The sequence below is a fragment of the Alphaproteobacteria bacterium genome (genome assembly GCA_024244705.1).
Classification (GTDB): Bacteria; Pseudomonadota; Alphaproteobacteria; order JAAEOK01; family JAAEOK01; genus JAAEOK01.
Genome location: JAAEOK010000033.1, coordinates 1 through 215,235 on the forward strand (window position 1 = coordinate 1; position 215,235 = coordinate 215,235).

General features: G+C 64.6%; 209 protein-coding genes, 2 tRNA genes and 3 pseudogenes. 101 read left to right on the forward strand and 113 right to left on the reverse strand.

The window, feature by feature from the left end; all coding sequences use genetic code 11:
- The 3 genes from GY791_03320 to GY791_03330 form a co-directional block, all read left to right on the forward strand.
- Window positions 1-121, forward strand: a 121-nt coding sequence (locus GY791_03320) for an IS630 family transposase (protein ID MCP4327452.1), incomplete at its 5' end; no start/stop codon positions are given.
- Window positions 118-477, forward strand: a complete 360-nt coding sequence (locus tag GY791_03325; GenBank protein MCP4327453.1) for an amino acid synthesis family protein — start codon at window positions 118-120, stop codon at window positions 475-477. The genes GY791_03320 and GY791_03325, both read left to right, overlap by 4 nt.
- Window positions 478-583: 106 nt before the next feature.
- Window positions 584-805: a hypothetical protein gene (locus tag GY791_03330; protein ID MCP4327454.1), complete on the forward strand. Its 222-nt coding sequence runs from the start codon at window positions 584-586 to the stop codon at window positions 803-805.
- Between the two features lie 38 nt (window positions 806-843).
- On the opposite strand, the gene GY791_03335 is transcribed toward GY791_03330, so the two are convergent.
- Together GY791_03335 and gcvA are read right to left on the reverse strand one after the other, a co-directional pair.
- Window positions 844-919 (reverse strand) — tRNA-Ala (locus tag GY791_03335).
- A gap of 88 nt (window positions 920-1,007) precedes the next feature.
- A complete protein-coding gene (gcvA, locus tag GY791_03340) occupies window positions 1,008-1,919 on the reverse strand; it encodes a transcriptional regulator GcvA (protein ID MCP4327455.1) in 912 nt (303 codons plus the stop codon).
- Window positions 1,920-2,057: 138 nt separating this feature from the next.
- On the opposite strand from gcvA, the gene GY791_03345 reads away from it, so the two are divergent.
- From GY791_03345 to GY791_03355, 3 genes are all read left to right on the forward strand, one after another.
- Window positions 2,058-3,431 carry an aromatic ring-hydroxylating dioxygenase subunit alpha gene (locus GY791_03345; GenBank protein ID MCP4327456.1) on the forward strand — a complete coding sequence of 458 codons (1,374 nt, stop codon included), beginning with the start codon at window positions 2,058-2,060 and terminating at the stop codon, window positions 3,429-3,431.
- A 240-nt stretch (window positions 3,432-3,671) separates the two neighbouring features.
- Complete coding sequence (locus tag GY791_03350; GenBank protein MCP4327457.1) at window positions 3,672-4,700, forward strand: D-2-hydroxyacid dehydrogenase; 1,029 nt, start codon at window positions 3,672-3,674, stop codon at window positions 4,698-4,700.
- Window positions 4,701-5,260: 560 nt separating this feature from the next.
- Window positions 5,261-8,719, forward strand: a complete 3,459-nt coding sequence (locus tag GY791_03355; GenBank protein ID MCP4327458.1) for a pyruvate carboxylase — start codon at window positions 5,261-5,263, stop codon at window positions 8,717-8,719.
- Between the two features lie 281 nt (window positions 8,720-9,000).
- Here the strand turns inward: GY791_03355 and GY791_03360 are convergent, their stop codons facing one another.
- The 3 genes from GY791_03360 to GY791_03370 are packed head-to-tail and all read right to left on the reverse strand — an operon-like array spanning window position 9,001 to window position 10,966.
- Entirely contained in the window at window positions 9,001-9,354 is a 354-nt protein-coding gene (locus GY791_03360; protein ID MCP4327459.1) for a cupin, read from the reverse strand.
- Window positions 9,355-9,371: 17 nt separating this feature from the next.
- Entirely contained in the window at window positions 9,372-10,703 is a 1,332-nt protein-coding gene (locus GY791_03365; GenBank protein ID MCP4327460.1) for an MmgE/PrpD family protein, read from the reverse strand.
- The gene (locus GY791_03370) at window positions 10,700-10,966 is read right to left on the reverse strand and encodes a LysR family transcriptional regulator (GenBank protein ID MCP4327461.1); all 267 of its coding nucleotides are present in this window, start codon (window positions 10,964-10,966) and stop codon (window positions 10,700-10,702) included. Before GY791_03370 ends, GY791_03365 begins: the two co-directional genes overlap by 4 nt.
- A gap of 110 nt (window positions 10,967-11,076) precedes the next feature.
- On the opposite strand from GY791_03370, the pseudogene GY791_03375 reads away from it, so the two are divergent.
- Window positions 11,077-11,517: pseudogene (locus GY791_03375) on the forward strand (hypothetical protein).
- 57 nt (window positions 11,518-11,574) lie between these two features.
- Window positions 11,575-12,108 (forward strand): annotated as a pseudogene (locus GY791_03380) (transposase).
- A gap of 253 nt (window positions 12,109-12,361) precedes the next feature.
- Here GY791_03380 and GY791_03385 read toward each other — a convergent pair.
- The 5 genes from GY791_03385 to GY791_03405 form a co-directional block, all read right to left on the reverse strand.
- Complete coding sequence (locus GY791_03385; protein ID MCP4327462.1) at window positions 12,362-13,855, reverse strand: hypothetical protein; 1,494 nt, start codon at window positions 13,853-13,855, stop codon at window positions 12,362-12,364.
- Window positions 13,856-14,084: 229 nt separating this feature from the next.
- Window positions 14,085-14,318, reverse strand: a complete 234-nt coding sequence (locus GY791_03390; GenBank protein MCP4327463.1) for a hypothetical protein — start codon at window positions 14,316-14,318, stop codon at window positions 14,085-14,087.
- Between the two features lie 613 nt (window positions 14,319-14,931).
- On the reverse strand, window positions 14,932-15,228 hold the full coding sequence (locus GY791_03395; protein ID MCP4327464.1) for a transposase: 297 nt from the start codon (window positions 15,226-15,228) through the stop codon (window positions 14,932-14,934).
- A 108-nt stretch (window positions 15,229-15,336) separates the two neighbouring features.
- On the reverse strand, window positions 15,337-15,825 hold the full coding sequence (locus GY791_03400) for a hypothetical protein (protein ID MCP4327465.1): 489 nt from the start codon (window positions 15,823-15,825) through the stop codon (window positions 15,337-15,339).
- Between the two features lie 37 nt (window positions 15,826-15,862).
- Window positions 15,863-15,938: transfer RNA gene (locus GY791_03405), tRNA-Ala, on the reverse strand.
- Window positions 15,939-16,075: 137 nt separating this feature from the next.
- Here GY791_03405 and GY791_03410 point away from each other — a divergent pair.
- The 3 genes from GY791_03410 (at window position 16,076) to folD (ending at window position 17,773) form a co-directional block, all read left to right on the forward strand.
- Window positions 16,076-16,363 carry a YggT family protein gene (locus GY791_03410; protein MCP4327466.1) on the forward strand — a complete coding sequence of 96 codons (288 nt, stop codon included), beginning with the start codon at window positions 16,076-16,078 and terminating at the stop codon, window positions 16,361-16,363.
- A 4-nt stretch (window positions 16,364-16,367) separates the two neighbouring features.
- Complete coding sequence (locus GY791_03415; protein ID MCP4327467.1) at window positions 16,368-16,709, forward strand: DUF167 domain-containing protein; 342 nt, start codon at window positions 16,368-16,370, stop codon at window positions 16,707-16,709.
- 161 nt (window positions 16,710-16,870) lie between these two features.
- The gene (gene folD / locus GY791_03420) at window positions 16,871-17,773 is read left to right on the forward strand and encodes a bifunctional methylenetetrahydrofolate dehydrogenase/methenyltetrahydrofolate cyclohydrolase FolD (protein MCP4327468.1); all 903 of its coding nucleotides are present in this window, start codon (window positions 16,871-16,873) and stop codon (window positions 17,771-17,773) included.
- Window positions 17,774-17,789: 16 nt separating this feature from the next.
- Here folD and GY791_03425 read toward each other — a convergent pair whose 3' ends face one another.
- Window positions 17,790-18,380: a DUF2269 domain-containing protein gene (locus GY791_03425; GenBank protein ID MCP4327469.1), complete on the reverse strand. Its 591-nt coding sequence runs from the start codon at window positions 18,378-18,380 to the stop codon at window positions 17,790-17,792.
- Between the two features lie 23 nt (window positions 18,381-18,403).
- Window positions 18,404-18,883: a MarR family transcriptional regulator gene (locus tag GY791_03430; protein MCP4327470.1), complete on the reverse strand. Its 480-nt coding sequence runs from the start codon at window positions 18,881-18,883 to the stop codon at window positions 18,404-18,406.
- Between the two features lie 184 nt (window positions 18,884-19,067).
- Between GY791_03430 and GY791_03435 the strand changes: the two genes are divergently transcribed.
- Genes GY791_03435 through fetB form a run of 4 tightly spaced genes read left to right on the forward strand, consistent with a single transcriptional unit; the run spans window position 19,068 to window position 21,927 of the window.
- Window positions 19,068-19,763, forward strand: coding sequence for a DUF2461 domain-containing protein (locus tag GY791_03435; protein MCP4327471.1), 696 nt, complete (start codon window positions 19,068-19,070; stop codon window positions 19,761-19,763).
- Window positions 19,764-19,818: 55 nt separating this feature from the next.
- Window positions 19,819-20,514 carry an NnrU family protein gene (locus tag GY791_03440; GenBank protein MCP4327472.1) on the forward strand — a complete coding sequence of 232 codons (696 nt, stop codon included), beginning with the start codon at window positions 19,819-19,821 and terminating at the stop codon, window positions 20,512-20,514.
- Window positions 20,515-20,524: 10 nt separating this feature from the next.
- Window positions 20,525-21,121 carry an ATP-binding cassette domain-containing protein gene (locus GY791_03445; protein ID MCP4327473.1) on the forward strand — a complete coding sequence of 199 codons (597 nt, stop codon included), beginning with the start codon at window positions 20,525-20,527 and terminating at the stop codon, window positions 21,119-21,121.
- Window positions 21,118-21,927, forward strand: coding sequence for an iron export ABC transporter permease subunit FetB (gene fetB / locus GY791_03450; GenBank protein MCP4327474.1), 810 nt, complete (start codon window positions 21,118-21,120; stop codon window positions 21,925-21,927). Before GY791_03445 ends, fetB begins: the two co-directional genes overlap by 4 nt.
- A gap of 119 nt (window positions 21,928-22,046) precedes the next feature.
- Here the strand turns inward: fetB and GY791_03455 are convergent, their stop codons facing one another.
- The 3 genes from GY791_03455 to GY791_03465 form a co-directional block, all read right to left on the reverse strand.
- Window positions 22,047-23,009 carry a toll/interleukin-1 receptor domain-containing protein gene (locus GY791_03455; protein MCP4327475.1) on the reverse strand — a complete coding sequence of 321 codons (963 nt, stop codon included), beginning with the start codon at window positions 23,007-23,009 and terminating at the stop codon, window positions 22,047-22,049.
- A gap of 111 nt (window positions 23,010-23,120) precedes the next feature.
- A complete protein-coding gene (locus tag GY791_03460) occupies window positions 23,121-23,306 on the reverse strand; it encodes a hypothetical protein (GenBank protein ID MCP4327476.1) in 186 nt (61 codons plus the stop codon).
- Between the two features lie 117 nt (window positions 23,307-23,423).
- Window positions 23,424-23,960, reverse strand: coding sequence for a hypothetical protein (locus GY791_03465; GenBank protein MCP4327477.1), 537 nt, complete (start codon window positions 23,958-23,960; stop codon window positions 23,424-23,426).
- A 137-nt stretch (window positions 23,961-24,097) separates the two neighbouring features.
- Between GY791_03465 and GY791_03470 the strand changes: the two genes are divergently transcribed.
- The 4 genes from GY791_03470 to GY791_03485 all read left to right on the forward strand — a co-directional run bounded on the left by GY791_03470 (window position 24,098) and on the right by GY791_03485 (window position 28,054).
- On the forward strand, window positions 24,098-25,489 hold the full coding sequence (locus GY791_03470) for an FAD-dependent oxidoreductase (protein MCP4327478.1): 1,392 nt from the start codon (window positions 24,098-24,100) through the stop codon (window positions 25,487-25,489).
- Window positions 25,490-25,530: 41 nt separating this feature from the next.
- On the forward strand, window positions 25,531-26,601 hold the full coding sequence (locus GY791_03475) for an AI-2E family transporter (protein ID MCP4327479.1): 1,071 nt from the start codon (window positions 25,531-25,533) through the stop codon (window positions 26,599-26,601).
- Window positions 26,602-26,689: 88 nt separating this feature from the next.
- On the forward strand, window positions 26,690-27,424 hold the full coding sequence (locus GY791_03480) for an SDR family NAD(P)-dependent oxidoreductase (protein ID MCP4327480.1): 735 nt from the start codon (window positions 26,690-26,692) through the stop codon (window positions 27,422-27,424).
- Between the two features lie 33 nt (window positions 27,425-27,457).
- On the forward strand, window positions 27,458-28,054 hold the full coding sequence (locus GY791_03485) for a 2-hydroxychromene-2-carboxylate isomerase (GenBank protein ID MCP4327481.1): 597 nt from the start codon (window positions 27,458-27,460) through the stop codon (window positions 28,052-28,054).
- A 16-nt stretch (window positions 28,055-28,070) separates the two neighbouring features.
- On the opposite strand, the gene GY791_03490 is transcribed toward GY791_03485, so the two are convergent.
- Window positions 28,071-29,627: an acyl--CoA ligase gene (locus GY791_03490; protein MCP4327482.1), complete on the reverse strand. Its 1,557-nt coding sequence runs from the start codon at window positions 29,625-29,627 to the stop codon at window positions 28,071-28,073.
- Between the two features lie 94 nt (window positions 29,628-29,721).
- The gene (locus GY791_03495; GenBank protein ID MCP4327483.1) at window positions 29,722-30,123 is read right to left on the reverse strand and encodes a hypothetical protein; all 402 of its coding nucleotides are present in this window, start codon (window positions 30,121-30,123) and stop codon (window positions 29,722-29,724) included.
- A 771-nt stretch (window positions 30,124-30,894) separates the two neighbouring features.
- Here GY791_03495 and GY791_03500 point away from each other — a divergent pair.
- Window positions 30,895-31,884 carry a hypothetical protein gene (locus GY791_03500; protein MCP4327484.1) on the forward strand — a complete coding sequence of 330 codons (990 nt, stop codon included), beginning with the start codon at window positions 30,895-30,897 and terminating at the stop codon, window positions 31,882-31,884.
- A 310-nt stretch (window positions 31,885-32,194) separates the two neighbouring features.
- Window positions 32,195-33,493, forward strand: a complete 1,299-nt coding sequence (locus GY791_03505) for a VWA domain-containing protein (protein ID MCP4327485.1) — start codon at window positions 32,195-32,197, stop codon at window positions 33,491-33,493.
- Window positions 33,494-33,514: 21 nt separating this feature from the next.
- On the opposite strand, the gene GY791_03510 is transcribed toward GY791_03505, so the two are convergent.
- From GY791_03510 to rsmI, 14 genes are all read right to left on the reverse strand, one after another.
- Entirely contained in the window at window positions 33,515-35,188 is a 1,674-nt protein-coding gene (locus tag GY791_03510) for a hypothetical protein (GenBank protein ID MCP4327486.1), read from the reverse strand.
- 3 nt (window positions 35,189-35,191) lie between these two features.
- On the reverse strand, window positions 35,192-38,560 hold the full coding sequence (locus GY791_03515) for a VWA domain-containing protein (protein MCP4327487.1): 3,369 nt from the start codon (window positions 38,558-38,560) through the stop codon (window positions 35,192-35,194).
- Window positions 38,557-39,282 carry a hypothetical protein gene (locus tag GY791_03520; protein MCP4327488.1) on the reverse strand — a complete coding sequence of 242 codons (726 nt, stop codon included), beginning with the start codon at window positions 39,280-39,282 and terminating at the stop codon, window positions 38,557-38,559. The genes GY791_03515 and GY791_03520 overlap by 4 nt, the downstream gene beginning before the upstream one ends.
- Before the next feature lie 343 nt (window positions 39,283-39,625).
- Window positions 39,626-40,414, reverse strand: coding sequence for an arylmalonate decarboxylase (locus GY791_03525; protein MCP4327489.1), 789 nt, complete (start codon window positions 40,412-40,414; stop codon window positions 39,626-39,628).
- 10 nt (window positions 40,415-40,424) lie between these two features.
- Window positions 40,425-41,573: an aminopeptidase P family protein gene (locus GY791_03530; GenBank protein ID MCP4327490.1), complete on the reverse strand. Its 1,149-nt coding sequence runs from the start codon at window positions 41,571-41,573 to the stop codon at window positions 40,425-40,427.
- Window positions 41,573-42,712: an amidohydrolase gene (locus GY791_03535; protein MCP4327491.1), complete on the reverse strand. Its 1,140-nt coding sequence runs from the start codon at window positions 42,710-42,712 to the stop codon at window positions 41,573-41,575. Before GY791_03535 ends, GY791_03530 begins: the two co-directional genes overlap by 1 nt.
- A gap of 204 nt (window positions 42,713-42,916) precedes the next feature.
- Window positions 42,917-44,359, reverse strand: a complete 1,443-nt coding sequence (locus GY791_03540) for an NAD-dependent succinate-semialdehyde dehydrogenase (protein ID MCP4327492.1) — start codon at window positions 44,357-44,359, stop codon at window positions 42,917-42,919.
- Window positions 44,360-44,466: 107 nt separating this feature from the next.
- Window positions 44,467-45,639 (reverse strand): adenylate/guanylate cyclase domain-containing protein, encoded by a 1,173-nt coding sequence (locus GY791_03545; GenBank protein MCP4327493.1) that lies wholly within the window; start codon window positions 45,637-45,639, stop codon window positions 44,467-44,469.
- A gap of 8 nt (window positions 45,640-45,647) precedes the next feature.
- A complete protein-coding gene (locus GY791_03550) occupies window positions 45,648-46,718 on the reverse strand; it encodes a glycosyltransferase family 2 protein (protein ID MCP4327494.1) in 1,071 nt (356 codons plus the stop codon).
- Between the two features lie 163 nt (window positions 46,719-46,881).
- Window positions 46,882-47,865, reverse strand: a complete 984-nt coding sequence (locus GY791_03555) for a DMT family transporter (GenBank protein ID MCP4327495.1) — start codon at window positions 47,863-47,865, stop codon at window positions 46,882-46,884.
- 37 nt (window positions 47,866-47,902) lie between these two features.
- Window positions 47,903-48,856 (reverse strand): glutathione synthase, encoded by a 954-nt coding sequence (gene gshB / locus GY791_03560; protein ID MCP4327496.1) that lies wholly within the window; start codon window positions 48,854-48,856, stop codon window positions 47,903-47,905.
- Window positions 48,857-48,911: 55 nt separating this feature from the next.
- The gene (locus GY791_03565; GenBank protein MCP4327497.1) at window positions 48,912-49,745 is read right to left on the reverse strand and encodes a tetratricopeptide repeat protein; all 834 of its coding nucleotides are present in this window, start codon (window positions 49,743-49,745) and stop codon (window positions 48,912-48,914) included.
- Window positions 49,742-50,134 (reverse strand): YraN family protein, encoded by a 393-nt coding sequence (locus tag GY791_03570; protein MCP4327498.1) that lies wholly within the window; start codon window positions 50,132-50,134, stop codon window positions 49,742-49,744. Before GY791_03570 ends, GY791_03565 begins: the two co-directional genes overlap by 4 nt.
- Window positions 50,131-51,063 carry a 16S rRNA (cytidine(1402)-2'-O)-methyltransferase gene (rsmI, locus tag GY791_03575; GenBank protein ID MCP4327499.1) on the reverse strand — a complete coding sequence of 311 codons (933 nt, stop codon included), beginning with the start codon at window positions 51,061-51,063 and terminating at the stop codon, window positions 50,131-50,133. The genes GY791_03570 and rsmI overlap by 4 nt, the downstream gene beginning before the upstream one ends.
- A 2-nt stretch (window positions 51,064-51,065) precedes the next feature.
- Between rsmI and GY791_03580 the strand changes: the two genes are divergently transcribed.
- Window positions 51,066-52,301: a penicillin-binding protein activator gene (locus GY791_03580; protein MCP4327500.1), complete on the forward strand. Its 1,236-nt coding sequence runs from the start codon at window positions 51,066-51,068 to the stop codon at window positions 52,299-52,301.
- Window positions 52,302-52,303: 2 nt separating this feature from the next.
- Here GY791_03580 and GY791_03585 read toward each other — a convergent pair whose 3' ends face one another.
- From GY791_03585 to GY791_03600, 4 genes are read right to left on the reverse strand one after another with little or no spacing between them, the layout of a single operon-like run.
- Entirely contained in the window at window positions 52,304-53,473 is a 1,170-nt protein-coding gene (locus tag GY791_03585) for a coproporphyrinogen III oxidase (GenBank protein MCP4327501.1), read from the reverse strand.
- A 3-nt stretch (window positions 53,474-53,476) separates the two neighbouring features.
- The gene (gene rdgB / locus GY791_03590; protein MCP4327502.1) at window positions 53,477-54,076 is read right to left on the reverse strand and encodes an RdgB/HAM1 family non-canonical purine NTP pyrophosphatase; all 600 of its coding nucleotides are present in this window, start codon (window positions 54,074-54,076) and stop codon (window positions 53,477-53,479) included.
- Window positions 54,077-54,116: 40 nt separating this feature from the next.
- Entirely contained in the window at window positions 54,117-54,836 is a 720-nt protein-coding gene (rph, locus tag GY791_03595) for a ribonuclease PH (GenBank protein MCP4327503.1), read from the reverse strand.
- Between the two features lie 49 nt (window positions 54,837-54,885).
- Entirely contained in the window at window positions 54,886-55,341 is a 456-nt protein-coding gene (locus tag GY791_03600; GenBank protein MCP4327504.1) for an OmpA family protein, read from the reverse strand.
- Window positions 55,342-55,517: 176 nt separating this feature from the next.
- Between GY791_03600 and hrcA the strand changes: the two genes are divergently transcribed.
- Genes hrcA through GY791_03615 form a run of 3 tightly spaced genes read left to right on the forward strand, consistent with a single transcriptional unit; the run spans window position 55,518 to window position 57,780 of the window.
- Entirely contained in the window at window positions 55,518-56,573 is a 1,056-nt protein-coding gene (gene hrcA, locus GY791_03605) for a heat-inducible transcriptional repressor HrcA (protein ID MCP4327505.1), read from the forward strand.
- A gap of 10 nt (window positions 56,574-56,583) precedes the next feature.
- Complete coding sequence (gene grpE / locus GY791_03610; protein MCP4327506.1) at window positions 56,584-57,294, forward strand: nucleotide exchange factor GrpE; 711 nt, start codon at window positions 56,584-56,586, stop codon at window positions 57,292-57,294.
- A 33-nt stretch (window positions 57,295-57,327) separates the two neighbouring features.
- On the forward strand, window positions 57,328-57,780 hold the full coding sequence (locus tag GY791_03615) for a c-type cytochrome (GenBank protein MCP4327507.1): 453 nt from the start codon (window positions 57,328-57,330) through the stop codon (window positions 57,778-57,780).
- Window positions 57,781-57,798: 18 nt separating this feature from the next.
- Here the strand turns inward: GY791_03615 and GY791_03620 are convergent, their stop codons facing one another.
- Window positions 57,799-58,518 (reverse strand): alpha-ketoglutarate-dependent dioxygenase AlkB, encoded by a 720-nt coding sequence (locus tag GY791_03620; GenBank protein ID MCP4327508.1) that lies wholly within the window; start codon window positions 58,516-58,518, stop codon window positions 57,799-57,801.
- Between the two features lie 265 nt (window positions 58,519-58,783).
- Here GY791_03620 and dnaK point away from each other — a divergent pair, with 265 nt between their 5' ends.
- The 6 genes from dnaK to GY791_03650 all read left to right on the forward strand — a co-directional run bounded on the left by dnaK (window position 58,784) and on the right by GY791_03650 (window position 65,190).
- Window positions 58,784-60,715, forward strand: coding sequence for a molecular chaperone DnaK (gene dnaK, locus GY791_03625; protein ID MCP4327509.1), 1,932 nt, complete (start codon window positions 58,784-58,786; stop codon window positions 60,713-60,715).
- A 123-nt stretch (window positions 60,716-60,838) separates the two neighbouring features.
- Window positions 60,839-61,987 carry a molecular chaperone DnaJ gene (gene dnaJ, locus GY791_03630; GenBank protein MCP4327510.1) on the forward strand — a complete coding sequence of 383 codons (1,149 nt, stop codon included), beginning with the start codon at window positions 60,839-60,841 and terminating at the stop codon, window positions 61,985-61,987.
- Window positions 61,988-62,170: 183 nt separating this feature from the next.
- Window positions 62,171-63,340 (forward strand): glycosyltransferase family 4 protein, encoded by a 1,170-nt coding sequence (locus GY791_03635; GenBank protein ID MCP4327511.1) that lies wholly within the window; start codon window positions 62,171-62,173, stop codon window positions 63,338-63,340.
- 84 nt (window positions 63,341-63,424) lie between these two features.
- Entirely contained in the window at window positions 63,425-63,631 is a 207-nt protein-coding gene (locus GY791_03640; GenBank protein MCP4327512.1) for a hypothetical protein, read from the forward strand.
- A gap of 9 nt (window positions 63,632-63,640) precedes the next feature.
- Window positions 63,641-63,976 (forward strand): YbjQ family protein, encoded by a 336-nt coding sequence (locus tag GY791_03645; protein MCP4327513.1) that lies wholly within the window; start codon window positions 63,641-63,643, stop codon window positions 63,974-63,976.
- A gap of 161 nt (window positions 63,977-64,137) precedes the next feature.
- Entirely contained in the window at window positions 64,138-65,190 is a 1,053-nt protein-coding gene (locus tag GY791_03650; protein ID MCP4327514.1) for an alpha/beta hydrolase, read from the forward strand.
- A 53-nt stretch (window positions 65,191-65,243) separates the two neighbouring features.
- Here the strand turns inward: GY791_03650 and GY791_03655 are convergent, their stop codons facing one another.
- Window positions 65,244-65,894, reverse strand: coding sequence for a hypothetical protein (locus GY791_03655; GenBank protein MCP4327515.1), 651 nt, complete (start codon window positions 65,892-65,894; stop codon window positions 65,244-65,246).
- Between the two features lie 114 nt (window positions 65,895-66,008).
- Here GY791_03655 and GY791_03660 point away from each other — a divergent pair, with 114 nt between their 5' ends.
- Entirely contained in the window at window positions 66,009-66,482 is a 474-nt protein-coding gene (locus tag GY791_03660) for a pyridoxamine 5'-phosphate oxidase family protein (GenBank protein MCP4327516.1), read from the forward strand.
- A 48-nt stretch (window positions 66,483-66,530) separates the two neighbouring features.
- Window positions 66,531-67,337, forward strand: coding sequence for a 4-hydroxy-tetrahydrodipicolinate reductase (locus tag GY791_03665; GenBank protein MCP4327517.1), 807 nt, complete (start codon window positions 66,531-66,533; stop codon window positions 67,335-67,337).
- On the opposite strand, the gene GY791_03670 is transcribed toward GY791_03665, so the two are convergent.
- Entirely contained in the window at window positions 67,332-68,264 is a 933-nt protein-coding gene (locus GY791_03670) for an EamA family transporter (protein MCP4327518.1), read from the reverse strand. The two genes, GY791_03665 and GY791_03670, sit on opposite strands and share 6 nt — an antisense overlap.
- 42 nt (window positions 68,265-68,306) lie before the next feature.
- Window positions 68,307-68,813: a DUF2244 domain-containing protein gene (locus GY791_03675; protein MCP4327519.1), complete on the reverse strand. Its 507-nt coding sequence runs from the start codon at window positions 68,811-68,813 to the stop codon at window positions 68,307-68,309.
- 109 nt (window positions 68,814-68,922) lie between these two features.
- Between GY791_03675 and nth the strand changes: the two genes are divergently transcribed.
- Together nth and GY791_03685 are read left to right on the forward strand one after the other, a co-directional pair.
- Entirely contained in the window at window positions 68,923-69,561 is a 639-nt protein-coding gene (nth, locus tag GY791_03680) for an endonuclease III (protein ID MCP4327520.1), read from the forward strand.
- The gene (locus GY791_03685) at window positions 69,558-70,295 is read left to right on the forward strand and encodes a PrsW family intramembrane metalloprotease (GenBank protein ID MCP4327521.1); all 738 of its coding nucleotides are present in this window, start codon (window positions 69,558-69,560) and stop codon (window positions 70,293-70,295) included. The genes nth and GY791_03685 overlap by 4 nt, the downstream gene beginning before the upstream one ends.
- 8 nt (window positions 70,296-70,303) lie before the next feature.
- On the opposite strand, the gene GY791_03690 is transcribed toward GY791_03685, so the two are convergent.
- From GY791_03690 to GY791_03700, 3 genes are read right to left on the reverse strand one after another with little or no spacing between them, the layout of a single operon-like run.
- Entirely contained in the window at window positions 70,304-71,176 is an 873-nt protein-coding gene (locus GY791_03690) for an amidinotransferase (GenBank protein MCP4327522.1), read from the reverse strand.
- 16 nt (window positions 71,177-71,192) lie between these two features.
- Window positions 71,193-71,813, reverse strand: coding sequence for an isochorismatase family protein (locus GY791_03695; GenBank protein ID MCP4327523.1), 621 nt, complete (start codon window positions 71,811-71,813; stop codon window positions 71,193-71,195).
- 24 nt (window positions 71,814-71,837) lie between these two features.
- Window positions 71,838-72,983 (reverse strand): trimethyllysine dioxygenase, encoded by a 1,146-nt coding sequence (locus tag GY791_03700; protein MCP4327524.1) that lies wholly within the window; start codon window positions 72,981-72,983, stop codon window positions 71,838-71,840.
- A gap of 127 nt (window positions 72,984-73,110) precedes the next feature.
- On the opposite strand from GY791_03700, the gene GY791_03705 reads away from it, so the two are divergent.
- Together GY791_03705 and GY791_03710 are read left to right on the forward strand one after the other, a co-directional pair.
- The gene (locus GY791_03705) at window positions 73,111-73,761 is read left to right on the forward strand and encodes a TetR family transcriptional regulator (protein ID MCP4327525.1); all 651 of its coding nucleotides are present in this window, start codon (window positions 73,111-73,113) and stop codon (window positions 73,759-73,761) included.
- A gap of 113 nt (window positions 73,762-73,874) precedes the next feature.
- Window positions 73,875-76,913 carry an aminotransferase class III-fold pyridoxal phosphate-dependent enzyme gene (locus GY791_03710; protein ID MCP4327526.1) on the forward strand — a complete coding sequence of 1,013 codons (3,039 nt, stop codon included), beginning with the start codon at window positions 73,875-73,877 and terminating at the stop codon, window positions 76,911-76,913.
- Here the strand turns inward: GY791_03710 and moeB are convergent, their stop codons facing one another.
- From moeB to ubiE, 8 genes are all read right to left on the reverse strand, one after another.
- Entirely contained in the window at window positions 76,914-77,708 is a 795-nt protein-coding gene (moeB, locus tag GY791_03715; GenBank protein ID MCP4327527.1) for a molybdopterin-synthase adenylyltransferase MoeB, read from the reverse strand. It abuts the gene before it with no gap.
- A 27-nt stretch (window positions 77,709-77,735) separates the two neighbouring features.
- Window positions 77,736-78,188, reverse strand: coding sequence for a dUTP diphosphatase (gene dut / locus GY791_03720; protein MCP4327528.1), 453 nt, complete (start codon window positions 78,186-78,188; stop codon window positions 77,736-77,738).
- The gene (gene coaBC, locus GY791_03725) at window positions 78,185-79,390 is read right to left on the reverse strand and encodes a bifunctional phosphopantothenoylcysteine decarboxylase/phosphopantothenate--cysteine ligase CoaBC (GenBank protein ID MCP4327529.1); all 1,206 of its coding nucleotides are present in this window, start codon (window positions 79,388-79,390) and stop codon (window positions 78,185-78,187) included. The genes dut and coaBC overlap by 4 nt, the downstream gene beginning before the upstream one ends.
- A gap of 123 nt (window positions 79,391-79,513) precedes the next feature.
- The gene (locus GY791_03730; GenBank protein ID MCP4327530.1) at window positions 79,514-80,167 is read right to left on the reverse strand and encodes an HdeD family acid-resistance protein; all 654 of its coding nucleotides are present in this window, start codon (window positions 80,165-80,167) and stop codon (window positions 79,514-79,516) included.
- Between the two features lie 102 nt (window positions 80,168-80,269).
- Window positions 80,270-80,860 (reverse strand): hypothetical protein, encoded by a 591-nt coding sequence (locus GY791_03735; GenBank protein ID MCP4327531.1) that lies wholly within the window; start codon window positions 80,858-80,860, stop codon window positions 80,270-80,272.
- Window positions 80,861-80,869: 9 nt separating this feature from the next.
- Window positions 80,870-82,405, reverse strand: a complete 1,536-nt coding sequence (ubiB, locus tag GY791_03740) for a 2-polyprenylphenol 6-hydroxylase (GenBank protein ID MCP4327532.1) — start codon at window positions 82,403-82,405, stop codon at window positions 80,870-80,872.
- A 29-nt stretch (window positions 82,406-82,434) separates the two neighbouring features.
- Complete coding sequence (locus tag GY791_03745; GenBank protein MCP4327533.1) at window positions 82,435-83,271, reverse strand: hypothetical protein; 837 nt, start codon at window positions 83,269-83,271, stop codon at window positions 82,435-82,437.
- Window position 83,272: 1 nt separating this feature from the next.
- Complete coding sequence (ubiE, locus tag GY791_03750; GenBank protein ID MCP4327534.1) at window positions 83,273-84,034, reverse strand: bifunctional demethylmenaquinone methyltransferase/2-methoxy-6-polyprenyl-1,4-benzoquinol methylase UbiE; 762 nt, start codon at window positions 84,032-84,034, stop codon at window positions 83,273-83,275.
- Between the two features lie 159 nt (window positions 84,035-84,193).
- Here ubiE and mutM point away from each other — a divergent pair, with 159 nt between their 5' ends.
- From mutM to dnaA, 4 genes are all read left to right on the forward strand, one after another.
- On the forward strand, window positions 84,194-85,036 hold the full coding sequence (mutM, locus tag GY791_03755) for a bifunctional DNA-formamidopyrimidine glycosylase/DNA-(apurinic or apyrimidinic site) lyase (protein ID MCP4327535.1): 843 nt from the start codon (window positions 84,194-84,196) through the stop codon (window positions 85,034-85,036).
- Between the two features lie 97 nt (window positions 85,037-85,133).
- On the forward strand, window positions 85,134-85,910 hold the full coding sequence (locus tag GY791_03760; GenBank protein ID MCP4327536.1) for an enoyl-CoA hydratase: 777 nt from the start codon (window positions 85,134-85,136) through the stop codon (window positions 85,908-85,910).
- A gap of 106 nt (window positions 85,911-86,016) precedes the next feature.
- A complete protein-coding gene (gene rpsT / locus GY791_03765) occupies window positions 86,017-86,280 on the forward strand; it encodes a 30S ribosomal protein S20 (protein ID MCP4327537.1) in 264 nt (87 codons plus the stop codon).
- A gap of 549 nt (window positions 86,281-86,829) precedes the next feature.
- Window positions 86,830-88,179, forward strand: coding sequence for a chromosomal replication initiator protein DnaA (gene dnaA, locus GY791_03770; protein MCP4327538.1), 1,350 nt, complete (start codon window positions 86,830-86,832; stop codon window positions 88,177-88,179).
- Between the two features lie 69 nt (window positions 88,180-88,248).
- On the opposite strand, the gene GY791_03775 is transcribed toward dnaA, so the two are convergent.
- A complete protein-coding gene (locus GY791_03775; GenBank protein MCP4327539.1) occupies window positions 88,249-89,142 on the reverse strand; it encodes a glutamate racemase in 894 nt (297 codons plus the stop codon).
- Between the two features lie 374 nt (window positions 89,143-89,516).
- Between GY791_03775 and GY791_03780 the strand changes: the two genes are divergently transcribed.
- The 3 genes from GY791_03780 to gyrB are packed head-to-tail and all read left to right on the forward strand — an operon-like array spanning window position 89,517 to window position 94,255.
- Entirely contained in the window at window positions 89,517-90,635 is a 1,119-nt protein-coding gene (locus GY791_03780) for a DNA polymerase III subunit beta (protein ID MCP4327540.1), read from the forward strand.
- 17 nt (window positions 90,636-90,652) lie between these two features.
- On the forward strand, window positions 90,653-91,798 hold the full coding sequence (recF, locus tag GY791_03785) for a DNA replication/repair protein RecF (GenBank protein ID MCP4327541.1): 1,146 nt from the start codon (window positions 90,653-90,655) through the stop codon (window positions 91,796-91,798).
- Window positions 91,799-91,813: 15 nt separating this feature from the next.
- Window positions 91,814-94,255, forward strand: a complete 2,442-nt coding sequence (gene gyrB, locus GY791_03790; protein MCP4327542.1) for a DNA topoisomerase (ATP-hydrolyzing) subunit B — start codon at window positions 91,814-91,816, stop codon at window positions 94,253-94,255.
- 9 nt (window positions 94,256-94,264) lie between these two features.
- On the opposite strand, the gene GY791_03795 is transcribed toward gyrB, so the two are convergent.
- Window positions 94,265-94,780 carry a DUF2165 domain-containing protein gene (locus GY791_03795; protein ID MCP4327543.1) on the reverse strand — a complete coding sequence of 172 codons (516 nt, stop codon included), beginning with the start codon at window positions 94,778-94,780 and terminating at the stop codon, window positions 94,265-94,267.
- 184 nt (window positions 94,781-94,964) lie between these two features.
- Here GY791_03795 and GY791_03800 point away from each other — a divergent pair, with 184 nt between their 5' ends.
- Window positions 94,965-97,046 (forward strand): PBP1A family penicillin-binding protein, encoded by a 2,082-nt coding sequence (locus GY791_03800; protein MCP4327544.1) that lies wholly within the window; start codon window positions 94,965-94,967, stop codon window positions 97,044-97,046.
- A 15-nt stretch (window positions 97,047-97,061) separates the two neighbouring features.
- Here the strand turns inward: GY791_03800 and GY791_03805 are convergent, their stop codons facing one another.
- From GY791_03805 to GY791_03840, 8 genes are all read right to left on the reverse strand, one after another.
- Window positions 97,062-98,267: a multidrug effflux MFS transporter gene (locus GY791_03805; GenBank protein MCP4327545.1), complete on the reverse strand. Its 1,206-nt coding sequence runs from the start codon at window positions 98,265-98,267 to the stop codon at window positions 97,062-97,064.
- 194 nt (window positions 98,268-98,461) lie between these two features.
- Window positions 98,462-98,923, reverse strand: a complete 462-nt coding sequence (locus tag GY791_03810; GenBank protein MCP4327546.1) for a PaaI family thioesterase — start codon at window positions 98,921-98,923, stop codon at window positions 98,462-98,464.
- A complete protein-coding gene (ada, locus tag GY791_03815) occupies window positions 98,920-99,960 on the reverse strand; it encodes a bifunctional DNA-binding transcriptional regulator/O6-methylguanine-DNA methyltransferase Ada (protein MCP4327547.1) in 1,041 nt (346 codons plus the stop codon). Before ada ends, GY791_03810 begins: the two co-directional genes overlap by 4 nt.
- Window positions 99,961-100,042: 82 nt before the next feature.
- Window positions 100,043-100,660: a M48 family metallopeptidase gene (locus GY791_03820; protein ID MCP4327548.1), complete on the reverse strand. Its 618-nt coding sequence runs from the start codon at window positions 100,658-100,660 to the stop codon at window positions 100,043-100,045.
- 91 nt (window positions 100,661-100,751) lie between these two features.
- Window positions 100,752-101,960: a polyhydroxyalkanoate depolymerase gene (phaZ, locus tag GY791_03825; GenBank protein MCP4327549.1), complete on the reverse strand. Its 1,209-nt coding sequence runs from the start codon at window positions 101,958-101,960 to the stop codon at window positions 100,752-100,754.
- A 104-nt stretch (window positions 101,961-102,064) separates the two neighbouring features.
- Entirely contained in the window at window positions 102,065-102,658 is a 594-nt protein-coding gene (locus GY791_03830; protein ID MCP4327550.1) for an SCO family protein, read from the reverse strand.
- A 92-nt stretch (window positions 102,659-102,750) separates the two neighbouring features.
- Window positions 102,751-103,671: an IS1 family transposase gene (locus GY791_03835; protein ID MCP4327551.1), complete on the reverse strand. Its 921-nt coding sequence runs from the start codon at window positions 103,669-103,671 to the stop codon at window positions 102,751-102,753.
- Window positions 103,672-103,681: 10 nt separating this feature from the next.
- Window positions 103,682-104,146, reverse strand: a complete 465-nt coding sequence (locus tag GY791_03840; GenBank protein MCP4327552.1) for a hypothetical protein — start codon at window positions 104,144-104,146, stop codon at window positions 103,682-103,684.
- A 67-nt stretch (window positions 104,147-104,213) separates the two neighbouring features.
- On the opposite strand from GY791_03840, the gene dinD reads away from it, so the two are divergent.
- The gene (dinD, locus tag GY791_03845) at window positions 104,214-105,068 is read left to right on the forward strand and encodes a DNA damage-inducible protein D (GenBank protein MCP4327553.1); all 855 of its coding nucleotides are present in this window, start codon (window positions 104,214-104,216) and stop codon (window positions 105,066-105,068) included.
- Here the strand turns inward: dinD and GY791_03850 are convergent.
- Window positions 105,040-105,276 (reverse strand): RNA-binding protein, encoded by a 237-nt coding sequence (locus GY791_03850; protein ID MCP4327554.1) that lies wholly within the window; start codon window positions 105,274-105,276, stop codon window positions 105,040-105,042. The genes dinD and GY791_03850 overlap by 29 nt on opposite strands.
- Complete coding sequence (locus GY791_03855; protein ID MCP4327555.1) at window positions 105,269-105,460, reverse strand: hypothetical protein; 192 nt, start codon at window positions 105,458-105,460, stop codon at window positions 105,269-105,271. The genes GY791_03850 and GY791_03855 overlap by 8 nt, the downstream gene beginning before the upstream one ends.
- 182 nt (window positions 105,461-105,642) lie before the next feature.
- Between GY791_03855 and GY791_03860 the strand changes: the two genes are divergently transcribed.
- Window positions 105,643-106,182 (forward strand): DUF4760 domain-containing protein, encoded by a 540-nt coding sequence (locus tag GY791_03860; protein ID MCP4327556.1) that lies wholly within the window; start codon window positions 105,643-105,645, stop codon window positions 106,180-106,182.
- 54 nt (window positions 106,183-106,236) lie between these two features.
- Here GY791_03860 and GY791_03865 read toward each other — a convergent pair whose 3' ends face one another.
- The 4 genes from GY791_03865 to cobS all read right to left on the reverse strand — a co-directional run bounded on the left by GY791_03865 (window position 106,237) and on the right by cobS (window position 108,959).
- A complete protein-coding gene (locus tag GY791_03865; protein MCP4327557.1) occupies window positions 106,237-106,647 on the reverse strand; it encodes a DUF4149 domain-containing protein in 411 nt (136 codons plus the stop codon).
- Window positions 106,648-106,698: 51 nt separating this feature from the next.
- Window positions 106,699-107,382 (reverse strand): lipid-binding SYLF domain-containing protein, encoded by a 684-nt coding sequence (locus tag GY791_03870; GenBank protein MCP4327558.1) that lies wholly within the window; start codon window positions 107,380-107,382, stop codon window positions 106,699-106,701.
- 174 nt (window positions 107,383-107,556) lie between these two features.
- Window positions 107,557-108,177, reverse strand: coding sequence for a histidine phosphatase family protein (locus GY791_03875; GenBank protein ID MCP4327559.1), 621 nt, complete (start codon window positions 108,175-108,177; stop codon window positions 107,557-107,559).
- Window positions 108,174-108,959 (reverse strand): adenosylcobinamide-GDP ribazoletransferase, encoded by a 786-nt coding sequence (cobS, locus tag GY791_03880; GenBank protein ID MCP4327560.1) that lies wholly within the window; start codon window positions 108,957-108,959, stop codon window positions 108,174-108,176. Before cobS ends, GY791_03875 begins: the two co-directional genes overlap by 4 nt.
- 72 nt (window positions 108,960-109,031) lie before the next feature.
- Between cobS and cobT the strand changes: the two genes are divergently transcribed.
- The gene (gene cobT / locus GY791_03885; GenBank protein MCP4327561.1) at window positions 109,032-110,069 is read left to right on the forward strand and encodes a nicotinate-nucleotide--dimethylbenzimidazole phosphoribosyltransferase; all 1,038 of its coding nucleotides are present in this window, start codon (window positions 109,032-109,034) and stop codon (window positions 110,067-110,069) included.
- Here cobT and GY791_03890 read toward each other — a convergent pair.
- Window positions 110,066-111,013 carry an EamA family transporter gene (locus tag GY791_03890; GenBank protein ID MCP4327562.1) on the reverse strand — a complete coding sequence of 316 codons (948 nt, stop codon included), beginning with the start codon at window positions 111,011-111,013 and terminating at the stop codon, window positions 110,066-110,068. The two genes, cobT and GY791_03890, sit on opposite strands and share 4 nt — an antisense overlap.
- A 122-nt stretch (window positions 111,014-111,135) precedes the next feature.
- On the opposite strand from GY791_03890, the gene GY791_03895 reads away from it, so the two are divergent.
- Window positions 111,136-111,411 carry a plasmid maintenance system killer gene (locus tag GY791_03895; protein MCP4327563.1) on the forward strand — a complete coding sequence of 92 codons (276 nt, stop codon included), beginning with the start codon at window positions 111,136-111,138 and terminating at the stop codon, window positions 111,409-111,411.
- Between the two features lie 9 nt (window positions 111,412-111,420).
- The gene (locus GY791_03900) at window positions 111,421-111,723 is read left to right on the forward strand and encodes a HigA family addiction module antidote protein (protein ID MCP4327564.1); all 303 of its coding nucleotides are present in this window, start codon (window positions 111,421-111,423) and stop codon (window positions 111,721-111,723) included.
- 27 nt (window positions 111,724-111,750) lie between these two features.
- Here the strand turns inward: GY791_03900 and GY791_03905 are convergent, their stop codons facing one another.
- Window positions 111,751-112,581, reverse strand: coding sequence for an ABC transporter permease (locus tag GY791_03905; GenBank protein MCP4327565.1), 831 nt, complete (start codon window positions 112,579-112,581; stop codon window positions 111,751-111,753).
- Window positions 112,578-113,321, reverse strand: a complete 744-nt coding sequence (locus tag GY791_03910; protein ID MCP4327566.1) for an ABC transporter ATP-binding protein — start codon at window positions 113,319-113,321, stop codon at window positions 112,578-112,580. Before GY791_03910 ends, GY791_03905 begins: the two co-directional genes overlap by 4 nt.
- 75 nt (window positions 113,322-113,396) lie before the next feature.
- On the opposite strand from GY791_03910, the gene GY791_03915 reads away from it, so the two are divergent.
- The 3 genes from GY791_03915 (at window position 113,397) to GY791_03925 (ending at window position 115,808) form a co-directional block, all read left to right on the forward strand.
- Entirely contained in the window at window positions 113,397-114,740 is a 1,344-nt protein-coding gene (locus GY791_03915) for an ActS/PrrB/RegB family redox-sensitive histidine kinase (GenBank protein MCP4327567.1), read from the forward strand.
- Window positions 114,737-115,276 carry an ActR/PrrA/RegA family redox response regulator transcription factor gene (locus GY791_03920; protein MCP4327568.1) on the forward strand — a complete coding sequence of 180 codons (540 nt, stop codon included), beginning with the start codon at window positions 114,737-114,739 and terminating at the stop codon, window positions 115,274-115,276. Before GY791_03915 ends, GY791_03920 begins: the two co-directional genes overlap by 4 nt.
- Window positions 115,277-115,337: 61 nt before the next feature.
- Window positions 115,338-115,808: a GFA family protein gene (locus GY791_03925; GenBank protein ID MCP4327569.1), complete on the forward strand. Its 471-nt coding sequence runs from the start codon at window positions 115,338-115,340 to the stop codon at window positions 115,806-115,808.
- Here the strand turns inward: GY791_03925 and GY791_03930 are convergent.
- Complete coding sequence (locus tag GY791_03930) at window positions 115,777-116,520, reverse strand: hypothetical protein (protein ID MCP4327570.1); 744 nt, start codon at window positions 116,518-116,520, stop codon at window positions 115,777-115,779. The two genes, GY791_03925 and GY791_03930, sit on opposite strands and share 32 nt — an antisense overlap.
- A gap of 145 nt (window positions 116,521-116,665) precedes the next feature.
- A complete protein-coding gene (locus tag GY791_03935) occupies window positions 116,666-117,277 on the reverse strand; it encodes a hypothetical protein (GenBank protein MCP4327571.1) in 612 nt (203 codons plus the stop codon).
- A gap of 286 nt (window positions 117,278-117,563) precedes the next feature.
- On the opposite strand from GY791_03935, the gene GY791_03940 reads away from it, so the two are divergent.
- The 4 genes from GY791_03940 (at window position 117,564) to GY791_03955 (ending at window position 121,202) form a co-directional block, all read left to right on the forward strand.
- Window positions 117,564-118,295, forward strand: coding sequence for a serine/threonine protein phosphatase (locus GY791_03940; protein ID MCP4327572.1), 732 nt, complete (start codon window positions 117,564-117,566; stop codon window positions 118,293-118,295).
- A gap of 75 nt (window positions 118,296-118,370) precedes the next feature.
- Window positions 118,371-118,949, forward strand: a complete 579-nt coding sequence (locus GY791_03945; GenBank protein MCP4327573.1) for an SIS domain-containing protein — start codon at window positions 118,371-118,373, stop codon at window positions 118,947-118,949.
- Window positions 118,946-120,406, forward strand: a complete 1,461-nt coding sequence (rfaE1, locus tag GY791_03950) for a D-glycero-beta-D-manno-heptose-7-phosphate kinase (GenBank protein MCP4327574.1) — start codon at window positions 118,946-118,948, stop codon at window positions 120,404-120,406. The genes GY791_03945 and rfaE1 overlap by 4 nt, the downstream gene beginning before the upstream one ends.
- A 31-nt stretch (window positions 120,407-120,437) precedes the next feature.
- Entirely contained in the window at window positions 120,438-121,202 is a 765-nt protein-coding gene (locus tag GY791_03955) for a M48 family metalloprotease (GenBank protein ID MCP4327575.1), read from the forward strand.
- 19 nt (window positions 121,203-121,221) lie between these two features.
- Here GY791_03955 and GY791_03960 read toward each other — a convergent pair whose 3' ends face one another.
- Together GY791_03960 and GY791_03965 are read right to left on the reverse strand one after the other, a co-directional pair.
- Window positions 121,222-121,677, reverse strand: a complete 456-nt coding sequence (locus GY791_03960; protein ID MCP4327576.1) for an MmcB family DNA repair protein — start codon at window positions 121,675-121,677, stop codon at window positions 121,222-121,224.
- Window positions 121,678-121,790: 113 nt separating this feature from the next.
- A complete protein-coding gene (locus GY791_03965; GenBank protein ID MCP4327577.1) occupies window positions 121,791-122,003 on the reverse strand; it encodes a hypothetical protein in 213 nt (70 codons plus the stop codon).
- A 148-nt stretch (window positions 122,004-122,151) separates the two neighbouring features.
- On the opposite strand from GY791_03965, the gene GY791_03970 reads away from it, so the two are divergent.
- Window positions 122,152-123,129: a transcriptional regulator GcvA gene (locus GY791_03970; GenBank protein MCP4327578.1), complete on the forward strand. Its 978-nt coding sequence runs from the start codon at window positions 122,152-122,154 to the stop codon at window positions 123,127-123,129.
- 83 nt (window positions 123,130-123,212) lie between these two features.
- Here the strand turns inward: GY791_03970 and GY791_03975 are convergent, their stop codons facing one another.
- Window positions 123,213-124,337: a 2'-deoxycytidine 5'-triphosphate deaminase gene (locus GY791_03975; protein MCP4327579.1), complete on the reverse strand. Its 1,125-nt coding sequence runs from the start codon at window positions 124,335-124,337 to the stop codon at window positions 123,213-123,215.
- Between the two features lie 729 nt (window positions 124,338-125,066).
- On the reverse strand, window positions 125,067-125,606 hold the full coding sequence (locus GY791_03980; GenBank protein MCP4327580.1) for a hypothetical protein: 540 nt from the start codon (window positions 125,604-125,606) through the stop codon (window positions 125,067-125,069).
- Window positions 125,607-125,746: 140 nt separating this feature from the next.
- On the opposite strand from GY791_03980, the gene GY791_03985 reads away from it, so the two are divergent.
- The 3 genes from GY791_03985 (at window position 125,747) to GY791_03995 (ending at window position 129,185) form a co-directional block, all read left to right on the forward strand.
- Window positions 125,747-126,601, forward strand: coding sequence for a hypothetical protein (locus GY791_03985; protein MCP4327581.1), 855 nt, complete (start codon window positions 125,747-125,749; stop codon window positions 126,599-126,601).
- 4 nt (window positions 126,602-126,605) lie between these two features.
- The gene (locus GY791_03990) at window positions 126,606-127,775 is read left to right on the forward strand and encodes a hypothetical protein (GenBank protein ID MCP4327582.1); all 1,170 of its coding nucleotides are present in this window, start codon (window positions 126,606-126,608) and stop codon (window positions 127,773-127,775) included.
- Between the two features lie 159 nt (window positions 127,776-127,934).
- Window positions 127,935-129,185 (forward strand): sodium:proton antiporter, encoded by a 1,251-nt coding sequence (locus GY791_03995; GenBank protein ID MCP4327583.1) that lies wholly within the window; start codon window positions 127,935-127,937, stop codon window positions 129,183-129,185.
- Between the two features lie 76 nt (window positions 129,186-129,261).
- On the opposite strand, the gene GY791_04000 is transcribed toward GY791_03995, so the two are convergent.
- Window positions 129,262-130,185 (reverse strand): glycosyltransferase, encoded by a 924-nt coding sequence (locus GY791_04000; GenBank protein ID MCP4327584.1) that lies wholly within the window; start codon window positions 130,183-130,185, stop codon window positions 129,262-129,264.
- Window positions 130,186-130,224: 39 nt separating this feature from the next.
- Complete coding sequence (locus GY791_04005) at window positions 130,225-132,003, reverse strand: glycosyltransferase family 4 protein (GenBank protein MCP4327585.1); 1,779 nt, start codon at window positions 132,001-132,003, stop codon at window positions 130,225-130,227.
- Window positions 132,004-132,256: 253 nt separating this feature from the next.
- Between GY791_04005 and GY791_04010 the strand changes: the two genes are divergently transcribed.
- The 4 genes from GY791_04010 (at window position 132,257) to GY791_04025 (ending at window position 137,553) form a co-directional block, all read left to right on the forward strand.
- On the forward strand, window positions 132,257-133,072 hold the full coding sequence (locus GY791_04010) for a glycosyltransferase family 2 protein (GenBank protein MCP4327586.1): 816 nt from the start codon (window positions 132,257-132,259) through the stop codon (window positions 133,070-133,072).
- Complete coding sequence (locus GY791_04015) at window positions 133,062-133,859, forward strand: glycosyltransferase family 2 protein (GenBank protein MCP4327587.1); 798 nt, start codon at window positions 133,062-133,064, stop codon at window positions 133,857-133,859. Before GY791_04010 ends, GY791_04015 begins: the two co-directional genes overlap by 11 nt.
- Before the next feature lie 377 nt (window positions 133,860-134,236).
- Window positions 134,237-135,919, forward strand: coding sequence for an AMP-binding protein (locus tag GY791_04020; protein MCP4327588.1), 1,683 nt, complete (start codon window positions 134,237-134,239; stop codon window positions 135,917-135,919).
- A gap of 485 nt (window positions 135,920-136,404) precedes the next feature.
- Window positions 136,405-137,553, forward strand: a complete 1,149-nt coding sequence (locus tag GY791_04025) for an epoxide hydrolase (GenBank protein ID MCP4327589.1) — start codon at window positions 136,405-136,407, stop codon at window positions 137,551-137,553.
- Between the two features lie 69 nt (window positions 137,554-137,622).
- Here the strand turns inward: GY791_04025 and GY791_04030 are convergent, their stop codons facing one another.
- The 4 genes from GY791_04030 to GY791_04045 form a co-directional block, all read right to left on the reverse strand.
- Window positions 137,623-138,588 (reverse strand): dihydrodipicolinate synthase family protein, encoded by a 966-nt coding sequence (locus tag GY791_04030; GenBank protein ID MCP4327590.1) that lies wholly within the window; start codon window positions 138,586-138,588, stop codon window positions 137,623-137,625.
- Between the two features lie 105 nt (window positions 138,589-138,693).
- Window positions 138,694-139,077, reverse strand: a complete 384-nt coding sequence (locus GY791_04035) for a nuclear transport factor 2 family protein (protein ID MCP4327591.1) — start codon at window positions 139,075-139,077, stop codon at window positions 138,694-138,696.
- A 46-nt stretch (window positions 139,078-139,123) separates the two neighbouring features.
- The gene (locus GY791_04040; protein MCP4327592.1) at window positions 139,124-139,939 is read right to left on the reverse strand and encodes an alpha/beta fold hydrolase; all 816 of its coding nucleotides are present in this window, start codon (window positions 139,937-139,939) and stop codon (window positions 139,124-139,126) included.
- A gap of 22 nt (window positions 139,940-139,961) precedes the next feature.
- A complete protein-coding gene (locus tag GY791_04045) occupies window positions 139,962-141,020 on the reverse strand; it encodes an LLM class flavin-dependent oxidoreductase (GenBank protein ID MCP4327593.1) in 1,059 nt (352 codons plus the stop codon).
- Window positions 141,021-141,149: 129 nt separating this feature from the next.
- Here GY791_04045 and GY791_04050 point away from each other — a divergent pair, with 129 nt between their 5' ends.
- The 5 genes from GY791_04050 to GY791_04070 all read left to right on the forward strand — a co-directional run bounded on the left by GY791_04050 (window position 141,150) and on the right by GY791_04070 (window position 146,144).
- Window positions 141,150-142,079, forward strand: coding sequence for a LysR family transcriptional regulator (locus GY791_04050; protein MCP4327594.1), 930 nt, complete (start codon window positions 141,150-141,152; stop codon window positions 142,077-142,079).
- A gap of 132 nt (window positions 142,080-142,211) precedes the next feature.
- Window positions 142,212-142,826 carry a TetR/AcrR family transcriptional regulator gene (locus GY791_04055; protein ID MCP4327595.1) on the forward strand — a complete coding sequence of 205 codons (615 nt, stop codon included), beginning with the start codon at window positions 142,212-142,214 and terminating at the stop codon, window positions 142,824-142,826.
- Between the two features lie 3 nt (window positions 142,827-142,829).
- A complete protein-coding gene (locus tag GY791_04060) occupies window positions 142,830-143,690 on the forward strand; it encodes an alpha/beta fold hydrolase (protein ID MCP4327596.1) in 861 nt (286 codons plus the stop codon).
- Window positions 143,691-143,897: 207 nt separating this feature from the next.
- On the forward strand, window positions 143,898-144,875 hold the full coding sequence (gene speB, locus GY791_04065; GenBank protein MCP4327597.1) for an agmatinase: 978 nt from the start codon (window positions 143,898-143,900) through the stop codon (window positions 144,873-144,875).
- A gap of 243 nt (window positions 144,876-145,118) precedes the next feature.
- Window positions 145,119-146,144, forward strand: coding sequence for a fatty acid desaturase family protein (locus GY791_04070; protein ID MCP4327598.1), 1,026 nt, complete (start codon window positions 145,119-145,121; stop codon window positions 146,142-146,144).
- Window positions 146,145-146,211: 67 nt separating this feature from the next.
- Here the strand turns inward: GY791_04070 and GY791_04075 are convergent, their stop codons facing one another.
- Both GY791_04075 and GY791_04080 read right to left on the reverse strand, forming a co-directional pair.
- Entirely contained in the window at window positions 146,212-147,276 is a 1,065-nt protein-coding gene (locus tag GY791_04075) for an EamA family transporter (protein ID MCP4327599.1), read from the reverse strand.
- Window positions 147,277-147,405: 129 nt separating this feature from the next.
- The gene (locus GY791_04080) at window positions 147,406-147,981 is read right to left on the reverse strand and encodes a TetR/AcrR family transcriptional regulator (protein ID MCP4327600.1); all 576 of its coding nucleotides are present in this window, start codon (window positions 147,979-147,981) and stop codon (window positions 147,406-147,408) included.
- Window positions 147,982-148,207: 226 nt separating this feature from the next.
- Between GY791_04080 and GY791_04085 the strand changes: the two genes are divergently transcribed.
- The 3 genes from GY791_04085 (at window position 148,208) to GY791_04095 (ending at window position 150,059) form a co-directional block, all read left to right on the forward strand.
- Window positions 148,208-148,657, forward strand: coding sequence for a carboxymuconolactone decarboxylase family protein (locus tag GY791_04085; GenBank protein MCP4327601.1), 450 nt, complete (start codon window positions 148,208-148,210; stop codon window positions 148,655-148,657).
- 67 nt (window positions 148,658-148,724) lie between these two features.
- Window positions 148,725-149,336 (forward strand): pyridoxamine 5'-phosphate oxidase, encoded by a 612-nt coding sequence (locus GY791_04090; GenBank protein ID MCP4327602.1) that lies wholly within the window; start codon window positions 148,725-148,727, stop codon window positions 149,334-149,336.
- Window positions 149,337-149,477: 141 nt separating this feature from the next.
- A complete protein-coding gene (locus GY791_04095; protein ID MCP4327603.1) occupies window positions 149,478-150,059 on the forward strand; it encodes a hypothetical protein in 582 nt (193 codons plus the stop codon).
- Window positions 150,060-150,205: 146 nt separating this feature from the next.
- On the opposite strand, the gene GY791_04100 is transcribed toward GY791_04095, so the two are convergent.
- Window positions 150,206-150,361 carry a hypothetical protein gene (locus GY791_04100; GenBank protein MCP4327604.1) on the reverse strand — a complete coding sequence of 52 codons (156 nt, stop codon included), beginning with the start codon at window positions 150,359-150,361 and terminating at the stop codon, window positions 150,206-150,208.
- A 253-nt stretch (window positions 150,362-150,614) separates the two neighbouring features.
- On the opposite strand from GY791_04100, the gene GY791_04105 reads away from it, so the two are divergent.
- Genes GY791_04105 through GY791_04125 form a run of 5 tightly spaced genes read left to right on the forward strand, consistent with a single transcriptional unit; the run spans window position 150,615 to window position 157,335 of the window.
- Window positions 150,615-151,574: a carbon-nitrogen hydrolase family protein gene (locus tag GY791_04105; protein MCP4327605.1), complete on the forward strand. Its 960-nt coding sequence runs from the start codon at window positions 150,615-150,617 to the stop codon at window positions 151,572-151,574.
- 37 nt (window positions 151,575-151,611) lie between these two features.
- Window positions 151,612-154,407 (forward strand): aminotransferase class I/II-fold pyridoxal phosphate-dependent enzyme, encoded by a 2,796-nt coding sequence (locus tag GY791_04110; GenBank protein ID MCP4327606.1) that lies wholly within the window; start codon window positions 151,612-151,614, stop codon window positions 154,405-154,407.
- 36 nt (window positions 154,408-154,443) lie between these two features.
- Complete coding sequence (locus GY791_04115) at window positions 154,444-155,946, forward strand: biotin carboxylase (GenBank protein ID MCP4327607.1); 1,503 nt, start codon at window positions 154,444-154,446, stop codon at window positions 155,944-155,946.
- Between the two features lie 13 nt (window positions 155,947-155,959).
- Entirely contained in the window at window positions 155,960-156,958 is a 999-nt protein-coding gene (locus GY791_04120; protein MCP4327608.1) for a hypothetical protein, read from the forward strand.
- Window positions 156,959-157,014: 56 nt separating this feature from the next.
- Entirely contained in the window at window positions 157,015-157,335 is a 321-nt protein-coding gene (locus GY791_04125; GenBank protein ID MCP4327609.1) for an NHLP leader peptide family natural product precursor, read from the forward strand.
- A gap of 63 nt (window positions 157,336-157,398) precedes the next feature.
- Here GY791_04125 and GY791_04130 read toward each other — a convergent pair whose 3' ends face one another.
- The 3 genes from GY791_04130 to GY791_04140 all read right to left on the reverse strand — a co-directional run bounded on the left by GY791_04130 (window position 157,399) and on the right by GY791_04140 (window position 159,676).
- Entirely contained in the window at window positions 157,399-158,133 is a 735-nt protein-coding gene (locus tag GY791_04130; protein MCP4327610.1) for a class I SAM-dependent methyltransferase, read from the reverse strand.
- Window positions 158,130-158,888 (reverse strand): hypothetical protein, encoded by a 759-nt coding sequence (locus GY791_04135; GenBank protein ID MCP4327611.1) that lies wholly within the window; start codon window positions 158,886-158,888, stop codon window positions 158,130-158,132. The genes GY791_04130 and GY791_04135 overlap by 4 nt, the downstream gene beginning before the upstream one ends.
- 92 nt (window positions 158,889-158,980) lie before the next feature.
- Window positions 158,981-159,676: an alpha/beta fold hydrolase gene (locus GY791_04140; GenBank protein ID MCP4327612.1), complete on the reverse strand. Its 696-nt coding sequence runs from the start codon at window positions 159,674-159,676 to the stop codon at window positions 158,981-158,983.
- Window positions 159,677-159,997: 321 nt separating this feature from the next.
- Here GY791_04140 and GY791_04145 point away from each other — a divergent pair, with 321 nt between their 5' ends.
- Window positions 159,998-161,524 (forward strand): hypothetical protein, encoded by a 1,527-nt coding sequence (locus GY791_04145; protein ID MCP4327613.1) that lies wholly within the window; start codon window positions 159,998-160,000, stop codon window positions 161,522-161,524.
- Between the two features lie 16 nt (window positions 161,525-161,540).
- Window positions 161,541-161,714 (forward strand): hypothetical protein, encoded by a 174-nt coding sequence (locus GY791_04150; GenBank protein ID MCP4327614.1) that lies wholly within the window; start codon window positions 161,541-161,543, stop codon window positions 161,712-161,714.
- A 235-nt stretch (window positions 161,715-161,949) separates the two neighbouring features.
- Here the strand turns inward: GY791_04150 and GY791_04155 are convergent, their stop codons facing one another.
- The 6 genes from GY791_04155 to GY791_04180 all read right to left on the reverse strand — a co-directional run bounded on the left by GY791_04155 (window position 161,950) and on the right by GY791_04180 (window position 168,619).
- Window positions 161,950-162,522, reverse strand: coding sequence for a sarcosine oxidase subunit gamma (locus tag GY791_04155; GenBank protein ID MCP4327615.1), 573 nt, complete (start codon window positions 162,520-162,522; stop codon window positions 161,950-161,952).
- Window positions 162,515-165,526, reverse strand: a complete 3,012-nt coding sequence (locus GY791_04160; GenBank protein MCP4327616.1) for a sarcosine oxidase subunit alpha family protein — start codon at window positions 165,524-165,526, stop codon at window positions 162,515-162,517. Before GY791_04160 ends, GY791_04155 begins: the two co-directional genes overlap by 8 nt.
- Window positions 165,523-165,804 carry a sarcosine oxidase subunit delta gene (locus tag GY791_04165; GenBank protein MCP4327617.1) on the reverse strand — a complete coding sequence of 94 codons (282 nt, stop codon included), beginning with the start codon at window positions 165,802-165,804 and terminating at the stop codon, window positions 165,523-165,525. Before GY791_04165 ends, GY791_04160 begins: the two co-directional genes overlap by 4 nt.
- A 175-nt stretch (window positions 165,805-165,979) precedes the next feature.
- Window positions 165,980-167,230, reverse strand: coding sequence for a sarcosine oxidase subunit beta family protein (locus GY791_04170; protein ID MCP4327618.1), 1,251 nt, complete (start codon window positions 167,228-167,230; stop codon window positions 165,980-165,982).
- Between the two features lie 160 nt (window positions 167,231-167,390).
- Window positions 167,391-167,819 carry a GIY-YIG nuclease family protein gene (locus tag GY791_04175; GenBank protein ID MCP4327619.1) on the reverse strand — a complete coding sequence of 143 codons (429 nt, stop codon included), beginning with the start codon at window positions 167,817-167,819 and terminating at the stop codon, window positions 167,391-167,393.
- Window positions 167,819-168,619: an AAA family ATPase gene (locus GY791_04180; GenBank protein ID MCP4327620.1), complete on the reverse strand. Its 801-nt coding sequence runs from the start codon at window positions 168,617-168,619 to the stop codon at window positions 167,819-167,821. The genes GY791_04175 and GY791_04180 overlap by 1 nt, the downstream gene beginning before the upstream one ends.
- 181 nt (window positions 168,620-168,800) lie before the next feature.
- Between GY791_04180 and GY791_04185 the strand changes: the two genes are divergently transcribed.
- Complete coding sequence (locus GY791_04185) at window positions 168,801-170,603, forward strand: hypothetical protein (protein MCP4327621.1); 1,803 nt, start codon at window positions 168,801-168,803, stop codon at window positions 170,601-170,603.
- 68 nt (window positions 170,604-170,671) lie between these two features.
- Complete coding sequence (locus tag GY791_04190) at window positions 170,672-171,103, forward strand: acyl-CoA thioesterase (GenBank protein MCP4327622.1); 432 nt, start codon at window positions 170,672-170,674, stop codon at window positions 171,101-171,103.
- Here GY791_04190 and GY791_04195 read toward each other — a convergent pair.
- Complete coding sequence (locus tag GY791_04195) at window positions 171,100-172,035, reverse strand: Dyp-type peroxidase (protein ID MCP4327623.1); 936 nt, start codon at window positions 172,033-172,035, stop codon at window positions 171,100-171,102. The two genes, GY791_04190 and GY791_04195, sit on opposite strands and share 4 nt — an antisense overlap.
- Window positions 172,036-172,158: 123 nt before the next feature.
- On the reverse strand, window positions 172,159-173,397 hold the full coding sequence (locus tag GY791_04200; protein MCP4327624.1) for an adenylate/guanylate cyclase domain-containing protein: 1,239 nt from the start codon (window positions 173,395-173,397) through the stop codon (window positions 172,159-172,161).
- 157 nt (window positions 173,398-173,554) lie between these two features.
- Between GY791_04200 and GY791_04205 the strand changes: the two genes are divergently transcribed.
- Window positions 173,555-174,742 (forward strand): efflux RND transporter periplasmic adaptor subunit, encoded by a 1,188-nt coding sequence (locus GY791_04205; GenBank protein MCP4327625.1) that lies wholly within the window; start codon window positions 173,555-173,557, stop codon window positions 174,740-174,742.
- A gap of 5 nt (window positions 174,743-174,747) precedes the next feature.
- Window positions 174,748-177,885, forward strand: coding sequence for a multidrug efflux RND transporter permease subunit (locus tag GY791_04210; protein MCP4327626.1), 3,138 nt, complete (start codon window positions 174,748-174,750; stop codon window positions 177,883-177,885).
- A 66-nt stretch (window positions 177,886-177,951) separates the two neighbouring features.
- On the opposite strand, the gene GY791_04215 is transcribed toward GY791_04210, so the two are convergent.
- The 4 genes and pseudogenes from GY791_04215 to GY791_04230 form a co-directional block, all read right to left on the reverse strand.
- On the reverse strand, window positions 177,952-181,059 hold the full coding sequence (locus GY791_04215) for an efflux RND transporter permease subunit (GenBank protein ID MCP4327627.1): 3,108 nt from the start codon (window positions 181,057-181,059) through the stop codon (window positions 177,952-177,954).
- A 3-nt stretch (window positions 181,060-181,062) separates the two neighbouring features.
- Window positions 181,063-181,725 (reverse strand): annotated as a pseudogene (locus tag GY791_04220) (efflux RND transporter periplasmic adaptor subunit).
- Window positions 181,726-181,737: 12 nt separating this feature from the next.
- On the reverse strand, window positions 181,738-182,175 hold the full coding sequence (locus GY791_04225; protein ID MCP4327628.1) for a biotin/lipoyl-binding protein: 438 nt from the start codon (window positions 182,173-182,175) through the stop codon (window positions 181,738-181,740).
- 144 nt (window positions 182,176-182,319) lie between these two features.
- Entirely contained in the window at window positions 182,320-182,709 is a 390-nt protein-coding gene (locus GY791_04230) for a hypothetical protein (GenBank protein MCP4327629.1), read from the reverse strand.
- 326 nt (window positions 182,710-183,035) lie between these two features.
- On the opposite strand from GY791_04230, the gene GY791_04235 reads away from it, so the two are divergent.
- The gene (locus GY791_04235; GenBank protein ID MCP4327630.1) at window positions 183,036-183,476 is read left to right on the forward strand and encodes a carboxymuconolactone decarboxylase family protein; all 441 of its coding nucleotides are present in this window, start codon (window positions 183,036-183,038) and stop codon (window positions 183,474-183,476) included.
- Between the two features lie 109 nt (window positions 183,477-183,585).
- Here GY791_04235 and GY791_04240 read toward each other — a convergent pair whose 3' ends face one another.
- A complete protein-coding gene (locus GY791_04240; protein MCP4327631.1) occupies window positions 183,586-185,490 on the reverse strand; it encodes a tetratricopeptide repeat protein in 1,905 nt (634 codons plus the stop codon).
- Window positions 185,491-185,495: 5 nt separating this feature from the next.
- Complete coding sequence (locus GY791_04245) at window positions 185,496-186,674, reverse strand: FAD-binding oxidoreductase (GenBank protein MCP4327632.1); 1,179 nt, start codon at window positions 186,672-186,674, stop codon at window positions 185,496-185,498.
- Window positions 186,675-186,825: 151 nt separating this feature from the next.
- Here GY791_04245 and GY791_04250 point away from each other — a divergent pair, with 151 nt between their 5' ends.
- The 4 genes from GY791_04250 to GY791_04265 all read left to right on the forward strand — a co-directional run bounded on the left by GY791_04250 (window position 186,826) and on the right by GY791_04265 (window position 191,360).
- Window positions 186,826-188,037 (forward strand): SPOR domain-containing protein, encoded by a 1,212-nt coding sequence (locus GY791_04250; protein MCP4327633.1) that lies wholly within the window; start codon window positions 186,826-186,828, stop codon window positions 188,035-188,037.
- A gap of 9 nt (window positions 188,038-188,046) precedes the next feature.
- Window positions 188,047-189,324 (forward strand): MFS transporter, encoded by a 1,278-nt coding sequence (locus GY791_04255; GenBank protein ID MCP4327634.1) that lies wholly within the window; start codon window positions 188,047-188,049, stop codon window positions 189,322-189,324.
- A 72-nt stretch (window positions 189,325-189,396) separates the two neighbouring features.
- Window positions 189,397-190,245, forward strand: coding sequence for an S-formylglutathione hydrolase (gene fghA / locus GY791_04260; GenBank protein MCP4327635.1), 849 nt, complete (start codon window positions 189,397-189,399; stop codon window positions 190,243-190,245).
- Window positions 190,236-191,360: an RNA methyltransferase gene (locus tag GY791_04265; GenBank protein ID MCP4327636.1), complete on the forward strand. Its 1,125-nt coding sequence runs from the start codon at window positions 190,236-190,238 to the stop codon at window positions 191,358-191,360. Before fghA ends, GY791_04265 begins: the two co-directional genes overlap by 10 nt.
- A gap of 17 nt (window positions 191,361-191,377) precedes the next feature.
- Here the strand turns inward: GY791_04265 and GY791_04270 are convergent, their stop codons facing one another.
- Window positions 191,378-192,817, reverse strand: coding sequence for a hypothetical protein (locus tag GY791_04270; protein MCP4327637.1), 1,440 nt, complete (start codon window positions 192,815-192,817; stop codon window positions 191,378-191,380).
- Between the two features lie 209 nt (window positions 192,818-193,026).
- Between GY791_04270 and GY791_04275 the strand changes: the two genes are divergently transcribed.
- The 6 genes from GY791_04275 to GY791_04300 all read left to right on the forward strand — a co-directional run bounded on the left by GY791_04275 (window position 193,027) and on the right by GY791_04300 (window position 198,331).
- Window positions 193,027-194,013, forward strand: a complete 987-nt coding sequence (locus tag GY791_04275) for an L-histidine N(alpha)-methyltransferase (protein MCP4327638.1) — start codon at window positions 193,027-193,029, stop codon at window positions 194,011-194,013.
- A 31-nt stretch (window positions 194,014-194,044) separates the two neighbouring features.
- Window positions 194,045-194,800, forward strand: a complete 756-nt coding sequence (locus GY791_04280; protein MCP4327639.1) for a glucose 1-dehydrogenase — start codon at window positions 194,045-194,047, stop codon at window positions 194,798-194,800.
- A 97-nt stretch (window positions 194,801-194,897) separates the two neighbouring features.
- Window positions 194,898-196,022, forward strand: a complete 1,125-nt coding sequence (locus GY791_04285; protein ID MCP4327640.1) for an alcohol dehydrogenase catalytic domain-containing protein — start codon at window positions 194,898-194,900, stop codon at window positions 196,020-196,022.
- Window positions 196,023-196,093: 71 nt separating this feature from the next.
- Window positions 196,094-196,777 carry a transposase gene (locus GY791_04290; GenBank protein MCP4327641.1) on the forward strand — a complete coding sequence of 228 codons (684 nt, stop codon included), beginning with the start codon at window positions 196,094-196,096 and terminating at the stop codon, window positions 196,775-196,777.
- A complete protein-coding gene (locus tag GY791_04295) occupies window positions 196,774-197,814 on the forward strand; it encodes a site-specific DNA-methyltransferase (GenBank protein MCP4327642.1) in 1,041 nt (346 codons plus the stop codon). The genes GY791_04290 and GY791_04295 overlap by 4 nt, the downstream gene beginning before the upstream one ends.
- Window positions 197,765-198,331, forward strand: coding sequence for a hypothetical protein (locus tag GY791_04300; GenBank protein ID MCP4327643.1), 567 nt, complete (start codon window positions 197,765-197,767; stop codon window positions 198,329-198,331). Before GY791_04295 ends, GY791_04300 begins: the two co-directional genes overlap by 50 nt.
- An 81-nt stretch (window positions 198,332-198,412) precedes the next feature.
- On the opposite strand, the gene GY791_04305 is transcribed toward GY791_04300, so the two are convergent.
- The 4 genes from GY791_04305 to GY791_04320 form a co-directional block, all read right to left on the reverse strand.
- Window positions 198,413-199,129, reverse strand: a complete 717-nt coding sequence (locus GY791_04305) for a Bax inhibitor-1/YccA family protein (GenBank protein ID MCP4327644.1) — start codon at window positions 199,127-199,129, stop codon at window positions 198,413-198,415.
- A 183-nt stretch (window positions 199,130-199,312) separates the two neighbouring features.
- Complete coding sequence (locus GY791_04310) at window positions 199,313-200,998, reverse strand: tetratricopeptide repeat protein (protein MCP4327645.1); 1,686 nt, start codon at window positions 200,996-200,998, stop codon at window positions 199,313-199,315.
- Between the two features lie 52 nt (window positions 200,999-201,050).
- Window positions 201,051-203,606, reverse strand: a complete 2,556-nt coding sequence (locus GY791_04315) for an FtsX-like permease family protein (GenBank protein MCP4327646.1) — start codon at window positions 203,604-203,606, stop codon at window positions 201,051-201,053.
- Entirely contained in the window at window positions 203,603-204,298 is a 696-nt protein-coding gene (locus GY791_04320) for an ABC transporter ATP-binding protein (protein MCP4327647.1), read from the reverse strand. The genes GY791_04315 and GY791_04320 overlap by 4 nt, the downstream gene beginning before the upstream one ends.
- A gap of 279 nt (window positions 204,299-204,577) precedes the next feature.
- On the opposite strand from GY791_04320, the gene GY791_04325 reads away from it, so the two are divergent.
- Window positions 204,578-205,234 (forward strand): arylesterase, encoded by a 657-nt coding sequence (locus GY791_04325; protein ID MCP4327648.1) that lies wholly within the window; start codon window positions 204,578-204,580, stop codon window positions 205,232-205,234.
- Here GY791_04325 and GY791_04330 read toward each other — a convergent pair.
- Window positions 205,231-206,121, reverse strand: a complete 891-nt coding sequence (locus GY791_04330) for a LysR family transcriptional regulator (GenBank protein ID MCP4327649.1) — start codon at window positions 206,119-206,121, stop codon at window positions 205,231-205,233. The two genes, GY791_04325 and GY791_04330, sit on opposite strands and share 4 nt — an antisense overlap.
- A 101-nt stretch (window positions 206,122-206,222) precedes the next feature.
- Between GY791_04330 and GY791_04335 the strand changes: the two genes are divergently transcribed.
- On the forward strand, window positions 206,223-207,602 hold the full coding sequence (locus tag GY791_04335; protein MCP4327650.1) for an FAD-binding oxidoreductase: 1,380 nt from the start codon (window positions 206,223-206,225) through the stop codon (window positions 207,600-207,602).
- 38 nt (window positions 207,603-207,640) lie between these two features.
- On the opposite strand, the gene GY791_04340 is transcribed toward GY791_04335, so the two are convergent.
- The 3 genes from GY791_04340 to GY791_04350 form a co-directional block, all read right to left on the reverse strand.
- Window positions 207,641-209,092, reverse strand: coding sequence for a tetratricopeptide repeat protein (locus tag GY791_04340; GenBank protein MCP4327651.1), 1,452 nt, complete (start codon window positions 209,090-209,092; stop codon window positions 207,641-207,643).
- Window positions 209,093-209,308: 216 nt separating this feature from the next.
- Complete coding sequence (locus GY791_04345) at window positions 209,309-209,803, reverse strand: DUF1772 domain-containing protein (protein MCP4327652.1); 495 nt, start codon at window positions 209,801-209,803, stop codon at window positions 209,309-209,311.
- A gap of 94 nt (window positions 209,804-209,897) precedes the next feature.
- On the reverse strand, window positions 209,898-210,725 hold the full coding sequence (locus tag GY791_04350; GenBank protein MCP4327653.1) for an NmrA family NAD(P)-binding protein: 828 nt from the start codon (window positions 210,723-210,725) through the stop codon (window positions 209,898-209,900).
- A gap of 158 nt (window positions 210,726-210,883) precedes the next feature.
- Between GY791_04350 and GY791_04355 the strand changes: the two genes are divergently transcribed.
- Together GY791_04355 and GY791_04360 are read left to right on the forward strand one after the other, a co-directional pair.
- Window positions 210,884-211,483, forward strand: a complete 600-nt coding sequence (locus tag GY791_04355; protein MCP4327654.1) for a TetR/AcrR family transcriptional regulator — start codon at window positions 210,884-210,886, stop codon at window positions 211,481-211,483.
- A gap of 153 nt (window positions 211,484-211,636) precedes the next feature.
- Window positions 211,637-212,452 carry a DUF1194 domain-containing protein gene (locus GY791_04360; protein MCP4327655.1) on the forward strand — a complete coding sequence of 272 codons (816 nt, stop codon included), beginning with the start codon at window positions 211,637-211,639 and terminating at the stop codon, window positions 212,450-212,452.
- 4 nt (window positions 212,453-212,456) lie between these two features.
- Here the strand turns inward: GY791_04360 and gstA are convergent, their stop codons facing one another.
- The gene (gene gstA, locus GY791_04365) at window positions 212,457-213,071 is read right to left on the reverse strand and encodes a glutathione transferase GstA (GenBank protein ID MCP4327656.1); all 615 of its coding nucleotides are present in this window, start codon (window positions 213,069-213,071) and stop codon (window positions 212,457-212,459) included.
- On the reverse strand, window positions 213,068-213,469 hold the full coding sequence (locus GY791_04370; protein ID MCP4327657.1) for a hypothetical protein: 402 nt from the start codon (window positions 213,467-213,469) through the stop codon (window positions 213,068-213,070). The genes gstA and GY791_04370 overlap by 4 nt, the downstream gene beginning before the upstream one ends.
- Window positions 213,470-213,582: 113 nt before the next feature.
- On the opposite strand from GY791_04370, the gene GY791_04375 reads away from it, so the two are divergent.
- Window positions 213,583-214,260: a winged helix-turn-helix transcriptional regulator gene (locus GY791_04375; protein ID MCP4327658.1), complete on the forward strand. Its 678-nt coding sequence runs from the start codon at window positions 213,583-213,585 to the stop codon at window positions 214,258-214,260.
- A gap of 118 nt (window positions 214,261-214,378) precedes the next feature.
- Window positions 214,379-214,711 carry a GYD domain-containing protein gene (locus GY791_04380; GenBank protein MCP4327659.1) on the forward strand — a complete coding sequence of 111 codons (333 nt, stop codon included), beginning with the start codon at window positions 214,379-214,381 and terminating at the stop codon, window positions 214,709-214,711.
- Between the two features lie 18 nt (window positions 214,712-214,729).
- On the opposite strand, the gene GY791_04385 is transcribed toward GY791_04380, so the two are convergent.
- Window positions 214,730-215,098, reverse strand: a complete 369-nt coding sequence (locus tag GY791_04385; protein MCP4327660.1) for a DUF3105 domain-containing protein — start codon at window positions 215,096-215,098, stop codon at window positions 214,730-214,732.
- Window positions 215,099-215,235: the final 137 nt, after the last annotated feature.

The following is a 215,235-nucleotide window of genomic DNA, read 5'->3' on the forward strand; positions in this document are numbered from 1 at the left end:
CCGCGTCTTCAACTCATACGACGACATCGTCGACCACTGCTGTGACGCCTGGAACAAGCTCATCGATCAGCCCTGGAAAATCATGTCGATCGGACACAGGCAATGGGCACATAGGTCATGATCAACGGGATTTGGTATTACGTGGAGGATCTCTCGGAAATCTTCGATCTCGGCCGTGCCGCCGGCGACCTGTTGTCAGACAAGATTGCCGCGATGCTCGATGGCGCGCCGGTCTCCTACGGCAAGGCCGCGATCGTCGGCACGGACGGACAGATCGAGCACGGCGCCGCCTGCATCCACCCCAAGCTGGGCAAGCCGATGCGCGCGGCGACGAGCGGCGGCAAGGCCCTGATACCATCGAATTGCAAATTCGGCGCCATCGGCGCGACCGTCGACGTGCCGCTCGGCGACAAGGACGATATCTGGTCGTTCCCGGCCTTCGATACGATGACCGTGACGATGCCGGATGCGCGCTGAACGACGACGATACCGGCCTTATCGCGTAGTCGTCTGATCGCGGGATTTCGGCTTCTATTTCTCGCTGACCATCCTGCTGGCGGTCCTGCTCGGCGGGCTGAGGACCATGTGGGGCACCTGCCTCGGCGCCGCGATCGTCTATTTCGTGCCGTGGCTGACGACCACCGACGAGCCGCGCGACCGGCTGATGTTCTATGGCATCGTCATCGTGCTGCTGATGATCCTGCGCCCCCAGGGCCTGATCGCCGAACGGGCGACGGCGCGGCGGCGGCGCAGCGAGGCCGCCGCAGGGAGCGGCGACGGGGCAAAGAAAGATAACGTCCGGTGAACATGACTCGACGCTGGGGGATTGGGAAAAGAACTAGATGGTAGAGCCGAGGGGAATCGAACCCCTGACCTTCCCATTGCGAACGCGACGCTCTCCCAGCCGAGCCACGGCCCCGCCCGGCGTCCGCCCGCGCGACTCGATACCGGGCTCGACAATTTCGACCGACGGGATGGTGGTGGAGGGAAGCTCCAGCGAACGCGGCTCAATTGGACAGATGGCGTCTGACAATCTCACAATCGGCATTGCTTTCGGTCCGTATCCACTCGCGGAATGCCCTGACCTTTGGCTGATCCACGCGCGCCTCCGAACAGACAAAATAATAGGAAAATCGGTGTTGAACGATCTGGTCAAAGGGACAGACAAGCCGGCTCGTCGAGATATCGTGCTCCGCCAATTCCAAATAGCCCATCGCCATCCCAAGACCATCGACGGCCGCCTGCAATGCCAAATTGGGATCATGAAACGACAGCCCGTCGAGCTTGCCAATATCAGAGAGTCCAACAGCCGACAGCCATGTTTCCCACTCTTCACCTAACTCGTGCCCGGTTATGTCTGCGTGAATTAGCGTGAACTCAAGCACGTCGCGCGGCGTCCTGAGTCCACGCCCGCCTTCCAATATCGAAGGGCTGCACACCGGCCCCATATGAATTGGCAGCAAGAGGTCCGCGACGAGCCCCTTCCAGGGTGGGACACCGCATCGTATCCCGACATCGGCCTCATCCTTCGTCAAATCCAAGAATTGCAGTGTTGGCTGCAGGTGAATCGCTAAGCCATCGTGCGACCTATGCCAACGCCCGAGGCGGGGTAAAAGCCATTTGGTGGCGAAGGAGGGGGTTGTCGTAACGCTGATCGTGCTTTTTTCTTCGCCCTTGATAAGGCCGTCCAATGTCTCCCCGATTCGATCGAACGATTCGATTAGGATGGGTAGCAGCGTCTCTCCCGACCCGGTCAACTTTACGCCGCGATTGGTTCGATGAAACAGCTTTGTCCCCAAAAGCTCTTCGACTTGTTTAACCTGCTGGCTAATGGCGCTATGGGTCACGCAGAGTTCTTCGGCCGCTTTGCTAAAGCTTTGTTGTCGGGCCGACGCTTCAAATGCGCGTAGGGCGTTCAATGGCAGAATTCCGCGCCGCATGACTCCAGCCAACAGATGTGAGTTTTTCTTACATCGAGTGTAAGAAATGGTCGTTTGTTGTCAATCGCGTCCTTGGCTTAGGTCGATGCGTCGCTGACCTGGTTTGGAGATATATCGATGAGCACGACCGCCGGAGTTCGACAGAGGCGACATTACCCCTATGACGGCTATCACCAAACATGGATCGGCCAGAGCGATTCTGAACTCACTCGAGTCGGCCCGAATACGCCCTGCGGCGAGTACTTAAGACGCTATTGGCATCCCGTCGCCATAACCTCTGAGTTGGGCGAGCGGCCAAAACTCATTCGGGTCTTGGGCGAGGACCTGGTCTTGTTCCGCGATGGTGGTGGCCGAATCGGCCTGGTCCATCGTCGCTGCCCCCACCGCCGCGCATCTCTCGAATTCGGCATAGCCGAGGAACGGGGTATCCGGTGTTGCTACCACGGCTGGCTGTTCGACATCGACGGGACCACTCTCGAAGTGCCGGGCCAGCCTGAAATGGTCCAGGAGAGAATTTGCCGGTCAGTGACCTTGGGGGCCTATCCCGTCCTGGACTATCAGGGGCTGATTTTCGCCTATCTGGGACCGCCCGACCTCAAGCCTCAGTTCCCGATTTACGATACATTTGTTCTGCCCGGACAAGAACGCGTTCCCTATAAGGCGCCGTTCCATTGCAACTGGTTGCAAGTCTTGGACGCGATCGTGGATCCCATTCATACCGCATTTCTTCACTCGCGAATCAGTCGCGCACAGTTCTCGGTGGGATTTGGGGAGATCGGCCAGATGGAATTCTACGAACGCCAATCGGGATTCCTTGGCACTGCGGCGAGGCGGGTCGGCGAGAACATTTGGATTCGCACGAATGAACTGGTCTACCCAAATTTCACGCAAGCCGGCGCAGCCTTTGCGGCTGATGGAACCGAACAACTCTACTACGGCCGAACCTCATTCGTCCGTTGGGTGGTGCCACTTGATGATGAGGAGACCATGTGCTTCGCGTGGGCGATATTTGGCGATCGCGCCGACCCGGCGAAATACAACACACCGGAAGGCCCCGAGCTTATCGAACAAGGGGAAATCTTCGATCGCCCTTACGAAGAAAAGCAAAAATTCCCGGCCGATGCGGAAGCGACCGAAGGCATGGGCCGCATAACCGAACACCAGAAGGAACACTTGGTAGCCAGCGACAGAGGCATCGTGGGCTATCGCAAACGCATGCGGACAATCGTACGAAGTCTTCATGCCGGCGAGGAACCGGATCATGTCACGGACAATCGCCCCTCTGGACCCGTCCCGACATTTGGTGGCGACACGGTTCTCAGAATACCGGTCGGCGACGATGACGGCGCTACCGTCAGAGCCATCAGTGGCGCGGTCATGGATACGCAATTCGAGGTCGAAGACTTGCCGGAAGAAGACCGGGTTTCGAGGGTTGTCGCGCGGCTCAAACAATTGGAACGCGACGATTCTACCTATTTGGATCCGTCGTGACGGAACGCAAGACAGGGCAAAATGGGTGGGTCCGCGGTCGGCGCCAACTTGGCGGGGTCGTTGATCACCGGAATCGCGCACTTCAAGGTGCGGATGCCTTCAATGCACATGCGCGAATCTATCGGGTGGGTCCACCCGAACCGTGCAAAACAACTCTCTTTGGACTGCACCAAGCGCATGTCCGGGCCGTCTCATAGAAATCGCGCTCAGTCGTCTTCGCGGCATTCAACGAGGGTAGCCATGAAATCAGGCCGAAAGATCAAGGTTCATGTAAAGAACAATCGTGCGTCGCCCAGCACCTTTCCCTCCACGCCCGAGGGGGAGGTCGTGTTCAGCACGACGCCGGAGCACTGGAACGACGCGATAGCACGCCATCCCGATCTTCAGCACCGTATCGAGGTTTTCATCGATTGGGATTGCGATCATTTCGAGGAATCGATGAAGGATGCGGAGGTCCTTTTTTGTTGGGACCTGCCCACGGAAAACCTCGCGAATGTCGCTCCCAAGCTCAAGTGGATCCACATTCTTGGTGCCGGTGTCGAACATCTGTGCCCATTGGACTGGGTTCCGGACGGTGTGCAGGTGGTGAACAACAAGGGCGCACACGCGGTCAAGGCCGGCGAGTTTGCACTCATGGGCGTCCTCATGCTCCACAATCACATTCCCGCCATCGCCACCAATCAGCGGCAGAGCCGCTGGAAATCACTGTTTTCGACGCCGATCGCCGGCCAGACCGCCCTCATTGTCGGGGTCGGTAGCCTCGGTGGGGGCGCGGCGACACAGCTCAAACGACTGGGGATAAACGTGCTCGGCGTAAACAGAAGTGGCGCGCCCCACGACGATGTGGATGAGATGGTTACGACCGATCGATTGGATGAAGTATTGCCGCGGGCGGACTACGTTTTCCTTTCCTTGCCATCCACGCAGGAAACGATAGGTCTGTTTGATCGGCGACGCCTGGAAAGCATGAAACCTGGTGCCGGCATCATCAACGTAGGCCGGTCCTCCGCCTTGGACTACGAGGCGCTATCCGATCTGCTGCGCTCGGGGCACCTTTCGGGCGCCATCGTCGATGTATTTGACCCCGAACCGCTGCCAGAGACTTCACCTCTGTGGTCGGTGCCGAACCTTATGGTCACGCCGCACGTTTCCGCCGATGATGGCGACAACTACGTCCCTATTACCCTCGATATCCTCTTCAACAACCTTCGACGCTATGTCAGCGGCGAGCCGCTGCAAAACCTCGTTCGACCTGAGCTTGGTTATTGATGAATCGTGTCAGGTAAGACATGCAACGAAGCCGAATTCGATTGATTGGTGAAAATCTGCGCCCACGTGGCGTTCCTAGTTCCCGAATTTGGCATTGCCCATCAGACGAATCTGCGGACTGGCCTTCCCCACCTCGAAAAAATCTGCTCTGACATTGCCTTTTCCGGTTCTCCCGTCTTCCGATTTCATCAGGTTCGAATTGGGTCCACGACCGACCCGCGAAGCGCTTCTTGCCGCGGGACGTTGCCGGTCGGCGTCTCCTTTGACCTCGGTGGAGACACAAAGGAACCGGCCAAGCGGGTGGTCAGAGACATCTGCCACGATGAAAATCAGGATTGAGCCGCGGATCTGTCACAATAGGATGCCTTGACTTGGCATAGGGTGAAGTGAAGGGATATTCATGACGACTTTGTCGAGGCGCCGGCGCCCTCATCAGGGAAGCACACGAACCGTCAGCGCGCCGCTTCCTGATCTCAGCGACTAAATTCAGCTCGGTTTGAAGGCTGGTTGCAGATTTAGACGCTCTTATGATGAGAACCCGGTAACACGAGGAAAGATTGATGCCGGCTGTAAAGACCTTCAAGAAGATCCTCGTCGCCAACCGTAGTGAGATCGCGATCCGTGTAATGCGAGCGGCCACCGAACTCGGCATTCGCACTGTCGCCGTCTATTCCCACGAAGACCGCTTTGCGCTGCATCGTTTCAAGGCCGATGAGAGCTATCTGCTGGGTGAAGGCCTGGAGCCGGTGCAGGCCTACCTCGAAATTGACGAGATGCTGCGCGTGGCACGCCTGGCCAAGGTGGATGCTGTCCATCCCGGCTATGGCTTCCTATCGGAGAACCCGGACTTTGCCGAGGCCTGCGCAGCCGCGGGTGTCACTTTCATCGGACCGCGGCCCGAAGTCATGCGGCGTCTGGGCAGCAAAATCGAGGCACGAAATATCGCCGTCGCCGCCGGCCTTCCGGTAATGCCGGCGAGCGGCATCCTGCCGCATGACGAATACGAAACAGCCAAGATCGCCGAAGAGGTCGGCTTCCCCGTCATGCTCAAGGCGAGCTGGGGCGGCGGCGGTCGCGGCATGCGGGTGGTCGAAAACGCGGACGAACTGGCGGCCCAGGTCGAGGCCGGGCGCCGCGAGGCCAAGGCCGCCTTCGGCAGCGACGATGTGTTTCTGGAAAAGTTGGTGCGCCGGGCACGGCACGTCGAGGTGCAGATCCTCGGCGATCAGAGCGGCCACATAATTCACCTCTTCGAGCGCGACTGCTCGATGCAGCGCCGCAACCAGAAGGTAGTCGAGCGGGCACCGGCACCTTACCTCGATGAACAAGCCCGCAGAGAGCTCTGCAGCGCTGCGGTACGCTTGGCCGAGAGTGTCGGTTATTATAGCGCCGGCACGGTCGAGTTCCTGTCCGACGTCGACAGCGGCAAGATCTTTTTCATCGAGGTCAATCCGCGCATCCAGGTCGAGCACACGGTGTCCGAGATGGTCACCGGCACCGATCTGGTGAAGGCGCAGATTTTGATTGCCGCTGGCGCCGAGATCGGCGATCCGGCGACCGGTATCCCGGCCCAAGACGAGTTGCGCCTCAACGGTCACGCGCTGCAGTGCCGCATCACCACCGAGGACCCGCAGAACAAATTCATCCCCGACTATGGCCGCATCACCGCCTATCGCGGGGCCACCGGTTTTGGCCTGCGCCTCGACGGCGGCACAGCCTATTCCGGGGCATTGATCACGCCGTTTTACGACTCGCTGCTGGAGAAAGTCACCGCCTGGGCGCCGAGTGGCGACGAAGCCATTGCCCGCATGGGCCGGGCGTTGAAGGAGTTCCGCATTCGCGGTGTCGCGACCAACCTCCGCTTCCTCGAGGCCCTGGTCGGCCATCCGCAGTTTCGCAGCGGCGATTATACCACCCGCTTCATCGACGAGACGCCGGAGCTCTTCGAGTTCGCGCCGCGCCGCGACCGGGCGACGCGCCTGCTTTCCTTCATCGGCGACGTGCTGGTCAATGGCAATCCGGAAGTCGAGGGCCGCGTGCTTCCCGGCATCACGCCGGCGCCGGTGATCCCCAAGCTGCCGGCCGACGACCCACCGTCGGGCAGCCGTCAACGCCTGGCCGAGTTGGGACCGGAGGGTTTTGCCCGCTGGATGAAAGAGCAGCCGCAGGTGCTGATCACCGATACCACTATGCGCGATGCCCATCAGTCGCTGCTGGCAACCCGCATGCGCAGCCACGACATGATCAGGATTGCGCCATACTATGCGCGCCTGCTGCCACAGCTCTTGTCGATGGAATCCTGGGGCGGCGCCACGTTCGATGTCGCCATGCGCTTCCTGAAGGAAGATCCCTGGGAGCGGCTCGCGGCGCTCAGCGAGGCCATGCCCAACATCCTGCAGCAGATGTTACTGCGCGGCGCCAATGGCGTCGGCTACAAGAATTACCCCGACAACGCGGTGCAATATTTTGTCGCCCAGGCGGCCGAGGCCGGCATCGACCTGTTCCGCGTCTTCGACTCGCTGAACTGGGTCGAAAACATGAGGGTCTCGCTCGATGCCGTGCTGGAACGTGGCAAGCTCTGCGAGGCGGCGATCTGCTACACCGGCGACATCACCGCCGCCTCCCCCGGCAAGTACGATCTGAAGTACTACGTCACCTTGGCCAAGGAGCTGGAGGCGCTCGGCGCCCACATCCTCGCGATCAAGGACATGGGCGGGCTCTGCAAACCTGCGGCGGCGCGGCTTTTGGTCGAGACCTTGAAGCAGGAAATCGGCCTGCCGATCCACTTCCACACCCATGATACCAGCGGCATCGCGGCGGCCAGCGTCTTGGCGGCGGTGGAGGCCGGGGTCGATGCCGTTGACGGCGCCATGGATTCCTTCAGCGGCCTGACCTCGCAACCGAACCTGGGCTCCATCGTTGAAGCCCTGCGCGGCCAAGCCCGTGACCCCGGGCTCGACAAGACGGCGCTGCGCGAGATCGATCACTATTGGGAAGGCGTGCGCCGACAATATCTAGCCTTTGAAAGCGACCTAAGGGCCGGCACCGCCGGCGTCTTTGACCACGGCATGCCCGGCGGCCAGTACACCAACCTGCGGGAACAGGCCCGCGCCATGGGCCTGCAGCAGCACTGGACCGACGTCGAGCGCGCCTATGCGGCAGTCAACAAGCTGTTCGGCGACATCATCAAGGTGACGCCGACCTCCAAGGTGGTAGGCGACATGGCGCTCTTCATGGTCAGCAACGACTTGACGCCGGAGCAGGTTGCTGACCCGGCGCGCGAGGTCGCCTTCCCGGAATCGGTGATCCAGTTGTTCCGCGGCGATATGGGCCAGGCGCCAGGTGGATTCCCGAAAGCGATGCAGCAGAAGATCCTAAAGGGCACCAAACCGCTGACCGAACGCCCCGGGGCCGTCTTGCCGCCGCTCGACTTAGAAGCCGAGCGCCAGGAGGCCGAGCACAAGGTGCGGCGCCATATCACAGATAGCGAACTGGCATCTTACTTGATGTATCCCGAGGTGTTCGTGGACTATGCCAAGCACCGGCGCGCCAACGGCCCGGTCGGCGTGCTGCCCACCCCAGCTTTCTTCTACGGCCTTACGCCGGCGCAAGAGATTTCGGTCGACATAGAGCCTGGCAAGGCGCTGATCATCAGCTATTTGGCGACCAGCGACGCGGACGAGGACGGCAACCGCACGATCTTTTTCGAACTCAATGGCCAGCCTCGCACGGTGAAGGTAGCCGACAGGGCCCTGGCCGCGAGCGGCCGTATCCGTCGTAAAGCGGATGAAACCGACCCGGGACAGGTCGGCGCACCCATGCCCGGCATGATCGTCAGCCTCTCGGTGGCGGCCGGGGAAACGGTGGAAAACGGCCAGCGCCTTTTCACCATCGAAGCCATGAAGATGGAAACCGCGGTCTATGCCGAGACGGCCGGTATGGTGACAGAGATCGTCATCGGGCCCGGTCATCGGGTGGATAGTCACGACCTGATTCTGACCATGGAACCCGTGGGTTAGGGCCTTTACGTTCTGTGCCTTCCATTTATTCCATTCATCGCAGGAATCCTAATACCTCGGGATTCCGAGGAAGGAATTCTGTCAAAGCTCGTGGTTTACTCGATCAAACGTGATGACCCGAAACGGCGCGTTCGCAATACGAAGGTAAGGGGTTCGACTCTCCTCGGCCTCACCATCCCGTCTTTCCGCCTACATTTGGGACGCTGGCGGCGAAGGAACTTCCCGATCACTCCGGCGACAAGTGAGGACACTTGCGCCCTACACCTGTCGGAGACCAGGCCTCATACGAAATACTGGAATTCAAGGAACAGGCAGCCGTCCTTCGAATGAAAGGGGCCGTGTGGCGTGCCCGGCGGTCGGCAGGCATAGGAGGGGGGCTCGTAGAGGGTACCGCCGACCTCGATGGCACCGTCGATGAGATAGACCTCTTCCCAATATTCGTGGACAAACTGGTCGGGGACGGTCGCCCCGGGCCGGAACCGGACAAGCCGTGTGCGAACTCCCACGCCGGCTTTTTCGTCGAGGACCCCCGACAACAGCTTTTGTTCGACTCCTGGAGCGGCACCGGGCGCTGGTTCCCAGCCGAGTTGCAGATCGAGCCCGTGAAAGTCGACAGCAGGCTTCGGCATCGTCATCGGGTGGAATTCCTTCGTCACCGGGGATCGCACAAAAGGGCCAAAATGGCCCTTGCCGAACCGCCTGACGGCAAATCGCCGCTGGCCGCGATTACCTCGTCGACGGTATCGTGGCCGGCCGCATTGATCAAGGTTCGTGCCTTCTCGACGAGGGACTCTTTGTTCATCGGGTTTTCTGGGTCGCCAAGCGCGGTGGCGACTTCGCGCGTTCTGGTTTCGCCGGAATCCAGGTGGAGCGTGAGACGGGCTGGATAGCGGACGGGGAAGGCGCCGGTCATCGCCGGGTCTTCGACCAGTCCAACTTTGGCGGCCAAGGCTAGAACTTCTCTGTCCGCGATCGCCGCCGGAGCGAAATCACCCAGGCTGGGAGCGCCCCTTAATAGGGCGAGGGCTGTGCAGAATTGCAGGCTAAACCGCCCCTCGTGTGGCGTCATTGGGTGGGTCCGGTCGCAGAAGTCAATGGCCTGTGCGTAGGTGGCAACCTCGATCTTGGCAATCACGCTGGGAGCGATCTCGTCCCGCATCTTCAGCGCCACTTCGATCGCCGGATGGACATGGCGGCAGGCGGGCCAAGGCTTGAAACTGACGTCGTGGATGCGCCACGGCCCGTCGGCATCTGCGGTGACTTCGGCCGCCTGCGCCCCCGGCGCGGTCGCTGTGAAGAAGCCGTGCGAGCCTTCGAGAATCTCCGCCGGTCCGCGCAGGCCGCAAGCCGCGAGCTCAGCGGCAATCACGCCCGATTGCGCAGCGCGGCCGGCCAGCACCTGCTTGCTGTCGGTGGACTCGATCCGGCATTGCCAAAGCCCCGCCGTCTGTTCGCCGGCGTGGCCGAGGGCGTCGATTGTTACGTCGGTCCCCAGCCCGCGAAGATCGGAGACCGCCGCGGCGGCGCCGAATACACCGCAGGTCGCCGTATTATACCAAAGTGCGTAGTGGCCCGTGCCCGCCGCCGCGCCGATGCGGATCGCCGCTTCGTACCCGCGAACGACGGCGTCGAGGAAAGTGGGGCCTGTGACCGCGTTGTACCCGGCGAAGGCCATTGCCGCCGGCACGACCACGTCGCCGGGATGCACGATCGAGATACGATGGATGTCGTCCATCTCGAAGATGTTGCCAAGGGCGCCGTTGACGAAGGCGGCCATCTCCGGCTGGCGTGTAGCGGCGCCAAGCGTGTAACAGGGGCCCGCGGCACCGGTTCTTCCAAAGGCGCAAATCTTTCGGCCGACTTCGCTGCTGGCGCCAAGGGCAGCGTTCCCGACCCAATCCAGGACGTGTAGCGCCGCCCGGCTGCGAGTCGCGTTGTCGACCGGACGGGCGAGAATGGCGGCGAGATCGCGGGTCAGGCTCATGCGGAGAGCGCCCTGGCCGGAGCGCGCTCGCGCTGCCGGTTCGCGCCCAGCCATTTGCAGCTGCTGACCAACTGGTGCCCTGATTCGGTGACCATGACGCCCCGGCCGGTGCGGTAAAGGAGGTGCGTATTCAGCTCGTATTCGAGGTTCTGGACTTGACGGCCAAGAGCCGCCCGTGGGACCGACAGATAGGCCGCGGCGCATAAGAAACCGCCGAGTTCCGCGACGTTCATGAAATATTCTAGCTGTTTGATGTCGATCATCGTGCGCCTCATCGACTATAGCGCAATACTATATCTGGTTGTCCCTTCTATTAATTCCATCCGCCGCGTAATCCCTGGCCTTTCGCGGTTACGTCTCGTAGCGTCGGGCGATGCGAAAGATCCTGCTTTATCTCGTCGATTTTGCTCTGAGCAACTTCCGAAGCCGCGCCGCGCTACAGCTTGTGGTCATCATCCTGCGTCATCAGCTGGATATTCTTCAACGCACCCGCTCTGCTCGCCTTCGACTCACGCAACTGGACCGGATTCTGTGGCTCTTAATGTATCGCCTCTGGCCTCGCTGTCTCGATGCTGTGGTCATCGTCAAGCCGGAGATGGTGGTCGCCTGGCATCGAAGGGGATTTCGTGCCTTCTGGGCTTGGAAATCACGTCGACGGCGACGAGGGCGTCCACTTGTGCCTTCGGAGGTAAGGGCGCTGATCAGATGGATGTCGCGTGAGAACCCACTGTGGGGCGCGCCACGCGTCCACGGCGAACTCCTCAAGCTCGGTATCGAAATCAGTCAGTCCACTGTCTCCAAATACATGGTCCGGCACCCGAAGCCGCCATCGCAGACCTGGCGGACGTTTCTTCGGAACCATGTGGGTTGCCTGGCATCTGTCGATTTCTTTGTCGTTCCGACGGCCACGTTTGGGCTCTTGTTCGTGTTCATCGTCCTGCACCACGAGCGCCGGCGCATCGTGCATTTCGGTGTAACCGCTCACCCCACGTCGGAATGGACATCGTAACAAATCCGAGAAGCCTTTCCCTGGGACCGTCAGCCTGACTATCTGATCCGAGATCGCGATGCGTCTTATGGAACCATGTTTCGATCGCGGCTTCAGGCCCTCGGAATCAACGAAGTCGTCACCGCGCCAAGATCGCCCTGGTAGAATGCCTATGCAGAACGAGTGATCGGATCGATCCGGCGTGAATGCCTGGATCACACGATCATTATGAATGAAGAACAGCTCCGGAAGGTGTTGACGTCCTACGTGGTGTATTACCATCGATCCCGAACTCACCTGTCGCTAGGTAAGGAATGTCCGGAGCCTCGCCCCGCTCAGCCGCCGAGCAAGGGCAAGATCATCGCCATTCCACAAGTCGGCGGGCTTCATAATCGCTACGAGCGGCTGGCTGGCTGACCCACCGCCCGGTTCCTATTGTCGATCAGAATGCGCCCCGTCGAGCCTTCGACGACGACCGGACCGATCCCTGTCACCGTCGCCGGTCATCGCGCCTGGCCAATAGACGAAACCTCTCCCACTCCAGTGATCCGGCCCCCAAATTGACCACCCAGTGAGCAACGAGTTCCAACCCAGCGGCGGCCTGCCCGCCAAACCTATCCAGACGAATTAATTGGAAGGGACAAGGATCTCGACCCGGTCGATTGCCCGCCTACCTCTTCCTCGGCCGTTTCGTCTTCCTGCGCGGCTTGATCTTGCGTCCGAGTGCGTCGCTCCTCAGCACGCTTCTCACCGTCTCGCCCTCGAAGGCCTTGACCGCGACGACCATGGTCGCCATCAACGGCTTCAGGCCCTTCTGGCGCTCGGCGGCGCGAGCCGCCAGCTTCGCGAAGCGCTCGATCGTCTCGCCGTCGATCTTCGCCTCCAGCACCTCGTAGTTGGTGTGCAGCTTGACCCAGGGATCGAGCAGCTCGACCGCGATCCCGAACGCCTCGTCGTCCTCCGTCATGAGCTGGCCGAGCGCGGCCGCCCGGGTCCGGAGGAGGTGCTGGATGATCTGCCCGGCGGGGGATTTCTCCATGATCTCGTAGCGCATCTTGCGCACCTGCCGTTCCTTGTGGCGCAGCAGGCGGCTGTCCGCGGCCGCGCCCGCCAGGCGCGCCTCGCCGGAGAAGGCCGTTGCGATGATCGAGCGCAGCACGCAGGTGCACACGGTGGTAATATTGAGGTTGCCGAACACGGCGTTAATGTCGTTGCCGAGCGTCACCGGGGTGCCGTTAATCGTGCCGCCGGCGAACAGCAGGCCGACCACCGGGCGGGTATCCTCGAGCTCGCCGACCGCCTGGTCGAAGATCAACGAGCCCGAATCCCCGGAGTCGCTGAAGACGTTGCCGTCGGTCGAGGTGACGATGAAGCTGTTGGCGATCCGCCCGAGGCGCGTCTGGCTGCGATAGGTGACGTTGAAGGTACCGCCGACCGAGGTGATACTCCCGTTCGTCGTCAGGTCCGTCGTCCGGCCGCGTTTCTGCACGTTCAGGCCGACCGCCGGCGCCAGAACTTCGTAGATCGCCGGTCCAATGGCGATGACGTCGTCGGTTCGCTCGACCTCGATGGTGCCGACGGCGGCGTCGACCTGGGTGACGGCCGGCAGGGGAGCGCCCGCCACGTTCGCCACCGTGGTCAGCGTGATGTCCCGCTTCAACTCACCGATGACGTCGCCGGGCAGGACTCCGCCGTCGAGCCGGCCCGGCTGGACCACCCGGCGCGCTGCCGGCATCGTGTCGAGGTTGGAGATCACGTGGTTGTTGGTCAGCAGCACGATGCTGTCGTCGGTGTTGTCGCAGGCCCAGCCGCCGAGCGTGCCGGCCGAGACGCTCGCTTCCGGGCCGATGCTGCAGCCGCCCGGAACCGGGCGGTATCGCGCGGGATCAACCCCGGCATCGGGGATCTCCATCTCGATGACGTCGGTGGCGACCGCGCCGACCTCGCGGGCCTCGAGCCGGCGTGGCACGAGCGCGCGGCTGGCCAGCCGGTCCTTCGGGATCTTGCGGGTGACGAAGATCTGGACCGCGATTTCCTTGGTCCATTGGCCACCTTTCCGGCGCAGGCCGGAGGCGACACCGAAAACGTTCGGCAGGCTAAGCAGTTGATCCGAGAATTGTTCCTGTGCGCAGAGCGCGCGCACAACCTTGTCGACGTTGGCCATGGGTCCTCTCCTCTGCTTGATTTCCGGTCACCCGAGAAATCGGCGACCCCGTCTATGAACGCCCGCCTGGAGCAGATCCGGGTTGATTGGCATCGCCTTCGGCGATCAATCAGTACGGCGAATCTGCTCTATCTATTTGATATTAGAGCGGATTCACGATTTCGTTCAGACCCGCACAGCGGGTTTGATCAAACTCGATCCGCTCTAGCGCGCAACGTCACCGCCCGGTTCAGGCGGTGCCTTGCGCGCTAGGCGTCGTCATGCTTATCAGCTCCACCGGCGCACCGGCGACGAGCGTATCAACTCCTTGTCGAATCACCTCCCGGTCACTTGAGGGGGAAACGAAGATCTGGATCACGGGTTCGTCCGCGAACAACCCGAGGCCGATGCCGATCACACCGTCGATCGCCATCAGCGCGTCCCGGTGTTCGTCAAGGATTTTCGCAAGCTTTCGATCGGTCACCTGACGCCGCTCCGCCTAGGCCGGCCCTCACGCCGGATCTTCGCATCGCCCCTGACGACCCAAGCCCCCGATCATCCATAGGCTACCACAGCAAACCACTGTCGTCCTGGAGAATCCGATCCCTTGCGAGGGGATCGCATGCACTGTGTCCTCGGCCTCGAGGTTGTCCTGGATCTTCGCCAGCCGCACCACAAACACCGTCGCCGACTATCCCGGCGCCATCGCTTCGCGCGGCGCCATCGCCTCGAAGGCCAGCGGGTTCGGGTCGATCAGGTCCCAGGGCGCGGCCTGGTCGGTGTAGACGACCATCTGCGGCTTGAAGGCGGTCGGGTCGTCGAGGCTCGAATCGTGCAGGAAGAGCAGGTCGGGCATGCCCGAGTTCGCATAATTGCGGGGACACCTGTCGTTTCTGAAAATTTGGATTCTAGATGCTGTAACGATATCCGGAGGAATAACTCGAGCTATGTTGACAGCTTTCGAGGGGAGGAGGACTTGATGATTTTTCCGAGGGAAGCCGGTCAAGCGGCGGACACTGGTTGAGCACCCAGACGATGGCAGAAGGTTGGGCTCGAGCCCCGGTCGTCTCGTGCTACACGTCAGCCGATTTCGTCAGCTATGCGGCCAAGCGTTCGTAGCGATGATGGAGCCCACCGACCTCGGGAAGGGCAACGATTGGACCGTCGTTGTTGCTCGCCGGCGATCTCGGTTCGGGCGCATCCTTGTCCAAGGCAAGGTGCGTGCGGGTTTGGTTGTGGTAGGCGAGATAGGATTTGAGAACGCGCCTGAGCTGTCGATCGTTCACGGCGATGATGTGATCCAGACATTCCCGTCGGACAGAGCCGATGAGACATTCGACGTAGCCATTCTGCCACGGTGATCTGGGCGCGGTCGGTGCATCATTGATCGCCATCATCGTCAGGCGATTGCGGAATACTCGACCATAGGTCCGATGGCGGTCCCGAATGAGAAACCGCGGCGCCGTGTCCCACGGAAAGGCCTCAGTGATTTGTTGGGCGGTCTATTCCGCCGATGGGTTGGTGGTGATGCCGAAATGCACAATGCGCCGCCGTTCATGGCTGAGGACGACGAGCACGAAGAGGATCTTGAAGGTCAACGTTGGGACAACAAGGAAGTCGATTGAAGCAGTACAATCCATGTGATTACGGAGGAATGATTTCCTACTCTGATCGGGATCCGTAGGACGGCAAGGCATGTATTTGGACACAGTCGACTGACTGATCTCGAAGCCGAGCTTCAGGAGTTCCCCGTGGATGCGCGGCGCGCCCCACAACGGATTGTCCGAGCACATTCGCCGGATCAGCGCCGGAGCTCGACAGTCGCCTTTGGCCGTCCTTTGTGTGATCTCGACTTCCATCGCCAATAGGTCTTGAACCCCTCTCGATGCCAGCGCATCGGTGTCTTCGGGTGCACGATTCGGATCGACTGGGCGATCCTCGGCCAAAATCAAAGCAGTAGCGTGAACACGGGCGCTTCGCGGGTCCGTCATGGACTCAATTCGAACCTGATGAAATCGAAAGACGGGATGGTGGAGCCGAGGGGAATCGAACCCCTGACCTTCGCATTGCGAACGCGACGCTCTCCCAACTGAGCTACGGCCCCGCCCTGCGTCCGGCCGCGCCAGAGAGCGGCGAACGGCGCGGATAATGTGGGCCGACGCGGGGCCATGTCAAGCGCTTGCGCGGGCCCATCACTGCCGTTAGGTTGCAGGCGGCTGACGATTGCCGGCGGAGGGGAACATGATGTCCGTGGTGGGCCTGATCGACCTGATCCTGCAGCTCTACACCTGGGTGGTGATCGCCTATGTCATCCTCACCTGGCTGGTTCAGTTCAATGTCGTCAACCGCCAAAATCAATTCGTCAACAGCGCCGGCGACTTCCTGAGCCGTGCCACCGAGCCGGCGCTGGCGCCGATCCGCCGCGTCGTCCCCTATCTCGGCGGCATCGACATCTCGCCGGTGGTCCTGCTGCTGCTGCTGTGGCTGGCGCGCAGCCTGTTGTGGGAATACGGCCCGGCGATGGGATGAGGCGGTGGCCGGTGACGCCGCCGGTCCTTTCCATGCCGTCGATGGCGGCGTCCGCATTGCCGTCCGCCTGACGCCGAAAGCGGCCCACAACCGGGTTCAAGGGATCGCCGTCGATGGCGCCGGTGCATCGGCGCTCAGGGTCTCGGTCACCGCCGTTGCCGAAAAAGGCCAGGCCAACGCGGCGCTGATCCGCCTGTTGGCGCGCGAATGGCGGGTCGCCAGGCGCGACCTCGAAATCGTCGCCGGCCACCATGATCGCCGCAAGGTTCTGCATCTCGCCGGCGACCCGAAAACGGGCCTCGCTTTGCTGACCGGCTGGTTCGCCGAGCGCCGCCGCAACGAATGAACGGGTCCCGGCCCGACAGAGTCGCGCTTGGGCGGCCCCCGCGTCGCCCAACCCGCAACAGAATTGATTCGACATGAGCACAGAGTGCTCTAGAACGGTCGCCGTTTCGCAACGCCGGCGGCGGCCGGAAATCCATCCGACACCGACAACGAGGGGGCAGCATGGCGCAGGCAACGATTATCGATGGCAAGGCGTTCGCCGCCACGGTCCGGGCCCGGGTCGCCGAGGCGGTGGCCGCGCTCAAGTCGGCCCATGGGCTGACGCCCGGCCTCGCCGTCGCGCTGGTCGGCGAGGATCCGGCAAGCCAGGTCTATGTCCGCAACAAGGGCAAGCAGACCGCCGAGGCTGGCATGGAATCGTTCGAACACCGCCTGCCCGCCGACACCGCCGAAGCCGACCTGCTCGAGCTGGTCGACCGTCTCAACAATGACCCGGCGGTCAATGGAATCCTGGTCCAGCTGCCGCTGCCCGACCAGATCGATTCGGCCAAGATCCTCGACACCATCGATCCCGACAAGGACGTCGATGGATTTCACGTCGTCAATGTCGGCCGCCTGTCGACCGGCGGCGCGGGGATGGTCCCGTGCACGCCGCTCGGCTGCCGCATGTTGCTCGAAGATACACTCGGCGATCTGACCGGTCTCGAGGCGGTCATCGTCGGCCGCTCCAACATCGTCGGCAAGCCGATGGCGCAACTGCTCCTGCAACGCAACTGCACGGTGACCATCGCCCATTCGCGCACCCGCGATCTGCCGGCGGTGTGTCGCCGCGCCGACATCCTGGTCGCCGCGGTCGGCCGGCCGCGGATGGTTCGGGGCGACTGGATCGAGCCCGGCGCGACGGTCATCGACGTCGGCATCAACCGGATCGAGAGCGAAACAGAAGGCAAGACCCGCCTGGTCGGCGACGTCGCCTTCGACGAGGCGATCGAGGTCGCCGGCGCGATCACGCCGGTGCCCGGCGGGGTCGGCCCGATGACCATCGCCTGCCTGTTGGTCAACACGGTCACCGGCGCCTGCCGCCAACGCGGTATCGCGCCGCCGGCGGAGCTCGACATCGCTTGAGACGGCGGCGGCCTTATCAGCCGCCGTCGACCTTCGGGGTCCATGGATAGAGACGCGGCAATAGGACGGTCAGCGCCGCCGCCACGGCGAGAGCAATCGCGATACCAATGGTCGCTTGGGCCCAGTCGTCGGGGCGCAGCACACCCAGCGAGACGATGACCATCAGCAGCGGGATGTCGAGAAAATGGGTGAAAGTCGGCAGCCGTTCGCCTTCCCGCGCCGCCAGCAGTTCGGGCGTCACGCCGCCTTTCTCTACCGCCTCTCGGGTCAGCCGCCGCAGGCGCATGAAATAGAGCCGGGTGATCGTGTTGCCCTCAATGAACTCGAAGGCGAAGAGCACGACCATGCCAATCAACCAGGGCACTTCCAGGAAGTCCCATCCGCCGTAATATTCGACGATCAGCCAGGTCCCCGAGAACAGGATGAGCAACGCGCCCGGCACGACGACCCCGTCGTAGAACACCGCGATCATGCGGACCGCCTCGGCGAAGGGCGCCAGTTCGTCGAGTTGACGGGAGCGGAGATCGGAGACGAAGACGCCGATCAGCCCGCCGGCGATCAAGGCCATGCCGATGAGATGGAGGAACCGCAGGATCTCGTAGCTCATGGTCGGACCTCTTGTTTAGCGAATTATGAATTCAGCTCGCGGTCGGCCGCCTCGAGTCGCTCGCGGAGCGCACGCGCGATCCGAAGCGCGGCGTTGATCGCTTCCGGCTCGAGACCTTGGGCGAGGCCGTTGACCCACGGCACCTGACGCGCCATGGCGGCGCGATAGGCCGCCGCCCCGCGGTCGGTGAGGCGGACCAGCTTGGCCCGGCGGTGGTCGGGATTGATGGCGAAAGCGACCAGCCCGGCCGCCTGCAATTCGTTGGCAACCCGCTGAACCGATTGCCGGGCACGGCCCATATTGCGGGCGATCTGGGAGACCGTCAGCGGGCGCCCGGCGAGAGCGATGGCGCCGATGACTTGCCACCGCGCACTGGTCAGCCCGATATCGGCGGTCAGCCGGTCACCGGCGGCGACGAGCAGGCCGTTGAGGCGAAAGGTTTCCAGAAACAACGCCGTCGCGGCGGCGCCGGCGAGCGATTGGTTATGGCTCTGCGTTCCCATAATGTATGCAAGCTGTCATATTGACATTATACTGTCAATTAGTAGTTTGTTGTTTCCCGAAAGCGCGGCCTTCACGCCGCGCGGACGGTCCGAAACAGCCGTTCGGCGTTTTCCGATTTGTAACTTGCGAATTACAAACTACAAATCGAAGTCCAGTCCCAAATGACACTGGAGATCACGCGCCATGGCTGTCGCGTTTCCCGGCTTCCCACCGGAACTGTTCGAATTCCTGCGCCAATTGGCGCGCCACAACGACCGCACCTGGTTTCAGGCCCACAAGACCGAATACCAGACGGCGGTGGTCACGCCGCTGACCGACTTCATCACCGCTATCGCGCCGCGGCTCAAGAAGATCTCGCCCCACTATGTGGCCGATCCCCGTCCCCATGGCGGGTCCATGTTCCGCATCTACCGCGATACCCGTTTCGCCAAGGACAAACGGCCTTACAAGGAGCACGCCGCGTGCCAATTCCGCCACGCTGCCGGCAAGGACGCCCATGCGCCCGGCTTCTACGTCCATCTGGCGCCCAAGGAGGTCCTCTTCGGCGGCGGTGTGTGGCTGCCGCCGGCGCCCGAACTGCGGCGCATCCGCGATGCCATCGCCCGTGACGGGGGCGGCTGGAAGCGGGCGGTCGGCGGCAAGGCGTTCAAGGCGACCTTCGGTGACGTCCATGGCGTCAGCTTGAGCCGCCCGCCGCGGGGGTTCGACCCCGAGGACCCCCATATCGACGACATCAAACGCAAGAGCTTCTTCGCCATGCGCCGGGTCGCGCCGGGTGACGCGCTCGAGGCTAATTTCGTCGACGAGGTCGGCGCCACCTTCCGCGCCGCCACACCGCTGATGAAGTTCCTCTGCATGACGATCGCCGTGCCGTTCTAGGTGCAGCCGCAAGCGGCGATGGACGCCGCGCGCCCCCTTGGCCCACAATGGCGCCATGACCGGGTCCATCCTTGCCCTGCTGATCGCCGCCCTGGCGTTCGCAATCAGCCACCTCGTCCTGGCCAGCCCGCCGGCCCGCGATAGCGCCGTGGGGCGGATCGGCGAGCCGGCCTTCCTGGTCCTCTACAGCCTGCTGTCGATCGTGTTGCTGGCCTGGATGATCCTGGCCTTCGCCGCCGCGCCCTATGTCGAACTCTGGCCATCCGGCCCGCTCCTCGGCCTCGCGCCCGTGGTGCTGATGCCGTTCGCCTTCATCCTCGTGATCGCCGGCTATTTCACCCTCAACCCGACCGCCCTGATGCAGGACGGCAAGCTGAGATCCGGCGCCGCGCCCGAGGGCATCATCAAGATCACCCGGCACCCGGCGATGTGGGCCATCGTGCTGTGGGCGGCGGCGCACATCCTGGCCAACGGCGACCTCGCCTCGCTGATCTTCTTCGGCGCCCTGCTGCTCGTCGCCGTGATCGGCATGGCGATGATCGACCGCAAGAAACGGCTCAAGCTGGGCGCCGATTGGGAGCGCTTCGCCGCCGCCACCTCGTTGGTTCCGTTCGCGGCGCTGATCGGCGGCCGCACGGCGCTGACGCTCGGCGAAATCGGCTGGTGGAAGATCGCCGCCGGGCTCGCCGTCTATGCCGTTTTCCTCGCCCTCCATAGCTGGCTGTTCGGCGTCACGCCGCTGCCCGTCTGAGCCCGCCGCGATGCTCGAAATTCGCGACCTCTGCCGGCCCGGGCTCGAGCCGGCGTCGCTCGCCGTCGAGGCCGGCGAGGCGGTCGCCATCGTCGGCCGCTCGGGGGCCGGCAAATCCTTGCTGCTCCGCGCCATCGCCGATCTCGACCCCAACCGGGGCCGCGTCTCGCTCGACGGGCAAAGGCGCGAGACCTGGAGCGGCCCGGAATGGCGGCGGCGTGTCGCCTACCTCGCCGCCGAGGCCGGCTGGTGGGCGGACGACGTCGGCCGCCATTTCGCCGACCGCGAGGTGGCGGCGCCGTGGCTGGCCGCCCTCGGCCTGCCGGCGGAGGCCATGGGCTGGCAGGTGACACGGCTCTCGACCGGCGAGAAGCAGCGCCTGGCGCTGGCCCGGCTGCTCGCCGGCGGGCCGGCCGTCCTGCTCCTCGACGAACCGACCTCGGCGCTCGATCCCGACAGCGTCGCCGCCGCCGAGGCCGTCCTCCGCGACCGGCTCGCCGACGGCATCGCCATCGTCTTCACCACCCACGACCGCGCCCAGGCCGGCCGGCTCGCCGGGCGCACGCTGACCATGGACGCGGGGCGGCTCTACGAGGCCGAGCCATGAGCTATATCGAACTCGGCACGATCGATGTCGCCCTCGCCGCCCTGCTGCTGATCGTCAATGCCGGCCTGTCGATCTGGCTCCGGCTCGGCCTCGCCTGGCAGATCGCCATCGCCGGCGCCCGGATGGTGGTGCAGTTGGTACTGCTCGGGCTGGTGCTCAATTTCCTCTTCACCCAGGTGTCGCCGGCCTGGACCCTGCTCGCCGCCGCGATCATGGTCGGCTTCGCCGGTTACGAGGTCACCGCGCGCCAGCGACGGTCGCTGTCCGGCCTGTGGACCTACGGTATCGGCACGACGACGATGCTGGCCGCCGCCGGCCTGATCACGGTTCTTGCCCTGACCACCATGGTCCGGCCCGAGCCGTGGTACGATCCGCGTTACGCCCTGCCGCTGCTCGGCATGATCTTGGGCAATGCGATGACCGGCATCGCGCTCGGCCTCAACGCGCTGTTCACCATGGCGGCGCGCGAGCAGGCGGCGATCGAGGCCCGGCTGTGTCTCGGCGCCGACCGCTGGACCGCGCTCCACCACGTCACCCGCGAGGCGCTGCGCAGCGGCATGATCCCGATCCTCAATTCGATGGCGGCGACCGGCGTCGTCGCCATCCCCGGCATGATGACGGGACAGGTGCTGGCCGGGGTGGCGCCGCTCGACGCGGTCAAGTATCAGTTGCTGATCATGTTTCTGATCGCCGGGGTCGTCGGCATCGGCACCACCGGCGCGGTCTATCTCGGCGCCTGGCGGCTCACCGACGAGCGCCACCGCCTGCGTCTCGACCGCCTGCGCGCGGCGGATTCCGCTGGATAACGACGGCGACGGCAGCAGGTGCCAATATCCGACTGACGCCCGGGTGACAGCGCCCGAAGCTAAGCTGGTGATTTCAGGCTGAGAACAAACCGCAGGCAACGTGGATTGCGTTCTCCGCGTTACTTAAACATCGGGTTCTTGGCCAACCAAACCCTAAATTCCTCCACCAAGTCTTGCCGCGCGTACTTTCTCAGACTTTCGACAAACTCGTCCAGCTGCCGCAACACCAGTTCGCCATAGTAATACACGATCAGATTATCCTTCACCTCACCCATGCGGCGTGCATACGTGGAGCAGGTCGCGACCGGACGTTTTTTCGTATCCAGTACGGAGAACTCATTTTGATTTAACATAGGGCCGTCCAGCAATACCGAAAGGTCCCGACCAGACTCGTTTATGTGGCGGCGCATTTCGTCAATAAACAGCCGAAAAAAAACAACGGGTTTGAAGACGTTAAATTCAGGTGGGTAAGATTCGTAACGTTGGTTGATGAGCTTGCTTGCATGAGCCTCAAACTTGAAAAACACGCTGAACTTCTCGACGGCGTAATGTGAGATAATGCTGACGCGAAAAAAGTTCTCATTGGTCTCAGGCTTTGGAAAGCCGTAGTCGATTGCATGGTCATGTATCCAAACGTCCTCGTCCTGTTTGATACGTCCCATAGTCGCGAGGCTGACCATTTTGATTGCCGGATGGAGCTCCTCCATTCCCACCGCGAATTTCTCCCGAAAATCCGCATATTTTATGGGCTCCAGGAAAACAGGAATGTCACAATCCTCCAGTAGACATGGGATGACTTTGATGCCCTTGTCCTTCAATTGCCTGTTGAGGGCGACCTCTAGTTCCTTTTTGACCCAAGGTGATTGGACTGAATTTTTTGAAAGGAGAACCAATAGATAAGACGACTCAATGATTCCATCTGAAATTTTCTCAATCAGCGAATCGCCAGGCAATATCTCCCACGAGTCTAGCCAAATTTCGTGGCCGGCCTTTAGCAATTCTTTGCCTATCTTATGGGCCTGAGACCTGTCAGAACGATTGTGGCTGATGAAGACTCGCGCACGAACCAGCGGTTCCCCCATTCCTCACTCCTCTGAGCGACATTTGTGCGTGGTGATCCTGCCGATAATCCCAGCGATTTATGTCCTGATCCATTCAGATCGAGAATATCGGTCCTCGCCCGATGCGACCACTCAATCACCACGACGCTGCAGCTCGGCCTTGACCTCGTCGTGGGGGACGGTGCGCCCGGCCTCGATGTCGGCCATCCCCGCCTCTATTTTCTGCTTCGCATAGAGCTCATACATGATGTCGTCCCACGTCGCCTGGTCCGGCAATTGGTCGATCACCCGGCGGGCGGCATCCTTGGCGCTTGGCATCGTTGGTCACTCCATCGGTTCCGGCTCGGTGGCTCGGGCGACACGATTATAACAGATATCGGCTGCCGCGGCGCGCCACTGTCGCCGCCATCTGGAAACCGGACGACTCGCCCGCGGCTATTTCTTGACCAGTTTGGCGCGCGCCGTGCGGACCCGCTCGCCGTCGCGGAAGAGAGCAAACAAGAGCTCCATGTTGCGTCCGTTGCGGGCCAGGGTACGGGCATAGCTCGACAGGCTGTAGACCCCGTCCTTGTCGACGACGAAGGTGTAGGTGGTGAGCGTCCGGCCATCGATCCGCGCCCACGACAACGGCTTGTCGTCGAACGGGTCGGTGCCGCGCTTCTCGATGAACACGTTGGGCCGGCCGCCGGCGCGGAATGTGATCTTCGCCGCCCGCTTGACGACTTCCTGGTTCTGCGGGTCGCTGCCCTTGCGCAGGAACGTCGTCCAGGCAACGCGCACACCGTTGCCCGCCGCCGAGATGGTGACGTCGAGATCGCGTTCGGAGACGTCGAAGAAGCCGCCTGCCATGCCGCTCGATTTGCCGCTGCCGCTCCACTTTCCGTAGAACGCGCTGATCGGCAGATCGTCCGCCGCGACCGCCGGCAGCGTCATCGCCGCCACCAGCACAACCACCATCGCCAGGATCCGCATCGCTTATCCTCCCCGTTGACCCGGCTCGGATTGTAATGCGCCAACGCCGCCGCCGCCAGGGTGCGCGGTGCGCTGCGCCAAGTGATCGAACCGTGATAGAGTGATCGGTCCTGACCGCAGTTCAAGGGGAGCCGGCGATGGTCAATCCGGTCGATCGCGCGCTCGGCGATACGACGCTGTTTCCGTTCTGGCTCGACAGCCCCGACGCGCCGTCCCCGGCACCGCCGCTGATCGGCCGCACCGAGGCCGACCTGGTTATCGTCGGCGGCGGCTTCACCGGGCTGTGGGCCGCGGTTCAGGGCAAGGAGGCCGATCCCGGCCGCGATATCGTGCTGGTCGAAGCGGGCAAGGTCGCCCACGGCGCTTCGGGCCGCCCCGGCGGCATCATCTCGACCTCGATTATGCACGGCCTATCCAACGCAGCCCGGATCTTTCCCAAGGATCTCGATGTCCTCGAACGGCTGGGCCAGGAAAACCTCGACGGTTTCGCCGCCACCCTCGAGCGTCACGGCATCGACGGCGATATCGAATGGAACGGCGAGATGACGGTCGCCGTCGATCCCGCCCACCTGCCCGACCTCGACGACGAATACGAGCTCCACAAGAAGCACGGCTACGATGTCGTCTACCTCGATCGCGCCGCGGTCCAGGCCGAGATCGCTTCGCCGCTCTATCATGGCGCGGTGTGGTCGCGCCAACGCAGCGGCATCGTCCACCCGGCGAAACTGGCCTGGGGCCTGCGCCGGGCGGCGATCGATCTCGGCGTAAGGCTCTACGAGGACACGCCGCTGACCGGCTTGGAGCGTGACGGCGCGGCGATGGCGGTGCGCACTCACGACGGCCTGGTGCGGGCGCCCAAGGTGCTGCTCGCGACCAACGCCTTCGCCGCCGGCGACCGCCGCATCACCCGCCGCGTCGCCGCCATTCGCGACCGCATCATCGCCACCGAGCCGCTCACCGAGGAGCAGTTGGGCCGCATCGGCTGGGTTCACCGCCAAGGCGTCTACGACACCCGCACCCAGCTCAACTACACCCGCCTGACCAAGGACAACCGCATCATCTTCGGCGGCCGCGTCGGCTACTATTTCGGCAACGATACCGACCCCGCGGCGGACCGCGACATCGCCGTCTACCGGCGCCTGGCGGAAACCTTCTTTACCACCTTCCCGCAGCTCGACGATGTCCGTTTCAGCCACGCCTGGGGCGGGCCCATCGCGCTATCGACGCGGATGGCGGTCCACTTCCAGCGCTATCACGGCGGCCGCGCGATCTGGGCCGGCGGCTATTCCGGCTTCGGCGTCTCGACCAGCCGCTTCGGCGCCCGCCTCGGCCTGGCGCTGCTCGACGACCCGGCGGCGCCCGAGCTCAAACTCGACCTCGCCACCACCCTGCCCAATTGGATACCGCCCGAGCCGTTCCGCTGGATCGGCGCCAAGATCACCATGCACGCGATCGAGGATGCGGATACACGCGGCGGCTGGCGGCGGGCCTGGGTGCGCCTGGTCCACTGGATGGGATTCCCGCTTTGACAACGCCGCCGCCGATCGCAACAACGCCGTGATGCCCGACCATGACTGACGCCGCCGCCAAGTCCGATATTCTGCGTAGTCACTTCCGCTTCGTCGTCACCACCGCGATTGTGGTTGCCTTCCTCGTCGTCGCCCGGCCGCTTCTGGTGCCGTTGGCGATCGCGCTCCTGGTGTGGGGCCTGCTCAACGCCATCATCGACCGGCTGGCCGCGTTGTCCGTCGGCGGCCGGCGGCACCTGCCCCACTGGGCAGCGGTAACGTGCGCCATCGCCCTGATCGTCGTCGCCGTCGCCGCCCTCTCCGAATTGCTGGCCAGTCAGATGGTGGCGATCGCCGCCGCCGCGCCCGACTATGCGGCCCGCGTCGACCAGCTGTTCACGCGCCTGGTCGGTCTGATCGGCAGCGGCGCGGCAGCCACCATGCAGGACGCGCTGACGCGCATCGACTTCGCCGCCGGCGTGTCGGCGGCTGTGGGGACCGCTGGATCGATGATCCTGACCCTGGTCCTGGTCGGGCTCTATGCCGGCTTCCTGTTCGCCGAGCAGCACATCCTGCCGCGCAAGATCGCCGCGCTGTTTCCGCGGGCGGAGGAGACCGAAAACATCCACGACATCGTGATTTCGGTGGCCAGGAGCATACGCCGCTATGTTTGGATCCTGTCGGTCGCCGGGATACTGAAGGCTGCCGCTGCCTATATCCTGATGAAGGTCCTGGGGCTGGATTTCGCCGCGACCTGGGCGCTGATCATCTTCGTCCTCAATTTCATCCCCAATATCGGCCCCTCGCTCTCGGTTCTGTTCCCGACCGCGCTGGCGCTGATCCATTTCGACAGCCTGTGGCCCGCCGCCATCGCTTTCGCCGGCCTGGCGCTGATTCAGTTCCTCATCGGCTCGGTCATCCAGCCCACGTTCATGGGCCGCTCGCTCAACCTCAGCCCGTTCATCATCATCCTGTCGCTGGCCGCCTGGGGATTGATCTGGGGCATCGTCGGCATCTTTCTGGCGGTGCCGATCATGGCCATGGTGATGATCATCTGCGGCCACATGCCCGATCTGCGCTGGGTCGCGGTGATGCTGTCGAAGGACGGCCGAATCGAGGCCGAGGAGGCGTAGGCCCGGAGCGGCAATCCACCGGCCCTATCGATGCCGGCAAGGGTGCGAGCGAATTTGCCGCCGGCGCAGAATCCGCTAGGTTGGGCCCATGTCCGACGACACCACGACCAGGGCCGCGCTCGTTGTCGGCGCCGGTGACTATCTCGGCGCCGCAATCGCCCGCCGTTTCGCCCGCGAAGGCTATCATGTCACCGTTACCCGACGCCGCGGCGACCTCGATGGCCTGGTGGCGGCGATCGAGGACGACGGCGGGCGGGCGACGGGGTTCCACTCCGACGCCCGCGACGAGGACCAGGTCAAGGCACTGGTGGCGGCGGTCGAGGACGATATCGGCCCGCTCGAGGTCGTCGTCTTCAACGTCGGCGGCAACGTTCATTTCCCGGTTATCGAGACGACGGCACGGGTCTACCGCAAGGTGTGGGAGATGTGCGCCTTCGCTGGCTTCCTCGTCGGCCGCGAGGCCGCCCGCCGCATGCTTGAGCGGCAGCGCGGCACCATCCTGTTCACCGGTGCCACGGCGAGCCTGCGCGGCGCCCCCGGGTTCGCCGCTTTCGCCGGCGGCAAGCATGCCTTGCGCGCGCTGGCGCAGAGCCTGGCGCGTGAACTCGGCCCCGAGGGAATCCATGTCGCCCACGTCGTCATCGACGGCCCGATCGACACCGCGGCGACCCGTGAACTGTTCCCCCAGTGGTTCGAAACCCGGCCCGCCGACGGCGTCATGCAGCCCGACGACCTCGCCGAGATCTATTGGCAGCTCCACGTCCAGCCGCGCACCGCCTGGACGTTCGAAACCGACGTGCGGACCTATGTCGAACCCTGGTAGCGAAACCAGATCGAACCAAGAGAGGAAGCCGACGTGACCAAGCAGGTGGAGTTCTATTACGACTTCGGCAGTCCGACCGCCTATCTGGCGTGGACCCAGCTGCCCGCTTTGTGCGCGCGCCACGGCACCGAATTGGTCTCCCGTCCGGTATTGCTCGGCGGCATTTTCAAGACCACCGGTAACGACACCCCGGTGCGGATCGCCGAGAAGAAGGCTTGGATGTTCGACGACATGGCGCGCTATGCGGCGCGCTATGGCGTGCCGTTCAACCCCAACCCCCTTTTCATCTTCAATACGCTGGGCCTGATGCGGGGCGCGATCTGGGCCGCCGCGGCGGGCTGCCTCGAAACTTACAATCAAGCGATGTTCGAGGCCTGCTGGGTCGACGGCCGCAACGTCGAGGATGCGACCGAGATCGGCGCGATCCTCGGCGATGCCGGGCTCGATGCCGTCGCGCTCGGCGACGCCACCCAGCGACCGGAGATCAAAACCGCGCTCATCGAGGCCACCGCCGCCGCGGTCGATCGCGGCGTCTTCGGCGTCCCGACCATGTTCGTCGGCGACGAGATGCATTTCGGCCAGGACCGGCTCGACTGGGTCGAACGCGCCTTGGAGGCCGAAGCGGCGTGACCGTCGGGCCCCGCGCTCAGGCGATGTCGTGGGACTGTTCTTCGGCCATCCTCTTGAGCGTGACGCGGTCGACCTTGCCGGTGGCGTTCAACGGCATCTCCTTGAGCACGATGACGTCTTCCGGCGCCTTGAAGCCGACCCGTTCGCGGGCGAACCGAATCAGCTCGATGGCGGCCGGCCGCGCGACCTCGTCGCTGAGCGTGATATAGGCGCGTACGTTCTCCCCGTGCACCGCGTCGTGGATACCGACCACGCCCGCCTCGAGTACCGCCTCGTGCTCGATCAGCGCGCCCTCGACCTCCTGTGGACAGATATTGGAGCCGTCGTGGATGATGATCTGTTTCTTGCGGCCGTGGAACCACAGGTAGCCGTCGTCGTCGACCACCACCACATCCCCGGTATCGAGCCAACCGTCGCGGACGGTCTCGACGGTGGCCTCCGTATTGTCCCAATAGCCGGCCATGTTGGATTTCGATTTGATCCACAGCCGACCCTCGGAACCGGCCGCGACCTCGTTGCCCGCGTCGTCCCGGTTCGACAGGCTGAAGCCGGCATTGAGCGCGCCGATCGATCCCGTCTTGTCGGCCGCAGTGGGCGGGTTCGCAGTCGCCAAGCCGATTTCGGTCATCCCGTACAGCTCCTCGATCGGAAAACCCACGAGCTCGGTGAACTCCTTTTCGAGCTGGTCGGACACCTTGTCGCCGCCGGAGAGGCAGAGGCGGAGCGAGGAGAATTCGCGCTCGTGGGCATTGTGATCGCGGACCAGGGTGAACAACGCCGCCGGCAGCATGCACAGGACCGTCGGCCGGTGGATATCCAATAGCGGTATCAGCTCATCGCCATCGGACGTGCGTGGCACCAAGACCCGCGCCGCGACCGAGAGCGCCGCCAACGAGAAGCTGCTGCCGCCGATATGGGAAAACGACGAGCCGGGCAGGATGGTGTCGCTGGCGCCGAGTCCGCTTGCCGCCACCGCCCCGGCGAGGAGCCAGGCGAAGGTCTCGTGGGTGTGGGTGACGCCCTTGGGCTTTCCGGTACTGCCGGAGGTGAAGAAGATGAACGCCGGATCGTCGAGGCCCGGTCTCGGCAGCGAGGTTTCGACCGGCTCGCGCTCGACCATGTCCGCCAGATCCGGGCCGCGCCCGTCGGTCGCCCCGTAGGTGATTAATCCCAGCGGCAGCGTGCCGGCGAGCTCGGACTTGGCAATGTCGTCGTCGCGCTCGGCATGGACGACAAGGGCGGACGCGCCGCTGAGGCCAAGCGCGTGATCGATCTCGGGCGCCATGTAACGATAATTGAGCGGGGTCGCCACCAACCCGGCGCGGATGCAGGCGAGATAGTGGATCACCAGCCAGGTCCGATTGGGCATCAGCGACGCCAGCCGATCGCCGGGACGCAGACCATGGGCCAGATAGTTTGCCGCCAACCGAGTCGCGGCGGCGTCGAGCTCGCGCCAGGTCCAGCCGCGCTCGGCCGAAACCAGTGCGACCTCGTCGGGTTTGCCGGCCAGGCCCGGAGTCAGGATTTCGGTCAGGGTCAGCGGCGCTTCGAGGGGTGGTCCCGAGAGTGGCATAACGCATCGTCCTTGTTCGAGCGGGCCTCATTGGGCCGCGGTGCCCGATTTTGTCGTTCGCGATTGGGGATCGCAATGGTTATGGGTGGAATTCTCAGGGCGCCAAATGATCACCCGGTTGCGAGAAAATCTGACCGAAGCCGTGGATCGAATCCCCGATCCCGGCGCGCCGGAGGCAGCTCCAGAACTGCGCCTGGTTGCTGGTGATAACGGGCTTGCCGGTGAGCCGCTCGACCTCTTCGGCGACTTCCAGCGACCGGATACCACCGCAGCTGAGGAATATGGCTTCGGCGCCTGCCGGATCTCCAGGACTTTCGGCGATCCGTACCGGGTGTTGACAACCGCTTTCATAGACTCTTCCTCCTCCTTCACCCTCGCCTCGCGAAGCTCCGCCGCAAAATTCCCAATGTTGCTGAGACTCATCCCGAAGTAGTTGAGATTCGGCCCGTCGAATTGAAAAAATCGATAGCGCTATCAACGTTAGAAGAATGGCAATTTTTCGCCGATTTCTGCCAAAGCATCATCTGGTGTGAAGGATTGAGTTGGGCCAAGAGACGCCAGCGGCATCCCGATTCCCTATGTCTGGTTTTGGCACGCAGCTGCCGAATTGACTATTGCAATTGGACGACCGTTTTGTGGTCCGAAAGCCGACATTCTAATCGTCGGTCTTGAATGTTCGAATTGGGCCACGATAGATCTTTGGCCATGAAGGTTTGGTTGCCCGTTCTTGGGATTATGGTTAGCGATTAGCACCACAACTGACGCCCATAGGATTTCGAATATGCGACCACGAATCAAGGATCCGTCGGCCACCGAACGTCGTGATGATTAGTGGACAGGCCAATTTCGGACGCTATGCGGACACAAAAGAATATCGCAACAACGTGACGGCCTAAGTCATTTGAGCGGCCCGAGACATAATCGACATTTCGTACCGGAGACATGGGTAACACATTTGGCCTGTTCTATCGGGCGGGAGGTGTTGATGCCGTGGAAAGAGAGTTCGGTGATGGAAAAACGCCTTCGCTTTGTTGCCCGCCTGCTGGACGGCGAACCGATGACGGGGACCCCCTGCTACGCGACCAACGACCTGACGTGCTATGCTCGTCCTAGTCGATCGGGAGGGGTATTATGCGACGGACAGTTTTCGCGTTCGCGCCCCGACTGTTGCCCGCCGTCCTGCTGCTCGACAGCGCGAAACCGTTGGTCCTGTCCTCTTCTATGATATTTCCGGTCATTCGACCGGCGGGCGGCTAGGAGTCAAGGGATGAAAACACTGAACGCCATGCGGCTCTGGCGGCCATTCTCGAAATGGCCACTTAAAGTACTTTTCATGGTGTTTTATTTACCCGCCGCATTTCTGCCCGGAACACTGCGCGCCGGCGACGCACCGCAGTTTCCACCAGCCAGCCGAATCGGGCTTGTGCCGCCGACGGGGTTTGTGGTCAGCCCCGACTTCACGGGCTTCATGGATCGCGAGGCGGTCGCCTCGATCGTCATCACCGAGATGCCGAAGGAGGCTTATGGTGATCTCGAAGCCGGGTTCACGGAAGACAACCTCGCGGCTCAGGGCATGGCGCTACAGGGGCCTTGTCCCGACCTGGCCATTACCTTCGAGCACCGCTGCTTCCGCGCCAGTCAGGAGGCGAGCGGCTACCTCTTCCAGAAATGGTTCTTGATCGCTAGGCTCGGCACCGAGACCGCCTTGGTCTTGGTGACCATGCCCGACCTTGTCTTGCAGGCTGGCGTCTATAGCGAGGCCGTGGTCGAGGCTGCCCTCTCGTCGATCGCCTATAGCGAGGACCTGACCACCGACCCTCTCGAAGTCTTGCCCTTCGCCATCGCGGAGGGAGATCTCTTACCCTTCAAGGACACCATGGGTGGAAGTGCAGCGCTCTTTGTCGGTGAGGCCACCGCCGAGGGGCCGCAGCCCGCGTGGATCGTCGCCGCTTCGCTCGGTCCCGGCACCAATGCCGCAAATATCGAATTCGGGCGGCTCGCCTTTCAAGAAATCGCCACCGTATTGGACGCCAGGGTGACCGAAGAACGGCGGATCACTGTCGGCCCGCTAGCGGGACACGTGCTCGAGGGAACGGGCACGGACGAGGTGACCGGAGACGACCTCTTCGTCTTCCAGGCCATTCTTGTCGACGCCGAAGACACCTATTACCGCCTCGTCGGCCTCGCTCCGATGACGCAAAAGGAGCTCTATCGGCCCGAGTTCTTTCGACTGACACAGACGCTCGAACCGCGCTAATCCAGTACGTCACCGGATGTGCCGGCGCCAGCGCCATACGGCAAGCGCGGAACTGCACGGCCGCCATTGACTTGCCCCATAGCTGGTTACTTGGTGTACGATAAGCATCCGGACCCAGATGAGGCGATAGGATTGCTTGGCAATTCGCCGGTCCGAGCACCTCGGCTCAAAGACAACCAGCGGGGGAAATGCCATGTCAATCTTGAAGTCGATCAAGACCGCGGCACTCGCCGCGGCTTTTGTGCTCGCTCTGGCCCAATCGGCAGTCGCTGCCAGCAACATCCTGTTCATTCTAGACGGTTCGAATTCGATGTGGGGCCAGCTCGAAGGCACCGCCAAGATCGCAACCGCGAAGAACGTCCTCGCCAACCTCATGACCGGCCTGCCGCCCGACACAAATGTCGGCCTGATGGCCTACGGCCATCGTGCAAAGTCGGATTGCGCCGATGTGGAGTTGCTGTCAGGAATCGGCGCCGATACGGGAATTGCGCTCCTCCGCAAGATCAAAGACATCTCGCCGAAGGGAAAGACACCTATTGCGGCCTCGCTGGCGCAAAGTGAACACGCCTTCGACGGCAGACTGGTGGAGAACAACAACATCATCCTGATATCCGACGGCATCGAGACCTGCGATGGCGACCCCTGCAAGGTTGCGGGCGAGCTACGGACCAAGGGCATCAACGTGCGGGTCCATGTCGTCGGCTTCAATGTCGAAGGCGAGGCCCGCCGGCAGCTCGAATGTATCGCGAACGCGGGCAACGGCCAGTATTTCAACGCCGAGTCGACGATCGGATTCCAGGAAGCGATCCAGCAAGTGCAACAAGTCGCCCAGGCCGAACCCGAGCCGGCACCGGCGCCCGCGCCGGCTGGGCCGACAATAACCGAAGTGTTCCGAGACGACTTCGACGGCGATGTGCTCGGCGAACATTGGGATGTCCTCAATCCGGACATCGAAAGCTACATCGTCGAGGATGGCTTTCTCAACGTCCTGTCCTCCACAGAACTAACGCTGTACAGCCACGATGACGCACTCGCGAATGTGTTCCAACTGACCGAACCTCTCCCGGACGGAGACTGGATAGCGACCATGCGGGTGCTGCCTTCGATCACAACTTTCCGGGAAAGCTTCTCTCTTGCGCTTTATACGGACAAGGACAACTTTCTCGCTGCTACCGCGGGGAGCGGCGTCAACGCGCACGCTGGAAATGTCTACGTCCATCTTTCCGCCAACAAGGTCACGAGGGGCAAATACACAAGTTTTGGCAGCTACATGTTCTACAGCGAGGAGGCACTGGGACACCGCAACGTCTCTCAAAATATTGCGGCTTATTCCGAATTGGCGACCCGCGACATCCAAGCAATAGTGTTACGTGTCGAGAAGGTCGGTCGGAGCTATTTCGTTTCCGGGAAAGTAGAAGGCGACCCAACGACGGCCGATAGTGAGGAAGGGCAATGGGTCGAACTGGAAAAACTCACGGCCCTGAGACCGCCGGGAAAGTTCCTGATAATTTCTATCGGTCAACAAATTTCAGATGGTGCCGATAAGCACTTGATGGGAGGCGAGACGTTTGTGCAGGTCGATTGGGTGAAGATCGAAACGACGGAATAGGCCCCCACCGGCCGCAGGTGTTCACTCAATGTCCTGGATGGCACGGGCCAGCAGGCGACGCGACATCTTGGGCGACAACGCCTCGCTCTTCGTCACTTCCGCCTCGCCCGCGAGCGCCGGTGTTTTCGTTGCCTCGAGGCGCTTGACGATCTCGCCGTCCGGCTGCACGTAATGGTGCCGCCATAGGGTCGTTTCGGAAGAGGATTTAAGCAGACTTTCGAGATCCAGCAGCCGCGCCAATTCGACCTCCTCAGGGGTTGGCGGCACGGCCGCCTGTTGAGGCGACGCCGCCGACGCTTCGACGGACGCACCTTCTTTTTCCGCCACCTCCGTTTCCCCGCCAACCTGTCTCTTTTTTTCGATTTCCGTCTCCGGGTCAGGGTCGGTGGCGGTCACGCGCGGTTCGGGCTCGTCCGGCAGGCCGAGGGTCGCACTCATCGCCGCCGCAATGTCGGCGGCTTCGGCCGTCGCGTTGAAGCTGCCGGCGCCGAGGCCGGCAAGAAAGGTCAATTCGAAAATCGAGCCGTCGTCCAGGGCGGCCCCGTAGACACCGAAGATCGCGAAGTCGGGTTCCGTATCGGCAATCGCCGACTCGACGGTCTGCGCGTTCAGTTCCATGGCCCTCACCGGATTGCTACCGATCCACCGGCCGGAAAGCGCGAAACGGTATACGCCCGGATCCGGCGCCCCAATAAAAATGGTGCCATGGGTGACGTGATATTGGGCTGAGCGGCCACTGTCTTCCGGTACTTCGACCGAGCGAACCACGGTCTCCAGGCCGCGAACCAGATTGCCTTGGCCATCGTAGACCGGCGTCGGGAGTCCGGACAGCGACAGCAGAATGGCACCGGGACGATCCGTCTTGTAGGAAAACCAATCGACGTCGGCGGCGGGGTAAAGGCTGATCGCGACCGTCCGTCCGTCGCTGAGGTCACAGGCCGTCGCGGCCTCGTGGTTGGGCTCGCATTGATCCCAATTGGGAGCGTAGTCGAACCGCAGCTCGACCGGCGCCGGCTGCGGAACATCGCCGTGAAGGGTGAGCGCGACATCGCCTTCGTCGAGCAGACGGGTCTCGCCGAATTGCCACGCCGCACCGTCCTCGTCTGCCGGTATCAACCGATATCGTAACGCCGGATCGACGAATGCGGGTATCCGCAGGGTCGGTGTCACATAGCCGGGCGCCGTCAGACGGAGGACAAAGTGGTCCGCGTCGTCGGCGGGGAACAACGTCACCGGACCGCCACCGCTCGACCGTTCCGGACCCAGTTCGAAGACGAAAGCGGTCTCGCGCGAATCGTTGGGCTCGAAGGCGTCGATGTCGGGCGACCAGAAGGCGAGCGCGCCACCGCCATGGCCGTCCCATTGGTCGAAGCCCTGGTCCGCGTCGTAGCGTGCGTCGCGCCGCAGCCGCACGACATAAGGCCCCGCCGTGGAAATACGCGCGCCGCCGCGGCCAATGACCATGCCGTCCGCATCCAGAACTTCGACGGCCACTTTCTTCAGCGTCTCGGGATCGGTCTCGAAAGCAAGCAGGCCCGGCGCCGGCAGTCGCATCGGATAGTCGAGATGTCCACCCGGCTTCGACAGATGGAAGGAGACCTTCTCATCAACCTCGTAGTGTCTGTCATCGGCCGCTGCCGGAAGCTGCCATGCCAGCATCGATGCGATAAGCGGCAGGATCGCGCGCCTGACCATGGCTTATTGCGCGCTTCCCAGAGCGACGGCATCGAGACCCATGAGCCGTTGGACCGCATCGTGTACGCGGTCCTTGGTTATCGTCCGTTCGCGCAATTCGCCGGCTTCGCCTCTCAGGCCGGGCACCTTGGGCCCGCGAGCTTCCTGTTTGTTCTGGTCCCGCGAACGCGACCAGTTTATCGACCACACGGTTCGGCCGCGGGACTTGACATAGGAGACGGGGTGACGGCGGACCGTTAATGTTGCCTGGTCATTGGCGTCGTCCTCGTGGTCGCTTTCCCGGTATTCGATCGCCTCGACCCAGTAGTTCGGAACGGATGAGCCACCACCGGTGCCGACCCGATATGCCGTCCAGCGCAACTCTTTCGGCTTGTCTTCCTTGTCCGGCTGTCGTTTCGGCTCGTCGGGCTCGATCTCGGCGACCGCACCGGTGGCGCTGCTGCCACACGTTGTCTCACCGTCCGAGAAGACCAACAGCTTCCGCTTCGGAAATTGTGCCACGGTTTGCAGGTAGTTGTTGGCAAATCGAATGGCATCGCCGAGTGGCGTATCGCCCGATGGTTCAATGCCATGAAGGACATTGACTATTTCTTCGTGGTCGTTGGTGAATGGCACCACCGTCTGAATCCGGTTGCAATCAAAGAAAACAATCAGTGCGGCTTCATCGGTCACGCGCAGTTTCCTTACGGCTTCGGCGATACCGTCTTTCGCCTCAACCATGCGCCCGGCGTCCTCCATCGAGCCCGAGGCGTCCAGCAGCAGAACAATCGAGCGTCCGGCGGCGTCGAGCTTGTGCCATTCATCGGTGCCGCCACCGTCGGTCTTGCCGCCGTAGCGGACGTTTTCCTCCAGCCCGTACCACCTCTTGTCGTCCCAGTCATACCATGCGGCGGACCGTGGATCGGCGTCGATGCGAGGCCCATCCTTGACCCGCGCATCGACAAGAAAGGCGAGTTCCTTGTCCTCCGCGAGTATTTTCGCCACCGCGTCGGAGGGTGGAATGGTAACGGTGTAGTCATAGGATCCTTGCTCGACACGTGTCGGTAGCTCTGCCCGGTAACCCTCGGGATATCCCGGCTGCTTACCGCTGGCCAATCGCACCGTGACGTCGACAACAGGCTCTGCGAAACTGAGGTACACCTTCGCGGCCGCATCCGGATCGTAGCCTTCGTTGACCGTGACAACGAGCTTTCGGGCGCCATCGCGGTCGGGGTCGGGACGCCACGTCGCCCGGTAAATGGCCTCGCCGTTCTGCAGGACCGCGAGCTTCACGAGATGGGCGGTCGGATCGAGCTTATGGATCGGCAATTTCCGTCCACTGAGCCTGTCGTTTCCTCCAATCGAAGCGCCGCCTTCCCACATCGTCACGCGCAGGGTGCCGCCATCCTCCACCGATAATCGAGGCGCGGTCTCCGGCTTTTCGTCGAAGCGGCCGATCCAGGAATCGAAGCCGGACACCGCGACCTCCAATTCGACCACCTCTTCGCCGCCCGCCAAGCGTTTCGCCGCCTCCTCGAAGAAGTAGACGTCGTCGTCAAATCGCTCGAACTCGTTGTCGACGAATTCCTCGAACTCGTAGTCGACAAATCCTTCGAACTCGTTATAGAAAATCTTGCCGTCGCTCCGATACGTTTTCGATCTCAATGTCGCTTTGAGATTAATTTCCTCGCCGCCGACATCGAGCGCCGCCAATTGGTCTACCGGCCGGCTGGTCTTGACGCGAAAGCGCACCTTCTTGTTTTCCTCTTTGTCGAATCTGATGCCTTCGGTCAGAATCGTCCGAGTGCGCCAGGTGCCCGGCCGCGACGATGGCTCGCGAACGACCTTCCAAACCGGGCGCCAATCCGGGGGGAAGCCGATGGCCTCGTCGACGTCGACGATGAACGACGTCACGACCGGCGGCGTCAGGATCGCCGCCGCCAACTCGAACGAATTCGCGGCAAGGGCTTTGATCGCCTCATTGGGGCCGATCTCGTCGTCGCGCTCGACCGGATTCGTGTTGACCGCGACCAGGAACAATCGCGTGCGGGGGAAATCCTCGATCTCGACACTCGCCCACTTCTCGCGGAAACGCTGACCCGGGAAATCGTGGACTTTCCACTGCTCGATCGGGCCGTCGTCGTCGTAGCCGCGGCGCGGTACTTCGACCAGACGGAAATCCCAGTAAGGGTGAGACGCACCGCGCACCGCCACCGACAGCCGGCTGAGGTTTTGCTCCTCCTTGATGTCGTAAAATCCGGCCAGCGCCGAACGCGCCGGTTCGATCTCATAGTAGCCGATCTGAAAGGGCATCAGATCGCGTTTCAGCGGCACCAAGCGGGTGCCTTCCAGTTTGTCGAGTGCAGTACGTATCAGTTCGAGCTCGTTACTAGCGGCAATATCGGGATGCATTCCGTCGATATAGGCTTGCTTGACGTCATCGCGTTTTCGGAACGAGAACGTCGGGTTGAGGGACGGGCTTTGGATCAGTGTCGCGACGGCGAAGTCGCCGATTCGCGCCCTCATTTTTTCGCCCCAGGCGTATTCGTCGCCGAGGGCGATGGCCAGGGCTTGATAGGTATTGTGGCCGTCGACTTCGGCCGCCTCTTCCCATATGCGTCGGACGATGTCGTTCGATCCGGGATTTCTTTCAGAAAGATATTGGAAAAAGACCGAAGCCGCGTATTCGTTGGCGTCCTCGCTGCTCAGGGTCGACATCGACAGGCGATTGGCATCCCACGCCCCATACCGCTCCGCCCACCCGGTCGATAGCCAGTATTCCGGCGGCGGATCGAACGCCTTGTCCTCGACCCAGGTCGCCGTCGATTCCATCAGCCAGAACCGTTCCGCGACGTCGTAACCGAACTGCACGACATGGAAGAATTCATGGGCCACCAGCGCCTTCAGATAATGCTCCTTCCACGCCTCGTCGGCGCTGTTTCCCCAGACATGCCGCTCCAAGCCGATCTCGATCCACGGATTGTAAAGCACGCGCTCGCCGACAAGCTCGCCCAGAAAGCCCATATTCTGGTAGGCGACGCCGGTGGGTTTGAACCCCATCCGTTCGCTAACGGGAATGTCGGTGATATAGACGTCGACCTTATGCCCTTCGAGCCATGACGGTTCCGCGAAGCCGAGCTCGTCGAAGATCTTTGTCCGCGCTTCCTCGATATAATCGCCGACCGCTTTCGCATAGGCTTCGCTGGTCTGCCCTTCCTGGATCCCAGCCCGGAATGCGGACGGTCGCGACGCCTGATAGAGCACCCGAAAATGGTCCGTGTGATAGGTTTTCGCGGTCAGCCAGTCGCTCCAGCCCACTTTGGCGTCGGCGACGCCACCAAGGAAGAGCAGGACGACACCGGCCATCGCCAATATGCGGAGCGCCGCTCTCACTTCGCGATCCGTATGGCGAGGCGGCCATGAAACCGGATCGTGACCTCGGTCGAGAACGTCGCCTCGCCGAGATCGATCTCGACCGGCTTTAGTTCGTTCGACGAATCGCCGACCTTGACCGGCTCGAACCGGGCGAGGCGCAGCGGCAGTTGCCAGTCCGCGCTCATTAGAACGGTCTCGTCGCCCGCAGCCAGTTCCGCGACCCCGTCATCGCTGTCGATTTCGAGCACCGGCGAGTCGCGCTCGCTGTCGTCGAGTTTCCACATCGCTTCCGGCCATTGGATCAGCTCGAAGAGCGGCGGCTCGCTGCCGACCGGCGTCATCAACACCAGGTCGGGCCGGTCGGCGATGGGAAAGGGTGGCAGGCCAGGCTGCAGCCAGATCACGGTCGCGTCGCCGCGCCGCATCTCGCCAAGATAGCGCCGGCGTTCGACCACGACCACGGCGACATCGGCCAGTTCCCTGACATTGTCAGCCAGCCGCAGCGGAAAATCGGCATCGCGCCGGGATAGGGCGGAGACCACCAGCGGATCCAGCACCAATGTGTCCTCGGTGATCTCGGCCAAAGGGTAAGTCATGTTTTCGCTGTAGGGCGCCCCGCGAAGGGAAATCGTGTCGCCGGCATCGACCAATAGTTCGATGACGACGGCACTGGGGTCAGCTGTCGGATTCGCGTGAGTATCAGCGCCGTCCTGTGCTTCCGCGCGTGCTGAAACAACCACCAAGGCCACAGCAGTCAAGAACGTCACAAGCGGGCAGTGCCGTTTGGGTCGACCTCGTTTTTGGACGATTTCAGTACCTTCGATCAAGGCGATGTCCAACGACTCTTTGCCCCCGTCAATTTCAGTCGGAGCAAGGAAACGCCGCAATTATACTACGTTTACCGAAAAAGTTCGGCATCGCAGTTCTAAATCCATCGCGGCCTCCTATCGAAAACCGCCCTGAATCCCGCGACGGATCGCAAAAGGACCTGGCATTCCAATTGGTGCAGTCAAATGATTTCAGCACCGCTCATTGGCCTGCGGCGCCCGCGGTGGTCGTCCGCAATGGTTATGGGCGAAATTCTCAGGGCGCCAAACGAGTGCCCGGTCGCGAGAAAATCTGGCCGAAACCCTCGATCGAATCCCCGATCCCGGCGCGCCGGAGGCAGCTCCAGAACTGCGCCTGGTTACTGGTGATGACGGGCTTGCCGGTGAGTTGTTCGATCTCCTCGGCGACTTCCAGAGAGCGGATACCGCCGCAGCTCAAGAATATGGCGTCGGCGTCGGGGCGATCGATTTCGAGTGCGAACGCCTTCCAGTAGTCCGGCGTAACGCAGCCGAATTCGATGCCGGTCGTGAGGTTGAGGCCCTGCATATCGAGTACCTCGAAGCCCTTGCCGACCAGAAATTCCGCCTCGGCGGTGTTGATCTCATCGAGGTAGGGCGTCCCGACGACCAGTTTTTGCACGCCCAATTCCCGCAGCGCATCGACCACCCCCGTAACCAGGCACATCGGCCTCGCCCACGGCGCGCCCTTTTCGATTTCCGCCATCACTCGTTCTTCGCCGATCACGATGGAACCGCTGGTACAGCTGTAGCTGACAACGTCCGGCTTGGTGTCCGGCTGAATGCGCGACGCCGCGTCGGCCATGGTGTCGATATGGCGGGCGAGCGTTTCATTGGTCGTGTAATCCTCCGACTTGAGCCGCGTGATGTGCACCGCGACGCCCTCGGGCGCCATGGCGAAGAAATCCGACTCGGCCGCCAGGTCGGTCGACATCAGGATGAAGCCGAGCCTTGCCCGCCAGTGTTTGCCGGCATCGAGTTGCGGCTGCCGTGCCTTCGATTGGATCGTCTCTCCTGATTTGAACATCGATCGCCCCTCAGAGGATTACGTCGTCGAGTGCCTTCGCGTGATCCGTGATCTGCTCATACCCATCCTCGGTGATGATGAAGCTGTCACCGACTTGCGCGCGGAAACTCTTGGTCTCGCTGACCGAGCCGTCGACCGCCAACACCATGCCGGGGCGAAGAACTGTTTTGTCTCCGAGAACGAGTTCGGGCTTTTCCAAATAGCTGTATCCGGTGGCACGCCCACAGCGGAATGGGTAATCGAAACCCGCTTCCTCGATGACGGCGGCATAGGCCCGATGCACCTCTTCGGCGGTGACGCCGGGGCGAAGGACGCTCAGCGCCGCCGCCTGGCTGTCGACCGCCACCCGATAGATTTCGGCCTGTTTGCTGTCCTGCACTTCGCCGATCCAGAACGTGCGGTCGAAACCCAGCTTGAAGCGGTGAAAATTCGTCATCCCGCAAAAGCACAGGAAGACCGGATCGCCGCGCTTCATGATGCGCGTCGAGGCTCGGTGATGGGGCTTCGTGATTTCGTCGCCCGACGCCATGATCTGCAGGAAATGCGTGTTCGGCGACATGCACCGATCGGAATAGTGGGTCGCCAGCAACTCGGCCGCCTTGCGCGTGCCCGCGGACGACGTCGCCAGAGCCACCTCGTATTCCGGCACGCCGGGTCCGATCGCCGCGCGTCCCGCCTCCATCATCGCCATGGCGACCGCGCCGGCGTGGCGCGCGATCTGCAATTCTTCGTCCGACTTGATCATGCGCATTTCGGAAATGACCGGGGCGACGTCTCCCAGCTTGCCATCCTCGACGAGTGTGTTGAGGTAGCTGCGCACGATCGGCGGCATCCGGTCGGGCTCGATCCCGACCCGCACATTGCCGCTCAGTATGGACGGCAATTCCTCGCGCCATTCGTTGCCAAGTCCGTCGTTCCAGGCCGCGATTCGGTCGACCCGCGCCGCCGCCTCGGCCATGTCCAATTCCATGCTCGGCGTGATCAGGAGGGCCTCGCCATCCTTGGGCACGACCAGAATCGTCGGCCGCCCAAAGTCCATGTGCAGGTAATCGTAATAACCGGTGAAGTAGTAAACGCTGTCGTCGTCGGTTATCAGCGCGAGGTCGAAACCGGTTTCGGCCAACTTGGCGCGCAAGCTCCCCATCCGCTGCGTAAACATTAGGCGCCCGGACCCGCGAGTTGTTGCTCGACAAGCCTGACCCAGAACGACGAACCCACGGTCAGCGCGTCGTCGCAAAAATCGTAATCGTCGGAATGAAGCGGCCGCGCGTGGGCGCCTCGCGTTCCGTTCCCCAACAGGACGAAGCACCCCGGACGCGCGGCGGCCATATGCGCGAAGTCCTCGGAAAAGAGCTTTGCATCGCAATCCCCGTCGACGCGCTCGGCGCCAACCAGTTTGGCCGCGCATTCGGCGGCGGCGCGAGCCGCCCGCGGCGCGTTGATCGTCGATGGAAAAACGGTGTCGTAGGTGACCATCGCGGAGACCCCGTGAGCCCGGCAGATGCCGTCGACGATTCGACGCATGTGGGCCTCGATGTCGGCATTGATCTCCGGCCGCAGCGCGCGGGCATCTCCGCGCAATGTGGCCTTACCGGGAAGCACGTTCCGTTTACCGTCGGTGATGAATTCCGTGACCGATACGACGCCGTTCACGCTGGGGTTGAGTTTTCGCGAAACGATCGTCTGCAGCGCCCCGACAATTTCGGTTCCGACGGTGATGGCGTCGACACCCATATGGGGCAGCGCCGCGTGACCTCCGCGCGCCGTGACCTCGATTTCGAAGAGACTTTCGCTGGCCGTAATCGGGCCGGCGCGGGTCGCGATTGTTCCGAGCTCCATGCCGGGGATATTGTGGATTCCATAAACCTCATCGACGGGAAAGCGCTCGAAGAGACCGTTCTCGATCATCGCCGGGGCGCCCATACCGTGCTCTTCGTTGGGCTGGAAGATGAACACGACCCGGCCGTTGAAGGCGCCGCTCGCGGCAAGATGTTTGGCCGCGCCCAGCAGCATCGTGGTGTGGCCGTCGTGGCCGCAGGCATGCATCACGCTGTCGGTCCCCGATCGATGCGCCGGCTCTTTCGCCTCGTGAATCGGCAGCGCGTCCATATCGGCACGAAGCCCGACACTCCGCGTATCGTTCCCGCGTTGCAGGATTCCCACCACACCGGTGCGACCGATACCGCGGTAGACGTCGAGCCCGAATTCTTCCAGCAGGTCGGCAACCCGCGCCGACGTGCGATGTTCCTCGAAACCCAGTTCCGGGTGGCGGTGAAAATCGCGGCGCCACTCGACCATGACATCTTTCAGCGATTGTGTGGGTAGATCGGTCACGCTTAACGGTCTCTCGATTGACAAAACAAAGGGCGGCCAGCGACCCCTTATCAGATCGGCGAGGTGAGCGCTATTGTCGTCGCGCCGGCACGCCGCGCGTTCAATTCTGCCGCGGCGAGTTCGGTCCGCGCACCGCTGCCGAGCCCGCCATGGGACTCGGCCGGACACTCAGGCCGGTGGCGGATAGATGCCGACGAGCTTGGTCTTGAGGTAGGGGTCGAGAGCCTCGGTTCCGCCTTCGACCCCGTAGCCGCTGTCCTTCCAGCCGCCGAGCGGCGATTCCGGGAAATGCGGCGGGACGTCATTGACGCCGACGAGACCGGACTGGAAACCGTCGATGAAGCGCCGATGCTCTTCCGCGCGCGCGGTGAAAAGGTAGGACGCCAACCCGTATTCGAGCCCGTTGGCCGCTTCGAGCGCCGCCTCCGGGTCGCTGAACGGCGCGATCGGGGCCACCGGGCCAAAGGGCTCGACCGTCATCATGTCGCTGTCGGCGGGAACCCCGGTGAGAACCGTTGGCTCGAAGAAATAGCCGCGGTTGCCGGCCCGGCTGCCGCCGGTCACCACGTTCGCGCCCTTGTCGACCGCCTCGTCGACCATACGCTCGATCGCCGCCAGGCGCCGGTCATTGGCCAGCGGGCCCATCTCCGTCGCCGGGTCCTTGCCGGCGCCGATCTTGAGGCCGCTGGCGGCGGCGGCGAAGCGGTCGACGAATTCCTCGTAGACCTTGTCGTGGACCATGAAGCGCGTCGGCGAGACACAGACCTGGCCGGAATTGAAGAACTTGCGCTGGGCCAACAACCGGGCGGCCGCGTCGACATCGACATCGTCGAAGACGACCACCGCCGAATGCCCGCCGAGTTCCATGGTGACCGGTTTCATATGCTCGCCGGCGCGCGCCGCGAGCAGCTTGCCGACCGGAATCGAGCCGGTGAAAGTGACCTTGCGGATGGCCGGCGCCGCGATCAGCGGTCGCGATATCTCATCCGGAACGCCGAAGACGACGTTGACCGCGTCGCCGGGCAATCCGGCATCGAGCAAGGCCTTGACCAGCTCGATGGCCGAACCGGGCGTTTCCTCGGCCGGCTTGAGGACACAGGAACAGCCGGCGCCGAGCAGGGCGCCGAGCTTCTTGGCGACCAGCACCATGGGGAAGTTCCACGGCGTCAAGGCGGCGACGACACCGATCGGGACCTTGTCGACGATCATGCGGGAAACGCCATCGCGGCCGCGGGAGGTCCGCCCCGACACCCGCCGGCCCTCCTCGCCGCCCCACTCGATGAAATCGGCGGCGCGGTCGATTTCGGCCGCCGCCTGAGCTAGCGGCTTGCCCTGCTCCCGGGTCATCACCAGGGCCATATCGTCGCGCCGCGCGCGGATGATCTGCGCCGCCTTGTGCAGGATGGCGCCGCGATCCCAGGCCGAAACCCGCGACCATTCGCGCAAGCCCTTCTCGGCGGACGCGATGGCGCGCTGCAAATCGGCCTCGCCGGCGTGGCACAGGGCACCGATCGGTTCCTCGGTCGCCGGATCGAGAACCGGCCCGGTCACGCCGTCGCTGCCCGCGACCCAGTCACCGGCAATGAAGAGTGGGAAAATGTGATCGCTCATGGCGGGCTCCCCAAAGTTCGATGAATTTCAGTGGCGGCGCGGCGCCCCCACAGGTTATCGAAGTCGCGGCGGGCACGCCGCAATATGGTCACGACGGTCGCATCCGATTACGCCAGCGATGCATAGACCGCGCGCTTTTCGGCGATACCCTTGAAGGCGAATTCGCCCAATGGCTCGAATTCGCCGCCATGGAGCGCGGCGAACTGGGCCGAGACGAGAACGGTGCGATCGAGCTCCCGGGTCAGGCCTTCGATACGGCTCGCCAGGTTGACCGCCGGTCCGATAACGGTGAAATCGAGACGCGACTCGCCGCCGACGTTGCCATAGAGAACATCGCCGACATGCAGCGCGATGCCAAATCCGATCAGTGGTCTCGCCTCTGCTTTACGGACCACGTTTCGGTCCGCCAAGGCGGCCGCCGCCGACCGCGCCGCGGCAAGCGCGCGATGGGCCGCCTCGCTGTCGTCTCCATCGGGCTGGAAGATCGCCATCACCGCGTCGCCGATGAACTTCAGCACCTCGCCGCCTTCGGTTTCGATGGCAGCGGTAACGATGTCGAAATAGTCGTTGAGCAGGTCGATAAGCCGCGGCCCCGGGACGATCTCGGACAGGGCGGTAAAGCCCTTCAAATCCGAGAACCAAATCGCGGCGCGGATATTCTCTTGCATACCGCGCTTGATCGCGCCGTCGAGAACGCGCCGGCCGGCGACGCGCCCGACATAAGTGTCGAGGAGGATCCCGGTCACCCGCCGCATATAGATGGCCTCCTCCAATGCTGCGACGTAGGGCCCGATCGCCTCCAGCAGGGCTATTTCGACGTCGTCGAATCCGCCGGGCCGGTCGGTGGCATAGGAGACCGCCTTGGTCGAGCCGTCGGAGAACGGCAGCGGTATGGCCACATAGTCGGTCAGACCGGCGGCGCGGAGGTCGGGCAGAATGGTGAACTCGCCGTCGCGGGGCGGTGTCTCCAACCGGCAGCGAACGGTGCGGGCCTCGGTGTAAACGATGAACAGCGGCGAATTTTCAAACACCGCGACCGTATCCGGCGTGCGGCGATAGGTCCGGCCCTGAGTGCCCTTGCCGCGCTCCCACAATCCCGAGACGAAGTCGAGCTGAGGATGGAGGGTCGGAACTCCGGTGCTGACGCGCTCGATCGGCAGCCCGGCCGCGACCAGGCGCTCGCCGAACGCGTTGAGGTAGTCGGCATCGTTCGCGATCAATCGCGCTTCGCCAATGAGCCAGGCGCACACGGCCTCGGTCTGCGGATGGCGATCGCCCATCGCGCCGCCTAGTCCACGTTCTTGCCGGCGACCGGCCAGTCGGCGAGGTGCTGGTTGCCCCAGGTCGAGTCTTCCTTGCGGATGGCGAAAGTGGTCACCAGATCGGGCACGCAGAGCATCAACAGGCCGCGATTGATCAGCGACCGCGGCGCCAGTGTGACAACCCAGGTATCCTCATGGGCGCTGTCCTGTCCGGGCTTGGGCGCGCCGAGATAATTCGATGGGATCGGCATCACCTGCGCCCAATAGGTGCGGTGGCCGTGAAGGTGCATGCCGGTGGCGTATTTCTTGTACTTGAGCTCGAACTCTCCATCTTGCTCGACGCGAACCGGTTCGTAGCGGTTGGTATCGAACCCGCTCAGCATTGGCTGGCGCTCGGGGTCCTCGTATTTCGAAATCACATCGATCAGCCTGCGATCGACATTCACGTCGTCCTGAAAATAGGAGATCCATTTGACGTCGGGATCGGCAAGCCAGTATTCGATGCCGACGTTGAGCGCGGCGGCGACGCCACGATTGGTCGGCAAGCACAAATAGCGCGCACCGCAACCCTCGACGATGGTCCGGTTCTCCGCCGCCGCGTCCGGCGACGAGCCGTCGTCGACGACCAACGTCGGCAGACCGAGCGCGACAACCGTCGGCAGCGACCGGCCGAGCGCCTTGGGACGATTGAACGTGGTGACCAAGGCGGCGCGTTCCCGCCCTTCGCCGGCGATGGCAGGCGCGACTTTCGTGGCATCGAACAGCGGCGACGCATCGGCGGCGCCGGTCTCGTTGAAACTGTAGGCGGCGAGCGCGGTGTCGAAAAAACGGCTTTCGATTCGCGGCGTGTCGCGGTCTTTGCGTCCGAGAACGATATATTTCGGCGCTTCTAGGGAGGCGTGGTAGTGGGTGGCCAGACGGTGCAGCAGGGCCGGCGACAGATCGTAGATTCGCCGCTTGCGCAAGACCGCCCATTTGGCATCGAGGGCCAGCAGGTCGGCATCGTCGGCGAACGGTTCGAGGGGTATTGCCCGGGGAAAACTGACGCGGTAGGGCCGGTTGGTCAGCACCGGCGACCATAGGCCGCCGCGCAGCATGACAAAATTCCACGGGCGCGAGAAATAGAGCATTCGATTCCCATTGGCGGCGGGGCGTTGGCGGGGCCGACCGTATCCGGCGATTGTCCGTGCCGTTGCCGACCGCATCCGATAGCAATTACCACCCGCTGTCGGCAAGCCTCTGTCGCGGTTCGACACTTTCTCAGGCTTGCGGCGGAGCGGCAACCCCTGGCTCGCGCCTGCCGATCAGGGCCAGATACAAGCCAATAAAGACGAAGGCGAAGCCGGCGGCGTGATAGGGTTCGATGCTCTCGCCCAAGAAAATTACCGCGGCGACGGTGCTGAAAACCGGCACCAAGTTGTAGGTGAAGCCGGACCGGTTGACGCCGACCACGCGCACCCCCTTCATCCAGCAGAAATATCCCAACAACCCCGGCGCCAGCACGACGAACGCCACGATCATTAGGTTCCCGACGGTCAAGGCGAAGGGACCGGTGCGCGACAGTTCCCATAGATATGCCGGCACGAGCATCGCCGTTCCGACCGCGATCGTCGAGCCCATGAGCGTCAGATAGTCGAGTTCCTTGGGCAACGTGCGGAGCATGACCGAATAAAAAGCAAACAGCCCCAGGGCGCCGAGCACGATGACGTCACCGCCGTGGAAACGGAAACTTGCCAATACGCCAAGGTCGCCGCGGCAAATGACAACCGCGACGCCGAGCAGCGACAACACCAGCCCCGTGCCTTGCCGCCGGGAAAGGTGCTCCATTCGCGCCAAGAAGGTTGCGGCGACGATAATGACCGGCACGCCCGAGTTGATCAGCGCCGCATTGATCGCCGTCGTGTCGTTGAGCCCGATGTAATAGAAGGTGACGAAACCGACCATGAACAGGCCGGCGACGGTGAGGCGGCCGATGTTTTCGACGATCAGCGGCCATTGCTTCCGAACCGGTCGCCAGGCGAATGGCAACAAGAGGATCAGCACCAGGAACCAGCGCCAGAAGGCGAGCGCGATCGGCGGAATGTCACCGGCCGCCGCGCGGCCGACCACGGCATGGAGACCGTAGGTCGCCATGGTCAGGGTCAACAGCCCATAGGCCACGACCACCGCGCGCCGGGAGGGCGGCGTCTCGGCCGCCGGCCCATTCGCCGGCCGCGCCGGGTCCGGGGATCGGTCTCCTCGCATGCGTTGGATCGCTTCGTTTGTGGCGCGATGGGATCGACTAATTCGCGCGCCCGTCGATGCGGGATTCGATGGCGTCCCAGATCAGCGCCTCGATACAGATGCCGTCGAGCCGGTTGATTTCCTGGATCCCGGTCGGCGAGGTGACGTTGATCTCGGTCAGATAGTCGCCGATGACGTCGATACCGACGAAGATCAATCCCTGCTCCTTGAGCGTCGGCCCGATGGCGGCGCAAATATCTCGCTCGCGTCGGTTCAATGTCGCCTTCATCGCCGCGCCGCCGGCATGGAAATTGGCGCGCGCCTCGCCGGCCGGCGGTATGCGTGAGACGCCGCCGACCGGATCGCCATCGACCAGAATGATCCGTTTGTCACCGTCGCGAATCTCCGGCAGGTAGCGCTGAACGATGATCGGCTCGCGGTAGAGCGAGGTGAACATTTCCAGCAACGCGTTCAGGTTCTCGTCGTCGGGGCCGATGTGGAACACCCCGGCGCCGCCGTTGCCGTAGAGCGGTTTGACGATGATATCCCGATATTCGCGACGGAAGGCGTGGACGTCATCGGCCGAGCAGGTGATCAGGGTCGGCGGCAGGAGGCCGGGGAAATGGGTGACGAAAAGCTTTTCCGGAGCGTTGCGCACATTGACCGGATCGTTGACCACCAACGTCCGCGGGTGGATGTGTTCGAGCATGTGGGTGGCGGTGATATAGGCCATGTCGAAGGGCGGATCCTGGCGCATCAGGACGACGTCGACGGTGGCGAGATCGAGTTCGACCGTATCGCCGAGGGTGGCGTGGTCGCCGCGTTGGCGACGCACCGTCAAGGATCGCGCGCGGGTCTCCACGCGGCCGTCGCGCAAGCGCATGTCCTGGGGCAGGTAATGGAACAGGGCGTGGCCCCGACCCTGGGCCTCGAGGGCCAGCACGAATGTGCTGTCCCCGTCGATGTCGATGCCCTCGATCGGGTCCATCTGTATGGCGACGGCCAGGCTCATGATCGGCGTACTCCGTTGCGCCCGCGTTTCGGGCCATCATCTATCCCGCCGTGCGCTATTGGTGCAAGGTGGCGATCTCTTGCAGCAACCGCGCGGCGCTGTGGCTGAGTTGCTCATCGTGGCTGCGCGCGAGACAGGTTTCGAGCGCGGCAACGGCCATGTCGACATTGCCGAGCTTCGCTTCGAGGAGGCCGTAATCCTGCCACAACTGCGCTTCTTCCGGCGCGATCCAGAGCAGCCGCTCGGCCACCCGGCAAGCACGATCGGTGGCGCCGTTTTGGATGTGGCGCAGCTTGATGTTGTTCTGCAGGCGAATGAGGATCTCGCGATTGCCGACCGGATCGTAATAGCTCGGATGCAGTTCGACCTCGCGGCCGGCCATCGATTTTAGCAGCTCGCGAAGGTCCGCCGCCGCCAGCTCCCGTCCGCGATCGAAGGGGTCGACGATGGCGCGCGCGCCATCGCCGTCGAGGCGCAGGATGAAGTGACCGGGAAACGACAGGCCGGTCACCTGCCAGCCTTGGGCCCTGGTGACGTGGATATAAAGGATCCCCAGGCTGACCGGCAGGCCACGGCGACGGTCGATGACCCGCATCAAGTTCGCATTCTGCAGATCGTCATAGGTCAATCGGTCCCCGTCATAGCCTTCGCGCATGTAGAGGACGTGGTTGACCGCGGTGACCCGCGCGTCCAGCTCGTCGTTCTCGATGGTTTCCGCGACCGTCCGCGCCAAGGCGGCGAGGTGCTGGTGATAGCGTTCGAGCGAGACCCGGGGGCGATCGAGCGCCGCGAACATCAACGCCGCGTCGGCGAGGTCGATGCGGTCGTCCGGAGTCGCGGCCAGTCCCTTGAGATAGGCCTCCGCACCGTTGGGATCGGTGGTGGTCATGCGAATGATCCCGATTGCCTTTGCCAGGCATCGCGAAGATGGATCGGCAAGCGGCCCGGCAGGACGATCATGACATCGAAACGCATCATCAGCGCGGCGAGATTGGGGCGGGCGGCAACGAACGCCTCGGCGGCGCGTTCGATGCGGCGGCGCTGGCGGGCCGACACTGCCTCCGCGGCGGCCGACGCGGTGTCGCGGGCCTTGACCTCGATGAACGCCAGGATGCCGCGGCGGCGGGCAATGATATCGATCTCGCCGCGCGGCGTCTTGAGCCGTCGTGCGATGACGCGGTACCCGCGCAGCCGCAGGGCCCAGAGGCATTTCGCCTCGGCCCGGCGCCCGCGCAACTCGCGCTGGCGACGGTCCTGGGTTCGCTCTCCGACGCTCATTCGACGCCCTGCAGTTTGCCGGCGCTGGGCGCCAGGGCAAGAGCGCGGGAATAGACCTGACGGCGCGGCAGTCCGGTTATTGCGGCGACCTCGGCGACGGCGTCGCGCAGCGACATGAGGCCGAGCGCGCGGCGCAGCTCGCTGTCGAGATCGATCGCTTCATCATCGGCCGCACCGGGCGGCGCGACGACGATCGTGATTTCGCCCTTGGGTGGGCCCTCGGCGGTGTAGGCGACAGACAACGCCGCCAGCGTGCCGCTCTTGTATTCCTCGTGCAGCTTGGTCAACTCGCGGGCCACCACCGCCTGCCGGTCGCCGAGAACCTCGGCCATGTCGGCGAGCGTCGCGGCGAGCCTGGGTCCGGTCTCGAACGCAACCAGGGTCGCTTGCAGACGCGGCCAATCGCCGAGCGCGCGCCGCCGGGCGGCGCTCTTGGTCGGGAGGAAGCCGATGAAGCAGAACCGGTCGGACGGCAGGCCGCAGGCGGCGATCGCCGCCATCACGGCCGAGGCCCCGGGAATCGCCACCACCGGCAGGCCTCGCTCGCGGCACTCCCGCACCAGCTTGTATCCGGGGTCCGAGACCAGGGGCGTCCCGGCGTCGCAGACCAGGGCCACAATTTCGCCCGCATCGAGACGCCCGATCAGCTCGGGACGAACCTGTTCGGCGTTGTGATCGTGATAGGGATGGAGCCGGATTTTGATTTCGTATGCGGCCAGCAGCTTGCCGGTGACGCGTGTGTCCTCGCAATAAATGGCGTCGGCGTGGCGCAAAACTTCGAGCGCGCGCAAGGTGATATCGCCGAGGTTTCCGATCGGCGTCGAAACCAAATAAAGGCCGGGCGCCGGGGGCTTCGAGCCCGGTTTACTTCCGCCAGCGCTCTGTTTAGGGTCGCCCTCCGCCTCGACCTTCCTGCGGGAGTCAGCCATTGATGCGCATTCCGCTTGGTTTTGCCCAGATCCTCATCCGCTTGGCGGCGGCACCGGTGTTGTTCGCAATCCTCGTCGCGTTGTCGGCGTGCCAGAGTACGAACCCTGGTGGCGCGGCGCAAGCGACCCCGCCGCCGACCGCCAATGTGCCGATCGATGTCGGGCCGATCCGCCCGCAACCGCCGAGAGTGCCGCGCGTGGCCCTGCTGCTGCCGCTTTCCGGTCCTCACGCGGCCATCGGATCTTCGATGTTGCAGGCCGCGGAGATGGCGTTCTTCGATGTCGCCGATCAGGAATTCGTGCTGCTGCCGCGCGATACCGGGGGCACGCTCGAAGGCGCCGCGCGCGCCGCCGCCGAGGTGCTCGACCAGGGCGCGGCCTTGATCCTCGGCCCCTTGTTCTCGACCTCGGTCGCCGCGGTCGCCCCGATCGCGCGCGAGCGCGGCGTCAATGTCGTATCGTTCTCGACCAACCCCGCCGTCGCCGGCGACGGCGTCTTCGTCATGGGCTTTCTGTCCGGCGACCAGGTCGATCGCGTGGTCGCTCATAGTTTGACCACCGGCCTGTTCCGGTTTGCCGCCCTGGTGCCGAATTCTCCTTATGGCCAGCAGGTCGCCGCCGAATATCAACAGGCGGTGTTGAGCCGGGGCGGACAATTGACCCGGCTGGAATTCTACGACCCCAGCCTGCCTGACAATTCGGAGGTCGTGCGGAGGTTCCGCGGCGCCGGGGGTGACGCGCCGCTGCCCTTCGATGCCGTCCTGCTGCCGGTCGGCGGTCAGGCGCTGATTACCATCGCGCCGATGTTCCCCTATTTCGATATCGACCCGGGCGAGGTCCGTTTCCTCGGCACCGGCCAATGGGACACGCCCGGATTAGGGCGCGAGCCGGCCCTGGTCGGCGGCTGGTACGCGGCCGCCGATCCGGAGGCCCGTGCCCAGTTCGTGGGCCGCTATCAAACCGTCTTCGGTACCACACCGCCGCGGCTGGCAACGCTGGCCTATGACGCCACCGCCCTGGCCGCCGTGCTCGCCAAGCGTCCGGGCGGACCCGAATTCACCATCGAGGTCCTGACCGACGAGGACGGGTTCACCGGCCTCGACGGGCTGTTCCGATTCAATCCCAGCGGACGGGTGGAACGCAGCCTCGCGGTGCTCGAGATCGGACCCGATTGGGCCGCCGTGATCAACCCGGCGCCGACCGCCTTCCTCGAGCAGCGACTGCCGTTGACCGAATAGGACTATACAAGGAGCCGCGGCAGCACCGCGTCGAGCCGTTGTCGGCCCGCCGCCGTCGCCCGCAGGCCGAGCGAATCCAGCATCAGGAACCCGCCTTCGAGCAACGCTTCGAGCGCCGCCGCGGGAAAGCCGTCCTCGATTTCCAAGCCGGTTTCGGCGCTGAAGTCGGTACGCCGGATGCCGTCGCGGAGACGCAGGCCCATCATCGTCATCTCGGCGCGGCGGGTCGCCGGATCGACGGCGTCGGACCGCTGGGACGCATGGCCCGCCGCCTCGACTTCCGCCAGCCATCTTTCCGGCGCCGGGTGCTGCCGGGTCGCGCGCTTTCCGTCTTCACCGCTCAGCCGGCCATGGGCGCCGGGACCGACGCCGACGTAATCGCCATAACGCCAGTAGGTCAGGTTGTGCCGGCTCTCGCCGCCGGGGGCGGCGTGATTGGAAATCTCATAGGCCGGACGGCCGGCCGATTCGAGAGCGGCCTGGGTCGCCTCATAGAGCGCTGCCGCATGGTCGCCGTCGGGCACGGCCAGCGCGCCACGCCGATGGGCCTGAAAAAAGGGCGTGCCCGGTTCGATGGTGAGTTGGTAGAGCGACAGGTGCTCGCCGGCATGGCCGATCGCCCGGTCGAGCTCCCGTCGCCATGCCGCCACGCTCTGCCCGGGCCGGGCGTAGATAAGGTCGAAGGAATGGCGATCGAACAGGTTGGCGGCCAAATCGACCGCCGCTAGGGCCTCGGCGACGCTATGACCGCGGCCGAGGAAGCGGAGCGCATCGTCGTCGAGCGCCTGAACGCCGAGGGAAACCCGGTTGATTCCGGCATCGCGGAAGTCCCCCAGCCGCTCCCGTTCGACCGATGTCGGGTTGGTTTCGAGGGTGATCTCGATATCGTCGGCCAGATCCCAGTGCTCGCCGGCTCGGACGATCAGCGCGGCGACCGTGGCCGGCTCCATCAGCGACGGCGTCCCGCCGCCGAAAAAAATGCTGGTCAACCGGCGGCCGCCGGTTGGACCGGCGAAGTAATCGAGCTCGGCAAGCAGCGCGTGACGCCAGCGGGCGTGTTCGACGCCGTCGCGGACATGGCTGTTGAAGTCGCAGTAGGGGCATTTGGAGAGGCAGAACGGCCAATGGACGTAAAGGCCGAACCCCCGAGGGTCGGAATCGCCGGCCGGCATCGCTTAGAAACACGCCGCGACGAGACGCCGGAAGGCGTCGGCGCGATGGCTGGTGCGATGCTTCTGTTGGGGGTCCATTTCGCCGAATGTGATGTCGTAGCCGGTGGCGACGAACATCGGGTCATAGCCGAAGCCGTAATCGCCGCGCGGCGGCCATACCAGCGTACCGTCGACCCGCCCTTCGAAAATCGCTTCCTCGCCGTCGGGCCAAACCAGGGCCAGGGCGCAGACGAAATAGGCGGAGCGGTCGGCGCCGGCCGGCAGGGCGTCCTCGAGCCGGCGCATGGCGGCGGCGAAATCGCGTTCGGGCCCGGCCCAGCGCGCGGAGTGGATGCCCGGTGCGCCGCCGAGCGCCGGCACCGCGAGCCCGGAATCGTCGGCCAACGCGATATGGCCCGCGGCCGCCGCCGCGTGGGCCTTGATCAGCGCGTTCTCGGTGAACGTCGTACCGGTTTCCTCGGGCTCGTCGAGATCGAGCTCTGCCGCCGAGCGCACGCGTCCCGCCACCCTGCCGGCGAGCAGGTCGCCGATTTCGCGCACCTTGCCGGGGTTGTGGCTGGCCACCACCAGGTCGCCGCCGCGATAGCGACGTTGGGTCGTCATCGCGGCCCACACACTCCGGCGCCCCTTGCAGGATGCGGCATCAGGCTCCCAACGCCTGGCGCTGGAGCTCGACCAGCTCGCCGATACCCTTCTTCGCCAAGGCCAGCAATTCGGCGAACTTGGCTTCGGAAAACGGCGCCTCTTCCGCGGTCCCCTGGATCTCGACGATTCCGCCGCCGCCGGTGAGCACGAAATTCGCGTCCGCCTCGGCGCCGCTGTCCTCGGCATAATCCAGATCGAGGACCGCCACGCCGCCGACGATGCCGCAGGACACGGCGGCGACTTGGTCGATGAACGGCAGGCGGTCGATTTCGCCTTTGGCGATCAGTTGCTCGAAGGCCCGGTGAAGCGCGACATGGGCCCCAGTGATCGCGGCGGTCCGGGTTCCGCCGTCGGCCTGGATGACGTCGCAGTCGATTCGAATCTGGCGCTCGCCGAAGCCTTCCAGATCGGTCACCGCACGCAGCGCGCGGCCGATCAAGCGCTGAATTTCCTGGGTCCGGCCGCTTTGCTTACCGCGGGCGGCCTCGCGCTCGGTGCGCGATCCCGTCGACCGCGGCAGCATGCCGTATTCGGCGGTGATCCATCCCCGCCCCGAATCGCGCAGCCAGAATGGGACCCGCTCCTCGATCGAAGCGGTGCACAGTACATGGGTGTCGCCAAATCGGGCCATGCACGACCCTTCGGCGTACTTGCTGAAGCCGGGTTCGAGACGGATCGCCCGTAACTCATCGACAGCGCGTCCGGAAGGTCTTGTCATGGCGTTACTTTCTTGGCGTTTGGTATCGTGGATCAGAGCGCAATGCGCACTAAATTGCCGATGTCCGTATGGTATCGGAGCCGGGTTGCCCGCGGCCGCCACACGGATTCCGCGTTCCGGTCTCGGCGGTGCTGACGAAGATGTCGACCCGGTGCGGCGGCGCCGTCCCGGATCCGATCCCACACGAGGTATAGCCAAGACGGATGCGGCTGGCATTGGCTTTCCTGAGATCGGCGACCAGCGCGTCACGGACCGCGATCGTCCGCTCCAAGGCCAGCAGGTCCATCCGGCGCGCCGAATCGTCGGCGGTACCGGCAAACCCGGCCAGTGTCACGGTCACCGCTTCCTCGTGGCTGAGCGCATCGGCAAGGCGCTGTAGCTTGGCCCGTTCCGATGACACCAAGGCGGCCGAGCGCGAACCGAAAAAGACGGTCATGTCGTCCTGCTGGACGACCGCCGGCTTTCCGGCACAGGCCGCCAGCGCGATGCAGAGGCTCGCAGACACAAACGCTGCCCGCGGCGCAATTCGAGACATTGTTTCCGACCCTTCCCGACCCACACGGGACCGTTGCATGTAAAACTAGGCGCTTCGGGCGATCCGGTCCAGTCAACCACCACGCATTGACCATTCACCACACCGTAACTACATTTCAGGCCCGATTTCGGGTAATGGCGGAATCTATGACAATTGCTCCCGCCGCCTCCCTGGCCGAGCTCAACGAACGGTCGCGGGATATATTGCGGCATATCGTCGATGCGTACGTCGAAACCGGCGAGCCGATCGGCTCGCGTACGATTTCGCGGCGCATGGGCATGGATTTGTCGCCGGCCACGATTCGCAACGTCATGGCCGATCTGGAAGAACTCGGCTTGCTCTATGCGCCCCACACATCGGCCGGGCGGCTACCGACGGACAACGGTTTGCGCCTGTTCGTGCACGGACTGCTCGAGGTCGGCCGGCTTAGCGACGAGGAGCGCGGCAGCATCGACGGCCAGTGCGCGGCCGCCGGCCGCAGCATCGCCCAATCGCTGGAAGAGGCGACGACGGTCCTGGCCGACCTTTCCCATTGCGCGGGGCTGGTCCTCGCGCCGAAAACCGATTCGCAATTGCGCCACATCGAATTCGTCAGCCTCGGCCCGGGCCGGGCGTTGGTGGTGTTGGTCACCGAGTCGGGGCTGGTCGAGAACCGGGTCATCGATGTGCCGGTCGGACTGCCCGCGTCGAGCCTCATCGAGGCCACCAATTATCTCACCGCGCGGTTGGTTGGGCGCACGATCGAAGAAGCCTACCGGGAGGTCATCGGCGAACTGGAACGCGATCGCCGGCTGCTCGACGAATTGACCTCGCGGGTGGTGGCGGCGGGACTCGCGACCTACGCCGGGGACGGCGGGTCCGGCATGCTGATCGTGCGCGGCCAAGCCCAGCTCTTGGACGACGTCACGGCGGCCGAGGATCTGGAGCGCATTCGCGCGCTGTTCGAGGCGCTGGAACGCAAGGAGGCCTTGGTCACATTGTTGTCGGAGACCGAGCGAGCCGAGGGGGTGCAGATATTCATCGGCGGCGAGAACGACCTGTTCAAGCATACCGGATGCTCGATGGTTATCGCGCCCTATACCGATAGTCGCCAGCAGATCGTCGGCGCCATCGGCGTCATCGGCCCGACGCGTATCAATTATGCCCGGATCATCCCCATGGTCGACTACACGGCCAAGGTGGTGGGCCGGCTCTTGGGATAACGGAGTAGCCATGTCCAACAAGTGGGCGAAAAGCGAAGACGAAGGAAAGCCGGCCGAGGCCACGGAACCGTCGCCGGCCGACGTGCCCTCCACGGCGGCGGGCGCGGGCGATGCGTTCGAGGATTCGCCGCCCACCGCCGACACGGCCGATCCGGTCATGGCCATGGCGGCTGCCATCGCCGACCTCAAGGATCAGCTCCTGCGCGCCCTCGCCGAAACCGAGAACATTCGCCGGCGCAGCCAGAAAGAGAAAGAGGACATCGGCCGGTTCGCCGTTTCCAATCTGGCGCGCGATATGCTGAACGTCGCCGACAACCTGCACCGCGTCATCGAGGCCATCCCTGAAGAAGCGGTGAAGGGGGACCACGCGCTCAACACCCTGTACGAGGGCGTCGAGCTGGTCGAGCGCGATCTCCAGCAGGTCTTCGAACGCCACGGCATCGTGCAGATCGCGCCGCTCGGCGAGAAGTTCGACCATAATTTGCACCAGGCGATGTTCGAGGTCGATGATCCGGACGCCGAACCGGGAACCGTGGTACAATTGATGGCGCCTGGATATCTCATTCACGGTCGTCTGTTGCGCCCGGCCATGGTCGGGGTCGCCAAGGGCGGCCAGAAAAAGGATGCCAGCGGTGCCGACGCGCAGGACGTGGGGACGGACAGGGTCGAAGATGGTAACGGCCAACCGTCCGGGGACGACGGAGCGCCGCCCCACCGATAACGACACGACGGCGGCCGGCGACGAAGGGGAATTATGATGCGGCTTGCGGTTCCGATCTCAGTGGCGGTTCTCTTCCTTTCCGTGCCGGCGGCGGCCCAGGATATTGCCGATGGCCAAATACTGTTCAACCAGCGTTGCTCGTTCTGCCACTCGCTGACCCGCCAATCGCAAAAGACGATGTATGTTCCCTTAAAGAATCCATCCGACATGCTGAACGATCCCGTCGACCCCGGCTCGAAGCCGCCGGCGGTGGGTCAGAAAACGACGATTTCGGCGTTGCGCCAGGGGCCCGATTTGAGCGGGCTGCTCAACCGCGCCCCCGGTGGCATGCCGAATTACGCCTATGGTCAGGATTACAGTGCCTACGGCGATGAATGGAACGAGCAGAGCCTGGATGCGTGGATCATCAAGCACGACGACGGTCGTACCGACGCCGACGCCCGCGTCCACATCATCGCCTATCTGAGCACCCTGCGGTCGCAGTAGCGAGGCGAAAGCCCGACGTCATCCGGAGCGGGCGGCGGGCATCGTCACCCGCCGCAGGGTGAGGTTGAAGCGACCACCTTCGTCGAGCAACCGGCTGGTCCCCGGGAGGATGCGATCGACGCCGTGGAAATAGTGCCGCGCAGCGCCGTCGAGAACGACCACCGCACCGCTCGCCAACTTGAACGAACGCGAAGCGCTCTTGCGTGTCGGCCCGCCGATGCGGAACTGTGCGCTGTCGCCGAGGGAGATCGAAATCACCGGCGCAGATGTCGCCGCTTCGTCCTGGTCGCGGTGGAGCCCCATCCGCGCCTCCGGCCCATAATAATTGACCAAACACGCCTCGGGCGGAAGCGAACAACCGGACAGCGCCCGCCAAATCGCCATGACACTGGCGGGGATCCGCGGCCACGGAAGGCCGCTCGCCGGATGGCGGTCGACATAACGATAGCCTGCGGCCTGGTCGGTGTACCAGCCAAGGGGGCCGCAATTGGTCATCCGCACCGACATCGGTTGGCCGGAACGGGGCACCCGGGGTATGTAGAGCGGCGCCGCCCGGACAACGGCGCGAATATCGTCCACCATCGCCCGCTGCGCCGTCCGGTCGAGATAGGTCGGATAGACCCGCAGCCCCGACGGGTCGTTGATGCGACCGTCGGCGCCTTCCGGGTTGGCTTCCACAGCGCGCGCCAAATCGTCGGGAAATTGCGCCGGCACGGGTATCCTCGGGTGGCGAGTCATTGGGTGTCGCGGAAAATGGTCCAGAGTGGGGGCCGACGCAAGCCCGATCGGCGGTCACGAGGTGCGGAAAAATCTCGGAAAAGCACGTGACAGAAGCGGCCGTGATGCCTTGCACCCGGTGATTCCCACCCCATATGGCTTTGTGAGCATGTAACAAACGTGTGATGGGGACGAAATTGGCGTCCCATCACCGAATAACATTCGTATTTGGGGGCCGCAAGGGTGCTTGACGGGTCCATGCGGCTCGCCGGAAAGAGAGGAATTAATGGGTAAAGTAATCGGCATCGATCTCGGTACGACGAATTCTTGCGTCGCCGTAATGGAAGGCAAGGAAGCCAGGGTCGTCGAAAACTCCGAGGGCGCGCGCACGACCCCGTCGATGGTGGCATTTACCGAAGATAGCGAGCGTCTCGTCGGTCAATCGGCGAAACGCCAGGCGGTCACCAATCCGGAGAACACGCTGTTCGCCATCAAGCGGTTGATCGGCCGCCGCTTCGACGATCCGTTGACCAAGAAGGATATGGGGCTGGTCCCCTACAAGATCGTCAAGTCGGACAACGGCGATGCGTGGGTCGAAGCCCGCAGCAAGGGTTATTCGCCGAGTCAGGTCAGCGCCTTCATCCTGCAGAAGATGAAGGAAACGGCGGAAGGGTTCCTCGGCGAAAAGGTCGAGCAGGCGGTCATCACCGTGCCGGCCTATTTCAATGACGCCCAACGCCAGGCGACCAAGGACGCGGGCAAGATCGCCGGCCTCGAAGTGCTACGCATCATCAATGAGCCGACGGCGGCAGCGCTGGCCTACGGGCTCGAGAAGAACACCAGCGGAACGATCGCGGTCTACGACCTCGGCGGCGGCACCTTCGATATTTCGGTTCTCGAAATCGGCGACGGCGTGTTCGAGGTCAAGTCGACCAACGGCGACACCTTCCTCGGCGGCGAGGATTTCGATGCCAAGATCATCGACTACCTGGCCGACGAGTTCAAAAAGGAACAGGCGATCGACCTGCGCCAGGACAAGCTGGCCCTGCAACGGCTCAAGGAGGCGGCGGAGAAGGCCAAGATCGAGCTGTCGAGTTCGGGCCAGACCGAGGTCAACCTACCGTTCATCACCGCCGACCAGTCAGGGCCGAAGCATCTCAACATAAAGCTGACGCGATCCAAGCTCGAGCAGCTGGTCGAGGGTCTCATCGAGCGCACGGTCGGACCGTGCAAGAAGGCATTGAGCGACGCCGGGCTGAAAGCCTCGGAAATCGACGAGGTCATCCTCGTCGGCGGCATGACGCGGATGCCCAAGGTGATCGAGACGGTCAAGAACATCTTCGGCAAGGAGCCTCACCGCGGCGTCAATCCCGACGAGGTGGTCGCCGTCGGCGCGGCGATTCAAGCCGGCGTGCTGCAGGGCGACGTCAAGGACGTGCTGCTGCTCGACGTGACGCCGCTGTCGCTCGGCATCGAGACGCTGGGCGGCGTTTTCACCCGGCTCATCGACCGCAACACCACCATCCCGACAAAGAAGAGCCAGGTCTTTTCGACCGCCGAGGATAGCCAGCCGGCGGTAACGATTCGGGTCTTCCAGGGCGAGCGCGAGATGGCGGCCGACAACAAGCTGCTCGGGCAGTTCGACCTCGAGGGCATCCCGCCGTCACCGCGCGGCGTGCCCCAGATCGAAGTGACCTTCGACATCGACGCCAACGGCATCGTCAACGTGTCGGCGAAGGACAAGGCGACCGGGAAAGAGCAGGCGATCCGTATCCAGGCCTCGGGCGGCCTCTCCGACGACGACATCGATCGCATGGTCAAGGACGCGGCAGAGCATGCCGGCGAAGACAAGAAGCGGCGCGAACTGGTCGAGGCCAAGAACGCCGCCGACAGCCTCATCCATCAGACCGAGAAAGCGTTGACCGACTACGGCGACAAGGTCGACGAGGCCGACAAGGAAAAAATCGAATCGACCATGGCCGAGCTGCGCGAGGTCAAGGACGGCGAAGATGTCGAAGCCATCCAGACCAAGACCCAGGAGCTGGCCGAAGCGGCGATGAAGCTCGGCGAGGCGATGTACAAGGCCCAGCAGGCCGAGGCGGAGGCCGAAGCCGGCGCGGAAGATGCCGCGGACGCCCCCGAATCGGACGGCGACGACCAAGTTGTCGATGCGGACTTCGAGGAAGTCGACGACGACGACAAGAAGAAATCGGCCTGACGCCTTCCCGGGTTCGAGGGCCGAGGATTGGGGACGCTATACATCCCGACGCGGAATTGGGCGGGCCGGTCTATTGATTGGCCCGCCGCTCCGTCGCGTCGGATGTAGTCCGGGTGGGGCGGCATGGCGAAGCGTGACTACTACGAGACGCTCGGCGTCCGGAAGGGCGTGCCGGCCGACGAACTCAAGCGCGCCTTTCGCAAGCTGGCCAAGGATTACCATCCCGACCGCAACCCCGGCGATCCGAGCGCCGAGCTGAAATTCAAGGAAATCAACGAAGCCTATGACGTCCTGAAGGACGACGAAAAACGCGCCGCCTACGACCGTTTCGGCCATGCCGCCTTCGAGGCCGGAGGCATGGGCGGCGGCGGACGCGGCGGCGGCTTCGGCTTCGAGCAGGCCTTCGGCGGCGGTTTCGCCGACATCTTCGACGAGATGTTCGGCGATCTGACCGGCGGCCGGCGGACGCGGGAGACCCGCGGTCGCGGCTCCGATCTGCGCTACAACATGGAAATCACCCTCGAAGACGCCTTCAACGGCACCAAGACTCAGATCCGGGTGCCGACGATGCAGCCCTGCGATTCGTGCGACGGCACCGGGAGCGAAGGCGGAAGCCGTCCGGTATCGTGCTCGACGTGCGGCGGACGCGGCCGGGTCCGGACCCAGCAAGGCTTCTTCACCATGGAGCGGACCTGCCCGTCCTGCGGCGGCGCCGGGCAGATGATCGAGAACCCCTGCAGCACCTGCAACGGCGCCGGCCGGATGCAGAAAGAGCGGACGCTTTCGGTGACCATCCCTCAAGGGGTCGATGACGGCACCCGCATCCGCCTCGCCGGCGAGGGCGAAGCCGGCCTGCGCGGCGGGCCGGCCGGCGACCTTTATATTTTTCTCCGCATCGCGGCACACAAGATGTTCCACCGCGACGGCGCCGACCTCTATTGCCGGGTCCCGATCTCGATGACCCAGGCCGCCCTCGGTGGCACCATCGAAGTGCCGACCGTCGACGGCACACGCGGCCGGGTCACCATTCCCCACGGCACCCAATCCGGTGGCCGGTTCCGGCTTCGCGGCAAGGGCATGACCGAACTCCACGGCGGCCATCGCGGCGACATGTATGTCGAGGTCCAGGTCGAGACCCCGGTCAATCTGTCGAAGAAACAGCGCGACCTGTTGCAGGAGTTCGACGACGCCGGCAAGGGCCGCTCGACCAGCCCGCAATCGGAGGGCTTCTTCCAGAAGGTCAAGGAGCTGTGGGACGACCTGACCGAGTAGGCGGTCGGCGAATCCTATACGGCGGAATTTCTTGAGCCCCTACCCGCGGACCTTCCCGGGTGGACAGCGTCGCCCCGATTTGCGAGGAATGGATCGGCGCGGCCATGATGAAAAACTCCTGGGTCGGGATCATGCGTCCGGCCTTTCGTGCGTCGCCGAATCAGCAGGAGAACCGGCCGCGTCATGGCAACCGGAAACATCGTATTCATCGGGCACCCTCCCTTCATCGAGGGTGGTTCCGGTCCGCTCGCCGATCAATCGCTGACCAACCTGCGCTCCGCCGGCCATCGCGTGCGGGCGATCTGCGCCATGTTTCCGGGCAAGGCCAAGTGGCGCGACGCGTTCGCGCGGCTCTATCCCGAAGTTCCAGTGGTCTGGTATGACATGCCGCCGCTCGGCGATCCTTTCGCCGCGGCGCCGGTCGACGTTGTCGAAACCCAGCTGCGCGGAGTGAGGCCAGCGTTGACGGCGATGGTCGCCGAGGACAAGGCGGACCTCGTTTACCTGAACCGGGAATCCCTGACGTGGGGCACGCCCACGGTGGCACGCGCGCTTGGCCTGCGCGTGCTGGCATCCATGCACGGCACCTCGCTGGCCAGCAGTGGCGGCACCTTTAACGGCCACGACGGGCGGGCGCGGCTCGCCCGTTTTGGGCGGGTGGACCTCGTCGCCTGTTGCGCCGAACACTTGACCAGAACGGTGCGCGAAGCCGGCCTCAGCAATGCCGAAACTTTGCTAAACGGGGTCGATACCAAACTTTTCCGTCCCCGCCAACGGCCGCCGGATATGGCCGACCGGCTCGGGGTGACGGCGACCGATATCGTGGTTCTCCATGCCTCGAATCTAAGATCGATCAAGCGGCCGCTCGATCTGGTGCGGGGTTTTGCCCGTGCTTTCGGCGGCGACCGGCGCCTGTTTCTTGTGATCGCCGGTGATGGCGACTTGCGGGATAAGATCGAAATCGAAGCGAGCCGGCTCGGGGTTCGGGACCGCGTCGCCATGATCGGCTGGATTCCCCACGATGACATGCACGACTGTTACGCGCTCGCCGACTTTTCCGTGCAGACCTCGACGTCCGAAGGTCTGTCGATGGCGTGCCTGGAGAGTATGGCAAGCGGCCGGCCGGTGATCGCGACCGACATTCCGGGCTCGCGCGAGTTGATCACCGACGGGGAAGATGGCTTGCTGTTCCCGACCGGCGACATCGAAGCGCTCGCCGGGGCGATCCTTGAAATGGCACAACCCAAGCGCCGTCGGCCGATGGCCGATGCGGGTCGGCATAAGGTCGAGCTGCATTTCAGCGCCGAGATCTTGGCCCGTCGCCAGCTCGAGATTGTCGACCAGTTGCTGTGACCTCCCGACGAGCGATGACCGCACTGCCGGTAACCAGTTAGTGAAACGACTCGCGGCCGCTCGTCGTGATACAGTTTGCGCCTCATGACGGAACGAATCGCCTACGCAATCCTGATCGGACTGGCCGTGATCTGGCTGGTGGCGATAATCGCCGGGTCGATCGCGGCGTGGCCTTATGGCGTCCTCGGACTGCTCGCGCTGCTGGCGGTCGGCCTGTTGTTCGTCAAGGTCGTGCGCGAACGACTGGCGAGCCGCGAGGACGACTATTATTCGAAGAACGTCGATAAGTAGGGGGTGGCAATACGGATAACCACGCAGGACGAATTCGCCGATTACGAGGTCGTCGAGACCCTCGGCATCGTCAAGGGCAACACCATCCGCGCCCGCCATATCGGCAAGGATATCCTCGCCGGCCTGCGCCAGATCGTCGGCGGTGAGATTACCGAATACACCAAGATGCTGGCTGAATCGCGCGAGCAATCGATCGACCGCATGCTCGAGGAGGCGGCCGCGCTCGGCGCCGACGGCATCGTCTGCCTGCGCTTTACGACCGCGGCGGTAATGCAGGGAACGGCGGAACTGCTCGCCTACGGCACGGCGGTCAAGCTGCGGCCGAGGGAACCGCGCAGCGGCTGAATTCGCGATGCTGCCGTGGCGGCGCGGCGATCGTTCGGCTTGGCGGTTCGCCCCATTGTCCCTTATTCTCCATTCCGTCGGGGTCGGCGGCGTAACAGCGGCGCCGGCCTGGGGTTGGTGTCGTCGTATCCGCACACGCGTTCGCAACGGAGGATAACCCCATGGTCGATGTCTTCTTCGCCACCAACCGCGACTTCACCGGTACCGCAAACAAACCCGAGTTCGGCAACCGCTTCCACGAGAAGGGTCCCTACTATCTGCGCTACGGCAAGGCGGTGGTCGACCGCCCCAAGGCCCAGGGCAAGGATTACACCGTGCGGTCGGTGCGGCTGGCCAAGGAAAAAATCGTCAAGGACGAAGAGAAACGGGTGCTCGGCAGCGACGAGATCTTCGAAACCGTGCGCGAGCGCATGGCCTCCGGCAAGAGCGATACCATCGTTCTGATTCACGGCTATGCCTCGACCTTCGAGGACGCGCTGGCGCGCGGCGCGGAGATCAAGGATCGCTATCAGTACGACGATAACGAGCCCAATGTGTTCGTCTTCTCATGGCCCGCCAATGGCGAGATGGTGCCGATGATTTCATATCTCAGCGACCGCCAGGACGCGCGCGCGTCGGGCGTCGCGGTGGCGCGCTCCATCCTCCGTCTGCGCGAGTACCTGACCGCACTCGATCGCAGTGACTATTGCCGCCATTCGCTGCATCTCGTCGCCCACTCGATGGGTAACTTCGCCCTCCGTCACGCGGTCCAGGGTTTGCGCGGCGAGCTCGGTTGGGGCGACCTGCCGCGGATGTTCGACAACGTCTTCCTGATGGCCGCCGACGAGGACAACGACACCTTCGAGCACGACTACAAGCTGCGCCAGCTGCCCAACCTGGCGCGCGCCGTCCACATCTACTATTCGCCCGACGACCAGGCGCTGACGATCAGCGACGTGACCAAGAACAACCCCGATCGCCTCGGCTCAGAGGGCCCGCGGCTGAAGGACAATTTGCCGCGCAAGGTCACGCTCGTCGACTGCCGCAGCGTCGACACGACCAGCCTCGGCCATGCCAAGCACCAGTATTATCGCGCCCGCGAAGAGGTGTGGGAGGACGTGCGGCAGGTGCTCGCCGACAAGCTGCCGGGCCAGATCGACGGCCGCGAATATTTGGCCGACGAACGCGCCTACCGCATCCTGTCGTTCAAGGAACGCCGCGCCGCCGGCGGCTGAATGTGGAGCGGACCAGCGGGTGCGCACGGCCCTTTCCTCAGCATCATATCGACCTAAACCTGCACCGGCAGATAGTCGTCGCGCCACTTGAGGACGATGTTGAAGCTGATGCTGATGCGCGGCGACCGCGACAGGTTGGGATGGACGAAGTGATTGAGGAAGGCCGGCCACAGCAGGACCAGGCCGGGCTCGGGATCGACCGTATACTCGGCCTCGATATAGGGGTCGCCCTTGATCGCCGTCATGTTGGCCGCCGCGCCGCGCGGATCGTGGAAGGTTATCCGTCCCGGCCGCACGTCGGCACGGGTCTCCAGCGGCTCTTGCTCGTCGGGAACCGCGACGTAATAGGTTCCGCTGAGATAGGCATGGGGATGGTTGTGGAGGTCGTGGTAATCGCCGAAGCGGTTGACGTTGGGCCAGCCCTGGATTGTCCAGTCGATGGCGTAGGTCATGCCGCAGCGGGCGAAATAGTCGCCCACCGTCTTGTTGACGCATTGGCGTAGCCAATCGACCGCGGGATGGTCTATGGCCATGAAGTTGTCGGCGAGATAATCGGTGGTGAGGTCCTGGCGAGCGCCATCGAGCTCGAGGATCAGCGCGCCCAGCACCTGGTTCGCCGCCTCGTGGCCAGGCAACCGGCGGTGCATCATCGTCGTCGGCCAAAGGTCGACAAAGCCATCCGTGTCGGGCCTGCGGTCGGTCATGGGTCGCTCACACGTTTCCGCTTCCAATGAACAGGAAGGCCCATAATACGTTGCCCCGCGATCGAAATCGGCGCAAATTTCCGTCCACTCCGAATTGTGCGAAAGAGGCCGGTGATGGGCATTTTGACCGACGACATGAAACGCGTGATCACCGAGCAGCGGCTCGGCTTCGTCGCCACGATCTGCCAAGACGGGTCCCCCAACCTGTCGCCCAAGGGGACGATGACGGTGCTCGACGACGACACCATCCTGTTCTCGAATTTGCGCTCGCCGGCGACGATCGCCAACCTCGCCGCCAACCCGGCGATCGAGATCAACTTCGTCGATCCGCTGGCTCGCAAGGGTTACCGCTTCAAGGGCGAGGCCGCCTATATCGCGCGCGGCACGGCCGTGTTCGACGAGCTGCTGCTTCACTTCGAGCCATGGGGCGATCTGACCCCGAATATGCAGGGGATCGTCAAGGTCGCGGTCATGCGGGCGCTGCCGATCACCTCGCCGGCCTACGACGTCGGTGCCACCGAGGCCGAATTGAAGCGGCACTGGCTCGGCCATTTCGAGAGCTTGGCGGCCGCCCCCGCGATCGAGTAGAACGGCGGGCGGGCAATCGCTGGAGGAACTGATTTTGGGGGCAACGAGATGACCGAATCCAGGATCGGGATCGTCGGCTGCGCCGGCCGCATGGGCCGGATGCTGGCGCGCGAGGTCGCGGCGGCGGCGGATTGCGTCCTCGCCGGCGGCACCGAGACGCCGGGAAGCGCCGCGGTCGGCAAGGACATGGCGGCGCTGGCCGGGCTCGAACCGATCGGCGTCGTGGTCGGCGACGACCCGGTCGACCTGTTCGCCGCCGTCGACGTGGTGATCGATTTCACCGTCCCGGCGGCGACCGTGCGCCATGCCGCGTTGGCGGCGCAGGCGCCCTGCGCCCTGGTCATCGGCACCACCGGATTGGACAATGCGGCACAAGACAAGGTGGCCGCCGCGGCCCGCCATGCGCCGATCGTGATGGCCGGCAATATGAGCGTCGGGGTCAACTTGCTGGTCGATCTGGTGCGCCAGGTGGCCGGCGTTCTCGGTCCCGGCTACGACATCGAAGTGGTCGAGATGCATCACCGCAACAAGGTCGATGCGCCCTCCGGCACCGCGCTCATGCTCGGTCGCGCCGCCGCCGAAGGCCGCGGTGCCGATCTCGAGGCGGTGGCGCGCATGGCGCGTCAGGGTCAGGTCGGGCCCCGGCCCGAAGGCGAGATCGGTTTCGCCACACTGCGCGGCGGCGACGTGGTCGGCGAACACCAGGTCATCTTCGCCGGCGACGGCGAACGCGTCGTGCTCGGCCATATCGCGTCCGATCGCCGGCTGTTCGCCAAAGGCGCGGTGCGGGCCGCGTTGTGGGCGCGGGGCCAGGCCCCGGGGCTCTATTCGATGGTCGATGTCCTCGGGCTATAGCCCCTTGGTGCCGTCCTTCCGAGCGGTCGAGACACCGCGCCGGCCAATTCCTGTTCCCCAACGCACGACGGCGATACCGGTCAGGATCAGGACCAGGGCGGCGAGCGTCTTCCAGCCGAGTCGCTCGGACAGGATCAGCCACCCCCAGAACACGCCCATCACCGGGACGATGAAATTCACCAGCGACAAGAACGACGGCCCGGCCAGCGACATGATGCGGAAGAACAGGACATTGCCCGCCGCCGTGCTGATCAGCCCGAGGGCGAGCAACGCGGCCAGGGATCGGGTATCCGGCGTGAGAGTCCAAGGTTGGTCGACGATCAGGCTCGCCGGCACCGCCCACAGCGACGCGCCGATCATCGCCGCCGCCCCGTTGGCCGCCGGCGGCAGATGACGGATGCGGCTGGCGAAGATATTGACCAGAGCATAGCTGAACGCGGCGCCCAAGACGGTGAGTTGACCAATGAATTGCGCGCCCAGCCCGCCAAGCGCGTCGACCCCGACCAGAACGACGATACCGCTCAAGCCGATAGAAATTCCCGCCAGCTTTGCGACGGTGGTGCGTTCGCCGGGCACGAAATAATGCGCCATCACCAGGGTGAACAAAGGGACGCCGGCCATCAGGATGGCGGCCACGCCGCTGTCGATGTGGATCTCTCCATAACCGATCAAGGCGAACGGCAGTGTGTTGCCGAAGAACCCGATCGCCAAGTAGATGCTCCAACCGCGGAGCGAATCGGGCAGCCGCTGACCGAGCGCGCGGGCGAGCGCCGCCAGGCACACGGCCGCGATCGCCAACCGGACGGCGGCAATGGTCAGCGGCGGTACGGTGTCGACCGAGATCTTGATCAGCAGGAACGATCCGCCCCAGACGGTCCCCAGCAGCAAGAGCAGAAGAATATCGCGAAACTCGCCGTGCCGCGTCATCGCATGCCCGCTAGTTGCAGTGCCGAATAAAAAGCTAAGCGTTCAGGCCGGGCCGCGCGCCCGGCGCAGCGCCGTTTCGAGCGCGTCGGCGAGGTCGGCCCGTTCTTCGGGCGTAAGGAAGGAGCCGATGGCGACATGATCCTCGCGCGACGATACGACGAGCCGGCTATGATGCTGATCCGGGTCATTGAGGTTGACGCGCAGCCAATGGGGCTTGAACGACCAGGTCTTGACGCCGCCGCCCGGGAAGACCCGCCGCACGATCAGCTGATCGCGGGTCAATCGCACGGTCTCATAGAGGCGGCCGCTGCGGTAGCTCGCCTTGAAGGCCCAATAGACGAGGAGCACGTCGAGACCGAAGAATCCCACCACCGGCCACGCCCCCTGCAGCAGGAAGGCGAGCCCGGCGGTAAAGCTAATCGCGGCGACCGAGCCCATGACCAACCAGAAGCCGAGCGGGCTCAGGCTGCGGTGGGGCGTTAATACGGCGTCGAAGAGCGTCACCGCGAGCCTGCTCGGCCCATCATCGAGTTGGTTTCGCTGATCCATGGCGCGATCATCATATACCAAGTGACATCGAGATTGGGCGACTCTCCCTCAACGCGTGGCCCCCGCACCACCATTTGCGGGCACGCGCCGGCGCGCTACAGTGGCGGCCATGAGAAAAGCCGATGTCGAGGAATTCTTTCGCCGCCTGTCGGCGGAGCGGCCGGCGCCCAGCGGCGAGCTCGAGCACATCAATCCCTATACGTTGCTGGTCGCCGTCGTCCTCTCGGCCCAAGCCACGGACAAGGGCGTCAACAAGGCGACCGGGCCGCTGTTCAAGGCCGCCGACACGCCGCAGCAGATGGTGGCGCTCGGCGAGGCGCGGTTGCGCGACTATATCAAGACCATCGGCCTCCATAATTCGAAGGCCAAGAATGTCATCAAGCTCAGCGAGATCCTGCTCAACGATCATGGCGGCATCGTACCCCGGGATCGCGAGGCGCTGGAGAAGCTGCCGGGGGTCGGGCGCAAGACCGCGAACGTGGTTCTCAACATCGCCTTCGGCCAGCCGACGATCGCCGTCGATACCCACATCTTCCGGGTCGGTAACCGCACCGGATTGGCCCCCGGCAAGACGCCGCTCGAGGTCGAGATGAAGCTCGAGCGGGCGGTCCCGGAGCACTACAAGCTCCACGCCCACCACTGGCTCATCCTCCATGGCCGCTACGTCTGCAAGGCGCGCAAGCCCGACTGTCCGCGCTGCGTCGTCCGCGACCTCTGCCGATTCAAGGGCAAGACCACGCTCGAATGAGCTTATCCCTGGAGCTGCTGGCGGCAGCGCTACTGCCGGTCCTGGTCATCCTGTGGTACGTGCGCCACCGCGACGCCTTTCGCGAGCCGCCCCGGGTGGTCATGGCGACGTTCCTGCTCGGCATGGTGACGGTGACGCCGCTTCTCGCCGCCTGGTTTTTTATCGGCCGCGTGCTTTCCGATTTCAGCGATCCCTTCGTCTTCGCCGCCGCCGCCGCTTTCCTCGAGGCGGCGATCCCGGAAGAAGCGCTGAAATTCCTGGTGCTCTATTTCTACGCCGCACGCCACGATGCCTTCGACGAACCGATGGACGGAATCGTTTACGGTGTCGCCGCCTCGCTCGGTTTCGCCGGATTGGAAAACATCCTCTATGTCTCCGACGGCGGGTGGCAGGTGGCGATCGCGCGGGCGCTGACCGCGGTGCCGGCCCATGCCCTCGACGGCGTGCTGATGGGTTTCTATGTCGGCCTCGCCCATGTGATGCCGGCGCGACGGTCCGAATTCTTGGCCAAGGCTCTGGCCGTGCCGATCCTCTTCCACGGCCTCTACGACCTGCCGCTGATGCTGCTCAACAGAAACGAAATGGCGGCCCGGGGCACCGAATACCTCGCCGATCAGCCGTGGGCGCTGGCGGCCATCGCTGTGTTGGTGGTCGAGGCGGTCGTGGCGCGGCACCTCTATCGGCGGTTTCGGCTCATGCAGGACCGCCAAGTGGCGCGCCAGACCGTGGCCTGAACGGCAAGCTAACTTCGCAGCACCGGGCGCGTCATACAGGTCGGGCCGCCTTCACAGGGAATACAGATCGCGTCGCCGGGGAAGGTGTCGATGCGACAGCCGGCGTCGACCAGGCGGCGGACGGTTTCCGGCGCGCCGTCGATCATCACACCATGGCGCGGCGCCACCGCGAGAATATTGAGACAGAGGCCCTTGGTCGCCGCGAATTCGTCGACCGGCGCCTCGACCGGGGTCACGCCCCGCGCGATGAGGAGCTGGTAGAGCGCGACCGGCAGCAGCGGCCGATAGATCAGCGCCAGGTCTTGGTCGAGCAGGCTGATCAGCGACATCAGGTGAAGGCAGGCCGCCTCGCCCTCCCACATCGGCAGATCGAAGGCGACGACCTCGACGCCGAGCGGCTCGAGGAGTGCGGCGAGCTGGTCGATCCCGGCTTGGTTGGTCCGGAAGCCGCGGCCGACGGTCAATGTGTCCCGATCGAGCCAGACACAGTCACCGCCTTCGACCCGCCCCGGATCGGCGATCCGCCCCAAGATCGGTATGCCATGCCGGCGATAGGTGCGGTCGTGAAGCGCGACCTCGGGCTGGCGCAGCGCCTTGCCCATGTTGAGCAGCACCGCGCCGGCTGCGGTGACCAGCGAAGGATCGTGGGTGAAGACGGCATCGGCGAGACCGTCGCCGGCGTCGTCGGTCCACAGGATCTCGGCGCCGGTCGCCGCGACCAACGCGGCGAAGGCTTCGTATTGGGCGGCGAGTGCGGCGCCGTCGAGGGCCGCCGCATAGTGCCAAATCGCCGGGTCGGCGCCGGTCATCGCCGAATTCGGCCGGTGCATGATGACCCGCCTCAGCGGCGCGACCATGTCCTGAGCGCCGTAGCCCCCGATCGCCGTCTTGCGTAGCTCATTCATTTCCTTGTACCCGTTCCATGTCGGCGCGGTCGTCCACCAGCAGCGCCAATGCGTCCGCGGATGCGATCGCCGTGCAAAACTCGCCGTGCAAGTTGGCCACCGTGGTGCGGTGGATCAAATCCGGATCGAAATCGGTGCCGTCCGGCGCCAGCCGATTGGTGCAGGCGCAACCCTCGGGCACGAGGTAGGTGTCGAAACCCAGATTGCCCGCCATGCGCACGGTCGTCTCGACGCACATATTGGTGAAGAACCCCGCCACCACTAGGCGGTTGACGCCCCGTCGGCGCAACGCGAGCTCGAGATTGGTTCCGATGAACCCGCTGTTGACGTCTTTCCGGACCGTGATGTCATCCTCGCGGGGCTCGAACCCCTCCTTCAGCCGCCCGCCTGGTTGGGAGAGTTTGAGTGGCGAGGCCGCTTCACGCGAATCGTGGAGCGTGAAGGCAACGGGAAGCGCCTGCTGTCGCCAGCCGTCGAGAAGCCGCCGCATGGCCGCCTCCGCGTCCGGGTTGTTGCGCCGGGCGTTCGGCCCGCCCCAATAGGCGAGCGCGTCGACGCCCTGTTGCACGTCGACCAGCAACAACGCCGTTTCGGCACCGAATCTACGGATCATTCCAGCACTCCGGCGACAACAGATTCAATCGCGTGATTCGAAGCGCAGGACACGCAGCCGGCTTTCGTAGTCCTCCCGGTTCACATAGCAGCCGTGGAAGACCCGTTTGCCGGTGTAGCTCATGCGGCCATGGAGAACGCGCCAATTGTTGAAGATCAGCGCCATGCCGGGGCGCAGTCGGATCTTGAGCCAATTCGCCTGATCGCACAGGCGCCGATGAAGCTCGCCATAGGCCTGGTAGAACGCGGTCATCTCGGGCTCGGGAAGACAGAACGGCGCGCGGTCATAGTTGTTGAACGTAATCTGCACGAGCTCGCCGCGCGAATCCAACCGCAGCGGCGCCCGCTCGGCGTTCAGATAGACACCCGGCTCGACGTAGCGTCCCGGAACGATGACCCGGGTCAGGGTCTCGTAAGACGCGGGCGCATCGGCCGCGATCGATCGGGCGACCGCGAACCCGTCGACCAGGATGCTCTCGCCACCGCTGCCGTCGAATTCTGCACAGTTGAACATTTGCAGGCCGGGCGCATCGTGGCTGTAGGTGGCGTCCGTATGGGGCTCGAGATATTCGGTCGAATAGGCGGTGTCGGCGTGTTCCTCGAGTTCCGCCGACAGGGTCGACACACCGCCGAAAATGGTCCGCCGGACATAGCCGACGCGGTTGGCGATCGCCGCCGTCGCCTCGACCGTCGCCGGCACGCCGTCGACCACGCAGAGCCCCCACACGTAAATATTCACCAGCATCTCGCGCAGGACCCGGTCGTCGGCCAGGAGCCCGTCATTGGCGACCATGGGCAGCGGGTCGGGCGCGTCCGCCGCCGTCCAATAGGCCGGGCTTTGCTCCGCTCCGACGTGATCCGGGCTGGGCGCAAGGTCTGCGATGGCGGCGAGGAACTCGGCCGAGTACTCGCTCGCGGCTTGGCCGTTGTTCCAGATTACGGCGAGGCGATCGCCGCCCTCCTCGATGCGGACGTCGACGCCATGGATATCGGCCGGAATGGCAAAGGTGTCGACGCGGCGCTGCAGCGTTCTCGGGTCGAGGCTGCCTTCGTCTTCGCCATGGTCGCACAGCCAGAACCAGGGAAACGTCGAATCACCCTCCGAACCGGCCCAGCGCACGCGCAAACCGGCGTCCGTCGGCCGTGCGTCGAGAAGTCTGAGCTCGGTCATGGCGCACCACCTTTGCCTTGTCCAAAGAAGTCAAATGCAGTAATTGTACGAATGTACAATTCCAACAAACGCTCGTCAACAGGGTGCGCGATCACCCGATCGACGAAACGCGGAGAGGCAGGGCCCGATGGCCGGCGATACGGTCAAATTCCGCCGCAAAGGCGAAGAGCGCCGTCGCCAGGCCTTCGTCGAGGCGACCCTCGACTGTCTTGCCGCGCACGGCTACCACGGCACCACGGTGCGCAAGATCGCGGCGCTGGCGGGGGTCGCCCCGGGCCTGCTCACCCATTATTTCAGCGGCAAGGAAGCGGTCGTCGGCGAAGCCTATCGAATATTGGCGGCGCGCCTGCTGCGGCAATGTCTCGACGAGGCGGAGCAGGCCGGCGAGGCCCCCATTGCCCGGCTGCGCGGATTCGTCCTGGCGTGTTTTCAGACCCCGAGCCTAGATCCCAATCTGCTTCGCGTCTGGGTCAATTTCTGGGCGCTGACCTATACCCATGACACCATTCGCGCGGCCCATGCGGAAACCTACGGCGCCTACCGGCGGGCGCTGACCGGGCTGATCGCCGATGTCCTCGCCGCGGCGGGGCGCCCGGTCGCCGGGCCCGAACTGGCGCGGCTCGCGATCGGCGCCAATGCCGTGCTCGACGGCTTGTGGCTCGAATACTGCCTCGATCCCAGCGCGTTCAAGACGGAAGATGCAGGCCGTATCGCCTGCCATTATGTCGGCAGCGCCCTCGGCGTCGACCTGTCGCCAGCCGCCAATCCGAAATCGTGACACCGGGCGTGTGACGTCCAGCGGATGGCGCACACGATAGCCATCAAGGATCGGGCCTTGTGACAGGCGGCAAGTTGCGCCAATAGTCGTCCTTTCGATGTACAAACGGGCCGATGACCGTCACCAGCTTCGATACCGCGCCGCCGCGCCTCGATAGTTCCGCGCTGGCGGACATCGCCGCCACCCATTTCGGTATAGACGGCGCGATCGAGACCCTCGATTCGGAACGCGACCAGAATGCGCGGATATGCTGCATCGATTCGGACTCTTATGTCCTGAAAATCGCCAATTCGGCAGAAAGCCTGGAATTCCTCACCATGCAGAACGCTGCGCTGCGGCATCTCGCGGACCGCGATCCGGCGCTCGGCGTGCCCCGCGTCTGCCCGGCCCGAGACGGTAACGGACTCGCCACCCTCGGCGACGGCGACGGCAATCTGGTCCGAATGTTGACCTACCTGCCCGGCACCGTTCTCAAGGAGGCGCCCAAATCGCCCCGCCTGCTCACGAACCTCGGACGTTTCATGGGGCGGGTGGACAGCGCCCTTCAGGGCTTCATGCATCCGGCCGCGATTCGCCCCGACTTCCTGTGGAACCTCGACAATGCCGCCGCCTGCCGAGACTACGTCGAGGCCATCGAACCGCCGGAAGACCGCGCTCTCGTGGCGACGGTTTTCGATCGCTACGAGGCCGTCGTTGGCCCGCGCTTAGGCGGGCTGCGCTGCGCGGTCATTCATCAGGACGCCAACGATTACAACGTCCTGGTCGATGCGGCCGACCCCGAGGAAATCACCGGCCTGATCGATTTCGGCGACATGGTCTGGGGTCGGCAGATCAATGACCTCGCGGTCACCCTCGCCTACGCGCTGCTCGATCACACCGATCCGCTGGCGGGTGCCGGCCACGTCGCCGCCGGCTATCACGACGTCTTTCCGCTGCAAGAAGCCGAGTTGGCGGTATTGATGGACCTCGTCGCGCTGCGGCTGGCGATGAGCGTCTGCATCTCCTCGCACCGCGGCGCCGCGCACCCCGACAATGAGTACCTGCTGATCAGCCGGCGACCGGCCCTCGAACTGTTGCGCCGCCTGGCTGGCATCAATCCGGATTTCGCCCATTTCACACTCCGCGACCGGTGCGGCTATCCAGCCGTGCCGCGGGGGGCCGAAGTGGCCGGTTGGCTGGCCGAGAACCGGGCCCGTTTTGCCCCCGTCCTCGGCACCGACCTGCGACGGGCGCGCAAGATCTATTTGCCGATGACCGATGGGGCGCCGGGCGTGGAGCATGCCGCCGACCCGGCCGCCTATACCGAATTCGTCGCCGACTGGCTGGCGCGGCATGATGCCGATTTCGCAATCGGCGGATACGGCGAGGACCGCGCGGTCTATCTCGGCCCGCAGTTCTCCTCGGATGACGGCTCGGCGACGCGGACCGTCCACCTCGGCATCGATCTGTTCGGCCCCCGCCGGCATCCGGTGCACGCCCCGATCGCTGGCCGGGTCATCAGCGCGGTCGACAACGCCGCGCCCTACGATTACGGCCCGACGATCATCCTCGAACACCCGACCCTTCCGGACGGCCCCCGCTTCTGGACCCTTTACGGACATCTCAGCCGCGACAGCCTCGACGGACTCGCGCCCGGGACCGACGTCGCGACGGGCGACCGCATCGGTTGGTTCGGCGAGCCCGACGAGAACGGCGGCTGGGCGCCCCACCTCCATTTCCAAATCATGACCGACCTGTTGGGCCTGGATGGAAACTTTCCCGGGGTCGGGGAACGGCAACGCATTGCGGTGTGGCGCGCGATCTGCCCCGACCCCAATCTGGTTCTCGGCCTGCCGCCGGAGGCACTCGGTCCTCCCGGCCGCGATCACGATCGCCTGCGCGCGGCTCGGCAGCAACGGCTCGGACCCTCGCTCAGCCTCAGTTACAGCCATCCGCTCGAGATCGTCCGCGGCGACGGCGTGTGGCTGATCGACCACCGCGGGCGCGCCTATCTCGATTGCGTCAACAACATTTGCCACGTCGGCCATTGCCACCCCCATGTGGTCGCGGCGCTCGGCCACCAAGCCACGATGCTCAACACCAATACCCGCTACCTCCATGAAACGGTCGTCGATTATGCCGCCCGCCTGACGGCGCTCCTGCCCGAGCCGCTCGGCGTCTGTTTCTTCGTCTGTTCGGGGAGCGAGGCCAACGAGTTGGCGGTGCGCCTGGCACGCACCCATACCGGTCGCGGCGACGCCGTCGTGCTCGACGGCGCCTATCACGGCAACACGTCGACGCTGGTCGGCCTCAGCCCCTACAAGTGCGAAGGGCCCGGCGGCCAGGGCTTGAAGCCCGATGTCCACAAGGTCGCCATGCCCGACCCCTATCGCGGACCTCATCGCGGCATGACCCCGGCCACCGGCCAGGCCTATGCCGAGGACGTGACGCGAACCGTCGACGCGTTGACCGGCGCCAACACGCCGCCGGCGTTCCTGATCGCCGAATCCCTGTTGAGCTGCGGCGGACAGATCGAGCTCCCGCCGGGATACTTGAAGGCCGCTTATGCCGCGGTCCGTGGCGCCGGCGGGGTCACCATTGCCGACGAGGTCCAGGTCGGTTTTGGCCGCGTCGGCAGTGCCATGTGGGGCTTCGAGACCCAAGGCGTGGTGCCCGACATCGTCACCCTCGGCAAGCCGATCGGCAACGGCCATCCGCTGGCCTGCGTGGTCACCTCGCCGGCGATCGCCCGATCGTTCGCCAACGGCATGGAGTATTTCAATTCGTTCGGCGGCAACCCGGTCTCCTGCGCCGTCGGCATGGCCGTTCTCGACGTGATCGAAAACGAGCACCTGCAAGACAATGCGCGCCAGGTCGGCAAATATCTCCTCGAGCGCCTGCGCGGCCTCCGGACCTCTCATGCCATGATCGGCGACGTCCGCGGGCTCGGTCTCTTTGTCGGCGTCGAGCTGGTCACCGACCGGACGACGCGGGATCCAGCGACCGCGGCCGCCAAAGCGGTGGTCAATCGGGCCAAGGACATGGGCGTGCTGCTGTCGACCGACGGCCCCTTCGACAATGTCATCAAGATCAAGCCGCCGCTGGTCTTCTCGCGCGCCAACGCCAACCTGTTAGTCGACACGCTCGATCGGGCCTTGGCTTTGGAAATTTGATCAGGCGCGGCCGATATCGTCGTCGCCGATCGACGGGATCGCGCCGCATAGCGCGCAGGCCGGGTCGCGCTTGACGGTCAGCGTCGTAAAACTTCCCGCCAAGCCGTCATAGAGCAGCAAGCGCCCGGAGAGCGATTGACCGAGGCTGAGGATTTCCTTGAGGACTTCGGTCGCCTGCAGCGACCCCACGACGCCGGCGACGGCGCCGAATATCCCCGCCTCCTCGCAGCGCGGGACCAGATCGGCGGGCGGCCTGTCGGGAAACAGGCAGCGGTAGCAGGGATGCTCACCCTCCACATAAGCCTTGAAGGTCGAGAGCTGGCCGTCGAACCGCAGCAAGGCGCCGCCGACCAAGGTCTTGGCGGCGAAAAAGCAGGCGTCGTTCAGCACGTAGCGGGTGGTGAAGTTGTCGCTGCCGTCGGCGACCAGATCGTAGTCGTCGATGATGTCGGCGGCGTTTTCGGCGGTCAGGCGGCGGTTGTAAGGCCGGACCAGGATTTCCGGATTGATCGCCGCCACCGCCTCGACCGCGCAATCGACCTTGGGCCGCCCCAACTGGTCGGTGCGGAACAGCACTTGGCGTTGGAGATTCGAGAGTTCGACGGCGTCGTCGTCGATGATTCCCAGTGTGCCCACGCCGGCCGCCGCCAGGTATTGGATCAGCGGCGCGCCGAGGCCGCCGGCGCCGACGACCAGGACTTTCGCCTGCAACAACCGCGCCTGGCCCTCCTCGCCGACCTCATCGAGAATGACATGGCGGGCATAACGGTGCAGCTGGGCGTCGGATATTTCCATCTTTCCATCCATGCAGCCGGCGCCCGGTTAGGACGTGCCCGTGGATCCGAAGCCGCCGCCGCCGCGACCGCTTTCGGGCAGCGCTTCGGTTTCCGCCCAAACCACCGCCGCCACCGGCGCCACCACCAGCTGGGCGATCCGCATGCCACGGCCGATGGTGAACGGCGCCTCGCCGGCATTGATCAGGATGACCTGCACTTCGCCGCGATAATCGGCGTCGATCGTACCCGGACTGTTGGCGACCATGATGCCGTGCTTGAGGGCCAGCCCACTACGGGGTCGGACCTGGGCCTCGTATCCGGCCGGCAAGGCGAGCGCGATTCCGGTCGGTACCAGAGCGCGCCCGCCCGGCGTCAGCACGAGATCGGTCGCCACCGCGGCGGCCAAGTCCATCCCCGCGGCCCGGTCCGTCGCGTACGCGGGTAAGGGCAGGTCGGCGCCGTGCGGCAGGCGCCGCACCGTCACCTCGACCGCATTCATGAACCATCCTTGAAGTGATCGGCGACCCGCCGGCCGAGCCGCTCGGCGACGTCGGTCTTGCTCAAGCTTGGCCACGGTTCGTCGAAATCGGCACCGATCAGGTGAACCGTATTGGCGTCACCGCCGAAGGTGCCGGTCGCCGGCGATACGTCGTTGGCCAGAATCCAGTCGCATGCCTTGCGCGTGAGCTTGGCCCGCGCGTTCTCGACCACGGACTCGGTCTCGGCGGCGAATCCGACGACAAGGGCGGGCCGTTGGTTTCCGGACCGGGCCAGGGTGGCAAGGATGTCCGGGTTCTCGGTCAACGACAAATCGGGCGGGCCGCCGCCGTTCTTTTTCAGCTTGTTCTCCGCGATCCCGTCGGACCGCCAATCGCTGACCGCGGCGGCGCAAACCGCGACGTCGACCGGCAGCGCGGCCTCGCAGGCGGCGAGCATGTCGCGCGCCGATTCGATATGGACGACGTCGACGCCGGCCGGATCGGCTTCGCGGGTCGGCCCGGCAACCAGCACCGTCGCCGCGCCGAGCCGGGACAACGCGGCGGCGATGGCATGCCCCTGCTTGCCCGACGAGCGGTTGGCGATGTAGCGCACCGGGTCGATCGCCTCGACGGTCGGCCCGCTGGTCACCAAAGCGCGGCGGCCGGACAACGGCGCGTCGCTGTGAAAATAGTCCTCGATGGCGGCGATGATGGCTTCGGGCTCCGCCATCCGTCCCATGCCAAATTCGCCGCATGCCATATCGCCCTCGACCGGCCCGGCGAAACGGACACCGCGCGCGCCAAGGGTCGAGATATTGGCTTGGGTCGCCGCATGGTGCCACATGCGGACATTCATGGCCGGGGCGGCCAAGACGTCCTTGTCGGTTGCCAGCAGCAACGTGGTCGCCAGATCGTCGGCCTGCCCGTGGGCCATCTTGGCCAGGATATCGGCGCTGGCCGGTACCACGGCGACGAGGTCGGCGGCGCGCGACAGGCGGATATGTCCCATTTCGCTTTCGTCGGTGAGCGAGAACAGGTCAGTGTGGACTTTTTCCTCGCTCAACGCGGCGAGCGACAACGGGGTGACGAATTCGGCGCCGCCCCTGGTCAGGACACAACGAACCGACGCGCCCCGTTCGCGCAGCCGACGGATCAGGTCGAGGCTCTTATAGGCCGCGATCCCACCCGAAACGATGAGTAGAATTCGCTTACCCTTCAACATCTTGCCCTCATGGGACACCATTTCCGAAGCTTAACCTAGTGCCGCCGGCAGGCTGGGGCAATGGCGGATCGGTCGGGCGTCGAAGGCCGGTTGCGGCGGGCTTCCGGTATTCGGCCCGGCCGCCTACTTGTCCTTGGCGGCGTTGGCCACCGCGACCATGCTCCAGCCGCTGAACACGAGCTGAATGCCGACCAGAAGGCCGATCGCCCAGGCGGCCGAGGACGGCCACTCGCCCCAGATCAGCAACCCGACCACGATCGTCGCGATGGCGCCGGCAAGCATCCAGCCCCAGCCATCGGTCGGCCGCGCCCGAACCGCGATGATGCAGCGCAATATTCCCTCGACGACGAAGATGACACCGAGCAGCAGGGTGAGCGTCAGCACGCCTTGGAGCGGGAACAGAAGCAGGATCACGCCGGCAGCGAGATAGAGGATGCCGCTGATGACCGCCATGACGACTTCCTGCCACCCCTTGCAGCGAAACGCATGGATCAGCGTCGCGATACCGCCGACCGCCAGCAGCCAACCGACCAGCAGTTCGACCGCCAGCGACGCGATCTGCGGGACGATGATCGCCGCGCTGCCGAGGACGATCCAGACGACGCCGAGCACGAGAAACCAGTTTCGGTGCTGCTTGACCAGATCCTCGAAGGCGTGGACGAGTTTTTCGGGCGTGTCGGCGATTCCGCCGAGCGCGCCCGACGCCTGGTCGGTGGTCTCGGCCTTTGGTTCGGAAGCGGCCGGCTCCGGCTTGTCCGGCGGATCTTGATTGGTCATCGGTTGGGTCCTGCTCGATCGGTGAGGTGAATTCAATTGTAGGAATGGAGTCTAGCACAGAACAAGGTTGCTACGGGAGCATACCGGACCGCGGGCCAAGGGTCAGCGAACCCGCCGCCGTGGACGACGCGCGCCGAGACCGAGGGCGACGAAGCTCCACCCGCCCATGGCCAGATAGAGGCCGATCACCAATCCCAGCACCCAAAGCGCCGCCGCCGGCCAGCGGACCCAGGCCATGACGGCGAGACCGAAGGTCAACAACGCGGAGAAAATCGCCCACGCCTTTTCGTGTCCGCTGTGGAGCTGGATCGCGAACACCAGCTTGATGACGCCCTCGGCCGACAGGAACGCCGCCAGCAGGAGCGAGACCATGACGATGTCCTCGGGGCGGAGGATCAGCAACGTGCCGGCGGCGGCCAGGAACACGGTGCCACTGGCCATCTCGGAAAAAGTCGCACGGCCGTAGCCGTCGCGCAGCGGCAGGATGACCTGGCCCGCGCCGGCCACCGACAGGATGGCGCAAAAAAACAGATCGGCAGGAGGTCGGGCAATCAGTGGCACGCCCATGGCGACGAGGCCGAGCGCGATCCAACAAGCGCCCAAGGCAAGAAACCATGCGGTCTTGCCGATCATCGCCTTGGATCGGCGCTTTTTCACGCGCAGCTGGCGTTTGGGTTTTGCCTTTTCGGCCATCGGCGGGGCCTAGAGCACGGCGATGGTGATGACCGCGAGCAGGGCCACCGCCAACCACAACGGCCACAGCAGGGCGGCCGAATTCCGCCCGCCGCGCAAGGCGCGGACCGATTCGGGATGCAAACGGAGGCCGCCATCGCCGAACATCTGCAGCGCGCGATCGGCCTCGGCGAGAAAGGCCGGCAACCGCTCGACGGCGCCGCGGAAATCATCGGCGGCGTCGCGCAGCCGCGCTTCGGGGCCCAAATTGTCGCGAATCCAGTCCTCGATCAGCGGTCGCGCCAGTTCCCACATATTGATCTCCGGATTGAGGCGGCGCCCCATGCCTTCCGCCAATAGCATGGTTTTCTGCAATAGCAATAGTTGTGGCTGGGTCTCCATTTCGAAGACCTCGGTGACCTCGAACAATTGACCCAACAGCCGGGCCAGCGAAATCTCATGGAGCGGTCGGCCGAGCAACGGTTCGCCGATCGAGCGGCAGGCTTGGGTGAACGCGTCGACCGATTTGTCCGTCGGCACGTAGCCGGCGCGAAAATGGACCTCGGCCACGCCGCGATAGTCACCGGTCAGGAAGCCGATCAGCATTTCCGCCAGGAAATACCGGGTCTTTCTGTCGAGCCGGCCCATGATGCCGAAATCGACGGCGACCAGGTTGCCGTCGTCGTCGATGAACAGATTGCCCGGGTGCATATCGGCATGGAAGAAGCCGTCGCGGAACACCTGGTTGAAGAACGCCGAGGCCGCCTTCTCGAGGATGGCATCCAGGTCTTGGCCGGCGGCGACCAGGGCCTCGACGTCGCCGACCGGCGTGCCGGCGATCCGCTCCAGCGTCATGACCCGGCGCGAAGTCCGCGCCCAATCGACCTCGGGGACGATGAAATAGGGATCGCCCTCGAAATTTTCCCGCAATTCGCTTGCCGCCGCCGCCTCGTACCGCAGATCCATCTCGAGCGCGACGGTTTCGGCAAACGTCCGCACGACCTCGACCGGTTTGAGGCGGCGAAACGACGGCTGGGTGCGCTCGACGATCTCGGCGATCCAGTAGAACAGGTCGAGATCGCGACCGAAGGCATCCTCGATTCCGGGCCGCAGGATCTTTACCGCGACCTCGCGGCCTTCCGTGGTGATGGCGAAATGGACCTGGGCGATGGACGCCGCCGCGACCGGCACGTCGTCGAAGGATTCGAAGCACTCCTCGACGGCCATGCCGAGCTCGCGCTCGATCGTGGCGCGCGCCGCGGCGCCGGGGAACGGCGGCAGCCGGTCCTGCAATTTGGCCAGATCGGCGGTCATCTGGTCGCCGAGCAGATCGGCCCTCGTGGACATCGCCTGGCCGAGCTTGATGAACGACGGCCCGAGCTCTTCCAACGCCGCCGCCAGGCGCTCCCCGTCGCGGCCTTTGCTGCGGCCGCGTGATACCAGCCGCGCCGCCAGGCTGACCGCCGGCGCCACGCCGAGCCGGTCGAGCAGAAACAGCGCGTCGTGCCGGGCGAGCGTGCGCGCAATCTTGAGCAGACGGCCGATGTGGCGGATCGCGCGAAACATGATCATGTGCCGGACCGGGTTGGAGCGCTCTAGTCGGCGAGATGGCCCTGAAGCCAGAACGCGCCGGTGACGTCGACATCGGGGTTCAGCTCCAGGCCCTGGCTGAGTTTATGTTTCGCCGCATAGAGAACGATATCGTAATCGCGGTTGTCGAGCCGCAACGGCGTGACTTGCAACTCGGTAAACGTCCGGCCGCCGAGCTCGCACGATGCGATCTCCTTGACCGGCGCGTAGAAACTGTAATCGCCGGCCTCCCACTCCTCGATCGGAAACATCATCGCCGCGCCGTCGAGCTCGAGCTTCAGCGGCCCATCGCCGTCCCCGACATCGCCGCCGGCGGCCCGGATCATCTGGCGCACCATGCGGCTGCGATCCGGATCGGAGATTTCGACGTAGTCCCGATCCGGGCGCTTTACGTCGTAAGCGATGGCGCCGAGACGAAAGGGATAGGTCTGTCCGATTTGATACTTCGCCCGATTGAGCCCGTAGAGGGCGTCGAAGAAGGTGATCCGCGAGCTCCCATCGATGGTGCCGGAGAGGCGGCCTTCGACGCCGCGGGTGTCCTCGTCGATGTCGGCCAGCGTGACATCATGGACGATGCCGGTGCAGCAGAATGGGTAGGCACTGACCAGGGTGTTTTGTTCGGCTTCCTTGTCACGGGCGACCAGGAGCAAATGGCGCAAATCGCCGTCGGCTTCCGACAAATAGATGATTTGGTCGGGCGTGACGCCGTTGATCACCCCCGGCGCGCCGGTCCAATCCTCCTCGAGGATAATGTTGAGCGAATTGACGAGTTCGGGCAGTTCCTCGTCGATGAATGTCTTGATGTCTTCGTAAATGCAGTGCCAATGAGCGCCGTGACCCATTTCACACCCGCCACGCCGAATGGATGGCGGCGATGCCACCCGACAGGTTGCGGAAGCGGACCTGATCGAGCCCGGCCGCGCCGATCCGCCGGACCAGCTCGTCCTGGGGCGGAAACCGGCGAATACTCTCGACCAGGTACTGGTAGGCGTCGCGATCGCCGGCGACCCGGCTCCCCAGAGCGGGCAGCCAGCGAAACGAATAGGAATCGTATGCGCGCTCGAGCCAAGGCAGCGAAACGCGGCTGAATTCAAGGCACAGGAAGCGGCCGCCGGGACGCAGCACACGCCGCGCCTCTTTCAGCGCGGCATCGATCCGGGTCACGTTGCGCAATCCGAAGGCGATGGTGTAGGCGTCGACCGAGCGGTCGGCGAAAGGCAGCGCTTCCGCATCGCCGGCGATCCAGTCGACACCGCTAAGAACGCCGCGATCGATCGCGCGCCGGCGGCCGGCGGTCAGCATGGAGGTGTTGATATCGCAGACGGCGACCGCCATGCCCGGGCAACGGCCGACGCAACGCAGAGCGATATCGCCGGTGCCGCCGGCGACATCGAGAAGCTTCATGCCGCTATGCGGCCGCAGCCAATCGACGAATGCGGCCTTCCACAACCTATGAACGCCGAGGCTCATCAAGTCGTTCATCAGATCGTAGCGAGCGGCCACGCTGTCGAAAACAGCGCGCACCATACCGGCTTTGCGGTCGGCCGGAATGTCGCGGAATCCGAAATTCGCTGTCGGATCTGCGATGGGACCTGGGGCCTTCATGGGCCGGACCATAGCGTGCCGAATGGGCGGAAACCAGCCCTGTCGCATGAGTTGCGGAGGACGATCGAACCACCTCGGTCGAGCTCGTCCGAGGCCGCCATTTGCACGCGCCTCGGCACGCGCTATACCTGCGCATTACAAGATCGATCCGTGTCCCCGATGCCCGAACTGCCCGAAGTCGAAACCGTTTGCCGCGGCCTTGCGAAAGTGCTCGAGGGGCGCCGCCTCACCAATGTCGAGGCGCGCCGGCCGGACCTGCGCATCCCGTTGCCGCAGGACTTTTGCCAACGGCTGACGGGCAATCGCGTCGTCCGCGTCGGGCGACGGGCGAAATATATGGTCGTCAGCTTCGCCGACGGCGCGGTGCTGATATCCCATCTCGGCATGTCGGGGCGTATGGTCATCGCCGAGGTCCCGCATCAACCGCCGGGCGCCCACGATCACATTATCTTCACCACCGACGAGGGCGTCGAAATCAGGTTCAACGATGCACGCCGGTTCGGATTGATGACGTTGGACCACATCGACAGCATCGACGCCCATCCCTTGCTCGCCGGCCTCGGGCCGGAGCCTCTCTCCAACTCCTTCAGCGGACCGGTGCTGGCCGCCGCCATCCGGGGCCGGCGGTCTTCGATCAAGGCCGCGCTGCTCGATCAACGGGTGGTCGCCGGGATCGGCAACATCTATGCGTCGGAAGCCCTGTACCAGGCCGGTATTTCGCCGCGGCGGCGGGCGGGCACGGTCCAGCGCGGGCGCGCCGACCGCCTCTCCGCGGCCATTCGAACCGTCCTCGAACGGGCGATCGAGGCCGGCGGGTCGTCGCTCCGCGACCACCGGCAGGCGACCGGCGAGTTGGGTTATTTCCAGCATCAATGGGCGGTCTACGACCGCGCCGGGGCGCCGTGCCCGGACTGTTCCTGCGACCATGCGGCGAACGGCGGAATCCGGCGCATCGTCCAGCAGGGCAGGTCGACATTCTATTGTCCCCTGCGGCAGCGATAGGGTACAACGCCCACCGCGCGACAGCCGGCGATCCGACCCGCCCGTTGCCGTCGATCACGTTTTTCTCGACCGACCCCATAACACGCGGGAGCAAGCAATGGCTTACGAGAACATCATTGTCGAGAGGCGCGATGCAGTCGGCCTCATCACCCTGAATCGCCCCAAGGCACTGAATGCCCTGTGCGATGCGCTGATGATCGAATTGAAGCATGTGCTCGACGATTTCGAAGCCGACGACGCCATCGGCTGTATCGTCGTCACCGGCAACGAGAAGGCTTTTGCCGCCGGCGCCGATATCAAGGAAATGCAGACCCGCGATTACATGGATGTCTACCTCGGCGATTTTATCACCGGTGATTGGGAGCGTTTGGCGAGTTGCCGCAAGCCGGTGATTGCCGCAGTCGCGGGGTATGCGCTCGGCGGCGGCTGCGAGGTCGCGATGATGTGTGATTTCATCATTGCCGCCGAGAACGCACTGTTCGGCCAACCGGAAATCAAGATCGGCACCATCCCCGGCTCCGGCGGCACCCAACGTCTGACCCGCTTCGTCGGCAAGTCGAAATCGATGGAGATGTGCCTGACCGGCCGCATGATGGACGCCGACGAGGCCGAACGTGCCGGCCTGGTGTCGCGGATCGTTCCGCTCGAATCGCTTCTCGACGAGGCGCTCAAGGCGGCGGAGACGATCGCCAAGTTGTCGCGGCCTTCGGTCTTGATGGCCAAGGAAGCCGTCAATCGCGCCTATGAAACCTCGATGGCCGAGGGAATTCGATTTGAGCGACGGCTGTTCCATTCGACGTTTTCGACGGCCGACCAGAAAGAGGGCATGCAGGCGTTTATCGAAAAGCGCGATCCTGATTTCAAGAACCGCTGAATTGGGCCGGCGCCGGTTTCGCCGCAGCGCAGCGAAGGGGTTGACGCCAATCTGTCTGCCCTGTACAAGCGCCGTTTCATCGGTATTCGAGCAATGAGAAACGGTCATGGCGCACCATAAATCGGCGCGCAAGCGCATCCGCCGCAACGCCAAGCGGGAGGTCATCAATACCGCCCGCCGAAGTCGCATCCGGACGTTCGTCCGCAAGGTCGAGGACGCGATCAAAGGCGGCGACAAGGAGAAGGCCGCCGAAGCGTTGCGCGCGGCTCAGCCCGAGATTCATCGCGGCGTCTCCAAGGGCGTGATTCATCGCAATACGGCCGCCCGGCGATTGTCCCGTCTATCAGCGCGCATTAAGACCCTCTCCTGACCGATCACTGTAGTTCGGTGCGCTAGCCCCTCCCGTGGAGGGGCTTTTTGATTCCGGTCGCTCGACCATCGCGTCGGCGATCAGGCCGCGTCGCAAAAGTGTGATGATTCTGTCACGCGACTGAAAATTTTCGCAGGTTCACGATTCGGTCCGGTTGCGAATTGCCATCGTCGTCGGTTAAAGTGACCTTCGCGTGATCGTTCATTGGCAAGTCAATCACGTAGACGTGGGAAGTAAAAATGTTCATTCTTCCCGTTTTTACTTAAAGAAGGTTAAGAAAGGACGACAAGTCAATAATAATGCTCGATCCTTTCCCCCTTCAAATACGAAAACAACGATCGGACTGACGAAACGCCGCCGGCGAGGCATTCGTCGAAACGGGGTCGGTTCGCGCGCCGGAATACGGCGTCACAGCTTTGGGGGAGGGTATGGTGCTCGGACACCAATTGAGCACAGAGGGCATATTGGTCAACACGATCAAGACTCATACGAACTGCTGCAAACGGCGGCCGCAACGTAGCCATTTCGATCGAGCGGGGAGGCGCTGAGATGGCGCGGTCGCTCGAGACCTTGTGGGCTCATGTTCGCGTCCGCATGCGCCAGGAATACGGCGAAGCAGAATTCAAGAGCTGGCTCAAGCCGCTCACCATCATTGATGCCCGCGAGAACAGATTGCGATTGGCGGTCACCACCCGGTTCATGCGCGACTGGATCCAGAACCATTACGCGGAACGCATCCGCGACATCTGGAACGACGAGGGCGGCGACGTCACCGGGGTAGACATCGCGATCGCCACCTCGCAGTCCTCGAGCTCTTCCTACACGCGTACCGCGGCGAGCGAGGCCCGGATCTTCGACCATACGGGAGAATCGCGGATCGGTGCGCCGCTCGATGCGCGGTTCACGTTCGCCAATTTCATCGTCGGCAAGCCGAATGAACTCGCCCATGCCGCCGCGCAGCGCGTGGCAGAGGCCTCGGCGGTCCCCTTCAACCCGTTGTTCTTGTATGGCGGCGTCGGGCTCGGCAAGACCCATCTCATGCATGCGATCGGCTGGTGCATCCGCGAGCGCGATCCGTCGCGACGGGTCGTCTACATGTCGGCCGAGAAGTTCATGTTCCACTTCATCCGCGCCGTTCGCTACAAGGATCAGATGGCGTTCAAGGAGCAGTTCCGCTCGGTCGATATCCTGATGATCGACGACGTCCAGTTCATCAGCGGAAAAGATTCCACACAGGAAGAATTCTTCCATACCTTCAACGCCTTGATCGACCAGAACCACCAGATAATCATCTCCTCCGACAAATCGCCGTCGGATCTCGACGGCCTCGAGGAACGGCTGCGGTCGCGCCTCGGCTGGGGTTTGGTGGCCGACATCCATCCCACCTCCTATGAGCTTCGCCTCGGCATCCTGCAGTCGAAGGCGGAGACCCTGAAAGCGGAGATTCCGATCAAGGTCTTGGAATTCCTCGCCCACAAGATCACCTCCAACGTCCGTGAGCTGGAAGGCGCCCTCAATCGTATCGTCGCTCACGCCACGTTGGTCGGCCACGCGATCACGCTGGAGACCACCCAGGACGTGTTGCAGGACCTGCTGCGGGCCAATGACCGCCGGGTCACCATCGACGAGATTCAGAAGAAAGTCGCCGAGCACTTCAACATCCGTCTTGCCGATATGCATTCGGCGCGGCGGGCGCGGGCGGTCGCGCGGCCCCGTCAGGTGGCGATGTACCTCGCCAAACAGCTAACGGCGCGTTCGCTTCCCGAAATCGGGCGCAAGTTCGGCGGCCGCGACCACACCACGGTGATGCACGCCGTGCGCAAGGTCGAGGAGCTCAAATCGAACGACCGCGCCTTCGCCGAGGACGTCGAGCTGCTGCGCCGGATGCTCGAAGGATAGAAATTTCGGGTGTGTTGCCGGGGATCGGACCGATCTCCGATTATCGCCCGATCTCGTTGATCCAAAACCCTAACCGCCGCCGACGTGTGTTCCACATGTGCGACCTACGCGCTTCGTGGCGACCGTCGCGAACGCCACCGGCGCGGCCAGAAACCGGGTCGCCATTTGGCCGGCCCGCGCTTCGTCCCCGGTCGTGAGGTACCTGACCCGGCCGCGTTCGTCGGCCTTGCGGCGAAATTCCGGATGGCGATCGAGGTAGGCGACGAGGCTGCGCGCGATCTCGCTCGGTTGATCGAGCACACGGGTCGTCGGCGCGAGGGCGGCGGCGAACAAGTGCGAAATCAGGGCGTAATGGGTGCATCCGAGAATGACCGCATCCGGGTCCGTGCCGAGGCGTCTGACCAACCCGGCAGCGAAACGGGCGACGCCATCGCTGAGTACGCGCTCCGACGCGCCGCTCTCGATCTCGGCGACCAGCCCGGGGCATTGCTGCTGGATCACGGCGATATGGGGCGCCCGCGCTTTTATTTCCTTGCGCCATGCGGAGGTGAACGTGGTCCGCGTGGTGGCGAAGACGCCAATCGATTGCGGCTGTCGGGCGCCGTTGTTCCGGCACCGGCAAATGCGGCCATCCCAGGACCTTCCGGTAACGCCCTCGACCATCGGCACGAACACGCCCAGTATACGATTGTTGGGCCAGGCTTGCGGCAACCAGTCCCTCTGCAACGGCCGTAGCGCCGCCGCCGCCGCCGTGTTGCAAGCGACGATGACAATGGTGCAGCCGTGCTGGAACAGCCGCTCGGCGCCGGCGCGCGTCAAATCCTCGATCTCCGCGACCGAACGGTCCCCATAAGGGGCATTGGCGTGATCGCCGAGATAGGTGAAGTCGCGGTTGGGGAGCGCCCCCCTTAGGGATTGCAGCACACTCAACCCGCCGCTGCCGGAATCGAAAACACCTATCATGGCGTGTCGGAATCTAGGGGCAGATTGTGGCGGAATTGCTGCGCCGTTTGCCGCTTCGTGGCGGCGGCGGTCGGCCAGTCGACGCACGGCTGACCCGGCGGCCGGTCGGCTGCCTCCTGGGCCATCTGCGGCCGCCGGGCGGCGGTCCTCGAACGGTTCCGGCCCCGGCGCCGAGATTGAGAGATAGAACTTTGAAAAATATGGACCTTTTTATGATGGAATTTGCAATCGAGTGCTTATCAAGCGGTCCCTTCGTGATATACTGTTCGCCCGTTGCCGCATCCGTCGAAATCCGCGGGTTCCCAGACCGGCGGCGGGGTCAAAGCCATGCCACGCCGGCGTGAACCACAACGAAAAACGACCGACGGATCGCCATGAAACTTGTGATAGAACGAGCGGCTCTTCTGAAGTCGCTGGCCCATGTGCAAAGCGTGGTCGAGCGCCGCAACACCATCCCCATACTCTCCAACGTCCTCATCGAAGCACGCGACGGGCGGCTGAAACTGACGGCGACCGACATGGACCTGGCGATCGTCGAGAGCGTGGCCGCGGAAACGCCGCAGGATGGCGATACGACGGCCCCGGCGCATACGCTGTACGATATCGTTCGCAAACTCCCGGACGGCGCCCAGGTCGAGTTCAATGCCGATGGCGACCGCTCCCAGCTGGCGATCATGGCGGGGCGGTCGTCGTTCTCGCTAAGCTGTCTGCCGACCGAGGATTTTCCGCAGACCGACGGCGCCGATTTTCCAACCGAATTCCAGCTCGCGGCGGAGGAATTGCGCGGCTTGATCGACCGCACGCGGTTTGCCGTGTCGACCGAAGAAACGCGCTACTATCTCAACGGAATATATTTCCATTGCGCCGACGGCGAGGGCACCAGCGTATTGCGGGCGGCGGCGACCGACGGCCACCGCCTGGCCCGGGTCGAAATGCCGCTGCCCGTCGGGGCCGAGAACATGCCTGCGGTCATCGTCCCCCGCAAGGCGGTCGGCGAATTGCGCAAATTGATCGATGAGACCAGCGAGCCGATCACGGTGTCGCTGTCGGAAACCCGCGCCCGCTTCGCCTTCGGCGACGCGGTGCTGACGACGAAGCTGATCGACGGCACCTTCCCCGACTATGAGCGCGTGATTCCGACCGAAAACGACAAGGTGCTGGAAGTCGACCGCAAGGTCTTTGCCGAGGCCGTCGACCGCGTGTCGACGATCTCGACCGAGAAGTCGCGCGCCGTCAAGCTCGCAGTGTCCGAGGGCTCGCTGGTGCTTTCGGCGACCAGCCCGGAGAACGGCAGTGCGACCGAGACGATCGAGGTCTCGTACCAGGCGGACGGCCTCGATATCGGTTTCAATTCGAGGTACCTCCTTGATATTGCGCAGCAAATCGAAGGCGATGGCATCCGCTTCGTGATGGCCGATGCATCGTCGCCGACCCTGGTCCAGGATTTGGCCGACGCCAGCGCCCTGTTTGTCCTGATGCCGATGCGGGTGTGAACACGGTCTTGCAACAGATGCCGGTCGCGGCCGATCGGCCCCGTACGGCGGTGACGCGTTTGACCCTGTCGGCGTTCCGTTGCTACGGCCACGCGCGCGTCGAGGCCGATCGGCGCCCCCTGGTGCTGACCGGGCCCAACGGCGCGGGCAAAACGAACCTGCTCGAAGCGCTGTCATTCCTGTCGCCGGGGCGCGGCTTGCGGCGGGCCAAATTGGCGGAAATCGATCAGCATGGAGGATCGGCCGCGTGGGCGGTGGCAACGACGGTGGCGGGCGCCGATGGCGCCGTCGAAATCGGCACCGGCCGCGACCCGCTCTCGGCCGGCGGGGTCGGCCGACGGGTGGTCCGCATCGACGGTGCGCCGGCCGGCCAAAACGCCTTGTCGCAATGGGTTTCGATGCTGTGGGTGACGCCCGAGATGGACCGGCTGTTCGTCGATGGCGCCGGCGCCCGGCGGCGCTTCCTCGACCGCCTGGTCTTCAGCTATGACGCCGCCCACGGCAGCCGCATCAACGCCTACGATCATGCCATGCGCGAGCGTTCGCGGTTGCTGCGGGACGGGGCGGCGAACGATTCCTGGGCCGGTGCGCTCGAAGCGATGATGGCCGAGCACGGCGTCGCCATCGCGGCGGCGCGGGCGGAAGTGGTGGCGCGCCTCGATTCGGCGGCGCGGCTCGGCGTCGGCCCGTTTCCCCGCGCCGCGATCGCGATCGGCGGTATCGTCGAAGGCTGGCTGGCGGATATGCCGGCGCTCGCCGCGGAAGACCGCCTACGGGCGCTTCTCCACGACAGCCGCGGACGCGATGCCGAAAGCGGCGGTGCCGCGGACGGCCCCCATCGCAGCGACCTGGATGTGCACCATGTCGGCCGAAATCTGGCGGCCGCCCTGTGCTCCACCGGCGAGCAAAAGGCCTTGCTGCTGTCGTTGGTGCTGGCTCACGCGCGCCTGTTGGCTGCCGAACGCGCGGCAACGCCCATCCTGCTGCTGGATGAAGTCGCCGCCCACCTCGACCGCGACCGGCGGGCGGCGCTATTCGATGAAATCTGCGCGCTCGACATGCAGGCATGGCTGACCGGAACCGACGACCTCCTGTTCGAAGCCTTCGGTACACGAGCCAACCGATTGAGTGTCGAAAACGCGACGATCAGTGCCGCGGCGTGATGAGTGATTGGGAAGATGAGCAAGAAAACCGATAAACCCGCGAAGCGCGGCGCCGCCAAATACGATGCGGAATCGATCAAGGTGCTACGCGGCCTCGATGCGGTGCGCAAACGCCCCGGCATGTATATCGGCGACACCGATGACGGGTCCGGCCTGCATCATATGGTGTACGAGGTCGTCGACAACGCGATCGACGAAGCGCTGGCCGGTTATTGCGACCGGGTCGAGATCACGCTGAACCCGGACGGCTCGGTCACGGTGAGCGACAACGGCCGCGGCATCCCGACCGAAATCCATGACGAAGAAGGCGTTTCGGCGGCCCAGGTGATCATGACGCAGCTTCATGCCGGCGGTAAATTCGACCAGAACTCCTACAAGGTTTCGGGCGGGCTCCACGGCGTCGGCGTCTCGGTCGTCAACGCCTTGTCGGAAAACCTGGAACTGCGAATCTGGCGCGATGGCCAGGAGCATTTGATGCGGTTCGTCCACGGCGAGCCGGCGGCCGCGCTCGAAATCGCCGGCGAGGCCGGCGACCGAACCGGCACCGAGATCATTTTCCAGCCTTCGACCAAAACCTTCACCATGACCGAGTTCAATTTCGCCACCCTCGAGCACAGGATGCGCGAATTGGCGTTCCTCAATTCCGGGCTGACCATCGTCCTGACCGACGACCGCGGGGTCGAGACCCACCAAGTCGAAATGCACTATGAGGGCGGGATCGTAGCCTTCGTCACCTATCTCGACCGCAGCAAGACGCCGCTCCACGACCCGACGATCTCGATCATCGGCGAGAAGGACGGTATCGTCGTCGAATTGGCCATGCAGTGGACCGATGCCTACCACGAGACGATGCTGTGCTTTACCAACAACATCCCGCAGGGCGACGGCGGCACTCATTTGGCCGGCTTTCGCGGCGCCCTCACGCGGACCGTGAACGGCTATGCCAACCAATCCGGCATCGCCAAGAAGGAAAAGGTGAACCTCAGCGGCGACGACGCCCGCGAAGGCTTGACCTGCGTGCTGTCGGTCAAGGTGCCGGATCCGAAATTCTCCTCGCAGACCAAGGACAAGCTGGTCAGCTCCGAAGTGCGGCCGGTGGTCGAGAGCATCGTCGGCGACAAGCTCGGACAATGGTTCGAGGAGCATCCCAGCGAGGCGCGGCGCATCGTCGGCAAGGTCGTCGAGGCCGCGCTCGCCCGCGAAGCGGCGCGCAAGGCGCGCGAGCTGACCCGGCGCAAGGGCGCGCTCGACATCGCCTCCCTGCCCGGCAAGCTGGCCGACTGCCAGGAACGCGACCCGGCCCAGTCGGAATTGTTCATCGTCGAGGGCGATTCGGCGGGTGGATCGGCGAAACAGGGTCGCGACCGCAAGTTTCAGGCGATTCTTCCGTTGCGCGGCAAGATCCTGAACGTCGAGCGGGCGCGCTTCGACAAGATGCTGGGCTCGGCCGAGATCGGGACCCTGATCGCCGCGCTCGGCACCGGCATCGGTCGCGAGGACTTCACCGCCGACAAGGCGCGCTACCACCGCATCATCGTGATGACCGATGCCGACGTCGACGGCAGCCACATCCGCACCCTGCTGCTGACCTTTTTCTACCGCCACATGGTCGAGCTCATCGAACGCGGCTTTCTCTATATCGCCCAGCCCCCGCTCTACAAGGCCAAGCGGGGCAATTCCGAGCGCTACCTCAAGGATGACAGCGAACTCGACCGCTTCCTGATCGACGCCGCCATCGACGAGGCCGTGCTGACCCTGCACAGCGGTGAGCAAGTGGCCGGCAAGGACCTGCGGCAGCTGGTCGAACGCGCGCAGATAATCTGCAAACTGCTCGACCCGTTGATCCGCCATGTCGGCGATGCGGACGTCGTCGAGCAGGCGGCAATCGCCGGCGTGCTGAACCCGGACATCCTTTCCGACGGCGAGCAGGCGGCCGCGGCGGCGCAATACATCGCCGGGCGCCTCGATGCGATGGCCGGCGAGCACGATCGCGGCTGGCGCGGAGAGCCGCTCTCCGACGGCGGCCTGAAATTCACCCGAACCCTGCGCGGCGTGACCACCGAACATATCATCGACGGCGCCGTCATTCGCAGTTCGGAGGCGCGTCGCATCGACGCCGAAGCGGCGGAACTGCAACGGTATTATGCCAAGCACGGCAGTATCGCGTCGAAGGAGCGGGAAGACCGCGTCACCGGCCCGATCGGCCTGGCCGAGGCGGTGACGCGGATCGGCCGCAAGGGAATTTCAATCCAGCGCTACAAGGGTCTCGGTGAGATGAACCCGGAACAGCTCTGGGAAACGACGCTCGACCCCAACGCCCGCACCCTGCTCCAGGTCAAGATCAACCACGTCGAGGAGGCCGGCCAGGTGTTCGAGACGCTGATGGGTGACCTGGTCGAGCCGCGCCGCGATTTCATCCAGGAGAACGCGCTCAAGGTCGCCAACCTCGACGTGTGACCGGGTCGGTCAGCCGGTGGCGTCCCCGGTATCCGCGTCGCGCGGCTCCGGCATGGCGACGAAAATCATGACGCCGAGGATGATGGCGGCGAACATGCCGGCGGTCTCCTGAGCGTTCCAGATCTTCGACTGCCACATGGCGAACCACTCGCTGGCGACGACCAGAAAGCCGAAACCATAGAGCAGGAAGCCCATCAGCAGGCCGAACACCGCCAGTGACTTGGCCCGGTTGAAGTTTTCCGAACCGCCGGCCCAGGAAATCATCAGCCTGAGCGCGCCGAGCCAACAGAAAAAGGCGGTCAGGCCCTCCCATCCGATGATCAGCCAATAGGCTTGGATCTGCAGGATGGGATCGTCGATAGCGCGCCACATCAGATTCGGCGATTGGTACGTCGTATCCATGCTGAGGACATGGCGGACAGCGGCAAAGTTGCTGTCGAAATCGACGACGTTGCCATAGACCACGAGCGAAAAAAACGCCGCGATCACCGTGACCGCGACAATCTTTGCCATTCGTATCGTCATTGTCGGACCCTGGCCTTTCCGCCCTCACCTATTCACCGGCGCCGAATGTAATCGGGGATTCTCACCAGGCCAAGCGGCCATTCACCTCGCATTCAGCAAATCGGTGACATTTTTTCGACGCGATGACGGGACCGGCGCGCGATGTGGTATATCGGTCGCGGCGGACAGGGGCAGACACGGATCAATGGCGGTCGAGCGCAAAAAGGGACCGGGGCCGCATAACGCGACCGACGGCGTCGCGGCGCAGAAGAAATCGCCACCGCGCGGCACGCGCGGCGGGCCGTGGCGGATCTGGCGATGGCTGGCGGTGTCGGCGGTTTGGCTCGGATTCGGCTTCGGCATGCTGCTCGCCTGGTACGCCCACGACCTGCCCGACACCTCGGCGCTGGGCAGCGCGACGCGGCGGCCAAGCGTCACCCTGGTCACCGGCGACGGGCGCATCATCGCGAGCTATGGCGACCTTTACGGCGAGCCGCTCGGCCTGGGCGATCTGCCGTCTCACCTCAAGCAAGCCGTCATCGCCACCGAGGACCGCCGGTTTTACGAGCATTTCGGGGTCGATATCTGGGGCGTGATGCGCGCCATAATCGCCAATCTCTGGCACGGCGAGATTCGCCAGGGCGGCAGTACCATCACCCAGCAACTGGCCAAGAACCTGTTCCTCACGCCCGATCGGACGATCAAGCGCAAGGTCCAGGAAACGATGCTCGCGCTGTGGCTCGAGGGCCACTACACCAAGGACGACATCCTTACCATTTATCTCAACCGGGTCTATTTTGGCGCCGGGACCTATGGCGTGGACGCCGCCGCGCGCAAGTTTTTCGGCAAATCCGCGCGCGATCTCAATCTGTACGAATCGGCGATGCTCGCCGGCCTGCTCAAGGCCCCGTCGCGCTACAATCCGGCCAACGATCCGGAGACCGCCAAAGGCCGGGCCGATCAGGTCCTGGTCAGCATGCTCGATTCCGATTACCTCAGCGAGGCGGAGGTCGCCAGCGGCCACGTCGTGCCCAATTTCCGCCACCCGTCGGTCCGCAGCGGAGAGCTCTACTTCGCCGACTGGGTCTTGGAACGCGTGCACGACCATGTCGGTTTCACCGATCGTGATCTCTTTGTCGTGACCACCCTCGATACCGAGCTTCAGGAACTTGCCCAGCACGAGGTCGGAACGACGCTCATCGCCGAGGGCGCCGAGCTCGCTGTCGGCCAGGCCGCCTTGGTCGTCCTGTCGCCCGACGGCGCGGTGCGCGCCATGGTCGGTGGACGCGATTACGGCCAAAGCCAATTCAATCGCGCCACACAGGCCCTTCGCCAGCCCGGATCCGCGTTCAAGATTTTCGTCTATCTGGCGGGGCTTCAGGCCGGATTTCGACCGGACGACGTGCTGGTCGACGGCCCGATTCGCGTCGGCCGCTGGCGGCCGACCAATTATACCGGCAAGTACCGCGGCGCGATGACGATCAAAGAGGCGGTGGCGCGGTCGGTCAACACCATCGCCGTGACCGTGACCGAACGGGCCGGGCGCGGCCGGGTCATCGACAATGCCCGCCGGCTCGGTATTTCGTCCAATCTCAAGGCCGAGCCGTCGCTGGCGCTGGGCAGCCACGAGGTCCATTTGGTCGAGCTGACCGGCGCCTACGCGGCGCTCGCCAACGGCGGCTATCGGGCGGCCCCGTTCGGTATCGCCGAAATCCGCGACCGCATGGGCGAGGTTCTGTTCCGGCCGAACATGCCCGCCGAACGGACCATTCCCCTGTGGCAGGTCGGGGCGATGAACGAGATGTTCGTCAACGTGATCGAGAACGGCACCGGCCGCAACGCCCGGGTCGGCCGGCCGGCCGCCGGCAAGACCGGGACCAGCCAGGATTGGCGCGATGCCTGGTTCGTCGGCTACACCAGCGCATTGGTCGCCGGCGTATGGGTCGGCAACGACGACAATACGCCGATGAACGAGGTCACGGGCGGCAACCTGCCGGCCCGCCTGTGGGGCAATTTCATGGCCAAGGCGCTGCACGATACCGAGATGGCCGCGCTGCCCGGGATCGGCACGTACAACAAGCGCCGGGCGGCCGCGCCGGCGCAAATCGACGACCGCCCGGCCGTGGTTGTCGTGTCGCCGCAGCCGGTCCGCAAGGGCGAAGTGCGTGAGTCGCCCGCAACCCCGCCGCGGACGGCCGAATCAACCGGTGGCGTCGGCCCGGCGGTCGAACAGAATGGCGAGGTGTTTAGCGGTCCGGTATCGACCCAGGGCCTGTTCGAGCGCTGATCATAGGTGCGGCGGTCAGTGTATTGCCGCCGCGTGGTGCCGCAGCGGCCAGGTGAGCGTGGCGTAGCTGACCAAGGCGCCGCAGCCCATGATCAGGATCGCGGTGATCATCGGGATTTGGGTGCCGTCGTCGAACGCGGCGGCGGCGATGCCGGTCAGCGCCGCCAACGCCATCTGCACGAATCCGAGAAGCGCCGAGGCGACGCCGGCCATCCGCGGGAAGGGTGCGATCGCTCCGGCGATCGTATTGGGCAGGACAATGCCAAGGCCGACCATATAGAGGATCACCGGCCCGACCACGGTGACCACGGTGGGTTCGGCAAAGGTTGCCAGCGCCGCGCCAAGCACGCCCGACGCCGCGGCGATCGCGGCGCCGGCCAATATCATGGTGTCGAGACCGAAGCGGGGCGTCAGCATCGCCACCGACAGCGTGCCCGTCATGTAGCCGACCACGATGAGCGAGAAATAGAGGCCGAAATTTTCGACCGCCACGCCGAGAAATTCGATCAGTACGAACGACGAGCCGGAAATGAAGGCGAACAATCCGCTATAGGCGCAGGCCGCGCACAAGACATAGCCGAGATAGGCGCGGCTGCGAAACAGCGCGGCATAGTTTTCCGCCAGCCTGCCCAATCGGGTTGCCGTATGGTCGCGATGCTGGTTGGTCTCGTGCAGGATCGACAGGATCCCGAGCATCAGGACGATGCCGACGGCGGCGAGGACGACGAAATTGCTGCGCCAGCCGAACCAGATCGTCAGGTAACCGCCGAGAAAGGGCGCCACCGCCGGCACCAGGCCCATGGCCGTGCCCATATAGGCGAGCATCTGTGCGGCGCGCTCACGGCCATAGAGATCGCGCACCACGGCGCGGGCGAGAACCGGGCCGGAACAGGCGCCAACGGCCTGGAAGAACCGTGCCACGATGAGCTGGTCGATGGACTGCGCCAGCGCGCAGGCGGCGCTGGCACCGACGTAGAGGCAGACCCCGCCGAACATGACCCAACGCCGGCCGAAACGGTCGCTGAGCGGACCGTAGATCAACTGGGCGCAGGCGAACCCGGCGAGGAACATGCTCAACGTGAGCTGCACGCGATCCGGCCGAACATCGAACGCCGCGGTCAGGATCGGCAGCGACGGCAGGTACATGTCCGTCGAAATCGGCCCCATGGCGACCAGGCCGATGAGCAGGGCGCCGAGCATCGTCGAGACGCGGGTGGTCATGAAACGGGGATCCGGACCAATGAACGTTCGCGTCAGGCTTATACCAGGGATTTCCCGGTCCGGCTCAGACCATCCGGTCCGACAGGCTGCCCGCGGGGATCAGTCCCGATCGGGCGCGGCAAGGGCGTGATCGGCTCACTTCGTTTCGATGTGAGCCGTGAATCGCGCCCTAACATATTGAGTGAGAGCAAGATTCACGTTTCAGATCGATTCGATCTGAAACGATCTTGCTCTAAGGCATAGGTGACCAGCGCCTTGGCAACCGGCATCTCGCCATCGGCCGTCGATTCGAAAACGTCGCTTTCCATCACCGAAATCGTGCGGCCGCCGCGCAGCACATGGGAGCGGACGACGATGTCGCCGCCGCGCGCCGGTCTCAAGTAGTTTATCTTGAGCTCGATCGTCGCCACCGCGGTGCCGGCCGGCGCCTGCGTCAAGGCCGCGCAACCGGCGCAGACATCGGCCATCGCCGCGAACACCCCGCCATGGACGAGGCCGTCCTGCTGCCGGTGCTGGGGACCGGGAACCAGGGTCATTTCGCAGCGCCCCGGTTCGAGCGCGGTGACTTCGTAGCCGAGGAGGCGGCGAAATCCCTGTTTGGCGACGGTTTCCCGGATGAAGGCGTCGACCCGGTCGTCGAGCGCGCCGGCCGTCAACCCGCTCTTTCCTCCGTGAGCAACTGTTGCTTGCGTTCCAGCCCCCAACGATAGCCGTGCAGGCGGCCGTCGCTGCCGAGTGCGCGATGGCAGGGGATGACGATCGAAACCGGATTCGTAGCGCACGCCCGCCCCACCGCGCGCGATGCCGTCGGCGCCCCGATGATGGCGGCGATTTCCTTGTAGGTCCGCAATTCGCCATAGGGGATGCTCCGCAGCGCCTGCCAAACGCGCCATTGGAATGCGGTCGCGCAGACGTCGAGCGGCAGATCGATCTCGCGGGTACCGCCGGCGAGATGGCCGACCAGGGTCTGCACCCAAACGCCCAGGGCGCGGTCGTCGCGGTCGATCTCGGCGGCCGGGAATTCGGCCCGCAATTCGCGCTCGAGCGCTGCATCGTCATCGCCGAAGCCGACGAAGGCGATACCCGTTTCCGTCGCCGCGACGATGATCCGGCCGAGCGCGCAATCGGCGACGGCGAACCGCAGATTGGCGCCGAGGCCACCTTTCTTGTAGGTCGCCGGCGTCATGCCGAACCGCGACACCGCATTCTCATAAACCCGGCTCGACGACCCATAGCCCGATTCGTAGAGCGCGCCGGCGATGTCGTCGCCCGCTTTGAGCTTTTGGCGAAAGCGGCCGTGACGGCGCGATTCGGCATAGGCGCGGGGGCTCAGCCCCATGATCCTGGAAAACACACGCTGCAGGTGGGACGGGCTGGCGCCGACCTCGGCGGCGAGAGCGGCCAGGGTCGGGATCTCCGCGTCCGCCTGATCCAGGATGGCGACGACTTTGCGCACCAAGGCGACCTGGGGGTCGCCCGCGCTGTCGTCCGGATGGCAGCGCCGGCAGGCGCGAAATCCCGCCTTGCGCGCAGATTCGACGTTCGGGTAGAAGGCGACGTTCTCGCGCTTCGGCAGGCGCGCCCGGCACGATGGCCGGCAATAGATTCCCGTCGTCTTGACGGCAACGATGAACTGGCCGTCGAGCCGGGCATCATTGTCCCGGACCGCCTGCCACATGGTGGTTTCCGACATGGTCGTCATATCCTTGCTGAGTTTCATGACGCCATCTTGGCCGCCCTCGGGATTTCCCTCTATCCGGCGTTTGCGCGGTAATTCAGCCGTAGCAATGCAGCTTCTCGCCGTGCCGAAGCAGCCACTTCTCCGCCGTTTTCGGATCCGTAGTCAGGTCGGCGACGAGGTCATGAAACCGCGCGCCGTGATTGGGTTCCGCGAGGTGCGCGACTTCGTGCGCGACAACATAGTCGAGAATGTGGTCGGGCGCGAGAACGAGCCGCCAACTGAAACTCAGTTGGCCGTTGGCGGCGCAGCTCCCCCACTGAGACCTGGTGTCGCGGACGGTGACGCGAATCACCGGGCGACCGAGGCGGGCGGCCTTTTCGCGGGCCCGGTCCGCGAGCTCCCGACGGGCCTCGCGTTTCAGCCAGTCGGCGACGCGACGCGGCAGGTGTGAGCCGTCGCCGGCGACGCGGATCTCACCGTCCTCGCACCACACACCGCGACGGGCCAACGGAAGATGGACGATGCGATGGTCGACGCCGCGCAGCGGGATGACGACGCCGTCGGCAAATCGCCGACGCGGCGGCCATGTCGCCACCCGGGTCGCGATCCAGCCGGCGTGATCGTGGACGAAATCGAGGCCCTCGCGCTCCGCCGTCCGCTGGGGCAGGGTCAGGACGACACCGCGCGCCGCCGGATCGAGGCGCAGGCTCATGCGGCGGGCCCGCGCATGGCGGCAGATGCGCAACGCGATCGTTTCGTCGCCGAGGACGAGTTCGCGGCGCTTTTCGCTCGCCGCGGTTCGCCTAGCCATGATTGCGCAGGAAGGCCTTCAACTCGGGAAACACGCGGCTGCGCCAATGTCGGCCTTGAATGAGGCCGAGATGGCCCGCCTGGTCCACGGTCAGTTGCCGTCGCATCGCCGCCGGGAGGCCTGTGCAGATATCGTGGGCGGCATGGGTCTGGCCGGGCGCGGCGAGATCGTCCTGGCCGGCCTCGACCGTCATCAGCCGTGTTCGACGGAGCGATTCGGGTGCGACGCAGCGCCCGCCCACTTTCATCTTGCCCCGCGGCAGGTGGGTTTCGCGAAACACCCGTCGCATCATGTCGGCGAAGAATTCCGCCGGCAGGTCCATCACCGCCAGAAAGCGGTCATAGAATTCGCGATGGGCGCGAACGCCGCCGCTGTCGCCTCGGATCAAATTGTCGACGAAACCGATATGGGCGCCGATCTGGTCTTCGAAGGATGCTGAAATATAGGCGTTTATTTGAAGATAGCCGGGGAAGACGCGCCGTCGTGCGCCGCCGTAATAGAACGGGACTTCGGCGACGAGGTTGCGTTCGAACCAGGCCAGCGGATGGCCGTTGATGAAGCGGTTCAGGGCGTTCGGGTTGATCCGCACGTCGATCGGTCCGGCGATCAGCGTCAGCGATCGCAAGTGCGGCTTGTTACCGGATTGCGCCCGCAGGGCTGCCGCGGCGAGCGCCGGAACGGTGGCTTGGCTGAACGCGACGACATCCGCGGCGGCGCCGATGCAGTCGATGAACTCGCCGACATAGTCGATCTGGTCGTCGAGACCAAACCGGCCCGCGGCCAACGGCACCTCCCGGGCGTCGGCCCACTCGGCGATGTAGACGTCGAACTCGGTCAGCAACGCCCCGTAGAAATCCTCGAACAGCGACGAAAAATGCCCCGATAGCGGATTGACGACCAGCATCGGCGGACGCGCGCCGGGCCGGGACGCCTGCAGATGCAGCAAACGGCCGAACGGCCTGTCGGCGACGACCCGCAGCGTAACCTGGCCGAGACGATGGGCCGCGGCGATGGCGGTGAGGTCGAGGTCGGGCGGCGCGTGGCGCGATGTGGCGCGCCCCAACAGCTCGCCATAGGCCGCCGCGGCGCGACCGAAAGCAGTCCCGAAAAGCGGCCACATCGGGTGGCAAAGCGCGGCCTTGGTGACCGGTGTCACGGCCCCGAAGGCGAACCGCCCCATGTCATACATATAGTAGTGCATCCCCTTGCCCACCCCATGTCATGTGGTTGTTCGGGGTCAATTTGGGCCGGAACTATAGTCTGGGATGCCGCGGCCGTCACGTTTTTTGCCGCACAGGAAAATCTTCAGGGCAGCTCCGCGAGCGCGGCCGCGATCTCCTCGGGGTTCGAATTGTGGCTGAAATGGCGGACATAGCGCCCGTCAGGGCCCATCAGGTAGATGAACGAGGAGTGATCGACCAAGTAGTCATCGCCCTCGCCCGCCTTCTTGAAATAGACGCGATAGGACCGGGCCGCCGCCGCGACCTGCTCCGGCGTTCCGGTCAAGGCCACCAGGCGCGGATGAAAATTCGCGGCGAAGCTTTTCATCTCGGCGACCGTGTCACGCTCGGGATCGATGGTGATGTAGATCGGCTCGATGCGGTCAGCTTCGGTGCGGTCGAGCGACTCGAGCGCGATGGTCATGTTCTGCAGCGAGGTCGGGCAGACATCGGGGCAATAATTGTAGCCGAAATAGATCAGCATGTGGCGCCCGGCGAAATCCGTATCCCGGCGTGTCTCGCCGTTCTGGTCGACCAACTCGAAGGGCCCTCCGATGAGGGCTTCACCGGTCGCGATTGGGGTTGTTTGCTGCCACATCGGCAGCAACAGCCTGGCCCCGATACCAATGGCGAAGGCAGCGGCCACCACCGCGACAATCACAACGATTCTGCTCGGCATGGTTTGGTTTCGTCCCTTTGTCGCGCGGCCCGACCCCAAGAAATGAGCCGAGCGGTCGACGATCGCAAGCGGCAGAACGTCGCGGTAGTGTCTCAGTTTGAAATATTTTTCTTGTAAGAACTTGTCCGTCCCGGTCTCGGCGCGCGCGCGTCGATCAAGCCCACAACCCATTCCATATCGCGCAAGGTATCGGTGACGCCAGTGGCCATCGCCGGACTGACTTTGTGCGCCTTGTGAATACGGCAGAAATTGTACCAGACGAAATACAGCGCCAGCGCGTGGCAATGGTTCTCGACCTTCTTTGAAAACGCATTGGTCAACCGCGTGAACCGGCGCATGGACATCCGCATGGTGAGATTGTGGCGCTCTACATGCGACGTGCTCACGTCCTTGGGATCGGGCTTACCTTCAACGGGTTGCTTCTTCGCGCCGATGCACTCAGCTGGGCTGTAACGGCCCTTGGCGCTCTCAGGCGCGGCACCGTAGAGCTTCACCAACTGCGCATAGTCAATGTCCGCACCGAAAGCACCTTCAACCGCTTCCAGGTACGCCTTGTGGCCGTCCATGGTTAACTGCACGCGATTAGCCAGCCGGTCGCGCAAATCGTCCATAAGCTCCATTGCGTACTGAGAGTCGCGGCCGCCGACCATCCAAGACAGGATCATCTTGCTTTCATTGTCTAGCGCCGCCCACGTCCATACGTCGCCAGCATAAAAGGGAGCGGCCTTGGCCTTCGCCACGTTCTTTTGCTTGGCGTAGGTGAACGACCAGATTTCGTCGCACTGGACCTTGCGGGCCTTCACATCGTGAACATGCTCATCGTGATAGGCCGCACATGCTTTGCCGGCGTCCACTAGCAACTTCGTGACGGTATTGATTGATACCCCTGCCACGCGGGAGACAGATCGCATGGACAAGCCCTCGACCAGCATGGAAAGGATTTGGACTCGCTTCTCTAGGGGCAATTTGTTCATGCCCCTAATATATGCACTTATATGCTTATCGTCAAGCAACTATTTCATATCAGAAAGGCACGTCATCATCGGATTCGCAATTATTTGGGCTACCAAAACCCGATGGCGGCTCATTCTCTGGTTCTTCAACCTCGAAATGTTCAAGTTCAATTAATCCGTATGTGTTGGGCGCGGGTCGTGTAAAAACCTCGTGGCGACGCACATATGCTGCCAACGACCCGGTTAGTGATGCTTTCGTTTCGCGAGTTAAGTCCTTTCCCAAGCGCCGCAGAAGATCATCAATATGAACCGGAATGCCCGCCTCCATAATGGCGTCCCGAGCCTGCGCAGCCATGCTCCCCTTCCGCAACGGCGTGTTATCCTCGGCAGCGTCCGGATTTTCTTTCTCCACAGCTCGCTGAATGTCTTTCAAAGCCTGGAGATATACTTTCGCAGCATCGAGCTTGCGCTCAAGCGTTTGAACTTCCACCTCTTTTCGTTTGATCTTGGTTTCGATAATTGATCGCTCTGACATGGCATAGACTCCCTTATGCGATGCATGGTATAACTTTCATCACATGCAGCGCAAGGAACTATACAAAATGAAGGATGACCTACCCAGCGATCCGCGATACCGCAACACAATGAACCGCCTGGAAGCCGCAAAGAGGACTGCGGAGAACGGTGCAGATTATTGGTTTGCACGAGAAATACAGGGCATTCTCGGGTATGTAGAATTTAGAAATTTTGAAGGTGTGATGGAGCGGGCTCGGACCTCAATGAGTTCAAACGGCATTGAGCCGTCGCATCATCTTGTTGAAACCACCAGGATGATGAAAATTGGAAAGGGGGCCAAGCGTAAGGATCGCGACTTTTTTCTCTCACGCGCAGCCTGTTATCTCATTGCAATGAATGGTGAGCCATCAAAACCCGAGATTGCTGCCGCCCAGGCCTATTTCGCCATTCAGACCAGAGCCCGCGAGATCGAGCAAGCCCAATCCGAGGACGAAAAGCGCCTTGAAGAGCGAGATAAGGTTACCGAGTCGTTTAAAGCGGTCAGCAGCGCGGCAAAAGAGGCGGGTGTAACAGGGGCGAAGCAAAGACTATTCCACAACGCTCGATACGAGGGCCTATACAGGCTGACATCCAGACAATATCGCAACGAAAAGGGTTTCGGTGCGGACGAAAACGCCTTTGATCGTATGGGAGTTCTTGAGTTGTCAGCGAATGACTTTCAAATGAACCTGGCGGCTGAAACGATCCAAAAGGAAATCATCGAGGGTGAGGTTACGGCAATTAGAAAAAACAAAGAAATTGCTATGCGGGTCCGGAGAACGATGATCAATAGCGGCTCTGTTCCGCCCGAACAGCTTCCCCTTGCCGAACCAATCAAAGAAGTGCGCAAACGCATCAAGGCCTCGAAGAAAGCTAACCCTCGTTTGCCCAACGCTTCTTAGCAGCCTTCCGAGCGATCTCAGATCTCCGCTCGTCGGTTAACTTTTCGGCGCGCGCCTTTCCGCCCTTTCGCCCAAGCTCGACAGCGGCCTTGTTTTTGCCGTCGTCGGTTAGCTCGTCTTCTTCCTCGCCAGTCGCGATCTTGGCAACCTTGATGGCGTTGCCGATCACGTCTGCGGGGCGCTTCTGTCCTTGGGGGCCTTTAGGCATATCGAGTGAGCCCATAGTCAGCAATCAGCTTATCAACTTTGCGAAGTTCCGCTAGCAACCCTTTAACCTCAATATGACGACCAGCGTTGCGGGCCTCGTTAAGACACTTCGCAAATTCATCGCGCATGCGCAGCACGGCCTTGGCATGTTCCTCAGGGCTGGGTACGCGTGTCTTAGTCTGCATGATTTCTCCAATGCTTACCGCTAAGTACATAACACATAGATAACTGGTTTCTTAGGGAAAAATCAATCTATTGCGATTTCCCGCCTTCAACGCCATATTTAGGTCACGGAATAACAATAGAAACCAACCGGAAGGAGGCCACTATGACCACTTTTCGAGAAGGTTGGGGCGGCTAATTTGCTGTGGCTCCAGAACCGCAGGACTTAGTTGTCCATTGCCAATGCGCTACAGAGTATGGCCCCTGGATCACCGCAGGGGCCATACTTATTTCTGCCTCAGTTGCCGCGTGTGCTGCCATTGGCTCCATTCGCGAGCAACGGAAAATTGCCAAGAAACGAGCCACACTCGATCTACTGAGCCGGAAGGAATGGGATTCGGATTACATTGAGGCTAGAAAAGTCTTTCTTGGCTTGAGAGACGAAGACCCGGGCTTAGTTGAATGGGCCAAACCTGAACATCGCAAGACACCTCAAGTAACTAATATTAAAAACACCCTAAACGATTACGAACTAATCGCCATAGGCATAAAAGAAAACATATTAGATGAGGAACTATACAAACGTTGGTTCAGGTCATCTTTTCTAAAAGATTGGCATAAATCCCGCGATTTCATAGTAACACTGCGCGAACGAGATGGAGTGCCGACATTATTTTGTGAGTTTGAGTGGCTTGCTAAGAAGTGGGGCGCTGAGCCACAGGGCAATCTCCCGCTAAAACGCTGAGCGCAGTCAACCCCGCCCATTTTCAAACTGAGACACTACCAACGTCGCGGCCGACTATGCCGCGGCAAAAAAGGCGGCGACCACCGCCGCGCCGCCGACCAGGTTGAGCACCATGCTGAGCCCATGGAGGCGGCGGAACGAGCGGGCGGCGCCGCTGTCTCCGCTGTCACGGCGATCGCGCAGATCGGCCATCCGGGGCAGCAAGAGAACGCGCATGGCCATGAAAAGCGCCGCGGCAACCGCCAAAATCCGGCCGGCCGTGGGGCTGTCGAAGCCGACCAGCATGGCCGCCACGGCGGCGCCGAGCGCCAACACTAGGTAATATACGGGAAACAGGTGACCGACCAACTGCCCCGCAGTCTCGCGCGGCAGGACGCGAAACGCGGTCGGCGCCACGACGGCCGTGAAATACGCCAAGCCGCCAACCAGTGCGCCGGCAATGAGTAATCCCAGCGCGTGTATCATGGCGATTCGCCCTCGATCCGGCTCGACCGCCTCGGCGACCGCCGAAAAAGCCTAGTTGGTGTATTTCGCGACGACGTCCTTGAGCCCGGTCGCGCCCGGGTTGCTGAATTTGCGCTCCAACACGATGGCCCGCGCGGTGGCCGACTCGGAACCGTAATATTCCTGTTCCTGGTCGTCGCGCTCATAGACCACCGAGCCCTCGAACGACAGGCCCGCGAACAGCCCGACATTCTTCGTGAAGACGGCGATATCGCCGCCGAAATTGGTCGTTACCGCGCCACCGATCCCGCCCCCGATCGGCCCCAGGGCGATGCCGGCATCGACACCGAGTTTGGCGTTGTTGGAGATGATCGCGTCGAGGCCGTTGTCGGTCATGATCGCCATCAGGACCTCGGAATCCTGGACCCCGATCTGGAATCCGACGCTGCCGGAGCCCATGGTGTAGAAGGCCGGATCGCTCCAGTCGCCGTTACTGTTGCGGGCCAGCAGAACACCGTTGCCGCCCTCGGCACCGACGACGAAGGCGGCCTTCCATACGCTCGGAAATACCAGCACCGCCTTCGCGCTCTTCAGCGTCTTGCGCAGCGGCTCCGCATCCTCTTCGGTCGCCATCCGCTCGAAGATCTCCGCTGCCGCTGCTACCCGCTCCTGGTTGTCGGCGCGGGCCGGTGCCGCGATGGCGACGGCCGCAGCCAAAACCGCGGCCGCGGTCAAGACACCCAACTTGTTCAACATCGGATTTCTCCCCACTGTTCGCGCTCCTGCGTCATTTCGTTGGAACCAGCCCTGGGGCCGGTGCGATGACGACCGGTGCTATTCAGCTTGCCGTTGGGTCGGCGCGCCGTTCGGCTTGACCGCTATGGTACGGAATTAGGCGATCACGACCAACAAGAAATCCGCGCTGGAGCGCTAATGGGGGATCCGGTTGATGGCGACGATCCGCCAGGCGCCATGCCCCGGCTCGGGCCCGGCGATGTGGTCGAGCCGGGTCAGCGACAAATTGTCGATCGAGAAGGCGATCGCCGTTTGCGGATCGATTCCAAGCGCATGAGCGATCGCGGCGCGGATGGTGCCGCCATGGGCGACGATCACGATGTCGCGCCCGGCATGGGCGGCGAGCAAGCGTTCGATGGCCGGCACCACCCGGTCGATGAGATCGGCGAAGCTTTCGCCGCCGGGCGGCGCCGTGTGTGCGGGCGCGATCCAGAACCGGTGCCACTCGCCGTGGGCACTGAAAATTTCGTCGCGGACCTGGCCCTGCCAAATACCGAAACTCTGCTCGGAAAGGTCCCGCTCGACGACCAGCGGCGTCGGTGCCGCCCCTGCCTTGCCCAAGGCGTCGGCGGTCTGATGCGTGCGTTGCAGATGGCTGGCGACCCACACCGCGTTGTCCGGCAGGAGCGGCGCCAGGGCGGCGAACGGGGCGCCGTCCGAGACGTCGGCGGCAATGTCCTGTTGGCCATAGATGCGGCCGCCGTTGTCGATCACCGGCGCGTGGCGGATCCACCAGCAACGGGTGACGACGGTCATGCCGCGATTACCGCAGCGACCAGAACGGCCATTTCGACGGCCTGCTCCATGGCGCCGAGGACGTCGCCGGTATAGCCGCCGATCTGGCGGCGGGCGATGACGACCAGCAACCAGCCGGCGGCGGCGGCCAGCAGAATCGCGAACAGGCCGGCGAGCGGTCCGAGGAACAGCAGCGTCAGCGCCGCCCCCAACGCCAACGCGGTGGTGACCGATCGCCGCGGCGGGGTGCCCGCCGTCGCCCCCAATCCGTCGGCACGGGCCGGAGCGAGGCGGTCCATCATCGCCGGCATGGCGGCGCGGGCGGCGGCATGGGCGGCGATCAGGGCGGCGGCCACCGACCACGGCGCAGCCAGCGTGGCGAGCGCCGCGGTCCGCAGGGCGACGGAAAAGATGAGGGCCAAGACGCCATAGGCGCCAAGCCGGCTGTCGCGCATGATGTCGAGCTTGGCGCCGCTGTCGGCGCCGCCGCCGAACGCGTCGGCGACATCGGCCAAGCCGTCTTCGTGGAGGGCGCCGGTGATCAATACGGTCGCCGCGACGGCGGCCAACGCCGCAATCCACGGCCCGCTGCCGACGGCGCCGGCAAGCGCGAATACGGCCGCCGCCATCAGGCCGATGCCGGCGCCGACCAGGGGAAAGGCGGCCATCGATCGCGCCAGCGGCTCGTCTCGATCAGGGTCCGTGGCGGCGACCGGAATGCGCGTGAGGAACGCCACCGAGACCGATAGGTCGCGGCGCCATCTGGTCAGGCCTTCATCAGGAATCTCGCCGCGTTCCGCCATAGCCCGCCGTTTTGGCATTTTTGGCTGGCGAAGGCGAGCCCGTTGTAAGACAGTCGCCGGCCCCTTAACTGGATGGCCGATATCATGCCCGCTGCCCCGTCCCAGGTGACGCTCGACGAGATCCGCCGCCTGATCGCCGAACTGCCGGGGCCCGATCTCGCTGCCGCCGAATCGGTCGCGGCACGCGAGGCGACGTTGACCAAACCGCCAGGTGCGCTCGGCCGGCTGGAAGAGTTCACCGCCTGGCTGGCGGCGTGGCAGGGGCGGTCGCCGCCGTCCCTCGACCATCCCCGGGTGTCCGTCTTTGCCGGCAACCACGGCGTCGCCCGGCGCGGGGTGTCGGCCTTTCCCAGCGAGGTCACCGCCCAGATGGTCGGGAACTTCACCGCCGGCGGCGCCGCGGTCAACCAGATCACCAAGCTGATCGACGCCGATCTCAAGGTCTACGAGCTGGCGCTCGACCAACCGACCGCCGATTTCACCGAAGCACCGGCGATGAGCGAGGAGGAATGCGCCCATGCCATGGCCTACGGCATGATGGCGGTCGAAGCGGGCCTCGACGTCCTCTGCCTTGGCGAGATGGGCATCGGCAACACGACGGCGGCGGCGGCCCTCGCCCTCGCCCTGTTCGGCGGCGAGGCGGCGGATTGGACCGGCCCCGGAACCGGCGTCGCGGGGACGGCGCTGACGGCGAAGATCGATACCGTCGCCCGGGCGGCCGCCCTGCACCGTCCGGCAGCCACCGATTCCTTCGACCTGCTCTGTCGTCTCGGCGGCCGCGAATTGGCGGCCATCGCCGGCGCGGTCCTGGCCGCCCGCCTGGCGCGGACCCCGGTCATCCTCGACGGCTATGCGGCGACGGTCGCCGGCGCCGTCATTCATACCGCCGACCCGTCCGGGCTCGATCATTGCCTGATCGCTCACATCTCGGCCGAGCCGGGCCATCGCCGGCTGCTCGAGCGGCTCGACAAGCGCGCCGTGCTCGATCTCGACATGCGTCTCGGCGAGGCCTCGGGCGCGGCGCTTGCGGTTTCCGTCCTACGCGCCGCGCTCGCCTGTCACACCGGGATGGCGACCTTCGCCGAGGCCGGTGTCAGCGACAAGGACTAGCCGCGCGGGCCACGCCGATCTTGGAGCGTGACGCCGATCGCCGCGACGATCACGCAAGCCATCGCCAGCAGGGCCGGGGCATCGAGAACCTCGCCCAGCAGAATGACGCCGACGGTGCCGGCGGCGGCCGGTTCAAGGGTGACCAAGATGCCGTAGGTCCGGGGCGTCATGCGCTTCAGGGCCTCGAACTCCAGGGTGAAGGGGACCGCGGTCGAGAGCAGGGCGATCGCGATCACCGGCAGCACCAGTTCGGGCCGCCCGGTGATGGCGCTGGCTTCGACGATGCCGAACGGCAACAGGAACAGGGCGGCCACGGCCATGCCCAAGGCCAAGCCGATGCTGCCGTCGAGCGCACGCCCGGCGCGCGTGCTGACGAGGGCGAACGCCCCCCACCCGCACCCAGCCAAGATCGCAAACACCACGCCGACCGGGTCGAGCTCGGAGCCGATCGCCGGTGTCAGCAGACCAACGCCGCCGAGCGCCAAGCCGACCCAGAGAAAGTCGCGCCATTGGCGCGAAGTGGCGGCCGCGACCGCGAGCGGGCCCATGAACTCGATGGTGACCGCGATACCCAGCGGGATGCGGGCGATGGCCTGGTAGAAGAAGAAATTCATCGCCGCCACGACGAAGCCGAACAACAGGATCAACTTCCATTGGGCGCGAACCTTCGGTTCGAGGACGGGGCGGGCGACGATCACCAGGAAAACGGCGCTGACCGCGACCCGCAGGAACGCGGTTCCGGCGGCGCCCAATACCGGGAACAGGTCGATCGCGATCGCCGCCCCGATCTGTACCGAAATGATCGAAAACAGGACCAGTAGCGGCGGCGGCACCGCGCCGAACACACGCGATAGGGTGGCCGGGCTCTTAGCGCCGGTGGGCCTTTCCGGCGGTCCCAACGGGGCAACCGGCAAGACCGTTAGATCGTGTGGTGGCGTGACCATGGCCGCCACATAGCATGGGCCCTTCGGCGACGCCACCGGCGCGCGGACCGGCCCGCGCGAGGCGGACAGTTGCGTGTAAAATGCCGATTGACATACCGACTGTGTAACATCATATTTTACACATGCTCGGGACGTTCAAACATAAGGGGCTGGAGGAACTGCACCACTCTGGGCGTACTGCGAGGATCAACAAGCAGTTTCATGCTCGGATTATCCGCAGACTCGACGCCCTAAATGCAGCGGTTGCTTTGGCCGATTTGAACGTTCCGGGATTTGACCTTCATCCCCTGCACACGACGCCCATTAGATATTCAATTCACGTCAACGGGCCGTGGTGCATAACGTTCGAATGGGATGACGACACGGCCAACAAACTGGATTTTGTCCAATACCACTAGGAAGGCACGATGACTAAGAACCGCGAACCCACTCACCCTGGCGCACTGCTCCGCGAAGACGTCTTGCCGGCGCTGGGCGTGTCTGTCTCTCAGGCCGCCAAGGATATGGGCGTTACCCGCCAGAACCTTCACCGTATCTTGCGTGAGGAAGGGCCGGTTACCGCCGTCATGGCCGTCAGACTCGGCGCCTACTGCGGGAACGGACCCGGGCTATGGCTGCGAATGCAGACTGCCCATGATCTTTGGAAGGCCAGCCGCGATATGAAAGACCAGGCCCGCGAGATACAGAAGCGATCGCCAGCCTCGGTGTAACACGAAAAAGGCCTGCCGCGTCGACGCCTATTCCCCCTGCTGCAGCAACAGGCCCTCGCGGCGGGCGGCGTGGATCGTGTAGAGGAACACGACCGACGCCAGCACGATGTAAAAAACGTTGAGCGCGACGGCGCTGGCGAACAGGCCGAAATCGAAGCGGTGTTCGATCAGCACCCCGCGCATGCCTTCGAAGACGTAAGACGACGGCAACGCCCAGGCGACCGGCTCCAACCAGTCGGGCAGGGTCGAAATCGGATAATAGATGCCGCTCAGCGGCGCCACCGCGAAGATCACGAACCAGGCCAAGCTTTCCGCACCCAAGCCCCAACGCAGAATCAGCGCCGACACCAGCAATCCGACCGACCAACCCATGACCAGCAGGTTGGCGAAAAAACCGATCAGCGGCACGCCGAGGCTGAAGATATTGAATTCATAGAGCGGGATCGCCAGCACCATCGCCGGGGCGACGCCGATGATCGTACGCACCGTGCTCATCGCCATCAGCGCCAGGACGAATTCGTGCGCCCGCAAGGGCGAGACGAAGAGCTGCGCCAAATTGCGCGACCACATCTCCTCGAGGAACGAGACCGAGACGCCGATTTCGCCGCGAAACAAGGTGTCCCACAGCATGACGGCGCCGATCAGAACGCCGGCGGCGGTGGCGACCCAAGAGCTGTGGGTGGCGAAGAACTGGCTGATGAAGCCCCACAGGATCATCTGCACCAGCGGCCAGTAGGCAAGCTCGAACAAGCGCGGCCACGAGCGGCGGATGATGTACCAATAGCGCAGGATCATGGTGCCGACGCGGTAAAGCGAGATCCATCCGCCGGAACCGCCGCTGTGGGCGTGGTCGGTCATGCCGCTGCCGGATCGGGGGTGCGGGCGATGTGAAGAAAGACCTCCTCCATATCGCGCCGCCCATAGCGCGCGATGAGCTCCTGCGGGCCGCCGCGATCGACGATGCGGCCGGTCCGCATCATCAGCACGTTGTCGCACAGGCGTTCGACCTCGCCCATGTTGTGGGAAGCGAGCAGGATGGCGGCGCCGGTGCGGCTGCGATAGGCCTCGAGATAGCCGCGAATCCAATCCGCCGTGTCGGGATCGAGCGATGCCGTCGGCTCGTCGAGCAACAACAGCTCGGGTTCGTTCAACAGCGCCTTGGCCAACGCCAGCCGGGTCTTCTGGCCGGATGAGAAGGTGCCCGTGTCGCGCTGCAACATATCGCTGATCTGTAGTTCCTCGGCGAGACGGCCGATCGTCGCCTCGGTGTCGCGAATGCCGTAGAGCCGGGCATAGATGTAAAGGTTCTCCTTGGCCGTCAGGCGCCGCGGCAGATCGACATAGGGCGACGAGAAATTGAGCCGCGGCAGGACGCGGTGGCGATGACGCAGCATGTCTTCGCCGAAAATGGCGATCCGGCCGCGGGTCGGCAGCAGCAGGCCGAGCAGCATCGAGAGCGTCGTCGTCTTGCCGGCGCCGTTGCCGCCGAGCAGCGCCGTCACCGACCCCTGGGGAACGGCGAAATCGACCGCGTTCACGGCGGTCAGGTCGCCGAAATCACGGGTCAGATTCTCGACTTGGATCGCGGGCACGGACATTGCGACAATATGGCCGCAATCGATGCCGCTGCCAACGGCCCGCGAACGGCCCGGCAGCGCGCCAAGGAGGTGACGATGGTGGATACTGCATTCACGCCCGACGGGGCCGCCGCGCGGCAGTTCGACAGCGAACGACGGGTCGGGTTGCGGACCTTGGTCCTGATCCGCTGGGTCGCCGTGATCGGTCAGGCGGTGACGCTGCTTACCGTCCATTACGGCTTCGATTTCCGCATCCCCATCGTGCCGGCGCTCGCCGCGGTGGCGGCCTCGGCGCTGTTCAACCTGGCGCTGACCTTCCGGCGTCCGCTCAAATCCCGGATCAGTCCCGTCGAAGCGGCGACCCAGCTCGGCTACGACATCCTCCAGCTCGGTGTCCTGCTGTTTCTGACCGGGGGGCTGAAGAACCCCTTCGCGCTGTTGGTTCTGGTCCCGGTCACGGTCTCCGCGACGGTGCTGTCGCGCGGCCATACCATCGTCCTCGGCATCCTCGCCGCAGTTGTCATAACCGCCCTGGCAATCGCCCACCTTCCCTTTCCGGCGATCGGCGAGCCGGTGCTGCTGCCCGATTTCTACATGCTCGGCCTGTGGGAGGCGATGATCCTGGGCACCGTCTTCATCGCCGGCTACGTGGCCAGCGTCAGCGAGGAAGCGCGCCGCCTGTCGACCGGGTTCGTCGCCGCCCAACTGGCGCTGGCGCGGGAGCAGCAACTGGCGGCGGTCGGTGGACTGGCGGCGGCGGCGGCGCACGAGCTGGGCAGCCCACTGAGCACGATCGCCGTGACCTCACGGGAAATGGCGCGCGACCTGCCGCCCGGCAGCGAACTGCAGGCCGATGCCGAACTCCTGGTCGAACAGAGCGAACGGTGCCGGCGTATTCTGGCTCAGTTGGGACGGCCGCTCGAACCCGATGCCCTGTCGCCGATGGCGCAAATGCCGATCGGCGTCCTGGTCGAAAGCGCCGCCGAGCCCTATCGCGATGAGAGGGTCGAGCTGCGTTTCGAAGTCGGCGCCCAAGCGGGCGGCGGCCGCAGCGGCGAGCCGACGGTGCCGCGGCGGCCGGAAATCGTCCAGGGGCTCGGCACCCTGATCCAGAACGCGGTCGAGTTCGCGGCACACACGGTGGCGATCGAGACCTGGTGGACCGACGGCGAAATCGTTGTCGAAATAGCCGATGACGGCCCCGGCTTTCCGCGCGCCATCCTCGAACGGTTCGGCGAACCGTACATTTCCAATCGGGCCGGAGAAGACGGCCATATGGGGCTCGGTATCTTCATCGCCGTCACCCTGCTCGGCCGCACCGGCGGCATCGTCCTGTGCGGCAACCGCCCGGGCGGCGGCGCCACCGTGGAAGTACGCTGGTCGCGCCGGGTATTAGAGGAGATAATGGCGCTCGGAATGGAAAGAGACGCCGATCGATGAACGACGACGCCGACCGTACTTTGCTGATCGTCGACGACGACCGCGCTTTGCGCGAACGCCTCGGCCGGGCGATGGAGAAACGCGGCTTCGCGGTGACCCTGGCGGCCAACGCCGCCGAGGGAATCGCCGCCGCCGACGGCCAGCCGCCGGCCTACGCGGTGGTTGACCTCAATCTCGGCGATGCCAGCGGTTTGGAGGTCGTCAAGGCGCTGCGCGATGCCCGGTCCGACAGCCGGATCATCATGTTGACCGGTTACGGCAACATCGCGACCGCGGTGGCGGCGGTCAAGGCGGGCGCGGTCGACTACCTGCCCAAGCCGGCCGACGCCGATGCGGTCGAGGCCGCCCTGCTGACCGAATCGGATGCCCTGCCGCCGCCGCCGGCGAACCCGATGTCGGCCGACCGCGTGCGTTGGGAACATATCCAACGCGTATTCGAACAGTGCGACCGCAACGTCTCGGAAACGGCGCGGCGGCTCAACATGCACCGCCGCACCCTGCAGCGCATCCTCAACAAATACGCGCCGCGGCGGTGATGGGGGCCGACTCGTGGCGGTCTGAATCGAGCCAATTCGGCTCTAAACGGTAGCGCGGAACATGGACGAAAATTCAGGACCGGCGACCGGCGGATGCCACTGCGGAGCGGTGCGCTACGAAGCCACGGGGGCACCACTATACGTTCCCTATTGCCACTGCGGGACATGCCGCGGGACGACCGGCGCGCCCGTTGTCTTGTTCGTCATGTATCGGCAGGAGCAAGTGCGCTTCACCCGGGGCGAGCGTAAGGTCTATCGCTCGTCGCCGGAAGTGCAGCGCACCTTCTGCGCCGAATGCGGCACGCCTCTGTCCTACGAAGGCGATTGGGGCGGCAATGCGATCATCGAGTTCTACGTCGGTACGCTCGATGATCCCGAGACCTTCACGCCCGACCGGCACACATTCTATGGCGAGCGCCTTGGCTGGTTCGACGTGGCGGATGGATTGCCCCGGTACAACGGATCGAGCGCCGGCTCCCGCCCCGACAGCCACGGTCCCGCTATTGAGTCCGAGCCACCGTCGAACCGCTGAATTTGAACCCGGCGCTCGCGGCAACGCGCACTGTCTTCGGTTCCTTTTTGGGCGACCGCGGATACGAATAGACCCACCACCCCGTCTCGTTGATCGCATAGATCGGACGGTAGGAGTGAATGCGGCGGGTATCGGTGACCCGCGCGATCTGGTTGTCGAGTGCCCAGACTCGCGTGCCGTCGAAGACGACCAAGATGGCGTGCTGACGATGGGTTTCGAGGTCGTTGACCACGAGGATTCGCAAGTCGCGCGTGGCGACGCCGGCGGCGCGCAATGTCAAGTACTTCGCGATCGCGTAGTCCTCGCAGTCGCCGCCGCGGGCCAAGAGCTGGCGCGGTGATGCCCAGTAGTCGCTACGGCCGTAATTGTTGGCGTCGGAAACATAGCGCGCGCGGTTGAAATAGGAATTGACGACGCCGAGCTGGGCCTTGCGGTCGAGGTCACGGAGCGAGGCGACAAAGACCGACCACGCATCGTCGGCGCAATTCACTTGCTCGCCCGTAGCGCAGGGCGTGCCGCGATGGGTGGCCGACGCGAAACGCCGCAGGGCCGACGCCCATTTGGTGTGCCGATGGAAGCCCGGTACAAAGAGCTCTTGGCTACCGAAGAACGATGAATCGGCGGATGCCTCGGAGATCGGCGCCAGGGCCGCGAACAGGCCGAACGAGACGGCCGGAAGGACCCCACAGAACAGATATTTACGACGCCGCATCCGCCTCTTAGGCTTTTTTGATCGACTCTAAGCTCGATTTCGATGCTAGGAGATTATGGTTAACAAATGGTTAACGGCGAGAATCGCCGTGGAATCGCCGCCGTTTTCTCAGCAAAGATTCGGTCACTTCGGCGCCCGCCACGTCTCAGTTGGCGTGGAGCCACAAGCCGGCTTCGTTGACCGAATAGACCGGGCGGTAGGAGTGAATGCGGCGGGTATCGGTCACCCGCGCGATCTGGTTGTCGAGCGCCCAGGCGCGCTCATCGTCATAGACGACCAGGATCGCGTGCTGGACGTGGTTCTCAAGATCGTCGAGCACCAGGATCCGCATTTCCCGGGCGCTCATTCCCGCCGCGCGCAGCGCCAGGTATTTCGCGATCGCGTAGTCCTCGCAATCACCGCCGCGCGCCAGCAGCTGGCGCGGCGTCGCCCAATAGTCGCCAACGCCGTAATTCCGCCGGTCGCTGACATAAGGCGCGGTGTTGAAGTACGCGTTGACCTCGGCCAGCTGGTCGGCCCGATCCAGGCCGCGAAGCGATTCGACGAAGCGGTCCCATTTCACGTCCGAGCACTTGCCGTCGCGCGTCGGCAAGCAGTTGCCGATGTTGCCGCCTCCCGGCGCGACCCGTTCGAGGATGCCGGTCCATTTCGCGTGGCCGGAGATCTTGGTGGTGGCGATCTCGTGGCTGCCGAACAATTGCGGGGCGGCTTTGGCGTCCGCGGCACTGAGCGCCACGGCAAGGAGGAACGCCGCCATAGTTAATACAATCTTAACGATAGAGTGTTTTTCGTACGGCATCGCCTTTTCCTCGGCCTCCAAAGCCGGGAAAAGGTTGCGCCTGAACCAATTAAATTGAGGTATATAAGTAGCTTACCGGAGGTAAAGCTTTGCTCGCTTTTGGCGAAAATGCAATACAACTTATACGATAGATTCGGCGGCACCGATGCCGCCGTTTCCCGCCGCGACACGGCGTCCGGCACCCCAACCGGGTTCTTTTAGAATGGTTTAATTAGATCGGACAGCGCATTAGAATGTCTCGCAAATGACACCAATCCCCGCATCAGTGCCCGACGGCACCTGTGTCTACGCGGTCGGCGATATCCACGGCCGGCACGACCTGCTGATCGCCTTGCAGGAGATGATCGTGGCCGACGCCGGGAGGCGAAACCCCGAGCGCCGGGTCGTCGTCTATCTTGGCGACTATGTCGATCGCGGCCCCGAGTCTCGTGCCGTCGTCGAGGCGTTGGCGACCACCGCCCTGCCCGGGTTCGAGGTCGTGCACCTGATCGGCAACCATGAATCCTTCCTGCTGCGTTTTCTCCAGGACGCCGAGGTCGGACCGATCTGGTTCTACAATGGCGGCGCGTGCACGCTCGAAAGCTACGGCGTCGAGGCCGGCGCGCTCGATCGCGCGGCGCTCGCGGCAGCCCAGGACGATTTCCAGGAAGTCCTGCCGGCCCGCCATGAGCAATTCCTGCGCGGCCTCGCGCTCAGCCATGTCGAGGGCGATTACGCTTTTGTCCATGCCGGCGTTCGGCCCGGAATCCCGCTCGCCGAGCAACGGGCCGAAGACCTGATGTGGATCCGCGACGAGTTCCTCGACGCCAATGACAATCATGGCCACGTCATCGTCCACGGCCACTCCATAGCGTGGGAACCGGAGGTCCGCGTCAATCGTATCGGCATCGATACCGGGGCCTTCGCGTCGGGGGTGCTGACGGCGCTGGTTCTCGACGGCGCGGAGCGGGGGTTCCTGCAGACCAAAGGCCACTGAACGCCGTGGTGTTGATTGACGAGACGCCGGCCCCATGTTCCCTTACGGGCTCTCTGCCATGGCGTGACGGACGCAATGGATCTCGACGAATTCTTTGACCGTGAAATGGAGGAGCATGGGCAGGTGCTGGCCGCGACGCGGGCGGCGCTCAAGCAGCCGTTCGCGGCGCTCGTCGCGTGCTGCGCCCGATCGCTGCGCGACGGCGGCAAGATTCTGCTCTTCGGCAATGGCGGCAGCGCCGCCGATTGCCAGCACCTGGCCACCGAGCTGACCGTCAGGTACAGCCGCGACCGCGCGCCGATCGCCGCCCTCGCCCTGACCACCGACAGCTCGGCGCTGACCGCCGGCGGCAACGACCTCGGCTTCGACCAGATCTTCGCGCGCCAGGTCCGGGCACTGGGGCGGGCCGGTGACGTGGCGATCGGGATCTCGACGTCCGGCCGCAGCGCCAACGTGATCAGCGGGCTGCAGGCGGCGCGCGACATGGGCCTCATGGCGGCGGCGCTCGGCGGCGGCGACGGCGGCGACCTGCCGGGCCTGGCCGAACCGTTGCTCCTCGTGCCGAGCCGTGTTACCGCCCGCATCCAGGAAATGCACATCACCTTGGGGCAGATGCTGTGCGGCGCCCTGGAACAGGAGCTCGACCTGGTATGACCAAGCGCTCGCGGCTCGCAACGCAGCTCGAATCGATCAGGGATTCCCGCGTCCTCTGCGTCGGCGACGCCATGCTCGACCGCTACGTCTACGGCGGTGTCGAGCGCATTTCGCCGGAGGCGCCGATCCCGGTCCTTCACGTCGGGCGCGAGACGGTGATGCTCGGCGGCGCCGGCAATGTCGCGCGCAATATCGTCGGCTTGGGCGCCAAGGTAGATTTCGTGACGGTGGTCGGCGAGGACGTGGCCGGCCGCCGCATCGCCAAGCTGCTGTCGGCCGAATCCCATATTTCCGGCCGCGTCATCTCCGACGCCAAGCGCCAAACCCCGGTCAAGACGCGGTTCATCGCCGGCGGCCAGCAATTGCTGCGCGCTGACGAGGAATCGGTGACGCCGCTGCGCAACGAGGTGGCGGAGCAACTGTGCGCCCGGGCCGAACGTCTGCTGTCCAAATCGGGGGCCCTGGTCCTCTCCGACTACGCCAAGGGCGTGCTGCGCCCGGCCGTGGTGGCGCGCCTGATCGCCACCGCCAACAAGGCCGGTCGGCCGGTGGTGATCGACCCCAAGGGCATCGATTACGGCCGCTATACCCGGGCCGACGTGGTCACCCCCAACCGACGCGAGCTCGGCCTGGCGACCAACATGGACGTCTCGGGCGATGCGGCGATCGAGGCGGCGGCCCGCGAGCTGATGAAGAAGAGCGCGGTCGGCGCCGTCCTGGTGACCCGTGGCGTCGAAGGCATGTCGCTGATCGATCAGGGCGGACCCCACCATTTCCCGGCCCAGGCACGGGAGGTGTTCGATGTGTCCGGCGCCGGCGACACCGTGATCGCGGCCATCGGCGCGGCGATGGCGGCCGGCATCCCCCTGCCCGACGCGGCGCGGCTGGCCAATCTGGCGGCCAGCATCGTGGTCGGCAAACTGGGCACCGCGGTGAGCTACGCCGACGAATTGCGCCACGTGCTGCAGCGCCAGGACCTGGCCGCGACCGAGGCCAAGATCGTTGCCGTCGACCAAGCCGCCGACCAAGCCACGGCGTGGCGCGAGGATGGCCACCGCATCGGCTTCACCAACGGCTGCTTCGACCTGCTGCACCCCGGACATATCGCGCTGCTGGCCCAGGCGCGCGGTGCCTGCGACCGGTTGATCGTCGGCCTCAACACCGACGCCTCGGCGCGTCGGCTGAAGGGCGCCGGTCGGCCGATTCAGGGCGAGATGGCGCGCGGCGCCGTGCTCGCCTCGCTGGCCAATGTCGATCAGGTGGTGCTGTTCGAGGAAGACACGCCGATGGCGCTGATCGAGGCGATCAAGCCCGACATCTTGATCAAGGGCGCCGATTACACCCGCGACCAGGTCGTCGGCGGCGACTTCGTCGAATCCTACGGCGGCCGCGTCGTGCTGGCGAAACTGGTGCCCGGCCACAGCACGACCAACACGGTCGCCAAGCTGGTCTCATGAGCGGGGGACAGGATAAGGAGCAATACCCACGATGAACGGCAAGATAGTCCTCAGCATCGGGCTCGCCGTGTTGGCGGCGGCCTGTACCGGTCCCAAGGCTAATCTGCCGACCTATGGGCAGCCGGCCAATGTCGCGGCTACCTCGGCCGCCACCGACGGCATCCCCAATTCGGTGCAACGCGACGGCCAGTTCCGCCAGCGCGACGTCGAAGCCATCGTCGCCCGCCTGTCGGGGGCGATCCTGCAGCCCGACATGTGCCGTGTCGTCGATTGCCCGCGCAGCGGCGGCTATGCGGTCGTCATCGTCGACGAGGATACGGTCAACGCGGCGACCGACGGCGAAATCATCTATGTCGCCACCGGCCTGCTCGATTTCGTCGACAACGACGGCGAACTGGCCGCCGTGCTGTCCCATGAGATCGCCCACGGCCTGCTCGATCACCGCTCGTCCAAGCAGCAGGACGCCATGCTCGGCGCCATGCTCGGCACCGTGGTCGGCGCCGCGGTCGGCGTCGATGCCAGCAATCTGGGCGCCAATCTGGGCGCGCTCACCTACAGCAAGGAATACGAGCGCGAGGCCGACTATGTCGGCATGTACATCATGGCGCGCGCCGGCTACGGCCTGCGCGACGCCTATACGATGTGGCAGCGGATGGCCGGGATCTCGACTTCCCAGGGCAGCTTCCTCGATTCGCATCCCGCCTTCACCGAGCGGCTGGCGCTGGTCCGCGCCACCAACGACGAGATCGCGCGCAAGATGCAGACCGGCCAAACCCTGGTGCCGGCGATCAACTGATCCCGACGCGGTCCGTCGCCTACGGCCGCGGGTCTTCGACGCCGCGCAGGCGAGCCGCGGCGACCAAGGCAAAATTGAGAATCAGGTGGCGGCGGCGGGTGCCGTTGAGCTTCTGCTCGGCGGCCGGGCGGACGATCTCGGCGTGATAGGCGTCGGCGATGATCAATCCCTGGTCGGCGGGCAGGATGACATCGGGAAAACCCGGCGGCACGGCGAAGTAGAAGGCGTCGCAATAGGGCAAGTATTCCGGCCACTTGCCGTCGGCGCGGAAATCGGCCTCCGACGACTTGATCTCGACGACGATGACATGGCCGTCGCGGTTGAGCGCGAACACGTCGGCGCGGCGGCGATTGCGCAAGGTGAATTCGGCCACCGACTGGTAACCCGCATCGGCGAGAAACCGGGACACGCCGCGGACCAAGTCGGCGGCGATCGACGTCCCCGGAAGGGTGTCGCCGCCCGCCGGTTCAGCCATCGCCGTCGCGGCGGGCAATCTCTATCGGTCGTGGTCTTCGAGGCGGCATCGCATCCTGCTGAAACGACCGCCGATCTTGGCGTGCCGGCGGCCGCTTGGCAACCGAAGACGGATCAGCAAACCCCCGTCGCTGGCCGGCGGCGGGCCTTCAGCTGGCGCGCGCCGCGGTCGAGGCGAGAGGCGGCGAAGGTGGCCATCCGGGCCAAGCCGGAAAGCAGCACGGCGGTATGGTCGGCGACCGGACGCGGCGCCGGTACGATGCGCAGGCCGGCTTCGGTTTCGATTCCGCCGGCGCGGGCAATGCTGGTCGCGAAAATGTTCATCATTTTTGAGCCCTCCTAAATTTCTCAAAGCTCCAAATCTGTATTAACCAATTAAATAAGCTTATCAATTTAGGATGACAAACGACGATTTCTCCTCATATAGTTGAGAATATCTCATAAATAGAAAGCGCGTTCAAAGAGGAGCCCCGAGATGAGCCGTCACCTGCCGCCCCTGAACGCCCTGCGCGCCTTCGAAGCCGCCGCCCGCCACCTCAGCTTCACCCGCGCGGCGGCCGAGCTCAACGTCACCCCGGGCGCGATCAGTCATCAGGTCAAGGGACTGGAGGAGATCGTCGGCCAACCCCTGTTTCGGCGCCGGGCGCGGGCGCTGTTGCTGACCGAGGCCGGGCAGCGCGCGCTGCCGGCGCTGCGCGACGGCTTCGATTTGCTGGCCGACGGCGCCGCCGCCATGGAGCGGCAAGACGATTCGGGGATCCTCACCATCACCACCTCGCCCTCGACGGCGGCACGATGGCTGGTGCCCCGGCTGGACGGGTTCTATGCCCGTCATACCGACATCGATATCCGCCTCCACGCCACCCTCGACATGGTCGATTTCGCCCGCGACGGCATCGATGCCGCCGTCCGCTACGGCCGCGGCCACTATCCGGGCACTTACACCGTCCTGCTCAGCAAGGACGTCATCACGCCGGTGTGTAGCCCAACCCTCCTTGAGGGCGACCATCCGCTGCGCCGCCCCGAAGACTTGCGCCACCACCATCTGATCCATGTCGACATCGCCGAATTCCAGGGCATTTATCCGACCTGGGACATGTGGCTGAAGGCGGCCGGGGTCGCCGGGATCGATACCCGCCGCGGCTCGCGCTTCATGATCGCCGAGCTGGCCATGCGCGCCGCCGTCGAAGGCCAGGGCGTGGCGCTCGGCGAGAGGCTCTTGATCGCCGACGACATCGCCAGCGGCAGGCTGGTCGCGCCGTTCGATCCGGCGCTCAATCTTCGTCCCGACTTCGGCTATTACTTCGTCTGTCCGGAAGGCCGCGAGACCGACCCGCGGATCGCCGCCTTCCACGCCTGGCTGGTCGAGGAGATGGCCAAGCCCGGCGGGAAACCACAGCCGCAACAGGCAGCCCCGAATCGTCATCCCGAGCGCGACGCGGCACCTGAGTGACGCGGCGCAGACGCGGGATCCCGGTTTTGCGGCGCACCGATTTACGCTGCACCGCGCCCGGGATGACGATGGACCGTCTGCCGTCAGACGCGTTTGAAGTGCTTGCTGAGCGCCAGGCCCTGCCCCTGATAGCTGGAGCCGGTCTGGCCATATAATTCCTGTGGCGGGTCGGTCAGCCGTTCGTAAACCAGCCGGCCGACGGTCTGGCCGTCCTCGAGGATGAACGGCACCTTGTGGGAGCGCACCTCGAGCACCGCGCGGGAGCCGGCACTGCCGTCCTCCGAATAGCCGAAGCCGGGATCGAAGAAGCCGGCGTAGTGCACGCGAAACTCGCCGACCTGGGTGTCATAGGCGACCATCTCGGCGGCATAGTCCGGCGGCACCTTGACCGTTTCCTTGGACACCAGAATGTAGAAATCGTTGGGATCGAGAATCAGCTGGCGCCGCTCGTTGGCGTAGATCGGATCCCAATAATCGAGCGGCTCGTAAGCGGCGATGCGGTCGACGTCGATCAGCCCGGTGTGGCGCTTGGCGCGGTAGCCGACGAGGCCGCTATCCGGGTCGCCGGCGAGGTCGACCGTGAAGTCGAGGGCGCCCTTGCGGATATTCTTCTTGTCCGCCGCGTCGCCGACCAAATTGACCCGCTCGTGGAGCGCGCGCAGCCGGGCATCGTTCGGCGGCGGCGAGCCGCGGCGCAACCGCATCTGGTTGAGCCGGGCGCCCTGGCGGACGACGATGCCGAAGGTGAGCGGCGAGATTTCGGCATAGAGCGGGCCCCGATAGCCGGCCGCGACACGGTCGAATTCGCCCGCCCGGTCGGCGATCAGGCGGGTGAAGACGTCGATCCGGCCGGTCGAGCTCTTCGGATTGGCGACGCCGGACAAGGCGTGGCCGAGATTCAAATGTTCGAGCAACGGGACGACATAGACGCAGCCGGTCTCGAGGACGGCGCCTTGGCGGAGGTCGATTTCGTGGAGGCTGAACTGGGCGACGCATTGCTCGACCGTGCGCTCGGGGCCGGGCAGGAAACTGGAGCGCACGCGGTAAGCGACGGCGCCGAGCCGAAGATCGAGGCTGGCCGGCTGGATCTGGTCGTCGGCGATATCGGGAACGGCGAGGATTTCCCGCGCCCGGATCAATTCGCGCAGCACATGGGACGGCATGATGCCGGTGGTGTGGCGCGGCTCGCTGTTGTCGGCCTCGGTCATTTCCGGGAAAAGATGTGTCGCGGTGCTCATTGCTGATCGCAGGGTCGCGGCCGTGGCCTGTAACGCCTCGCCGTCGGGGATTTTCCGGCCAGAATTCAACGCCGACCCTAAATAAAACGCGGTTCCCTGTAAAGTAATAGTCAAATGTACGAACGCTTCGCGAAAAGAGCGAATAATACCCGGACGATCCACATATTTATCCACAGTTTCGTCGCCGAAACGATACCGAGGTTCATCGCTCTGGGCCCACTCCGGCGCGCCAAGTCGGTCATCCGGGCAGGTGCGCCGTGGAACACGATCGCCGACCGGCCGTCGGCTGCGCCCGGCCGCCGACGGTGCGCTTCGATAGGCATGGACCAGAAATCGATTGTCGCAACGAGAAGCGGGCGATGCGGGCTTATCGGCAGGGGGGTAGCCGCCGTCGCCCGCATCGCCCGGCCCAGCCGGTTGGCGGACGACGTCACCGGGCGGCGACATCGCCCCGGTCGGCACGGGAGCCCGTTTGGAGAGATAGGCCTTGGCCATGAGGGAGCATGGCCGGCGTCCGTGCCGGACGACCGGGGATCGGCCGGGAAGGTATTCGGCGCGGTTGGCGGGCTTGGCTATGAATCGGCGCCCGCCGGCGCCCGCCGAGGCGGCGCATATAGAAGACGACAAACCCGGCGAGTGCGTTGAACCGGTCCATGGGTGCGCTCCTCGACTATCGGATCCGTGGGCTTGCCGAAGCGGTCAATTGGCGCGCGCCGATGAAATGCGGGCCGACTTGATGCGGGCATTCTTTATGCGCGCCGATTGGATCCGCTGATGGCTCTGGCGGTAGTGCTTGTAGCGCCGGTTGTCCTGGCGCCAATCCTGCCGGAAGTCGCGCCGGTCGACCCGCCGGTCCTGCCGGAAATCCCGGGTATCCTGGCGCCGGTCGACCCGAAAGTCTTGGCGGTCGTCACGGGTCAGTTGGCGAAATTCGTCGCGGGTGATGTCGCCGTCACGGAGCGCCTGCCGGTTGTCGCGCACATCCGTTCTGAAGTCCCGGACATCGGACCGTCGTTCGACGCGGAATTCGGTCACGTCCTCCCGCCGCTCCTGGCGAAAATCCCGAAGGTCGTCGCGCTTTTCGCGGAAGAAGCGGCGGTGCGCGGCGTCGGCGTTCATCGCCGGGATCCATTGCGGGGCGTTGGGATCCGTGGTGTCGCCGGTGTCTTGGGCCATCGCCGCCCACGGCGCCATCAGGGCGGCGGCCACCAAGATCGTGATCGTCTGCAATCGGTTCATGATCTCCTCCATCTAAACGTGGGAATAATTCCCACTTGATTTGAGGGAAGATAAGTGGGATATTTTCCCACGTCAAGAAAAAATGTGGGATTGATTCCCACTTAGGCTAGTCTGATGCCTTCGAAGCCCCGGAAACTGCCATGGACCAACCGACCCCGCCCGCCGCCCTGATCGCCGCCATCCAGCGGCTGATGCGGCCGTTGGTACGGGTGCTGCTGGCTCACGGCATCACCTATCCGAATTTCTGCGCCCTCTTGAAGCGGACCTATGTCGACGTCGCCGAGGCCGACCCGAATTTGGAAAGCGGCGGCAAACCGCCGACGACGAGCCGCATCAGCGTCGTCACCGGCGTGCATCGAAAGGATGTCAAACGCCTGCGCGCGGAGCAGGCCCCGGCGCTGGAGCCGTCGGCGATGACGAGCGTCAGCACGCTGGTCATCGGCCGCTGGGTCGGCACCGCGGAATATCTCGACGAGCGGGGACAGCCCCGCGTCCTACCGCGGCGCGGCGACGGTCCCTCGTTCGACGGCCTGGTCGAGTCGGTGAGCAAGGATGTCCGCCCGCGCACACTACTCGACGAATGGCAGCGCCTCGGCCTCGTCACCGTCGACGCGGCCGACAACGTGACCCTCGACACCGAGGCCTTCGTGCCGCGCGAGGGCTTCGACGAACTGGCTTATTTCTTCGGCCGCAACCTCCACGACCACATGGCGAGCGCCGCCTCCAACCTGCTCGGCGAGCGTTCGCCGCTGTTCGAGCGCGCCGTTTTCTATGGCGGCCTGACCGCGGAGTCGGTCGCCGCCATCGAGGAACGGGCCGAGGCCGCCGGAACCGAGGCGTTGCGCACGATCAACCGCGAAACCTTGGCCCGCCGCGACGACGACAGGGGGAAACCCGACGCCACCCGGCGCCTGCGCTTCGGCGTCTATTTCTACGAGGCCGAGGACAGCGACGCGGGCGACCCGCCGCCGCCCGGCAAGGACAACGGGCGCTAGAAACATGCCCGATCGCCGCTTCATTCGTTCGCTTGCCGTGGCCGCCCTGTTCGGCTTGGCGTCCCCGATCGCCGGCTGCGCATGGCTCGATAGCCGCCTCGGAGGCACGCCGGAAACGGCCCAGTCGGGCGGCGAGGGTGGCATCGGCGGCACCGGCATCGGCGACGATAGCGGCGGCATCGGCGGCACCGGTATCGTCGGCACCATCACCGCCTTCGGCAGCATCGTCGTCAACGGGCTTCACGTCGATTATGCGCCCGACCTCCCGGTGCACTCGGTATACGGCCCCCAGACCCCGGAGGCCTTCGCCGTCGGCCAGGTCGTCGCCATCGAGGCGGTGGCGCGGGACGGGGCATTGACGGCGCGGACCGTCGAACTCCAATACCCGGTCACTGGCCCGGTCGAGCGGATCGACCGCGCGGCCGGCGAGATGGTCGTCCTCGGCCAACGGGTGCGGCTCTCCGACGAGACCTTTGCCGCGACCGGCGGCCGTGGCGCGGCGCCGGTACTCGACGGCTTGGCGGAAGGCACCTATGTCGATGTCAGCGGCCTGCGCGACGGCGACGTGATCGCGGCCAGTCGGGTCGCACCGCGTTACCGGGGCGGGATTTCAAGCATCCTCGGGCCGGTGACGGCGAGCGGCCCGGGTGGTGTCGCGATCGGCGGGCAGCGGGTCGATTTCACCAACGGCGGCGCGCCCGATGTCCGCGTCGGCGAGGTCGTCCAGGTGGCCGGCGACGGCGCCGGCCATACCCTGCGTGTCGACAGCTTGCGGCGAATGCCGATGGTTCCCTTCGACGGCCGGATGAAGCGGCTATCGATCGAAGGATACGTGGCGCCGGGCACGGTCGGGCCGGGGCTCAGGCTCGGCGGCGTCGCGGTCGATCCCGCCACGCCGGCGGGCCGCAATCTGCGGCGCGGTGAACGGGTCATCCTGTCGGGCGATGTCGAGGCCGGCGGGCGCATCGTCCCGCAACGGATCGAGCGGGTTCGCCACCGCCTACCGGCGCGGACGACGGCACCCGGCGCCGGTGGCGACCGGCCGACGCCCGGCACGCCCCGAACGCGCACCCGGCAACCCGGCGGTGCGCCTGCGGTGGAGCGCAATCGCCCAGCCAGCACGCCGGTATCGCGGAAGAAGAGAACCGCCGGCGGCGACGGCCGCGATCGATAGCATCCCCTCCGCGTGCCGTCCCCGTCATCCGGGGAGAGCGTTCACAAGCCCGTATCGGCGTGCAACACTCGATGATCTATCGCGCGGTTGGTTCTCCCGGCCGTATGCCCGGCCGGGGGTTCGCGACCGCGCCGATCCCATCCGCTGGTGGATTCCCGCATGAACCCATTTGACGCCGCCGCCATCCTGATCGTCCTGGCCGCCGCGCTCGGCTACCTCAACTACCGGGTCCTCGGCCTCCCCCATACCATCGGCCTCGTGGTCATGGGGGCGCTGGCCTCGCTGGCGATCGTCGCCGCCGATGCGTTGTTCCCCCAAGCCGGGCTAGGCGCGTCGGTGCGCGGCTACCTGCGCGAGATCGATTTCCACGACGCCCTGATGCACGGCATGTTGTCGTTCCTGCTGTTCGCCGGCGCGCTCCATGTCGACCTCGACGCGCTGATGCAGCGGCGCTGGACAATTCTTTCGCTGGCCACCTTCGGCGTATTGCTGTCGACGGCGATCGTCGCCTTCCTCTTTCAGTGGATCGCGGCGGTGGCCGGTTTCGAGGTCCCGTTGCTGTGGTGCCTGGTGTTCGGCGCGCTGATCAGCCCGACCGACCCGGTCGCGGTCATGAGTGTGCTGAAATCGGTCAAAGTCCCGCCCACGCTCGAAGCCAAGATCGCCGGCGAAAGCCTGTTCAACGACGGCGTCGGTGTGGTCGTGTTCTCGATCCTGCTCGCCGCGGCGGTCGGCGCCGAGGAGTTCTCGGTCGCCCACGCGGCCGAGTTGTTCATCGTCGAGGCCGGCGGCGGCGTGGCGCTCGGTCTCGGCGCCGGTTGGCTGGCCTATCGCGCGATGAAGGCGATCGATGAGCACAATCTGGAGGTCATGATCACGCTCGCCCTGGTCATGGGCGGCTACGCCCTGGCCCATGCCCTGCACGTCAGCGGACCGGTGGCGATGGCCGTCGCCGGCCTGTTCATCGGCAATCACGGCGCCCGCTTCGCCATGAGCGACCTGACCCGCGAACACGTGACCCGGTTCTGGGAGCTGGTCGACGAGATCCTCAATTCGGCGCTGTTCCTGTTGATCGGGCTCGAGGTGGTGGCGATCGCGACCGATTTTCGGCATCTCGCCGTCGGCCTGGCGGCGATCGCGATCGTGCTGGTGGCCCGCGCGACTTCGGTGGCGCTGCCGATGGCCGTGCTTGCCCGTCGTGCGCCGTTCACGCCGGGCGCGTTCCAGATCCTGGTGTGGGGCGGCGTCCGCGGCGGCATCTCGATCGCCCTGGCGCTGTCGCTACCGGAGGGCGCGATCAAGGAGACCATCCTGACCGCGACCTACGTCGTGGTCGTTTTCTCGGTCGTCATCCAAGGCTCGACCATCGGCCATGCCGTGCGTCGCTTTGTCGGCGAACGGGATTCGTGACCCGGACAGGTATCCCGCCAATCATGTAATCCAAGGTGTGGAGCGGCACGCTCCAGAGGCGCAGGCCCGCATGGGGCTAACGGCCGGGCTCCCCGGCTACAGGGTCGGGAAACGTCTTGCCCAGGTTTTGCACCGCCTGAACGAAGGTCCCGACCTGCTTGCCGATGTTGTGGGTCGCGTCGTAAAGGCAGTGCCGGCTTTCCAGGCGATCGGCCTCGTCGGACACGACGCTGAGGCGCGCGCCGCGCCACAGATCGGCGGCGATACGCCTCCAGCGCCGCAACCTGAATGCCCGGCCGAATGGCGTCTCGCCGACATCGGCGCTGTAGCGGACGAGCAGGTAGGCCGCCGCCCGGCCCTGCTTGACGCCCTGGACAAACAGCGCGGCGACGGTTCGCGGGTTGCGGTGGTAGACCACCGCGTCGGGGGCATAGGCGAACCTTGCCTTGTGATGAAAGAGCGCGCGAAAGCTCAACTCCGTGTCCTCGCCATAGCGCATGCCCTCGTCGAAATATCCGACCTTGGCAAGACAGGACCTTCGAAAAAGGACATTGCCGGTGATGGCATAGGGGAATCGTTCGTCGGACAGCGCGGCCTCATGATCGAAGCATTTTTCGCCAAATCTTTCGATTTCGCTGTCGGCGCCGAGAGACCTGACCGGTCCGCCGATGAATTCGACGTCGGGATCGGCATGCGCCGCCTCGAGAAGACATCGCAGCCACGACGGTTCGGGCACGCAGTCGGCGTCGGTCAGGGCGATGAATTGATTGCCCGCGCGCCGCATGCCGGCGTTGCGCGCGGCGGCGGCACCGCGGCGCGCTTCTTCGACGACGGTTACATCGCCGCCATAGGAGCGAAGCACGGCATTCGTGTCGTCGGTCGATGCATTGTCGACGACGATGATTTCGAACCGCGACCGCGGGTAGTCTTGGGCAAGAATGGCGTCGATACAATCGCCGACAATCCCCGCCGCGTTGAATGCCGGGATGACGACGCTCACCGTCGGGTATTCCAACATGTCGGACGACGGCGACGACACTTACTCGGCCAGCTTGCTCGAAAGCGACGGGTCGATATCGCCCAGACCGTCATCGGTATCGCTCCGCCCCGGTGTCGCCTCGAGCTCGTCGAGCATCCGCAGCACGGCCTGCAACCCGGGTGTGTCGCCGTATTTATGGAAATCCTTCTCGAACGGATTGCTGTACTCCGGTTCCATCCATCCGATCAGAGCACCCATGAGGGCGAGGAAATTCTGGCGACTCGGATCCTGTCTGAATTTTGCGCCCAGTTCGGTGAACAATTCGCTCTGCCAAACGCCGAACCCGCTTTCGTGGCGTCGCCGGGATTCGAGTATGAAATACCGCAGATAGATCGTCTCGTCGGTCCACGCCACGCCGTGCAGTCCCAGGGTGTTGGTGAAGGGGTCGCGACCCGATCCTAGTGCCTGAACGGCATAATTGTATCCATCGGCCCGCAAGCGGCGGTTCTGCTCGACATCGCATCCGGCGACATTACGGAAGGGGTAGTTGCGGACGATGTCATGGCGGTGGATCTTGACCCCCTGCACCGGACGCCCGAGATGAACATCGTGCAAATAGGCGCAGTAGAGAGCGATGTTTGGCGGCTGTGACTTGATCGTCCTATGGAGCGTGCGCACGGCGTGCGGATAGAGCAGCATGTCTTCGTCGACCTGCACGAAGTAGGGCGTCTTGCAACGGTCGTGCATGCGCTGGTTTGCAGCGCTAATCGGTGCCACATGGTCGATGATCTCGAGCCGAAACCGGCAGTCCTGCCGGCGCAGGAAACTGAGGCAGGACTCGTAGCTGGGGGCGCCGACGGTCAGCACGAACACGGTCACTTCGTCCGACAAATCCGGCTTCCCTTCGGCGATTTTGATTGGTGCCGTTCGATCGACCGAACGCGCAAGCGGGCGGACCACCTTGTAGAATTGCTTGCTCCGCTTTTCCCAACTCCAATTGGCAATGGTCGTTTGCATTGCCGTGGCTAATTGTGTGTGCCGTAGGATCGCTTTTTCGACCGCATCGTGAATCGTTACAATTTCACGATCGACCAGCATTCCGTTCTCACCGTTGCGAATGAGTTCCGTCATGTTGCCGACCCGGGTCGATACAAGGGCGCAACCACTGGCCGCTGCTTCGAGCGCGACGTTCGGCGTCCCTTCGGTCCGGCTGGTGCACACGAACACCGTGCCCGTGTTGTACCAGTCCGCCATCTCCTCCGGCGCCAGGTTGCGATCGCTAAACGAATCGACGAGACGGAAATTCGTGCAAATGCCCTGGCGTTCGAGTCTCGTGGCAAGCGGTACGGCGTATTCGTCGTAGCCCTTCAGTTCGCGCATCAACTCCGAACCGCACCACAGCACCTTCGGTTGCCTCTCGGCGATCGGCTTGCGAACGTTGAAAATGTCCAAATCGACCCCGATCGGGATCATCACACCGTGAGCCGGCCGGCCGGCATTGTTCCAGGTCGCATAATTGGCGAAAACGACGAGGTCCGATTTGTCCAGCACGTCCGCCAAGATATTGGACCGCTCCGGCCAGCCGTTGTTCCAGATCGATACCAGCTTGGTCGGCCAGTTCAGCCGCTGCAGTTCATCCCGCACCTTGCGGATCGACTGAAAACGGCAGAGCACCAAAATGTCGGGCGGCGCGTCTCCCAACGCCTCTTTGAGGTCGGAATCGTGAAGGTAGGCCGCCAACGACACCTCGAAATCGGGCGGCGCATATTTCTGCAGGGCGACCGCGTTGTTGTAATAGGCCCAGCCCTCGACGTCGTATAGAATCTTTAGTGTGACCAATGGGTCCCCGCCCCGTCCGTGTCCTCCACCGCATCTGATATCATCGAGCCGTTCCAATGGCTAGGCGGAAGCGACTAAAATTTCGAGCGATATTCAACCATGGCGTCGAGCGTGGCCCTAACGCCATTGCCTTCCTGGCCCAGCATTGATATCCGAGGGCGCAGCCGGATCGGTTTGCTATCCGCGCCGTGACTTGGGCCGTGCGGAGTTTGGATCGCGCGAAGTATCCAGGCGCAACAGGGATTGAATTCCAATGTCCGAAAGAACGGGACCGCCGCGAGCCACAATCATTATTCCGCTTCGCCGGCAAAGCGATGTGTATCTCGGGCATTGCGTTCGTTCGGCGCTCGCCCAGACCATCACCTCGGAAGTGATCGTCGTCGTAGCGGCGAATACGCCGGAGCGGAACCTGGCCACGCTGCAAAGGATCCAGGACGATGCGCCGGCACTAAGGATCATCGTTCGGGAACGCGATAGTTTCGCCGACGCTTTCAATACGGGGATCAAGACTGCCGCCGCCGACCGCATCGGGTTTCTTCTTTCCGACGATTGGTTGGATCCGACCGCCGTTGAAGAATGTATCCGCCGCGACGCGGACATCGTATCGACGGACATCGAGTTCTATGCCGCGGACGGCTCGACCAAGCTAGAACTTCGCCCACCGCATACGGCGGAAAAATATGCGAGCCTGACCACGCTGTTGGCCAAGGCCAGCTTTCTTTCCTATTTCTACCTGTTCAAGAAGCCCTGTCTGAAGGCGGTGGGTGGCGTCGACGAAACGGCCGGGCTGACCGGCCCCGACGATCTCGACCTGATTTGGAGCCTGCTCGAACACGGTGCCACGGTATCGGTTGTGGAGAAGAAGCTCTACAACTGCCGCGACCACGACGGAGAAAGGCTCACGCTCCGCGATAGGGATCTTCAGATCGCCGACCTGAAGAAGATCCTCGACAAGCACAGTATTGTCGAACCGGAACGCGAGCGAATCGTCCGCCACCACGCCCGGTGGTACGGCCGGACACTGCTCGAGGTGGTTCAGGAACGGGGATCAATTCCGAATGTCCAATAGAACCGAGCCGCCGCCGGCAACGATCATCATCCCGCTTCGCGTACAGGACGACACTTATCTTGACCGATGTGTGCGTTCGGCCCTCGACCAAACCATCGCCTGCGAGGTCATCGTCGTCCACGCGGCCGACACGCCCGAGCGCAACCTAAACGCGTTGCGAAAGCTGCAGCAAGACGCACCCTCGTTAAAGGTCATGATCGAGGAACGCGCCAATTTTGCCGCCGCGTTCAATACCGGGATCAAGCATGCGACTGCGGACCGGATCGGCTTCCTGCTTTCCGACGACTGGTTGGAACCGACGACGGTAGAGGACTGCATTGACCGCGATGCCGACATCGTATCGACCGACATCCAGTTCTACGCGCCGGACGGCTTGACCAAGCTCGATCTTCGCAAACTTCACACGGCGGAGTGGTATGAGACTCTGCCAACACTGATGGACAAGGCGGACTATCTCTCGTTTTTCTACCTGTTCAGGAAAGCGTGCCTGGAGGCAGTGGGCGGAGTCGACGAGACGGTCGGGCAGACCGGCCCCGATGATCTGGATCTTATCTGGAGCCTTCTGGAGATCGGCGCCTCGGTGTCGATGGTCGAGAAGAAACTCTACAATTACCGGGACCATGACGGCGATCGGCTGACCCTGAGGAATCCGGATCAGCAGATCGCGGATCTGAAAAAGATCCTCGACAAGCACAACATCGTCGAGCCGGAGCGCGGGCGCGTCATCCGCCAACACGCAATGTGGTTCGGCAAGACGCTCCGCCAGGTGGTTCAGGAGCGAGCCTGACCTCTGCCGCGTTGTCTTGCACTGAGACTAGGACGTGGGCTCGTGAACGCGCAGCCACAGCCCGAAAATGGCAAGCTTGATGAAGGCGAGGACGTTCGCTGTCAGCTCGTCGAACCTTGTTGCGATGCGGCGACAGTGCTTGATCGGACTGAAAATTCACTCGACCCGAATTCGGTCGCGATAAAGATACGGGCCGCAAGAGGCCGAAGTGCCGACGCGCTGGAAGCTGCGCCGGGCGGTGCGGACGGTCAATGAGGTGCCGGGGGTCTTCGCCACTCTCCGCCATGCCCCGATTGCCTGCTTCTCGACTGGGGTGTTGGTGGATGGCATAATTCCAAAAAAGAACAAGCCGAACACCAGCAGCGGAGGGACGGGAGATGGCGACTAAGGCTCCCAGCTATGCGCATGGCGCCAGCGCGACACCGCTCATCGGCGAGACTATCGGTGTCCGCTTCGACCGCACGGTGGAGCGCTGGGGCGTCCGGCCCGGCCTCATTGTCTCCCAGCAGAGCATCCATTGGACCTACCAGGAGCTCGGGGCAAAGGTCGATGCCTTCGCGGCTGGACTTCTGGCGCTGGGGCTCAGGCCCAGCGACCGTATCGGCATCTGGTCGCCCAATAATGCGGAGTGGGTGGTTACGCAATTCGCGACCGCAAAGGCGGGGCTCATACTGGTAAACATCAATCCAGCTTACCGGCTGGCGGAGCTGGAATACGCGCTTAACATGGTGGGTTGCCGGGCGCTGATCACGACAGAGAGCTTTAGGAGCAGCGATTACGTGGGCATGATCAATGCTCTGGTACCGGAACTGGCGTCATCGGATCCCGGCCAACTGAAGGCTGACAAGTTGCCGGAGCTTCGAACCGTGATCCAGATCGGGGGCGCTCCTGTTGCGGGCACGTTCGGCTTCGAGACGGTCTATAGCATGGGCAGGGAGGCGGAGCGGGCGCGGCTTGCCGAGCTCAAGGGCACGATGCAATTCGACGATCCAATCAATATCCAGTTCACCTCCGGCACCACGGGACTACCTAAGGGCGCAACGCTGACGCACCACAACATCCTCAACAATGGCTATTTCCTCGGCGAGGCTATGCACTTCGGTCCGGAGGACAGGGTGTGCATTCCCGTGCCGCTCTATCATTGCTTCGGCATGGTGATCGGTAACCTCGCGTGCATCACACACGGTTCAGCCATGGTGCTGCCGGGCGAGGGGTTCGATCCGCTGGTGACGCTGAAGACCGTGTCTGACGAAAAATGCACCGCGCTTTACGGTGTGCCGACGATGTTCATCGCGGAACTCGACCATCCGGAGTTCCCTTCGTTCGAACTGTCGAGCCTCCGGACCGGAATGATGGCGGGTGCACCATGCCCGATAGAGATAATGCGCCGTTGCGTTGAGGACATGCATCTTTCGGAGATGACCATTGGCTACGGCATGACCGAGACGAGTCCGGTCAGCACGCAAACGCTGATCGGCGACTCGCTCGAAAAGCAGACGGGTACGGTGGGCCGAGTCCATCCGCACGTGGAGATCAAGATCATCGACCCCGAAGGGCGGATCGTACCGCGCGGGGAGACGGGAGAGTTCTGCACGCGCGGGTATTCGGTGATGCTCGGCTACTGGGACGATGCAGAGAAAACGGCCGAGGCCATCGACGCCAACGGCTGGATGCACACAGGCGATCTCGCGACCATGGACGAGGACGGCTACTGCAAGATCGTGGGGCGCATCAAGGACATGGTGATCCGCGGCGGCGAGAACATCTATCCGCGCGAGATCGAGGAGTTTTTGTACCGGCATCCGGCCGTGCAGGACGTGCAGGTGTTCGGCGTTCCGGACGAGCGTTACGGCGAGGAGCTGTGCGCCTGGATCCAAGTGCGATCAGGCGAAACCCTGACCGAGGAAGATGTGAAGGCCTTCTGCACGGGGCAGATCGCGCACTACAAGGTGCCGCGCCACATCCGGTTCGTGGACGATTTCCCTATGACGGTGACAGGCAAGATTCAGAAATTCGTCATGCGAGAACGAATGGCCGAGGAGCTAGAGCGGCTTCAATGAACTCGGAGCCATTCTGACGGAGCGGTTTTGGCCACCGGGCAGGAGCGAGGAGCGATGGCATGCCGGCGCATATCGAGCGACGAGCGACGCCCCCGGCGGTCAAAACCGCCCGTCCCTTAAGGGTTCCATCCGGCGGCCGCCCAAGGCGTCGGCAAGCTTGCCCGATGCCCAGGCGTCGCGCCGCACTTGCTTCCTTGTGGATCGGCACGCCGGATGCGAAACAGAATTGACTCGGAGTTCATTGAAGCCGCTCCAGTATTCCAAATCACGCGTTCCTGGTTTCCCCCCGAATCCCGACGAAGGTTTTGAAGCGCGAGGTCTCGACCGGGCGGCGCGTCGCAGGGTCGGCACAAAACCAAGGACCGATGTGGTCTTGCGGCGCGATCTCCCAACTCCACGGTCGACGGCAGCCTATACAAGTTGCGCGCCGGGCCTCACCATGGCGGACCCGAAGGAGAAACAAAAGTCAGCTGTGGAGACCCGGCATGACATCGGTCCGTCCCTTCCACATCGACGTCCCCGACGAGACCCTCGCGGCCATCCGCGCCCGGGTCGCCGCCTATCCCTGGCACGAAATGCCCGACGACGACGGCTGGGACTACGGCACCAACCTCGACTACATGAAAGAGCTCTGCGCCTATTGGGTCGAGGACTACGACTGGCGGAAACACGAGGCCGCGATCAATCGTTTCCCCCATTTCAAGGCCAATGTCGACGGCATCGACCTCCATTTCATCCACGAGAAGGGCAGCGGCCCGGCACCCCTGCCGCTGATCATCAGCCACGGCTGGCCGGGCTCGATCGTCGAGTTCCTCGATTTCATCGAGCCGTTGGCCCACCCGGAACGATTCGGCGGCCATGCCGAAGACACCTTCGATGTCGTCGCCCCGTCACTGCCGGGATTCGGCTTCTCCGGCCGGCCGCCGCGCCCCTACGGTCCGCGCAAAGTGGCCGACGTATTCGCGACCCTGATGACCGATGTGCTGGGGTATGACGGGTATCTGGCCCAGGGCGGCGACTGGGGGGCCGCGATCTCGAGTTGGCTCGGCTTCGAACACGCGCCGGCGTGCAAGGCGATCCACCTCAACTTCATGACCATGCAAAACCCGGACGGCCCGCGGAACCCGGAGGAGGAAGCCTGGGCCGAACGCTTCGAGCGCGGGCAGGTGATGCAGAACGGCTACCGCACCCAGCAGGCGACCAGGCCGCAAACCTTGAGCTACGCCATGATGGACAGCCCGGTCGGCGTCGCCGCCTGGATCGTCGAGAAGTTCCACGGATGGTCCGACATCGAGGGCGATGACGTCGAGAGCGTTCACAGCAAGGACATGATGCTCACCAACATCATGGTCTACATCGTCACCCGGACCTTCAACACGGCGTCCTGGATTTACTACGGGCGGCGCGAGGAGGGCGGCCGTACGCTGTCGCGTGAGGGCAAGCGGGTCGAGGTGCCGACGGCCTGCGCCCTGTTCCCGGAAGAACTCCTGCCATGGCCGCCGCGCGCCTATGTCGAACGCATGTACAACGTCCGGCGCTGGACCGAGATGCCGCGGGGTGGCCACTTCGCGGCGCTCGAGGCGCCGGAGTTTCTGCTCGACGACATCCGCGCCTTCGCCCGCGCGTTGCGCTAGAGGGGCGCTGAGAAATCGCTCTTGGCGCTCGCGCCGCCGGAACCCCAGCGGCGCCGCCGGCCGCAGCGTTCAGCCGCCGAACACGAACCCCAAATCGTCCAGCTTTCGCTCGACATCGGCGCGCGCGGCATCGCCGAGCTCGATCATCGGTGGGCGGACGCGGAGCCAGTCGGCGTCGCCGCGGGCCCCGGCGACGAGGTTCTTCAGCATCGGAATCATGGGCTGGGTCTGGATGGTCTCGCGGATCGCGGTTGCATAAGCCTGGCGATCCTCGGTCTCGCCGTCGGACGCGGTCCAGGAACCGTAGACCCGGCGGACGGCGGCGGCGTGCACGTTGGCCGTCGCCGTGATGCACCCGGCGCCACCCTGTTTCAGGCCATCGAGAAGCAGCACCTCGGAGCCGGGAAAGATCGCGAGGTCGGGAAACGCCGCGAGAAACGCGGCCAGCGAGTCGGGATCGCCGGAGCTGTCCTTGACGCCGCCAATGGTGTCGGGAAACGACGCCACCAATCGTTCGATCAGGCCCAGGGTGATCGGCACCCCCGACAGCTTGGGGAAGTGATAGAGGCAGATCACCAGGTCGGGGTCGGCGACCCGGTCGATGACTTCGCCATAGCTGCGGTGCAGCGCCTCGTCGCTGACGCCCTTGTAATAGAACGGAGGCAGCATCAGGACGTTGCGGCAGCCGAGTTCGGCGGCATGCCGGGTCAGCGCGACGGTGTCGGTGAGGGCACAACACCCGGTACCGACCATCAACCGGTCGGTCGGCACGCCCGCGGCGACCACCGATTCCAGCACCGCCTTTCGCTCGGCGACCGAGAACGAGTTCGCCTCCCCGGTGGTCCCGAACAGCCCGACGCCATGACAGCCGCCCTCGAGCAGCCAGGCGACGTGTTCATGGAGACGCCCGGTGTCGGGGTTGAGGTCGGCGTCGACCGGGGTCAGGGTCGGGCACCAAACCCCATGTAGCCGTTTGGCGTCGACGTTCGGTGCGGCCGCACGCGCGGAGGGAGGGTCGGCGAGTTTCGCGGTCATCTTTGTTTCCTTCGGTGTCGTCGCATGGTGGTCGGCGCTCGATGAGCCACCCATATATCACCACACGAGGCGTGGCCTGTCCAAAGCGGCAGGCGGCGGCCGCGTTTATCCGGTGACCCGCTTGTAGTAGGTGTCCTTCTTGAGCACCTTGCCATCGCGGAATTCCCACAGATCGCAGCCCAGGCAATCGATCCGTTCGCCATTCTCGAGCGTGCCCTGGACCCGCCATTCCGACAACGCCTTGTCGCCCATGATCCAATTGCGTCCATCGACCCATTGCAGGTCCGGAATCGCCGCGAAGCGGTCGCGCAGCGCTGCGCCGATCGCCTCCCGGCCCTTGAAGACCTGGCCCCAGGGCTCCGGTCCGGCGGCGAGGTAGAACTCGCCGTCGTCGGCGAAGTAGGCGAGGATCGCATCGACGTCCTTGCGATTGAAGGCGGCAACGATTTCTTCGACCAGCGCCAGCGTCACGCCGCTACTCTCGACCATCGGTTCCTCCCTGTGAATCGTATCGACCGCGCCCACCGCCGGCCGGTCAGCCGGCGGCCGCGGCGCGAGCCGGATTCAACGCTTCCTCGAGGAACGGCACAAGGCGGGAATTGACCGCATCGGGATCTTCGGCCAGGGCCATGTGCCGCAGCCCGGGCAACACCGCGGCGCGGGCTCCGGGGATGAGGGCCGCCATGCGGCGGGTCATATCGGGCGAATTGCCGGCATCCTGCTCCGCGGTCAGGACCAACGTCGGGCAGCGGATTTCGGCGATAGCCGTGGCCAACGGCAAATCGCCGTCGGCCAAGAGGCGGTAAATCGCCGGATAGACGGCGGGATCGTTGGCCAGGATCCAGCCCCGAACCCGGTCCAGGATCTCGGGGTTGTCGGCCGCGAAGCCGGGCGTGAACCAGCGTTCGAGCGCGGCGTCAACGGTCGCGGCGGGGCCGCATTTCGCGGCCAGATCGACGCGGGCGAGAATGCCCTCGCGCTCGCCGGGCGTGCGGCCGTGGGCGGCGTGCAGAATGGCCAGCGCGGCGACCCGATTGGGGTGGGCCAATGCGAAGGCCTGGACGATGAGGCCGCCGAGGGAAAAGCCAACCAGGCCGAACCGATCCACTCCCGCCGCGTCGGCGAGCGCGGCGAGCTGATCGACGTATTGCTCCATGCGGCAGGGAATCTCGGGATCGGCGCTGTCGCCATGGCCGAGAATGTCGTAGGCGAGGACCGTGAAGTGAGCGGCGAGCGCCGAGGTCTGCCATTGCCACATGTGGCGGTTCATGCCGAGCCCGTGGACCAGCACGACCGGCGGTCCCGACCCGGTGACTTCATAGGCCGTGCCGCCGTGGCGGCGTCCGGCCATCGCGGCGCCCTCGCTGCGCCGCCTACTCCGCCGCCGCCTGGCGTTCCTGGAACGCCGGCATGACCTCGTCGATGAACAGCCGCAGCGACTTTTTCTGCTCCGCCAACGGCAGGCCGTAGCTGGCGCAATAGCAGAAATAATCGACGCCCAGCGCCTCATAACGCTTGAGCGTGGCGATGGCCTGATCGGGGGTGCCGAAGATAAGGTTTTCGAGCAGCTTCTCGCGCTCGTACTCGCCTTGGTTCTGCAGCATCTCGAACGGCACCTCTTGGGGGAAGCCGTCGACGACCGGGGCCAGATTGCGGAACAAATTCTCGAACTGTCGGCCCTGGTGCTGGAGCGCCTCGATGTAGACGTCGCTTTCGTCCGCGTTGCCGTAGATCGCGGCGTGGCGCATGGTCATGAAGCGCGGCCGGGCCACACCGGGGCTCTTGGCGAGCGCCGATTCGAACCGTTCCATATAGGTCTCGACCTCGGAAAACGGCCGCGTCAGGGCCCAGGTCATGACGCTGTAGCCGTCCTTGACCGCGGCATCGAAGGTGCCGGGATCACGGGCCGCGACCCAGATCGGCGGGTGCGGTTTCTGCACCGGCTTGGGCACCGAGGTCGCGGCCGGGAACTGCCAATACTCCCCGTCATGTTCATAATCGCCGGCCCACAGCGCCTTCAGCGCGGGAATCATTTCGAGCATCATCGGCACGCCCTGGTTCTGGTTCATGCCGCCGGCCAGGCGGTCGAACTCGCGCTGGTAGGCGCCCTTGCCGATGCCGAATTCGAGGCGTCCGCCCGACAACAGATCGAACATCGCCGCCTCGCCGGCGAGCTTGATCGGGTGCCAATAGGGCGCGACGACGACCGCCGTGCCGAGGCGGATACGCGAGGTATGGGCGGCCAAATGCGCCAACAGCTGGAACGGGCCCGGCGCGATCGTCATTTCGATGGCGTGATGCTCGGCGGCCCACGCGATATCGAACCCGCCGTCGTCGGCCATCTGCACCATTTCGGTGGTATGGCGGGCGACCTCGCCCATGTCATGGTCCGGTTCGAGACGTTCCATGTTAATGACGAGATTGAAGCGCATCGGTCTATCCTCCTGTTGTCGCGCGAGACGGCGCTGCGGCGCGTCGCTTCGGACCAAACGTTCAGTAATCGCCTAAAGACGGCGCGCCGTAAACTTGAAAAATGCTGCGTCTTGCGTAACATTTTAGTCATGCAAAGCCTGCGCGCGCGATTACCCCCGCTAAACAGCCTGGTCGCCTTCGAAGTCGCCGCCCGCCATCTCAGTTTCACCCTCGCCGGGGAGGAACTGCACGTCAGCCGCGAGGCCGTCAGCCGTCAAATCCGGTCGCTGGAACGGCACCTGGGTATCCGGCTCTTCGTCCGCTTGCACCGGGCGCTGAAATTGACCAAGGCCGGCGAGGTCTTTCTTGGCGATGTCCAGCGCAGCCTCGAGGAAATCGCCCGCGCCACCGGCGCGGTGCGCCGCACCAGCGGCCCGGCTCGGGTCACGATCTCGGCCACCATCGCCCTGGCATCTTTCTGGCTGACCCCGCGGCTGCCCAAATTTCGCGCCCGCCAACCAAACACCGAAATACGGGTGGTGGTTTCCGACGCGCCCCTCGATCTGGCGAACGAAGGCATCGACGTCGGCCTCCGCTATGGCGACGGCGACTGGCCGGGCGTCATCAGCACGCGCCTCTTCGACATCGAATCTTTTCCGGTCTGCACGCCTGACTACCTGGCATCCGGACCGCCGATTGCGCGTCCCGCCGACCTGACGCGCCATACCTTGCTGAACCTCGACGGCGAGGTGCACGCGGTGGAGGATTGGCAATGGTGGCTGCGCGACGCCAAGGTCGAACCCGACGGCCCACTCCATGTGCTCGGCTTCGACAGTTACGCCAACGTGATCCAGGCCGCCCTCGACGGCCAGGGCCTGGCCCTCGGTTTCAGCCACATCCTCGACGGTCTGCTGAGCGCGGGAGCCCTGGTGCGGCCGCTCGATGCCGCCTTGAGCAAGGGATTGGCGGTCTACCTGGTGACGCCCCGCGGCGGCGCCCCGACCAGGAGCGCCCAGGCGTTCTTCGACTGGGTCCTCGGCGAGGCGCGGTCGCACGGTGCGGCGGCAGCTGAAACCTAGCGCTCGGCCGGCCCGCGTTGCCCTGCGGTCGCCGCGAACGGGATCTCCCGTCACTGCAGAATAAAACGTACGATCGTTTTCAATGTAAATTTTTCAATTGCAATATACGAACGATCGTGTTATTCTTTAAAAATGAACAAAGGCGCAAAAACCCGTCACGCCATACTCGACCGAGCCCTCCGGTTGGCCAGCGTGGTTGGCCTCGATGGTCTGACGATCGGCGGCCTGGCTGCCGAGACCGGTCTGTCCAAGAGCGGTCTGTTCCTCCATTTCGGCTCCAAGGAGAAGCTTCAGATCGCCGTCCTCGATGCCGCCGCCGAGCGTTTTACGCGGGACGTCATGGTGCCGCTCCGACGCACCCCTGCGGGCCTGCCGCGTCTCCGCGCGCTGTTCGAGAACTGGCTCGCCTGGGGCAAGGCCTCCGACCTGCCGGGCGGCTGCGTGTTCCAGACCGCGGCGATCGAATTCGACGACCGCGAGGGCGCGGTCCGCGATGTCCTGGTCACCATGCAGCGCAATTGGCACGAGCGAATCGCGCGCCTCGCTGACCGCGCCCGTGCCACCGGCGACCTGCGCCCGGATTTCGATCCCCATCAATTCGCCCACGAGCTTCATGCCATCATCCTTGGCTGCTATCACGCCCACCGGCTGTTGCGGGATCCCGACGCCGAGACCCGCGCTCGGCGCTCATTCGAGGCTCTGTTGGACAGGGCCAAATCAACCACCCCATTGACAGCAACGGCCTGACCCATGATGACGACCAGAGGAAATGCGATCACCCGTGCGGCGCCGCTGGTGCTGGGCCATGTCCTGCCCGGAATCGGCGCCCGCTGGCTGGAACGCCACCTGACCAGTCCGACGCGGCCCTTCGTGCTCACCGAGGCGGACCCGATCATGGCGGCGGGCCATCGCTTCCGCGTGCCCCATAACGGCGGTTGGCTGCAGGCCTGGCAATGGGGAACCCGCGGACCGGCTATACTGTTGCTCCACGGCTGGGACGGCTATGCGGCCCAGCTCAAGGCTTTTGTCGACCCGCTGGTCGCGGCGGGGTTCCGTGTCGTCGCGCTCGACGCCCCGGCGCATGGCGATTCCGACGGCACGACCACCGACCTCGTCGACTATGCGGCGGCAATCCTGGCGGTCGCCGGCATTGTGGGCCCGCTGCACGGTGCCGTCGCCCACGCCTGTGCCGCGCCCGCCTTGGCGTTTGCCGCCACGACCGGCCTCGCCCTCGACGCCATGGTGCTGATCGCCCCGCCCCGAACCATGGGCGGTCATGCGCGCGACTTGCGCGTGGCGCTCGGCCTGCCCGGGTCGGTCGACGCACCGATGCGACGGCGACTCGAGCGGCGGCTCGGCCTGTCCTGGGACCGGCTGGCGCTCGATAACCTGATCGCCGATATCGAGGCGCGCGTCCTGGTCGTTCACGACCGCAACGACCCGACGGTGCCGTGGCGAGACGGCGCATCCGTCGCCGATGCGGCGCCCCGCGCCAGGTTGATCACCACGCAGGGACTGGGACACCTCGGCACCCTCGACGACCCTGACGTCGTCGACAGCGCGGCGGCGTTTCTCAACGGCTCGGCTGTTCGGCACGACATCGAACGATAGGCGCCGGCCGCGCCCGGACGGACCTCGCGCAGCAGGTCCATTGCCAAGCCTCGGCGACGATCGAGCCGTCGCTGGCGTGGCGGATTTCCCAAGCCTACGACGTGCGCCCGGGTGAAATCGCGCCGTCCAATCGACCCCGACCTCTCACCACTTCCCCAGACCGTGACGGCGGACTATCTTATGCTTGGTTTCCAGGGAGTACCCACTATGTCCGACCTCGCCGATCAACGGGACGACCCGCAGGTCCGGCCACGCTATACCGGCCTGCCGACTTTTATGCGCTGCCCCTACTCGGAGGACCTCGACGACATCGACATTGCGCTGATCGGCATTCCTTTCGACGGCGGCGTGACCAACCGCACCGGCGCCCGACACGGTCCGCGCGAGATTCGCAACCAATCGAGTCTGATACGCAAGATCAACCAGGCGACGGGCCTGCGGCCGTTCGACGTTTGCCGCGTCCGCGACGTTGGCGACGCTTGGGTCGAAAGGCCGTTTACGCTCGAAGGCGCGCTCGACGAGATCGCCGCCTTCTATCACCGCATCCAGGACGCCAATGTGGTGCCGATCTCGGCCGGCGGCGACCATTCGGTGACGCTGCCGGTGTTCCGCGCCCTCGGTCGCGACCGGCCGCTGGGAATGGTCCACTTCGATGCCCATTGCGACACCGGCGACGATTATCTGGGGTCGAAGTTTCATCACGGGGCGCCGTTCCGCCGCGCCGTCGAGGAAGGTTATCTCGATCCCCAACGAACCATCCAGATCGGAATCCGCGGACCGCTCAACGACCCCGACGTGTGGAAGTTCAGCCACGATTCGGGCATGCGCGTCATCTATATCGAGGAATTCTACAAAATGGGCGTGGATGCCGTCATCGCCGAGGCACGGCGCGTCGTCGGCGACGGCCCGACCTATATCAGCTTCGATGTCGACGGCCTCGATCCGGTCTATGCCCCCGGTACCGGAACGCCGGAGGTCGGCGGGTTCACGACCTTGGAGGCGCAGCTGATGATCCGTGGCCTGCAGGGCCTCGACCTCGTCGGCGGCGACGTCGTCGAGGTGGCGCCGCCCTTCGACCCCAGCGGCAACACGGCCCTGGTCGGCGCGTCGATGATGTTCGAGATCCTGTGCGTCATCGCCGATGCCGTCGCGGCGCGGCGCCAACTCAAAGAGGTGGCGGAATAGCGGCCGGCCGTCCGCGCCGTGAATCGACGGCGCCGGCCTATCCGGCCAGAACGGCGATGATGGCGATGACGATCACCGCACCGACGACGCTAAGCCCCATTCTGTTGAAGGCCGATTGTTCCGACCACCATTGCCAAAAGTTCATCTGCCCCTCTCTTTCCACTAGCCGCCCGGTGGCGAACCCGGGAAACCGGCACGATTGTATCGCCGATCGCCAGCATTGCGACGTGCTATAGTCCGATCATGGCCGGGAACGCAAGCCTTGGCGGTGGCGGCGCGGATCGCGGACGGGAGTTTCGCGATGACCTCCGCCGGCGCAGCCTGCCGGCCGATATCGTCAAGCGGCTAACCATCATCGACCCCGCGCGGGCGACCCTATCGGTCGCCGAGACCGTCGCCGCGACGGCGGTCTTCGTCGCCTTTGGCGCCTATTTCTGGACGTGGTGGGCGGTGCTGCCGGCGATGGTGCTGATCGCGTCCCGCCAGCAGGCCTTTTTCATACTCGCCCACGACGCCGCCCATTACCGTTTGTACAAAACGCGATGGCTGAACGACCTGGTCGGCCGCGCCTGCGGCACGGTGATCGGCATATCGATGTGCGCCTATCGCGTCGTTCACCGGCTGCACCACAACCACCTCTACGAGCCGCAGGATCCGGATATCCCGATTCACGCCGGCTACCCCCGGGGCCGGGCCTATCTGGCACGCAAACTGGCCAAGGACACGGTCGGGCTCACCGCCTACAAGACCTATGCCTATTTCTTCGGCGCACCGGCACCAAACGACCAGCGCGACGCGCTGAACCGGCCCCTCGACGACACCGCCCCGGCGTTGCGGTCGGCGGCGCTCAACGACCGCTGGGCCGTCGCCGGCTTCCATATCGGCATGCCGATCATCGCCTTCGCCACCGGTTGGGGATGGTTCTACGTCATTCTGTGGATAGTGCCGCTGGTGACCTTGTTGCAGCCGATCCTGCGGTTTCGCGCGATCTGCGAGCACGGCGCGGTCACCGACCTATCGTCGCCCCTGACCGCGGCACGAACCAATTTGGGGCCGTTTTGGCTGCGCTGGCTGCTGTTCCCGCACGACGTCAATTACCACGTCGAGCATCACATGTATCCGGCGGTCCCCCACTACAACCTGGCGGCGTGCCACCGAGAGATGGCAAGACGGGGTCTGCTCGACGGCGCCGAGGTGCGGCACTTTTTCGACACTGCGGGGCGCGTCTTCGCCGATCCGCGACGCCCGCACGAAGCGCATCCGGCCTGATTTTCCACCCACCCGCGATGACCGCGAGACCCGCGCCGAAGCGATCCGACGAGAGCCGGACAATCGCCTAACGCGACGACGCGCCGTCGGCGAGATACCCGGCAAGGAGGGTCCGTGCGTCGGTTTCCGAGACCTCGATATTGGCGATGCGATAGACCATGACCGCGGTATCGAGGGCGGTCGCCTCGGTGGCGCCGGTCTCCAATGCGCCGCGATAGGCGCGCGCCGCGGCGGCCGCATCGTCCGCGGTCAGACGCTTGGCCTTCCGCCGGCGGCTGCGGCGGGCGGCGCTGTGTTCGGATTCGATGATCGCCACGCCGAGAATGACGACGACGCCGCCGCCGAGGATCAGCCAGGTCGGGCTTTCGTTGAGGAGCAGGATGCTGAAAATGACCGACAGGACCGGCAGCAGCAGCAGGAACGGCATGACCAGATTGACCGGGTGCTTGCCCAGCAGGTGGTACCATATACCGTAACCGAGGGCGGTCATGACGAGGGCCAGATAGAGCACCACGCCCCAGGCCTCGAGGCTGGCGTTGCGGATGACCTCGATCTGGTTCGATTCGAACAGGTAGGAGGCGACATAAAGTTGAGGGGTGGCGAAGACCGCGACCCAGGCGATCAGCGTGAAGCCCCCGACCTGGCCGATCGCCCGCACCATGACCTGGCCGCAGGCCCAGAAGAAGGCGCCGCCCATGACCAGGAAGACCGGCATCAAATTGCCTTGCACCTTTGGCTCGCCGCCGATCATGACGACGCCGGCGAAGGCCAGGACGAGGCCGACGAAGCGGCGCCAGCCGAAATGCTCCTTGAGGAATAGGGTCGCCAGCAGCGCCGCGAACGGCACCTCGAGCTGGACCACCAGGACCGCGGTCGAGGCGTCGAGGCGGGCCAGGCCATTGAACGTGAGGCTGTATTGGAGCGCCCCCGAAATCAGCGCGATCAGAAAGATCCAGCCGGTCAACCGCCATGGCGGCTTGACGAACCACACCAACACCAGCGCGGTGATGGTGAACCGCAACGCCATCATCAGGATCGGCGGAAACTGATCGAGCCCCGCCTTGGCGAGGGTGAAGCCAAGACCCCAGAGAGTGGCGACGAGGATGGCGAGGAAAGTATCGCGGAGACCCATGCGCGCTCCAAAACCGTCTAGGCGCGGCCGGACCGAGGTGTGAAGGGCCGCACCCTAACGCCTTCTCGCATTGGATTGAATAGGTTCCGTGCCGGCCGCCAGGGCATGCCCCGGGCCCAATAGTGAGCGCTAGGCGGCCTGCTTCGCCAGCGCCTCGTCGATGACGATACGGGCCACCGCCTTGGCGCGGCGGGCAGCGCTCTTGCGGCCGGCGACATGGGCCAGGCTGATGGCGCCTTCGACCAACAGCATCAGCTCTTCGGCGAGCCGCGCCGGGTCGGCGGCGCCGGCGGCGGCGGCGAGATCGCGGAGGTAGGCGCCGACGGCATGCTTGTGCTCGGCGGCGGCACGATGGGGCGGCGAATTCGGATCGCCGTATTCGGCAGCCGCATTGACAAAAGCGCAGCCGCGAAAATCGCCGTGATGAAACCACTCATCGAGGACATCGAAAAAGGCAAGCAAACGGTCCCGCGGCGCGTCCGCCCGGCGCGCGACTTCGGCGAAGGCCCAGTCGCGAAAGGCCGCGCTGCGGGCGGACAAAACCTCGAGGATCAGGTCGTCCTTGCTGCGGAAATGATTGTAGAGGGTCATCTTGGCGACCCCGGCCTCCTCGAGGATGCGATCGACCCCGGTGGCGTGGAACCCCTCGCGGCAGAACAGCCGGGTGGCGGCCGCGACCAACTGGTCTCGTTTGGACAGCGACATTGGGCCTCCTTAGACGAACTATTCTGTTTTATAGCATGTTCAGTTTTTCGTGAAAAGCAGATATTTGCGCTGACCGTGCCCGGATATCTAGGATTCTTATGTTCTGAGTAAGGACACGCCGGTCTTGAAAACAGAACGACCTGTCTATATATCCTATAACATTGCGGCTCAGCGGCCGTGGCCGTCGTCTCGCGCCTTGCAACAATTCACCGATCAGGAGGATTCCATGCCCCGTATCGGACCCGTTACCGCCGAGAATGCCCGACCGAATGTCCAGCGATCGCTCGACGGCGTCGCCGCGACCCTCGGCTTCACGCCCAATCTATTCCGCACATTCGCCCACTCGCCGGCGGTGCTCGAGGCCTATCTGGGCCTCGGCCGGTCGCTCAAGAACACCACCCTGACGGCGGCCCACCGCGAATCGATCGCGCTTACCGTCGCCGGCATCAACGGGTGCGATTATTGCGCCTCCGCTCATACCGCGGCGGGGCAGGGCGCCGGCCTCGACAACGCAGAACTCGTCGCCAATCTGGCCGGTGCCTCCAGCGACGGCGAACTGGTGGAGGTGGTGTTGGTTACCGCGGTCAACATCTTCACCAATTATTTCAACCATGTCGCCGGCACCGAAGTAGATTTCCCCTATGTCGCGAGCCGGCCTCAGGCGGCTGCGGAGTGAATAAATCGGGCGCTGGCCGGTCGTCTTGGGCCGCCGGCGCCCGTCCCGGAAAAGGGAGCGCGCCGCCATGGCACGAGAATTCATCAGCGATATCGCGTTCACGGCCGCGGTCAAGGCGGAACAGGAGCGGCATGGCTCTCGCGCGGGCTACCGCAAGGTGGCCGTGCGTCGTGATTGGCCGCAGACGGTGAGCGCCGATCTCGCGGCCTTCATCGCCGCGCGCGACTCGTTCTATCTCGCGACCTGCAACGCCGAAGGCCAGCCTTACATCCAGCACCGCGGCGGGCCCAAGGGTTTCCTCCGCGTGGTCGACGACCGAACCCTGGCGATCGCCGATTTCAGCGGAAATCGCCAATACATCACCATCGGCAACCTGGCCGAGAACGGCCAGGTGTTCCTGTTCCTGATGGACTACGCCAACCAGCAGCGGGTCAAGATCTGGGCCCGCGGTCGGGTCGACGACGATCCCGCCCTGCTCGAAAGTCTCGGCGACCCCGATTACGGTGGCCGTCCCGAGCGCGCCCTGGTGTTCGCGATCGAAGCCTGGGATGTCAATTGCCCGCAGCACATCACCCGGCGCTTTACCGAGCCCGAGATCGCCGGCGCGGTGCAGAAGTTGCAGCAGCGCATCGCCGATCTGGAGACGGAAATCGAGGCGCTGCGGGCGCCGAAAGACTGACTGCACAAGGACTTGCATTATTTCCGGCGGGCGGTGGCCGGCATTCGGCAGCCGCGGATCCAAACCGTTCATCCGCCGTTCAGGTGGGCGCTGCTACTCCCTGGCCCAAGACATCGTCCCCCAACCACGGGAGCACGTATCATGCGACGAATCGCGACACTCATGATCGCCATGGCGGCGCTCGGCGCGACGGCCTTGGCCGGCGCCGGGCCGGCCAACGCCGACAGCGAGCGCGACGGTTTTCGCCAGGATTTCCGCTCGAACGCGCCGTTCGGTGGTCAAACGCGCCAATGGCCCAACAACGGCGTCACCGTCCAGCGTGGCCAGATCCCCGACCACAGGCTGAATTGGACCCATCCCAACGGCGCGCCATTCCAGCATGCGACGCCCAACGGCCGCTTCCTCAATCCGTGGAACGGCCAGCCCTACGGCTTCGTCCGCCGCGGCCAGGAATTCGGCTTCAACAACCGCAACGGCCAGTTCGGCTACAACAACCGCCGCGGCCAGTTCGGCTCCAACAACCGCAACGGCCAGTATGGCTTCAACAACCGCCACGGCCAGTTCGGTTTCGAGGGCGGAAAGAACAAGTCGGGCTTCAAGAACAAGAAAGCCAGGAAGCACGCATTCAAGAAGAAGCAGTGGCGCAAAAACCAGGCATTCGGCTTCAATCCCTGGAGCAATCAGGGATTTCGCTGGTCGAACCGGAACCGGCGTTTCGACTGATCTCGCACAACGGGCGGTGACCTGAACCGCCTACCCGGCGTCCCCATGCGGTCCCCCCAACGACCGCACAACAAGAGCGCCCCCGGTGTCACGCCCGGGGGCGCTTCTTTGATCGGCCGACGGCACCGGCCGGAAATCGCGTCGGTTTAGCGGCGGACGAGGGCACCCGTCTTGCGGACGCACCAAGCGGCCACAGCCACCGCCGCATCGACGAGCGGCATAAAGTATTCGCCGGGGACGGTTACCACGCCCGCGAAGGGGGGTACGCCCGAGGCCTGGATTGGTGTCGATTTGTAGGTCATTTCGCCCTCCGTCAAATTCGGGTAACGTCTTTGTTGCGATGCACATAAACACTCCGGACGTCTTTGTCCCACGTAATTTCATCAATAGTGCAATGCACAAATTGCATGGAACGATGAGCGCCTTCCCGGCGCCGCCGACGCAGGGGCCCGGCCGGTGCCGTCGCCGTCCCCGCGCGCACGGCGTGGGCAATAGACTTTCGCCTTAACTCGCCTATGATGGGCCGCAGTTTGACTGGTATTCGAGGGGACCTGAATGACGCCTTTTGCCATCGGCGGAATCCAAATGCATGTCGCAGCGGCGCACGAGAATGTCAGTCACATGAAACGGCAGCTCGACCTTCTCATGGCCCGGTTTCCCTGGGTGCAGATGGCGGTCTTCAGCGAACTTGCGGCATTTGGCCCGATACCGGCCCACGCCGGGTCGTTCGAGCGAACCGAAGAGGCGATGGCGTCGTGGGCGCGCCACCACGGCATCTGGCTGGTTTCCGGATCGATGTTCGAGCACGCCGGCGATGAGCTCTACAATACCTCGACCGTGTTCTCGCCCGACGGCGGCATCGCCGGCCGCCACCGCAAGCTGTTTCCGTTCGCACCCTACGAACAGGGTGTCACGCCGGGCACCAAATTCCTCGCCTTCGACGTCCCCAAGGTCGGCCGTTTCGGAGTCTCGATCTGCTACGATATCTGGTTCCCGGAGACCACGCGGACGCTGGCTGCCATGGGCGTCGAGGTACTGCTGCACCCGGTTCTCACCGGCACTATCGAGCGCGATGTCGAGGTTTGCATCGCCCGCGCGACCGCGGCCATGTTCCAATGTTATGTCTTCGACATCAACGGCCTCGGCGCCGGCGGCTATGGCCGGTCCGCGGTCTTCGACCCGGCCGGCACCTTGCTCTATCAGGCGGCCGGCCAGGAGGAATTGATCCCGATCGAGATCGACCTCGCTCAGGTCCGCCGCCAGCGTGAGACCGGCTTGCGCAGCCTCGGACAACCGCTGAAGAGTTTCCGCGATCGGCGGGTTGAATTTCCCGTCTACCGGCGCGATGCGCCGGGTTTCGAATACCTCGACACACTGGGGCCCCTCGCCATGCCGGCGCGGGGCACGCGCGCCGGACTCGGCGAACATGCCGACGAGGCCGCCGCCGATGCCGACGAACCGAGCGCGGCGGGACCCTTCGAAGTGATCGACGGCACGTCCAAGAAAGTGGGCTAGAGCGCTACGTAACCTTCGGCTACGGCGGAAAACCGATATGCCAAATGACGACCAATCGGTTGTGCAGACCGGCCCGGCTCTCAGCGAATACTACAACGCGTCCCAGCTCCGCGCCGATTCGTGGAGCCGGCTCAAATCGGCGACGGCGCTGCTCGTCGAACGCGGTGACAGCGCGCCGAGCGCCGATCAACTCAAGCTGCAGATCATCGACCTGTTGAAACTGCTCGGCCCGATCGAGGGCTACTGGGCCTTTCCCGGCCGCCTGGCGTTCAGCGAGTTGCGCCGGCTTCTCGACAGCGGCGAGCACGAGATTCTGGCCCGGGTGGTCGCGCGTATCGTGCGCGCCTTGATGAGCAACGCCTATCGCCAAAAGACGATCCCGCTTGGGCTGCACGGCGAAATCGAGGAGGACGACGACACCAACCTGAGTACCGAATCGACCGAGGAATCGGTCCATGCGCGGCCCTATTTCGAGGTCCTCATCGTCGACAAGCTGAACCTGGCACAGGAGCAGGCGGTCCGGCACAGCCTGCGCAAAATGCGGCGCGACGAGGACCGCTTCATCTATGAAGCGGTAGTCGTGCCGAGCTTCGAGGATGCGATCATCGCGGTGCTCCACAACCACAACCTCCAGGCGGTCGTCGCGCGCTACGGCTTCCCGCTGAAATCGCAGCACAACATGGCGCTGCTCCACCGCTATCTGACACGGGTCGATGCCGACAAGCTATCGGACCTGCCGCCCGACGAATACGGACCGCAGCTGGCCAAATGCATCGGCAAGGTGCGGCCCGAACTCGACGTCTACCTGGTCACCGACCGTTCGGTCGAGGACGTGGCCGGAAGGGTGACCGAGAACTGCCGCCGGGTGTTCTACAATCAAGAGGATTACTTCGAGCTCCACCTCAACATCCTGCGCGGCATCAACGAGCGCTGGGAGACCCCGTTCTTCAACGCGCTCCGCGAATACAGCCGGCAGCCGACCGGCGTCTTCCACGCCATGCCGATCTCGCGCGGCAAGTCGATCACCAAGTCGCATTGGATCCGCGACATGGTCGAGTTCTATGGCCTCAACATCTTCCTCGCCGAAACGTCGGCCACCTCGGGCGGGCTCGATTCGCTGCTCGACCCGCACGGCCCGATCAAGAAGGCGCAGGAATCGGCGGCACGTGCGTTCGGCGCCCGGCGTACCTATTTCGCCACCAACGGCACCTCGACCTGCAACAAGATCGTCGTCCAGGGCTTGGTGCAGCCCGGCGACATCGTCCTGGTCGATCGCGACTGCCACAAATCCCACCATTACGGCATGGTCCTGTCGGGCGCCCATGTCGTCTATCTCGATTCCTACCCGCTCGACCAATATTCGATGTACGGCGCGGTGCCGCTGCGTGAAATCAAGCACGCTTTGCTGCGCCTCAAGCACGCGGGAAAGCTCGACCGCGTCAAGATGCTGCTGCTGACCAATTGCACCTTCGACGGCATCGTCTACAACGTCGAACGGGTGATGATGGAATGCCTGGCCATCAAGCGCGACTTGGTCTTCCTGTGGGACGAGGCGTGGTTCGGCTTCGCCCGCTTCGGCCCGACCTATCGCCAGCGCACGGCGATGTGGACCGCCGAGCGGCTCTGCGAACGCTTGAAGAGCGACGAATACCGCGCCGCCTATGACGACTTCCGCCGCGAACACGATGCCCTCGACCCCGACGACGACGCGACTTGGCTCGATCGCGCGTTGATGCCCGACCCCGACCGGGCCGTGGTCCGCGTCTATGCCTGCCAATCGACCCACAAGACGCTGACCTCGCTACGCCAGGGATCGATGATCCATGTCTACGATCAGCACTTCAGCACCAAGGTCGAGGATTCGTTCCACGAAGCCTACATGACCCACACCTCGACATCGCCCAACTACCAGATCATCGCCTCGCTCGATCTCGGCCGCCGCCAGGTCGAGCTCGAGGGTTTCGAGCTGGTCCAGAAACAGGTCGAGATGGCGATGGTGCTGCGGCAGAAGGTGATGAGCCATCCGCTGCTGCGCAAGTATTTCCGGGTCCTCACCGTCGAAAACATGATCCCGGAACAGTATCGCGGGTCGGGGATCACCAAATACTACGATCCCGAAGACGGCTGGTCGCGCATTTGGGAAGCCTGGGCCAACGACGAGTTCGCCCTCGACGCGACCCGCCTGACCCTGTTCGTCGGCGATGTCGGGGTCGACGGCGATACCTTCAAGAACCGCTACCTGATGGACAAGCACGGCATCCAGATCAACAAGACGTCGCGCAATACCGTGCTGTTCATGACCAACATCGGCACCACGCGAAGCTCGGTCGCCTACCTCATCGAGGTCCTGGTCAATATCGCCAACGATCTCGACGAGCAGCTCGGCGACGCCAGCGCGGCCGAGCAGCGGGTCCACCGGCGGCGGGTGCGATCGTTGACCGAAGACCTGCCGCCGCTGCCCGATTTCAGCCGCTTCCACGACGCCTTCCGGCCCGACCCCGGCGGCGCGACGCCGGAGGGCGATATTCGGCGGGCATTCTTCCTCGCCTATGACGATGAACATTGCGACTACATGCCGATCGAGGACGACGCCATCGACCGCATCATCGGCGACGGCGGCGAGGTGGTATCGGCGATGTTCGTCATCCCCTATCCGCCCGGATTCCCGATCCTGGTCCCGGGCCAAGTGGTCAGCGCCGAGATCCTGGCCTTCATGCGGGCGCTCGACGTCAAGGAGATCCACGGCTACCGACCGGAGCTCGGTCTCCGTGTCTTCCGTCCGGAAGCGCTCGACGAAATATTGCAACCGGCACCGCCGAAAGCGGCGGAATAGGGCGCGCACGCCCAGCGGGGCCGAATAACAAGGGAGATGAACGTGGCGGCCAAGAAATCGACGTCGAAGAAGCCTGCAAAATCCGCTGCCCGGCCGCGGTCACGGCGCAAGAAACTCAACGGCATTTCCGATATCCGGCGCTATTTCCACCGCAACGAAACGCCGATCTATTTCATCAGCGCGACCAACTTCAACCTGCTCGGCATGGATGAATGGTGCCGCAATTTCAAATACGTCAACTACCTGGATTGTTACGACGGCCGCCACCCCAACACGTTCGTTCCCAGCGAGGCGCCGCACCAGGAGTTCGAGAGCATCGAGGACATCAACAACTACATGCTCCAGCACAAGGAAGTGTTGGATTACATCAAGGCCGGGGGGCGCAACCCGAAGGCGGCGTTCCTGATGTTCGACCAGAAGACCGAGCAGTTGGCGCGCCGCGCCGGCATGCAGGTGTGGTTCCCCAAGGCCAAGCTGCGCAACCGGGTCGACGACAAGATCGAGACCGTGCGCATCGGCGACCGGGCCGGCGTGCCGAGCGTCCCCAACATCCTGGCCAAAGTCGAGGACTACGCGGACCTGCGCGCCAAGGCCAAGAAGCTCGGCGAAGATCTCGTCATCCAGTCCGCTTACGGCGATTCGGGCCACACCACCTTCTTCATTTCCAACGAAGGCGATTGGAAGCGCCACGCCGACGAAATCGTCACCGCCGGCGAGGTCAAGATCATGAAGCGCATCCGCTGCCGTGGGTCGGCGATCGAGGCCTGCACGACGAAAAAGGGCACCATCGTCGGGCCGCTGATGACCGAGCTGGTTGGGTTCCGCGAGTTGACGCCCTACAAGGGCGGCTGGTGCGGCAACGAAATCTTCGCCGAGGCGTTCACCCCGCAAATCCGTCAGACGGCGCGCGACCTGACCTTCAAGTTCGGCGAAGAACTGCGCAAGACCGGCTATCGCGGCTATTTCGAGCTCGACTTCCTGATCGACCAGGACACCGGCGACATCTGGCTTGGCGAGCTCAACCCGCGGGTCACCGGCGCCAGCTCGATGACCAATCACGCCGCCTTCGCCCACGCCGACGCGCCGCTGTTCCTGTTCCACCTGTTGGAATTCTCGGGCATCGATTTCGAGCTCGACATCGATGCGGTCAACGGGCGCTGGGCCGACGCCGAAAACATCGACAGCTGGAGCCAGGCGGTGATCAAGCACACCGATGATTCGGTCGACATCCTGACCGCCGCGCCGCAATCGGGCATCTACCACATGAACCCGGACGGCTCGGTCGAGTTTGCACGCTTCGACTATCACCGGCGCGCGGTGGCGAGCGAGAACGAGGCCTTCTTCCTGCGCATTTCCGACGTCGGCGACTACCGCTACGAAGGCGCCGATCTCGGTATCCTGATCACGCGTGGCCGGCTGATGACCAAGAATTTCCGCCTCAACGACCGGGCGCGCAAGTGGATCAAGGGATTCCGCGATAAGTTCGCCGGCAAGTCGCTGACCCCGCGGCTCGAACCCGGCGCATTCAAGATTCTCTAGAACCGGTGCGTGCATGGACTTCACCTTTCAGTCGATCGACGAGGATCTGCCCGGGCCGAAATGGCGCGCCCTGTTCGACCGGCTGTGGCCGGCCTATCGGGAATGGTTCCTGGCCGAGGGCATCGAGCAGCGGGCGACCTATGTCGAAAGCCGCGACCAGATCGAACGGCACATGCCGCGGCTGACGCCGACCTACGACCGGCTGGTCGAACTCGCCGGCGGCCAGGACCTGGTCGCGCGGTTCCTCTCGCTTTACAACCCGCCCGGCTACATCGCCGGCTGTTCCCAGGTCGTGTGGCCGGGAGACGAGCCGGTGCTGATCCGCAACTACGATTATGCGCCGGGCGCGACCGACGGTGTGATCCTGCATTCGTCGTGGAACGGCATGCGCGCGATCGCCATGGTCGATTCGCTGATCGGCGCCCTCGACGGGGTCAACGAGGCCGGTCTGGCGGTGAGCCTGACTTTCGGCGGGCGCCGCGTGCGGGGCGACGGTTTCGGCGTGCCGATCATCGTCCGCTACCTGCTCGAGTTCTGCGAGACAACCGCCGAGGCGGCCGAGGTGTTGGCGCGGGTGCCATCGTTCATGGCCCACAACGTGACCGTTGTCGACCGCGGCGGCAAATTCGTCACCGCCTTTCTGTCGCCCGACCGGCCGGCCGTGGTGCGCCAGATCCCGATCGCCACCAACCACCAGGGCGAGGTCGAGTGGCACAACCATGCCCGCGCCACGGCGACGCTGGAACGGGAGAATTTCCTCTCCTTCCGCCTCTCCGACCCGGCGATGACCGCGCCCCGGCTGGCCGACGCCTTTCTCCGGCCGCCGCTCTATACCCGCGCCTATGCCCAGGGCTATGGCACCATCTATACGGCGGTCTATTACCCGCGCCGGGGACTGGCCGAATACCGCTGGCCGGGTGTCACGTGGCGGCTGTCGTTCGACGATTTCAAGGATGCCAGCCACGACATCACCTTTGCCCCGGCCGAGAGCGTGATCCCGCTGCGGCGGTGACGGAGTCGGACGCCGCGGTGCCGGTAGCGAGCGCCCGTCGAACCAAAGGGAAAACAATGACCGAGAACCGATTTCAGAGGAGCCGCTTCGATGCGCAACTGGTCGCGCGGGCCCGTAAGGACCCGGACTTTCGCCGTCGCCTCGTCGCCGATCCACGCGGCGTCTATGGCGAGGCACTGAAGTCTGCAATGCCGGGCCATGACATCCCCGAAGGGGTCGAAATCAGGATCGCGGAAGAGGCCGAGAACGTCTTCTATGTTGTCCTGCCGTGTATTCCGCCCTCGATGCATCTGAGCGACGACGCGCTCGACCGGGTCGCCCGGCATGAACAGACCCATCGCGATCCCTGCTGGCGTTTGGGCGACGCACCCGAATAGACGCCGTCGCGCGGTGGCGGTGACGGCGAATCGCCGCGCCACCTAAATGACGCGAGGCGAATATCAGCCGGATCGCTTCCGCGCGGTGAACGCCAGCCGGCGCGGCGGCAGGATGGCGGCGCCGTAGGACGGTGCGCTCGAGACCGCGAACCCGAGTTCGCCGAGACCGGCTTCGACCGCCGCCGCTTTGTAGATGACTTGCACGTGGCGCTCCTCGGAACGGCGGTAGCCGCCGTCGACCTCGCGAAAGGCAACGATGTCGCGGGTCAATCGCCGCCGCGCGGCGTCTTCCGCGACCGCGACCAGAACCGCCCAATCGTCCCCGGCGCGCCAGTGTCGCCCGCCGAGCGGCTCACCGTGCTCGGCCACGATGACATCGAACAGGAGCAGCCCGCCCGGTTTCAATGCCCCATGGATGGTGCCGAAGAGGAGGTCGAGCGGCGGCGCCACGGCGCCGTCGCCGGCGGCGTAGCAGAACACCTCGCCGAGCGCGGTAACGGCATCGCAGGGCGGTAAGTCGAAGTCATCGATCGACGCGACATGGAGCTCGGCCTCGGGAACCCGCGCCCGCGCGCGTTCGATAAAGGCCGGCGAACGATCGACCCCGATGGCCTCGTACCCGGAATCGACGAGCGCCCGCAGCCAGCGTCCCGGGCCGCAGCCGAGATCCACCACCCGGCCGGCGGCGATACCGGCATCGCGCAACGCGCGCAACAACCCGGGCGCGGCGCGGTCGGCGAAATCGCCATAGCCGACATCGTGGATATAGGCGAGGTCTTCGGCATAAAACGCGGTCACTGGGCGCCGTTGAGGAGCGCCGCGAGCCGCGCCAATTCCGCCTCGCTGGTGCGGCGAAGGGCTTCGATCGCGATGCCGAGACCGGTTCCCTCCCGGGCATAGAAAACGGCCGCCGTGTAGCGCGGAGCGAAGTCGCGAATCGGCGCCGGCACCAGCCCTTCGATCTCGCGAATGGCATCGCCGGCGATGCGGTCGGCGACCGGCTGCAACAGGCCCGGGTTGCTGAGGATCTGGCGCAACGGCGATTTGGCGGTGACCGAGACCACCTTGACCGTAACCACGATCCGGCCGTCGCGGGTACCGGGCACGATGTCGACGACGATGGTGCCGGTCTCGTCGAATAAACGGGTGCGGATTTTCTTCTTGTTCTGACCGATGCAAAGCGCGCGCGCATAGGTCAGCGTCGTGCTCAGCCGCGCCGCCGGCGGCGCCGGCGTCAGCGAGGCGGCCTCGACCCGGACGCGGTCGCCGCAGGGGTTGTCGCGGTCGAGCCGGGCACGAAGCAAGTCCTGCACCCGTTGTTGCACGGGCCGCAAATCGGCATCGAGGAAAACACGGGCCTCGACCGCGGCGCCGGTCCCGGTGGCATCGATGCGGCCGGCGACGGCAACCGGGATGCGGGCGGTGTCGACTTGCGTCTCGACCATCCGCGGCGGAATGGGGATCTCGGCGGCACCGGCGCTTGCGGTCGCCACGGCGAGTGTGAGGATCCCTGCCGCGACCGGCCATTTTCGCCAAAGACGGGCGATCTTCATTCGCGCTCCCCCGCGGCCTGAAATCGGTCGAATGGACAGGGTGCACCGCGATTGGGACAGCAATGGGGCGGCCGCAGGTGCCGGCATCCGGCTCAGCGGTCGAGCCACGACGCCAAGGCCGCGCTCACCCGATCGGGCTTTTCGAGCGGGGTGAAATGGCCGGCGCCGGCGACGATCGTCAGCGTCGCGCCGGGGATGGCGGCGGCGAACGCGCGGTGGAGGGCAACCGGCGTGCGCTGGTCGAGGGCGCCGCAGATCACCGCGGCCGGGCAGGCGATCATCGGCGGCAGGTCCGAATGATCGGGAGCGCTCATAAGCGCCGTGATCTCACCGATCGCGGCGTCGGCGCCCTGGTCGCGGGCCATCGCCACGAAGGTCGCCCGCAGCGCGGTATCGTCGATGCGCGCGGGCGCGACGTAGAGCGGATAGGCGTGCTCGATATAGGCCTCGAACTCGCCGGCGCGGATCCCCGCTATGGCGTCTCCGAGATGCTTCGCGACCGGCGCGGGCAAGGCATGGGTGGTCGTGCTGAGGAGGGCGAGCCGCGAAACCCGGCCGGGCCCCTGTTTCATGATTTCGAGCGCGACGTAACCGCCCATGGAGAAACCGGCCACGGCGAAGCGGGGCGGGGCCGCGGCGAGCACCGCATCGGCCATCGCGGTAATCGAGTGGTAGGGTGAGAGGTCGGGCACGGCGCAGCGCGCCTTGCCGCTGAGCGCCTCGATCTGCGCGGCGAAGAGACGGGCGTCGCAGAGCAGACCGGGGAGGAGAACGAGGTCTTGCATCATTAAAGAATTCAGAATCTCTCACTCAAAATCGAAATTGGGCCGGCGCGCATCGCCACGAAATTGTGTTGCCTTAATATTATCTTTTAAAAGGCAATGGGGGTTGCCTTGTTCCAAATGCCAAAAGTTACGATCTGAAGCAATATCATCGGTAGTCTTAAATCTACTAGAATTTATCTCTTTCAAATCGCTTCAAAATTTGATTCAATACCTTGGGTTCGGCGGTCCAGGACGTTTTCGATTTCTAGCTGAGTCAAAAGAGTTGTTGATTTGTAAATTGGTATGGCCGCACCGAATCTCCTACCAGATAGACCGGAAGTTTTCTTGGCACTCGTTGGAGCGGTCGGTACAGACCTCAACCTAATAGTTCAGGTCCTGACCGAAGAGTTACGTAACACGGGTTACAACCCTAGCGAGATTCGTCTAAGCAAATTGATTTCGGAATGCTATGCATTTAGGTCGCTAAAAGCTAAACAGACCGGCGCAGAAAACAAGCGAATTGACGCTCATATGAATGCGGGCAACAGTCTGCGAAAAAGGATGGATGATGGTAGCGCGGTCTCCTTACTAACCGTCCGCGAAATCAGGCAAATACGCGAGAATCTCACAGGAAAACCTAACGAAGCGATAGCGCAGAAGGCGTATATACTTAATTCGCTTAAACATCCTGATGAAATTAAGATTCTACGTAAGATCTATGGACCGTTCATTTTTGTAATCTCGGCATATGCTCCACGAGAAGAGCGGATCGATCGACTTTCCAAACTCATCGCAAAATCTGTTCATTCAAGTGATAAGCATAAATTTCGGAACGACTCCGAATCTTTAGTCGAAAAGGATGCAAAAGAAATTGCGAATCCTCTCGGCCAAAACGTCCGAGATACATTTCCAGCGGCTGATTTTTTTGTAAGAATGGGCCTAAAGGAAGAGATAAGAAAACAAATAAAACGATTTATTTCTCTATTATTTAGGCAACCGTATATTACACCAAACATCGATGAATACGGAATGTTCTTGGCACATACGGCATCCTTGCGGTCGGCTGACCTTTCGCGACAAGTAGGTTCAGTGATTCTAACTGAACGCGGTGAAGTTCTGGCAACTGGCTGTAACGAAGTGCCTAAGGCAGGCGGGGGCGCGATTTGGGAAGGCACATCAAATTTCGAAAAAAGGGACTACCGAGACTTTAGATTGGGATACGACTCGAGCTCTCGTGTCAAAGAAGAGCTAATTGCGGAAATATTTAATGAAATAAAACCGTGGCTCTCGGATAGATACCGGACAAAAACGCCCAAAGCGCTTGTAAATCTCGCTTTATATGATGGAATTGATGATCAAAGCCCCCCTCTAAAAAATGCACGCGTGGCCAACATCCTAGAATTTGGCAGGATGGTTCACGCGGAGATGTATGCATTAACGGAGGCAGCTCGGTTAGGCAATTCCGTCAAATCTGCGCACCTATATAGCACTACTTTTCCGTGTCATATGTGTGCCCGCCACATCATTTCGTCGGGATTAGCTAGGGTTGTCTATATTGAGCCCTATCCAAAGAGTTTGGCAAAAGAGCTTTATAATAAGAGCATTAATGTGGATGGGGATATGGCTGATGACGATGCTGTGATTTTTGAACCATTTATGGGGATTTCGCCGCGACGGTACGGCGAATTTTTTGCTATGAGAGATAGAAAAGACGAAAAGGGAAATGCCCTAGACTGGAACCCTGCAAAATCAAAACCAATAATATCAGAAAATTTCGTAACATACCTTGATGCTGAAACAGCAATTTCGGCGTATTTGGATGACAAAAGGATTGAATTTGGGTTGGTTCGACCTACTAGACGAAAAAGCTGAAAGGGAGATCACAACGATGGGTGAAAAAGTAAGCTTGGCTCGTCAATTGGCAGCTGCGACCAAAGAAACACAGTCTTGGAGTCAATGGAAACGAGATGCATTTCGAAATGAAATTGCACATTCCATTGGATCGAAGAGTGAAAACTCTGGAAACAGTCGTCCGGCGCAAAGTTCCAAAAAGAAATCGTAGAGACGCTCGCTCACCGTCACGTCGTTTTGACGCCGTCGGTCCCGTGTGAAAATCGCGGAAGCTTTTCTGGCGACAAAATTCCCAACCTCGATTGTGCCGAATGATCGGCGTCGCAGAGCAGACCGGGGAGGAGAACGAGGTCTTGCATGCGGCCGGACCCTAGAGATGTCGTTTGATCAGAGGACCCGTCGACCGCGCAGCTCGCCGCCGCGCTACATCGGACCCGAACACCGCCTCAGAGATATTCCTTGGCCGCGTCCTCGAGCCAGTCGAGCAGATATTCAGCCATCGACCAGCGCACCTGCAGGTCATAGGTCGGCGCGTCGTCGACCTGGACGATCATGATTGTGGCGTGGGCGAGCCGGGTCTGGGCGCATTGGCCCGGCGCGAATACTCTGGGATGAATATCGAGCGGCGTGCCCTTGACCAACAGGTCGCGGGCCCGCGGGCCGGTCACCCGGATCGTGGTGTAATAGTCGGAGACGTCGGTGACCGCCGCATGCTGGCCGGCCAGCCCCTCGGCCAACACGCCGGCAATCGCACTTTCGCCGCCTTCATCGGTGGTCACCTGCCATTCGTCGGGGCCGAGCCAGCAGATTGTCGCGCCATCGCCGCCGGCGATGGTGTTGGGCGCGGTTGGCAGATCGACGCCGGTGGCCGTCGCGACCGCCTTGACGAAGGCCTTGTCGCCGCCATCGCCGCGGATATTGACCTTGCCGAGGAGCGGGCGTTCGAGGATGGCGACACCGCCGCCGGCAGTGCCGGCGCGCCCGGTCAGCGGGGTGGTCGCGCGGATCGCGTCAGCCACGGGCGCGTTCTCCTTCCTTGTCGAAAAACACCGGGTCGGCCACGGTCACCGCCTCGACCCGCCCGCCGAGCAGGGGTGCGTGCAAGGTTTCGCCCATGCGCGCGCGCCCATTCTCGACCAGAGCGAGGGCGATCGACCGCCCGACGTTGGGGGTGTCGTAGCTCGAGGTCACGTGGCCGATGGTCTTCATCGGCGGCTGCGGCAACACCTCGTCGACCAGATGGGCGCCCTCGGGCAGCACGAAATCCGGGTTCTCGGTCAGCAGGCCGACCAATTGCTTGCGACCCTCGCGCGCCGTGTCGGGCCGGCTCAGCGAACGCTTGCCGAAGAAATCGGGCTTGGTCTTGGACACGATCCAGTCCATGCCGAGATCGTAGGGCGTGACCGTGCCGTCGGAGTCCTGACCGACGATGATGAACCCCTTCTCGGCGCGCAGCACGTGCATGGTCTCGGTGCCGTAGGGGCAGATGCCGTATTTCTGGCCGCCCGCCATCAGCGCCTGCCACAGGCCGAGCCCGTAACGCGCCGGCACATTGATCTCATAGGACAGGTCGCCGGTGAAGCTGATGCGGTAGATTCGGGCGGGAACGCCGGCCACGGTGCCGTCCTGCACCGCCATGAAGGGAAAGGCCTCGGCGACGAGATCGAGATCGGTGAGTTCGGCGAGGAGAGCGCGGCTGTTGGGTCCGCTGATCGTCGCCACCGCCCATTGCTCGGTCACCGAGGTGCAATAGACCCGCATCTCCGGCCACTCGGTCTGCAGCCATTCCTCGAGCCAGCTCAGCACGCGGGCGGCACCGCCGGTCGTCGTCGTCATGTGGAAATGATTGTCGCCGAGCCGCGTCGTCACGCCGTCGTCGAAGACCATGCCGTGCTCGTTCAGCATCAGCCCGTAGCGGCACCTGTTGACGCCCAGCTTGGTCCAGGCGTTGGTATAGACCATGTTGAGGAAGTCGGCGGCGTCGGGGCCTTGGATGTCGATCTTGCCGAGCGTCCCGGCGTCGAGAATGCCGACGCTCTCGCGCGCCTCGGCGCATTCGCGGCGCACCGCCTCGCCCATGGTCTCGTTGCCGCGAGGAAAATAGCGCGGCCGCTTCCATTGCCCGACATCCTCGAACACGGCACCGTTGGCGACATGCCACGGATGCATCGGCGTCTTGCGCACCGGGTCGAAGAGATGGCCGCTGTTGCGTCCGGCGACGGCGCCGAAGGTGAGCGGCGTATAGGGCGGCCGGTAGGTGGTGTGGCCGACTTCGGGGATCGCCGCCTCGCGAATGTCGGCCATGATCGCCAGCGCGTTGAGGTTCGACGTCTTGCCCTGGTCGGTGCCCATGCCGGTCGTGGTGTAGCGCTTGAGGTGCTCGACCGAGACGTAGCCCTCGCGCGCCGCCAAGTGGACGTCCGCCGCGGTGACGTCGTTCTGGAAATCGACGAACCGCTTGCGGCTGCGCCCGGTACGCCGCCCGCCGGGCAGGATCGACAACACCCGCTTGGGGCTTTCCTCGATCTCCTCGACCGGCGGGGTCTTGGGCGTCTTGCCCTTGCCGAACCCGGCATCGGCCGCCGCCGCGCGGCCGGCCGCGAAGCCTTCCGTCAAGGCCTCGGCGAGCCGCCCGGCGCCGTTGCAGGCACCGGCCGAGCGCACCGCCTGGGGCGAGTGGTCGGGCACGAAAGTGCCGAGGCCCTCGTCGTAGCGCAATTTGCCGCGCGACTGGCTGAACAGATGCACGGTCGGGTTCCAGCCGCCGGACATGGCGACGAGATCGACGCCGAGCGAGATCGGCGAGCCGACCACCCCGGTGGCCGCCGCATCGAGCTCCTGGATCGCGGCGCGGTCGACGCGCAGCCGACCCGAGGTGCTGGTCACCGTGTTGCCGGGCAGCACGTCGATGCCGGCCTCGCGCACCAAATCGCGCAGCGGGCCGTATTCGTCGGGCCTGAGATCGGCGATGGTGACCTTGGCGCCGGCGCGCCGCAAATCGAGCGCGGTGCGATAGGCGCTGTCGTTGTTGGTCACCACCAGCGCCTCGCGGCCGGGGCGCACCGCATAGCGGTTGACGTAGCTGCGGACGGCGCCGGCCAGCATGACGCCTGGCCGGTCGTTCTGGGGAAACACCAGGGGCCGCTCGAGCGCGCCGCAGGCCAGCACCACCTGCTTGGCGCGGATACGCCAGAATCGCTGGCGTGGAATATGGCCGTCCGGTTCTGTGCCGAGATGGTCGGTGACCCGTTCGACGCCGACCAGGAAATTGTGGTCGTAATAACCGGTGATCGTGGTCCGCGGCAGAACCCGGACCTCGGCCATGGCGGCCAGTTTTTCTCGGGCCGCGGCAACCCAGTCGAGGGCCGGCGCGCCGTCGATCTTGGCCGCCAGGTCGGTCAGTAGCCAGCCGCCGATCTCGGCCTGTTCGTCGGCGACGATGACGCGGGCCCCGTTCGCACCCGCTGCCGCCGCGGCCGCCAGCCCGGCCGGTCCGCCGCCGACGACCAGCACGTCGCAGTGGGCGTGGACCGCTTCGTAGCGGTCCGGATCGGGCCCCGTCGGCGCCTTGCCGAGCCCGGCTGCTCTGCGGATCCCGTGCTCGTAGGTCTCCCACTGGGAGGGCGGCCACATGAAGGTCTTGTAGTAGAAGCCGGCCGGCAACAGGCGCGACAGGACGTTGTTGACTTCGCCGATGTCGAACTTGAGATTCGGCCACCGGTTCTGGCTGTCGGCGACCAGCCCGTCATAGAGCGCCTGCACGGTGGCTCGCGTGTTGGGGTCGGATCGCGCGCCGCGGCCGAGCTGGAGCAGCGCGTTGGGCTCCTCGGCGCCGGCCGAGAGGATGCCGCGCGGGCGATGGTACTTGTAGCTGCGGCCGACCAGGTGAACGTCGTTGGCGAGCAGCGCCGAGGCCACGGTGTCGCCGTCGAAACCGGCATAGCGCTTGCCGTCGAAGGTGAAGGTGACGGGCCGGTCGCGGTCGATCCGGCCGCCGCTCTCGAGGCGGTTGACCTGGCTCACGGCGCCACCTTCGGCGGCTTGTCGCCGACCTTGTAGCTACCGCGGATCTTATCGCTGACCGTATCGCGGGCGACGTTGAACCAGCGCCGGCAACCGTGGTCGTGGACCCAGCGCTCGTGATGCAGGCCCTTCGGGTTGCTACGGTAGAAGACGTAGTCGGCCCACTCGGCATCGCTCAGCTTGTCGGGTTCCTTGGGCCGCGCGATATGGGCCTCGCCGTGGCAGGAGAACTCGGTCTGGTCGCGCGGGCCGCACCACGGGCACTCGATCAGGAACATGTCATGGCCCCCTGCGGTAGTGGCGACGACGGTAACGAATTGACTCCACGCTATCACGGCGCGTGATGGCGACGACCCCCTCACCCCAACCCTCTCCCCCACTTTCTGGGGAGAGGGAGGGACCCGCGCAGCGGGAGGGTGAGGGGGTTGCCGTCAGCACAGGCATCGCCGCCTCTTAGTGCGCGACGGCGGCGGCGGCCGCCTCGTCGATCAGATAGCCGGTCTCGAAGCGGTGCAGGCCGAACGGCGCGGCGACCTCGTCCGGCTCGCCGCGGGCCAGCGTCGCCGCGAAGCAATGGCCCGACCCCGGCGTCGCCTTGAAACCGCCGGTGCCCCAGCCGCAATTGATGAACAGATTTTCGACCGGGGTCTTGCCGATGATCGGGCTGCGGTCCCGCGTGACGTCGACGATGCCGCCCCACTGGCGCAGCATGCGCAGGCGTGAGACGACCGGGATCAGCTCGCTGAGCGGGCCCATGATGTGGTCGATGACATCGAAGCTGCCGCGCTGCGAATAGGAATTGTAGAGGTCGGAACCGGCGCCGATGACGAGCTCACCCTTGTCCGACTGGCTGCAATAGACATGCACCGTGTTCGACATAACGACGCACGGGTGAATCGGCTTGATCGGCTCCGAGACCAGGGCCTGCAGCGGGTTCGAATCGATCGGCAGGCGGAAGCCGGCCATCTCCGCCAGTACCGAGCAGTGGCCGGCGACGACCATGCCGACCTTGCCCGCCTTGATCGTGCCGCGCGTGGTTTCGACCGCGGTGACCGCGCCGCCGTCGATCTGAAAGCCGGTGACCTCGCAGTTCTGGATGATGTCGACGCCGCGTTCGTCGGCGGCCCGGGCATAGCCCCAGGCGACGGCGTCGTGGCGGGCGGTCCCGCCGCGGCGCTGCAGCAGCGCGCCGAGGATCGGATAGCGCGCGTCGGGCGAGGTGTTGAGGATCGGACAAAAGGCGGCGACCTGGGCCGGAGTGAGGAATTCCGCATCGATGCCGTTCAGGTAATTGGCGTGGCCGCGGCGGCCGATCTCCTGCAGGTCGTGGACGGTGTGAGACAGGTGCAGCAGCCCGCGCTGGCTGAACATGATATTGAAGTTGAGATCCTGGCTCAGACCTTCCCACAGCTTGACCGAATGGTCGTAGAGCGCGGCGCTCTCGTCCCACAGATAGTTGGAGCGCACGATGGTGGTGTTGCGGCCGGTGTTGCCGCCGCCGATCCAGCCCTTTTCCAATACCGCGACGTTGCGGATGCCGTGGTTCTTGGCCAGGTAATAGGCGGTCGCCAGGCCGTGGCCGCCGCCGCCGATGATGACGACGTCGTATTCCGGCTTCGGCTTCGGGCTGCGCCACGCCGCCTGCCAGTCCTCGTGGTAGGACAGCGCATTGCGCATCAAGCTGAAGATCGAATATTTCGCCATTGACCGGCGCGCCCCTTGGTACCCGTTCCAGCTTACCCCGTGACGGCCCAAGGGCAAGCGGTTGCACCATTATGACGCCAAGCTGCCCAATCCTGTCACCAAAACGACACCAATGCGCAAACCCGCGACCCCTTGTCGCGTTCCGGCGTCGTGGCGCTGCCTACAGGAACACCGCCGGATCGAAATCGGCGGGCACGGCGACGAGATGGGCCGGGCAGCGGCGGCAATCGGTCGCACCCAAACGGAGGACCGGCACGGTGACGCCGGGCCGGGCGAGGAGGTCGCGCAGCAGCGCGCATTCGTCACCGCCCGGTCGCGCCACGACGGCGACGATCTCGCCGGCGGTGGTCAGGCGGTCGACGTGCCAATGGATGCGCGTGTCGCGCCGCAGGTGGCGCCGGATGCGGGCGCCGAGCCCACCCGGCCCGCGGGCGCTGCCGCAATAGGCATAGCGCCCCGGCGGCAAGCGGACCGGCCCGGTGACGGCGGTCGCGAAGGACAGCGTGCGCCGCAGCTCGATGGCCAGGACATAGGCGCCGGGGCTCGCCGGCAGGCGAGCGGCATCGGCGAGCGCTGCGGCCGATGCCATCATAGCCGTCTCAGGAACCGCTTGGGGTCGTTGAGGAAGGCACGGGTGACGGCGACATGTTCGATGTCGTCATAGGGTACCGGCGCGATCCCGGCCTCGTCGAAATGGAGGATACGGGCGTCGGGCAGCGCCATCAGGATCGGCGAGTGGGTGGCGATGATGAACTGGCAATCGGCGGTGACGCAATCCATCAGCAGCGACAGCAGCGCGAGAATGCGGGTCGGCGACAACGGTGTCTCGGGCTCGTCGAGGAGATAGAGCCCCTTCGGCGTCAGCCGCGACTTGAGCACGCCGAGGAAGGTTTCGCCGTGGGAGAAACCGTCCGGATCTTCGCCGTAGCGCGCCTGGTAGGCGCCGCGCTGGTCGCGGGCCACACCCATCGCCAGCTGCTGGCCCCACGAGCCGTCGGGCAGGGCGCCGCGAAAATCCTCCTCCATCGCTTCCAGATCGGCGATCTCGCCGATCACCCGCTTGGTGAAACCGAACGCGTCCTCGGCGCGAAAGAAGGTCTTGGTGCGTGGGTAGCGGCGGCGCACGAAGACGAGCTCGGCGGCCAGCGCGCGGGCCGCTTCCAGCGTCGGGTCGCGGGCGATGTCGGCGCTGCCGATGGCGACGCAGCCCATGCCGGCGGCGATCGCCTCGAGCAGGGTCGACTTGCCCGACCCGTTCTCGCCGACCAGGAAGGTCACCGGGGCATCGAAATCCAAGGCCTCGAGCGCGCGGACCATCGGCAGGTCGAAGGGAAAGCCCTGGCCCGCGCAGAGTCCCTCGCCGGCCCGAATGGCATCGAGATAGATCATCGTATTCGGGTACCGTTCGGTCGGCCTGCCAAAGCAACCTCCTTCGTCGCTCGTCGCGTTTATACCCGATTCGCTCTGGACCGGGCACCGCCGCGACCGTAAACCTGTCCGCCATGTCCATGACCGCGGCACCAAGCATCGCAACCCCCCGGGTGCCGGCGGCGCACCGCGTCGGCGGCCGATGATCATCCTCGCATCGTGCGCCACGCTCGTGCTGCTGGCGGCCTACGGGATCGGCCGCGCGGTGTGCGGCGACGCGGTCCCGGCGCGCCTCGGCGACCGCCTCGTCCTGCGCTGCTGGGCCGGCCTGCTGGTGCTCGCCGGATCGCTGCTGGCGATCTCCCTGGTGGCGCCGCTCGGCGGTTTCTGGGTCGCCGTCATCGCGCTCATCGCCGGCCTGACGCTGTGGCGGGAGCGCGCGCCGATCCGCCGCGCCCTCGCCACCTTCCCCGGCCGCGCGGTCGCCATCGGCGCCCCCGTCCTGTTGCTGGCGATCACCATATTCACCAGCCGCGACGTCGCCCACTACGACACCGGCTTCTACCACCTGCCCTACATGACCGCGCTGGCCGAGCACGGCACCGTCCGCGGCATGGCATTGATCCACCACCGCTTCGGCTACAGTTCGAGCTGGTTCGCCCTCGCCACGCCCTTCGTCGACCTGTTCGACGGCGCGCGCCTGACGACGATCGGCGGCACCCTCGCCTTCTTCCTGCTGCTCGCCCCGACCTGCCTCGCCGGCGCGCGGATCGTCAATCGCCGCGGTGGGCCCGCCGACTGGTTCCTGGTCGTCGCGGTCCCGGTCGGCCTCTGTCACCGCGCGATCCTCGTCCTGATGCCGTCTTCGACGCCGGATACGGCGGTTATCGTGGCCATCGTCGTCTTCCTCTGGGCCCTGCTCATCGATCGCGGCGGACGGTTGGCGCCGGTCATCCTGATCCTGGCGATCGCCGCGGCGGCGCTCAAGGCGAGCGTCTTTCCGCTCATCGCCGGTGCCGCAATCTATGCGCTGGTCCACTGGCGCGCCGCGCTGGCCCACGGCACCGCCGTCGTTCTGTGCGCGGCCTTGACCCTGGGCGCGGCGATGGCAGCCAATTTCTCGGTTTCCGGTTGTTTTCTCTACCCGGCGGTCGAGAGCTGTCTCGATGTGCCGTGGGGCGTGCCCGGGGATCTGGTCGCCGCGGTCTCCACTTTCATCACCAACTCGCCGATCCGGTTCGGACCCAACGTCGAGACCTGGCACACGATCACCGCGTTTCGCGACGGGTCGCGCGCGCCGGCCGATCTCGACCTGCGGCTCGCCGTGGTCGAGGGCAGATACGGCATGACGGTGATCGCGACTGCGCTGGCGGCGCTGGCGGCGAACGCGCTGATCGCGGCGCGGCGTCGCGACTTCGCCTTCGGGATTGCCGTGCTCACCGTCGCGCTCGGCCTCGGCTATGGCATTCTGGTCCCTTCCGTGCGCTTCGCCTTGCCCTGGTATGGCGCCCTGATCGGGCTCCTCGCCGCCGGGCTCGCCCTGCTCTGCGCCGGGTGGTTCGCCGGCCGGCTGCCGCGGCTGGCGGTCCCGGCCCCGATCGGCGGCCTCGCCGCGGTCGCGGTGATGGCGGTTCTCCTCGCGGTGATTGAAACCTTGCCGACCCGCGGCGACCGCCAGCTGGAGCTCGGCCATTTCCCGGGCAAGCCGACGGCGATAGCGGCGCGGCTGTGGCTGCCGCCGACGGTGGCCTTGCGGCAATACGCCCGCTTCCACGTCCGCAACCCCCACCTCGTCAACCCGGTGGCGGTCGAGGCCGAGTGGATCACCCACCGCATCTACGACGTCGAGTTCCGCCGCCCCGCCGACGGCGAGTTGTGCTGGTGGGCGCCATTTCCCTGTGCGCCCGAAGGCGAGCCCCTCGACCCGCTGCGCCTGCGCGACCCCGCCGCCGGAATCGGCGCCGGCTTCGTCCGCGCAGAGCCATCGCAGACTGGAGCCGAATGATCCGGTTTCGAAACCTCGCACCGCCCTTTATCGTAGGAAACCGACCACAGGAACCAAGGGGAAATCACATGGGCGCATGGCGTGAAACGATGCGGGGCGTCGCCTTTCCGTGGGTCTGCGACCAGTTCGGCCATATGAACGTGCGCTGGTACGCCCATGCCTTCGACGACGGCGCCTTTCACCTATGGTCGATCCTCGGCATCGGCCACAAATGGATGATGGAGCGCGATATCCACACCGTCACCGCCCACACCGCGACCGACTTTATTTTCGAGGTGCCGGCGGGCGCGCTCTATGTGGTCGAAAGCGCGTTCACCCGTGCCGGCGGCAAGAGCGTGACATTCCGCCACCGGATGACCAACGCCGACACCGGGGAGCTGCATGCGCGCCAGGAATGCGTCGAAGTGTTCTTCGATCCGGCGACCCGCAAATCGGTGGCGATGCCCGACGACATCCGCGCCGTCGTCGAAGCCAACCTGGTCGACGACGGCGAGGATTAGGCCGCCGGCTCTTTGACCCCGGTCAGGAACTCCACCGGGGGAACGAAAAACCGGGCTCCGGTGACGGCGCGGCTGAAATTCATCAGGTGGTCGTAGGTGCCGTCGTCGTCGGCCACCACCATGCGCCGCAGCAGGCGATCGAAATTGGACGGCGCCGCCGCATAGGCGACGAAATACAGTCCCGCCGTGTCGGCGGTGCCGTAAGGCATCGAATGGCGCAGGATCTCGACCGGCTCGCCGTTGTCCTTGAGGCTGGCACGAACGATGTGGGCCGTCGGCGGCTTGCGCTCGCTGTCGAACTCGATGTCGTCCGCCTTGGTGCGGGCGAAGACCTGTTCCTGCTCGGCCACCGATAGCTCTTCCCAGGCGGCGAGATCGTGGATGTAGCGCTGAATCGTGACATGGCTGCCGTTGGCGAACGGCGTGCCGTCATCCGGGACCAGGGCGACGCGGGCCCGGTGGTCGGGCTCTTGCGGGTTCTCGGTGCCGTCGACGAAGCCGGTCAGATCGCGGCTGTCGAGGTAACGGAAGCCGTGGATTTCCTCCACCGTCTGCACCGCATTGCCGAGTTTCTTGCGCATTTCGCGCGCCAGTTCGAAACCCAAATCGAGGCGGTCGCCACGCACATGAAGGAACAGATCGGCGGGCGTCGACGGGGCCACCCGGGTGCCGTCGGACAGCGCCTTGAATGGCGCCAGCTCGGGCGGCCGGTTGCCCGGATAGAGGCGGTCCCAGATGTCGGCGCCGAACCCGATCGTGCTGTAGAGCGTGCCGCCCGAATCCTTGGCGGCGACCGCAGCCGTGAGGTCGTGGAGCACGGCCGCGGCCCGACGGACGGCGCTGACCGCCTCGCTCTCCTCGCCCACCAATAGGGTGAGGAAGATCGCATGGGGATTGGCCGGCGGCAGCACGCCAGATTGCGGTTGAGTCATCGCATGGCTCCCCTCGTTGTTGCGCCGAACGGCCCCGCGCCGACACGCGCATGTCGCCATACCGGTGCGACCATACACCAAAAACGCGCGGCCGGCCCAGGTGTGATCATGCGCCGCGGCGGGTCAGGTCGCGTGCCGCGGCCGATCCTTCAGGGTGAACAATTCGCGTGGCGCACCGACGCCGCGCAGGCCGTGACGGCCGAGCGAGACGAAGCCGGCGGCAGCACCCGGCCCGGCCGCGGCGACAAAGGTTTCGGACAGGACGAGGTCGACGCCGAGTTCGTCGCAGCGATCCTCCATGCGGCTGGCCTCGTTGACCGCCGGTCCGATGACCGTGAAGTCGAGACGGTCGCGCGATCCGACATTGCCGTAGGAGACTTCGCCGCGGTGGAGCGCGATATCGAGCGTCAGCGTGGGCATGCCTTCGGCGGCGCGGGCAGCGTTGATCGAATCGATCTCGGCAAATGCCTTTGTCGCTGCGGTCAGCGCCCGGTCGCAAACATCCGCGGTGTCGGCCTCGGTGATGGCGAAGGTTGCCAGCAATCCGTCGCCCATGAACTTGAGCACCTGGCCACCGTTGTCGCCGATCGGCGTGACGATGGCGTCGAAATAAGAATCGAGCAGGGCGATCAGGTCCTTCAGGTCCATGCGGTCGGCGAGGGCGGTGAAGCCGCGCAGGTCGCAGAAGAACAGAATTGCGGCGAGAACATCGACCGCGCCGCGGTCGATCGCGCCGCCGAGGACGCGGTGGCCGGCATCGGCGCCGAGATAGGCGCCGACGACGTCCTCGGCGATCTGCGGCAGAACCGCGCATTTGACGGCGACGGCGAACCGCGGCTGCAGCCGTTCGATGGTTGATATCTCGCCATCGTCGAAGCCGCCCGGCCGGTCGGTCGACCAAGTCACGACCGTGCCCGTCACCGAGCCCGGCCGACCAAAGGCGTCGAAATAGGTGGCCAAGGCCACATAGTCGGTATCGCCCTCGGCCTTGAGTTCGTCGAGGATAGGGAAATCGCGGTCGGCGGCGGCGGCGTCCAATCGCCGGCGGACGATCTGCCCCGGAGCCTCCAAGACGACACGGATTGGGCTGTCCAGCCATTGCGGCGTTGCTTCCCCGCCGGTCTCGAAGTTCAAGCGCTCGAGGCCGACTCCACGGATCCAGCGGACGGTCCGGGAATCGTGGGTCGGATGAAGAACACGCGCGCCGACCGACACCCGGCGCAGGGCCATGCCGGCGGCATTCAGCCGCTCGCAGAAGCCTTCGACGAGATCGGAGAGCGGCACGGTCGCAAGCGCGGCCTCGATCAGCCAATCGCTGATCGCCTGAACCTGCTCCGGCCCTATCCGCGGCGTTCCGGTCATGCGCCATCTTGTGCCCGGCACAGGCCGCTGTCACCCCGCATTCGCGTACCGCTCCGGCTTCATCGCCGCGACCGGTTGTGATAAGACAATCGGCCGATGGGCGTTAGCGCGCATCGACCGAACGCGCGCCGCCCGCCTCGCCAATCCCCGAAGGGACATGCCGATCATCAGACCATTGCATCCGCGCATCCGCGACCGCCATCTCTTCGGGCCCCTGGGCGCGGCGTTCCTTGTCGCGGCGGTTGCCGCCTGCGGCGAAGACCAACAACAGGCGGCGGCGCCCGGCGCCGGCCCGGCCCCGGCGGTGACGGTGGCCCCGGTGGTGCGCAAGGACGTGACGCCGAAATTCACCTATGTCGGCCGTGTCGAGGCGGTCGATGAAGTCGAATTGCGCGCCCGCGTCGAAGGATTTCTCGAACAGCGCAGCTTCGAAGAAGGCGGCGACGTGAAGAAAGGCGATGCCCTCTACGTCATCGAGCAGGCGCCCTACCAGGCCGACGTCGAACGCGCCGAGGCCGATGTTCTAAGCGCCCAGGCAACGCTCAAGAACGCCACCCTGACCGCCGACCGCTACCGCACGCTGATCAATAAGGGCAATGTCAGCCAAGCCAAACTCGACGAGGCGGTGGCCGATGAGACGCGCGCACAGGCCGGCGTATTGCAGGCCAAGGCGGCGTTGCAACAGGCCGAGCTCGACCTCGGCTATACCACCATCACGGCGCCGATCGACGGCCGCATCGGGCTGTCCAACTACAGCGTCGGCAACCTTGTCGGGCCGTCGAGCGATCCCTTGGCCGATCTGATCAGCCTCGATCCGATCTATGTCCGGATCGCGGTCAGCGACCGCGATTTGTTGGACGCGCGCCGCCGCGACATCGGCGAGCGGGCACAGGAATTGGTGCCACGGCTGGTGCTGCAGGACGGCGAGATTTACGCCCACGACGGCCATTTCGCGTTCATCGACAACAAGGTCGACGCCCAGACCGACACGGTCACCGTGCGCGCGGAATTCCCCAACCCGCACAAGGTCCTGCTGCCCGACCAGTTCGTCACCGTCGAGATCCAGCGCTCGGAACCGACCTCGGTCCTGGTTATCCCGCAAGCGGCGATTCAGGAGGACCAGAGCGGCCGCTTCGTGTTGGTCGTCGACAAGGACAGCAAGGTCAAGGTTCAACGCGTCACGATGGGCGATCAGGAAGGCACCGATTGGATCGTGACCGAGGGCCTCGAAGAAGGCGAGCAGGTGATCGTCGAAGGATTGCAGAAGGTGCGCCCCGGCATCACGGTGAAGGCGGTGGTTGAGGGCACCGCGCCCAAGCCGCGACTGGAACCGGCGGAAGGCTAGAACGCATGTTGTCCGCGTTCTTCATCGACCGGCCCAAATTCGCCTTCGTCATCTCGATCGTCATCACCCTGGCCGGGCTGATCGCCCTGCAGGCGATACCGGTCGCGCAATATCCCGAAATCACGCCGCCGGTGGTCCAGGTCACCGCCAGCTATCCCGGGGCCAGCGCCCGGGTCGTCGAGCAGACCGTCGCCGCGCCCATCGAGGCCCAGGTCAACGGCGTCGACGACATGATCTACATGTCGTCCGCGAGCGCCAACGACGGCAGCTACACCCTGTCGGTCACGTTCGAGGTCGGCACCGATCCCGACATCGCGGCGGTCAACGTCCAGAACCGGGTCGCGTTGGCGACGCCGCAGCTGCCCGACGAAGTCACCCGCAGCGGGGTGTCGGTGCGCAAGCAATCGACCAACATGCTGATGATCATCAATTTGATATCGCCCAACGACACCCATGACGGGCTGTTCCTCAGCAACTATACGAGCATCAATATCCGCGACGCCCTGGTGCGCATCCAAGGCGTCGGCAACGCGACCATTTTCGGCGCCCTCGATTACGGCATGCGGATCTGGATGGACCCCAACCGCCTGACCAGCCTCCACCTGTCGACGACCGATATCGCCAACGCGATTTCGAATCAGAACATCCAGGCCTCGGCCGGCCAGATCGGCGCGCCGCCGGTGGTCACCGACCAGCAATTCCAATACACGCTCCAGGCCAAGGGTCGGCTGTCGACGGTCGAGGAGTTCGGCGACATCATCCTGCGCGCCGAGCCCAACGGCTCCTATCTGCGCCTCAAGGACGTGGCCCGCATCGAGCTCGGCTCGCAGACCTACGCCGCGAGCAGCCGCCTCAACGGCAAGCCGGCGGTGGCGATGGCGGTCTACCAGGCGCCGGGAGCCAACGCGCTCGACGTCGCCGACGCGGTCTATGCGGAGATGGACCGCCTGGCCGAGCGCTTCCCCGCCGATGTCGAGTACCACATCCTCTATGATACGACGAATTTCGTTCGCGCCTCGATCGATGAGGTCATAGTCACCCTGTTCCAGGCGCTCGGGCTGGTGCTGCTGGTCACCTACCTGTTCCTCGCCGATTGGCGCGCCACCATCATCCCGGCGCTGGCCATTCCGGTGTCGTTGATCGGCACCTTCGCGGTGCTGCTGGCGATGGGCTTTTCGGCCAATACGATCTCCCTGTTCGGCATCATCCTGGCCATCGGCATCGTTGTCGACGACGCCATCGTCGTGGTCGAAAACGTGCAGCGGCTGATGGACGACGAGAAGCTGCCGGCGCGGGAGGCGACGCGGAAGGCGATGTTCCAGGTCCAGGGACCGGTGATCGCGACCACCTTGGTGCTGCTCGCGGTGTTCGTGCCGGTGGCCTTCATCCCCGGCATCACCGGCCAGCTCTACCAGCAATTCGCGGTCACCATCTCGGTTGCGGTCGTCATCTCGTCGATCAACGCGTTGACCCTCAGCCCGGCCCTGTGCGCGACCTTCCTCAAGCCGCCCAAGGGCGCGCCGCGCGGCCCCCTGGGCTGGTTCCACAAGGTGGTGGACACCTCCCGCAACGGCTACGCGTCGGTGGTCGCCATACTGGTGCGGCGGCTGGTGCTCACCGTCGGCATCCTCGGCGCCGTGATGTTCGGCGCCTATTGGCTGTTCAACACCCTGCCGACCGGGTTCATCCCCAACGAAGACCAGGGTGCGTTCTTCGCCAACGTCCAGCTGCCCGACGGCGCCTCGCTCAACCGCACCGAAGAGGTCGTCGCGGACGTCCATGAGATCATCGCCGCGACGCCAGGCGTCTCCGACATCATCACCGTCGCCGGTTACAGCCTGCTCAGCGGCGCGTCGTCGAACAGCGCCCTGATCGTCGCCGTCCTCGAAGACTGGTCGGAGCGCGATTCGAAGGACGAGAACCTGCGGGCGATCCTGAACGGGCTGCTGCCCAAACTGTTCACCATCAGCTCCGCCAACGTCATCGCCTTTCCGATCCCGCCGATCCCCGGGCTCGGCACCACCGGCGGCTTCGAGCTCGAACTGCAAAGCTTGGGCGGGCAGTCGCCCGAGGAACTGGCGGCGACCATGCGCGGACTGATCTTCGCCGCCAACCAGGACCCGACCCTGGCCCGCGTGTTCAGCACCTATTCCGCCGACGTGCCGCAACTGTTCGTCGATGTCGACCGCGATAAGGCGCAGGCGTTGGGGATTCCGGTCTCCGACATCTTCAAAACGTTGCAGGCCAATCTGGGCTCGCTCTACGTCAACGATTTCAACCTGTTCGGCCGCGTCTACCGGGTCATCATCCAGGCCGAGGCGCCCGACCGTAGCTCCGTCGAGGACATCAACCGCATCAACATCCGCAACGCCGAGGGCGAGATGGTGCCGATCCGCACCCTGGTCGATATCAAGCCGATCCTCGGGCCGGCCAGCATCAGCCGCTACAATTTGTTCGCCGCCGCGGCGATCAACGGCGAGGCGGCGCCGGGCCGGTCGTCGGGCGAAGCGATCGCGGCGATGGAGGCGTTGGCGCGGGATACGCTGCCCGACGGCTACGCCACCGAGTGGACCGGCACCACCTATCAGGAGATCAAGGCCGGCGGCACGGCGGCGATGATCTTCGCCCTCGCCTTGGTCTTCGTCTATCTGTTCCTGGTCGCCCAGTACGAAAGCTGGTCGATCCCGATGCCGGTCGTGTTGTCGGTCTCGGTGGCCGTCCTCGGCGCCTTGTTCACGGTGTTCCTGATCCCGCGGCTGGTCAACAATATCTACACCCAGATCGGGCTGGTCATGCTGATCGGGCTGGCCAGCAAGAACGCAATCCTGATCGTCGAGTTCTCCAAGACGCAGCGCGAAGCCGGGATGTCGATCGTCGAGGCCGGCATCACCGGGGCCCGGCTGCGTTTCCGCGCCGTGATGATGACCAGCTTCTCGTTCATCCTCGGCGTGCTGCCGCTGGTGCTGGCGACGGGCGCCGGCGCCGCCGCCCGGCGCTCGCTCGGCACCGCCGTCTTCGGCGGCATGCTGGCCGCCTCGATCTTCGGCATCTTCATGATCCCGGCGCTCTACGTGCTGTTCCAGACCCTGCGCGAAAAGGTCAAGGGCGGGCGCGGCGCGGCGGCGGAACAGGAGACGGCTTGAAGCCGGTTGCCTGGCCGGCGCGGGCCGGGATCGGCCTGGCCCGGGCACCCACGACAAATCCGGCGACTACGCCGCCGCCGGCTTGACCCGGTAGAAAATGCTGTAGACGACCGGGAACAGGACCATGGTCACGACGGTGCCGAAGGTCAGCCCGCCCATGATGGTCACCGCCAGCCCGACCCAGAACACGTCCTGCAACAGCGGGACGACGCCAAGCACCGTGGTCGCCGCCGCCAGCGAGACCGGACGCACGCGCGACAGGGTCGCTTCGACCAACGCCGGATAGGGTGACTTGCCGAGGCTCAGATTTAGATTGATCTCGTCGAGAAGGACGATGATGTTCTTGATCATCATGCCGGCCGGGCTCATCGCGCCGAGCAGGGCGACGAAGCCGAACGGCGTGCCGGTGAACAGCAGCCCCGCCGTCATACCGACGACGACGAACGGGATCAGCAGGAAGATCATCACCGGCGGCCGGAAGGCGTTGAACAGCAGGATGATGATCAAGACCATGATGACAACCGCCGGCACCAGGCCGGGCAGGAGCGAGGCCTGCGCCTTGGCCGAATTCTCGTACTCGCCGCCCCAGGCCATGCTGAAGCCGGGCGGAAGGTTCGTCGCCAGGGCGTTGAACTCGGACAACACGGCCGTGCGCAAGGTCGGCAGCGTGACGCCGCTGATCGGATTGGACTGCACGGTGATGGTGCGCTTGCGGTCGTAGTGGGCGATCTTCGATTCTTCCCACTGCTGGGCGATGCCCTTGGTGACCTGCGACAGCGGCACCCGGTCCGTCGACATCGCCGGCCGTACCTGCAGGGTATCGATGCCGCCAATGCCGATGCCGCGCTCCTGCGTGTAGCGCATGACGACCGGGATCAGCTTGTCGTCCTCGCGATAGAGTCCGACGGTGCGGCCGTCGAAGGCGCGCTTGGTCGCGCGCGCGACGTCGTTACGGGTGACCCCGGCCCAGCGCCCGCGCTCCTGGCTGTATTCGGGCACCACGGTCAGCACGCTCTGCCGCCAGTCGGTCTGCACCATGCCGGCGAGGGGTTCCTCCTCGAGGATGGTGACGGCGTCGACCGCGATCTCGCGCAGGGTGTCGGCGTCGGCGATGCCCTGGCCGGTGAAGCGAACCTCGAACTTCCATGTCTCGGCCGGTCCGACGCCGAAGCGGCGGATCGGTACCAGCGCCTGCGGCGCGGCCTCTTCGAGCCACACCGTCAGTTCCTCGACCAGCGCGGCGATTTCGCTCCGCTCGTGGACCTCGACAATCAGTTGGGCATAGCTGGAATTGGGCGATTCGGGCTCGACCGGCAGGTAGAACCGCGGCGGCCCCGCGCCGATGAAGCTGGCCACGCTTTCGACCCGGTCGTCGGCGAGCAGCTTGGCCTCGATCGGCTCGATGCCCTCGGCCACCATTTCGATGCGCGTACCCTCCGGTGCCCAGTAGTCGATCATGAACTTGGTCATGGCCGAATCCGGGAAGAACAATTGCTCCACGCGGCCGAAGCCGGCAAACGAAATGATCAGGAGGGCGACCGAGGCGCCGATGGTCAGCCAGCGCGCGCGCAGGCACCCGACGAGAATGTCGCGGAAGGCGCCGAGGATTCGACTAGGCTTCTCTTCCGTGTCCTCCGCTCCCGCCGGCGGCGGCTTCAGCATCCAGACGCATTGCAGCGGCGTCACGGTCATCGAGATGAACCAGCTGAACATCAGCGCGATGGCGACGACCGAGAACAGGGTGGCGCAATACTCGCCAGCGCCTTCGTCGGACGCGAAGATGGGATAGAATGCCATGACCGCGATAACCGTCGCCCCGAGAAGCGGCCAAGCCGGTTGCGACGCGGCCTCGATCGCGGCCTTGGTCGGCTCCATCCGCTGCTTGATGCGGACCGCGATGCCGTCAGCGACGACGATCGAGTTATCGACCATCATGCCGAGCGCGACCACCAGCGCGCCGAGCGACATGCGTTGGAGATCGATGCTGAACAGCTTCATGAAAATGAAGGTGCCAAGGATGGTCAGGACCAGGCCGGTGCCGATGATGACCCCCATCCTGAGCCCCATCGATACCGCCAGGACGGCGAGCACGATGACCACCGCCTGGCCCAGGCTGACGAAGAAGCCGTCGATCGATTCCTTGACGATGTCCGACTGCCAGTGAACGCGGTTAATCTCGATGCCGACCGGCAGGTTGTGCAGGAGTTCGGAAAGCCGCGCATCGACGTTTTCGCCCATGGTAACGACATTGCCGCCGGGCACGACCGCTAGGCCGATCGCCACCGCCGGGATGCCGTCGACCCGCATCAATCTTTGCGGCGGATCGACATAGCCCTCGCGGACCGTCGAGATGTCGCCGATCCGGATCAACTCGGATGCGCCGCCGCGGCGCGCGCCGCCGGCGACCGCCTGTAGGCTATCGATGGCGGACGGGGTGAGGACGAGATCGGCGATGTCAAAGGGCGAGGCAAAGGTGCCGCCAGGCTGGATTTTCAGGCGCTGGGTCTGGATATCGACGCTGCCCGCATCGACCACCATGTTCTGCTGCTGCAGGCTGACCTCGATGCTGTCGTCGGAGAGTCCCAGTTCGGTCAGTTGTGCCTCGGACACGTCGAGATAAATGACCCGGTCCTGGACGCCCCAGGCCTCGATCTTACCGACGCCAGCGACCAGGCTGAGTTCCTTCTTGACGTCGTCGACATATTGCTCGAGCTCGGCAAAGCTGTAGCCGTCGCCGGTCACCGCGAGGACGAGGCCGAAGACATCGCCGAAATCCGAATTGACGAAGGGACGCCCGGCGCCCGGCGGCAATTGGGGCTCGACGTCCTTAATCTTGCTTTTCAGCTCATCCCAGATCTGCGGCAGTGTGTCCGACTGGAAGCTTGGCTTGATGAAGACCTTGACGATCGAAAGTCCCGGGATCGAAACCGATTCCAAATGGTCGAGCTGCTTCAGCTGCTGTGCTGCGAGTTCGATGCGGTCGGTCACCTCGAGTTCCACTTCGGCCGCGCTGGCGCCGGTATAGGTCGTCGCCACGACCGCAGTCTTGATCGTGAACTCGGGGTCCTCGAGCTGGCCGAGCTGGGTGAACGACCCCATACCGCCGAAGACGAGAAGGATGACGAAGAAAATCGTGACGGCGCGGTAATTGAGCGCGTAACTGGCGAGGTTCACGGGCTAGTTCCCCATGATCCGGACGACTTGTTTTTCCTTGAGGAAATTGGTCCCCGCCGTGACCACCCATTCACCGCGCTCGAGGCCGTCGACGATACGGATGCCGACGTCGGTCAGGGCGCCTGTCGTGACCGGGCGGCTTGACACTGATTTGGTCGCTTCGTCGATCACCCAGACACGGCTGCCCTGATCGTCGGGCGGGGTGAAGACAGCCGAAACCGGGACGATATGCCCGGTCTCGGGTCCCGCTGCCGACTCGTTGAGTCGGCCCGACACCTTGCCGGCCATTCCGGGAAGTATCTTGGCCCCCTCCGGCTGATTCATCGACAGTGTGACCGGATAGGTTCGCGTCGTTTGCGACGCTTCGGTGCCGATCTCCGTGACCTTTGCGGGGATCTCCATCTCGGGGAAAGCATCGAAGATGACCACGCCGTCGACGACATAGGGGATCAATGAAATCAGGTTCTCGGGTACGTCGACGACCATGTCGATATCCGAATCGTCGAGCAGCCTGAGAATTACCTGCTGGGCGCGGACATCCTCGAACTCTTCGACGTAGCGGGCGACGATATCGCCGTCGAAGGGTGCGTGAAGGTTCGTGTAGCTCAGGTCGAGTTTGGCTTTATCGAGGGCCGCCTTGGCGGCCGCGACATCGGCCCGGGCTTCGCCGGCGACCGCCTACACCTGGTCGACGCGGGCCTGCGCAACATGCCCTTTGTCGAACAGCTTCTTGTTGCGGTCGAGCTCGAGCGAGGCGTTGCTGAGGGTCGCGTTGGTGCGCGACAGGTTGGCCTGGGTCCGATCGACCTCCGCCTGATAGGTCGCGGGATCGATCTGGGCGACCAGATCGCCCTGGTTCACATGGCCGCCCACCTTGACCGGCAATGAAGTGACGGTACCAGAAACGCGGAAAGAGAGCTCCGCTTCCTTGACTGCCTTTGCCCGGCCCGGCAGCCACCGCTGGCGGAAGGCGTCGATGTCGCCGACCAGGATCGCTTTGACCGGGCGGACGATCTCGGCCTCCGGCGCCTCCTCTTCGCCGCAGCCGGCCAGCGCCAGTATGGCCACGGCGAGACCAGCCACGAAAACGGTGCGCGGCGTTCTCGAAATTTTCATGCTTCCCCCAGACATCGGTCGTGTGACTTCGACAGGTCGTTTGTTGACCGCGTTCCTTGTTTTACAGCATCCGGTGCTGGGTAAATAGCCGATTGTAAACGGTTCGGCGGGTGCGATCGCCGGCCCGCGCGGGATGCTGGCGGCCTATTCCTCTTCCTCATCGCGGCCGTCCCGGGCGACCAGATGGACCATGTTGGCCGGGTTCATGATCCAGAACCCGTCGAGCCCGGCGGGCAGCGGCTCGATGGCGTCGCAGCGGGTCACCCCGGCGCCCTTGAGGTAGGCCGCCGCGCCAGCGGTGTCGCCGGTGTTGATCTCGAGCCACAGTTCGGCCTGGGACACGCCCTCGACACGGTCGATCCACAGGATCATCGGGCCGAAGGCGAAGGCGGTGAGGACGCCGGTGCGCTCCTCGACCACCGTGAGCCCGAGGGTATCGCGGTAGAAGCCGACCACCGCCTCGTATTCATGGCCCGGCACCTTCATCGCCACATTGGGACCGCCGCTGAAGTCCGGCCGCGATGCGTGTTTCATTGCCGTCTCCTGTATTGCCTGCACCAAGTCTCGCCCCAACCGCTCGTCGAGCGCCTTCGCCACGCGCGACGCTGTCCTCGTCCGGGCCTTGGCGATACAACCGGAGCGACGGGTACCAGGGGCCGTCGTCGCGGTACCAACACGACCCGATGAGTGTCCGTATTTCGTCCGAGGCGCCAAGCGACGCCGAACTTGGCCAGACTCTAATTGGTATCTCGACATTCTTCCAAATTGGATGTTTTGAAATAGCCAATTAGACGTTATCCCAAGGTCAAATCGACGGTCCCAATTGCGATTGTGGGTAGCGGCCCTAAAGGAGCACCGAGATGATCGAGCGACTCAACTATCTTGAGATCAATTCGAAGGCAACCAATGGGCTCGCTGCCGCCAGCAAGCATCTAGCCTCGATTGACAGCAAGTTGCGCGCGATCGTGGAGTTGCGGGTCTCCCAGATCAACGGGTGTGTCTACTGTGTCGACCTTCATGCAACTCAGGCGAGGGCCGCGGGCGAAACCCGACAGCGCCTCGATTGCATTGCTGTTTGGCGCGAGTGCCAATTCTTTGACGATCGCGAGCGCGCCGCTCTCGCCTGGGCGGAAGCCGTTACGCTCCTGCCCGACACGAACGCACCCGACAAACTATACAACCGCCTGAAGGAGCACTTCTCCGAACAACAGATCGTCGACTTGACACTGATTGTCTCGCTAATGAACGCGTGGAATCGCCTTGCCGTGGGTTTTCGGCACGGACCCGATGCTCGAAATTGATCGAAGTCTCAAGTTAATGCGCAAGCATTGAGATACGACCCTGCAACGCCCGCCCACCGCTTCGTAGTCACGCCCCGGCGATCGCCACTTCGAATTCCCCCGCCAAGCCTCACCTCAACCGCTCGTCAAGCGCGGCGGCCACCCGCCCGACGACGGCGGCGCTGTCCTCGTCGGTACCTTGGCGGAACAGCCGCAGCGACGGGTACCAGGGGCTGTCGTCACGGTTGAGGAACCAGCGCCAGTAGGGCGCCTGGGGCAGCAGCGTCCAACACGGCACGCCGAGGGCGCCGGCCATATGGACGGTGCTGTTCGAGATCGAGACGACGAGGTCCATCGCCGCCACCTGGGCGGCGAAGGCGTCGAGGTCGCGCAGCGCATCGATTGTGTCGTCGTGATGGATGGCGATGCCCAAGGCGCGGGCGGCGGCCTCGCGCTCGGCGCGGCGGTCGCCGTATTGCAGGTCGAAGACGGCGATCCCGGGCCGGTCGAGGATCGGCCGCCAGTCGGCGAGCGCGGCATGGCGTTGCCCCCATTTTGGGTTGCGGCTGTACCACGAGATGCCGATACGAAGCCCCGAGGCCAGATTCGCATAGCGCCCGCGGAGGTCGGCGACGCGCGCCGGATCGGCGACCAGGAACGGCGACCCGAGGCGGAGCTCGTCGGGCCCACCGGCGAGGTGGCCGAACAGGCTGCCGGACGGAATCTGATAATCGATCGGGCGGGCGGCCAGGCCGGGATCGACGGCGCCGTCGACGCCGCGCGGATAGATATCGGCACCGGCAAAGGAGCGCGCGAACAGCGGCGCCAGGCGGGCCTCGGCCTCGACGGCGATCGCGGCCCCGCGCGCCATGAGTCCGGGGATCAGGCCGGCCATCATGATCTCGTCGCCGACGCCCTGTTCGCCCCACACCAGGATGGTCTTGCCGGCGAGATCCTGGCCGGTCCAGGGCGGCTGGGCGAAGGGCCGCCGCGACGATTGGAACCCCGCCGTCTTCCAACGCCACGCGTATTCGCGGCAGCCGTTTTCGAAGTCGCCGGTGAGCAGCAGGGTGGTGCCCAGGTTCAGGTGCGCCACGGCATCGTCGGGCACGATACTGACGCCGTCGCGATAGGCGTCGAGCGCGGCCGCGACGCGCCCCTGGTTGAGCAGCGCCGTGCCCAGGTTGATCCGGCTCGCCGCCGAGTCCGGATCGAGCGCGACGGCGCGGCGCGCGACCGCCTCGGCCATGTCCGGCGCGCCCTCTTCGAGGCGCAGATTGGCGATCGAGTTCAGGGTCTGGACGTCCCCCGGATCGGCGGCCAGGACGCGCTCGAACAGGCGGCCGGCGGTGTCATAGCGCCGCTCGCCCTGCATCAACGTCGCCAGGTTGGCCAGCGCTTCCTTGTATCCGGGACGGAGGCGGATCGCCCGGCGGTAGGCCCGCGCCGCCGCCGGCTTGGCGCCGAGCCGTTCCTCCATGTGGGCCAGATTGAAGTGGTGGCCGGCATCCTCCGGCGCATTGGCGGCGGCCTCGGCGAACGCGTCCCGTGCCGCGGCGAGGCTGTCGAGGCGAGCGAGAGCGATGCCGTGCCGCGCGGCAAACCCGGCGTCGGCGGGCACGATGCGCCGCGCCTCGGCGATGGCGGCGAGCGCCTCTTCGTGCCGCCCCATGGCGCCGAGGCAGGCCGCCAGTTGAGCCAGCACCGGCGCCTGCCCCGGTTGCAGCCGGAGCGCCGCCCGGTAGGCGACGACTGCCGCATCGAGATCGCCGAGAAGCCGCTGCGCCTCGGCCAGGTGGTGGTGGATGTCGGCGCGGCCGGGGGCCTGCCGCGCGGCCGCTTCGAGATGGGGCAGGGCGGCCGCCGCGTCGCCGTCTTGGAGAGCGATGGCACCGATCAAATTGTGCGCCTCGGCATCGTCCGGTGCTTCGGCGAGGGCGCGGCGATAGTGGTCGAGCGCGTCCGCGTGCCGCCCCGCGGCATGATGGCGACGGCCGTCGGTGATCAGCTTGGCGACATCGCGCGCGGCCGCCATTTTGGTTACACGACCGCCTGCTCGACCACCGGCGCGCCGGCGGCGATGCGGGTGTAGTCAAGCCGCGACAGATCAAGGCTCTGATAGGCGCCGTGGACGATACGTTCCATGGTCGCGCGGCCGACGGCGGGCGATTGCTGCAGGCCATGGCCGGAGAAACCGTTGGCGAAATAGAAGTTGGTCAGGTCGGGATGGGGGCCGAGCACCGCGTTCTGATCGAAGGTGTTGTAGGCGTAGTGCCCGGCCCAGGCGCGTCCCGGCTTGATCGCCTCGTAGGCCGGCACGCGGTGGGCGATCGACGGCCAGATGATGTCCTCGAACAACCAGTATTCGACCTCATGGTCGAGGCAGTCGGGGTCGCGGTCCGGCGGCGGCGAAACGCCGCAGATGAAGCTCGGTCCCTCGGGCCGGACATAGACGCCGTCGACATTGATCAGCAGCGGATGGTGCGGCAGCTCGGCGCGGCATTCGAAAACGAAGACCGAGCGCTTGCGCGGATGCACCGGGAGCTCGAGCCCGGCCATGGCGGCGACCTGGCCGGCACGGGGTCCGGCGGCGTTGACCACGACGCCGCAGCCGACCGGTCCTTCGGCGGCGAGCGCAACCGATTGCACGCGGCCGGATGCCATGGCCAGCGCGACCGCCTCGTCGGTGGCGTAGTCGGCGCCGAGCGCCCGCGCCTTGCGCCGGAACCCCCGGAGCAAGGCGTAGGGATCGAACCAGCCCTCGTTGGCCAGCCCGAGCGAACCGGCGGCGATGCCGTCGACGTTGAGCCAGGGAAAGCGCGCCGTGAGTTCGTCCGGATCGAGCAGGGCGACGGCGCAATCATGAGCGCGCTGAACCTCGTGGTTGCCGCGCAGGATCGGCAGCCCTTCGGGATCGGCCAAGAACAGAAAGCCACGCTCCTGGAAAGCGACTTCGGGGGCCTCGCCGTCGACGGTCAGGTGCGCGCCGATGTCCCTGAGGAAGGCAATGCCGAACTTGGAGATCTCGATGTTCTCGGAGGTCGAGAATTGCTGGCGGATCGAGCCCGCCGACAGGGTCGTCGAACAGCCGGCATAGGTCGGGTCGCGCTCGACCACCAGGACCGTTCCCGAAAAGGCGTCGGAGGCGGCGAGAAAGTAGGCAATCGCGCTGCCGATGACGCCGCCGCCGACGATGACCACGTCGTAGCTCTTCCGCACTGGCGCCTCCCGTTTGGACGGGAGCGAGTATAGTGATCTTGCGCGCGCCCTCCACCGTCTCGCTCGCCATGCCCCTATTGGCGCCTGGATGGCTTTCGGCTAGTGTCGCCCGGTTCCGCCAATAGAAGTTGCAGCAGGGGAAGAACAGGTCTTGCGCGGGTTGGTGCCGGTAACGCTGAGCTTGATCGCCGCGGCTTTTCTAGTCGCCGGTTGCGGATCCAATTCGGCGCCGCAACGTGGCGATGAGCTTGGCCCGCCCCAGGCGACGCTGCCGGACGTGACGCCGACGCTGTACGTATTGCCGGTCTACGGCACGGAGACGCAGTGGCACCTCAACGGCGAGGTCGCGCTCGAGTTGCAGCGTTACGACATCGCCGCCAGTACCCAAGGCGGCCACGGCGCGAGCTACGTTCTCTACAGCCTGGCCGAAGCGCAGCCGGTGGCGGCGGACCAGGTCGATGTCACCTTCTATTGGGATCTCGTCGAACCGCGGGGCGAATTGATCGGAACCGTCAGCCACACAGAAAACATGTCGATCGAGGAATGGCGGGGCCTGCCGCCGGACGTGCCGAAGATCGCCGTCGAGGCGGCGTCGCGAATCATCAATATCGTGCCCGGCGCGCGCTGGGACCCGACGGATCCGGCGGCGCGCGTGGCGGCGCGGGAGGAACGGCGCAAGCTCGAGGAGCGGCGGCGTCTCTACCGCAAGATGGCGTCGCGCGGCGGATTGGGCCCGCTGTCGAAGCGAATATTCGTCCGTGCCGAGCAGGAAGAACGCCGTAGCCGCGTCGCGGTCGCGCAGAAGCTGGCAGCAACCTCCGAGGATAGCGCCACCGAAACCGCGGACGATGCCGCCGACGCCGTTGTCGAAACCGATTCCGCCGCCGGCCCGTCCGGGGGCACGGTACAAGTCGCGGCGGCGGCCGCGGAAACCGGTGATCCCAACAGCGACGGCGGGGCCGATTCCGCGGCCACCGGCGATGACGGCCTGTGGGCCGAGCTCGGCACTTTTCCCGATGAAGCCGAGGCGCGGTCCTATTGGCTTCGGCTTCGTTTCCGGCACCCTCGGCTGTTCACCGATCGCCGGGTCCACCTGGCGCCGGTCCAAATGGCGGATCGCGGCACGTTCTATCGGGTCGATGCGGGGCCGTTCGCGGTGCCGGTCGAAGCGATGCAGTTCTGTCTCGAGCTCCAGGCCGCCGAGGTCGATTGCATGACCCGGACCCTCGCCGAGCCGCCGGCCGCGGTGGCTTCGGAGAGCGAAGATCATACCGAGGATCATGGCGACGATCGGAGTTCCGCGATCCGGACCGAAAATCTCGACTCTCCGGAAACCCCGACCCCATCGCCGACCAACGACTGACCGCGTATCATGGAAGAACCGCGGGACGAATCCGGGTGGTCCATCGATTCGGTGCGCGTGGTGGCGAGCTTCACCGTCATCACCATCATCAGCCAATTCTATCGTTCGGCGGTCGCCGTCATCGCGCCCGACCTTGCCGTCGAACTGTCGTTGTCACCGGAAGCGCTGGGCGCCGTCGGCGGTGGATTCTTCATCGGCATCGCGGCGATGCAGCTGCCGGTCGGCATTCTGCTCGATCGCTTCGGCGCGCGGCGGACGACCCCATTGCTCCTCGCATTGGCGGTCATCGGCGCGGTCGAGTTTTCGCAAGCGCACGGATTCTGGGGCCTGTTGTTCGGCCAGGTGTTGATCGGCATGGGCTGCGCCGGCGTTTTCATGGGCGCGCTGGTTACCATCTCCCGCTGGTTCCCGGTGCAGCGGTTCGCGATGGTCGGATCGTTCGTCGTCGCGATCAGCGGTATCGGGCTGCTGCTGTCGGCCACGCCTCTGGCCTGGGTGTCGGAACTGATCGGATGGCGCCATGCGTTTCTCCTGGTGGCCGCCGCCACGGCGTTGTTCGGCGCATTCGTCTTCATCCTTGCGCGCGACGCACCGCCGGACCACGACTACCACCGCCGGCCGCCGGAAAGCCTGGCCAGCACGATGCGGGGATTGCGGGAGATATTCCGCCACCACGACCTGCCCGCCCTGTTGGCGATCACCTTCGTCGCCTATGCCGCCGTCTTCGCGGTCCGCGGGCTGTGGGGCGGGCCCTACCTTTCCGACGTCCATGGACTCGGCCCGGTCGCCCGCGGCAACGTGCTGTTCTTTCTCTCGCTCGGAACCATCGGTGGGATACTCATCTTTGGCCCGCTTGACAGTTTCCTCGGCCGCCGCCGCATGCTGATACTCGGTGGCGCGACCCTGTCGGTCCTGATCCTAACCGCGCTCGCCCTGGCGCCGAGCCTGCCGATCGTTGTCGTCACCTTGCTGTTCGCCCTGCTTGGGGCGAGCGGCGCTTATTCGATGTCGCTGATCGCCCACGGCCGTGCGCTGTTCTCCGACCACCTCGTCGGCCGCGCGGTGACGGTGGTGAACTTCGCCAATTTTGTCGGCGTCGGCGTGATCCAGATCGTTTCCGGGGTGATCATCGGGCTCTTTCCCGAATCCGACGGACAACCGCCAGAGGCCGCGTATCGCGCGGTATTCGGCTTTATCGCCGTCGCCCTCGCGGTCGCCGCCATTCTCTACAGCAGGGCGCCGGAACCCGGGCACATCCGGCGAACGGAGGGCGACGCCCGGCTTTAGGGCGTTCCCCCGCCTTGCCTTCGGCGACGGCGGTTGCCAACATGGCCCGCGACGTAAGCGGGGCGGAACACGATGGAATTGGTCAGCGAGCAAAAATGCTTCGGCGGCGTGCAAGGCGTCTACCGCCACGCCTCGGCGGCGACCGGCACCGACATGCAGTTCGCCGTTTATCGGCCGCCCCAGGCGGAGCGGGGTCCGGTCCCCGTGCTGTGGTGGTTGTCGGGCCTGACCTGCACCGAAGACAATTTCACCGTCAAGGCGGGCGCGCAGCGGTCGGCGGCCGAACGCGGGGTGATGCTGGTGATGCCGGATACCAGTCCGCGCGGCGACGGCGTGCCCGATGACGACGCCTACGATTTCGGCCAGGGTGCGGGTTTCTATGTCGACGCCACGGAAGCCCCGTGGTCGGGGCACTTCAAGATGTACAGCTATGTCACCGAAGACCTGCCGGCGCTGATCTTCGATCGATTTCCGGGGGATCGCGCGCGGCAGGGTATTTTCGGCCATTCGATGGGCGGACACGGCGCGTTGACGATCGCCTTGCGCCACCCCGGGACCTACCGCTCGGTTTCCGCCTTTGCGCCGATCTCGGCGCCGACCCAGTGCCCCTGGGGCCGCAAGGCTTTCACCGGATACTTCGGCGGCCACGACGGCGACCGTCGCGAGCGCGCACGCGGACACGACGCGGTCGCGCTGATCGAGGACGGCGCGCGGTTCGATGCCACGATCCTGGTCGATCAGGGCGACGCCGATCCATTCCTCGACGAACAGCTGCGCCCCGAGCTTCTGCGGGCGGCCTGCGCGGCGGCGGCCCAGCCGCTGACCTATCGCCTGCAGCCCGGCTACGACCACTCCTACTTCTTTATCGCGACCTTCATCGCCGACCACATCGTCCACCACGCCGAAATGCTTTGCGATTAGCCCTGCCAGCCCGCGTCGTCGTCGGGGTTTCGCTCATCCTGACACTGACCGGCTGCCTGTCGTCCGAAAGCCGCGAAGCGGTTCGGGTATTGCGCGACATCGAAGCCGGGCCGGGGCCCAGCGACCTCAAGGCGGCGACGCCGTCGCCGACCCGCCGCACGATCTTCTTCGACATCGACGGCCGGCGGACCCCGGCGGACGTCTACGACCCCGGGCAGGCCGTCGGCGCCGAGCTGGTGCTTATTCCCGGCTTCACCCGTGCCGGCAAGGACGATCCCCGGGTCATCGATCTCGCCATGTCGCTGGCGCGGGCGCGCTTCGCGGTCCTCGTGCCCGACGTTCCGGGGTCACGCGATCTCCGCGTCAGCCGCCGCGACAGCCGGGTTGTCGCCGATGCCGTGCTTTATCTCGCGCGCGGCGAACAAACCGCAGTGCCGCTGGGCGTGGCGGCGATTTCCTACGCGGTCGGTCCGGCGGTCCTGGCCGCGCTGATGCCGGAGGCGGGTGACGCGATCGACTTCGTCGTCGGCGTCGGCGCCTATTACGACACCGCCGATATCATTACTTTCATGACCACGGGCGGCTATCGGGAGAGCGCGAGCGCTGATTGGCGCTTCGGCGACCCCTACCCGGCGAGCAAATGGATATTCCTTGCCGGCAACGCCGAGGCCCTCGAAAACCCATCGGACCGTGCCCTGCTGCGCCGCATCGCCGACCGCCGCACCGCCGATCCGGCGGCGCCGATCGGCGACCTCGAGAGCGGCCTGGGGCCCGACGGCCGTGCCCTCCTCGACCTGTTGCTCAACACCGACCCCGACCGCGCCGCCGCCCTGATCGCCGAGCTCCCGGCAAACGTCAGCCGTGAGATTTCATCGCTTTCCCTGGCGCCGCTCGATCTCACGCCGCTGGCGGGAAAATTGATCCTCATCCACGGCCTCGAGGATCGCATGATCCCCTATACCGAGAGCCGCGCGCTCGCCGCCGCAGTGGGTGAGGTCGAGCTTTTCCTGGTCGAGGATTTTTCCCACATCGATCCGCGGCCGGTGGGCTGGTTCGGGCAGCTCACCCTGATCGATGCCATGCAGGCCGTCCTCGCACGGCGCACGAATTCGTAGCCGGGCCCGTTTCCCGGTCAGGCCGACCGCCGGCGGTCGGCGGTGACCACCCGCTCGACCGGCAGGACGACGGTCGCGATCGTGCCCTCTCCCGGCTCGCTTTCGATTTGCAATGTACCTTGGTGGAGGTCGACCAGCAGCTTGACCAACGGCAATCCCAGACCGGTACCCTCGAGATTGTTCTCATGCGATTCGGCCCCCTGGACGAAGGGCGACATGACCAGCGGCAGGTCATCGGCCGCGATACCGATGCCGGTGTCGCTGACCTTGAGCATGAAGTCTCCGCCGTCCCGCTGCGACACCGCGACGATGACGCTGCCGCCACGCGGCGTGAACTTGACCGCATTGGCGACCAGATTGAGCACGATCTGACGAAGTCGGCCCTCATCGGCGTGGAGCATGGGCAGGTCGGGCGGAATGCGGACATAAAGATTCACCCCGCCGCTGCGCGCCCGCTCGGTCAGCAGACCGGCGCTGACGGCAATCGCCGCTCCGGCATCGAAGGTCTGCTCCCGCAGCTCGACGCTCCCGGATTCGATCTTCGAGAGGTCGAGAATATCCTCGATGAGCTGCAACAGGTGCTGGCCGCTCTCGTGGATCAATGCCGCGTACTGGACATACCGTTCGTCGCCGAGCCGGCCGAACATCTGGTCCGACATGATCTGCGAAAATCCGGCGATGGCGTTGAGCGGCGTCCGCAGCTCGTGGCTGATGTTGGCGAGGAATGCGGATTTGGCCCGGCTCGCCGATTCCGCCGCGTCGCGCGCGCGCCGCAACTCGTCGAGCAGCCCGCCGCGCTCGACCCGGAGCGACAACGTCTCCCGTATCGAGACATGGAGATTTATGGCGATCCAGGAGATCAGTAAGGCGAACAGCAGCATCAAGCCACCGGTGGCGATCTGCAGCCCGCTCCCGGTCGTGACTTGGAGCAGGCCGCCCGGCAACAACGCGGGAGCGATAAAAGCGAAGAAGGCCGGGAGATGCGCCGAACTCGCGGCGAGGGCGCCCGCCGACATGCCGACCACCACGGCGGCGATAACGATTTGATCGATCATCAAGCCCGGCACATAGAGAACGATACCGGTCAGTCCCCAAATGGCACCGTTCACGGCGGCACCGGTGACGAACAGGCGGCCCCACGCCTTCATCGCCGAATCCGGCGGCCGGGCGCGCTGGAATTGGACATAGATCGCGAATCGGCCGAGCGTCGCGGCGATGATCGCCGATGCCCAGTAGGTCAAGGCCTGCCGGTCGACGCTATCCCACAGAACGGCGACGAGAACGACGGCGACGGTCAAGTTGCCGGCGAGGATCGGCATAATCTGACGATAAAGCGTGCGGACCAACGCGGCCTCGACGCCGCGACCGGCTTTTTCGCCGGCGACGATTCTAATCGCAGGCGCCGGATCGAAGAAAGCCAACGGGCCGCCTTCGACTGGCCTGTGCGAAGCCGCCATGTCCTGTCACCCAACCCTTGCCTAGCCCCACCTAGAGGTAACGGAAATTTGTTAACAAATGCCCAAACGGCGGCGTTTCGGCCCGTGGCCCCGCCCACCCGTCTTGCGTTCCTCCTTTCGAAACTGGTATATGCCTATGATCAGGGAAACACTCGTTGGGTTCCGCAGCGTTGGGGAGGCAGGGCGTCGGAATCGAGGTTAGACTGCCCATGGCCGTGCTGGAAAAGCGGCTCGAAGTGACTGTGTTGGATTCGACCGGTGGCGACCTTTCCGAAGGTTCTGATCTGGTCACCCGCCTGTGTCGCCCCGACAAGGTACTGCCACCGAAATTCCTCTATGACGATCGTGGGCGCGAGCTTTACCAGCGGCTCGCGGCGGTCCCCGAATGTTACATGCCGCGCGCCGCCAAGGCCGTTCTGCGGGCCTTTTCGGGGGAGGTCGCGCGACTTACCGGGCCGATCGACATCATCGAGATCGGCGCCGACGATCTTGTCACCACCCGTCACATTCTCGACGCCTACCGTAAGCCGGGCCGGCCCCAGCTCTATATCCCGGTGACCTCGGACCAGGTGCGAACGCTCGATATCGCCCCCGGTCTGTTGCGCCAGTATCCCGACCTGACCATTCACGGCCTGTCCGGCGCCGGCGGCGCGGCATCCGCCGCCCTGCCGCCGCGCCAGGCCGAAGCACGCCTTGCCGTTTGCCTCGACAACACACTCGGCCTGCTGACCGCGGCCCAGAGCCAGGCCTTCCTCAAGAGCATGCGGCGCACGCTGCGAGCCGGCGACTGGTTTCTCGCCGGGGTCGATCTGGAAACCGACCCCGACATCATCGAGGCCGCCTACAACGACAGCGAAGGTTTGACCGCGGAGCTCAATCTCAACGCCCTCCATTTGATCAACCGCCGCTATGACGGCAGGATCGATATCGGCTGCTTCGCCCATCGCGCCCGGTTCAACGAAGAGGCGCAGCAGGTCGAGATGAGCCTGCGCAGTTTGGCGCGGCAGATGGTGTCGATTCCCGGCCTGGGATTCCAATTCGAACTGTTGGAAACCGAAGTCATACAGACCGAGGTCTCGCGCAAATTTACTTTGTCCCGGATCGATGCCGACTTCGTCGAGGCCGGGTTCTCTTTCGTCGACGCCTGGGCGGACGCGAAAGAGCTGTACGCGTTGTTCCTGTTCCGGGCCGAGTAGCCTTCCCGCAACCGACAAGGAATCGCCGCCCATGAGACTGTCCGGCAAGGCCGCGATCGTGACCGGCGCGGCGTCGGGGTTCGGCGCCGGAATCGCGCGCCGGTTCGCCGCCGAAGGCGCGGCGGTCGTCGTCGCCGACCTCAATGAAAGCGGCGCCCGGGCGGTCGCCGACGACATCGCGAACGGCGGCGGACGGGCCGTCGCCTGCGCCGCCGACGTCGCAAAGGACGGCGATGTCAGAGCCATGGTCGACACCGCGGTCGATGCCTTCGGCGGCCTCGATATCCTGGTCAACAACGCCGGCATTCCGCAGAAAAACGGGCCCATGCTCGACGTCGACGAAGCGACCTTCGACCGCATCTTCGCGGTCAACGTCAAGAGCATCTATCTGTCGGCGCTCCATGCCGTACCACTACTCCGCGCGCGCGGCGGCGGCGTCATTGTCAACACCGCGTCGACCGCCGGTATCCGCCCGCGGCCGGGGCTGGTCTGGTACAACGGCAGCAAGGGCGCGGTGGTCTCGCTGACCAAGGCAATGGCGATCGAGCTCGCCGGCGACAAGATCCGCGTCAACGCGCTCTGTCCGGTCGCCGGCGATACGCCGATGCTGGCCGATTTCATGGGCGGCGACACCCCGGAGAAACGGGCCCAGTTCATCGCCACCATTCCGCTCGGCCGCTTCTCGACGCCGGATGACCTAGCCAACGCCGCGCTGTTTCTCGCCTCCGACGAAGCGGTGTTCCTGACCGGCGTCGCCATGGAGGTCGACGGCGGCCGCACGATATAGACCGTCCCCAAAATTTCCGCTCCAGTTCCGGTTGGCGTCCGATTGCGCTGTCGGGCATGATGCGGGCTGGCGTTAGCGACCACGGGAGGGGCCCGCGATGAAGGTGAAATCCGCCGTGCTTTACGAAATGGGGCTGCCGGCGCCCTATGCCGACAGCCGGCCTCTCCATATCGAGGAGGTCGAGCTCGAAGGCCCGGGCGACGGCGAGGTGCTGGTCCGTGTCGGCGCCGCCGGGCTGTGTCATTCCGACCTTTCGGTCATCAACGGCACGCGTCCGCGGCCGATGCCGATGGCGATCGGCCATGAGGCGGCGGGCGTCGTCGAGGAGACCGGTCCGGGGGTCACCGATCTCAGTCCCGGCGACCATGTCGTGATGGTCTTCGTGCCGAGTTGCGGCCACTGCCTGCCGTGCATGGACGGGCGGCCGGCGCTGTGCGAGCCGGGCGCGGCGTCGAACGGCGCCGGGACATTGCTCGGCGGCGCGCGCCGGATCCGTTTGGCGGACAAGGAAATCAACCATCACGTGGGGGTGGCCGCGTTTTCGGAATACGTCACCGTCTCGCGGCGCTCGCTGATCAAGGTCGATTCCAGCCTGTCGCTCGACGAGGCCGCGCTGTTCGGCTGCGCGGTGCTGACCGGGGTCGGCGCGGTCGTCAACACGGCAACGGTGCCGGCCGGTGCCTCGGTCGCCGTGGCCGGCCTCGGCGGCGTCGGCCTCAACGCGCTGCTCGGCGCCCAGTTGGTCGCCGCCCGGCGCGTCGTCGCGATCGACATCCATGACGACAAGCTGGCGGTGGCACGCCAGCTCGGTGCCACCGACACCTTCAATGCGACCGCTGCCGATTGCGTCGAGCAGGTCCGCGAGGCGACCGGCGGCGGGGTCGATTACGCCTTCGAGATGGCGGGTTCGGTCAAGGCGATGGAGCTGTGCTATCGCATCACCCGGCGCGGCGGCACCACCGTCACCGCCGGGCTGCCCCACCCGGACAACAATTTCGAGATCCAGCACGTCAATCTGGTCGCCGAGGAGCGGACGGTGAAGGGCAGCTATATCGGCAGCTGCGTTCCGGGCCGCGACGTGCCGCGTTTCGTCGCGCTCTATCAGCAGGGCCGGCTGCCGGTCGACCGGCTGATGAGCGACAAGGTGGCATTCGACGGCCTCAACGCCGCCTTCGACCACCTCGCCAGCGGCCATACCGTGCGCCAGATCCTGGTTCCATAAAAATGGGATTATATACTTGATTACCTAAATTTCGTGAGGTAGTTATCTACCATTGCGTCTGGGGATTTGCTATGAGCCGCTCCACAATTAGCACCATACAGTTTTTCAAGTTATTCCCGGATGCCGAGGCGGCACGCATCTATATCGAAGGAAGACGGTGGCCGGAAGGGGCGGTTTGCCCGCGTTGCGGCGAGAAGGAGCGGGTGGCGACACGGAAAAGGGGTTACTATCGTTGTAACCCTTGCAGGCTGGACTTCACGATTCGTACCGGAACAATTTTCGAGCGGTCGCACGTCCCATTGCATAAATGGGTATTGACCATGTACCTGCTGATGACGGCGCGCCGGGGCATTTCCAGCCTGCAACTCAGCAAGGAGATTGGCGTCACGCAAAAGACAGCTTGGTTCATGCTCCAACGCATTCGCAGGGCGTGTGGCAACGATCTCTCGGTGCTGGGGCCCATCGTCGAAATCGACAAAGCATGCAATGACGGAAAGGAGAAAAACGAGAACACCAAAAAAAAGTTCCGCGCCGGTCGCGACGCGGTCGGCAAGACCTCGGTGGCTAGGATGGGTAACCGCGGGCGACATGGTGTCTATTGCCATGTCAGCGAAAAGCGCTTTCGTCTAAATCTTGGTGAATTCACAGTATTCCTGAAAGATCGCGATTTGATGTGGTGCACACTGGACAGTCTGGCGGGCTTGGTGACGGCGTCATTCGGCCAGCGTATCGCCCACCAGGAGTTGACGGCATGAGTGCGGACATCGCTGTCCTTGACACGATCACGGATGCGGTTCTCAGATACGACCCGAAGAAAAATCGACGCAAGCGGGCGGGGTTACAGGAACCACGCCCTGGATTTGAGATTTGCCTCGCGGACGCATTCACTTGGCTCAAGGAGCGCGCGCCGCAATCTGTGCACGCGATAGTAACGGACCCACCATACGGGCTCAAAGAGTATAGCGATGCCGAAAAGACCAAGTTGCGGCGCGGCCGAGGCGGCGTTTGGCGTATCCCCCCTGCGTTCGACGGTTGCAAGCGTTCGCCCGTCCCCCGATTCACCGTTTTGGACGAGACGGAGCACAATGCGCTGCGAGATTTCTTCGCAGATTTCGGTAAGCTCGCTTACGGAGCCCTTGTCCCTGGGGGTCATTTGATAGTCGCGACCAACCCCCTTCTGTCTCACTTGGTCTACCTACCCTTGATAGAAATGGGTTTTGAAAAGCGCGGCGAGGTGATCCGCCTAGTGCAGACACTTCGCGGCGGAGACCGGCCGAAGAACGCACACGAAGAATTCCGCGATGTGACTGTGATGCCTCGCTCGGCGTGGGAGCCTTGGGGACTGTTTAGGAAACCATGCGAGGGACGCGTGCAAGATAACCTCAGAAAATGGGGGACCGGCGGCTTGAGGCGAAAATCAAAGGATGATCCGTTCCTTGACGTGATCCGCTCGGCGCCCACACGGCCCGAAGAACGGAAGATCGCGGCGCATCCGTCACTCAAACCGCAAGCGTTCATGCGTGAGATCGTTCGCGCCGCTCTGCCGTTAGGCAAAGGCATCGTCCTTGACCCATTCATGGGCGCCGGCTCTACAATTGCGGCGGCACAGTCAATCGGCTACAAGAGCATCGGAATTGAGCATGATCCCGCATATTTCCGTATCGCAATGAAGGCAATCCCCGCTCTTGCCCAATTGAAGGTTAAGGGCGCATCATCGTCCCACGACTCGACGCGGGGGAAGGATGCCGCTGCCAAAAAATCTGTTGCCGGTTCACATCGAAAAGGCCGTTGACTACGTCGAGAAAGAGACGGCCGATCTTGTTGATATCTACCTTGAGCAGGCAAACGTCTTTAGCGCCATTGTTGGCATTTTTGGTGCGAAGGGACTGCACTCATTCAGCCCATACAAAAAGCACAAGCATCCCGACATCGCAGCGCAGAGGTTCCCGGACCTATCGTTGAACGGGGCGCTCAGCCCACCCCCAGATCAAGCGCTGGAGGTGAAGGGCAGTACGCGGCCCTGGGCTATCCAGTCTCACTACGACCATCCGGGCTGGTACGTTGTGTGGCGGTATCTCGTCGATCCTACCGAGACATACAAGGCGGGACGGCCTGTGATCGTCTGGCGCGTCGATGTCGTGTTCCTCACTAAACAAGATTGGAAGTATGAGAGAAGCAGCGCCGGGTCCGCGGGCGGCGGGCGAACACACACCTTCGGTGTGATCCAGCCCGCAAAGAAACTCAAGGGAGCCGCCGCGTACAGCCTTCCTGGCATAGCCATTAAGGGCGGCAAGCCAGTCATGGTATAGGTGGTCCAGTACCCTGGCCCCCATAAAAACCGGGGCCCATCAAGGGCCCCGGCGGTGCTACGCGATAGGTTCCCGAGAGCGCTAGTCGCGGCCGCCGAACAGCCGCAGCAGCATCAGGAACAGGTTGATGAAGTCGAGATAGAGGCGCAGCGCGCCCATCACGGCCTTTTTGGTCGCCGTTCCGGCCTCATCGCCCTCGTAATACATATTCTTGATCTGCTGGGTGTCGTAGGCGGTCAAGCCGGTAAAGACGAGGACGCCGATCACCGAGATCGCGAACTGCAAGGCGCTGCTCGCCAGGAACATGTTGACGACGGCCGCGATGATGATGCCGATCAGGCCCATGAACAGGAACGAGCCCCACCCGGAGAGGTCTTTCTTCGTCGTGTAGCCGTAGATGCTGAGCGCGGCGAAGGTGCCGGCGGTGATAAAGAAGACGCGGGCGATGCTGGTCTGCGTATAGGCAATGAAGATCGTCGATAACGCGATGCCCATGAGCGCCGCGTAAATCCAGTAGACCGCCTGGGCGGTCGACGGTTTCATCGAATTGATTCGGAAGCTGAGGAAAAACACCAGCGCCAGCGGCGCCAGGATCGCGACCCACATCAGCCCCGAGCCGAAAACCGCCTGCATGAGGGTCGGCGACGAGGAGAAGGCGAAGGCAACGATTCCGGTCAGCGCGAGGCCGGACGCCATGTAGTTGTAGACCCGAAGCATGTACGAACGCAGGCCTTCGTCGATGACGGCCTCGTCGCGTGTCCGGGTCAGGACGCTGGTCTGCGAACGGGGGTCGACCATTGCTGCAACTCCTGAAGGTTTTGAACTCCGGCCTAATATTGGCATTAATCGGCTATGATTCAACCGTGAATCGGGCCTTGGCGCGGTCACGATCGATAGCGATAGCGAACCATTTGACCGTTCTCACCTTATTGAAATTTAAGAATATTTCCTGATACGCCCGGCTCCGCCGCGAGGCCATGGTTAACCGACGGATGCCGACGCGAACTCGTCCAGGGCGGCGGCGACCTCGACAATCACCGCGTCCCAGTCGCCACCGCGCGGCTGGCGGAAGAGCCGCATTGTCGGATACCACGGCGTGTCGTCGCGCCCGGTCATCCACCGCCACTCCGCGACACGGGGCAGCAGCGTCCACACCGGGCGGCCGAGCGCGCCGGCCATGTGGACGGTGGTGTTGTCGATCGAGATCACCAGATCGCAGGCGGCCACGGCACTGGTGAAGGCGATCAGGTCGGGCTTGAAATCGACCCCGCTTTCCGCCTCGACGACAAAGCCTGCTTCCCGCGCCGCCGCCCGCTCTTCACTCGTATCGCCATATTGCAGATTAACGAAGCGCACGCCCGTTACCGCGCCGAGCGGCGCCAGGTCGGTGAGCGGGATGCTGCGCGGGCGGCCGGTCTTCGCGTTCTTGCTGTACCACGACAGACCGACGACGAAGCGATCGTCGGCGCGCGCCGGGACCGCGGCGGTGGGTTTCAAATAGGGCACCTCGGCCGGGATCGTCGCCACCGTCGTGCCCAGCAGATGGGGCAGGCTCATCAGCGGGGCGGCGCAGTCGAAGGTGGGTAAATTGTCGCCCTGCGGATTTCGAAAGGGATAGATCTCGGCGATGCCGCCGAAGGACGCGCTAGCGATCTCGCACAGCCGCGGATCGAGCTCGAACAGGATCCGCGCCTCGGGATGGGCCGCCGCCACCAGCGGCAGGTAGCGGCAAAACTGGACGACATCGCCGACCCCCTGTTCGCCATGGAGCAGGATCGTCCGGCTATCGAGCGCACCGCCGTCCCACAGCGGCGCCGAGAATTTCCGGCGGATGCCCGGGAAATCGTCGGCCTGCCAGCGCCATTCGTACTCGCGCCAGCCGTTCGCGAAATCGCCCCGGGAGAGCAGACAGAGACCGTAATTCCAGTGGGCCTCGGCGGTCTCGGGAGCCTGCGCCAGGGCCTCGCGGAGATGGGCCTCGGCGGTGTCGGTCCGGCCCTCGGCCATCGCCAAGCTGCCGAGATTGACCAGCGGCGCGACATTGCCGGGATCGGCGCGGCGCGACCGCTCGAAGGCCGACCGGGCATCGTCGAGGCGGTCGGCGACCAGCAGCACCGCCCCCAGATTGAGCAGGATAAGAGGGCCGTCCGGGGCCATCGCGGCCGCCCTTTCGAGGGCCCGGCAGGCGCCGTCGTGGTCGCCGAGCCGGCTCAGGATGAGCCCGAGATTGCTCAGCAGACGGGGCCGATCAGGATAGATCTCGTGCGCCTTGCGGTAGCAGTCCGCCGCCGCCGTGAGGTTGCCGCGGCCATGTTCCAGAACGCCGAGGTTGATGTACGGGTCGCCGTAGGTGGCGTCAGCCGCGATGGCCCGCCGAAAACAGGCGACGGCGGCGGCATTGTCGCCCCGTTTCTGTCGGATCAAGCCGAGATTGTTGAGCGCGTGCGCGAAGGCGGGGTCGATTTCGAGCGCCTGGCGATAGGCCGCCTCGGCGGCGTCGAGGGCGCCCCGTCCGGCTTCCAGAACACCGAGATTGTAGGCCGCTTCCTTGAATTGCGGATCCAGGCGCAACGCCTCATGCAGACTGTCGGCGGCGCCATCGGTATCGCCGCCGGCCCGCTGATCGGCCGCCCTCCGCACCAACGCAACGGCATCGGACTTCGCCACCCGTCTTACCCCCGCTCGAGACGATCACATACGGGGGCAGGATCGCGGCTTATCACTCGTTGCGCAACAGGGGCGCGGCCTTGCGGTTGAGCGCGCGCCAAGTGCCGGCGAACCCGAACACCAGCGTGACCACGACACAGACCAGGCCGGTGACGACGAGCGTGCCGGGCAGGAACACCCATTCGGTGCGCATGACCTGGGTCAGCACCGCCCACGCGGCAATGGTCCCGAGCGCGCCGGCGATGATCGCCGAGGCGATCCCGAGTAGCCCGTATTCGATCAAGAACGCACGCAGCACCTCCCTCCGCCGGGCGCCGAGCACCTTGAGAACGACGGCGTCATAAACCCGGCGATGATGGCCGGCGGTGACCGCGCCGGCAAGAACCAGCGCGCCGGCGAGCAACGCCACGCCGGCGTTGACCCGCATCGCATCGGCGATGTTCTGGAGAATCCGGTTGATCTGCTCGAGGGCATCCTTGACGCGAATCGCCGACACATTGGCGAAGGTGTCGGTGACCGCGCGCAGCAGCGGGGTTTCCAGCTCGGGCGGGGCCGACGCCGTCGCGATATGGGTCTGCGGCGCGCCCTCGAGCGCGCCCGGCGCGAAGACGATGGTGAAGTTGATACCGAGCGAGGTCCAGTCGATGCGGCGCAGATTGCCGATGGTCGCCGTGACCTCGCGACCGAGAACATTGACGGTCAACGTATCGCCGACCTCCAGGCCCATGCCGGCGGCGAGCTTCTCGTCGAACGACAACAGCGGCGGGCCGGCATAATCGGCGGGCCACCATTCGCCGGCGACGACCGTCGATCCATTGGGGATCTCGGTGGCGTAGGTCAAGCCGCGCTCGTTGCGGACCGCCCATTTCGCGTCGGGGGCGATCTCCGCCTCTTCGACCGGGACGCCGTCGATGGCGGCGATGCGCCCGCGCAGGCTGGGCACGCGGGACAGGCCGGTGACGCCGGGGATGCCGGTGACCGCTGCGTCGAACGCCGCGACCTGGTCGGGCTGGATGTCGATAAAGAAGAATGTCGGCGCGCGCTCGGGGATCTGTTCGTTGACCTGGCGGGCGAGGTTGCCCTCGACCAGGGCGACCGCGGCCAGCACCGTCAGGCCGATGCCGAGGGACAGCACGACGCTGGTGGTTGGCGCGCCGGGCCGGTGCAGATTGGCGATCGCCATGCGCAACCCCGGGCGGCCGCCGGTGAACAGGCGGCGCCGGGTGGCGAGCTCGGCGAGCCGGCCGATGAGTGCCGCCGCGCCGCGGAAGATCAGCAGCGTCGCGATCGCGCCGATGACGAACCACATCGCCAGCCAATGGTCCTCGGCGCTGGCGATGGCGAGCGCACCCAGGAGCGTCGCCAAGGCGGCGAGGGCGACGAGGTAGGGCGTCGGCGGACGCCGCCGCGGCGGCGCCACCAGGCTGCGAAACAGCGCCGCCGCCGGCACGTCGCGGGCCTGCGCCAAGGGCCAGATCGAGAACACGGCGGCGATCAACAGGCCGTAGGAGGCGGCCAGAACCAGCGGCTGCGCATAGAATCCGAAGCGGGTGGCGATCGGCAGCTGATCGGCGATCAAGGGCGCCAACAGCAACGGCGCGACCGCGCCGACGAACAGGCCGACGAGGATGCCGCCCAGGGCGAGGATCAGGACCTGGGTCATATAGACGCGGAAGACGAGCCGATTCGGCGCACCGAGGCATTTCATCGTGGCGATGGTGCCGACCTTGCCGTCGAGATAGTTGCGCACCGCGCCGGCGATGCCGACGCCGCCGACGAGCAGCGCGGTCAGCCCGACCAGCGACAGATAGACGGTGAGCCGGTCGATGAACGATTTGAGGCCGGGCGAGGCGTTGCGCCGGTCGCGGATGCGCCAACCGGCCTCGGGATAGAGCTCCTTGAGATCCTTGACCCAGTCGGCGACCGAAATCTCGGCCGGCAGCCGCAGGCGGTAATGGTAGGAGACCAGGCTGCCGGGCTGGATCAGGCCGGTCGAATCGAGCGCCGCCTGGGCCACCATCAGGCGCGGGCCGAAGCCGAAGATGCGCGTCGTGCGGTCGGGCTCGCGGACGATCGTCGCGCGTAATTCGAAATCCGCGTCGCCGAGACGGACGATGTCGCCGAGCGCGAGATCGAGGGCCTCCAACACGGCGCGATCGGCGACCGCGCCGAAACGGCCGTCGCGCTCCGCCAGCGCTTGCCGGATGTCGGCGGCACCGTCGAGCTCGATGGCGCCGTAGAGCGGGTAGGGGTCGTCGACCGCCTTGAGCTCGACCAGTTGACGGCGTTCGCCATCGACGCCGCGCGCCATGGCCCGCATCTCCACCGCCTGCGACACCGCGCCCTGGCTTTCGAGAAACGCGATCCGGTCGGCGGCGGCGGGACGATGGACGAGCCGCAAATCGACGTCGCCGCCAAGCAATTTCCGGGCGTCCTGGCGTAGACCCTCGTTGACCGCGGTGCCCACCGAGCCGACCCCGGCGACGGCGGCGACGCCCAACGCCAGGCAGGCGAGGAAGACCCGAAAGCCTTTCAGTCCGCCGCGCAGCTCACGCCGCGCCATCACAACGGCGAGCGAGAAATTCGGCGTCCGCCGGTGTGGCGTCATGGCACCGCCGCGAGCGCCTCGCCCGGTCGGCCGTCGTCGACGATGCGGCCGTCGAACAACCGCGCCACCCGGTCGCAGCGCGAGGCCAGCGCCTCGTCATGGGTGATCAGGATGAGGGTCCGGCCGTCGGCTTCCTGCAGATCGAACAACAGGTCGATGATCTTTTCGCCGGTGGCGCCGTCGAGGTTTCCGGTCGGCTCGTCGGCCAGCAACAGATCGGCGCCGGGCGCGAAGGCGCGGGCGATGGCGACGCGCTGCTGCTCGCCGCCGGACAACTGTCCCGGGTAGTGGGTCAGGCGATGGCCGAGGCCGACCCGCTCGAGGCCCTCTCGGGCACGGTCGAAGGCGTCGCCGCGGCCGGCGAACTCGAGCGGCACGGCGACATTCTCGAGCGCCGTCATGGTCGGGATCAGGTGGAAACTCTGGAATACGATGCCGACATGGTCGCGGCGAAAGAGCGCGAGGCCGTCCTCATCGAGCCCGGTCAGATCGGTCCCCGAGACCCGGACCTTCCCGCTGTCGGCGCGCTCGAGACCGGCGACGATCATCATCATCGTCGACTTGCCGGCACCCGACGGTCCCACGACGGCGACCGATTCGCCGTGACCGACCTGGAAGTCGAGGCCGCGCAGGATGTCGACATTGCCCGCAATGCTGCGCAACGAGAGCCGCACGTCGGCGAGCTCGATCATGCAGTCGGCGGGGATCGGATCGGTCATGGGCGGTCCTGGTTGGAGGGGTGATACCCGGATTGCCGAGAACGGGGCCACAGTGGATGTATGCAGCGGAACGGCAAAATCAATTGTCCGGCATCGTTGTCGGCGCCGGTTCCCGGCCATGCCGGCGGTCGACGCGGGAATATCGTGCGCGGGTCCGTGAGGTGTTGCGGGTTGACCGGTGGCGAGCGCTCCCCAAGTGTGGGAGCAACGCGGCGGCGGGCACGGGGCTTCGGTGCAGCACTGGGAAACGCGATGGTGAATTTTGCAACCGGTCCTCTGCGAGCGATCGGCGCGGCCTGTGTCGCGGCGGTCCTGATCTGCGGCGTCCCCGCATCTGCGGCGGCCGAGCCGGTCCGCATCCTGGTGCTCGGCGACAGCCTGTCGGCGGGCTACGGACTGCCGGCGGAGGCGACGTTTCCGGCCAAACTCGAAGACGCGCTGCGCGGCCAAGGGGTGGCCGCCGAAGTCCTCAATGCGGGGGTTTCAGGCGACACCACCGCCGGCGGGCGGGCACGCCTCGGTTGGGCGCTCGGCGACGATCCCGATATCGTCATCGTCGAGCTCGGCGGCAATGACGGCCTGCGCGGAATCGACCCCGAGGAGACCTATCGCAACCTCGACGCGATCCTCGCCCGGCTGCGGGCGGCCGAGGTCGGCATCCTGTTCACCGGCATGTACGCGCCGCCCAATATGGGCCGCGAGTACGGCGACGCCTACCGCGCGGTCTTCGAGCGCCTCGCCGCCGAGCACGCGGTCGATTTCTATCCGTTCTTTCTCGACGGCGTGGCCGCCGAGCCCGAGCTCAACCAGAACGACGGCATCCATCCCAATGAAAAAGGCGTCGACATCATCGTCGAACGCATTCTGCCCGCGGTGACGGCGGTGATCGAACGCCACCACGAGGGCTAGAGCGGGCGGCGGCCCTCGAAGAGGTCGAGGTCCGAACCGATAAGGCCGGTAATGAAATCGGCGAAAAGCCGGACCCGATAAACCCGCCTGACGTCGGGGTGGTAGAGGATCCACATATCGATATTCACGTCGAGCAGCGCGTCCGGCGCGGCGCGGCGCAGGCTCTCGTCCCGGTCCGCGACATAGCATGGCAGGACCGCGACACCGAGGCCACTGCGGGTCATCGATTGCATGGCCGCCATGCTGTCGACCCGATGTTTGAAGTGCCCTTCCGGCGACGCCGCCCCGAAGATCGATCGGTTGTAGGACTCGTCGGGCATCCCGATCCAATCCCAGTCGGCGCGGTTGGCCGGGGTGAAGCGGTCTCCGTCCTTGCCGCGGGCGGCATAAACACCGTAGGCCACCGAAGCCAGACGGCGACCGGCCAGCGATTCCGGTGGATGCCGCGTAAAGCGGAGTGCCAGGTCGGCGTCGGCCCGGCTCAGATTGAGCTGGGACCGGGTGCACATGACGCTCAGGTCGATGCCGGGGTTTTGCCTCAGGAACCGCCACACGAACGGGGACAGATACCCGTTGAAAAGAATTTCCGTGCAGGTAATGCGAAGGCCGCCGGTCAAGTCCTGATCCTTGCCGTAGATTCTGCGGTCGGCCTCCGCCAGGTCCTCTTCGACCTGCTGGACCGTTTCGAACAGATCCATGCCGACCGCGGTCAGCTCGTAACCGGTCCGAGTGCGGTCGAACAACCGCACTTTCAACTTGGCCTCCAACGAATCCAGACGCCGGGAGACCGTTGGCTGGCTGACCCCGAGCGCCTTCCCGGCGGCGGTCAGGGACCGCTCGCGCGCAATGGCGAGAAAATAGCGGTGGTCGTCCCAATTCGTTTTCATTCATATTTGTATAGCAACTATGTGAAATCGATCATAGTGCTTCAAAAATTTTGGGTGTCTAATTCAAGCCCAATTGGCAGAACGGTTTCTTGGAGAGCCTCATGAACCACATCGCGCCAATCGGCCACCGGGCCGTCTCGCCTCTGGCGGACAATTTTTCGGGCGCCATCCTGTTGCCCGGCGATGACGGCTTCGAAACCACGCGCCGCGTCCATAACGGCATGATCGATCGGCGGCCGGCCGTCATCGCGCGCTGCCTGGGCACCGCGGATGTCGTCGACGCGGTGGCTTTCGCGGTCGCGCATGACCTTGAAATCGCCGTCCGTGGCGGCGGCCACAATGTCGCCGGCCGGGCGGTCTGCGACGACGGCATGATGATCGATCTCAGTTTGATGAAAGGTACCTGGGTCGACCCGAACCGCCGCCGCATTCTGGTCCAAGGCGGCGCGACATGGGGCGAATTCAACCGGGCCACTCAGCTCCACGGCCTCGCCACCACCGGCGGTGCGGTCTCCACCACCGGCGTTGCCGGTCTCACGCTCGGCGGCGGCTTCGGTTTCCTGATGGGGAAATACGGCTACACGATCGACAATCTGACAGCGGTGGAGCTGGTGACCGCGGGCGGCGAAGTGCGGCGGGCCTCGGACGAGGAAAACGCCGACTTGTTCTGGGGCCTGCGCGGCGGCGGCGGCAATTTCGGCGTCGCCACGAGTTTCGAGTTCGCGTTGCATCCGGTCGGGCCCACGGTGCATGGCGGCATGATCGCCCACCCGATCGCTAGCGCCGCCGACATGCTGCGCTTCTATCGCGACCTCACCGCCGATGCCGCCGATGAATTCACCGTTCTGGCCGGCCTCACGCATGCGCGCGACGGCTCGGGCACGAAGCTCGCCGCCATGCTGGCCTGCCATTGCGGCCCATCCGCCGAGGCTTCGGCGGCGCTGGCGCAGGTCAAGGCCTTCGGCTCCCCGGTCGCCGATAGTCTCGGGCCGCTGCCCTATGAAGCCATCAACCAAATGCTGGATGCCGGCGTACCAAAGCTCGATCTCTACTATTGGAAGTCCTGCTTCATCGATGCGTTTAGCGATGATGTGATCGCCGTTCTGACGGAGCAATTCGCCTGTTGTCCATCGGCCCAGAGCAAGCTCTTCGTCGAGCATCTCCACGGCGCGGCGGTTCGGCCGGACCCGGCCGCGACGGCCTTTCCGCATCGCGGCGCCGGTTACAGCATTCTCATCATCGCCCAGTGGCGCGATAGCGCAGACAACGCGCGGAACATCGCCTGGGCCCGACAAACCTATGACCGGCTGATGCCCCACACCCGGGATGGCGCGTATAGCAACTACATGGATGACGATGAGGGTGCGGCCCGCGTCAAGCAGGCGTTCGGCGACAATTTCCCCCGCCTGCAGAAGCTCAAGGACCGCTACGACCCGGCCAACATATTCCACCGCAACCAGAACATTCCGCCATCCGGGTAGAATATTCGAACTCGGATCAGCTTAAAGGGGGCGGACCCTCACGGATCTTGCTTGGTTCGGATTTCCGCCGCGCGCGCGCGCAGCGCCACCGCTTCATCCGCCTCGCCGGCGCTCGAAAGCGCCTCCGCCAGAGCGTCCAGGGTATCGGCGACCAGGAGGTCATCGGCACCAAAGCTGTGTTCGCGAATCGCCAGGGCGCGACGATAGAGCGATGCCGCCTGCGGGAGTTCGCCTTGCGCAGAATGCACTTGGGCGAGATTGCTCAGCGCCGTCGCCAGGTCGGGGTGTCGGGCGCCCATCGCCTGCTCGAGGATTTCCACGCTCCGCCGTTGCAGCATCTCGGCCTCGGCGAAACGATCCTGCTCCAGGTACAAACGGGCGAGCTGGCTGAGCGCACGCGCAACCGCGGGATGGCTCGGGTTGAGAACCCGTTCCCAAATTCCGATCGCCCGTCGAAGCAAGGCTTCGGCCTCGTCCAGGCGCCGCTGCTGAATGTAGAGCTCGGCCAGATTGACCAGAGTGCCGGCGACGACTCCGCTATCGGGACCGATGGTCGCCTCCAGCATTGCGATCGCCTCGTCGAGGTGAAGGTTGGCGTTCTCCAGGTCGCCTTCGTCGGCGAACATCAGGCCCATATTGCGCAACGTCACCGCGACATCGGGATGGCGCGCACCGAGCGCGCTGCGCTTGGTTTCGAGAGCGCGGCGGTAGTAGCGCTCCGCTTGCTCGAAGTCGCCCCTGTTGTGATGCAGCACCGCCAGGTTGCTCAGGCTGCGCGCCACCAGGATATCGTCGGCGCGGAGCGCGCGCTCACGGATGGCGAGCGCCCGCGTATAGTAGGGAAGCGCGTCCTGGTAGCGATGCTGGTTATGAAAGATCAAGGCGAGCTCGTTGAGCACTTCCGCGACCTTGGGATCGTCGGCGCCGTGAGCCTGCTCGACGATGTCCAGGCCGCGGCGCGCCAAGGGCTCGGCCTCGTCGAAACGATCCTGAGACCGATACATGCGGGCGAGCTCGACCAAGGCGTGGGCGACGTCGGGATGGTCGGCGCCCAAGGCCGCCTCGCGGATCGCCAACCCGCGTTTCAAATAGGGTTCGGCTTGGCCATAGGCGCCGCGATTGCGGTACATGGCGCCGAGCGCCATAACGCTATCGGCGATGGCCAAATCGTCCGCCGCGAGTGTCGCCTCGCGGATCCGCAATGCTTGGAGGTGTTGCGGCTCGGCCTCCTCGTAGCGGCCGCGCCGCTGGTTCATCATCCCCAGTTGGTAGAGGCTCCGCGCGACCTCGGGATGGTCCGGCCCGAGCGCGGCTTGGTTCTCGTCCAAGACCTTTTGACCGAGGGCGTAGGCGCCGGCCATGTCGCCGGCCGCGTAGAGGGCGCTGACCTCTCGATTGCGGGCCGCGGCATCGGATGCGTCATCGGCCTGCACCGCGCCGACGAATGTGAACACGAGGCTCGCGACGATCCATAAGGCTGAGTAACGCATGGCCTTTCGATCCGCCCCCCGGATTGATCCCGCTGGCTAGTTTAGACCCCTTGGGGCCTGAGGGAAGGGACGATCCGACCTTGTCCGAACACAATCGTTGGTCCGAGAAGTACCATGAACCGCCATTCGACGAGCGACGCGGATAGCGGCCGCCATACACTTGCCGGCCGCGATATTGCAGAGGTGCGGATGAAGGGTCGCTGCGCTCCCGCGTATTCAGCCCTGAACTAGCCAAACCATTGCAAACAGATACAGACTTGCCGCCAGAACGCTGGCGAAAGTCCGAACGCTGTTCCAAAAGGTCCAGTCGGGCAGATAGCGCGTATTCCAGAAATCCAACGCCACTTCCGACGTGAAATCCATGCCCTCCAGAAGCTTGTTCAGAGGGACGTTAAAAACCACCGTCACGCCAAACACACCGACGAGATAGAGACCGGCGGCAAGCATGATCAGCATCGCGGCGGGCCCTGTCAGGTTCACATAGGTGTACCCGATGATCACAATAGAGACGGCGGCCATACCCATGAAAAGCGTCATGAACACCCATTTGAAGACCTCGCGGTTGATCACTTGCATGACCTCGATGCCGCCCGGGGAATTCGCTGTGTCGAGAGAGCGCATGATGAAGTCTGAGAACGCGAGGAAGACGCCTCCGACCAACGCGAACGCGATGATGGAGAACTGACAGAGAAATAAGAACCAGGTCGACATTTCGCGCAACATTCTGAATCGGCCACGTGGGCCGGGTTGAGAGATGGGGCGGCGGCGCAGAGAACCAGCTCTTTCGGTCGCCGCCCCGGCGTTCTTATGCAGCTTCGCTCCAGGCGCCCGACGCTGCGGCGGCACGACAGAAATCCGCGAAGTCGCGCGGCTTTCGGTCGAGGGCTCGCTGCACTCCGTCACTGAGATACTCGTTGCGTCCGTCCAGCGTTTCGCGGCAGATGCCGGTGAGGACATCTGCAATGAGCTCCCCGCCGATCTCGGTCATGGACGCGTGAAACTGATCGAAGGTGATCGGGATGTACCGAACCGGTCGGCCCGTGGCAGCCGAGAGTTCCGCAGCGGCTTCATCGAAGCTCAGCAGCCGCGGCCCGGTGACTTCGTAGAGTTGGCCGGAATGGCACTCCTCGGTCAGCGCGGCGACAGCCACATCGGCGATGTCGTCGACATCGATTATCGGCTCACGGACGTCTCCGGCAGGTAGTGTGACCATGCCATCGAGAACCGGATCGCGGAGATAGCCCTCGCTGAAGTTCTGGGCGAACCAGGACGCGCGGACCAGCGTGTAGTCCAGACCGCAGGTCTTCACGATGTTCTCGCAGTTCTGGGCATTCGTTTCGCCGCGACCCGAGAGCAGAACCAGCCGCTTGACGCCGGCCTCGGCTGCGACTTTCGTCAGCGCCGCGATCTTCTCCGATGCGCCCGGAAAGGCCAGATCGGGAAAGTAGGAGACATAAGCCGACGATACGCCTTCGAGCGCCAGCGCCCAGGTTTCGGGCTTTTCCCAGTCGAACGGTATTGCGGCGTTGCGTGATCCGTGACGAACCGAAAAACCGCGCTCGGTGAGGGTCTTGGTAATCCGACGGCCGGTCTTGCCGGTCGATCCGATAACGAGGATGGGTTGGTCTTGCATAGTCTTACTCCTTGGGTTGGCAGTGGGGTGAGGCACCGTCCCCGCAGGGCTTCCCTGACGCACCGGGGCGGATGGGGGCTTTTCGAGAAAATGAGGTCTTCCCTTTCGCTTGTCACTGTGTAAATTGACACCGTGACAAGTAGGAGTAACTTTACACGATGTCAAGTGGAAATCCCGAAACCCGAGAAAGAATCCTGAATTCAGCATGGAAGCTTCTCGAGGCCACCCAAGGTCGCGAGGTTCGCATGACGGATATCGCGAAGGAGGCCGGCGTCAGCCGCCAGGCGCTCTACCTGCATTTCCCGACGCGGTCGGATTTACTGGTCGCAACGACGCGCCACATCGAAGAGGTCAAGAATGTCGACGCGCGGCTTGCCCGAAGTCGTTCGGCCGAGACAGGCACCGAGCGCCTGAACGCCTTCATCGACGCTTGGGGCAACTTTATTCCCGAAATCTATGGGGTCGCGAAAGCACTCATGGCCATGAGCGAAACGGACGATGCGGCGAAGCTCGCTTGGGATGGGAGGATGCAGGCCGTGCGTCACGGATGCCGTGCTGCTATCGACGCCCTCGAGAGGGACGGCCAACTCTCGTCCGAGTATTCAGCCGCGCTTGCAACCGATATCCTCTGGACCTTGCTCTCGGTACGGGCCTGGGAACATCTTACAATCGACTGTGGCTGGTCGCAGCAGCTCTACATAGAAAAGACCAAGGTCCTTGCGCTGCAAATACTTGTGAATGGCAATACCAACGGGTAACACAGTGTCGGCTTTGGGCCGGTTTTGGTCCCATCAGGACCATAGTGGACGGCCGGCGTTTCTTCCCCTTTAAGGGATGAAGCAGACACGATCAACGGGCGTGGAAGATGTTGGCGTTAGCGTTGGAAGCGCCGATGGGCTTAGACTTCGCCCATGCCTGGATCGCGCCAACCAAGGGACGCCTGGGCCGGGTGGCGCCTCGTCGCGGTCGCCGTCGTCATGGCGAACGTCAATCCCGTCCGGGCGCAGGACGTCACGCCGGTGGCCCTGGAACTGGTGCTCGCCGTCGATAGTTCGTCCAGCGTCAGCGATGAAGAATACGACCTGCAAATGCGGGGAATCGCCGAGGCCTTCCGCGACCCCGACGTCGTCGAGGCCATTGCCGATTTGGGCGACCGCGGCATGGCGGTGACCGTGGTCCAATGGTCGGGCGGACGCATGCAACGGGTGACGGTCGAGTGGATGCACCTCGGCGATTCATCCAGCGTAGACCGCTTCGCATCGTTGGTGACGCAATCCCAACGTCAACTCACCGGCGGCACCAACCTCGGCGGCGCCATTCGTTATTCCCTGGCGCAGCTCGAGACGAACCGCTTCGAGGGGCAGCGCCGGGTTGTCGATGTCTCGGGCGACGGGTTCGCCGGGCTCAGTCCGCGCCGCGAGCGGGACCGCGCGCTGTCACGCGGCGTCACGATCAACGGCCTCGCCATCCTCAACGAAGAGCCGGCGCTGGGCGACTACTTCGCCGCGCATCCTGTCGGCGGCGCCGGCGCTTTCGTTCTGACCGCCGATTCCTACGAAGATTTCGTTGACGCCATGCGCGACAAACTGATCCAGGAGATCTCCAGCTTCACGATCGCCGCCGCCGGGACGACACCGGCCGCCATTGCCGAAACTGCGCGCGATCGCGCCGAACCGTTTGAGCGCGATCGCATTCCAAGGCCGGATTCCAAGACGGCGGCGCGGTGAGCGCTTAGTCGAGTGCGATCAGGCCTTCGGCCGCCAACGCCGCCCCGACCGACGGCCGCGCCTCGACGCGGCGGGCGTGCCGCGCCAAAGGCGGCCAGTCGGACAACGGCAGATCGAGGTCCCGCAACCAACGGCACACCGTGTAGAGGTAGGCGTCGGCGAGCGAATAGGCGGGGCCGGCCAGATAGTCATTGCCTTCCAGGTGCGCCGCCACCGTTGTCAGGCGACGCGCCAGGTGGGCCTTGCCCGGTACGAGAAACGGCGCCGGGGTCGTTGGCCGGAACAGCGGACTGCAACTCTTGTGGAGTTCGGTGGCGACGTAGTTCAGCCACTCGAGCGCCCGGTAACGCGCGCACGTACCCGGTCGCGGCAAGAGGGCGGCTTGCGGCGCCAGCGCGTCGATGTACTGCAGAATCACCGGCACTTCGGTCAGCAGCCAACCATCGTCGTGCAACAATGCCGGAACATAGCCCTTCGGGTTGACGTCGCGGAAGTCGGCGCCGTTCGCGGTGCGCCGCGTCGCATAATCGACCCGGGCGAGGGCGAACGGCAGTCCGGCCTCGCGAAGCGCGATGTGCGGCGCCAGCGAACAGGCGCCGGGCATGTAGAACAGCTTCATTTCCAATCCGTCGGGATGGCGTCGGGCCCATCGTCGAGCACGACGAGGGCGAGGTCGTAGGCGCCGCCGTCGACCTCATCCATGCGGTGGCCCGCCCCGGCGAGATCGACGGCCAGGAACTGATCGCCCGGCCCGAGGATTCGCGCGTCGCCGTCGCTGACGCTGATCCGCACCCGCCCGCGCAGCACGGTGCCGAGCACCGGCGCCGGCGCGCAATGCCATTCGTCGCGATACCCGGCCGGGTGGTGCATCATCAGCAGCGCCTTAGGTCGCAGTTGGTCGGTGATGGAATAACCGCTCGGCGACGGTGGCGTGAAATCGCCCTCGCGCAGCCGCCATTCCGCGTCGGCGAAATGCGAGGTGCCATCGGCATCGGTATAGATCCTGAGGTATTTCACCGGTCGTCCGTTCCGTTGGTTCTCCGCGCCGGGTCGGCGGGCGGAAGGCGATACCCGACGCGACTCGAACGATACCTATTTCCATTCCTCAATGCTTCGATTACCATCGAAGTATGAAAGAAGGTCCCGATATCGCTCTCGTCGCCTCGCTGATCGGCGACCCGGCGCGGGCGAACATTCTGTCCGCGCTGATGGATGGCTGCGCATTGACGGCGAGCGAGCTCGCCGAGGAGGCCGGCGTCACGCCGTCGACGACCAGTTCGCACTTGGCCAAGCTACGCGGCGGGGGATTGGTCACCGAACGCAAGCAGGGACGAAATCGATATTTCTCGCTGTCGGACGCGGCCGTCGCCGAGCTCGTCGAAAACCTGATGAGCGTCGCCAACCGGCTCGGGCACACCCGTCACCGTCCCGGCGGCAAGGCCCCGGCGCTCAAATGTTCGCGCGTCTGCTACGACCACCTGGCCGGCGAATATGGCGTTTGGATGTACGAGCGGCTGCGGGCGCGGCGGTTGATCGTCCGCCGCGGCGGCAAGCTATGCCTGACCAGAAAGGGCGCGGATTTTGTCGGCGATTTCGGCATCGATGTCGCGGCGCTCAAATCGAGGCGGAGAGCGCTGTGCACGGCGTGCATGGATTGGAGCGAACTGAGCGACCATCTCGGCGGCGCGGTGGCGGCGGAATTCCTCGGCCGGCTTTACGACCTCAAGTGGGCGACCCGGCAACCGGGCTCGCGCGTCGTCCGGTTCACCCGATCCGGCGAGGCGAAGTTCCGCGCCCTGCTGGCGTGAGCCGCGCGACCAGCCTCGAAAATCGGGTCGCTCCCGCCGACCCTGGGCCGACGCGCTGTGGTAAACTCGCCGGGCGCCGAACGGCGCTCATCGAGGAATCGGATACAGGGAGAAAATCATGGCGACCTATATGTTTCAGTTCAGCTACTCGACCGATGCCGTCAAGGGCATGGTCGCGAAACCGCAAAGCCGGCGCGAAGCGGCCGAAAAAGTCATCGCCGCCGCCGGCGGTCAATTAACCGAAATGTTCTATTGCTTCGGCGATTACGACGGCGTCGGGTTCGCCGAATTCCCGTCCCATGTCGAGGCCGCCGCCGCCTCGCTGGCGATCGGTGCCAGCGGCGCCTTCTCCAAGGTCAAGACAACCGTGCTGATCACCTTGGACGAATCGGTGCAGGCGATGGAAAAGGCCGGTGCGGCGAACGCGGCTTTCACGCCCCCGGGAAGCTGATCCGGCGGCGCCGGCCGCTCAACGGACCGGATTTTCGGGTCCGCGACCGCGATAGGCATCAATGAAGGCGGCCGCCACCATGCCGTTCCAGGCGTCGAGGCGCAGCGTCCTGTTCCACGCCGTCATCACCATGGTTTCATCGAGGCCGGGATAGGGCGTCACCACCAGGCCGTCCCACTTCCCCGAGAAGAGACCGGCCCAATCGGTAAGCTGTCGCCAGGCCTCGGGCGACGGCCGGTCGAAATAAACGACGATATGCCCGTGTTCGAGGGCGTGGACCAGTTCGGACTTCGCTTGCGGACGGTCGTAGACGCCCGGAACCGTCCACGTCGGACTGTGCGGGCCCGAGGTCGGAAAGTCGCGGTCATAGGCGATGGGACCGGTAATACCAAGTCTCTGTGAGTGGGACTCATATAGGGGCTTTCCGGAACGGTGTTTTTCTGATTCAAGATGGCAAACGGATGGAGGTTTGCCATGGGTTCTCCGGTTTCACTTCGAGACGATTTTGGTGCGGCCGGACTTCG

Bases quoted from the DNA above. Each gene is read 5' to 3' on its own strand.
- GY791_03325 (MCP4327453.1), top strand. From the start codon at position 118: ATGATCAACGGGATTTGGTATTACGTGGAGGATCTCTCGGAAATCTTC.
- GY791_03330 (MCP4327454.1), top strand. From the start codon at position 584: ATGTGGGGCACCTGCCTCGGCGCCGCGATCGTCTATTTCGTGCCGTGG.
- GY791_03345 (MCP4327456.1), top strand. From the start codon at position 2,058: ATGAGCACGACCGCCGGAGTTCGACAGAGGCGACATTACCCCTATGAC.
- GY791_03350 (MCP4327457.1), top strand. From the start codon at position 3,672: ATGAAATCAGGCCGAAAGATCAAGGTTCATGTAAAGAACAATCGTGCG.
- GY791_03355 (MCP4327458.1), top strand. From the start codon at position 5,261: ATGCCGGCTGTAAAGACCTTCAAGAAGATCCTCGTCGCCAACCGTAGT.
- GY791_03360 (MCP4327459.1), bottom strand. From the start codon at position 9,354: ATGACGATGCCGAAGCCTGCTGTCGACTTTCACGGGCTCGATCTGCAA.
- GY791_03365 (MCP4327460.1), bottom strand. From the start codon at position 10,703: ATGAGCCTGACCCGCGATCTCGCCGCCATTCTCGCCCGTCCGGTCGAC.
- GY791_03370 (MCP4327461.1), bottom strand. From the start codon at position 10,966: ATGATCGACATCAAACAGCTAGAATATTTCATGAACGTCGCGGAACTC.
- GY791_03385 (MCP4327462.1), bottom strand. From the start codon at position 13,855: ATGGCCAACGTCGACAAGGTTGTGCGCGCGCTCTGCGCACAGGAACAA.
- GY791_03395 (MCP4327464.1), bottom strand. From the start codon at position 15,228: ATGGCGATCAATGATGCACCGACCGCGCCCAGATCACCGTGGCAGAAT.
- GY791_03400 (MCP4327465.1), bottom strand. From the start codon at position 15,825: ATGACGGACCCGCGAAGCGCCCGTGTTCACGCTACTGCTTTGATTTTG.
- GY791_03410 (MCP4327466.1), top strand. From the start codon at position 16,076: ATGATGTCCGTGGTGGGCCTGATCGACCTGATCCTGCAGCTCTACACC.
- folD (MCP4327468.1), top strand. From the start codon at position 16,871: ATGGCGCAGGCAACGATTATCGATGGCAAGGCGTTCGCCGCCACGGTC.
- GY791_03425 (MCP4327469.1), bottom strand. From the start codon at position 18,380: ATGAGCTACGAGATCCTGCGGTTCCTCCATCTCATCGGCATGGCCTTG.
- GY791_03430 (MCP4327470.1), bottom strand. From the start codon at position 18,883: ATGGGAACGCAGAGCCATAACCAATCGCTCGCCGGCGCCGCCGCGACG.
- GY791_03435 (MCP4327471.1), top strand. From the start codon at position 19,068: ATGGCTGTCGCGTTTCCCGGCTTCCCACCGGAACTGTTCGAATTCCTG.
- GY791_03440 (MCP4327472.1), top strand. From the start codon at position 19,819: ATGACCGGGTCCATCCTTGCCCTGCTGATCGCCGCCCTGGCGTTCGCA.
- GY791_03445 (MCP4327473.1), top strand. From the start codon at position 20,525: ATGCTCGAAATTCGCGACCTCTGCCGGCCCGGGCTCGAGCCGGCGTCG.
- fetB (MCP4327474.1), top strand. From the start codon at position 21,118: ATGAGCTATATCGAACTCGGCACGATCGATGTCGCCCTCGCCGCCCTG.
- GY791_03455 (MCP4327475.1), bottom strand. From the start codon at position 23,009: ATGGGGGAACCGCTGGTTCGTGCGCGAGTCTTCATCAGCCACAATCGT.
- GY791_03460 (MCP4327476.1), bottom strand. From the start codon at position 23,306: ATGCCAAGCGCCAAGGATGCCGCCCGCCGGGTGATCGACCAATTGCCG.
- GY791_03465 (MCP4327477.1), bottom strand. From the start codon at position 23,960: ATGCGGATCCTGGCGATGGTGGTTGTGCTGGTGGCGGCGATGACGCTG.
- GY791_03470 (MCP4327478.1), top strand. From the start codon at position 24,098: ATGGTCAATCCGGTCGATCGCGCGCTCGGCGATACGACGCTGTTTCCG.
- GY791_03475 (MCP4327479.1), top strand. From the start codon at position 25,531: ATGACTGACGCCGCCGCCAAGTCCGATATTCTGCGTAGTCACTTCCGC.
- GY791_03480 (MCP4327480.1), top strand. From the start codon at position 26,690: ATGTCCGACGACACCACGACCAGGGCCGCGCTCGTTGTCGGCGCCGGT.
- GY791_03490 (MCP4327482.1), bottom strand. From the start codon at position 29,627: ATGCCACTCTCGGGACCACCCCTCGAAGCGCCGCTGACCCTGACCGAA.
- GY791_03500 (MCP4327484.1), top strand. From the start codon at position 30,895: ATGAAAACACTGAACGCCATGCGGCTCTGGCGGCCATTCTCGAAATGG.
- GY791_03505 (MCP4327485.1), top strand. From the start codon at position 32,195: ATGTGGGGCCAGCTCGAAGGCACCGCCAAGATCGCAACCGCGAAGAAC.
- GY791_03510 (MCP4327486.1), bottom strand. From the start codon at position 35,188: ATGGTCAGGCGCGCGATCCTGCCGCTTATCGCATCGATGCTGGCATGG.
- GY791_03525 (MCP4327489.1), bottom strand. From the start codon at position 40,414: ATGTTCAAATCAGGAGAGACGATCCAATCGAAGGCACGGCAGCCGCAA.
- GY791_03530 (MCP4327490.1), bottom strand. From the start codon at position 41,573: ATGTTTACGCAGCGGATGGGGAGCTTGCGCGCCAAGTTGGCCGAAACC.
- GY791_03535 (MCP4327491.1), bottom strand. From the start codon at position 42,712: ATGGTCGAGTGGCGCCGCGATTTTCACCGCCACCCGGAACTGGGTTTC.
- GY791_03540 (MCP4327492.1), bottom strand. From the start codon at position 44,359: ATGAGCGATCACATTTTCCCACTCTTCATTGCCGGTGACTGGGTCGCG.
- GY791_03545 (MCP4327493.1), bottom strand. From the start codon at position 45,639: ATGGGCGATCGCCATCCGCAGACCGAGGCCGTGTGCGCCTGGCTCATT.
- GY791_03550 (MCP4327494.1), bottom strand. From the start codon at position 46,718: ATGCTGCGCGGCGGCCTATGGTCGCCGGTGCTGACCAACCGGCCCTAC.
- GY791_03555 (MCP4327495.1), bottom strand. From the start codon at position 47,865: ATGCGAGGAGACCGATCCCCGGACCCGGCGCGGCCGGCGAATGGGCCG.
- gshB (MCP4327496.1), bottom strand. From the start codon at position 48,856: ATGAGCCTGGCCGTCGCCATACAGATGGACCCGATCGAGGGCATCGAC.
- GY791_03565 (MCP4327497.1), bottom strand. From the start codon at position 49,745: ATGACCACCACCGATCCCAACGGTGCGGAGGCCTATCTCAAGGGACTG.
- GY791_03570 (MCP4327498.1), bottom strand. From the start codon at position 50,134: ATGAGCGTCGGAGAGCGAACCCAGGACCGTCGCCAGCGCGAGTTGCGC.
- rsmI (MCP4327499.1), bottom strand. From the start codon at position 51,063: ATGGCTGACTCCCGCAGGAAGGTCGAGGCGGAGGGCGACCCTAAACAG.
- GY791_03580 (MCP4327500.1), top strand. From the start codon at position 51,066: ATGCGCATTCCGCTTGGTTTTGCCCAGATCCTCATCCGCTTGGCGGCG.
- GY791_03585 (MCP4327501.1), bottom strand. From the start codon at position 53,473: ATGCCGGCCGGCGATTCCGACCCTCGGGGGTTCGGCCTTTACGTCCAT.
- rdgB (MCP4327502.1), bottom strand. From the start codon at position 54,076: ATGACGACCCAACGTCGCTATCGCGGCGGCGACCTGGTGGTGGCCAGC.
- rph (MCP4327503.1), bottom strand. From the start codon at position 54,836: ATGACAAGACCTTCCGGACGCGCTGTCGATGAGTTACGGGCGATCCGT.
- hrcA (MCP4327505.1), top strand. From the start codon at position 55,518: ATGACAATTGCTCCCGCCGCCTCCCTGGCCGAGCTCAACGAACGGTCG.
- grpE (MCP4327506.1), top strand. From the start codon at position 56,584: ATGTCCAACAAGTGGGCGAAAAGCGAAGACGAAGGAAAGCCGGCCGAG.
- GY791_03615 (MCP4327507.1), top strand. From the start codon at position 57,328: ATGATGCGGCTTGCGGTTCCGATCTCAGTGGCGGTTCTCTTCCTTTCC.
- GY791_03620 (MCP4327508.1), bottom strand. From the start codon at position 58,518: ATGACTCGCCACCCGAGGATACCCGTGCCGGCGCAATTTCCCGACGAT.
- dnaK (MCP4327509.1), top strand. From the start codon at position 58,784: ATGGGTAAAGTAATCGGCATCGATCTCGGTACGACGAATTCTTGCGTC.
- dnaJ (MCP4327510.1), top strand. From the start codon at position 60,839: ATGGCGAAGCGTGACTACTACGAGACGCTCGGCGTCCGGAAGGGCGTG.
- GY791_03635 (MCP4327511.1), top strand. From the start codon at position 62,171: ATGGCAACCGGAAACATCGTATTCATCGGGCACCCTCCCTTCATCGAG.
- GY791_03640 (MCP4327512.1), top strand. From the start codon at position 63,425: ATGACGGAACGAATCGCCTACGCAATCCTGATCGGACTGGCCGTGATC.
- GY791_03650 (MCP4327514.1), top strand. From the start codon at position 64,138: ATGGTCGATGTCTTCTTCGCCACCAACCGCGACTTCACCGGTACCGCA.
- GY791_03655 (MCP4327515.1), bottom strand. From the start codon at position 65,894: ATGACCGACCGCAGGCCCGACACGGATGGCTTTGTCGACCTTTGGCCG.
- GY791_03660 (MCP4327516.1), top strand. From the start codon at position 66,009: ATGGGCATTTTGACCGACGACATGAAACGCGTGATCACCGAGCAGCGG.
- GY791_03665 (MCP4327517.1), top strand. From the start codon at position 66,531: ATGACCGAATCCAGGATCGGGATCGTCGGCTGCGCCGGCCGCATGGGC.
- GY791_03670 (MCP4327518.1), bottom strand. From the start codon at position 68,264: ATGACGCGGCACGGCGAGTTTCGCGATATTCTTCTGCTCTTGCTGCTG.
- GY791_03675 (MCP4327519.1), bottom strand. From the start codon at position 68,813: ATGGATCAGCGAAACCAACTCGATGATGGGCCGAGCAGGCTCGCGGTG.
- nth (MCP4327520.1), top strand. From the start codon at position 68,923: ATGAGAAAAGCCGATGTCGAGGAATTCTTTCGCCGCCTGTCGGCGGAG.
- GY791_03685 (MCP4327521.1), top strand. From the start codon at position 69,558: ATGAGCTTATCCCTGGAGCTGCTGGCGGCAGCGCTACTGCCGGTCCTG.
- GY791_03695 (MCP4327523.1), bottom strand. From the start codon at position 71,813: ATGATCCGTAGATTCGGTGCCGAAACGGCGTTGTTGCTGGTCGACGTG.
- GY791_03700 (MCP4327524.1), bottom strand. From the start codon at position 72,983: ATGACCGAGCTCAGACTTCTCGACGCACGGCCGACGGACGCCGGTTTG.
- GY791_03705 (MCP4327525.1), top strand. From the start codon at position 73,111: ATGGCCGGCGATACGGTCAAATTCCGCCGCAAAGGCGAAGAGCGCCGT.
- GY791_03710 (MCP4327526.1), top strand. From the start codon at position 73,875: ATGACCGTCACCAGCTTCGATACCGCGCCGCCGCGCCTCGATAGTTCC.
- moeB (MCP4327527.1), bottom strand. From the start codon at position 77,708: ATGGAAATATCCGACGCCCAGCTGCACCGTTATGCCCGCCATGTCATT.
- dut (MCP4327528.1), bottom strand. From the start codon at position 78,188: ATGAATGCGGTCGAGGTGACGGTGCGGCGCCTGCCGCACGGCGCCGAC.
- coaBC (MCP4327529.1), bottom strand. From the start codon at position 79,390: ATGTTGAAGGGTAAGCGAATTCTACTCATCGTTTCGGGTGGGATCGCG.
- GY791_03730 (MCP4327530.1), bottom strand. From the start codon at position 80,167: ATGACCAATCAAGATCCGCCGGACAAGCCGGAGCCGGCCGCTTCCGAA.
- GY791_03735 (MCP4327531.1), bottom strand. From the start codon at position 80,860: ATGGCCGAAAAGGCAAAACCCAAACGCCAGCTGCGCGTGAAAAAGCGC.
- ubiB (MCP4327532.1), bottom strand. From the start codon at position 82,405: ATGTTTCGCGCGATCCGCCACATCGGCCGTCTGCTCAAGATTGCGCGC.
- GY791_03745 (MCP4327533.1), bottom strand. From the start codon at position 83,271: ATGGGTCACGGCGCTCATTGGCACTGCATTTACGAAGACATCAAGACA.
- ubiE (MCP4327534.1), bottom strand. From the start codon at position 84,034: ATGAAGGCCCCAGGTCCCATCGCAGATCCGACAGCGAATTTCGGATTC.
- mutM (MCP4327535.1), top strand. From the start codon at position 84,194: ATGCCCGAACTGCCCGAAGTCGAAACCGTTTGCCGCGGCCTTGCGAAA.
- GY791_03760 (MCP4327536.1), top strand. From the start codon at position 85,134: ATGGCTTACGAGAACATCATTGTCGAGAGGCGCGATGCAGTCGGCCTC.
- rpsT (MCP4327537.1), top strand. From the start codon at position 86,017: ATGGCGCACCATAAATCGGCGCGCAAGCGCATCCGCCGCAACGCCAAG.
- dnaA (MCP4327538.1), top strand. From the start codon at position 86,830: ATGGCGCGGTCGCTCGAGACCTTGTGGGCTCATGTTCGCGTCCGCATG.
- GY791_03775 (MCP4327539.1), bottom strand. From the start codon at position 89,142: ATGATAGGTGTTTTCGATTCCGGCAGCGGCGGGTTGAGTGTGCTGCAA.
- GY791_03780 (MCP4327540.1), top strand. From the start codon at position 89,517: ATGAAACTTGTGATAGAACGAGCGGCTCTTCTGAAGTCGCTGGCCCAT.
- recF (MCP4327541.1), top strand. From the start codon at position 90,653: ATGCCGGTCGCGGCCGATCGGCCCCGTACGGCGGTGACGCGTTTGACC.
- gyrB (MCP4327542.1), top strand. From the start codon at position 91,814: ATGAGCAAGAAAACCGATAAACCCGCGAAGCGCGGCGCCGCCAAATAC.
- GY791_03795 (MCP4327543.1), bottom strand. From the start codon at position 94,780: ATGACGATACGAATGGCAAAGATTGTCGCGGTCACGGTGATCGCGGCG.
- GY791_03800 (MCP4327544.1), top strand. From the start codon at position 94,965: ATGGCGGTCGAGCGCAAAAAGGGACCGGGGCCGCATAACGCGACCGAC.
- GY791_03805 (MCP4327545.1), bottom strand. From the start codon at position 98,267: ATGACCACCCGCGTCTCGACGATGCTCGGCGCCCTGCTCATCGGCCTG.
- ada (MCP4327547.1), bottom strand. From the start codon at position 99,960: ATGTCGGAAACCACCATGTGGCAGGCGGTCCGGGACAATGATGCCCGG.
- GY791_03820 (MCP4327548.1), bottom strand. From the start codon at position 100,660: ATGAGCCTGCGCCTCGATCCGGCGGCGCGCGGTGTCGTCCTGACCCTG.
- phaZ (MCP4327549.1), bottom strand. From the start codon at position 101,960: ATGCACTACTATATGTATGACATGGGGCGGTTCGCCTTCGGGGCCGTG.
- GY791_03830 (MCP4327550.1), bottom strand. From the start codon at position 102,658: ATGCCGAGCAGAATCGTTGTGATTGTCGCGGTGGTGGCCGCTGCCTTC.
- GY791_03840 (MCP4327552.1), bottom strand. From the start codon at position 104,146: ATGTCAGAGCGATCAATTATCGAAACCAAGATCAAACGAAAAGAGGTG.
- dinD (MCP4327553.1), top strand. From the start codon at position 104,214: ATGAAGGATGACCTACCCAGCGATCCGCGATACCGCAACACAATGAAC.
- GY791_03850 (MCP4327554.1), bottom strand. From the start codon at position 105,276: ATGCCTAAAGGCCCCCAAGGACAGAAGCGCCCCGCAGACGTGATCGGC.
- GY791_03855 (MCP4327555.1), bottom strand. From the start codon at position 105,460: ATGCAGACTAAGACACGCGTACCCAGCCCTGAGGAACATGCCAAGGCC.
- GY791_03865 (MCP4327557.1), bottom strand. From the start codon at position 106,647: ATGATACACGCGCTGGGATTACTCATTGCCGGCGCACTGGTTGGCGGC.
- GY791_03870 (MCP4327558.1), bottom strand. From the start codon at position 107,382: ATGTTGAACAAGTTGGGTGTCTTGACCGCGGCCGCGGTTTTGGCTGCG.
- GY791_03875 (MCP4327559.1), bottom strand. From the start codon at position 108,177: ATGACCGTCGTCACCCGTTGCTGGTGGATCCGCCACGCGCCGGTGATC.
- cobS (MCP4327560.1), bottom strand. From the start codon at position 108,959: ATGGCGGAACGCGGCGAGATTCCTGATGAAGGCCTGACCAGATGGCGC.
- cobT (MCP4327561.1), top strand. From the start codon at position 109,032: ATGGCCGATATCATGCCCGCTGCCCCGTCCCAGGTGACGCTCGACGAG.
- GY791_03890 (MCP4327562.1), bottom strand. From the start codon at position 111,013: ATGGTCACGCCACCACACGATCTAACGGTCTTGCCGGTTGCCCCGTTG.
- GY791_03895 (MCP4327563.1), top strand. From the start codon at position 111,136: ATGCTCGGGACGTTCAAACATAAGGGGCTGGAGGAACTGCACCACTCT.
- GY791_03900 (MCP4327564.1), top strand. From the start codon at position 111,421: ATGACTAAGAACCGCGAACCCACTCACCCTGGCGCACTGCTCCGCGAA.
- GY791_03905 (MCP4327565.1), bottom strand. From the start codon at position 112,581: ATGACCGACCACGCCCACAGCGGCGGTTCCGGCGGATGGATCTCGCTT.
- GY791_03910 (MCP4327566.1), bottom strand. From the start codon at position 113,321: ATGTCCGTGCCCGCGATCCAAGTCGAGAATCTGACCCGTGATTTCGGC.
- GY791_03915 (MCP4327567.1), top strand. From the start codon at position 113,397: ATGGTGGATACTGCATTCACGCCCGACGGGGCCGCCGCGCGGCAGTTC.
- GY791_03920 (MCP4327568.1), top strand. From the start codon at position 114,737: ATGAACGACGACGCCGACCGTACTTTGCTGATCGTCGACGACGACCGC.
- GY791_03925 (MCP4327569.1), top strand. From the start codon at position 115,338: ATGGACGAAAATTCAGGACCGGCGACCGGCGGATGCCACTGCGGAGCG.
- GY791_03930 (MCP4327570.1), bottom strand. From the start codon at position 116,520: ATGCGGCGTCGTAAATATCTGTTCTGTGGGGTCCTTCCGGCCGTCTCG.
- GY791_03935 (MCP4327571.1), bottom strand. From the start codon at position 117,277: ATGGCGGCGTTCCTCCTTGCCGTGGCGCTCAGTGCCGCGGACGCCAAA.
- GY791_03940 (MCP4327572.1), top strand. From the start codon at position 117,564: ATGACACCAATCCCCGCATCAGTGCCCGACGGCACCTGTGTCTACGCG.
- GY791_03945 (MCP4327573.1), top strand. From the start codon at position 118,371: ATGGATCTCGACGAATTCTTTGACCGTGAAATGGAGGAGCATGGGCAG.
- rfaE1 (MCP4327574.1), top strand. From the start codon at position 118,946: ATGACCAAGCGCTCGCGGCTCGCAACGCAGCTCGAATCGATCAGGGAT.
- GY791_03955 (MCP4327575.1), top strand. From the start codon at position 120,438: ATGAACGGCAAGATAGTCCTCAGCATCGGGCTCGCCGTGTTGGCGGCG.
- GY791_03960 (MCP4327576.1), bottom strand. From the start codon at position 121,677: ATGGCTGAACCGGCGGGCGGCGACACCCTTCCGGGGACGTCGATCGCC.
- GY791_03965 (MCP4327577.1), bottom strand. From the start codon at position 122,003: ATGATGAACATTTTCGCGACCAGCATTGCCCGCGCCGGCGGAATCGAA.
- GY791_03970 (MCP4327578.1), top strand. From the start codon at position 122,152: ATGAGCCGTCACCTGCCGCCCCTGAACGCCCTGCGCGCCTTCGAAGCC.
- GY791_03975 (MCP4327579.1), bottom strand. From the start codon at position 124,337: ATGACCGAGGCCGACAACAGCGAGCCGCGCCACACCACCGGCATCATG.
- GY791_03980 (MCP4327580.1), bottom strand. From the start codon at position 125,606: ATGAACCGATTGCAGACGATCACGATCTTGGTGGCCGCCGCCCTGATG.
- GY791_03985 (MCP4327581.1), top strand. From the start codon at position 125,747: ATGGACCAACCGACCCCGCCCGCCGCCCTGATCGCCGCCATCCAGCGG.
- GY791_03990 (MCP4327582.1), top strand. From the start codon at position 126,606: ATGCCCGATCGCCGCTTCATTCGTTCGCTTGCCGTGGCCGCCCTGTTC.
- GY791_03995 (MCP4327583.1), top strand. From the start codon at position 127,935: ATGAACCCATTTGACGCCGCCGCCATCCTGATCGTCCTGGCCGCCGCG.
- GY791_04010 (MCP4327586.1), top strand. From the start codon at position 132,257: ATGTCCGAAAGAACGGGACCGCCGCGAGCCACAATCATTATTCCGCTT.
- GY791_04015 (MCP4327587.1), top strand. From the start codon at position 133,062: ATGTCCAATAGAACCGAGCCGCCGCCGGCAACGATCATCATCCCGCTT.
- GY791_04020 (MCP4327588.1), top strand. From the start codon at position 134,237: ATGGCGACTAAGGCTCCCAGCTATGCGCATGGCGCCAGCGCGACACCG.
- GY791_04025 (MCP4327589.1), top strand. From the start codon at position 136,405: ATGACATCGGTCCGTCCCTTCCACATCGACGTCCCCGACGAGACCCTC.
- GY791_04030 (MCP4327590.1), bottom strand. From the start codon at position 138,588: ATGACCGCGAAACTCGCCGACCCTCCCTCCGCGCGTGCGGCCGCACCG.
- GY791_04035 (MCP4327591.1), bottom strand. From the start codon at position 139,077: ATGGTCGAGAGTAGCGGCGTGACGCTGGCGCTGGTCGAAGAAATCGTT.
- GY791_04040 (MCP4327592.1), bottom strand. From the start codon at position 139,939: ATGGCCGGACGCCGCCACGGCGGCACGGCCTATGAAGTCACCGGGTCG.
- GY791_04045 (MCP4327593.1), bottom strand. From the start codon at position 141,020: ATGCGCTTCAATCTCGTCATTAACATGGAACGTCTCGAACCGGACCAT.
- GY791_04050 (MCP4327594.1), top strand. From the start codon at position 141,150: ATGCAAAGCCTGCGCGCGCGATTACCCCCGCTAAACAGCCTGGTCGCC.
- GY791_04055 (MCP4327595.1), top strand. From the start codon at position 142,212: ATGAACAAAGGCGCAAAAACCCGTCACGCCATACTCGACCGAGCCCTC.
- GY791_04060 (MCP4327596.1), top strand. From the start codon at position 142,830: ATGATGACGACCAGAGGAAATGCGATCACCCGTGCGGCGCCGCTGGTG.
- speB (MCP4327597.1), top strand. From the start codon at position 143,898: ATGTCCGACCTCGCCGATCAACGGGACGACCCGCAGGTCCGGCCACGC.
- GY791_04070 (MCP4327598.1), top strand. From the start codon at position 145,119: ATGGCCGGGAACGCAAGCCTTGGCGGTGGCGGCGCGGATCGCGGACGG.
- GY791_04075 (MCP4327599.1), bottom strand. From the start codon at position 147,276: ATGGGTCTCCGCGATACTTTCCTCGCCATCCTCGTCGCCACTCTCTGG.
- GY791_04080 (MCP4327600.1), bottom strand. From the start codon at position 147,981: ATGTCGCTGTCCAAACGAGACCAGTTGGTCGCGGCCGCCACCCGGCTG.
- GY791_04085 (MCP4327601.1), top strand. From the start codon at position 148,208: ATGCCCCGTATCGGACCCGTTACCGCCGAGAATGCCCGACCGAATGTC.
- GY791_04090 (MCP4327602.1), top strand. From the start codon at position 148,725: ATGGCACGAGAATTCATCAGCGATATCGCGTTCACGGCCGCGGTCAAG.
- GY791_04095 (MCP4327603.1), top strand. From the start codon at position 149,478: ATGCGACGAATCGCGACACTCATGATCGCCATGGCGGCGCTCGGCGCG.
- GY791_04100 (MCP4327604.1), bottom strand. From the start codon at position 150,361: ATGACCTACAAATCGACACCAATCCAGGCCTCGGGCGTACCCCCCTTC.
- GY791_04105 (MCP4327605.1), top strand. From the start codon at position 150,615: ATGACGCCTTTTGCCATCGGCGGAATCCAAATGCATGTCGCAGCGGCG.
- GY791_04110 (MCP4327606.1), top strand. From the start codon at position 151,612: ATGCCAAATGACGACCAATCGGTTGTGCAGACCGGCCCGGCTCTCAGC.
- GY791_04115 (MCP4327607.1), top strand. From the start codon at position 154,444: ATGAACGTGGCGGCCAAGAAATCGACGTCGAAGAAGCCTGCAAAATCC.
- GY791_04120 (MCP4327608.1), top strand. From the start codon at position 155,960: ATGGACTTCACCTTTCAGTCGATCGACGAGGATCTGCCCGGGCCGAAA.
- GY791_04125 (MCP4327609.1), top strand. From the start codon at position 157,015: ATGACCGAGAACCGATTTCAGAGGAGCCGCTTCGATGCGCAACTGGTC.
- GY791_04135 (MCP4327611.1), bottom strand. From the start codon at position 158,888: ATGAAGATCGCCCGTCTTTGGCGAAAATGGCCGGTCGCGGCAGGGATC.
- GY791_04140 (MCP4327612.1), bottom strand. From the start codon at position 159,676: ATGATGCAAGACCTCGTTCTCCTCCCCGGTCTGCTCTGCGACGCCCGT.
- GY791_04150 (MCP4327614.1), top strand. From the start codon at position 161,541: ATGGGTGAAAAAGTAAGCTTGGCTCGTCAATTGGCAGCTGCGACCAAA.
- GY791_04165 (MCP4327617.1), bottom strand. From the start codon at position 165,804: ATGTTCCTGATCGAGTGCCCGTGGTGCGGCCCGCGCGACCAGACCGAG.
- GY791_04170 (MCP4327618.1), bottom strand. From the start codon at position 167,230: ATGGCGAAATATTCGATCTTCAGCTTGATGCGCAATGCGCTGTCCTAC.
- GY791_04175 (MCP4327619.1), bottom strand. From the start codon at position 167,819: ATGGCATCGGCCGCAGCGCTCGCCGATGCCGCTCGCCTGCCGGCGAGC.
- GY791_04180 (MCP4327620.1), bottom strand. From the start codon at position 168,619: ATGATCTATCTCGATGCCATTCGGGCCGGCGAGGGACTCTGCGCGGGC.
- GY791_04185 (MCP4327621.1), top strand. From the start codon at position 168,801: ATGATCATCCTCGCATCGTGCGCCACGCTCGTGCTGCTGGCGGCCTAC.
- GY791_04190 (MCP4327622.1), top strand. From the start codon at position 170,672: ATGGGCGCATGGCGTGAAACGATGCGGGGCGTCGCCTTTCCGTGGGTC.
- GY791_04195 (MCP4327623.1), bottom strand. From the start codon at position 172,035: ATGACTCAACCGCAATCTGGCGTGCTGCCGCCGGCCAATCCCCATGCG.
- GY791_04200 (MCP4327624.1), bottom strand. From the start codon at position 173,397: ATGACCGGAACGCCGCGGATAGGGCCGGAGCAGGTTCAGGCGATCAGC.
- GY791_04205 (MCP4327625.1), top strand. From the start codon at position 173,555: ATGCCGATCATCAGACCATTGCATCCGCGCATCCGCGACCGCCATCTC.
- GY791_04210 (MCP4327626.1), top strand. From the start codon at position 174,748: ATGTTGTCCGCGTTCTTCATCGACCGGCCCAAATTCGCCTTCGTCATC.
- GY791_04225 (MCP4327628.1), bottom strand. From the start codon at position 182,175: ATGAAAATTTCGAGAACGCCGCGCACCGTTTTCGTGGCTGGTCTCGCC.
- GY791_04230 (MCP4327629.1), bottom strand. From the start codon at position 182,709: ATGAAACACGCATCGCGGCCGGACTTCAGCGGCGGTCCCAATGTGGCG.
- GY791_04235 (MCP4327630.1), top strand. From the start codon at position 183,036: ATGATCGAGCGACTCAACTATCTTGAGATCAATTCGAAGGCAACCAAT.
- GY791_04240 (MCP4327631.1), bottom strand. From the start codon at position 185,490: ATGGCGGCCGCGCGCGATGTCGCCAAGCTGATCACCGACGGCCGTCGC.
- GY791_04255 (MCP4327634.1), top strand. From the start codon at position 188,047: ATGGAAGAACCGCGGGACGAATCCGGGTGGTCCATCGATTCGGTGCGC.
- fghA (MCP4327635.1), top strand. From the start codon at position 189,397: ATGGAATTGGTCAGCGAGCAAAAATGCTTCGGCGGCGTGCAAGGCGTC.
- GY791_04270 (MCP4327637.1), bottom strand. From the start codon at position 192,817: ATGGCGGCTTCGCACAGGCCAGTCGAAGGCGGCCCGTTGGCTTTCTTC.
- GY791_04275 (MCP4327638.1), top strand. From the start codon at position 193,027: ATGGCCGTGCTGGAAAAGCGGCTCGAAGTGACTGTGTTGGATTCGACC.
- GY791_04280 (MCP4327639.1), top strand. From the start codon at position 194,045: ATGAGACTGTCCGGCAAGGCCGCGATCGTGACCGGCGCGGCGTCGGGG.
- GY791_04285 (MCP4327640.1), top strand. From the start codon at position 194,898: ATGAAGGTGAAATCCGCCGTGCTTTACGAAATGGGGCTGCCGGCGCCC.
- GY791_04290 (MCP4327641.1), top strand. From the start codon at position 196,094: ATGAGCCGCTCCACAATTAGCACCATACAGTTTTTCAAGTTATTCCCG.
- GY791_04295 (MCP4327642.1), top strand. From the start codon at position 196,774: ATGAGTGCGGACATCGCTGTCCTTGACACGATCACGGATGCGGTTCTC.
- GY791_04300 (MCP4327643.1), top strand. From the start codon at position 197,765: ATGCCGCTGCCAAAAAATCTGTTGCCGGTTCACATCGAAAAGGCCGTT.
- GY791_04305 (MCP4327644.1), bottom strand. From the start codon at position 199,129: ATGGTCGACCCCCGTTCGCAGACCAGCGTCCTGACCCGGACACGCGAC.
- GY791_04315 (MCP4327646.1), bottom strand. From the start codon at position 203,606: ATGACGCCACACCGGCGGACGCCGAATTTCTCGCTCGCCGTTGTGATG.
- GY791_04320 (MCP4327647.1), bottom strand. From the start codon at position 204,298: ATGATCGAGCTCGCCGACGTGCGGCTCTCGTTGCGCAGCATTGCGGGC.
- GY791_04325 (MCP4327648.1), top strand. From the start codon at position 204,578: ATGGTGAATTTTGCAACCGGTCCTCTGCGAGCGATCGGCGCGGCCTGT.
- GY791_04330 (MCP4327649.1), bottom strand. From the start codon at position 206,121: ATGAAAACGAATTGGGACGACCACCGCTATTTTCTCGCCATTGCGCGC.
- GY791_04335 (MCP4327650.1), top strand. From the start codon at position 206,223: ATGAACCACATCGCGCCAATCGGCCACCGGGCCGTCTCGCCTCTGGCG.
- GY791_04340 (MCP4327651.1), bottom strand. From the start codon at position 209,092: ATGCGTTACTCAGCCTTATGGATCGTCGCGAGCCTCGTGTTCACATTC.
- GY791_04345 (MCP4327652.1), bottom strand. From the start codon at position 209,803: ATGTCGACCTGGTTCTTATTTCTCTGTCAGTTCTCCATCATCGCGTTC.
- GY791_04350 (MCP4327653.1), bottom strand. From the start codon at position 210,725: ATGCAAGACCAACCCATCCTCGTTATCGGATCGACCGGCAAGACCGGC.
- GY791_04355 (MCP4327654.1), top strand. From the start codon at position 210,884: ATGTCAAGTGGAAATCCCGAAACCCGAGAAAGAATCCTGAATTCAGCA.
- GY791_04360 (MCP4327655.1), top strand. From the start codon at position 211,637: ATGCCTGGATCGCGCCAACCAAGGGACGCCTGGGCCGGGTGGCGCCTC.
- gstA (MCP4327656.1), bottom strand. From the start codon at position 213,071: ATGAAGCTGTTCTACATGCCCGGCGCCTGTTCGCTGGCGCCGCACATC.
- GY791_04375 (MCP4327658.1), top strand. From the start codon at position 213,583: ATGAAAGAAGGTCCCGATATCGCTCTCGTCGCCTCGCTGATCGGCGAC.
- GY791_04380 (MCP4327659.1), top strand. From the start codon at position 214,379: ATGGCGACCTATATGTTTCAGTTCAGCTACTCGACCGATGCCGTCAAG.